At 67.5% G+C, this 226690-nt stretch carries 196 protein-coding genes, 7 tRNA genes and 8 pseudogenes (2 of these 211 cut by a window edge); 99 read left to right on the top strand and 112 right to left on the bottom strand.

Features of this window, described 5'->3' with window-relative positions:
* Positions 1–175, bottom strand: partial view of a hypothetical protein gene (locus tag ACXI0D_RS17555; protein ID WP_458220060.1) — the 5' portion only. It extends 302 nt beyond the left edge of the window; the window shows 175 of its 477 coding nt (coding positions 1–175); it begins with the start codon at positions 173–175; its stop codon lies beyond the left edge, outside the window.
* A gap of 103 nt (positions 176–278) precedes the next feature.
* Between ACXI0D_RS17555 and gspH the strand changes: the two genes are divergently transcribed.
* The 3 genes from gspH to ACXI0D_RS17540 are packed head-to-tail and all read left to right on the top strand — an operon-like array spanning position 279 to position 1695.
* On the top strand, positions 279–725 hold the full coding sequence (gene gspH, locus ACXI0D_RS17550) for a type II secretion system minor pseudopilin GspH (RefSeq protein WP_458220061.1): 447 nt from the start codon (positions 279–281) through the stop codon (positions 723–725).
* 8 nt (positions 726–733) lie between these two features.
* On the top strand, positions 734–1084 hold the full coding sequence (gspI, locus tag ACXI0D_RS17545; protein WP_479642866.1) for a type II secretion system minor pseudopilin GspI: 351 nt from the start codon (positions 734–736) through the stop codon (positions 1082–1084).
* Positions 1081–1695 (top strand): prepilin-type N-terminal cleavage/methylation domain-containing protein, encoded by a 615-nt coding sequence (locus ACXI0D_RS17540; protein ID WP_479642865.1) that lies wholly within the window; start codon positions 1081–1083, stop codon positions 1693–1695. The genes gspI and ACXI0D_RS17540 overlap by 4 nt, the downstream gene beginning before the upstream one ends.
* Positions 1696–2180: 485 nt before the next feature.
* On the opposite strand, the gene ACXI0D_RS17535 is transcribed toward ACXI0D_RS17540, so the two are convergent.
* From ACXI0D_RS17535 to ACXI0D_RS17450, 18 genes and pseudogenes are all read right to left on the bottom strand, one after another.
* Entirely contained in the window at positions 2181–14549 is a 12369-nt protein-coding gene (locus ACXI0D_RS17535; protein WP_479642864.1) for a filamentous haemagglutinin family protein, read from the bottom strand.
* A gap of 365 nt (positions 14550–14914) precedes the next feature.
* Entirely contained in the window at positions 14915–16099 is a 1185-nt protein-coding gene (locus ACXI0D_RS17530) for a PstS family phosphate ABC transporter substrate-binding protein (protein ID WP_101765577.1), read from the bottom strand.
* A 268-nt stretch (positions 16100–16367) separates the two neighbouring features.
* Positions 16368–16502 (bottom strand): annotated as a pseudogene (locus tag ACXI0D_RS17525) (type II secretion system inner membrane protein GspF); the annotation flags it as partial.
* 110 nt (positions 16503–16612) lie between these two features.
* A pseudogene (locus tag ACXI0D_RS17520) lies at positions 16613–16747 on the bottom strand (type II secretion system inner membrane protein GspF); the annotation flags it as partial.
* Positions 16748–16857: 110 nt separating this feature from the next.
* Positions 16858–16986: pseudogene (locus ACXI0D_RS17515) on the bottom strand (type II secretion system inner membrane protein GspF); the annotation flags it as partial.
* Positions 16987–17101: 115 nt separating this feature from the next.
* On the bottom strand, positions 17102–18301 hold the full coding sequence (gspF, locus tag ACXI0D_RS17510) for a type II secretion system inner membrane protein GspF (RefSeq protein WP_479642863.1): 1200 nt from the start codon (positions 18299–18301) through the stop codon (positions 17102–17104).
* Between the two features lie 7 nt (positions 18302–18308).
* Positions 18309–19742: a type II secretion system ATPase GspE gene (gene gspE / locus ACXI0D_RS17505; RefSeq protein WP_479642862.1), complete on the bottom strand. Its 1434-nt coding sequence runs from the start codon at positions 19740–19742 to the stop codon at positions 18309–18311.
* Positions 19739–22120: a type II secretion system secretin GspD gene (gene gspD, locus ACXI0D_RS17500; RefSeq protein WP_479642861.1), complete on the bottom strand. Its 2382-nt coding sequence runs from the start codon at positions 22118–22120 to the stop codon at positions 19739–19741. The genes gspE and gspD overlap by 4 nt, the downstream gene beginning before the upstream one ends.
* Positions 22117–22644, bottom strand: coding sequence for a type II secretion system protein GspM (gspM, locus tag ACXI0D_RS17495; RefSeq protein WP_049444703.1), 528 nt, complete (start codon positions 22642–22644; stop codon positions 22117–22119). Before gspM ends, gspD begins: the two co-directional genes overlap by 4 nt.
* On the bottom strand, positions 22641–23804 hold the full coding sequence (gene gspL / locus ACXI0D_RS17490; RefSeq protein ID WP_101765581.1) for a type II secretion system protein GspL: 1164 nt from the start codon (positions 23802–23804) through the stop codon (positions 22641–22643). The genes gspM and gspL overlap by 4 nt, the downstream gene beginning before the upstream one ends.
* Positions 23801–24706 (bottom strand): type II secretion system minor pseudopilin GspK, encoded by a 906-nt coding sequence (gspK, locus tag ACXI0D_RS17485; protein WP_458220817.1) that lies wholly within the window; start codon positions 24704–24706, stop codon positions 23801–23803. Before gspK ends, gspL begins: the two co-directional genes overlap by 4 nt.
* Positions 24707–24715: 9 nt before the next feature.
* Entirely contained in the window at positions 24716–25153 is a 438-nt protein-coding gene (gene gspG / locus ACXI0D_RS17480) for a type II secretion system major pseudopilin GspG (RefSeq protein WP_087922756.1), read from the bottom strand.
* A 57-nt stretch (positions 25154–25210) separates the two neighbouring features.
* Complete coding sequence (locus ACXI0D_RS17475) at positions 25211–25768, bottom strand: hypothetical protein (RefSeq protein ID WP_479642860.1); 558 nt, start codon at positions 25766–25768, stop codon at positions 25211–25213.
* A gap of 144 nt (positions 25769–25912) precedes the next feature.
* The gene (locus tag ACXI0D_RS17470; RefSeq protein ID WP_479642859.1) at positions 25913–26464 is read right to left on the bottom strand and encodes a hypothetical protein; all 552 of its coding nucleotides are present in this window, start codon (positions 26462–26464) and stop codon (positions 25913–25915) included.
* Positions 26465–26522: 58 nt separating this feature from the next.
* Positions 26523–27503 carry a FecR family protein gene (locus tag ACXI0D_RS17465; protein WP_049444695.1) on the bottom strand — a complete coding sequence of 327 codons (981 nt, stop codon included), beginning with the start codon at positions 27501–27503 and terminating at the stop codon, positions 26523–26525.
* A gap of 69 nt (positions 27504–27572) precedes the next feature.
* Positions 27573–28103 carry an RNA polymerase sigma factor gene (locus tag ACXI0D_RS17460; protein WP_032961748.1) on the bottom strand — a complete coding sequence of 177 codons (531 nt, stop codon included), beginning with the start codon at positions 28101–28103 and terminating at the stop codon, positions 27573–27575.
* Between the two features lie 16 nt (positions 28104–28119).
* The gene (locus ACXI0D_RS17455) at positions 28120–28800 is read right to left on the bottom strand and encodes a TonB C-terminal domain-containing protein (RefSeq protein ID WP_049444693.1); all 681 of its coding nucleotides are present in this window, start codon (positions 28798–28800) and stop codon (positions 28120–28122) included.
* A gap of 540 nt (positions 28801–29340) precedes the next feature.
* On the bottom strand, positions 29341–29805 hold the full coding sequence (locus ACXI0D_RS17450; protein WP_005413654.1) for an Lrp/AsnC family transcriptional regulator: 465 nt from the start codon (positions 29803–29805) through the stop codon (positions 29341–29343).
* Between the two features lie 127 nt (positions 29806–29932).
* On the opposite strand from ACXI0D_RS17450, the gene ACXI0D_RS17445 reads away from it, so the two are divergent.
* The 6 genes from ACXI0D_RS17445 (at position 29933) to ACXI0D_RS17420 (ending at position 34722) form a co-directional block, all read left to right on the top strand.
* Positions 29933–30664 carry an AzlC family ABC transporter permease gene (locus ACXI0D_RS17445; RefSeq protein ID WP_479642858.1) on the top strand — a complete coding sequence of 244 codons (732 nt, stop codon included), beginning with the start codon at positions 29933–29935 and terminating at the stop codon, positions 30662–30664.
* Positions 30661–30975, top strand: a complete 315-nt coding sequence (locus ACXI0D_RS17440) for an AzlD family protein (protein ID WP_101765585.1) — start codon at positions 30661–30663, stop codon at positions 30973–30975. Before ACXI0D_RS17445 ends, ACXI0D_RS17440 begins: the two co-directional genes overlap by 4 nt.
* Positions 30976–31195: 220 nt before the next feature.
* Complete coding sequence (locus ACXI0D_RS17435) at positions 31196–31777, top strand: hypothetical protein (protein WP_147416385.1); 582 nt, start codon at positions 31196–31198, stop codon at positions 31775–31777.
* A gap of 380 nt (positions 31778–32157) precedes the next feature.
* Positions 32158–32631 carry a hypothetical protein gene (locus tag ACXI0D_RS17430; protein ID WP_101765586.1) on the top strand — a complete coding sequence of 158 codons (474 nt, stop codon included), beginning with the start codon at positions 32158–32160 and terminating at the stop codon, positions 32629–32631.
* A gap of 136 nt (positions 32632–32767) precedes the next feature.
* Positions 32768–33196 (top strand): PAS domain-containing protein, encoded by a 429-nt coding sequence (locus ACXI0D_RS17425; protein WP_005409905.1) that lies wholly within the window; start codon positions 32768–32770, stop codon positions 33194–33196.
* Positions 33193–34722 (top strand): flavodoxin domain-containing protein, encoded by a 1530-nt coding sequence (locus tag ACXI0D_RS17420; protein WP_479642857.1) that lies wholly within the window; start codon positions 33193–33195, stop codon positions 34720–34722. The genes ACXI0D_RS17425 and ACXI0D_RS17420 overlap by 4 nt, the downstream gene beginning before the upstream one ends.
* 250 nt (positions 34723–34972) lie before the next feature.
* On the opposite strand, the gene ACXI0D_RS17415 is transcribed toward ACXI0D_RS17420, so the two are convergent.
* The 19 genes from ACXI0D_RS17415 to moaA all read right to left on the bottom strand — a co-directional run bounded on the left by ACXI0D_RS17415 (position 34973) and on the right by moaA (position 54927).
* Positions 34973–35641 (bottom strand): sulfate/molybdate ABC transporter ATP-binding protein, encoded by a 669-nt coding sequence (locus tag ACXI0D_RS17415; protein WP_101765588.1) that lies wholly within the window; start codon positions 35639–35641, stop codon positions 34973–34975.
* Positions 35631–36314 carry a molybdate ABC transporter permease subunit gene (gene modB / locus ACXI0D_RS17410; protein ID WP_479642856.1) on the bottom strand — a complete coding sequence of 228 codons (684 nt, stop codon included), beginning with the start codon at positions 36312–36314 and terminating at the stop codon, positions 35631–35633. Before modB ends, ACXI0D_RS17415 begins: the two co-directional genes overlap by 11 nt.
* 3 nt (positions 36315–36317) lie before the next feature.
* A complete protein-coding gene (modA, locus tag ACXI0D_RS17405; RefSeq protein WP_479642855.1) occupies positions 36318–37061 on the bottom strand; it encodes a molybdate ABC transporter substrate-binding protein in 744 nt (247 codons plus the stop codon).
* A gap of 19 nt (positions 37062–37080) precedes the next feature.
* Positions 37081–37857, bottom strand: coding sequence for a helix-turn-helix domain-containing protein (locus ACXI0D_RS17400; RefSeq protein WP_049444749.1), 777 nt, complete (start codon positions 37855–37857; stop codon positions 37081–37083).
* An 11-nt stretch (positions 37858–37868) separates the two neighbouring features.
* On the bottom strand, positions 37869–39083 hold the full coding sequence (locus ACXI0D_RS17395) for an oxygen-independent coproporphyrinogen III oxidase (protein ID WP_479642854.1): 1215 nt from the start codon (positions 39081–39083) through the stop codon (positions 37869–37871).
* Positions 39084–39223: 140 nt separating this feature from the next.
* Entirely contained in the window at positions 39224–40555 is a 1332-nt protein-coding gene (locus tag ACXI0D_RS17390) for an MFS transporter (protein WP_432592016.1), read from the bottom strand.
* Positions 40556–40578: 23 nt separating this feature from the next.
* Positions 40579–41478 carry a peptidylprolyl isomerase gene (locus ACXI0D_RS17385; protein WP_432592017.1) on the bottom strand — a complete coding sequence of 300 codons (900 nt, stop codon included), beginning with the start codon at positions 41476–41478 and terminating at the stop codon, positions 40579–40581.
* 3 nt (positions 41479–41481) lie between these two features.
* On the bottom strand, positions 41482–42189 hold the full coding sequence (gene narI / locus ACXI0D_RS17380; protein ID WP_479642853.1) for a respiratory nitrate reductase subunit gamma: 708 nt from the start codon (positions 42187–42189) through the stop codon (positions 41482–41484).
* Positions 42186–42866, bottom strand: coding sequence for a nitrate reductase molybdenum cofactor assembly chaperone (gene narJ / locus ACXI0D_RS17375; RefSeq protein WP_479642852.1), 681 nt, complete (start codon positions 42864–42866; stop codon positions 42186–42188). Before narJ ends, narI begins: the two co-directional genes overlap by 4 nt.
* A complete protein-coding gene (gene narH / locus ACXI0D_RS17370; RefSeq protein WP_479642851.1) occupies positions 42866–44407 on the bottom strand; it encodes a nitrate reductase subunit beta in 1542 nt (513 codons plus the stop codon). The genes narJ and narH overlap by 1 nt, the downstream gene beginning before the upstream one ends.
* Positions 44407–48162: a nitrate reductase subunit alpha gene (locus tag ACXI0D_RS17365; protein WP_479642850.1), complete on the bottom strand. Its 3756-nt coding sequence runs from the start codon at positions 48160–48162 to the stop codon at positions 44407–44409. The genes narH and ACXI0D_RS17365 overlap by 1 nt, the downstream gene beginning before the upstream one ends.
* A gap of 72 nt (positions 48163–48234) precedes the next feature.
* On the bottom strand, positions 48235–49653 hold the full coding sequence (locus tag ACXI0D_RS17360; protein WP_101765590.1) for a NarK family nitrate/nitrite MFS transporter: 1419 nt from the start codon (positions 49651–49653) through the stop codon (positions 48235–48237).
* Positions 49654–49798: 145 nt separating this feature from the next.
* Positions 49799–50164, bottom strand: a complete 366-nt coding sequence (locus tag ACXI0D_RS17355; RefSeq protein ID WP_101765591.1) for a hypothetical protein — start codon at positions 50162–50164, stop codon at positions 49799–49801.
* Positions 50161–50703 (bottom strand): molybdenum cofactor guanylyltransferase, encoded by a 543-nt coding sequence (gene mobA, locus ACXI0D_RS17350; protein ID WP_479642849.1) that lies wholly within the window; start codon positions 50701–50703, stop codon positions 50161–50163. The genes ACXI0D_RS17355 and mobA overlap by 4 nt, the downstream gene beginning before the upstream one ends.
* A 222-nt stretch (positions 50704–50925) precedes the next feature.
* Positions 50926–51426, bottom strand: coding sequence for a molybdenum cofactor biosynthesis protein MoaE (locus ACXI0D_RS17345; RefSeq protein WP_164117005.1), 501 nt, complete (start codon positions 51424–51426; stop codon positions 50926–50928).
* 3 nt (positions 51427–51429) lie between these two features.
* Positions 51430–51690 (bottom strand): MoaD/ThiS family protein, encoded by a 261-nt coding sequence (locus ACXI0D_RS17340; RefSeq protein ID WP_049444672.1) that lies wholly within the window; start codon positions 51688–51690, stop codon positions 51430–51432.
* Positions 51690–52943 (bottom strand): molybdopterin molybdotransferase MoeA, encoded by a 1254-nt coding sequence (locus ACXI0D_RS17335; RefSeq protein ID WP_479642848.1) that lies wholly within the window; start codon positions 52941–52943, stop codon positions 51690–51692. The genes ACXI0D_RS17340 and ACXI0D_RS17335 overlap by 1 nt, the downstream gene beginning before the upstream one ends.
* Complete coding sequence (gene moaCB, locus ACXI0D_RS17330; protein WP_479642847.1) at positions 52943–53938, bottom strand: bifunctional molybdenum cofactor biosynthesis protein MoaC/MoaB; 996 nt, start codon at positions 53936–53938, stop codon at positions 52943–52945. Before moaCB ends, ACXI0D_RS17335 begins: the two co-directional genes overlap by 1 nt.
* A gap of 8 nt (positions 53939–53946) precedes the next feature.
* Complete coding sequence (moaA, locus tag ACXI0D_RS17325) at positions 53947–54927, bottom strand: GTP 3',8-cyclase MoaA (protein WP_479642846.1); 981 nt, start codon at positions 54925–54927, stop codon at positions 53947–53949.
* A 194-nt stretch (positions 54928–55121) separates the two neighbouring features.
* Between moaA and ACXI0D_RS17320 the strand changes: the two genes are divergently transcribed.
* Positions 55122–55526, top strand: a complete 405-nt coding sequence (locus ACXI0D_RS17320) for a hypothetical protein (RefSeq protein ID WP_049444669.1) — start codon at positions 55122–55124, stop codon at positions 55524–55526.
* Here ACXI0D_RS17320 and ACXI0D_RS17315 read toward each other — a convergent pair.
* On the bottom strand, positions 55520–55849 hold the full coding sequence (locus ACXI0D_RS17315) for a hypothetical protein (RefSeq protein ID WP_119006377.1): 330 nt from the start codon (positions 55847–55849) through the stop codon (positions 55520–55522). The two genes, ACXI0D_RS17320 and ACXI0D_RS17315, sit on opposite strands and share 7 nt — an antisense overlap.
* Positions 55850–56416: 567 nt before the next feature.
* Between ACXI0D_RS17315 and ACXI0D_RS17310 the strand changes: the two genes are divergently transcribed.
* Positions 56417–56791, top strand: a complete 375-nt coding sequence (locus ACXI0D_RS17310; RefSeq protein WP_049444667.1) for a hypothetical protein — start codon at positions 56417–56419, stop codon at positions 56789–56791.
* A gap of 45 nt (positions 56792–56836) precedes the next feature.
* On the opposite strand, the gene ACXI0D_RS17305 is transcribed toward ACXI0D_RS17310, so the two are convergent.
* The 4 genes from ACXI0D_RS17305 to ACXI0D_RS17290 all read right to left on the bottom strand — a co-directional run bounded on the left by ACXI0D_RS17305 (position 56837) and on the right by ACXI0D_RS17290 (position 59197).
* The gene (locus tag ACXI0D_RS17305; RefSeq protein ID WP_049444665.1) at positions 56837–57172 is read right to left on the bottom strand and encodes a DUF6984 family protein; all 336 of its coding nucleotides are present in this window, start codon (positions 57170–57172) and stop codon (positions 56837–56839) included.
* 10 nt (positions 57173–57182) lie between these two features.
* On the bottom strand, positions 57183–57572 hold the full coding sequence (locus ACXI0D_RS17300) for a hypothetical protein (protein ID WP_049444663.1): 390 nt from the start codon (positions 57570–57572) through the stop codon (positions 57183–57185).
* 487 nt (positions 57573–58059) lie between these two features.
* A complete protein-coding gene (locus ACXI0D_RS17295; RefSeq protein WP_152682143.1) occupies positions 58060–58389 on the bottom strand; it encodes a hypothetical protein in 330 nt (109 codons plus the stop codon).
* 178 nt (positions 58390–58567) lie between these two features.
* Entirely contained in the window at positions 58568–59197 is a 630-nt protein-coding gene (locus tag ACXI0D_RS17290) for a cation efflux transmembrane domain-containing protein (RefSeq protein WP_479642845.1), read from the bottom strand.
* An 83-nt stretch (positions 59198–59280) separates the two neighbouring features.
* On the opposite strand from ACXI0D_RS17290, the gene ACXI0D_RS17285 reads away from it, so the two are divergent.
* On the top strand, positions 59281–59691 hold the full coding sequence (locus ACXI0D_RS17285; protein ID WP_197588454.1) for a MerR family transcriptional regulator: 411 nt from the start codon (positions 59281–59283) through the stop codon (positions 59689–59691).
* A gap of 30 nt (positions 59692–59721) precedes the next feature.
* On the opposite strand, the gene arsH is transcribed toward ACXI0D_RS17285, so the two are convergent.
* Complete coding sequence (arsH, locus tag ACXI0D_RS17280; protein WP_479642844.1) at positions 59722–60450, bottom strand: arsenical resistance protein ArsH; 729 nt, start codon at positions 60448–60450, stop codon at positions 59722–59724.
* 17 nt (positions 60451–60467) lie between these two features.
* Between arsH and ACXI0D_RS17275 the strand changes: the two genes are divergently transcribed.
* From ACXI0D_RS17275 to ACXI0D_RS17260, 4 genes are all read left to right on the top strand, one after another.
* Positions 60468–60797 (top strand): ArsR/SmtB family transcription factor, encoded by a 330-nt coding sequence (locus tag ACXI0D_RS17275; RefSeq protein WP_101765604.1) that lies wholly within the window; start codon positions 60468–60470, stop codon positions 60795–60797.
* Positions 60798–60812: 15 nt separating this feature from the next.
* Positions 60813–61316 (top strand): arsenate reductase ArsC, encoded by a 504-nt coding sequence (locus tag ACXI0D_RS17270; RefSeq protein WP_197588457.1) that lies wholly within the window; start codon positions 60813–60815, stop codon positions 61314–61316.
* A 14-nt stretch (positions 61317–61330) separates the two neighbouring features.
* Positions 61331–62362 (top strand): ACR3 family arsenite efflux transporter, encoded by a 1032-nt coding sequence (arsB, locus tag ACXI0D_RS17265; RefSeq protein WP_479643104.1) that lies wholly within the window; start codon positions 61331–61333, stop codon positions 62360–62362.
* Between the two features lie 161 nt (positions 62363–62523).
* Positions 62524–62871, top strand: coding sequence for an RcnB family protein (locus tag ACXI0D_RS17260; RefSeq protein ID WP_032129966.1), 348 nt, complete (start codon positions 62524–62526; stop codon positions 62869–62871).
* Positions 62872–62921: 50 nt separating this feature from the next.
* Here ACXI0D_RS17260 and ACXI0D_RS17255 read toward each other — a convergent pair whose 3' ends face one another.
* Positions 62922–63239: a hypothetical protein gene (locus tag ACXI0D_RS17255; protein ID WP_101765607.1), complete on the bottom strand. Its 318-nt coding sequence runs from the start codon at positions 63237–63239 to the stop codon at positions 62922–62924.
* A gap of 492 nt (positions 63240–63731) precedes the next feature.
* Here ACXI0D_RS17255 and ACXI0D_RS17250 point away from each other — a divergent pair, with 492 nt between their 5' ends.
* The 5 genes from ACXI0D_RS17250 to ACXI0D_RS17230 all read left to right on the top strand — a co-directional run bounded on the left by ACXI0D_RS17250 (position 63732) and on the right by ACXI0D_RS17230 (position 66083).
* The gene (locus tag ACXI0D_RS17250; protein WP_101765609.1) at positions 63732–63926 is read left to right on the top strand and encodes a hypothetical protein; all 195 of its coding nucleotides are present in this window, start codon (positions 63732–63734) and stop codon (positions 63924–63926) included.
* A 70-nt stretch (positions 63927–63996) separates the two neighbouring features.
* Complete coding sequence (locus tag ACXI0D_RS17245) at positions 63997–64365, top strand: YbbD-related protein (RefSeq protein WP_233490776.1); 369 nt, start codon at positions 63997–63999, stop codon at positions 64363–64365.
* A 35-nt stretch (positions 64366–64400) separates the two neighbouring features.
* Positions 64401–64931: a nuclear transport factor 2 family protein gene (locus ACXI0D_RS17240; protein ID WP_101765611.1), complete on the top strand. Its 531-nt coding sequence runs from the start codon at positions 64401–64403 to the stop codon at positions 64929–64931.
* On the top strand, positions 64928–65608 hold the full coding sequence (locus ACXI0D_RS17235; protein ID WP_236251603.1) for a hypothetical protein: 681 nt from the start codon (positions 64928–64930) through the stop codon (positions 65606–65608). Before ACXI0D_RS17240 ends, ACXI0D_RS17235 begins: the two co-directional genes overlap by 4 nt.
* A gap of 82 nt (positions 65609–65690) precedes the next feature.
* A complete protein-coding gene (locus tag ACXI0D_RS17230; protein WP_012511296.1) occupies positions 65691–66083 on the top strand; it encodes a diacylglycerol kinase in 393 nt (130 codons plus the stop codon).
* A 50-nt stretch (positions 66084–66133) separates the two neighbouring features.
* Here the strand turns inward: ACXI0D_RS17230 and ACXI0D_RS17225 are convergent, their stop codons facing one another.
* Positions 66134–67054, bottom strand: a complete 921-nt coding sequence (locus ACXI0D_RS17225) for a M14 family metallopeptidase (RefSeq protein ID WP_006371858.1) — start codon at positions 67052–67054, stop codon at positions 66134–66136.
* A 144-nt stretch (positions 67055–67198) separates the two neighbouring features.
* On the opposite strand from ACXI0D_RS17225, the gene ACXI0D_RS17220 reads away from it, so the two are divergent.
* The 6 genes from ACXI0D_RS17220 (at position 67199) to ACXI0D_RS17195 (ending at position 75243) form a co-directional block, all read left to right on the top strand.
* Entirely contained in the window at positions 67199–67852 is a 654-nt protein-coding gene (locus ACXI0D_RS17220) for a DUF3348 family protein (RefSeq protein WP_049444637.1), read from the top strand.
* 10 nt (positions 67853–67862) lie between these two features.
* Positions 67863–70127: a DUF802 domain-containing protein gene (locus ACXI0D_RS17215; protein ID WP_119006384.1), complete on the top strand. Its 2265-nt coding sequence runs from the start codon at positions 67863–67865 to the stop codon at positions 70125–70127.
* Positions 70124–70762 (top strand): OmpA family protein, encoded by a 639-nt coding sequence (locus ACXI0D_RS17210; protein WP_006449800.1) that lies wholly within the window; start codon positions 70124–70126, stop codon positions 70760–70762. Before ACXI0D_RS17215 ends, ACXI0D_RS17210 begins: the two co-directional genes overlap by 4 nt.
* Entirely contained in the window at positions 70680–71129 is a 450-nt protein-coding gene (locus tag ACXI0D_RS17205) for a DUF2894 domain-containing protein (RefSeq protein ID WP_220452924.1), read from the top strand. Before ACXI0D_RS17210 ends, ACXI0D_RS17205 begins: the two co-directional genes overlap by 83 nt.
* A gap of 313 nt (positions 71130–71442) precedes the next feature.
* Positions 71443–73761, top strand: coding sequence for a TonB-dependent receptor (locus ACXI0D_RS17200; protein ID WP_119006386.1), 2319 nt, complete (start codon positions 71443–71445; stop codon positions 73759–73761).
* Positions 73762–73782: 21 nt separating this feature from the next.
* Positions 73783–75243 carry an esterase-like activity of phytase family protein gene (locus tag ACXI0D_RS17195; protein ID WP_119006387.1) on the top strand — a complete coding sequence of 487 codons (1461 nt, stop codon included), beginning with the start codon at positions 73783–73785 and terminating at the stop codon, positions 75241–75243.
* Positions 75244–75899: 656 nt separating this feature from the next.
* Here ACXI0D_RS17195 and ACXI0D_RS17190 read toward each other — a convergent pair.
* From ACXI0D_RS17190 to ACXI0D_RS17145, 10 genes are all read right to left on the bottom strand, one after another.
* Complete coding sequence (locus ACXI0D_RS17190; RefSeq protein ID WP_119006388.1) at positions 75900–76346, bottom strand: REP-associated tyrosine transposase; 447 nt, start codon at positions 76344–76346, stop codon at positions 75900–75902.
* A gap of 216 nt (positions 76347–76562) precedes the next feature.
* Positions 76563–77321, bottom strand: a complete 759-nt coding sequence (locus tag ACXI0D_RS17185; RefSeq protein WP_479642843.1) for a 2,3-dihydro-2,3-dihydroxybenzoate dehydrogenase — start codon at positions 77319–77321, stop codon at positions 76563–76565.
* Entirely contained in the window at positions 77312–81202 is a 3891-nt protein-coding gene (locus ACXI0D_RS17180) for an amino acid adenylation domain-containing protein (RefSeq protein ID WP_479642842.1), read from the bottom strand. Before ACXI0D_RS17180 ends, ACXI0D_RS17185 begins: the two co-directional genes overlap by 10 nt.
* Complete coding sequence (locus tag ACXI0D_RS17175) at positions 81199–81456, bottom strand: phosphopantetheine-binding protein (protein ID WP_101765620.1); 258 nt, start codon at positions 81454–81456, stop codon at positions 81199–81201. Before ACXI0D_RS17175 ends, ACXI0D_RS17180 begins: the two co-directional genes overlap by 4 nt.
* Entirely contained in the window at positions 81456–82088 is a 633-nt protein-coding gene (locus tag ACXI0D_RS17170) for an isochorismatase family protein (RefSeq protein WP_479642841.1), read from the bottom strand. Before ACXI0D_RS17170 ends, ACXI0D_RS17175 begins: the two co-directional genes overlap by 1 nt.
* Positions 82088–83740 carry a (2,3-dihydroxybenzoyl)adenylate synthase gene (locus tag ACXI0D_RS17165; protein WP_479642840.1) on the bottom strand — a complete coding sequence of 551 codons (1653 nt, stop codon included), beginning with the start codon at positions 83738–83740 and terminating at the stop codon, positions 82088–82090. The genes ACXI0D_RS17170 and ACXI0D_RS17165 overlap by 1 nt, the downstream gene beginning before the upstream one ends.
* Complete coding sequence (locus ACXI0D_RS17160) at positions 83737–84930, bottom strand: isochorismate synthase (protein ID WP_119006394.1); 1194 nt, start codon at positions 84928–84930, stop codon at positions 83737–83739. Before ACXI0D_RS17160 ends, ACXI0D_RS17165 begins: the two co-directional genes overlap by 4 nt.
* Positions 84927–86123 carry an MFS transporter gene (locus tag ACXI0D_RS17155; RefSeq protein WP_479642839.1) on the bottom strand — a complete coding sequence of 399 codons (1197 nt, stop codon included), beginning with the start codon at positions 86121–86123 and terminating at the stop codon, positions 84927–84929. Before ACXI0D_RS17155 ends, ACXI0D_RS17160 begins: the two co-directional genes overlap by 4 nt.
* A 151-nt stretch (positions 86124–86274) precedes the next feature.
* Positions 86275–86586 (bottom strand): DUF3817 domain-containing protein, encoded by a 312-nt coding sequence (locus ACXI0D_RS17150; RefSeq protein ID WP_180848120.1) that lies wholly within the window; start codon positions 86584–86586, stop codon positions 86275–86277.
* 145 nt (positions 86587–86731) lie between these two features.
* Positions 86732–87676 (bottom strand): TIGR03571 family LLM class oxidoreductase, encoded by a 945-nt coding sequence (locus tag ACXI0D_RS17145; RefSeq protein WP_479642838.1) that lies wholly within the window; start codon positions 87674–87676, stop codon positions 86732–86734.
* A 66-nt stretch (positions 87677–87742) separates the two neighbouring features.
* On the opposite strand from ACXI0D_RS17145, the gene ACXI0D_RS17140 reads away from it, so the two are divergent.
* From ACXI0D_RS17140 to ACXI0D_RS17120, 5 genes are all read left to right on the top strand, one after another.
* A complete protein-coding gene (locus ACXI0D_RS17140) occupies positions 87743–88222 on the top strand; it encodes a GNAT family N-acetyltransferase (protein ID WP_101765623.1) in 480 nt (159 codons plus the stop codon).
* 99 nt (positions 88223–88321) lie between these two features.
* Entirely contained in the window at positions 88322–89842 is a 1521-nt protein-coding gene (locus tag ACXI0D_RS17135) for a thioredoxin family protein (protein WP_479642837.1), read from the top strand.
* Positions 89843–90240: 398 nt separating this feature from the next.
* A complete protein-coding gene (locus tag ACXI0D_RS17130; RefSeq protein WP_075677934.1) occupies positions 90241–90870 on the top strand; it encodes a superoxide dismutase in 630 nt (209 codons plus the stop codon).
* On the top strand, positions 90867–91445 hold the full coding sequence (locus ACXI0D_RS17125; protein ID WP_101765626.1) for a flavin reductase family protein: 579 nt from the start codon (positions 90867–90869) through the stop codon (positions 91443–91445). Before ACXI0D_RS17130 ends, ACXI0D_RS17125 begins: the two co-directional genes overlap by 4 nt.
* A complete protein-coding gene (locus tag ACXI0D_RS17120; RefSeq protein ID WP_005409958.1) occupies positions 91442–91777 on the top strand; it encodes a tetratricopeptide repeat protein in 336 nt (111 codons plus the stop codon). The genes ACXI0D_RS17125 and ACXI0D_RS17120 overlap by 4 nt, the downstream gene beginning before the upstream one ends.
* A gap of 5 nt (positions 91778–91782) precedes the next feature.
* Here ACXI0D_RS17120 and ACXI0D_RS17115 read toward each other — a convergent pair whose 3' ends face one another.
* Both ACXI0D_RS17115 and ACXI0D_RS17110 read right to left on the bottom strand, forming a co-directional pair.
* Positions 91783–92931 (bottom strand): fatty acid desaturase family protein, encoded by a 1149-nt coding sequence (locus ACXI0D_RS17115; protein WP_075677930.1) that lies wholly within the window; start codon positions 92929–92931, stop codon positions 91783–91785.
* A gap of 11 nt (positions 92932–92942) precedes the next feature.
* Positions 92943–94013, bottom strand: coding sequence for a ferredoxin reductase (locus tag ACXI0D_RS17110; protein ID WP_182474384.1), 1071 nt, complete (start codon positions 94011–94013; stop codon positions 92943–92945).
* A gap of 92 nt (positions 94014–94105) precedes the next feature.
* Between ACXI0D_RS17110 and fabR the strand changes: the two genes are divergently transcribed.
* From fabR to ACXI0D_RS17095, 3 genes are all read left to right on the top strand, one after another.
* The gene (gene fabR / locus ACXI0D_RS17105; RefSeq protein ID WP_005409961.1) at positions 94106–94762 is read left to right on the top strand and encodes an HTH-type transcriptional repressor FabR; all 657 of its coding nucleotides are present in this window, start codon (positions 94106–94108) and stop codon (positions 94760–94762) included.
* Between the two features lie 276 nt (positions 94763–95038).
* Positions 95039–97192, top strand: a complete 2154-nt coding sequence (locus tag ACXI0D_RS17100) for a TonB-dependent receptor plug domain-containing protein (RefSeq protein ID WP_119006399.1) — start codon at positions 95039–95041, stop codon at positions 97190–97192.
* A complete protein-coding gene (locus ACXI0D_RS17095; RefSeq protein WP_101765629.1) occupies positions 97182–97730 on the top strand; it encodes a thioredoxin-like domain-containing protein in 549 nt (182 codons plus the stop codon). Before ACXI0D_RS17100 ends, ACXI0D_RS17095 begins: the two co-directional genes overlap by 11 nt.
* 40 nt (positions 97731–97770) lie before the next feature.
* On the opposite strand, the gene mntR is transcribed toward ACXI0D_RS17095, so the two are convergent.
* Positions 97771–98241 (bottom strand): manganese-binding transcriptional regulator MntR, encoded by a 471-nt coding sequence (gene mntR / locus ACXI0D_RS17090; protein WP_014037494.1) that lies wholly within the window; start codon positions 98239–98241, stop codon positions 97771–97773.
* A gap of 117 nt (positions 98242–98358) precedes the next feature.
* Between mntR and ACXI0D_RS17085 the strand changes: the two genes are divergently transcribed.
* Positions 98359–99690 (top strand): Nramp family divalent metal transporter, encoded by a 1332-nt coding sequence (locus ACXI0D_RS17085; RefSeq protein WP_101765631.1) that lies wholly within the window; start codon positions 98359–98361, stop codon positions 99688–99690.
* A 119-nt stretch (positions 99691–99809) separates the two neighbouring features.
* Here ACXI0D_RS17085 and ACXI0D_RS17080 read toward each other — a convergent pair whose 3' ends face one another.
* The 4 genes from ACXI0D_RS17080 to ACXI0D_RS17065 form a co-directional block, all read right to left on the bottom strand.
* On the bottom strand, positions 99810–100136 hold the full coding sequence (locus ACXI0D_RS17080; RefSeq protein WP_005409967.1) for a thioredoxin family protein: 327 nt from the start codon (positions 100134–100136) through the stop codon (positions 99810–99812).
* Positions 100108–100575 carry a flavodoxin gene (locus ACXI0D_RS17075; protein ID WP_119006977.1) on the bottom strand — a complete coding sequence of 156 codons (468 nt, stop codon included), beginning with the start codon at positions 100573–100575 and terminating at the stop codon, positions 100108–100110. Before ACXI0D_RS17075 ends, ACXI0D_RS17080 begins: the two co-directional genes overlap by 29 nt.
* 25 nt (positions 100576–100600) lie before the next feature.
* Positions 100601–101641, bottom strand: a complete 1041-nt coding sequence (locus tag ACXI0D_RS17070) for a ribonucleotide-diphosphate reductase subunit beta (protein WP_119006400.1) — start codon at positions 101639–101641, stop codon at positions 100601–100603.
* 109 nt (positions 101642–101750) lie between these two features.
* Positions 101751–104114, bottom strand: coding sequence for a ribonucleoside-diphosphate reductase subunit alpha (locus ACXI0D_RS17065; RefSeq protein ID WP_479642836.1), 2364 nt, complete (start codon positions 104112–104114; stop codon positions 101751–101753).
* Positions 104115–104546: 432 nt separating this feature from the next.
* Here ACXI0D_RS17065 and ACXI0D_RS17060 point away from each other — a divergent pair, with 432 nt between their 5' ends.
* Positions 104547–105524: a zinc-binding dehydrogenase gene (locus ACXI0D_RS17060; RefSeq protein WP_119006402.1), complete on the top strand. Its 978-nt coding sequence runs from the start codon at positions 104547–104549 to the stop codon at positions 105522–105524.
* Between the two features lie 245 nt (positions 105525–105769).
* Positions 105770–108397 carry a TonB-dependent receptor gene (locus tag ACXI0D_RS17055; protein WP_119006403.1) on the top strand — a complete coding sequence of 876 codons (2628 nt, stop codon included), beginning with the start codon at positions 105770–105772 and terminating at the stop codon, positions 108395–108397.
* A gap of 98 nt (positions 108398–108495) precedes the next feature.
* Here the strand turns inward: ACXI0D_RS17055 and betT are convergent, their stop codons facing one another.
* The gene (gene betT / locus ACXI0D_RS17050; protein ID WP_014037501.1) at positions 108496–110475 is read right to left on the bottom strand and encodes a choline BCCT transporter BetT; all 1980 of its coding nucleotides are present in this window, start codon (positions 110473–110475) and stop codon (positions 108496–108498) included.
* 195 nt (positions 110476–110670) lie between these two features.
* Positions 110671–111051: a VOC family protein gene (locus ACXI0D_RS17045; RefSeq protein ID WP_106468284.1), complete on the bottom strand. Its 381-nt coding sequence runs from the start codon at positions 111049–111051 to the stop codon at positions 110671–110673.
* Positions 111052–111201: 150 nt separating this feature from the next.
* Here ACXI0D_RS17045 and ACXI0D_RS17040 point away from each other — a divergent pair, with 150 nt between their 5' ends.
* The 3 genes from ACXI0D_RS17040 (at position 111202) to ACXI0D_RS17030 (ending at position 115679) form a co-directional block, all read left to right on the top strand.
* Positions 111202–111720, top strand: a complete 519-nt coding sequence (locus tag ACXI0D_RS17040) for a sigma-70 family RNA polymerase sigma factor (protein WP_101765637.1) — start codon at positions 111202–111204, stop codon at positions 111718–111720.
* Positions 111717–112661: a FecR family protein gene (locus ACXI0D_RS17035; RefSeq protein WP_119006404.1), complete on the top strand. Its 945-nt coding sequence runs from the start codon at positions 111717–111719 to the stop codon at positions 112659–112661. The genes ACXI0D_RS17040 and ACXI0D_RS17035 overlap by 4 nt, the downstream gene beginning before the upstream one ends.
* A 69-nt stretch (positions 112662–112730) precedes the next feature.
* Positions 112731–115679 (top strand): TonB-dependent receptor, encoded by a 2949-nt coding sequence (locus tag ACXI0D_RS17030; protein ID WP_119006405.1) that lies wholly within the window; start codon positions 112731–112733, stop codon positions 115677–115679.
* Positions 115680–115821: 142 nt separating this feature from the next.
* On the opposite strand, the gene ACXI0D_RS17025 is transcribed toward ACXI0D_RS17030, so the two are convergent.
* Both ACXI0D_RS17025 and ACXI0D_RS17020 read right to left on the bottom strand, forming a co-directional pair.
* Entirely contained in the window at positions 115822–116145 is a 324-nt protein-coding gene (locus ACXI0D_RS17025) for a DMT family transporter (protein WP_119006406.1), read from the bottom strand.
* Positions 116145–116498 carry an SMR family transporter gene (locus ACXI0D_RS17020; protein ID WP_101765641.1) on the bottom strand — a complete coding sequence of 118 codons (354 nt, stop codon included), beginning with the start codon at positions 116496–116498 and terminating at the stop codon, positions 116145–116147. The genes ACXI0D_RS17025 and ACXI0D_RS17020 overlap by 1 nt, the downstream gene beginning before the upstream one ends.
* A 160-nt stretch (positions 116499–116658) precedes the next feature.
* Here ACXI0D_RS17020 and ACXI0D_RS17015 point away from each other — a divergent pair, with 160 nt between their 5' ends.
* Entirely contained in the window at positions 116659–117510 is an 852-nt protein-coding gene (locus ACXI0D_RS17015; RefSeq protein WP_119006407.1) for a LysR family transcriptional regulator, read from the top strand.
* Positions 117511–117583: 73 nt separating this feature from the next.
* Here ACXI0D_RS17015 and ACXI0D_RS17010 read toward each other — a convergent pair.
* Positions 117584–118505 (bottom strand): annotated as a pseudogene (locus ACXI0D_RS17010) (M14 family metallopeptidase).
* 83 nt (positions 118506–118588) lie between these two features.
* Between ACXI0D_RS17010 and ACXI0D_RS17005 the strand changes: the two are divergent.
* The 3 genes and pseudogenes from ACXI0D_RS17005 (at position 118589) to ACXI0D_RS16995 (ending at position 123371) form a co-directional block, all read left to right on the top strand.
* A pseudogene (locus tag ACXI0D_RS17005) lies at positions 118589–120718 on the top strand (TonB-dependent receptor family protein).
* 20 nt (positions 120719–120738) lie between these two features.
* Positions 120739–122554 (top strand): annotated as a pseudogene (locus ACXI0D_RS17000) (chloride channel protein).
* A 100-nt stretch (positions 122555–122654) separates the two neighbouring features.
* A complete protein-coding gene (locus ACXI0D_RS16995) occupies positions 122655–123371 on the top strand; it encodes an MgtC/SapB family protein (protein WP_024957423.1) in 717 nt (238 codons plus the stop codon).
* 56 nt (positions 123372–123427) lie between these two features.
* Here the strand turns inward: ACXI0D_RS16995 and ACXI0D_RS16990 are convergent, their stop codons facing one another.
* Positions 123428–123835 carry a MerR family transcriptional regulator gene (locus ACXI0D_RS16990; RefSeq protein WP_119006411.1) on the bottom strand — a complete coding sequence of 136 codons (408 nt, stop codon included), beginning with the start codon at positions 123833–123835 and terminating at the stop codon, positions 123428–123430.
* Between the two features lie 63 nt (positions 123836–123898).
* Between ACXI0D_RS16990 and ACXI0D_RS16985 the strand changes: the two genes are divergently transcribed.
* Positions 123899–124726 carry a class I SAM-dependent methyltransferase gene (locus tag ACXI0D_RS16985; RefSeq protein ID WP_101765647.1) on the top strand — a complete coding sequence of 276 codons (828 nt, stop codon included), beginning with the start codon at positions 123899–123901 and terminating at the stop codon, positions 124724–124726.
* A gap of 81 nt (positions 124727–124807) precedes the next feature.
* Here ACXI0D_RS16985 and ACXI0D_RS16980 read toward each other — a convergent pair whose 3' ends face one another.
* The 4 genes from ACXI0D_RS16980 to ACXI0D_RS16965 all read right to left on the bottom strand — a co-directional run bounded on the left by ACXI0D_RS16980 (position 124808) and on the right by ACXI0D_RS16965 (position 133078).
* Entirely contained in the window at positions 124808–125098 is a 291-nt protein-coding gene (locus ACXI0D_RS16980) for a DUF6959 family protein (protein ID WP_014037513.1), read from the bottom strand.
* A 121-nt stretch (positions 125099–125219) separates the two neighbouring features.
* Positions 125220–126062: an OmpA family protein gene (locus ACXI0D_RS16975; protein WP_119006412.1), complete on the bottom strand. Its 843-nt coding sequence runs from the start codon at positions 126060–126062 to the stop codon at positions 125220–125222.
* A 61-nt stretch (positions 126063–126123) separates the two neighbouring features.
* A complete protein-coding gene (locus ACXI0D_RS16970; RefSeq protein WP_479642835.1) occupies positions 126124–131862 on the bottom strand; it encodes an ESPR-type extended signal peptide-containing protein in 5739 nt (1912 codons plus the stop codon).
* Positions 131863–132097: 235 nt separating this feature from the next.
* The gene (locus ACXI0D_RS16965; protein WP_101765650.1) at positions 132098–133078 is read right to left on the bottom strand and encodes an AraC family transcriptional regulator; all 981 of its coding nucleotides are present in this window, start codon (positions 133076–133078) and stop codon (positions 132098–132100) included.
* A gap of 692 nt (positions 133079–133770) precedes the next feature.
* Here ACXI0D_RS16965 and ACXI0D_RS16960 point away from each other — a divergent pair.
* The 13 genes from ACXI0D_RS16960 to ACXI0D_RS16900 all read left to right on the top strand — a co-directional run bounded on the left by ACXI0D_RS16960 (position 133771) and on the right by ACXI0D_RS16900 (position 146362).
* Complete coding sequence (locus ACXI0D_RS16960) at positions 133771–133959, top strand: Flp family type IVb pilin (protein ID WP_014037517.1); 189 nt, start codon at positions 133771–133773, stop codon at positions 133957–133959.
* Between the two features lie 89 nt (positions 133960–134048).
* Positions 134049–134594: an A24 family peptidase gene (locus tag ACXI0D_RS16955; RefSeq protein WP_101765651.1), complete on the top strand. Its 546-nt coding sequence runs from the start codon at positions 134049–134051 to the stop codon at positions 134592–134594.
* Positions 134591–135067: a TadE/TadG family type IV pilus assembly protein gene (locus tag ACXI0D_RS16950; RefSeq protein ID WP_075677890.1), complete on the top strand. Its 477-nt coding sequence runs from the start codon at positions 134591–134593 to the stop codon at positions 135065–135067. The genes ACXI0D_RS16955 and ACXI0D_RS16950 overlap by 4 nt, the downstream gene beginning before the upstream one ends.
* Positions 135068–135092: 25 nt before the next feature.
* Positions 135093–136127: a Flp pilus assembly protein CpaB gene (gene cpaB / locus ACXI0D_RS16945; protein WP_101765652.1), complete on the top strand. Its 1035-nt coding sequence runs from the start codon at positions 135093–135095 to the stop codon at positions 136125–136127.
* Between the two features lie 18 nt (positions 136128–136145).
* Positions 136146–137504 carry a type II and III secretion system protein family protein gene (locus ACXI0D_RS16940; RefSeq protein WP_479642834.1) on the top strand — a complete coding sequence of 453 codons (1359 nt, stop codon included), beginning with the start codon at positions 136146–136148 and terminating at the stop codon, positions 137502–137504.
* Positions 137505–137531: 27 nt separating this feature from the next.
* Entirely contained in the window at positions 137532–138788 is a 1257-nt protein-coding gene (locus tag ACXI0D_RS16935) for a CpaE/TadZ family protein (RefSeq protein ID WP_049443370.1), read from the top strand.
* The gene (locus tag ACXI0D_RS16930; protein ID WP_101765655.1) at positions 138773–140122 is read left to right on the top strand and encodes a TadA family conjugal transfer-associated ATPase; all 1350 of its coding nucleotides are present in this window, start codon (positions 138773–138775) and stop codon (positions 140120–140122) included. The genes ACXI0D_RS16935 and ACXI0D_RS16930 overlap by 16 nt, the downstream gene beginning before the upstream one ends.
* A gap of 2 nt (positions 140123–140124) precedes the next feature.
* Positions 140125–141081 carry a type II secretion system F family protein gene (locus ACXI0D_RS16925; RefSeq protein WP_101765656.1) on the top strand — a complete coding sequence of 319 codons (957 nt, stop codon included), beginning with the start codon at positions 140125–140127 and terminating at the stop codon, positions 141079–141081.
* Between the two features lie 28 nt (positions 141082–141109).
* On the top strand, positions 141110–142045 hold the full coding sequence (locus ACXI0D_RS16920; RefSeq protein WP_101765657.1) for a type II secretion system F family protein: 936 nt from the start codon (positions 141110–141112) through the stop codon (positions 142043–142045).
* Entirely contained in the window at positions 142045–142935 is an 891-nt protein-coding gene (locus ACXI0D_RS16915) for a tetratricopeptide repeat protein (RefSeq protein ID WP_119006414.1), read from the top strand. The genes ACXI0D_RS16920 and ACXI0D_RS16915 overlap by 1 nt, the downstream gene beginning before the upstream one ends.
* Positions 142932–143393 (top strand): DUF3613 domain-containing protein, encoded by a 462-nt coding sequence (locus tag ACXI0D_RS16910; RefSeq protein WP_101765659.1) that lies wholly within the window; start codon positions 142932–142934, stop codon positions 143391–143393. The genes ACXI0D_RS16915 and ACXI0D_RS16910 overlap by 4 nt, the downstream gene beginning before the upstream one ends.
* A gap of 8 nt (positions 143394–143401) precedes the next feature.
* Entirely contained in the window at positions 143402–145552 is a 2151-nt protein-coding gene (locus ACXI0D_RS16905; protein WP_479642833.1) for a TadG family pilus assembly protein, read from the top strand.
* 105 nt (positions 145553–145657) lie between these two features.
* Entirely contained in the window at positions 145658–146362 is a 705-nt protein-coding gene (locus ACXI0D_RS16900; protein WP_049443363.1) for a DUF2968 domain-containing protein, read from the top strand.
* A 75-nt stretch (positions 146363–146437) separates the two neighbouring features.
* On the opposite strand, the gene ACXI0D_RS16895 is transcribed toward ACXI0D_RS16900, so the two are convergent.
* A complete protein-coding gene (locus ACXI0D_RS16895) occupies positions 146438–146824 on the bottom strand; it encodes a hypothetical protein (RefSeq protein ID WP_119006416.1) in 387 nt (128 codons plus the stop codon).
* Between the two features lie 186 nt (positions 146825–147010).
* Between ACXI0D_RS16895 and ACXI0D_RS16890 the strand changes: the two genes are divergently transcribed.
* Positions 147011–147835: an alpha/beta fold hydrolase gene (locus ACXI0D_RS16890; RefSeq protein WP_119006417.1), complete on the top strand. Its 825-nt coding sequence runs from the start codon at positions 147011–147013 to the stop codon at positions 147833–147835.
* A 104-nt stretch (positions 147836–147939) separates the two neighbouring features.
* Here the strand turns inward: ACXI0D_RS16890 and ACXI0D_RS16885 are convergent, their stop codons facing one another.
* The 7 genes from ACXI0D_RS16885 to ACXI0D_RS16855 all read right to left on the bottom strand — a co-directional run bounded on the left by ACXI0D_RS16885 (position 147940) and on the right by ACXI0D_RS16855 (position 154719).
* Positions 147940–149589, bottom strand: a complete 1650-nt coding sequence (locus tag ACXI0D_RS16885; protein ID WP_479642832.1) for an MFS transporter — start codon at positions 149587–149589, stop codon at positions 147940–147942.
* The gene (locus tag ACXI0D_RS16880) at positions 149583–150866 is read right to left on the bottom strand and encodes an alginate export family protein (RefSeq protein WP_479642831.1); all 1284 of its coding nucleotides are present in this window, start codon (positions 150864–150866) and stop codon (positions 149583–149585) included. Before ACXI0D_RS16880 ends, ACXI0D_RS16885 begins: the two co-directional genes overlap by 7 nt.
* Positions 150845–152692: an amidohydrolase gene (locus tag ACXI0D_RS16875; protein ID WP_192840508.1), complete on the bottom strand. Its 1848-nt coding sequence runs from the start codon at positions 152690–152692 to the stop codon at positions 150845–150847. The genes ACXI0D_RS16880 and ACXI0D_RS16875 overlap by 22 nt, the downstream gene beginning before the upstream one ends.
* A 119-nt stretch (positions 152693–152811) precedes the next feature.
* The gene (locus ACXI0D_RS16870) at positions 152812–153237 is read right to left on the bottom strand and encodes a DoxX family protein (RefSeq protein WP_014037535.1); all 426 of its coding nucleotides are present in this window, start codon (positions 153235–153237) and stop codon (positions 152812–152814) included.
* A gap of 2 nt (positions 153238–153239) precedes the next feature.
* Positions 153240–153896: a hydrolase gene (locus ACXI0D_RS16865; RefSeq protein WP_014037536.1), complete on the bottom strand. Its 657-nt coding sequence runs from the start codon at positions 153894–153896 to the stop codon at positions 153240–153242.
* The gene (locus tag ACXI0D_RS16860; RefSeq protein ID WP_049443356.1) at positions 153893–154309 is read right to left on the bottom strand and encodes a helix-turn-helix domain-containing protein; all 417 of its coding nucleotides are present in this window, start codon (positions 154307–154309) and stop codon (positions 153893–153895) included. Before ACXI0D_RS16860 ends, ACXI0D_RS16865 begins: the two co-directional genes overlap by 4 nt.
* Positions 154310–154386: 77 nt before the next feature.
* On the bottom strand, positions 154387–154719 hold the full coding sequence (locus tag ACXI0D_RS16855; protein WP_049443355.1) for a hypothetical protein: 333 nt from the start codon (positions 154717–154719) through the stop codon (positions 154387–154389).
* 96 nt (positions 154720–154815) lie between these two features.
* Here ACXI0D_RS16855 and ACXI0D_RS16850 point away from each other — a divergent pair, with 96 nt between their 5' ends.
* Both ACXI0D_RS16850 and ACXI0D_RS16845 read left to right on the top strand, forming a co-directional pair.
* The gene (locus tag ACXI0D_RS16850) at positions 154816–157845 is read left to right on the top strand and encodes a sensor histidine kinase (protein ID WP_479642830.1); all 3030 of its coding nucleotides are present in this window, start codon (positions 154816–154818) and stop codon (positions 157843–157845) included.
* Positions 157838–158491, top strand: a complete 654-nt coding sequence (locus ACXI0D_RS16845; protein WP_049443353.1) for a response regulator — start codon at positions 157838–157840, stop codon at positions 158489–158491. Before ACXI0D_RS16850 ends, ACXI0D_RS16845 begins: the two co-directional genes overlap by 8 nt.
* Before the next feature lie 612 nt (positions 158492–159103).
* Here ACXI0D_RS16845 and ACXI0D_RS16840 read toward each other — a convergent pair.
* The gene (locus ACXI0D_RS16840; RefSeq protein WP_049443352.1) at positions 159104–160297 is read right to left on the bottom strand and encodes an MFS transporter; all 1194 of its coding nucleotides are present in this window, start codon (positions 160295–160297) and stop codon (positions 159104–159106) included.
* A 94-nt stretch (positions 160298–160391) separates the two neighbouring features.
* Between ACXI0D_RS16840 and ACXI0D_RS16835 the strand changes: the two genes are divergently transcribed.
* Positions 160392–161321 (top strand): LysR family transcriptional regulator, encoded by a 930-nt coding sequence (locus ACXI0D_RS16835; protein WP_479642829.1) that lies wholly within the window; start codon positions 160392–160394, stop codon positions 161319–161321.
* A 93-nt stretch (positions 161322–161414) separates the two neighbouring features.
* Here ACXI0D_RS16835 and ACXI0D_RS16830 read toward each other — a convergent pair whose 3' ends face one another.
* Positions 161415–162872, bottom strand: a complete 1458-nt coding sequence (locus tag ACXI0D_RS16830) for an amidohydrolase family protein (protein ID WP_049443377.1) — start codon at positions 162870–162872, stop codon at positions 161415–161417.
* A gap of 51 nt (positions 162873–162923) precedes the next feature.
* Positions 162924–163625: an ankyrin repeat domain-containing protein gene (locus ACXI0D_RS16825; protein ID WP_049443350.1), complete on the bottom strand. Its 702-nt coding sequence runs from the start codon at positions 163623–163625 to the stop codon at positions 162924–162926.
* A 122-nt stretch (positions 163626–163747) separates the two neighbouring features.
* On the opposite strand from ACXI0D_RS16825, the gene ACXI0D_RS16820 reads away from it, so the two are divergent.
* Both ACXI0D_RS16820 and ACXI0D_RS16815 read left to right on the top strand, forming a co-directional pair.
* Complete coding sequence (locus ACXI0D_RS16820; protein ID WP_014037545.1) at positions 163748–164629, top strand: LysR substrate-binding domain-containing protein; 882 nt, start codon at positions 163748–163750, stop codon at positions 164627–164629.
* A gap of 137 nt (positions 164630–164766) precedes the next feature.
* Positions 164767–165204: a DUF3806 domain-containing protein gene (locus ACXI0D_RS16815; protein ID WP_014037546.1), complete on the top strand. Its 438-nt coding sequence runs from the start codon at positions 164767–164769 to the stop codon at positions 165202–165204.
* Between the two features lie 115 nt (positions 165205–165319).
* Here the strand turns inward: ACXI0D_RS16815 and ACXI0D_RS16810 are convergent, their stop codons facing one another.
* Positions 165320–166480 carry an amidohydrolase family protein gene (locus tag ACXI0D_RS16810; RefSeq protein WP_049443376.1) on the bottom strand — a complete coding sequence of 387 codons (1161 nt, stop codon included), beginning with the start codon at positions 166478–166480 and terminating at the stop codon, positions 165320–165322.
* Between the two features lie 185 nt (positions 166481–166665).
* Here ACXI0D_RS16810 and ACXI0D_RS16805 point away from each other — a divergent pair, with 185 nt between their 5' ends.
* Complete coding sequence (locus ACXI0D_RS16805; RefSeq protein ID WP_014037548.1) at positions 166666–167307, top strand: hypothetical protein; 642 nt, start codon at positions 166666–166668, stop codon at positions 167305–167307.
* An 80-nt stretch (positions 167308–167387) separates the two neighbouring features.
* Here the strand turns inward: ACXI0D_RS16805 and ACXI0D_RS16800 are convergent.
* Positions 167388–170115, bottom strand: a pseudogene (locus ACXI0D_RS16800) (TonB-dependent receptor plug domain-containing protein).
* Positions 170116–170331: 216 nt separating this feature from the next.
* Here ACXI0D_RS16800 and ACXI0D_RS16795 point away from each other — a divergent pair.
* The gene (locus tag ACXI0D_RS16795) at positions 170332–170931 is read left to right on the top strand and encodes a GNAT family N-acetyltransferase (protein WP_479642828.1); all 600 of its coding nucleotides are present in this window, start codon (positions 170332–170334) and stop codon (positions 170929–170931) included.
* Here ACXI0D_RS16795 and ACXI0D_RS16790 read toward each other — a convergent pair.
* A complete protein-coding gene (locus ACXI0D_RS16790) occupies positions 170928–171707 on the bottom strand; it encodes a CDP-diacylglycerol diphosphatase (RefSeq protein WP_479642827.1) in 780 nt (259 codons plus the stop codon). The genes ACXI0D_RS16795 and ACXI0D_RS16790 overlap by 4 nt on opposite strands.
* Positions 171708–171775: 68 nt before the next feature.
* A complete protein-coding gene (locus ACXI0D_RS16785; RefSeq protein WP_479642826.1) occupies positions 171776–172435 on the bottom strand; it encodes a decarboxylase in 660 nt (219 codons plus the stop codon).
* Between the two features lie 171 nt (positions 172436–172606).
* Here ACXI0D_RS16785 and ACXI0D_RS16780 point away from each other — a divergent pair, with 171 nt between their 5' ends.
* The gene (locus ACXI0D_RS16780; protein ID WP_014037553.1) at positions 172607–172903 is read left to right on the top strand and encodes a hypothetical protein; all 297 of its coding nucleotides are present in this window, start codon (positions 172607–172609) and stop codon (positions 172901–172903) included.
* A 97-nt stretch (positions 172904–173000) separates the two neighbouring features.
* On the opposite strand, the gene ACXI0D_RS16775 is transcribed toward ACXI0D_RS16780, so the two are convergent.
* The 8 genes and pseudogenes from ACXI0D_RS16775 to ACXI0D_RS16740 form a co-directional block, all read right to left on the bottom strand.
* A complete protein-coding gene (locus ACXI0D_RS16775; RefSeq protein WP_479642825.1) occupies positions 173001–173885 on the bottom strand; it encodes a hypothetical protein in 885 nt (294 codons plus the stop codon).
* A gap of 92 nt (positions 173886–173977) precedes the next feature.
* Complete coding sequence (locus tag ACXI0D_RS16770; RefSeq protein ID WP_479642824.1) at positions 173978–174613, bottom strand: SMI1/KNR4 family protein; 636 nt, start codon at positions 174611–174613, stop codon at positions 173978–173980.
* Between the two features lie 92 nt (positions 174614–174705).
* Positions 174706–176411 (bottom strand): annotated as a pseudogene (gene dld, locus ACXI0D_RS16765) (D-lactate dehydrogenase).
* On the bottom strand, positions 176408–177547 hold the full coding sequence (gene lldD, locus ACXI0D_RS16760) for an FMN-dependent L-lactate dehydrogenase LldD (RefSeq protein WP_010485059.1): 1140 nt from the start codon (positions 177545–177547) through the stop codon (positions 176408–176410). The pseudogene dld and the gene lldD overlap by 4 nt, the downstream one beginning before the upstream one ends.
* Positions 177548–177551: 4 nt before the next feature.
* Positions 177552–178316 (bottom strand): transcriptional regulator LldR, encoded by a 765-nt coding sequence (lldR, locus tag ACXI0D_RS16755; protein ID WP_012480578.1) that lies wholly within the window; start codon positions 178314–178316, stop codon positions 177552–177554.
* 53 nt (positions 178317–178369) lie between these two features.
* Complete coding sequence (gene lldP / locus ACXI0D_RS16750; RefSeq protein ID WP_049443344.1) at positions 178370–180028, bottom strand: L-lactate permease; 1659 nt, start codon at positions 180026–180028, stop codon at positions 178370–178372.
* A gap of 223 nt (positions 180029–180251) precedes the next feature.
* Positions 180252–180704: an MgtC/SapB family protein gene (locus ACXI0D_RS16745; protein WP_005410036.1), complete on the bottom strand. Its 453-nt coding sequence runs from the start codon at positions 180702–180704 to the stop codon at positions 180252–180254.
* A 129-nt stretch (positions 180705–180833) separates the two neighbouring features.
* Positions 180834–181592: an SDR family NAD(P)-dependent oxidoreductase gene (locus ACXI0D_RS16740; protein WP_479642823.1), complete on the bottom strand. Its 759-nt coding sequence runs from the start codon at positions 181590–181592 to the stop codon at positions 180834–180836.
* 393 nt (positions 181593–181985) lie between these two features.
* Here ACXI0D_RS16740 and ACXI0D_RS16735 point away from each other — a divergent pair, with 393 nt between their 5' ends.
* Entirely contained in the window at positions 181986–182939 is a 954-nt protein-coding gene (locus ACXI0D_RS16735; protein WP_049443343.1) for a helix-turn-helix transcriptional regulator, read from the top strand.
* Between the two features lie 122 nt (positions 182940–183061).
* On the opposite strand, the gene ACXI0D_RS16730 is transcribed toward ACXI0D_RS16735, so the two are convergent.
* The 3 genes from ACXI0D_RS16730 to ACXI0D_RS16720 all read right to left on the bottom strand — a co-directional run bounded on the left by ACXI0D_RS16730 (position 183062) and on the right by ACXI0D_RS16720 (position 186945).
* Positions 183062–184972 (bottom strand): CocE/NonD family hydrolase, encoded by a 1911-nt coding sequence (locus tag ACXI0D_RS16730; protein ID WP_479642822.1) that lies wholly within the window; start codon positions 184970–184972, stop codon positions 183062–183064.
* A 228-nt stretch (positions 184973–185200) separates the two neighbouring features.
* On the bottom strand, positions 185201–185587 hold the full coding sequence (locus ACXI0D_RS16725) for a DUF4440 domain-containing protein (RefSeq protein ID WP_479642821.1): 387 nt from the start codon (positions 185585–185587) through the stop codon (positions 185201–185203).
* A complete protein-coding gene (locus tag ACXI0D_RS16720; RefSeq protein WP_101765679.1) occupies positions 185587–186945 on the bottom strand; it encodes an MFS transporter in 1359 nt (452 codons plus the stop codon). Before ACXI0D_RS16720 ends, ACXI0D_RS16725 begins: the two co-directional genes overlap by 1 nt.
* Before the next feature lie 105 nt (positions 186946–187050).
* Between ACXI0D_RS16720 and ACXI0D_RS16715 the strand changes: the two genes are divergently transcribed.
* Positions 187051–187947 carry a LysR family transcriptional regulator gene (locus ACXI0D_RS16715; RefSeq protein WP_479642820.1) on the top strand — a complete coding sequence of 299 codons (897 nt, stop codon included), beginning with the start codon at positions 187051–187053 and terminating at the stop codon, positions 187945–187947.
* A 100-nt stretch (positions 187948–188047) separates the two neighbouring features.
* On the opposite strand, the gene ACXI0D_RS16710 is transcribed toward ACXI0D_RS16715, so the two are convergent.
* Entirely contained in the window at positions 188048–190843 is a 2796-nt protein-coding gene (locus tag ACXI0D_RS16710; protein WP_101765680.1) for a beta-glucosidase, read from the bottom strand.
* Between the two features lie 338 nt (positions 190844–191181).
* Between ACXI0D_RS16710 and ACXI0D_RS16705 the strand changes: the two genes are divergently transcribed.
* Both ACXI0D_RS16705 and ACXI0D_RS16700 read left to right on the top strand, forming a co-directional pair.
* On the top strand, positions 191182–191616 hold the full coding sequence (locus tag ACXI0D_RS16705; protein WP_014037567.1) for a VOC family protein: 435 nt from the start codon (positions 191182–191184) through the stop codon (positions 191614–191616).
* A 293-nt stretch (positions 191617–191909) separates the two neighbouring features.
* Entirely contained in the window at positions 191910–192614 is a 705-nt protein-coding gene (locus ACXI0D_RS16700) for a helix-turn-helix domain-containing protein (RefSeq protein WP_197621961.1), read from the top strand.
* A 9-nt stretch (positions 192615–192623) separates the two neighbouring features.
* Here the strand turns inward: ACXI0D_RS16700 and ACXI0D_RS16695 are convergent, their stop codons facing one another.
* Positions 192624–193514 carry a sterol desaturase family protein gene (locus tag ACXI0D_RS16695; RefSeq protein ID WP_049443337.1) on the bottom strand — a complete coding sequence of 297 codons (891 nt, stop codon included), beginning with the start codon at positions 193512–193514 and terminating at the stop codon, positions 192624–192626.
* Between the two features lie 131 nt (positions 193515–193645).
* Between ACXI0D_RS16695 and ACXI0D_RS16690 the strand changes: the two genes are divergently transcribed.
* The 7 genes from ACXI0D_RS16690 to ACXI0D_RS16660 all read left to right on the top strand — a co-directional run bounded on the left by ACXI0D_RS16690 (position 193646) and on the right by ACXI0D_RS16660 (position 202408).
* The gene (locus ACXI0D_RS16690; RefSeq protein ID WP_197621960.1) at positions 193646–194596 is read left to right on the top strand and encodes a LysR family transcriptional regulator; all 951 of its coding nucleotides are present in this window, start codon (positions 193646–193648) and stop codon (positions 194594–194596) included.
* 92 nt (positions 194597–194688) lie between these two features.
* Positions 194689–195339, top strand: coding sequence for a DsbA family oxidoreductase (locus ACXI0D_RS16685; protein ID WP_049443336.1), 651 nt, complete (start codon positions 194689–194691; stop codon positions 195337–195339).
* 35 nt (positions 195340–195374) lie between these two features.
* On the top strand, positions 195375–196382 hold the full coding sequence (locus ACXI0D_RS16680) for a cyclase family protein (RefSeq protein ID WP_008266828.1): 1008 nt from the start codon (positions 195375–195377) through the stop codon (positions 196380–196382).
* A gap of 287 nt (positions 196383–196669) precedes the next feature.
* Positions 196670–197284: a translesion DNA synthesis-associated protein ImuA gene (gene imuA, locus ACXI0D_RS16675; protein ID WP_087922892.1), complete on the top strand. Its 615-nt coding sequence runs from the start codon at positions 196670–196672 to the stop codon at positions 197282–197284.
* A 9-nt stretch (positions 197285–197293) separates the two neighbouring features.
* Positions 197294–198703 carry a Y-family DNA polymerase gene (locus ACXI0D_RS16670; RefSeq protein WP_101765682.1) on the top strand — a complete coding sequence of 470 codons (1410 nt, stop codon included), beginning with the start codon at positions 197294–197296 and terminating at the stop codon, positions 198701–198703.
* 6 nt (positions 198704–198709) lie between these two features.
* Entirely contained in the window at positions 198710–201820 is a 3111-nt protein-coding gene (locus ACXI0D_RS16665) for an error-prone DNA polymerase (RefSeq protein WP_479642819.1), read from the top strand.
* An 81-nt stretch (positions 201821–201901) separates the two neighbouring features.
* On the top strand, positions 201902–202408 hold the full coding sequence (locus tag ACXI0D_RS16660) for a hypothetical protein (protein ID WP_049443333.1): 507 nt from the start codon (positions 201902–201904) through the stop codon (positions 202406–202408).
* Between the two features lie 103 nt (positions 202409–202511).
* On the opposite strand, the gene ptsJ is transcribed toward ACXI0D_RS16660, so the two are convergent.
* Positions 202512–203798 carry a MocR-like B6 salvage transcription factor PtsJ gene (gene ptsJ, locus ACXI0D_RS16655; RefSeq protein WP_049443332.1) on the bottom strand — a complete coding sequence of 429 codons (1287 nt, stop codon included), beginning with the start codon at positions 203796–203798 and terminating at the stop codon, positions 202512–202514.
* Positions 203799–203874: 76 nt separating this feature from the next.
* Between ptsJ and ACXI0D_RS16650 the strand changes: the two genes are divergently transcribed.
* The 9 genes from ACXI0D_RS16650 (at position 203875) to ACXI0D_RS16610 (ending at position 211754) form a co-directional block, all read left to right on the top strand.
* The gene (locus ACXI0D_RS16650) at positions 203875–204648 is read left to right on the top strand and encodes a YggS family pyridoxal phosphate-dependent enzyme (RefSeq protein WP_049444484.1); all 774 of its coding nucleotides are present in this window, start codon (positions 203875–203877) and stop codon (positions 204646–204648) included.
* Complete coding sequence (locus ACXI0D_RS16645) at positions 204645–205346, top strand: glutamine amidotransferase (RefSeq protein WP_049444438.1); 702 nt, start codon at positions 204645–204647, stop codon at positions 205344–205346. Before ACXI0D_RS16650 ends, ACXI0D_RS16645 begins: the two co-directional genes overlap by 4 nt.
* A complete protein-coding gene (locus tag ACXI0D_RS16640) occupies positions 205343–205567 on the top strand; it encodes a hypothetical protein (RefSeq protein WP_049444441.1) in 225 nt (74 codons plus the stop codon). The genes ACXI0D_RS16645 and ACXI0D_RS16640 overlap by 4 nt, the downstream gene beginning before the upstream one ends.
* A 96-nt stretch (positions 205568–205663) precedes the next feature.
* Positions 205664–206038: a hypothetical protein gene (locus ACXI0D_RS16635; RefSeq protein ID WP_235434891.1), complete on the top strand. Its 375-nt coding sequence runs from the start codon at positions 205664–205666 to the stop codon at positions 206036–206038.
* Between the two features lie 254 nt (positions 206039–206292).
* Positions 206293–206802 (top strand): RNA polymerase sigma factor, encoded by a 510-nt coding sequence (locus ACXI0D_RS16630; RefSeq protein WP_049444443.1) that lies wholly within the window; start codon positions 206293–206295, stop codon positions 206800–206802.
* The gene (locus ACXI0D_RS16625) at positions 206799–207725 is read left to right on the top strand and encodes a FecR family protein (RefSeq protein WP_049444445.1); all 927 of its coding nucleotides are present in this window, start codon (positions 206799–206801) and stop codon (positions 207723–207725) included. The genes ACXI0D_RS16630 and ACXI0D_RS16625 overlap by 4 nt, the downstream gene beginning before the upstream one ends.
* 64 nt (positions 207726–207789) lie before the next feature.
* Positions 207790–210261 (top strand): TonB-dependent receptor, encoded by a 2472-nt coding sequence (locus ACXI0D_RS16620; protein WP_049444447.1) that lies wholly within the window; start codon positions 207790–207792, stop codon positions 210259–210261.
* On the top strand, positions 210248–211048 hold the full coding sequence (locus ACXI0D_RS16615) for a ChaN family lipoprotein (protein ID WP_049444449.1): 801 nt from the start codon (positions 210248–210250) through the stop codon (positions 211046–211048). Before ACXI0D_RS16620 ends, ACXI0D_RS16615 begins: the two co-directional genes overlap by 14 nt.
* Entirely contained in the window at positions 211041–211754 is a 714-nt protein-coding gene (locus tag ACXI0D_RS16610; protein WP_049444451.1) for an energy transducer TonB family protein, read from the top strand. The genes ACXI0D_RS16615 and ACXI0D_RS16610 overlap by 8 nt, the downstream gene beginning before the upstream one ends.
* On the opposite strand, the gene ACXI0D_RS16605 is transcribed toward ACXI0D_RS16610, so the two are convergent.
* The 8 genes from ACXI0D_RS16605 to ACXI0D_RS16570 all read right to left on the bottom strand — a co-directional run bounded on the left by ACXI0D_RS16605 (position 211751) and on the right by ACXI0D_RS16570 (position 221725).
* Positions 211751–212185, bottom strand: a complete 435-nt coding sequence (locus ACXI0D_RS16605; protein ID WP_014037586.1) for a RidA family protein — start codon at positions 212183–212185, stop codon at positions 211751–211753. The genes ACXI0D_RS16610 and ACXI0D_RS16605 overlap by 4 nt on opposite strands.
* Before the next feature lie 99 nt (positions 212186–212284).
* Positions 212285–213187, bottom strand: coding sequence for a cation diffusion facilitator family transporter (locus ACXI0D_RS16600; RefSeq protein WP_479642818.1), 903 nt, complete (start codon positions 213185–213187; stop codon positions 212285–212287).
* Positions 213188–213215: 28 nt separating this feature from the next.
* Complete coding sequence (locus ACXI0D_RS16595; RefSeq protein WP_101765690.1) at positions 213216–215504, bottom strand: Orn/Lys/Arg family decarboxylase; 2289 nt, start codon at positions 215502–215504, stop codon at positions 213216–213218.
* A 20-nt stretch (positions 215505–215524) separates the two neighbouring features.
* Positions 215525–216877, bottom strand: a complete 1353-nt coding sequence (gene adiC, locus ACXI0D_RS16590; protein ID WP_014037589.1) for an arginine/agmatine antiporter — start codon at positions 216875–216877, stop codon at positions 215525–215527.
* 77 nt (positions 216878–216954) lie between these two features.
* A complete protein-coding gene (locus ACXI0D_RS16585; RefSeq protein ID WP_119006439.1) occupies positions 216955–218385 on the bottom strand; it encodes a DcaP family trimeric outer membrane transporter in 1431 nt (476 codons plus the stop codon).
* A 514-nt stretch (positions 218386–218899) separates the two neighbouring features.
* Positions 218900–219742, bottom strand: coding sequence for a thiol:disulfide interchange protein DsbG (gene dsbG / locus ACXI0D_RS16580; RefSeq protein WP_049444457.1), 843 nt, complete (start codon positions 219740–219742; stop codon positions 218900–218902).
* Between the two features lie 30 nt (positions 219743–219772).
* Positions 219773–220576: a redoxin family protein gene (locus tag ACXI0D_RS16575; protein WP_049444458.1), complete on the bottom strand. Its 804-nt coding sequence runs from the start codon at positions 220574–220576 to the stop codon at positions 219773–219775.
* 81 nt (positions 220577–220657) lie between these two features.
* Positions 220658–221725 (bottom strand): GlxA family transcriptional regulator, encoded by a 1068-nt coding sequence (locus ACXI0D_RS16570; protein WP_014037593.1) that lies wholly within the window; start codon positions 221723–221725, stop codon positions 220658–220660.
* A gap of 186 nt (positions 221726–221911) precedes the next feature.
* On the opposite strand from ACXI0D_RS16570, the gene ACXI0D_RS16565 reads away from it, so the two are divergent.
* The 7 genes from ACXI0D_RS16565 (at position 221912) to ACXI0D_RS16535 (ending at position 223248) form a co-directional block, all read left to right on the top strand.
* Complete coding sequence (locus ACXI0D_RS16565; protein ID WP_049444459.1) at positions 221912–222310, top strand: heavy metal-responsive transcriptional regulator; 399 nt, start codon at positions 221912–221914, stop codon at positions 222308–222310.
* A gap of 103 nt (positions 222311–222413) precedes the next feature.
* Positions 222414–222489, top strand: a tRNA-Ala gene (locus tag ACXI0D_RS16560).
* A gap of 54 nt (positions 222490–222543) precedes the next feature.
* A tRNA-Glu gene (locus tag ACXI0D_RS16555) sits at positions 222544–222619 on the top strand.
* A 184-nt stretch (positions 222620–222803) separates the two neighbouring features.
* Positions 222804–222879 (top strand) — tRNA-Ala (locus tag ACXI0D_RS16550).
* A 49-nt stretch (positions 222880–222928) separates the two neighbouring features.
* Positions 222929–223004, top strand: a tRNA-Glu gene (locus ACXI0D_RS16545).
* Between the two features lie 45 nt (positions 223005–223049).
* A tRNA-Ala gene (locus tag ACXI0D_RS16540) sits at positions 223050–223125 on the top strand.
* Between the two features lie 47 nt (positions 223126–223172).
* Positions 223173–223248, top strand: a tRNA-Glu gene (locus ACXI0D_RS16535).
* A gap of 140 nt (positions 223249–223388) precedes the next feature.
* Here the strand turns inward: ACXI0D_RS16535 and ACXI0D_RS16530 are convergent.
* Positions 223389–223802: a GNAT family N-acetyltransferase gene (locus tag ACXI0D_RS16530; protein WP_014037595.1), complete on the bottom strand. Its 414-nt coding sequence runs from the start codon at positions 223800–223802 to the stop codon at positions 223389–223391.
* 76 nt (positions 223803–223878) lie between these two features.
* On the opposite strand from ACXI0D_RS16530, the gene ACXI0D_RS16525 reads away from it, so the two are divergent.
* A complete protein-coding gene (locus ACXI0D_RS16525) occupies positions 223879–224835 on the top strand; it encodes an SOS response-associated peptidase family protein (protein ID WP_479642817.1) in 957 nt (318 codons plus the stop codon).
* A gap of 124 nt (positions 224836–224959) precedes the next feature.
* On the opposite strand, the gene ACXI0D_RS16520 is transcribed toward ACXI0D_RS16525, so the two are convergent.
* Positions 224960–225340 carry a response regulator gene (locus ACXI0D_RS16520; RefSeq protein ID WP_014037597.1) on the bottom strand — a complete coding sequence of 127 codons (381 nt, stop codon included), beginning with the start codon at positions 225338–225340 and terminating at the stop codon, positions 224960–224962.
* A 132-nt stretch (positions 225341–225472) separates the two neighbouring features.
* Here ACXI0D_RS16520 and ACXI0D_RS16515 point away from each other — a divergent pair.
* The 3 genes from ACXI0D_RS16515 to ACXI0D_RS16505 form a co-directional block, all read left to right on the top strand.
* Positions 225473–225558 (top strand) — tRNA-Leu (locus tag ACXI0D_RS16515).
* Positions 225559–225628: 70 nt separating this feature from the next.
* Positions 225629–226171 (top strand): GNAT family N-acetyltransferase, encoded by a 543-nt coding sequence (locus tag ACXI0D_RS16510; protein WP_049443172.1) that lies wholly within the window; start codon positions 225629–225631, stop codon positions 226169–226171.
* Positions 226172–226286: 115 nt separating this feature from the next.
* Positions 226287–226690, top strand: the beginning of a protein-coding gene (locus ACXI0D_RS16505; RefSeq protein WP_049443171.1) for a GGDEF domain-containing protein. It continues 1036 nt past the right edge of the window; only the first 404 of its 1440 coding nucleotides appear in the window; its start codon is at positions 226287–226289; the stop codon falls past the right edge of the window.

Below are 226690 nucleotides of genomic sequence, written 5' to 3'. Positions count from 1 at the left end.
CATCGAACAGGGGGCGTGCAGGTGCCTCCGCGTGCGTTTCGCTGGCCGCCGCCGTGGGCGCCACCGCAGACAGGGTCACGCCCCAATAGGCCACCACGGCCAGCAGCAGGGTTGCCGCCAGTAGCGTCAGTATGCGATTGCGATCCCAGCGTCTGCCATCCATGTTCCGCACCATCGCCACGTTCGTGTCTGCCCACGCTAGCAGCTGCCGCTGACGTTTTTGTTTCATCATGCAGGCCTACGCTGGCAGGCATCGACCCGGACAGGAGGCAACGTCGATGCAGCACGTGCCGCGTGGTTTCACCCTGCTGGAACTGATGGTGGTGCTGGTGATCATCGGCATCTGCACGGCGGGCATCGGCCTGGGCCTGGGCAGCCTGCTCGACCCCGCGCGCCAGCTGCGGCAGGAAGGCGAGCGACTGGCGCAGCGCCTGCAGGTGGCGCGCGACGAGGCCCGCATCGATGGCCGCCCCCTGCGCTGGCAGGCCGACGCCGCCGGCTACCGGTTCAGCCGCCGCGAGGGTGCCCGTTGGGTCGATGTGCAGCGCGACGACCTGCTGCGCCCCCAGCCTTGGCAACCGGCGGGCATCGTGGTGCAGCCGGCCACGCCGATTGAACTGAGCCCGGAGTGGATCGGCGTGGCATGGGAACTGACGTTGTCGTTGCAGGGCCGCCAGCTGCGTCTTCGTGATGATGGCAGCGGACAGTTGCAGGTCGTGCAGTGAAGCGGAACATGCGCGGATTCACCCTGATCGAGGTGCTGATCGCACTGGCGATCGTTTCGATTGCGCTGGCTGCGGTGATGCGCTCGGTCGCGGTGGCCACCGACGATCAGTCGCGCCTGCGCGACCGTCGCCTGGCGCTGTTGTGCGCGCAGGACCGCTGGCAGGAGCTACGCCTGGCCGGGCAGCCGCCGCAGGATGCGCGACTACGCTGCGTGCAGGGGCGCAGCACGTTCCTGGTGCTGCAGCATCTCGGCACCGGCAGCGACAGCAAGCCGCAACTGGAACTGAGCGTGGTGGCCGAAGATGCACCGCGGCAGTCGCTGGCCCGGATGCAGCTGCCGTGGACCGCCACGCAATGAAGCGGATCGCGCGCGGCTTCACCCTTATCGAGGTGATGATCGCGATCACCATCATGGGCGTGCTGGCACTGATCTGCTGGCGTGCGCTGGACAGCGTGGCCAGCACCGACCAGCGCCTGCGCCGGGCCGATGCCGAGACCACGACGGCGCTGCGCGTGCTGCAACAGTTCCAGCGCGATATCGAAATGCGCGCGGACGATGCGCTGATGAATGGCGCAGTACGCCCGGCGGATCAGCCTCAGCGCCTGCTACCCCCTTCACTGGTGAGCGAGCGCCACCCGGATGGAAGCTTCGCGCTGGAGATCACCCGCAGCTTGGGCAGCGACGGGTTGCGCTGGCAACGTGTTCGCTGGTGGCGACAGGGAAGCACGCTGTGGCGGGCCAGTGGTGCGGCCACGGACCGCTATCCCCTGCCCGCACCGGAGCCGTCGAAGGGCATTGCGGTGGCCAGGGATGTGCAGCGATTCGAGGTGCGCGCCTGGCAGCCCGGAGCCGGTTGGGCGACGCTGCCAAGCGAGGGCGAGGTGCTGCCGGCCACCGGGCTGGAGCTGCGGTTTGGCCTGCGCGATGGGCATGGGCCGCTGAGCTACCGGCGGGTGCTGGAGTTGTAGGATTCGGTCGTGGTACCGCATCCACGCATGGCGTGGATCTACTGCAGAGCTGCTTCTACTGCCAAGGCTGCTCTGGTGGGTGCCGACCGTTGGTCGGCATTGAGGCTGGCCCAGCCATCCACGCATGGCGTGGATCTACTGCCGAGCTGCTTCTACTGCGGAGCCTGCTCTGGTGGGTGCCGACCGTTGGTCGGCACTGAGGCTGGCCCAGCCATCCACGCATGGCGTGGATCTACTGGAGAGCCTGCTCCAGGCATGGCGTGGATCCCCTGCCCTCCTGCCGCCGGGTGCTCTCCTGCACCCGGCGGCGCTGTATCGGTGGTCCTCACCGCTGATGGCCGCTCCCTGCCCTCCGTGCCGTCCTGGCTGGGGCCGCCACCGTTCCCTGGCGGCTGGCCCGATGCTGTCCGTTCTTCCTGGTCAGTCCCATCCACGCATGGCGTGGATCTACTGACGGCCGCGATCGTGCCGACCAGGGTCGGCACCTACCGGCGCTGCGTGCCCTCGTCGCGACTTGCCTGCGGGAACTGGAACGCGCTGTCGGCGTCGTAACCGCTGTTGGCGGTGGTGCCACGCGCCGGTGGGTTGATGCTGCTGGTGCCGCTGCCGAAGCCCAGGATCTGCACGCTGATCACCGACGGCTGGTTGCGCCGTGCCTCGTCCTGGCTCTTGCGCATCACATCCTGTGCCGCCTGGCTGGCGCTGTTGGCTGCCGCACTGGCCGAGGCCAGCGCATTGACATTCACCGATGCCAGCACCGGCAGGCCCTTGCTCTCGCCCTGTACCTGGATGTTGGCCGCGTTGAGCACCTGCAGCGCGGCCAGGTTGATGTTGCCGGAGACGCGGATACCGGCCTCGCCCGCGTCGATGGTGCCCAGCGGCGCGATCAGGTCGACGTCGCCCGGCGGTACTTCGGGAATTGGATTCAGCGTCGCAAAGCCGGCGCCGGTGGCCGGTGCCTGCGGCGACAGCAGCACATTGCCCCAGTTGTCGTAGATCCGTCGCGGCGGCGTATACAGCAGCGTGGTGCGAGAACCGCGACCGGCATTGATGTCGCCCTGCTCCGTCCAGGCCAGGATGTCACCACCGAAGGCCGTCATGACACGCGACAGGCCCAACAGCACGCTGTCCTGGCTGAACAGTCGGATGTCGCCCTGGCCCTGCGTGATGAGGCCAGAGCTGGCCGGCGGCACTTCACCGGCAACGCCCAGCACGATCTGCCCTCCCGGCGCCATCAGCTCGATGTTGCCACCCGCCTCGGTGCGCACGCCGGAGCCACCGTACATCACGATATCGCCGGTGCGCTGGATCGTCGCTCCCGTTGCATCCTTGTCCGGCATCAGCGTGGCAATGACCTCGCGTCCACGCAGATAGGAACCAACGCGCGGCCCAGTCCGATCGTTGTACTCGCGGCCACCCTCGCGCAGTTCTGCATTGTAGACCTGGCGCAGGAAGATGCGCTGCTGTTCCTGCGGCAAGCGGTCGAACGCAGCCAGGGCCTCGGCGCCATCGACGGCCAGGCCGAAGCGCTGCTGCAGCCACTGCTTCAGCTCCTTGTCGTAGATCTTCACCGCCTTGCCGGGCTGCGATGCCAGCGACTGCGCCGGATCGGCGAGGTTGGCCGGATCCAGGTAGCGGGCGCGCACGGCGTCGAACGCGATGGACTGGTTGCCGGCGGTCACTGCAATGCTGGCACCCGGCCGGGTGTCGCCCTGGATCAGGCCGCCACGGCTCACGATGCTGCCACTGTCTTCCTGGCGGAGCTGGCGGCCTGCGCTGACATCGACATTCCCTGGGCCGAACACGGTCACGTTGGTGTGCACGATGTCGCGACCCGCCTGTACAACCGTCATGTCCGTGCTGCCATTGTTCAGCGCCATCACTGCACTGCCGAGGATGTCCGTACCCGCGCGCAGCTGGACCGGCGCGGCCACGTCGTACCAGGTGGCAACCGTGCGCATCATCTCCGGGCTGGTGCCCAACGCCCATTCGCCGCCGGTACGCAGGCCGATGATGTCGCCACTGCCGGCGTAGAAGCGGTTCGGCTGCGTCCCACCGGATCGCGGCGTACTCAGCATCGGCCGGTTCGGACCAAAGGCGAACAGCGGGCTGGCGTCCGCGCTTCCTGCCTGGTACGGCACCACCGTGCCATCCTGCGACAGATTGGTCAGCCGCAGCGTACCGCCGGCGGTGAAGGCGCTGAACGCCGGATCAAACGGCGATGGCAGACGGGTGTCAGCACCAGAACTGCTGATCGCCGGCGCATCGCTGGTGGCCAGGATCGAGCGGCCGGCAAGCATCTGCAGGTTGCCGTTGGCACCCGGTGCCGTCAGCAGCACGCTCGACGCATCGGCGCGCGACAACTTGATGTCGCCGCTCGCAGCCACTACCTGCAGTCGCGAAGGATAGATCCAATAGGTGGCGCCGCTGACGGTCCGTTCCGCATTGCCATCGCCTATGGGTTCAATGGTCCGCTGCGCGATCGGCACCACATCGCCGCCGGCAGAGAACAGGTTGATGGCCGTCGACGGTGTCCAGAGCGAGAATCCGCCAACACCCAGCAGTCGCGTGCCGTCATCTGCGGTCACCACGTTCCCATTGAACAACCTCACCCGGCCGGCGTCGGCGGCGCCCGAGAGCACCACGTCGCCGCGTGCCCTCAGATCCGCGACCGAATCTCCCAGCACCAGCACCGGCCCACCCATGGCTGCACTGGTGGTCGAACGATAGGGGGCCATCGTGCGCAGGCCGTTGGCGATGGCCTGGTAGTCGTTCGGCCCCACGGCGCTGCCGCCGATCCGGGCTGCCTCGACGCTGAGATGGCCACGCAGATTCACCAGCGTGCCGTTGAGCTCGAGATTCTGCTGGTTCTGGGCCTGCGAGTAGGAAGTGGCAGCCAGCAGCGGATTCAGTGCACCGGCACTGCGCAGGCGCAGATCGCCGCCACCGGTCTGCACCAGGCGGCCATCGTCGACACGACCGGTCGAAGCTACTGCCGCATTGATCGCCGTCGAATAGCGTCCACCGCCGAGCACTCCCTGTGCATCACCCTTGGCCGCCGTGACGCCCGCGTTGCGTCCCGCTTCGATATCCACATTGCCACCACCCAGCGTGCCGATTCCGGTGAATCCAACCATGCGTGGCGTCGACGTCGCCGTCGTTCCCGTGATCGCATAGGTACCGAAGTTGACCCACCAGCTGCTCGCCACCGGTTCCACGCCGGCCACATTGCCGGTGCCCTGCCGCCACAACCACCCACCGACGGCACTGCTGGCGCTGTCCGCCTTGTCACGATCGGTACCTGCGGACGACTGGGTCGCCCAGGTTGCCCCGGTCACGTCGCGGCCGGCAATCACGCTCAGATTGCCACCGTGGTCGGGATACCACGCGCGGTAGGCGGCCAGCGCCGCATCATAGTCACCGGTGGCCTGCTGCAGGCCCAGCAGCGCGCTGCGCCCGTTCAGGGGACTGCGCTCGGACTGGAAGCGCTCGTCATGTCCGTTGCCCAACGATGCAGGCGTGCCTGCCGTGTACACACCGAAGACCGAACGCATCTGCACATCCCGCGCCGCCAGCAGCTGCAGATCGCCGGTGCCGGTACGCAACACACTCCACATCGGCGTGCCATGCCGTGGCGGGCCCATCGTAGTGACTTCGCGCGTCTCGCCCGGCATCAGACAGTAGCCATCGCTGAGCTGCCCGCAGATGGCTTCCTCGGTCATGCCGATCATCTCGCCGAACTCCCTGACGCTGGTTCCCGCGAGGGACGGATCGCCCGCCAGTTCCTCCGCGCCCAGTTCGGTGAAGATGTACGGCGAGGTGATGCAGCTTGCAGCCACGCTGCACAGTGCATCCTCGTCACGCCCCAGGTGCGCGGCCAGGTCCTTGATCGTCCGGCCCACCCAGGAGCCGTCAACCCCCAGGCGTTGCGCGCCGTCCGCGGTCAACAGCCGGTCGCGGATGAACTTCATCTGCTTGCTGGCATCGCGGATCGCACCATAGTGCGTGTCGGACAGGGTCAGGTCACCGCTTGCACCGAAGCGGCGCGCACGCGGGTCTGCGGCGTCCGTGTCGGCGCCGGCGACGAGCGACACGTCCCAGGAGCTGGTGCCTTCGGGCAGCATCTGCGCCAACGCCCAGTTGCGCCCCTGGCGTCCATCGCTGCCGGTCGGCCGCAGTTTGATCGGCGTGCCCCCTGGCAGTTTGACCGTGGCCATCGAGGGAATGAGTGCGCCGCGCGCCAACGGCGTGCGCGCGGCCAGGCGCAGCTCGATCGGCAACGGCACGCCGGCCGGCCAGGTGTGCGCGGCAACGTTGGCTTCCCCGCGAAGCTGGAAGCCCGCAGACAGCTTTGCTCCGGCCGGCACCGACAGCGCTTGCGCCAGCACGGTGCCTGCCGGATGCACCTGGCCATCAACGAGCGTGACCGCCGCCGGCAGCACAGTACCTGCGGGCAACACCAGGGGCCCGGTCAGCGTCATGTCGACCGGCAACGTCGTGCCCGCCGGCAACTTCACTGCCTGCACCTGGATGGCGTAGTTCAGCACCGCGCTGGCCGGGAACCGGGTGCCGATGTCCAGCACGACGCCATCGCCGGGAACCACCAGGTCAGCACCGAACGGGGTGACACCCAGGCCGAACACCGCGCCCTCGACCAGTTGCCAGCCCGCATCATCCGGGCTGGTCGGCGGCGGCGCAAAGCCGTCGTTGATGCTGCCGTAGACATTCAGGTCGCCCGCCGCACGCAGGCGCAGCGCACCAGCTTCACCGAATCCGCGGCGTGCTGGATCCAGGCGGTTGGATTGCGGCCCATAGCGGTAGCCGGACAGGTCAAGATCACCACTGACGGTCAGGTCGCCCTCGGGATTGGCGGCCGACGCCACGCCAATGACGTCCACGCCCGGACGCAGGCGCACGCTACCCAGGGCAGCCAGGCGCGCCGACAGATCAGTGTTGGCCAGCGCCGCGTTCATCCAGGCCGTACTGGCCGGATCCACCACGGTATCCAGCCAGGTCTGCGTGACCATCTGTGAGCGATGCCCGTTAACATCCGGCGTGGTCGCCAGCGGTGCATCCTCGTAACGACGTACCGCGGTGACGAACACGTCGCGTGCGCCCGCCACCTGCAACCCTGCATCGCTGCGGATCGCTGCATCCGATCCGCCACTGCGCGGCACGTTCAGCGCGAGCGTACCGCGCGCCCGTCCATCGTTCTGTCCCGGCACCGTGCCCACCGCGACGCCGGTGCCGCTGCGCAGGTCGATCCTGGCAGCAGGGCCGAGTGCCAGCGTCCCCGTGCGGCTTTCCAGCTCGACAATGGCACGGTTGGGGCTGTCGATGATGCCGCCGTAGCTGTCCACACGCAGCGCGGTGCCATGCGCATCCAGCGTGCCATCCACCTGCAGGCCGTCACGCGCCGCCAGGCGGATGCTGCCCACCTGCTCACCACTGGCGTCGATTCGCCCGCCAACCCGCAGTGCGCCACCATCGACACTGATATCGACCTTGCGTGCCTTCACCTCGTCGCCGATCAGAAGGTCGCCCTGCTTGAGCTGGAAGCTGCGTGCGCCGGTCACGCCGTCGCGGGTCAGGCGTTGGTTCAGACCGCTGAAATCCTGCAGTTGCTGCGCACGGACCACCAGTTCGCCGCTGTCGTAGGGCACCACGCTGCCGCCCATGTCCTGGCGGCCCGAGGCCTGGCCAAGTATCCGGCCAGCCAGGTCGACGCGCCCGTCGCCGGCACCGAGTGCGGTCACGGTCAGGCGGCCGGCACGATTGTTGCGGGCAGACAGATCGATGCGCGATGCCACGTCGGTCTGCACGCTGCCGTCGCCTGCGGTCAGCACCGCATCGCCGCCCCAACTGTAGTTGTCGACGTCAAACAGGCTGACCTTGCGCCCTGAAAGGTCCAGGTCGGCGCTGCTGCCCAGGCGCAATGAATGGTCGGCGCTGGCCGACAACCGGCCGGAAGCAAGCGCGAACCGCGTATCCAGCACGATGTTGCCGGCGCGCAGGTCGAGCTCGGCGCCCAGTGCGTCGGCGCTGCCACCGGCAGCGGTGCTGTGCGCGGCCAGTGTGCCTCCGGTCTTCATCGACAGCTTGGCACCGGCCTCACCGGTGACCAGCGGCGCCTGGATGTCCAGGTTGCCACCGCTGAAGGCCCAGCCCTTGCCCGCCTCGTAGTCGCCTTGGCGCTGGTAGACCGCCAGATCGCCGCTACCGGCAAACACCAGCTGGCGCGAGGCCTGCAGGCTCACTCCGGCAAAGCCCAGCACCTGGCGCCCGGCCAGGGCTTCCGACGAAGGACGCGAGCGCGGCGACGGCGCCAATCGCAGCGTATCGGTGATGATCTCCAGTTGCCCGCTGCCCAACCGGTTGGCGATCGCGGGCCCGACCGGCTGTGCCTTCGCATCACCCAGCACCGACGAAGCGCCCTGCTGCCCGGACCAGGTCAGTTCCGCAGCAAAGATGCGCGCGCGATCATTGCTGTCGCCATAACCGTGGATTGCCGGTGCGCCCAGCACCAGGCTGCGCAGGTTCGGCTTGCCCGTGGCCGCATCCCGTGTATCCAGATCCACACTGCCGAATACGTTGATCGCCTCGGCCGCATTCAGGCGCAGGGTCTCCAGCGCAGGCGCGCCGACGGCTGTATTGCCACGCAGCAGATCACGCAGGACCTGCTGGTTGAGCATCAGGCCCGGTGGCAGCGCCGATGCCCCTGCCGCGCGGGCGATGGCCTCGGCCGTACCCAGGTTGATGTTGCCCATGCCCAGCGCCAGCTCGCGTGTGCCGTACACGGCGCCCTCGCGCAGCTGCAGCTGCCCACTCGATGCAACATTGATGCTTCCCTCCGACACCAGCCGGGCCTGGCCGGCGCAGGTGACCCCCGGATCACAGGCGCCAATGTCGATGTCGACGCGGGTTCCGGTCGTTCCAGTCGCCGGTGCCAGTACTTCGGGGTGGTCATTGGAGACGGCCAACAGCCCGCCACCCACCTGGTAGACATAGCCCAGGCTTGAAGGCAGGCCGGCGGCGCCAAGGCCGATCGTATCGATTCCCGCCCCGGCCTCGATCACGATGCCGCGCCCACCGTCAACCGCACCAATCAGGACTTCCGGCGCGCGCAGTACGGCGCCGCTGCGCACCACCACGTCCTGGCCAACGCCCATGACATCAATGGTGGACGGCGCAACCGAACGTACCCGCGCGTTGATGACCAGTCGCGAAGGCTGCAGCGCATTGAGCGCGTCGGCTTCGATGGTCGCACCCTGCCGGTCTGCAGCAGCTTTGCCGCCCGCTGCCATGATCTCCAGCGCGCCGACCTGGCTGATGCGTGCAACCTCCACGCTGCCCCCCATGCCGCCACTGCCGGCGGCGGGCTGGAAGCGTGCCTCACCCTCGAAGCGCAGCGCAGAGGTTCCCTGACGGCCGGCACCTGCGCCGAGCTCAAGCCGCAGCATGCCCGCATCGACCGTCTGCCACCCGCGCGGCAGGCCCAGTCGCTGCGCGCTGGCGGCCACGAAGGCGTTGTAACTGGTTTCGTTGTATCCGGAGTGCCGTCGCACGGCCGCAGCCGGGGTCAGCAACAGGTCCGTCAGCAACGGTGACACCGCACCGCCCAGTGCATTGGTGCGATGGCCGGCGACCCGCCATGAGCCGGTCCCGGTGGCCAGCGCGGTTGTGGTGCCGGTCGCGCCACTGGCGCCCAGCTCGACCCGGAACGCGCCTGGCTGCAACGCAAAGCTGGCGGGCAGCAGCGTATAGGTACCCGCTGCCAGACCTGGTACACCCGTGGGCACCACGACCTGCTGGCCCACCGCCGGATCGGCCGAGCCATCGGACAGGCCCAGCGGGGCAGCGCTGCCTGCAAAGCCCGGCAGGATGGCGTAGACCTCATTGCCCGACTGGCTGAAGCCATAGCGCGGATTCGCATCGGCCAATGCATTCCGCAGGATGTCCACCGAACCGCCACGGCCACTGACAAAGGCCGCACCGGTCAGCTCCCCTCCTCCGGACATGTCCAGCACCGCACCCGGTGCCACCGCGGTCTCGCTGCTGACCAGGCGGATGCCGACCGGCAACGCGCCACCGCCTACATTCCTCGGCGCAACGGTTGCACCCTCCAGGCGCCATTGGATGCCATCCACCGTGCCACCGTAGGGCAGGCTCAGGCCGGCGCCGCTGGTCGAGGTCACGCTCCCCGGCAGCAACGAGACACGGGAGGCCAGGACGCTGTTGCTGTCGGTGCCACCCAGCACAATGCTGCCCATCGGTGCGCGCACCACGCCCGCCTGCTCGACGTTCGCTGCGGTGAGCATCAGGCTGCCCAGCGCCGACGGAGGCGTGATCGGTGCAGCGCCCCCCAGGCCATTGATGCGCAGCACGCCGGCCGCATCCTTCCAGCGCGGATCGGACGAGACGGCGACCGGATCCAAGCCGGCGCCGAGGCGACCGGACGCACCGGCCACCGGATAGATCTGTGCCGCGGTGACCTCCATGCGCCGCGCTGCAAGCAGCTCGGCATCGATCGCACCCGCACGGGGGTTGCCCTTCAGGAGCCGCACATCACCGCTGCTGTGCAGGGCCACGTCGTCAAACCCATCCAGCCGCACGGTGTCGCGCACATCGATCAGCTGCGCGTCGGCCTGCAGTCGGTGCTGCCGTGCCGATGCCAGTGGCACGTCGGCGCTGCCCACGGTGGTTTCGCCGGGTATCACGGCCCAACTCGGGCTGGACAGCTTCAGATAGGGCGCCTGCAGGGTGATGGTTCGGGCCGCTGCCGCACCCGGCATGATGCCGACGGAGCCTGCCAGGCGCAGGCTCTGGCCCATCCGCAGGTCGATGTCGCCTTCGCTGCGCACCGCAGTGAACAGCGACAGGTTGTCGAACCCACCGTCGCGGATCTGCTCCACCGACAACCTCGCATCGCCGTATGCGGGCGTCGCCGGGATGGGCTTCTCCTCCCGTTTCTGGCTGAGGGCGAGGAATCTGGGTGCCCGCACCAGAGCGCTTGCGTTGGGTGCGTAGACACCGCCGCCGAAGGCGATGCCCAGGGTGCCGCCGCGCGCACCTGCACCACCGGCCGCGGCTTGCAGGTTGCCCTGCAGGTAAAGCGCATTGGCCGAGCGCAGCACGATCTCGCCACCATCGCTGTCCACCTGCTGCGTGCCTTGGCCGTCGATATGCAACGCCGTTGAACTGCCGTCCGCACGCAACCGCGCGCCCCGCTCAACCACGATGAACGCATCCACCGGACGATCGCTGACGTCGCCGGCACCTTCCCAGTCCAGGGCACCCCCAATCTCGATGCTGCCGCCCTTGCGCACCAGCCCGCGCAGCCGCTGTGCTGAATCCTTCACGCTGAAGGCATCGCCACTGACATCCAGTTCCGCCCCCTCCGCGATGCGATAGGTGCGGCTGTTGGGCTGTCCGTCGAACAGATCGATGGCCGTGCGCACGTCATCCAGCCGGATCCGGCCGCCGGCCGCGTGCAGGCGCCCCTCCACGGCGATGTTGCCTGCACCCCGCAGTTCAATGGACTGTGCCGGATCAACCTGCACGCTTGCACCCTTGCCGATGCGCAGATCACCGCCACGGTTACCGAACTGCGAGCGCAGCAGGAGACCCGCACCGGAACGCTGGCTGATGCGGCCACTCACCGGATCGGCACTGTAAAGCGGGGCCAACCATGCCTGCACCGCGCCCTCGCGGGTAACGGCCTTCAGCGCGTCGCTGGCCAGGCGCAGGCCCGGCATGACCACCTCGATCTGCGCACCATCGGCCACTTCCAGACCCTGCTGTGCATTGATGTCGTACTGGCTGAAACCGCTGCCGAACAGCGCGCTGCGCAGCGTCAGCACGCCGGGCGCCTGGTCGTCACCACCAATGCGGATGTGCCCGCCATCCGTCAGCGACAGGCTGCCACTGCCTTGGCCCAGCGCGCTGATGCGTGCGTCCTCGGCCAACGTCAGCCGGCCAACTTCCCCTCCAGCGTTGTCCAGAGTGTTGGCCTGCAGGCTGACGCTGCCGCCCTTGCCGATGCGCGCCTTTCCAGCACTGTCGACACGGCCGCCGGCGTCAACACTCAGTTCGCTGCCACGCCCGACCACCACGTCATGGCTGTTCTCCAGCTGCAGGCGACCGCCATCGCTCCACGCCTGGCCCTGCGCCGCGCTGGGGTCCAGCAGCAGATTGCTCCAACGGCCGGCAAGGTCGATGCGTGCACCGTCGACGATCTCCACCCGTCCACGCCCAGCCTGAAGCAGCGGAGTGACAGGGTTGCCAGCCACGGCCAGCAGATTGCCGGCCCGCAGCTGACCACCGGCAATGCCGATATCACCGCCCAGGCGAACGTCGCTGGCGGTCAGCACCAGCTGCCCGCCATCCTGCAGGCGCAGCTTCCCATCGATGGCGATGCTGCCGGCGGTGGCCAGGTCCAGGCGCCACCATTGCTGTTCGCTCAGGCGGCCCGCGTCCAGCCACAGGGTGTTGCGCTGCTGAACCGGGATCGGTGCCTGCAGTGTCCAGTCAGCGACGGGCACCGCACCTTGAACGACGCGCACCTGGGTATCAAAGACCGCAGTGCGCCCCGCGTTGTCATAGCGCCCCAGCCACAGCTGTGCATTGCGTGCCACTGCCGTCTGTGCCTGCGCGTAGCCATCCTTGCCCTGGTCCGGTGCCTTGGCCTGTTGTGCGCCCTGGAACGCCTGGGTGTTGATGTCACCCTGCAGCACCACAGTCGGCGCGGAGACCACCAGCCGGCCGGCATCACGCCCGACGGTATAGCCGTTGTCGACCCGTTCGCCCGGCGCCACCAGCGGATTGCGGAAGGCCTCATTGACGCCCCAGCGCTGGTGATCGACCTCGAATCCCTTGTACAGGCCGGCGTACTGCATCTCCGCCGGCGCGTCGTCCAGGCGGTACAGCTGCCCATCGGTGCCGCGCAGCCAGCTCTGCTTGATCACGCCGGACTGCACATCCAGGCTGCCACCGGCCAGGTTGATCTTCGACCCACCATGGGTCACCACTTCGCTGCCGCCCAGCTGCACGGTGCCGCCCTGGGCCGCCCATTCGCCGATCGAGTGGCCCTGGTTGTCCAGGTAGCCGCCCACTTCCAGCAGGCCGCCACCGGCGTACCAGCGGTCAGCAGCATAGCCGCCGGTACCGGCCGCGACGTGCTGCAGTTCGCGACGATCGATCCAGACCTCGCTGCTGATCAGCGCGCCATTGTCGCGGTTGTCCGGCGAATCGCGCAGTTCGTTGCCCTGCACCTTCACCTGCACATTGTTGCTTTCCATCGCCACGCGCACACCCACCGCGCCGGAGACATCGACCTGCGCCGCGTTGCCCACGTAGCTGCGACGCGCCGCGTCGCTGACCACCTGGCCACCGGTCGCCAGGGTCAACGAGCCATCCTTGAAATTGATGTCGCCACCGGAGACGATCTCCACGCGCGACTGGTCACGACGGTCCTGCAGCCGCGACAGGTTGTCGAACGTGCCAGCACTGCTTGCCGCGCGCAGCACATCCTGCTCCGCCGAGGACTTGATCAACGCGTCACGCTGGCTGTCCAGCACCACGCTCTTGCCATCGTCCTCGATCAGCACTGCGGTGGTCGCGCCCGAGTTCAGCGTCACCTGGCCCTGGCGGTCACTGATCGCGTTGAGCAGATGGATGGTGCCGCGCTGGCCCAGCGTGGTGGTGGCGACGGCAACGCCGGCCTGCTCGACCCTGCGCCCGGCCAGGGTGATGTCGCCCTCGCGCGCCTGGATCAGGCCGCTGTTGCGCACGTCGCCAGCGCTGCTGCCCTGCACGAAGCGTGGTGCGATCTCATTGCCGGCCGTGGTCGACGCGGTGTTCTGCGCGGTGCCGACACCGCGACGGATCACGAAACTGTCGCCCGCCGCCAACTGTGCCTGGCCCTTGCGCGTCTCGATCTGCCCGGCATTCTCCACGCTGCTGCCGGCCAGCAGCACATAGCCGCCGCCGCGGGTGGCGCTTGATGGCTCGTGGGTGGCGATGCGTGCGCCCTGCTCCACCATCACCTTGCCGAAGGCTTCGGTCAGCGCGGCGGTGGTGCCGTCGGCACTGAACAGGCCGATGTCGCGGAACTGCCCATCGCTGATGCGTGCGGCAGCGGCGACAAGGTTACGGACGTTGACCTGGCTGTTGTTGCCGAACACCACACCATTACGGTTGGCCACGAACACCGTGCCATTGGCCTTCAGCTGGCCGAGGATCTGGCTGGGCCGGGCATTGGGGTCGTTGACCCTGTTCAACACCGCCCAATCCGGATTCTGCTGGAAGCTCAGCGTGGTGTTGCCACCGATGTTGAAGGTTTCCCAGTTCAGGATTGCCTTGTCCGCCGTCTGCTCCACGCTCACCTGGACCCGGCCATCGCTGCCCTGGGACTGGATCGCCTCGCGCGCATTCAACCAGCCGCGCGTCAGCGGGTTCTCATCGACTTTCAGGCCGTCCTTGCCCAGCCCGTCGGCCACGATGAAGCCGGCCTCCCGACGCGCCTGCCGGGCCTGTTCCTGCAGCCGCTGCTGCAGCGCGATGGCTTGCGCGGCGGTTCCGAGGTTGTCGATGGACTGTTGCAGCTTCTGGCGTGCGGCGTCCTGCTGCTGCGCTGGCAACTGGAACTGGATCGGCACCCCGTTGGGCATGCGCCCGCTCTGCGCCGCCGCGCCCTGGGCCGCACCGCGATCAGCGAACCAGCCCGGGCTGAACGCCTGCTGGGCCTGGCTGGCGGGGGCGATCACCGTACCCAGCGCGACCGCGACGGCCCACGCCATCGGGTGACTGCGGCGCAGCATGGACGGACGGGAAACGGTCGTGAGCGCGTGCGACATCTGAACCTCGTCAACCTGATTGGGCGGCCGCAGCCGCATCACTGTCTGATAGATGGGGCGATCGGTGCCCTGCCCCTGTTAGACGAGGCTGGAGGCGTGAAGCCGACATCAAGAAAGCGCTCGCCACAATGGAAGAAGGCGCCGGCAATCGCGCCGGCGCCTGTTCATCAGGTACTCGGCTGTTCAAGCCCGTCGGCACGCCCGCCACGGCGAACCGGGTGCGGATCGCGTCGACCCAGGTGATACCGGGTGGAACGAACCGATGCGCGCTGACCGCCGCATCATGTCTGCCGGTCCAGCCAGGGACTGACACGCAAGAAGGCGCCGGCCTTGCGGCCGGCGCCCTTTTCAACAGTACCCCTGGATCAACGGCCGACGCCGGTGGTGCAGGTGTTGGCGTTGCTCAGGCCGGTGGTGGCCGAGGAGGAAACCAGGTTGGCGGCAACCGCTTCACGCCAGTCCTGGGTCAGCGGGATGAAGCCGTGCGCACGCACCGCAGCATCGTTGTTGCCGGTAGCGCCCACGTTGTAGTGGTTCTGCAGGAAGTCGCGGATCGCATTGCGAGCCAGGGCGACGCGGTAGCACTGGCCGAACACCAGATTGGTGTAGCCAGCGATCGGATAGCCCGCCGACGGGTTGGTGAACACCGGCACCCACTTGGCTGGGTTGGCGATGTCGGCAGCCGTGGACGGCGGAGCGATGGTGTTCAGGGTGGCAGCAACGCTCACTTCATCCGGCGAGTAGCCCTTCAGCTTGGCAACCTTGGTCGCGTCCTGCAGGTTCGGGATCACGTCCGGGCCGACATAGCCGATGCGGCCGTCAGCAGCGTACACCGCGTTGTACAGCGCGGTGCCACCGGTGGCCGGCGCGGCGACGAAGTTCGACGGCACGGTGGTGAACAGGTTGGCGAAGGTCGACTGCACCGAGAAGGCCGGCGCACCGTTGGTCAGCTTCAGGTTGGTGCCGGCAACGTCGCCCGGCTGGCAGGCGCTGGTCAGGAAGCGGGTCAGCAGCTCGCTGGTGCCGCTGCTCTCGCCACGATAGATGACCTGGATCGGGCCGGTGCGGCCGGTGCCGGTGTCGGCCCAGTCAGTGATCTTGCCCGAGAAGATGCCGCAGGCCTGGGTCACGGTCAGGTCAACGGCCGAGCCGGCCTTGTTGAACGGAATGGTGACCGAGGTGGCGACGGACGGCATCTGCAGCAGCGGACCGAACTTGGTGGTCGAGGTCGCGGAGTTGTAGGTGGCGTTGTAGGTGTCGATTTCGGTCTGGCTCAGCACCGAGTCGCTGCCAGCAAAGTGGACGTTGCCGGTGCCGGTCGGGATGAACAGCGCGATCTTGTTTTCCAGGAACGCCTTCTTGCCGGTGCCCGAACCGGTCACGGCGTAGCTGAAGTTCGACGGCAGGATGCTGTCGGCCTGGCCCTTGTACAGATCAGCCGGCAGCGAGGCGCCGCCGCCATTGACGAGGGACTGCTGCGCCGAAGCAGCACCGGCGGTGGCGAGCAGCGCGGTGGCAACCAACGCGGCCAGGGTCTTGTACTTGTTCATGATCTTCTCCTGAAGGGTTTACTGCGAAGGGAAACACCAAGGGAGGAACGGTCACTACACGCCTGCTGCCGCCGAGGGCCTCCCAGCCCACTCTGCGGCGACGTGTCCATGCTGGTCCGCGCCGATGACAGGCCGCTTAAGAAACCTGTGGAAGATCGAAAAAAGGTGTGGAGGATTGTGTGGAGAATCGATGTCATCGGATCCACGCCCTGCGTGGATGCACCGCATGTGACGCGCGTCGCGCGATCCTTCCACGCATGGCGTGGATCTACTGCACCAGCTGGTTCATTTCCATGATCGGCATCAGCACGGCCAGCACGATCGTCAGCACCACGCCACCCATCACCAGGATCATGGTCGGTTCCAGCAGTGCGGTCAGTGCCATCGCGCGACGCTCGATCTCGAAGGCATGGAGGATTGTGTGGCGGAATCCAGATGTCAGTAGATCCACGCCCTGCGTGGATGCACCGCATATGACGCTTGTCGCGCGATCCATCCACGCATGGCGTGGATCTACTGCACCAGCTGGTTCATTTCCATGATCGGCATCAGCACGGCCAGCACGATCATCAGCACCATGCCACCCATCACCAGGATCATGGTCGGTCCCAGCAGCGCAGTGAGCGCCATCGCGCGACGCTCGATCTCGAAGGTCTGGAGGATTGTGTGGCGGAATCCAGGTGTCAGTAGATCCACGCCATGCGTGGATGCGCCGCATATGCCGCGCGTCGGGTGATCCATCCACGCATGGCGTGGATCTACTGCACCAGCTGGTTCATTTCCATGATCGGCATCAGCACGGCCAGCACGATCGTCAACACCACGCCGCCCATCACCAGGATCATGGTCGGTCCCAGCAGCACAGTGAGCGCCATCGCGCGACGCTCATCTCGAAGGCATGGAGGATTGTGTGGCGGAATCCAGATGTCAGTAGATCCACGCCATGCGTGGATGCACCGCATGTGGCGCGCGTCGCGCGATCCATCCACGCATGGCGTGGATCTACTGCACCAGCTGGTTCATTTCCATGATCGGCATCAGCACGGCCAGCACGATCGTCAACACCACGCCGCCCATCACCAGGATCATGGTCGGTTCCAGCAGTGCAGTCAGTGCCATCGCGCGGCGCTCGATCTCGCGCGAGATCGTCTGTGCGGCGCGGTCCAGCAGTGGCGCCAGCGAACCGGTCTTCTCGCCGCTGGCCACCAGGTGCATCAGGATCGGCGGATACACTTTCTGCACCTTCAACGCAGCACCCAGTGCCGCGCCTTCGCGTACGCGTGCAGCCACATCATCGGCACAGCGCGCCAGCAGCGTGTTTCCCAGGGTCTGTCGCGCTGCTTCCAATGCACGCAGCAGCGGCACACCCGCATCCAGCAGGATCGCCAGTGTCGAGGCGAAGCGCGCACTGTTCACGCCCAGCACGAAGCGTCCGACCATCGGCAGCCGCAGCAGCATCGCATCCCAGCGCAGGCGCAGTTCGGGCTGGCGCAACGCCAATCGCCATGCCACCACCATCGCAGCGATGGCCAACCCCACCCACACGCCCCAGCTGCGCAGGAACGCGCTGGCGGCCAGCATCACCTGGGTCAGCATCGGTAGCGTCTGCCGCGCCTGCACGAACGCGGTCACCACCTGCGGCACCACGTAGCTGAGCAGGAAGATCACGATCGCCACTGACACCAGGCTGATCGCCGCCGGGTAGATGAAGGCGGTCAGCACCTTGGCCTGCAGCGCATTGCGCTCTTCGATGTAGTCGGCAAGGCGCTCCATCACCCGCGCCAGGTCGCCGGAGTCCTCACCGGCGCCCACCAGCGCCCGGTAGATCGGCGGAAAATCACGTGGCCGTGCAGCCAATGCCACGGTCAGGCGCTGGCCGGCACGCACGTCGGCGCGTACGGCGGTGAGTGCCTGGGCCACATGCGGGCGCTCGGCCTGTTCGATCACCGCACTCAATGCACCTTCCAACGGCAGGCTCGCGGCCAGCAGGCTGGCCAGCTGGCGCGTGGCCCAGGCCAGCTCGCTGGCGGACAGCCGGCGCGTGCCCCAGCCACTGCCCGCACTGCGCGCCGCGCTGACCTGCACGGGCGTCAGCCCACGACCGCGCAGCACCTGGCGCGCGCCGCGCGGGCTGTCGGCGTCCAGCTGGCCCTTCTCGATGCGGCCCTGCGCGTTGGCGGCCTGGTAGTCGAACAGTGCCATGCAGGCCTCAATCGTCGCCGGTGACGCGCAGGATCTCTTCCAGCGTGGTCACCCCGCTGTCGACCCAGCGCTGGCCATCCTTCCGCAAGGTCCGCATGCCGGCACGCCGCGCCGCCTCGCGCAGCGCAGGTTCACCCTGCCCTTCATGGATCAGCGCGCGCACGCGATCGTCCACCACGAACAGCTCGTGGATGCCGGTACGCCCCCGGTAGCCGCTGTTGGCACAGGCCGCGCAGCCCACCGTGCGCCACACGGTACGGCCGTCGCCATCCACCTCGGCACGCCGGCATTGCGTGCACAGCCGCCGCACCAGCCGCTGCGCCAGCACGCCGCGAAGCGACGAGGCCAGCAGGAACGGCTCCACGCCCATATCGGCCAGGCGGGTCACTGCCGAGATCGCATCGTTGGTGTGCAGCGAGGCCAGCACGCCATGGCCGGTCAGCGACGACTGCACCGCAATCTGTGCGGTCTCCAGGTCGCGGATCTCACCGATCATGATGGTGTCCGGGTCCTGGCGCAGGATCGCGCGCAGCGCCGTGCCGAAGCTCATGCCGATACGCGCGTTGACCTGGATCTGGCCGATACCGGCGAAGTCATACTCCACCGGGTCCTCCACGGTGAGAATGTTGCTGGTGCTGCTGTCGAGCTGGCCCAGCGCCGCATACAGCGACGTTGTCTTGCCACTGCCGGTCGGCCCGGTGACCAGCACGATGCCATGCGGCTGCCGGATCAATCCGGTGAACGTGGCCAGGGTGTCGTCGGCCATGCCGAGGCGCTGCAGCTGCAGGCGACCGGCATCCTTTTCCAGCAGGCGCAGCACAGCACGCTCGCCATGCCCGGTCGGCACCGTGGAGACACGGATATCCAGCGGCCGCCCGCCCACCCGGATCGCGATGCGCCCGTCCTGCGGCAGGCGCTTCTCGGCGATGTCCAGGTGGGCCATGATCTTGATGCGCGACACCAGTGCCGCGTGCAGTGCGCGCCGCGGCTGCACCATGTCGCGCAGGGTGCCGTCCACCCGGTAACGCACCACCGAGTGGGTCTCGAAGGGTTCGATGTGCAGGTCGCTGGCGCCATCACGCGCGGCCTGTGCCAGCAGCGCGTTGATCATGCGGATCACCGGCGCATCGTCCTGCGCATCCAGCAGGTCGGTGACTTCCGGCATGTCCTGCATCAGCCGGTCCAGATCGACTTCGCTTTCGGCGGCACCGACCACGGCAGCGGCATCGCCGCCGTCACGATACTGCTCACCCAGCCGCTGCTGCCAGGTCGCCGCATCCAGGGCCTGGAACGGCAGCGGACCATGCCGGCGGCGCAGTTCGGCCACGGCCCACGCCGCGGTGTCGGCGGTGCCCAGCAGCACCGGCTCGCCGCCAACTTCGGACAGCATCACGCCATGGCTGCGCACCCAGGCGTACGGCAGTGGCGCGGCGGCGCTCACGGCCCGATCACCAGTTCCGGCGTGTAGCCGAGTCCGCGCAACTGCTGCAGCGCCGGGTCCAGCGTCGCCGGATCGCGTGGCAATCGCACGCGCAGGCGTTGCCCGCTCTCGCCGGGCGTCGCTTCGGCATAGGCCTGCAGACCCAGTGCCCGCACCTGTGCCACGCCCTGGCTGGCACGGGCCGGGTCCAGCCCCTGTGCGAACTGCACCAGCTGCGCATCGCCGTCACCGGACGGGTACAGCGCCGCCAGACTGCTGTTCTGCAGCGGCTGGCCCTGGCCATCGCGCGCATTGCCCTGGCCGAGTACAGACAGGTCCTGCGGCGGCAGCTGCGGTGCCGACAGCGCCGGCAATGCCCAGCTCTGCACCGGTTGCGCGCCGGCCTGCGCGTTGCGCATGTAGTCGTAGCGGTCGCGGGTCAGGCGCTGGCCGGCGGCCGGGTCACGCACCACGTGCGGGCGCAGGAACACCATCAGGTTGGTCTTGGCGCGCTTGCGCGTGTCGCTGCGGAACAAGGCACCCAGCACCGGGATCTTTCCCAGCCCCGGCACCGCATCACGGCCATGGCTGACGCTGTCTTCCAGCAGGCCACCCAGCACCATGATCTGGCCATCGTCCAGCAGTACGCTGGTATCCAGGGCCCGCTTGTTGGTGATGATGCCGGCCGTGCTGTTCGCGCTCTGCGCGTCGATGCTGCTGACTTCCTGGTAGATGTCCAGCTTCACCGTGCCGCCCTCGGAAATCTGCGGGCGTACCCGCAGCTTCAGGCCCACGTCCTCGCGCACGATGGTCTGGAACGGGTTGTTGCTGCCACCACCACCGTCGGTCACGTAGCGGCCGCTGACGAACGGCACGGTCTGACCGACCATGATGCTGGCCGCTTCGTTGTCCAGCGTCATCAGGTTCGGCGTGGACAGGATGTTGGCGCCGCCCTTGCTCTGCAGCGCGTTGGCCAGCGCCTTCATGTTGAGGATCTGGCCGACACCGGGCAGGTTGATGGTGCCGTCGATGACGCCGATCTTCAGGCCGTCCTTGGGCAGCACGTCCAGTGTGGTGCGTGCGGTGGTGTTCAGCCCGCTGCCGCCGGTGGTGCCGCCGAAGTGGGTGCCGCCGAAGGTGCGGCCATTGCCCAGCATCCACTGCACGCCCAGTTCGGCCGCGTCGGTCTGGTTGACCTCCACGATCAGGCTTTCCACCAGCACCTGTGCACGGCGCTGGTCCAGCTGGTCGATCACCCGCCGCAGGTTGCGGTACACCGGTTCCGGCGCCGAGATCAGCAGCGTGTTGGTGGCCACGTCCGCCTGCACCGAAATACCGTTCTGGCTGAAGCCGGTGCTGCCGGCGTCGATCGGGTCGCGGCGGTTCGGGTCCAGCCGCTGCGATTCCAGCGCATTGCCACCGGTCTTGGCCTGCTGTGGCTGCGACGGCTGCGCGGGTATGGAACGGTTTGCATCGCCGGGCAGTGGCGTGATGCCTTCGTTGCTGCCCATTGCCGGTGCATCGCTCTGCCCGGCCACCACGCCGCGCAGCACGCCGGCAAGCTGATTGGCCTGGGCATTGCGCAGGTAGACCACATGCAGGTTGCCGGACTCGTCCTGCGCGCGGTCCAGCTTCTCCACCAGCTGCCGCGCCAGACGGGTGCGGCCGGGACTGCTGGAACGCAGCAGCACGCTGTTGCTGCGCGGGTCGGCCATCACCACCACTTTCTGGCTCGGTTCGGCGCCCTGCGCATCCAGCAGCGGCGCGACCATCGCCGCCACGTCAACGGCAATGCCCTGCTGCAGCTTCACCACATCGGTGTCCATGCCGGCCGGCGTGTCGACGCTGGCGATCACCTGTGCGATGCGTTCCAGGTTGTCAGCATAGTCGGTGATCACCAGGGTGTTGTTGCCCGGGTTGGCAGTGATCGGATTGTCCGGGCTGATCATCGGCCGCAGCACTGCCACCAGCGCGGCCGCGTTCTCGTAGCGCAGCGCGAAGGTGCGCGTGGCGATCTCGCCCCCTGCACCGCCGCTGCCCACGCGCCCACCGAGCAGCTTGGCGTCAGCTTGCGGCACCACCCGGCTGACGCCGCCGTTCTCGACCACCGCGAAGCCGCGCATGCGCAGTGCGCCCAGCAGCAGCTGATAGGCCTGGGTACGGCTGACCGGGCCATCGGAGACCACCGTCATCTTGCCGGTCACCCGTGGGTCGACCAGGAACTGGCGGCCGGTGAACCGTGCTGCCATGCGCAGCACGCCACCGATATCGGTATCCACCAGGTTCAGCTGCACCGGCTCATCGCGGGTGTCCTGCGCTGCCACCGGCGCCGGCACGTGGGCCATGCCCACGATCAGGGCCAATGCAGTACTGCAGGCAAGGCTGCGCATCGCCCTCATGGATGGGCACCCGCAGTGGCCACCATCACGATGTTTCCGGAAATCCGTGCCGCCGGCATGTTCGCATCCCCTGTGCGTGTCAGTTGCAGCTGCTGCAGCTCGATGGCCGGGTCGGCCAGCAGCGGCAGCAGCCAGTTCCATAGCGCGTCGGCGGGCACCGCCTGCACCTGCAGGTGCCAGCGCCCGTCGCGCGCTTCGATATGCAGGCCGTCGGCAAGGCCGGCGGATCTGATTCCGTCCCGCAGGCTGGCCAGCGTCGGGTGCTGGCCCTGCGCCTGCTGCTGGCGCTCACGGGCGCGAAGCAGCGGCGCCAGTGCGCGGGACTGCGCCTGCAGCCGTGGCAGTTCGGCCTGCCAGTGCGTGCGCTGCTTCAGCAGGGGCTCCAGCCACAACGACCACAGGCCCGCTGCCAGCAGCGCCACCACCATCACCCACAGCATCAGCCGGTCGCGCGGTGGCAGGCGCTGCCAGCGCTGCTGCAGGCCCGCCACTCCCTCGCCCAGCCGCAGGGTACGGGCGGTCACTGTCCAGCTCCGCTCACCCGCAGGCGCCCACCGGCGTCGCGCGCCAGCTGCAGGCCCTGCACCTGCACCGCCTGCTGCCAGTGCTCCAGGCGTTGTGGATCATCGGCCAACGCCTGGGCATCGGCATCCAGCTCCATGTCCAGCTGGCCGGGCTGGTAGTGCAGGCTGCGCACCTGCCCCGCCAGCTCCGGAACGGCCTGCAGCGTGCTGGCGACCTGCCGTTGCAACGGTGGCAACGGCGGCGCCGGCGGTGGCACCGCCAGAGCACGCCGTGCCTGCAGCACCGGATCCACCACATCGGTGATCTCCGGGAAGCGTGCGTTGAACTGCCGCGCCATGTCCTGTTGCAGCGCCTCGCCCTCGATCCGCCAGCGCGAGACCTGCAGCTGCAGGCCGAGTGCGGCCAGCAGCACTGCCGCCAACGCGAGGCCGATCGCCAGGCGTGGCGCTTTCCGACCCGCACCGGGCAGCGGCAATGACCACCCCGGCAGAGGGCCACCCGCCTGCCGTTCATGCGTAACGGCGGTGGCCGGCAGGCTGTCCGGCCACGCCGGCGGCACGCTGTCGATCCATTGCACGGCCTGCACGCCGGCCTGCTGCAGGCGCACCGCCAGGGCCTGCATCACGGCACATGCGTCGCGTCCGCCATACCATTGGACGAACCCACGATCGCGCCCGCTGCGCACCAGCAGGTGCTCGCCGCTGACCTGCAGCGTGGCCTGTCCGTCCTGCCACGGCAGCAGCAGCGGCGTCGGATACAACGCCTGCAGCTGCAGTGCGCACGAGGCCAGCAGCTGCTGCGCCTGCAGGACCGCCTGCTGGCCGAGCCAGGCCACCGGAACCGTGCCGTCAGCCGCCTGCGCACCGTGGGCCAGCGCCACCTCCTGCAGGTCATCCAGCAGCATCGCCTCCACCTCGCCCTGCAGCGCCGACTGCAGGCGCCGCCCGGACAACGGCGGCAGCTGAAGTTCCAGCAGGATCAGGTCGTGCGGATCGAGGCAGGCGCGCACCGTCGCCTTCGGATGACGCAGACCCAGTGCCGTCAGCGTGTCGCGGCCGTGTGCCACTACCTCGCCCTTGTGCAGCTGCACCCAGTCCACCGTGCTGTCGGCACGCAGGCACTCCAGCGCCGGCAGGCGCACCCGAAGCTGCACGTTCATGCGCCGATCCTCGTCCACACGCGCTGCACGCGCGCTCCATCGTCGCGGTATTCGCGCCAGAGCAACGCACGGAACTCGACCGCACTGCCATCGGCCTGCACCCGGCCGACCGCAAGGAACCACTCGCTATGGATGCCCAAGGGAAGCACGGCCATCTGTTCGTTGCTCAATTGAAGTCGATTGGCGATGTCGCCGCGGTTGAGCAGCCAATGGCCGCCGTCGCGCTCACCGAGCAGCGCCTGCAGCCGTGCCGGCTCGACCGCAGGCGTCACCGCCTGCAGAACGCTCAGGTCGCTGGTGTTGGCGTTGACCAGGGTCTGCGCCGGCAGCACCACGGTGCGCCGCGCCAGCGCCTGCAGTGCCACCGGATCGGCACCGGCCAGTGCCTGCGCGATCAGTGATTCGCGCGGCAGTGGGGCCTGCGCCAGGATGTCACCGTCGCGCAGGCGCGCCTGGATGTGGTCCGCCGCGGATGCGCAGGCGCCCTGGCCCAGCCCTTGTGCAGCACACAACGCGATGAACGCGCGTCGCGCCTCGGGGTCCGGCCGGCCATGCGCCAGCAGGTTGCGCAGGTTGAACATCGACTGCGCATCCACCAGCTGCAGCTGCACCGGCAACGGCGCCTGCAGCGTCAGCGGACGCGTCCAGCGTCCGCTGCGCACCGTGGTCAGCTGCTCCTTTACATCGTCACGCAGCTGCTGCGCCGCGCGCTCCAGGGTGGCATCGACCGCCATGCGCACCTGCGCGCGCAGCTGGTCACTACGCAGCGCGCGCAGCTGCGCCGACTGCCGGGTCAGCAGTGCAGTGGCAATCACCGCCACCAGTGCCACCACCAGCAGGGCGACAATCACCGCCATGCCACGCTGGCGGGCGCACGGGACCGAACGCGTCCGGGCTGTCATCAGCACGCCTCACAGCTGCCAGGAGCCGATATCCGCGTTCCCGGCGTCGCCACCGGGCTTGCTGTCCGCACCCAGCGAGAACACATCGATGTCGCCATGGGTTCCGGGACTCTGGTACTGGTACGGATGGCCCCATGGGTCATTCGGCAGGCGATCCAGATACGGTGTCACCGGCATCGCACCGCTGCCCTGCGGCGGCTTCACCAGCGCCTGCAGGCCCTGCTCGGCGCTGGGATAGCGGCCATTGTCCAGCTTGAACAGTTTCAGCGCCTGCATCAGCGCGGCGATGTCCTGGCGCGCCGCCACCACGCGCGCCTGGTCGGGACGGTCCATCAACCGCGGCACGATCAATGCCGCGAGAATGCCGATGATCACCACCACCACCATGATCTCGATCAGGCTGAAACCCTGCTGCCGAGCCCTGCGACCACCCACCTGCCTTGCCATTGTTCCGCCCTCGTCATCCTGGAAGAGACCGCTGCGCCATGGTCAGCGGTGCATGTGTCAGTACGATAAACATCCGCCGGCAATTCGCTGCGCATGTGCCTGCGTGGGCGCAGGGGCAGCCGGTACGCGTGCCGCCTCGAACAGGTGGGGTGGCACACTGGCCAGCGTTTCGTCGATGCAGCCGCGCAGCAGCGGATGCGCGCACGCCTGCAGCAGGCGCACGCACTGCATCGGCGACCACGCGGTGCCATGGTCGAGGCCGATGAACGTCCGGTAGGCCTGGTGATAGCGCAGATCGTCGTACACGCGCTGCGCACTGTTGAGATCACGCACGACCACCAGCAGGGCCGCACGTTGCAGCAGCCGCACATCGCCTGCATCAAGCGGCAGCGCGTTCATGGCCGCTTCGGGCCAGGGCCGCAGCTGCAGATCGAGGGCGCGCCGCAGCGCCGCCAACGGATGCGCGCTGCTGTCCAGTGCCGCCCAGCGCGCCGCATCGGCCCAGGCATCACTGGAGAGCATCCAGACCCACGAGTGCCCGTAACGTTGCACGTTCAAGGGCGTGTGCCGCGCCTGCTCCAGTGACTGGCTCAGGTGGCGATCCAGCTCCAGCATGCTGATCCTGCGACTGTCTGCCATCTGCGTCGCCCGTGCTCCGCGACGCGTGGTGCGTCGTACTCTGGAGAAGACGTCAGCAAGGCAGGTGAAGCGACAGCGCGAATGCAAGTCTGTGCGCTGGGTGGTGCTTCATCGGCAACGTCATCGCAACGTCATGCGCCTGAAAGCTTCGCGCTGCAGGCGCGGTGCGTCACCGCCGCAGCGGCGGGCCAGTACCGCCACGTCGCTGCGCGCGGCGAACGCGACCAGCGCATCGGTCATGTCCACGTCATCGCACCATGACGCCATCGCAATGCGCACCGCTGGCAGCTGCCAGCCGTCCATCACCCCGCGGGTGCCCGCCACGAACCAGTGCCACAGCCGATGGTGCAGCACCTGCTCGTGCAGCTGCGCGAGATCCTCGATGCCATGCATGTCCATCAGCAGCAGTGCGCGTGCAAGCGCCGCAGGCGGCAACGCACCGGTTTCAGCCAGCGGCAACACCTGCTGCTGCAGGCACAACAGCATCGCCAGCGGGTGCGACTGCGGATCGAAGTCCAGCAGCACAGCCTGTTGCTGCCACTGCGCGTCGGACACCACACACACCCATGGCGAGCCGTAGCGGTGCACCATCAAGGGCCGTCGCTGCGTGGTTTCCAGCAACGCCGACAGATTGCGGCGCAGATCCAGCACACCGATGGTCTCGTTGCGCATCCTTGGCGTCTCCTTGCTTGCAACAGCCCTGCGCGGCGCGCACGGCCAGCGTCTTCACCTAACCAAGGACGGCAATGCCACCCGGAAAGCGACGCAGATCCAGCGACATCGTCAGTCGCAGCTGCTCCAGCGCCGCGTCCGGATCATCGATGCGGAAGCGGCCGCTGACCGGGGCGCGCGCCAACGCCGATTCGCCGAGCAGCACCTTGCCGCGGCGGTAGCGGTTGATTTCATCCACCACCTCGCGCAATGGAGCGCGGCGGAATACCAGCATGCCTTCGGTCCAGGCACTCACTTCCGAGGCCACGGCTTCGGCCACCACGCCACTGAGGCGCTCGTCGTACTGGGTCTGCTGGCCCGCCTGCAGCTGCAGGCGGCCCTGCGGATGCTCGATGCGGGCGCTGCCCTGCAGGCAGGTCACCCGTACCTGGCCGTGGGTGTTGCGCACGTCCAGGCGCACCGCACCTTCATCGGCAATCACGCAGCCCGGCCCCGCGAACAGAGCCAGGCGCAGGCCGGCCTGGGTTTCGATCGCGGCCTGGCCCTGCACCAGTTCGAAGCCTTCGCCCTGCGCATCCGCACGGCGGCGCAGGCTGCTCTGCGTATCCAGCTCGATCTTCAACTGTGGCGAAGGTGCGATCTGCAGGCGCTGACCGGTACCGGTGTGGAAATCGGCCGTCATCGCCGTCACCGAGGGCCACAATCCCAGCGGCGGGCGGATCGCCGCCACCACCACCAGGCTGGCCGGTGCGGCAATCGCGGCGCCCAGGAAGGCACGCCGGCTCCAGCGCTGGGCCGGTGTCGGCGCGACCGGTTGCCGTGCTGCGGCAGGCAGCTGCTCACCGGCCAGTCGCACCTGTTCCCATTGCTGGCGCGCCCGGCCGAATGCTTCGCGATGACGCGGATCGGCCTCGCACCACGCGCGGAACCTGCGCCCGTCGGCCGCAGTGGCCTCGCCCGAGGTCAGCCGCACCACCCACGCGTGGGCCTGACGCTCGACGGCATCCAGCGGGCGTTGCGGGCGATCGTCAGGATCCATTGGGGCTCATGCCGGACCCGCACGCTGCGGGGTTCTGCTCGGCGTCAAAGTGTAGACGGATGCCGCCGCTCAGAACCGCACCTGGCGCCCCTGCCCGCTGCGCTCGGCCAGATAGTCCTGGGCCGCCTTCAACTCACGCTGTACAAGCCGCAACGACACGCCGAGGTGATCGGCGACGTCGCGCTGCTGCAGGCCGTCGACGCGGATCGCCAGCAGGATGCGGCGACGACGCTCGGGCATGCGCTGCAGCAGACCGACCATGTCTTCCAGCGCGAAGTCGAGTTCGGCCGCCTGCGCCGGGCCCGGTGCCGGGTCGGCCATGTCCATCAGCGTCTCCACCTCTTCCAGGCTCAGCAGACGGTGGTCGGCACGCTGGCGGTCGATCACGGTATTCATCGCCATGCGCAGCAGGTAGGCCGCGGGGTTCTGCACCGCATCCAGGCGGTCACGGCGCGCACTCAGGCGCATCCAGGTGTCCTGCAACGCGTCGCCGGCCAGCTCTTCCGAGCCCAGCTTGCGCACCAGCCGGCGTTTCAGCTCGTCGTAGGCACCCAGAAGGTGGTCCATCAGGTCAACTGCCCCAGCCGTACCGTTGCTCATGTTCGAATCCTTGAAGTCATGGAAGGGGCGCGCGCCGGCCACAGTCGTGGTCGGTGCCGGAAGGACGGATCTGCAGGGTCACCGGCTGCGGCAGCGCAGCGGCATCCGGCGCCAGCACCAGGCCCTGCAGCGCCTGCAGCAGGCGTGCATCGCGGCGGGCACTGCCACTGCCGGACAGCAGTTCGGGCTGCTGCACCTGGCCTTCGCCGTCGACGCGGAAGCGCAGCGTTGCGGCATAGCGGCCGGGCACGATCTCGGGGTCGTCACAGAACGCCGCGCGCAGGCGCTGCTGCAGGCCGCCATAGCGGCGCCGACGCTCGGCCTCGGGAAGGCCGGTGCCAACATCCGCCTCGGCCGCCGACTGCCCGCCCCGGCGCAGCACCACGCGCTGCTCGCCGATCACCTCGGCCTCGATACCGGTGTCCTGCAGCAGCATCTGCAGCGCAGGCAGCGGCGCCAGGCTGGCGCGCAGCGCATGGCTGTTGCGGCCTGCGGCAAGGTCGCCCGGGTACATCACCGACCACCCGCTGATGACACTGAAACGCTCGACCGCCTGTTCCAGCGGCTGCGCGGGGATGTCGTAGGCATGAACACCGTCCTGCGCCACAGCGGCAAAGGACAGCAGCAGCCATGCGGCGATGGCCACCTTCCAAGTTCTGACCGCATGGTGTCCATTCAGCCCCCTGACGTAGAACACATGACCCTCGGCAGCGACAGCAGCTGCAGTGGACGCGCGGCACGACCGGAACCCCGGCCCGCGCGCGACCAGCAAGCGGGCTCAAACCGTACCGGGGACACATGTCATTGCGATGACCGCCGCCTACGGCCGGCGGCGTGACTGGCTCCATGAAGCCAGTCACGCATCGGGCATCAATGAATCGAACAGACCACGCTATCTACGCACGGGGGTCAGAGCCCGTTGCGCAGCAACGGGATCCGACCCCGTGCCGGCCAGAACGTGTCGACCAAGGTCGACACCCACCAAGAGCAGTTCATGCCGTTCCGACAGATCGCGGAAATCTGTCGAAGGCGGGGTGGGTCCGGTTGCAGGGGTGTCCGCGGCATGGATGCCGCGGCCAAGCCCCCATGGACGGGTTTACGGCGTCCCCTGCTACCGGACCCACCCCGCCATCCCACGGAATGCACGCTGTTGCTTCGGCTGTTGCTCCTGAGGTTGCCGGCCAGCGGCCGGCACTACCGCGGGTGCCGGGTGCAACCCGGCCGGAAACCCCCATCCTCAAAGCGGCAGCTGGGTGGTCTGCTTGATCCGCTGCATCGGGATCTCGGTCTTGGTGTTCTGCACCCCGGCAATCCGGTTCAGGTGCTGCATCTGGAACTGCCGGTAGGCATCAAGGTCCGCCACCGCCACCCGCAGCAGGAAATCGCAGTCGCCGGCCATCAGATGGCATTCAAGCACTTCCGGGAAAGACTTGATGCTGTTGATGAAGTGGTTGGTGGTGTCCTCGTCCTGCCCGCGCAGCCACACCCGCACGAACACCGTGAAGCCACGGCCCACCTTGGCCTCATTCAGCAGGGCGACGTAGCGGTCGATGTAGCCGCCTTCCTCCAGCAGCCGCACCCGTCGCAGGCAGGCCGAGGGCGAGAGGCCCACCAGCCGGGCCAGCTCCAGGTTCTGCAGCCGTCCGTCACGCTGCAGGGCGTCGAGGATGCGGCGATCAAGGTTGTCGAGCTGATACTGCATGGGATTTCACCGTTGGCGACATTGGCCGCATGGAATCTCAATATTCCCGAATCGAATGGCATCAACGCAACCCGATTTCGCGATCAGGCCGCTAGCATGGGCCACCCCCACCTTGTTGTGCCGTTCGATGGACGCCCGTACCACCCTCCCCCTGCCCGACACCTGCGATACCGCCCCGCGTGCCGAATTCCTGCGTGGCCTGCGCGCCGCCGTGCCGGTGATGATCGGCTTCATCCCCTTCGCCCTGGTGCTCGGCGCGCAGGCGGCCCAGAAGGACCTCAGCGCCCTGGAAGTGCCGCTGATGACCGGCCTCAACTTCGCCGGCGGCTCGGAGTTCGCCGCCGTCGAACTGTGGACCTCGCCGCCGCACATCGCGCTGATCGTGGCGATCACCGCGCTGGTCAACAGCCGCCACCTGCTGATGGGCGCCAGCCTGGCCCCGCTGCTGCAGCACCTGCCGCGCCGCCGCGTGCTGCCGGCGCTGTTCTTCATGTGCGACGAGAGCTGGGCGATGGGCGTGGCCGATGCGCGCCGCCGTGCGCTCGGCTTCAGCCTGGCCTATTACCTGGGCGTGTCGGCAGGCCTGTACACGGTCTGGGTGGCCTGCACCGCATTGGGCGCGATCGTCGGCCCGATGCTGGGCGACATCCACGCCTATGGCTTCGACATGGCCTTCCCAGCCGTGTTCCTGGTGCTGCTACGCGGCATGTGGCAAGGCATGAAGGCGGCGCGGCCGTGGCTGGTCAGCCTGGTGGTGGCCGCGGCCACTTACCTGCTGATCCCGGGTGCGTGGTACGTGGCCAGCGGCGCACTGGCGGGCCTGGCCGCGGCCTGGCTGCTGGCGGAGGACGCAGCATGATCTTCAACGGCCTGATCCACTGGACCTCGGTGCTGACCATCGTGCTGATGGCCGCCGCCACCTACCTGACCCGCATCGTCGGCTTCCTCGCCCTGCGCAACCGCAGGCTGAGCAAGCGCGCGGTAACGGTGATGGAAGCCGCGCCGGGCTGCGTGCTGATCTCGGTGATCGCGCCCGACTTCGTCGCCGACAAGCCCGCCGACCTCGCCGCGCTGGCGATCACCCTGCTGGCCGCCACGCGGCTGTCGATGCTGCCGACGGTGCTGATCGGCGTGGTCTCGGCGGGTGTGCTGCGCTATCTGATGGGCTGATGCGCCCGCGAGTTCCCCACGTGGTGTGACTGGAGGCGCAAGTGTCGCCATTGGCGCGACCTGCGCATGTGTCTGGCGCGTCGAATGAGGCCCGGAGCCAGCTACCGGAGGTCCTTGAAACAATTCCGATTGCCTGATCGAGCCTGAGCCGGTACGGATCGACCGCCGAATCAGCAGGTTGAGCTGATCGGTCAATCGACGTCCAACGTGGAGATTACCAATGAGCAATCTGCGAGTTGTCGTGGTAGCAATCGGTATCACCCTCGTCTCTGCTGGCTGCGGGCCGATGGAGTGGCAGTTGAGCGCATCGTGCGAAGAAACCAAGAAGTGCCGGATAGAAGGCAGGATTGGAGGCAAGATCGGCGGAGGCGAACGCGATGGCCTACCTTGGTTCGAGCGAGTTCTGCTGGCGTCGACATCAGAAGTACCAGATGCCGCGCAGTTCGAGATCGACGTCTCGGGTTCATCCATAGCCTTCCCAGCCAATGGATCTGTAACCCTGCTGTTGTTTGATGGCCGGCAAGGAGCCACCATCGCCGCCAAGCAGTTCCAATGGCATCGAACAGGAACCGTCCTCCGGCTTGTCGATCCGGATGGTGCGAACGCCTGGGCCGCATCTGCGTCCGGTCCAGCGACCGAGTTGAGATACGACCTCGCAGCATTCGATGTAGGTGCAGCCCCTGGACCAAACACCATCGCGGCGGCCTCTCGATACGGCGGAGCCACCCGGGCGGCTTCAGTCTCGGAATTTCAAGTCTGTACGAAGTATCCATCGCCGTATCAATGCGGGCTGACCCCCTGATGCAGCGCCGCCAGTCCAGGCGTACCCAACCGGGCTCCATCGTCGGGCACTACGCTGGGCTGGCGGCAATCCTTGTGGCCACAAGTGCGTGCCAATCCCTCCAGCTGCCTGCCCGGAACCTGGTCAGCACCGATGGAGGGTATGCCACCCTGCTGCGAGGCCCTTCCTCGCATCTGAAGATCAGCACAGTGTCAGTGCTACCCGGCCCGGAAAGCTCGGAGTATCCCAACCGATCCATCGAGTGCGGGCGATCATCCATTGCAACCCGGGTTTTCTGGGCGGATGGAGCGCTTTCGGCCATGCAGGCGTCACGGCTCTGCGAGGCGGCTGCACGATCCGCTGGACTGCCGCTCCAGGCCAATGGGCAGGAACGGACGCCTGTGCGCTATCAGCTCACGATCGTGAGTGACGGCGGCGGTATCTGGCGACAACTGCCAGGACCAGAGCGGCCGGGCCAGGTGGTCAGCTTCTGGTTTCCCTCCAGCCCGGACGCTGATTCGCTGCGCAGGCGGGTGATCGCCACCACCGCGCATGAATTCCAGCATATCGCCACCGCATTGTCAGGGCAGCCGCGGCGTAGCGGGCAGCGGGAACCAGACGCCTATCTGGCAGGTGCATGTGCGCAGTTACTGATCGAGGGCACCCTTGCGCGCGCGAACCTCCCGGACGGACACGATCCGCGAGCTGATCCGTTCCTGCCATCCGCCGCCAGGCGCTCTGCGCATGCCGGCAGTACGACCGGGGCAGCACTGCTACGGTTCTTCGGTGACGCAGACACCTTGCACATCAATGAAGGAGGTCGCCACCTCGTGCAGCATTGCCACGAGACGATCGGATTTCCCCTGCAGCAGTGAACGCTCCCTGCGACACCCGGTCGCAGGTCATCGCGCCACCTACTTGATCAATGTCAAACCGCCCGCCGCCGTGCGGGCGTATTTCTATGCAGGACCCGAACACGCCGGCGTTACCGGCATCCACAAGGACCCTGCGATGAGCTACACCCCCGACAACGCCCAGCTGCTGAACGCCATGCAGAACGTCATGGTGATCTCCACCACCGACCTGCAGGGCAACATCACCTACGCCAACGACCTGTTCTGCACGCTCACCGGCTTCGCCCGCGAGGAGCTGATCGGGCAGCCGCACAGCATCGTGCGCCACCCGGACGTGCCCAAGGCGGTCTACAAGGACATGTGGGACACCATCAAGGCCGGCAAGACCTGGACCGGCATCGTGCCCAACCTCGGCAAGGGCGGCGTGCTCTACGTGGTCGACACCACCGTGCAGCCGCTGTTCGACGCCGACGGCAACATCACCTCGTACATCAGCATCCGCCGCGTGGTGAACGATCTGATGCAGAACTACGACCTGGTCGAATTCAGCAAGGAAAAGTTCGACGATTTCTACGAGGCCGCGTGAACGCCCTCCCGACCAGTACGCCCTTCAGCCGCCTGCTGGTGGGTTTCGCGTCCGAGTCGGGCAATGCCCGCGCCCTGGCCCAGCGCCTGGGCGCGGACCTGCAGCCGCACGCGCCGCAGGTGCTCCCGTTCAACGACATCGACGTGGCCAGCCTCGGCCACGGCGACGTGCTGCTGGCGATCTCCAGCTCGTTCGGCGATGGCGAACCGCCGGCCAACGGCGAGCAGTTCTTCGAAACGCTGCGCCAGACCTCAACGCTGAGCGGCCTGCGCTATGCAGTATTCGGCCTCGGTGACACCGGCTACCCCAGCTTCTGTGGCTTCACCAAGGCGCTGGACGCGGCGCTGAGCGAGCGCCAGGCGCAGCCGTTGCTGCATCGGGTGGACGCCGACCTGGGCTACGAGCAGTTCTTCCAGCAATGGCAGCCGGTGCTGGGCCAGGTGCTGGATGGCGACCTCAACGCTGGCCAGGACCTGCACCTGCAGGTCACCGCCTATGGCGAAGACAATGCCTTTGCCGCCCCCATTCTCGAACGTCGCCGCCTGAACAGCAGCGACCCCGCCGCCTGGCACCTGCAACTGGATATTGCCGGCAGTGGCATGGCCTACCGCGCGGGTGACACCTTGCACGTGGTACCCGAGAACGATTCCGCCCTGCTGCAGGCATTGGCTACCTGGTACGGCGACACCGCCACCGTGGCCGCCCTGCACGACCGCGAGCTGCGCCTGCTGAGCAAGGGCGTGCTGCGCGAACTGGCCAGGCTCGGTGGCAGCGAGGTGCTGAAGGGCCTGCTGAAGGTCAGCCAGAAGCGCGAGCTCGAGGCCTACCTGCACGGGCTGGACCTGCTGGACGTGCTACAGGACCACGCCACGCCGGACAGCGTGCCGCTGGCCCGCCTGCGCGAACTGCTGTCACCGCGCCTGCCGCGCGCCTATTCGATTGCCTCGCACCGCTGCAACGACCAGCTGAGCCTGTGCGTGCGCGAAGTGCGCTACACCTTCCGCGGGCGCGAGCGCTTCGGCACTGCCACCGGCAGCCTGCTGCATGGCGCTGACCATGCCCGTGTGTACTGCCGCTCCAACCCTGGCTTCCATCTGCCCGATACCGGCGAGGCACCGCTGCTGCTGGTCGGCACCGGCACCGGCATCGCACCGTTGATGGGCCTGATGCAGGAGCTGCAGGCCAGTGCCTGCGAACGCGAAGTGCACCTGGTGTTCGGCGAGAAGCACAGCCAGCACGACTACCTGTATCGCGAGCAGCTGCAGGACTGGCACGCGCGTGGCGTGCTGGCCGGCCTGCATACCGCGTTCTCGCGCGATGGCTCCGAAAAGGTCTATGTGCAGCATGTGCTGCAGCAGCGCGGCGATGAAGTGCGCGACGTACTGGCCCGCGGCGGGCATCTGTACCTGTGCGGCAACAAGAGCCATCTGGAAGGCGCGGTGCGCGGGGCCATCGATGCCATCCTCGGCGAGGGCCATTGGGACGCGCTGCGTGGCGAAGGCCGCACGCACTGCGAGTTGTATTGATCCATCACCACTGGACCGTACGAACCCTGGATCGGTAGAGCCGGCCGCTGGCCGGCTGCTCTGGATTCCACGGTTGCCGGCCAGCGGCCGGCACTACCATCAGATGCAACCATTCATCGCCTGAGCGTCGTGGAACCTCTGAACCGGTAGGGCCGGCCCCTGGCCGGCTGCTCCGGATTCCACGGTTGCCGGCCGGCGGCCGGCACTACCATCAGATGTAACCAACCATCGCCCGTGCGTCCATCACGGATCAACCGCCGACGATGCGACCGTCCACCATGCGCGCCACCTGCTGGCCGAACATGGCCACATCCTGCGGATCGTGGCTGATCAACAGCAACGGGATACCAGTCTTGTCCAGCACGGTCTCCAGCTCCTGGCGCAGGTGCTGGCGGAGGTCATGGTCCAGCGCGGAGAACGGCTCATCCAGCAGCAGCGCCTGCGGCTGCGTCACCAGGGCGCGCGCCAATGCAGTGCGCTGACGCTGGCCACCGGACACCTGGGAAGGCAACAGATCACCCACCGCGTCGATGCGGAATGCATGCAACCACTGCTCCACCACATCGAAGCGCTGGCCGACCCGCGGATTCAACCACCCCTTCTGCAGACCGAACGCCACGTTCTGGCGCACGCTCAGGTGCGGGAACAAAGCGTAATCCTGGAACACGTAGCCCAGCCGGCGGCGTTGCGGCGGCAGATCCACACCGGTGGCCGCATCGAACAGGGTCTGACCCTGCAGGCGCACATGGCCCTGGCCCGGCCGCAGCAGCCCGGCCACTGCCTTCAGGGTCAGGCTCTTGCCCGCACCGGAGGGTCCGAACAGCACCACCTGCCGCTGCGTGCACTGCAGCGACACGTCCAGCACGAAATCCTGGCCGGCCGCCTGCAGCCGACGCTGCACCTGCAGATCAAGCCACATCGCGCAGCTCCCGGCGATGCCCGCCCACCAGCCGCGCGGCCAGCAGCAGGATCACGATGCACACCACCGAGGTCAGGATCACCAGCGCATTGGCCTTGCCGTCCTGGCCGGCCTGCACCGCCTCGTAGATGGCGATCGACAGCGTCTGCGTGCGGCCGGGAATGCTGCCTGCCACCATCAGCGTCGCGCCGAACTCGCCCATCGCACGTGCAAACGCCAGCAGCAGCCCGGCGAGGATGCCACGCCAGGCCAGCGGCAGCGTGATGCGGAAGAACACCGCTGCTTCGGTCACCCCGAGCGTGCGTGCGGCCTGCTCCAGCTGCCCGTCCACTTCCTCGAACGCCGCGCGCGCCGGCTTGAACACCAGCGGTAGCGACGCCACCGCCGCAGCGATCACCGCCGCCTGCCAGGTGAACACCAGGTTGATGCCGAACCACGACTGCAGCCACGCGCCGATCGGTCCGTTGCGGCCGATCAGCACCAGCAGGTAGTACCCCAGCACCGTCGGCGGCAACACCATCGGCAGGGTCAGCAGCGAATCCAGCAGCTCACGACCAGGAAATCGCCGCCGCGCCAGCAGTGCGCCCAGTGCCACGCCCAGCACCAGATTGATCGCGGTGGCCCAACCGGCCACCTTCAGCGACAACCCCAGCGCGCTCCAGTCGAGATCCATGCCTCAGGGCTTGCCGAACCCGTGCTTGGCCAGGATCGCCTGGCCCTGCGCCGAACGCACGAAGGCGGCAAACCGCTTGGCCTCCGCCGGCTGCGCACTGGCCTTGGTCACCGCCAGCGGATAGGCGATGCGCCCCGCCACCGGCACCGCGAAGGCGCGGCGCACCCGGTCGGGCATCGCCTGCGCATCGGTGGCGTAGACGAAGCCGGCATCCACCTCACCGCGCGCCACGTAATACAGTGACTGGCGCACGTTCTGCGTGGTGATGATCCTGCCCTGCACCGACGGCCACAGGCCCGCCGCCTCCAGCGCGCCCTTGGCATAGCGGCCGACCGGCACGCTGTCCGGGTTGCCCAGCGCGATGCGCTGCACGCCGGCACCGGCAAGGTCCTTCAAGCTACGCGGCGCGGCCTTGGCCTGCGGCGGCACTACCACCCACAGCGCGTTCACCGCGAACACCTCGCGGGTACCGGCCGCCAGCAGGTCCTGCTGCTGGGCCTGGTCCATCGTGGTTTCATCGGCCGACGCGAACACATCCACCGGCGCGCCGCGGCTGATCTGCTGCAGCAGCACGCCGGACGCGGCGAAGTTGAAATCGACCTTGGTCCCCGGGTGCGCCTTCTCATAGGCGGTGCCCAGCTCGCGGAAGCTCTCGGTCAGGCTCGATGCCGCCGACACCGTCAGCTCGGCCGCCCAGGCTGGCACCGTGGCCAGCAGTCCCAGCAACAACAGTCCAGCTCGCATCATCGTCGGCTCCCGGCCAGGTTCAGTTCGGATCGGATTCGTCGGCCACCGCCAGCGCCGCCAGGCGCTCGGGCTGCAGCAGCAGGATCTCGCGCTGCTTCACCGTGATGATCCCATCATCGCTCAGGCGGCGCAGCACGCGGCTGGCGGTTTCCGGCGCCATCCGCAGGTAATTGGCGATCTCGGTACGCGCCATCGTCAGGTTGAAGCGCGTGGCGGAAAAGCCGCGCCGCGCGTAACGCTCGGACATGTCCAGCAGGAACGCCGCCATGCGCTCTTCGGTACGGTGGTTGGCAGCCAGCGTGGCGACCTTGCCGATCTCCGCACTGAGCAGGCTGAACAGCTTGGCCTGCAGCCCCGGCATGCGCGTGGCCAGCAGGCTCAACTTGGGGAACGAGATGCGGCACAGGTGCACGGTGTCCAGCGCCACCGCATTGCAGGGGAAGCGCGAACCGTGGATCGCATTCAGGCCGATCACTTCGCCCGGCAGGCTGAAGCCCAGCACCTGCTCGTTGCCCTGGCTGTCATCAACGAAGGTCTTGACCATGCCGGCGCGTACCGCGGCTATCGAATCGAACGATTCGCCGGCGCGGAAGATGTAGTCACCCGCATGGAACGGACCGACGTGGTCGACCAGCACATGCAGGTCGCCCAGCGCGGTCTTGTCATAGCCCTGCGACATGCAGGCATCGGAAAACGCACAGGTACTGCAGAAGTGCAGCGCGTCGCCATCATCGGCGGCAGCGGGGTTCGGCGTGGCCCGGCCGAGACGGCCCTGGGAAGGCGGATTCGAAGACATCGAGGCAGGACTCAAGCGATGGCGGCCGCCGGCCGGAAGCATGCGGCCATCATACGCCACAGCAACCGTCCTTCTTCGGCCAGCCGCAGCACGCGTGCATCCCACTGCGCCCAGCCGCGCGCCAGCAACGGCGACAACGCCGGCAGCTGCTCGGCGAAGCAGTCCTCGAACGGTTCATCATTACGCCACTCGAATGCAGCCGCATCGAGCGCATGGTCGCAGGCGATGCTCTGTGCCACCTCGGCCGCCATCCGCTCGTCCTCGGACAGGATCAGGCCCGCGGCCACGCCCATGTGACCGGACTGCAACCGCGCCCGCCATTCGCCCAGCTCGTCCTCCAGCCGGTAGAACACTTCGCCGATCTGGCTGCAGGCGGACAGGCCAAGCCCGATAAAATCACTGCGGTCACGCCGTGGCACACCCGCCAGGTCGCAATGGCGCTGGCCGTCGCCCGGGCCATGCGGGTTGGGCAGGTCGCCGCGCTGGTAGTGATCACCACCGATCGGTTCGTAACCGGCCGCGCGCAGCAGGCGCCAGGCCTGCAGCCAGTTTGCGGCGGACGGATGCTGCGGCAGCGCACACGGCGCCGGCAACAGGATGCGCTCGGGCGCTTCGGCCAGCACCTCATGCAGACGCTCGATGAAGCCGATGTCCTCACTGGCGGGCACGCGCAGCTGGTAGTAGCGCGCGGTGAAGCCAACCTGCCGCGCCTGTGCCAGCAGGGTCGGCCCCGGCGCATCCGCACGGTCGATCACGTTCAGGCGGGTGCACCCCACCGCGCGCAGCTGCGCCGGTGACAGCGCGCTCCCGGCGTCCAGCCGCACTTCCACCTGCGGGCGCGCTACCGTGCGCAGGTGCTGCGGCACGGCGTCCAGCAGCTGGCCCAGCTGGGGCGGCGGCAAGGTCTCGGCCAAGCCCAGCTGCAACACCATCGCCACCACTTCGCGGTCCTCGGCCAGGGCATCGGCCTGCAGCTGCAGGGCCAGCAGCAAGCTGTCCAGATACGCCTGCGGCGGCACGTCGCGACCACCGCGACCGGCCTGGAAGCCGAGCGTCAAGCCACGCGGGATCAGGTGCTCGTTGCTGGCGCGCACGGCGGCGCGCCAGCCGCTTTCGCCAAACCCGGTACTGAACTGGTCAGCCCCCGGGAACAGCACATGCCGGGGCTGCCGCAGCAATGCCGCCTGCAGCGCAGTGTCCTCACTCTCATCGACGTGGAAGCTCATGGCAGACATCTTCGGGCGTTCCTCTTCGCGTGGCCCTGATTGAAATCAAGCGTGGCGCATCGGCAGGTTCATGCCGACCAGCGGCCGGCACTACCTTTCCCCCGCTACCCGGTAGTGCCGGCCGCTGGCCGGCAGCCCCTTCACCTGCCGCGTATCCGCTCGGCGGCGGCCGCATCGATGGCTTCGGGCAGGTCGGTCTCGCGGTCGATCTGCGGGAAGTGACGGCGTTCCATGCGGCGGATCGCAAAGTGCATCCACGCCAGTGCAGCCGCCACCAGCACGAACAGCAGCATGAAGCAGCTGCTCCAGATGCCCACCGCATCGTTCAATGCCCCGAACACGATCGGCAGGATGAAGCCACCCAGGCCGCCGATCATGCCGACCACACCGCCCACCGCACCCACGTGCTGCGGGTAGTACACCGGAATGTGCTTGTAGACCGCCGCCTTGCCCAGCGACATGAAGAAGCCCAGCACGAACACCAGCACGGTGAACATCACCACGCCGATGGCCAGATGGAAATGGATCGGGCCATGGATGCCCTTCACCACGTACTCGGTATCCGGGTAGGCCAGCAGGAAGGTGCAGATGGCCGACACGCCGAAGGTCCAGTACATCACCCGCCGCGCCCCCATCCGGTCCGACATCCAGCCACCGACCACGCGGAACAGGCTGGCCGGGATCGAGTAGCACGCCGCCAGCATGCCGGCGTGGCCCACGTCCATGCCATAGGCGCCCACCAGGTAGTGCGGCAGCCACAGCGCCAGTGCCACGAAGCCGCCGAACACGAAGAAGTAGTACAGCGAGAACCGCCACACCTGCAGGTTCTTCAGCGGTGCCATCTGCTCGGCGAACGGCACCGGCTTCACGCCCTCGCGGCGGCGCTGCTCCAGCGACGGGTCTTCCTTGCTGAAGAGGAAGAACAGCACCGCAGTGACGGCCAGCGCGACCGCCCAGACCTTGGCAACCATGGTCCAACCCGCGGCCACCATCACCAGCGGCGCCAACAGCTTGGTCACCGCCGAGCCGATGTTGCCGGCACCGAAGATGCCCAGCGCGGTGCCCTGCTTGCTGGCCGGGAACCACTTCGAGACGTAGGCCACGCCCACCGAGAAGTTGCCGCCTGCGATGCCCACGCACAGCGCGGCGATCAGGAACTGGGTGTAGGTCTGCGCATAGGTCAGCATCCAGGTGGCCACGGCGCCACACAGCATCACCAGCACCATCACCTTGCGGCCACCGAACTGGTCGGACCAGATGCCGAGGAAGACCCGGCTGACCGAACCGGTCAGCACCGGCGTGGCGATCAACAGGCCGAACTGGGTGTCATTCAAACCGAGCTGTTGGCTGATCTGGATGCCGATGATTGAAAAGATCATCCACACCGCGAAGCACACGGTGAAGGCGAACGTGCTCAGCCACAGCGCACGCTGCTGCTGCCCGGCACTGGCGGGGGCAAGGGCCTGGTTCATGGGGTCTCCTCGTTCAATGGGGGTCAGCCGATATCCGCTTCGGCGTCGATCTCGTCCAGCCCGCGCACCGGGTAGCGTTCCTGCAGCTGCAGCAGGTAGGCCTGCACCTCACGCTGCCGCACCTGCAGCTCCAGGTAATCACGCAGCTGTGGCAGCACCGCCTCGAACGGCTGTGGCTGGCCTTCCTCGCGGGCATCGACGCAGACCACGTGGTAGCCCCAGCGCGATTCCACCGGGAAACCGGCCAGGCCCTCGCGCAGGCGGAACACCTGGCGGTCGAACTCCGGCGTGGTCTGCCCGCGCTGCAACCAGCCCAGGTCGCCGCCCTCGCTGCTGGAGGGGCAGCGCGAATGGCGCAGGGCGAAATCGGCGAACAGGTGCGGCGACTCCTTCAGCAGTCCGACCAGCCGCTCGCCTTCGGTGCGCGCGGCGAAGCGCCCGGCCACGTCGTCGGCCGGCGCGGCCAGCAGGATATGGCGCAGGCGCACGCGATCGGGCGAGCGGAAGCGCTCCGGGTTCTGCTCGAAGTAGCGGCGGCAGTCCTCGTCGGTCGGCACGCGGTCTTCGATCGCGTCTTCCAGCAATTGCTGGATCAGCACTTCCTCGTCGCTGACCCGGTTGCCCTCCGGTGCCTGCAGGCCCAGCCGCTGCGCTTCCAGGCGCAGCAGCTCGCGTACCACCAGTGCACGCGCCGCTTCGGCGCGTGACTGTTCCGGGCGCATCGCCCGATGGTGCTGCATCTCGCGGGCGATGTCGGCCTCGCTGATCGCGGTCTCGTCCACGAACAGCCGGCACGGTGCCGGCTGCCCGAGAGAGCGCGGCCCCTGCTCTGCCGCGTCGTGGTGATGCGAATGCGCCTCGGCAGGCACCGGTGCGGCGGAGTCGATCACGGTGATCGGCAGGAATTTCGGCAGGCTGCCCATGGTTTAATCCCGCGGACCGTAGCGCAGCGTGGCCTGGCGGCGGCGCACCACCTGGTACGGCCGCCACAGATAACTGATCGGGATGCTCCACACGTGCACCAGGCGGGTGAACGGCGCGATCAGGAACAGGGTCAGGCCCAGGAAGATGTGCATCTTGTAGACCCAGCTGACGCCCTCGATGTAGTCGGCGGCACCGGCGCGGAAGGTCACGATGTGCTGCGCCCACTCGGCCAGCTGCACCATCACCCCACCGTCCAGGTGGCCGGACGAGATGCGGATGCTGTACAGGCCCAGGCACAGCTGGGCGAACAGCAGCACCAGCACCAGCGTGTCACCGAAGCTGCCGGTAGCCCGTACGCGTGCATTGAACAAGCGGCGAACCAGCAGGATGCTGATGCCGATGAAGCACAGCGCGCCGAACACACCACCGACCACCATCGCCAGCATCTGCTTCTGCGACGAGGTGATGAAGTGCTCGTACACCGCGTGCGGAGTCAGCAGGCCGACCAGGTGGCCGCCGAGGATGGCCAGGATGCCGATGTGGAAGCAGTTGCTGCCGATCCGCATGCCCTTGTCCGACAGCATCTGGCTGGAGCCGGTGCGCCAGGTGTACATGGCCTTGTCATAGCGGGCCCAGCTGCCGATCAGCAGCACCGCCACGGCGATGTACGGGTAGTACTGGAAGGCGAATTGATGCAGGGAGTAACTCATGGCTGGACCTCTCGATGCAAAGGACGGGCCGGCGAACGCACGGGTGGCTTGCAGTCTTCGGAGGGTGCTTCGGCGCCGAAGCGCACCGCCTCCTCCTCCCACAAGCGGTCCATGGCCTCGGCGGTATCGTCGCGGACTTCTTCGCTGGCACGCTGGCGCAGCGCCTGCAGATCGGCCTTGCCGTCACCGGCTTCGACCAGGATCTCGAACAGCACCCGGTGCGGCAGCTCACGCTCGGCGGCACGCGCTGCCAGCATCCCGGCGATATTGCCGATGTGGTGCAGCCACTCGCGGGCCTCGCTGCCGGGGCGATGGGCGAGGAACTCCAGCAGCAGCGGCAGGTAGTCCGGCAGCTCGCGTGCATCCAGTTCAAAGCCGTTGCGGCGGTAGGTCTCGACCAGATCGACCATGGCCTGGCCACGGTCGCGCGACTCGCCATGAATGTGTTCGAACAGCAGCAGGCTCATCGAGCGGCCGCGGTCGAAACTGGCCAGCCACGCCGCCTGCGCATCCAGCGCATCGGTAGCCAGCAGCTGCTGCACGAAGCTTCGCAGCTGCTGGCGGCGGGCGGCGCTCAGCGCCGGGTCGTCGCAGGCGGCGAGCAGCTCCTCGCCGTGCTGCCACAGTTCTTCACGGGGGTAGTCCAGCAGCACCCCGACCAGCTTGAGCACGCTCATCACACCACCTCCTTGCGGCGGTGGTTCGGCCCCTTGTCCACCACGAAGGTGGTGCTCTTGCGCTGGCCGAACAGGTCGGCCGGGCTGTCACCGTTGCAGCCGTTGCCGAAGGTGAAGCCGCAGCCGCCGCGCTCGCCGAAGGCATCGTTGGCGTACTCGCGGTGGCCGGTCGGAATCACGAAACGGTCCTCGTAGTTGGCGATGGCCAGGTAGCGGTACATCTCTTCCACCTGGGCGATGCTCAACCCGGTCTGTTCCAGCACCGCGGTGTCTTCCACGCCGTCCACGTTCTTGGCCCGGCGCCAGGCCCGCATCGCCATCAGCCGTTCCAGCGCGCGTACCACCGGCGCTTCGTCACCCGCCGTCAGCAGGTTGGCCAGGTAGCGCATCGGAATGCGCAGCGAGGCCACGTCCGGCAGCTCGCCGCTCATGCCCACCCGGCCACGTTCGGCAGCCGACTGGATCGGCGACAGCGGCGGTACGTACCAGACCATCGGCAACGTGCGGTATTCCGGGTGCAGCGGCAGCGCCAGCTTCCAGTCGATCGCCAGCTTGTACACCGGCGACTGTTTGGCCGCATCGAGCCAGCTGTCCGGGATGCCCTCCTTGCGCGCGGCGGCGATCACCGCCGGATCGTTCGGATCCAGGAAGATGTCCAGGTGGGCCTGGTACAGGTCCTTCTCGGCGGCCACCGAAGCCGCCTCGGCGATGCGGTCGGCGTCGTACAGCATCACGCCCAGGTAGCGGATGCGGCCCACGCAGGTTTCCGAACACACCGTCGGCTCGCCCATCTCGATGCGCGGGTAGCAGAAGATGCACTTCTCCGACTTGCCGCTCTTCCAGTTGTAGTAGATCTTCTTGTACGGGCACGCCGACACGCACATGCGCCAGCCACGGCACTTGTCCTGGTCGATCAGCACGATGCCGTCTTCCTCGCGCTTGTAGATCGCACCCGACGGGCACGCCGACACGCACGCCGGGTTGAGGCAGTGCTCGCACAGGCGCGGCAGGTACATCATGAAGGTCTTCTCGAAGGCGCCGTAGATCTCCTTCTGCACCTGGTCGAAGTTGTAGTCGCGCGAGCGCTTGCTGAACTCCGAACCGAGGATTTCCTCCCAATTCGGGCCCCACTCGATCTTCTGCATGCGCTCGCCACTGATCAGCGAACGCGGCCGCGCAGTGGGCTGGTGCTGGCTGTCCTTGGCGGTGTGCAGGTTCTGGTAGTCGAAATCGAACGGCTCGTAGTAGTCGTCGATCTGCGGCAGGTCCGGGTTGGCGAAGATCTTGGCCAGCATGCGCCAGCGGCCACCGGCACGTGGCACCAGCTTGCCGGCGCGGGTGCGCACCCAGCCGCCGTTCCACTTGTCCTGGTTGCATTCCTTCGGGTAGCCGATGCCCGGCTTGGTTTCCACGTTGTTGAACCAGGCGTACTCGACGCCCTCACGCGACGTCCAGACGTTCTTGCAGGTGATCGAGCAGGTATGGCAGCCGATGCACTTGTCCAGGTTCAGCACCATCGCGATCTGTGCACGGACCTTCATCACACCACCTCCTTGCTGGCCGATGCCGAAGCACCAGCGGGCTGCTCATCGTCCAACCAATCGATCTTGTCCATCTTGCGCACGATCACGAACTCGTCGCGGTTGGTACCGCAGGTGCCGTAATAGTTGAAGCCGTAGGCCAGCTGCGCGTAGCCGCCGATCATGTGGGTGGGCTTGAGCACGATGCGGGTCACCGAGTTGTGGATGCCGCCACGGGTCCCGGAAATCTCCGAGCCCGGCACGTTGATGATGCGTTCCTGGGCGTGGTACATCATCGCCATGCCCGGCATCACGCGCTGGCTGACCACCGCACGCGCGGCGATCGCACCGTTGACGTTGAACAGCTCGATCCAGTCGTTGTCGACGATGCCGGCACTGCGCGCGTCATCCTCGCTCAACCACACGATCGGACCACCGCGCGACAGTGTCTGCATGATCAGGTTGTCGCTGTAGGTGCTGTGGATGCCCCACTTCTGGTGCGGCGTGATCCAGTTCAGCACGATCTCCTTGTTGCCGTTCGGGCGCTGGTTCAGCAGCGGCTCCACCGTGCGCGTGTTGACCGGAGGCCGGTAGCCCATGAAGGCCTCGCCGAAGTCGATCATCCACTCGTGGTCCTGGTAGAACTGCTGGCGGCCGGTCACCGTGCGCCACGGAATCAGCTCGTGCACGTTGGTGTAGCCAGCGTTGTAGCTGACGTTGTCGTCCTCCAGGCCCGACCAGATCGGCGAGGAGATGATCTTGCGCGGCTGTGCCTGGATGTCACGGAAGCGGATCGCCTCGTGCTCCTTGCCCACCGCCAGGTGGGTATGCTCGCGGCCGGTGAAGGTCCCCAGCGATTCCCAGGCCTTCACTGCGACGTGGCCATTGGTTTCCGGCGCCAGGTGCAGGATCACCTCGGCCGCGTCGATCGCGGTCGAAATGGCCGGGCGACCCTGGCTCACGCCCGCGTCGTGCACGGTGTGGTTGAGCTTGCCGAGGAATTCGACCTCGTGCTTCGTGTCCCAGCTCATGCCCTTGCCGCCGTTGCCCAGCGTGTCCAGCAGCGGTCCCAGCGAGGTGAACTTGCGGTACAGGTTCGGGTAGTCGCGCTCCACCACCGTCATCGACGGCATGGTCTGGCCCGGGATGGCCTCGCACTCGCCCTTCTTCCAGTCGGCCACGCCGAACGGCATGCCCAGCTCGTTCGGGGTGTCGTGCAGGGTCGGCACCAGCACCAGGTCCTTCTCCACGCCCAGCACGCCCGGCGCCATCTCGCTCACCGTGCGGGCGACCTCCTTGAAGATCTCCCAGTCGCTGCGCGATTCCCAGGCCGGGTCCACCGCCTTCGACAGCGGGTGGATGAACGGGTGCATGTCCGAGGTGTTGAGGTCGTCCTTCTCGTACCAGGTGGCCGTGGGCAGCACGATGTCCGAGTACAGCGCGGTGGTGCACATGCGGAAGTCGAGCGTGACCAGCAGGTCCAGCTTGCCTTCCGGTGCCTCGTCACGCCACTTCACCTCCTCCGGCTTGATCGCCCCCATCTCGCCCAGGTCCTTGCCCTGCAGGCCATGGCGCGTGCCGAGCAGGTGCCGCAGCATGTATTCGTGGCCCTTGCCCGAGGAACCCAGCAGGTTCGAGCGCCAGATGAACATCATCCGCGGGTGGTTCTGCTGTGCATCCGGGTCGGCAAACGCGAAGTCCAGCGAGCCGTCCTTGAACTTGCCCAGCGCGTAGTCGGCCGGGGCAACGCCCGCCGCGTCCGCCTCGCGTGCCAGCTGCAGCGGGTTGCGGTCCAGCTGCGGCGCACACGGCAACCAGCCCATGCGCACCGCGCGCAGGTTCAGGTCGGCCAGGCTGCCGCTGTACTTGCTCGCGTCCGCCAGCGGCGACAGCAGCTCATCCACCTGCAGCTTCTCGTAGCGCCACTGCCCGGTGTTGAAGTAGAAGAACGAGGTGCCGTTCATGTGGCGGGGTGGGCGGCTCCAGTCCAGGCCGAACGCCAGCGGCTGCCAGCCGGTCTGCGGGCGCAGCTTCTCCTGGCCCACGTAATGCGCCCAACCACCACCGGTCTGGCCCACGCAACCGCACATGATCAGCATGTTGATCAGGCCACGGTAGTTCATGTCGTTGTGGAACCAGTGGTTCATGCCCGCGCCGACGATGATCATCGAACGGCCATGGGTCTTGTCGGCGGTACGTGCGAACTCGCGAGCGATCTCGATCACCTCGGCGCGCGACACGCCGGTGATGCGCTCCTGCCAAGCCGGCGTGCCCGGCACCATGTCGTCGAAGCTCGATGCCACGTTGCCGCCGCCAAAGCCACGGTCCACGCCGTACTGGGCCAGCAGCAGGTCGTAGACCGTGGCCACCAGGGTGTCGCCGCCATCGGCCAGGGCCAGGCGACGCACCGGGATGTTGCGCTCAAGCACGTCGTCGGCCGGCGCAGCGGTCCAGCCATCGGTCTCGATGCCACCGAAGTACGGGAAGCTCACCGCTTCGATGCCCTCATGGCCATCGGTCAGGCTCAGGCGCAGGCGCGTATCGGCGCCCTTGCTTTCTTTCTCCTCGATGTTCCACTTGCCCTTCTCGCCCCAGCGGAAGCCGATCGAGCCGTTCGGCACCACGATCTGGCCGCTGGTCTCGTCATAGGCCAGGGTCTTCCAGTCCGGGTTGTTGGCTTCACCCAGCCCGCCCAGTTCACTGGCACGCAGGAAACGGCCCGGCACCAGGCGGCCGTCGTCGCGGCGCTCCAGGCGCACCAGCATCGGCATGTCCGAGTACTGGCGGCAGTAGTCCTGGAAATACTGCGAGGGGGAATCGACGTGGAACTCGCGCAGGATCACATGGCCGAAGGCGAAGGCCAGCGCCGCATCGGTGCCCTGCTTCGGGTGCAGCCAATGATCGGTCAGCTTGGCCAGCTCGGAATAGTCCGGGCAGATCGCCACCGTCTTGGTGCCGTTGTAGCGCGCCTCGGTGAAGAAGTGCGCATCGGGCGTGCGCGTCTGCGGCACGTTCGAGCCCCAGGCGATGATGTAGCGGCTGTTGTACCAGTCGGCCGATTCGGGCACGTCGGTCTGCTCGCCCCAGATCTGTGGCGAGGCCGGCGGCAGATCGCAGTACCAGTCGTAGAACGACAGGCAGGCGCCGCCCAGCAGCGACAGGTAGCGCGCACCGGCGGCATAGGACACCATCGACATCGCCGGGATCGGCGAGAAGCCGACCACGCGGTCCGGGCCGTACTGCTTCACCGTGTACAGGTTGGAGGCGGCGATGATCTCGTTGGCCTCTTCCCACTGCAGGCGCACGAACCCGCCCATGCCGCGGCGGGTCTTGTACGAACGCGCCTTCTCCTTGTCCTCCACGATGCTGGCCCAGGCATCGACCGGCGCCTTGCTCTTGCGCGCTTCGCGCCACAGGCGCAGCAGCGTGCCGCGGATCAGCGGGTATTTCAGCCGGTTGGCGCTGTACAGGTACCAGGAATAGCTGGCGCCACGCGGGCAGCCACGCGGTTCATGGTTGGGCAGGTCCGGGCGCGTGCGCGGGTAGTCGGTCTGCTGGGTTTCCCAGGTGACCAGGCCGTTCTTGACGTAGATCTTCCAGCTGCAGGAGCCGGTGCAGTTCACGCCGTGGGTGGAACGCACGATCTTGTCGTACTGCCAGCGGGCGCGGTAGCTGTTTTCCCAGTCACGGCCTTCGCTCTTGGCGAATCCGTGGCCATCGGCAAAGGTCTGGGGGTCACGCTTGAAGAACTGCAAGCGATCGAGGAAATAACTCATCGGGGGTCTCCCTTTGCGGACATCGGCATCGTGGCTGTGTGTGTCATCTGGCTGCGGTGCGTTTTCATGTCGTCAGCAGGGTGTCTCAGCACCGCGCCGGTAGTACCACCACCAGGTCACGGCCAGGCAGGTGACGTAGAAAACAACGAATCCGTACAGCGCCATGTCGGGGCTGCCGGTCAAGGTGATGGACGAGCCGTAGCTCTTGGGAATGAAGAAGCCGCCATAGGCACCGATCGCACCGGAGAAACCGACCACCGCGGCCGACTCGATGCTGGCCTGGTGAGCAGCCGTGGCCTTGCCCTCGGCGTTGTCGTTGGCCGACCAGCGCTCATGCAGGGTGCGGAAGATCACCGGGATCATGCGGAACGTGGTGCCGTTGCCGATGCCACTGAGCACGAACAGCGCCATGAAGCTGAGCAGGAAGCCATGGAAGTTGCCGCCCTGGCCATGGCTGGGCAGGAAGTGCAGCACGCCGAACACGGCCGCGATCATCAGCGCGAACACCCAGAAGGTCAGGCGTGCACCGCCCCAGCGGTCGGCCATGCTGCCGCCCACCGAGCGCATCAGTGCGCCCAGCAGCGGGCCGATGAAGGCGTAGGCCAGCGGGTTCACCTCCGGGAACTGGCTCTTCACCAGCATCGGGAAGCCGGCCGAGAAGCCGATGTAGGAACCGAAGGTGCCGATATACAACCAGCACATCAGCCAGTTGTGCTTGCGGCGGAAGATCACCGCCTGCTCGGAGAACGACGAGCGGGCGCTGGTCAGGTCGTTCATGCCGAACCAGGCCGCGATGGCGCACAGCGCAATCGCTGGCACCCAGATGAAGCCGGCGTTCTGCAGGAACAGCGGTGCCCCACCCTCCACCGTGGGCTGCGGTGCACCACCCAGCGCACCGAACACGCCCACGGTGATGACCAGCGGGATCACCGCCTGCGCCACCGACACGCCCACATTGCCCAGGCCGGCATTCAGGCCCAGCGCCAGGCCCTGCTTCTGCTTGGGGTAGAAGAAGGAGATGTTGGACATCGACGACGAGAAGTTCGCGCCACCGAAGCCACACAGGATCGCGATGGCCACGAACACCCCGTACGGCGTGGCCGGATCCTGCACCGCGAAGCCGAGCCAGAGCGTCGGCGCCAGCAGCGAGGCCGTGGACAGCGCGGTCCAGCGGCGGCCGCCGAAAATCGGGATCACGAAGGAATAGAAGATGCGCAGCGTGGCGCCGGACAGGCTGGGCAGCGCCACCAGCCAGAACAGCTGGTCGGTGCTGAAATTGAAGCCGATCTTCGGCAGGCTGATCGACACCGCCGAGAACAGCACCCAGACCGAGAAGGCCAGCAGCAGCGAGGGGATCGAGATGACCAGGTTGCGGGTGGCAACCCGCTTGCCGGTGCGCTCCCAGTAGCCGGGATCTTCCGGCGTCCAGTCGCTGATGACGCGACCCGGACGGGCAGTGCTGCGGACAACAGGATCGCTACCGACGGTCATACATGGCTCCAAGGCTGTGGAATGACGTAGGTACTGCGTTTCAAGTTGTGACCCGTCGTCATGCAGCCATTAGGCCGCGCAGCAACAACGACGGGGTTGATCTGGATCAATCAGGGACCGGTTTCCGCCGTGCCCCTGACAAATGTCAAACCGGTGAAGCGGTGGTGCGGCGGGTCACCCCGCGCTGGCGCACGCTGTCGCGCACGTCCACATCGAACTGCAGCTGAAGCTGGCTGCCATCTTCCAGGGCAATGTCGAATGGCAGGCCCTCCCGGCACGGCAGCCGCGCCGCCAAGGCCTCGACGGCCAGGCGCGGCAGTACCAGGCGGCAGAAGGTGCCACCGTCCAGCAGCACGGGCTGCTCGCCGCCATGCAGCGACACCGCCATGCCCCAGCCCTCGATGCCGCCAAAGCGGGTCATGTTCTCGACCGATTCACCGGCCAGCAGGCGCGCCAGTTCGGCCTCATCCAGGCGAAGCCGTACTGATTGGTCCCGCAACTGCACTTTCATGACGCAACATCCTCCCATTGTTCGGGGGTATTGCAGTTGACCAGGCAGGCTTCGTCAACGCTTTCCAGCAGCAGCGCGTGCATCTGCAGGCGGCGCTGGAAGGCCTGTACCGAGCGGCGTCCGTCCGCATCATCCAGCATCGCGGCCAGCACGCTACGAGTGGCATTGTCCACATTCAACAGCATGGGAAAGGGATGCCCGTCAAAGATCGTGCACGCGCCCCGCCCCTCGGCGGCCAACCGTTGCAGCAGCCGCGGCGCCAGCAACGGCGTATCCACCGCTACCACCCAGGCCGGGCCATCGGGCATCTGCTGCATCACGCTGTGCAGTCCACCCAGGGGACCGCAGCGCGCCACTTGATCGGGGATGCCGCCGAAGGCCGGATAGTCGCCGCTCACCCACACCCGTTCGGCGCCGGCCTGCAGCAGCAGGCCACGCATGTGTTCCAGCAGCGTGCGCCCCTGCCACGGCAGCAGCGCCTTGTTGCGGCCCATCCGGCTGGACAGGCCGCCGGCCAGCACGATGCCGTGGATGCTCATCGCAGTAGAGCCACGCCATGCGTGGCTGCGTCGGCCGGATTCATCGGGAAGGCCACATCCACGCATGGCGTGGATCTACTGAACCCCGCAGCCATCCAGACATTCGGTGGTAGAGCCACGCCATGCGTGGCTGCACCGGCCAGATGCACCGCAGAAGCATCCACGCATGGCATCGCCCGGGCACCCCGCAGTAGCGCCACGCCATGCGTGGCTGCAGCGGGCTCAATGCTGGTGATCGTGCGCGTGGTCATGGCCATGTGCGGGTTCGTTGTCCGCATGGCACAGGCTGCAGCCCTCGCTCCACTCGCTGTCGCCGTCCTCATAATGTTCCTGCTTCCAGATCGGGCACTGGTGCTTCACCACCTCGATCAACTGCCGGCAGGCCCGGAACGCCTCGTCACGGTGCGGGCTGCCTGCGGCCACCACCACCGCCACATCGCCAATGCCCAACCGGCCCTTTGCGTGAGCCACATACAGCTTCAGCTTCGGTCCAAACGTAGCCTCAACCTCGGCGGCCAAGCGCTTGAACTCGTTCAACACCAACGGCTCGAACAGGTCGTAGGTGATCCCGGTCACCGGCCGGCCGATGTTGACGTCGCGCACCTTGCCGATGAACACGTCGATGCCACCGAACCCCGGATCGGACACCGCAGCGATGCCCTCGGCCGGATCGATCGCCGCCTGCGCGCGGTCCACCACCTTGGCGATGATCTTCTCGCTCATCGCTCAGCCCCCGCTCACCGGAGGCAGGATCGCCACCCGGCCATCGTCGGGCAGCGCTTCGTGGTCACGCAGCACGCGTTGCTGGTCGGCAAATGCCGAGTAGTCCAGCAGGCCGGCGCGGAAACCCGGCCAACGCGTCGGCAGCAGCTCGCGCAGTGCCTGGCGCAAGTCGGCCACGGTGCTACCGGCCACCTCCACCGCGATCTCGCGGCTGGCATCCAGATCGGAAAACGCACCAAACAACTGCAGATTCACCTGTTTCATCATGACTCCTGGCTCGCCAGCTGCACCGGGTCATGGTGACCCCAGCCCTGCACGCGCACGTAAGTGCCAGCGTTGGCCAGGTCTCCCTCGGCCTCCAGCACCACCCAGGCGTTGGCCTGCAGCATGGACATCAAACGGAACGACTCCTGCCCGGACAGCACGCGCGCACTCAGGCGCCCCTGACCGTCCACTTCCACCCGCGCCCGCGCATGGAAGCGCAGGCCCGGCGGCTTGCGCACGTCAGCCTGCAGCGGCAGCTGCAACACGGTTTCCGGTGCCAGCCCCAGCAGACGCCGCAGCACCGGCTCGACGAAGAAGCGCTGGCCCACGGCGGCCGAGACCGGGTTGCCGGGCAGGCCGAAATACAGCGCGCCATTGGGCAGCACCGCAAACAGCAGCGGCTTGCCGGGGCGGATCGCTACCTTGTGGAACACGATGCGCGCACCACGGCCACGCAGTGCATCGGGAACGAAATCGTAGCGACCGGCCGACACGGCGCCAGTGCTGATCAGCAGCTGCGCGCCGGCAGCCAGCGCTTCATCCAGCACCGCATTGAACGCGGCCACGTCATCGCCCACGGTGCCCTGCCAGACCACTTCGGCACCCGCAGCCTGCAGGCGGCCGACCAGATACGGCCGGTTGCTGTCACGGATCTGGCCGGATTCCAGCGTCTGCGCCGCCTCGGTCACCAGCTCCTTGCCGGTGGCGATCACTGCCGCCTTCGGCCGCGCCACCACCGCCACCTGGCCCACGCCGATGGCATGCAGCAGGGTGCGCGCATTGATGTCCAGCACCTGCCCGGCCTGCAGCACACGTTCGCCGTCGCTCACATCCTGGCCGCGCAGACGCACGTTCTGGCCCGGCTTCACCGTGCCCTTCAAGGCGATGCGGGTCGGGCGTCCATCCTCGCTGGCGAGGACGTCCACGTTCTCGACCGGCACCACCGTATCCAGCCCAACCGGCATGCGCGCACCGGTCATGATTTCCCAGGCACCCTCGCCGCCTTCGGCGCCGGCATCGCCGGCCGCCTGCCAACCCTGCACGGCAAATTCGGTACCGGCTTCGAACGTCGCGCCGTTGGCGCGCAGCGCGAAGCCGTCCATCGCCGAATTGTCGAACGGCGGCAGCGACTGCCCACTGATGATGTCACTGGCCAGAGTGCGGCCGCCGGCCTCATGCAGCGGCAGGCGCTCGGCCGGCAGCGGCGTGGCCGCATCCAGCAGGTGCTGCAAGGCTTCGCTGTAGGCAATCATCAGTGGCCACCACCCTCGACCATCGCCAGGGCGTGGCCCAGTACCGGCGCGAGGATATCCAGGCACTGCGCCGCCGCCTTCGGGCTGCCCGGCAGCGCGAACACCAGCATGTTGCCCAGCTGCACCGCCTCGGCGCGGCTCAGCCAGGCCATCGGCGTGTGCTGTGCGCTCAGTGCCCGCACCATCTGCGCCAGGCCATGCACCGGCCGCGCGTTCAAGGAACGCAGCGCCTCCGGGGTCAGGTCACGCGGGCCCAGCCCGGTACCGCCGGTACACAGGCACAGGCGCACGCCCTCGGCCGCCAGAGCCTGCAGGCGGCCCGCCAACGGCTCGATGCCATCGGGCAACACCTCGGCCGCCACAACCTCGCCGCCCAGCTTTTTCACGCCGGCGACCAGGGTCGGGCCGGACACATCCTCATAGGTGCCCTCGCTGGCGCGATCGCTCAGCGTGATCACTGCACAGGCCGCGCCCTCCAGCCCCTTCGGCGCACGCGGCTTGAAGCGCGCGCGCTCGGCATCGTCCATGCCATCCGGGTGCAGCCACACGCCGCGCTTGCCACCTTCCTTGAACAGCAGGCGGATGCCCTCGATGCGCAGCGCCGGTTCCACCGGCTTGCTCAGGTCGTACAGGGTCAGCAGCGCCGCGTTGACGCCAGCCAGTGCCTCCATCTCAACGCCGGTGCGCGCCTCGCTGGCGCACTCGCACCACACGCGGATCGCCTGCCGTTCCGGTACCGGCGCGCAGAACACCTGCACCAGCTCCAGCGGCAACGGGTGGCACAGCGGCATCAGCATCGAGGCCATCTTCGCGCCCTGCAGGCCGGCAATCTCGGCCATCACCAGCGCATCGCCCTTGGGCAGGCGGCGCTCGACGATCAGCGGATAGGCCACCGGACCGGCATGCAGCTCGCCCACCGCCACCGCACGGCGGCGGGTGATGCGCTTGTCGCGGACATCGGCCATATGGAAGGCCGCATTCAATTCCCCACTCATCGTGTTGCTCATCCTCCGATGGAGGCCAGGTGCGGGGTCAGCCCGGTCTGGCCCTGGTGCAGTCCATGCCCGGCCGCTTTCAGGCCAAGCTGTGTGGTGATGCGTGCCAGCAACGCGTCGTGGTCATCGTCGCGCTGCAGCAGCGGGCGCAGCGGCACGCCGAACTCGCCGAACAGGCACAGCCGCAGCTCGCCCTTGGCGGTCACCCGCAGGCGGTTGCAGCCCTTGCAGAAGTCACGCGAATACGGGGCGATGATGCCGATGCTGCCGCGATGGTCGGGGTGGCCGAACTCGCGCGCCGGGCCGGCATCGGCGGCGCGCGGCCGTTCGTGCCAGCCGGCCGCCAGCAGCTGCTCGATCACCAGGTCGGCGCGCAGGTGGTGGCGCTGGAAATAGGCTTCGTTGTCGCCGGTGCGCATCAGCTCGATGAAGCGCACGCTGAAGGGGCGGTCGCGCAGGTAGTCCATCCACTGCGGCAGCTCGTTGTCGTTCAGGCCACGCAGCAGTACCGCGTTGAGCTTGATCGCGGGCAGGCCCAACGCCTGTGCCAGCGCCAGGCCCTGTTCGATCTCCGGCAGGCGGTCATGCCCGGTGATGGTCCTGAAGCGTTCGCGCTGCAGGCTGTCCATGCTCACGTTCAGCGCGGTCAGGCCGGCGCGGTGCCAGCCCGGCAGGCGACGCGGCAGCAGCGTGCCATTGGTGGTGATGGCCACCTTGCGGATGCCCGGCACCGCCGCCACGGTGGCGATGATCTCGTCCAGGTCCTTGCGCAGGCTGGGCTCGCCGCCGGTCAGGCGGATCTTGCTCATGCCCAGCGCGGCGAACGCGCGCACCAGGCGTGCGATTTCATCCACCTGCAGGAAGCGCGGGCGGCCATCGGCCTGGTAACCGTCGGGCAGGCAGTAGCTGCAACGGAAGTTGCAGGCTTCGGTCAACGACAGGCGCAGGTACGGAAAGCTGCGTCCGAAACCGTCGGTGAGTTGGCTCATGGCTGGTCCACCTTGTTGCTCCACCGTCTTGCCTGTGCCCGGAACGGCCCGGAAACCCTCGTCTGCTGGAACGATTGCCAGAGTACGCGGCAGTCAGTTCCATGGGCATGACTTAAATCAATCGTCTTCGGCCCCGCGCGGCAGGCGTTATGGCAGCATGCGGCTTTCCGTGCAGCGGGCGTGTGACAACCCTCATGATGATGAACGATTTCCAGCAGCTGCTGCACGCCGCAGGCCAGCAGGCTGAACCGCAACGCCTGCTGTTCGTATTCGTGCGCGCCGAGCTGCCCGAATCGCCCACCGGTGACCAGCGCGACCGGCATGACCGCCGCGAGGGCGGCACCCTGTCGCCGGTGCTGTGCGTGGACAAGCTGCCGGCCGAGGTGCCCAGCTTCCAGGCGCTGGCGGCCGAGTCGACCACCACCGGCATCGACTGGGACCTGGTCTTCGTGGCCGCGCTGGACGGCCGCGCCGGTTTCGCCCCCAACAGCGACGAAGCTGCGCGCCCGCTGCAGCTGATGGTCAACGCCATCCACGACGGTCAGATCGGCCGCTTCGCCGCCTTCGACCGGGGCGGTGAGCCTGTTCAGTTCTATTGAGCCACCAGCTGCAGAGTCAGGAAGAAGATCACCAGCACGGTGTTCAGCCCCCAGGCCACGGTCAGCCCACGCGCGGCCACGCCCAGGTTGGGGGTGCGCGCGGTGGGCGCCGCCCGCCACACCGCCGGGATGATCCAACCGGTATAGAGCAGCAGCACGGCAAAGACCCCCAGCAGCAGCGTGGTGCGCTGGTTGACCAGGGCCCAGAGGGCTACCGCCCACAGAATGTTGCTGGGAATGACGCCCTGCAGCCAGAACACACTCCAGAGCCGTGAACGCCCCGGGGTATCGGGCGTCGGATGCAGGGAAGCGGTGGCGGTCATAAGTCTCCTTCTGGTTAGGAAACGTGCCGGACCAGCCTGCGCTTGGTGGCTGGGAACGTCAACCCGAGTCGCACGTCACGCTTTGGCGTCTGTAGCGTCGAGCGATGCTCGACTCAGGCCCCTGCGGAGCCTGTCGCCATCGCCCCTTCCCACCCGCGCCCTTCCCTCCCCCAACCTCGACACCTGTCGCAGATTGCACGGTTCGGGCGGATCACCACGCCAGCCAGCGCTGGCGGTGCTTAACAGCGTGGGAGAATGCCGAAAGCGTCTCCAATCGAGTGATGTTTGCAACTCTTCTGATTGGCATTGCACAGCGCCAGGGGCTCAGATGGCGTGCCACCGGAAAAGGGTGGCCGGGCTTCGAACACCCGAGTTGATGTTGATGTATGCGCTTGCCAGCCGGCGTCACCTCAGCGTGGCGCCGGCTGGCAATCCGTCTGCCGGCTATGGCGGGCGGTGCGTGGGGGCGTTCGCGCCCGCCGGCTTGAAGCCAACCCGGATTCGAACCACGTACCGCCCGCCACCTTTCGGGTGGCGGCTACCGATTGCCCTGCACGGAGCCTTGCCATGAACGAATCGGACTTCCCCCATCTGCACGCTTATCGCAGCACCGCCCCTGACGGCGGTTCGCCGCAGGCTGCGCCCGCAGTGGACAGGAACACCTTCATTGCCAACCTCCACCGCATCGGCTCCGGTGCGGCGGCCGATGGCCAACCCTGGCCGGAGCGGCATCAACTGCCCGGCCGCTGCCTGGCCCTGGCCGATGCCGATTGCGCGTTGAGTGGATTGCGGGTGGTGCTGGAAATGCTGCTGGCGGCGGAGCGCACCCGCCAGAACGGCGAACCCGAGCAATACGTGGGCGACCGAGTGATGGAGGGGTTGGTGATGGCCTGCCAGTCGTTGTGCGCGCAGGCGGTGGGGCGGCTGCAGCCCGAAGGGTGAACGCCATGCGCAACGGCCTTCAGTGAGGACCGCCTTCAACAGGCGTCAGTGCTCGCTGAAAGCGCTTCTCAGATCGACGCCGATGATCGGCGAGAAGTCCACCTTCCACAGCTCCAGCTCGAAGAGCTGATCGTGATTATCCAGGCACAGGGTGACTCTCACCGGCACGCCGTCAGCATCGGCAAGCATGGCCGTAGCAATGTCACTGCCGAAAAGCCGGGTCGTGCTGGACAGGAACACCACGCCCCCGAATCCGACGACACCCACATCCTCCACCTGAGCGAGCGCCAGATCCTTCAACAACCGTTCGGACAGCTCGGTCGTCTCCGGCAGCAGCCTGTGGATGAGGGAGACCTCGTCGGGGGTGAGGAATCTGGGCATGGGATGTCCTTCAGGGCACTGCATCCACCATCGGCAGATGCTCGATCCGCCATGTCCTGGCGTAGATGAGAATGACGCTTCCGGTCGAGCTGGTCTCGATACGGAAACACTTCAGGCCGGACAGCGGATAGCCGACCGCCTTCCAACGATCAAGAAGATCGGCGAGTCCCGGCTCGTCATCGTCGACCCTGGCGAACTCTATTCCCTCCTCACCCAGCACGCCGAAGTTCATGAGCGCCGAGCACCCGTAGGCTTCCGGGAAGCAAACGGTTGCCTGCCGGCCATCCGGCCAGCGCACCTGCACCTTTACCTCATCACATACGCCAGGATTGCTTCTGTCGATGTTGATGGCCAGCAGGGTGGCGTCACACCATTCGAGCGCGTTGAAATCTTCATTCATCTACTGGAATCCGTCAGATGCATACGACGGCGGTGCGACCTCGGTCGACCCTTCCTCTCTCTCATCACTCCTGAAGCTCCCCAAGGTTGAGATCCCTGGCATAGGACCACCGACTACTGATCTGAATTTCCTTGGATGCGAACCTTCGACCATCCCTGCATTCGACGGCGAACTGGTAGCTTCTGGGTTCCGGCCCTGCAACGACCATCATGGGGACCGAGAATGTGCTTCCAACCGGTTTCGACGAAACTACGCCTTCGCCTTCCCCAAGCATGCTCAGCTCACAATCGAGAGCGCGAACGTCACCCTGACCTGGCGGCACGCTTCCCGAGACGCACACGATCATATCGCCACCCGATGTTGCACAGTCCGCCAGAACCAGGCCGGTAATGACAGCGGCGGCACACCTCACCTTTGGCATCCCCGAGTCCTCAGTACGCACTGTGAAATCTCACGCCGATAGCCGCTCAAGGACGCATCAATCTCATCAATAGATACCCGCCATGATACGAATGTAGTCGTTGAGCGAGTCCACCCGCCGATCGACAGCAACACCACGTTCCTTAGCGAGCGATTGAAACTCGAATATTAAAACTCCATACCCCGAGTCCCAGTTATGAGCTTCACCAGGCGACAGTTCCTTCGAAAACCGATCTGCGGGACGGAGCTTCCCGGAAGGCAATCGAAGCTCATCTGCAACGTGCTCCAGCAGCTCCATTACGGTTTCCTGATCCAGGCCACTTTCCGCATAGTATTGGTCATAGAAGCCAGTTGGCGACAGCGCCTCTCTTTCTCTCAGTTTGCCTCTCGTTTCCATTCGCCTCTATCCATCGCCTGCGCTGCGGCCACAATAGACCATGGAGCCGATATCCCAGAGCCCCTCCCACACAGTCGTCACCACGGCCACGCGCCCCAAAAGTCTTCCTGCCGAACTCCACGACGCATTCGCTCACAACAGGTGGCGATCTGCCCAAGCAGGCACCACCGTAACTGAGTCACTGGTGGCGTGCTGCCCGCCATGCCGGCCACGCTTCAGCGATCACGCTCACTGCCGACCTCAGGAACAACAGGGCGATCACTGCGCCGACGACAATATCCGGCCAGCCGCGCCCGGTCATGACCACGCCACCTGCGGCCACCAGCACCCCCAGGTTCGCGGCCACGTCATTGCGCGAGCACTCGAACGTGCTCTTCAGGTTGATGTTCAACCTGCGGAAACGCCATAGCAGCGCCAGGCAGGTGAGGTTCGCCACCAGGGCAATGCCACCGAACACCAGCATCAGCGTGCTGGACGGTGGCACCCCATTGACCAGCTTGCCGGCCACTTCGAACACGATGAACACGAAGAAGGCCAGGATCAGCAGGCCCTTGGCCAGCGCCGCGCCCGCCTCCCAGCGCGCGCCCCGGTTTACCGCCCACAGGCTCAGGCCATAGACGATGGCATCCCCCAGCATGTCGACCGCGTCGGCCTGCAGGGCGCTGGATCGCGCGGCAAGGCCCGCGCCGAACTCGATGAAGAACATCGCCAGGTTGATTGCCAGCACCGCCACCAGTACCCGCCGTTGGGCGCTGTGCAGCGCTATCGATGCCAGCTCCTGGCGTTTGTGGCCGCAGCACTGGTCCATGGGGCGCTCCGCCGGGCGTGCCCGGGCTTGAAATGAAAGGGAGCTGCCTTTATCAACCTTGTAGCCCCTACAAGGTCAAGCCCATGACAGCCCCACTCACCATCGGCCAGTTGGCCCGCCAGACAGGCACCAAGGCAGAGACCATCCGCTATTACGAAAAGATCGGGCTGCTGCAGCCGCCGCTGCGCTCGCAGGGCAACTACCGCTGCTACGACGCACAGGACCAACGGCGGCTGGCATTCGTGCGTCGTGCGCGCGAGCTGGGGTTCGCCATCGAGCAGATCCGCGAGCTGATCGCCTTCGGCGAACAACGCGAGCACCAATGCGGTTCGGTGGATGACGTGGTGAAGGCACACATTGCCGACATCGCGCGCAGGATTGCCGACCTGCAGGCGCTGCAGGACGAACTGCAGCGGATGATCGGCAACTGCCCCGGCGGGCGCGTGGCCGACTGCCAGGTACTGGAAGCCCTGCAGCCTGCGCCGGCTAGCTGAGCAGGAACCGCACGCGATTCGGCATCCGCCTTAGACGCCGGTCGCTCCCGCCGCCCGCGCCAGCTCCACCGCCAACGCATCGCCCTTGCGCTCGCTGTAACGATCCACGAGGTAGTCGGCACGGCCGCGGGTGAGCAGCGTGAACTTCACCAGTTCTTCGACCACATCCACCACACGATCGTAATAGGGCGAGGGCTTCATCCGCCCGTCTTCGTCGAACTCCTGCCAGGCCTTGGCCACCGACGACTGGTTGGGAATGGTCAGCATGCGCATCCAACGGCCCAGTACCCGCAGCGCATTGACCGTGTTGAACGACTGCGAACCGCCGCAGACCTGCATCACCGCCAGCGTCCTGCCCTGGGTCGGCCGCACGCTGCCGTCTTCCAGTGGCAGCCAGTCGATCTGGTTCTTGAACACGCCGGTCACCGTGCCGTGCCGCTCCGGGCTGACCCACACCTGCCCTTCCGACCAGTGCGACCACTCGCGCAGCCGCTGCACTTCCGGGTGGCCCTTGTCCACGCTGTCCAGCAGCGGCAAGGCATGTGGATCGAACACGCGCGTTTCGCAGCCCAGATGCTGCAGCAGGCGTTCGGCTTCCAGTGCCAGCTTGCGACTGAACGATTGCGGCCGCAGTGAGCCGTACAGCAGCAGGATGCGTGGTGGCCCCTGGCGTTCGGCGGCCAGCCGCTGGTGGTCAGGCTGGGGAAGCGAAGCTTGCCTCAGATGGGGCAACGAAGGACTTGTGATCGGCTTATTCATTCGACTATTCTAGAAATATGGAAACACCAAATGCAATCGCTGCGCTCACCGCACTCGGGCACGCCACCCGCCTGGCAGCCTTCCGCCTATTGGTCGAAGCCGGCCCGGCCGGTCGCATGGCGGGCGACATCGCCGCAGCCCTCCAGGTCCCTCCCGCCACCCTCAGCTTCCACCTGAAGGAGCTGGTACAAGCCGGCCTGGTCGAGAGCGAGAGCCAGGGCCGCCACGTCTGCTACCGCGCGAATTTCAGCGCAATGACCAGCCTGATCGAGTACCTCACGCACAACTGCTGCGCCGGTTCGCCCAGCGAACAGTGCGCGCCGTCGGGCAATCCCTGCAGCTGCTGATACGGAAACGCCTTCATGTCCCGCTCCATCCTGTTTCTCTGCACCGGCAACAGCGCCCGCAGCGTGCTGGCCGAAGCCACCCTGCGCGCATGGGGCGGCGACCGCTTCACGGCCTACAGTGCCGGCAGCCACCCGACCGGCCAGGTCAATCCGTTCGCGCTTGCACAGCTGCGCGCAGAAGGCATCCCGGTCGCGGGACTGCGCAGCAAATCCTGGGATGAGTTCGCTGATTCCGCCCCCATGGATCTTGTGATCACCGTCTGCGATGCGGCGGCAGCGGAAGCCTGCCCCGTGGTGTTCGGTGATTTCATCCGCAGCCATTGGGGCCTGCCGGACCCGGCCGAGGCAGAGGGCAGCGATGCCGACAAGGCTGCCGCCTTCGCCCATGCGCATGCCATCGTGAAGGCGCGCGTGCAGGCCCTGCTGGCGCTGCCCGGGCACGTGTGGGAAGACCGCGGAATGCTCCAGCAGGCGCTGGACCAGATCGGCCACCTGCTGCCGGCAGCGCGCACGCCATGAGCACAGCGGCACCCATGGGCCTGTTCGAGCGCCACCTGACGCTCTGGGTCGCGCTGTGCATCATCACCGGCACGCTGCTCGGGCACTTCCTGCCCGGTGCCTTCGCCTCCCTGGCGGCGGCTGAAGTGGCCAGGGTCAACCTGCCGGTGGCGGTGCTGATCTGGCTGATGATCATCCCGATGCTGCTGCGGGTGGATTTCAGTGCGATGCGCCAGCTGGGGCAGCACTGGAAAGGCATCGGGGTGACGCTGTTCATCAACTGGGCGGTGAAGCCGTTCTCGATGGCGCTGCTGGGCTGGCTCTTCCTGCGCCACGTCTTTGCGGACTGGCTGCCCGCCGGCCAGATCGACAGCTATATCGCCGGCCTGATCCTGCTAGCCGCCGCGCCTTGCACAGCCATGGTGTTCGTGTGGAGCAACCTGTGCCGCGGCGATGCCAACTTCACACTGAGCCAGGTGGCACTGAACGACGCGATCATGGTGGTGGCCTATGCGCCGGTGGTGGCGCTGCTGCTGGGGCTGTCGGCCATCACCGTACCGTGGGATACGTTGCTGCTGTCGGTCGGCCTGTACATCATGGTTCCGGTGCTGGTGGCCGCGTTGCTGCGCCGCTGGATCCTGTCGCGCCATGGCCAGCCCGGGCTGCAGGCGGCGCTGCGCCGGCTGGGGCCACTGTCACTGTCGGCACTGCTGCTGACGCTGGTGCTGCTGTTCGGGTTCCAGGGCCAGCAGATCATGCAGCAGCCGCTGGTGATCGCGCTGATCGCGGTCCCGATCCTGATCCAGGTCTATTTCACCTCCGGCCTGGCCTACCTGCTCAACCGGCGCCTGGGTGTGGCGCACTGCGTGGCCGGGCCGTCGGCACTGATCGGCGCCAGCAACTTCTTCGAACTGGCGGTGGCGACGGCCGTGGGCCTGTTTGGTGTCCACTCCGGTGCGGCGCTGGCTACGGTGGTGGGGGTGCTGATTGAAGTGCCCGTGATGCTTTCGGTGGTGAAGATCGTGAACCGCTCACGCGACTGGTATGAGGCGCGCGAGCGTGTTTGAGGCGGCCATGCCGGAGGCGGCGGCGTCGCGCCCGAGCCGTCAGTTGCAGCGCAGTGGAAAGCGCCCTGCTACGAAGGTGACAGTTCAGAAGTCCGTTCACGTTCCTTGATCCATACTCCACGGCACCACGCCGCATGCAGCGGCAAAGCCCGGAGGTTGCGATGAACACTGCACGCTTGTTCGCCATTGCGTTGACCACGGCTGCCGCACTGGCCGCGGCACCCGCCTTCGCCGATCCGCCGCACCATGCGCGCGGCAACGGGCCACCGCCGCACGCCGGTGGCCCGCACAACCGTGATGCACCGCCGCCGGGCTGGCAGAAGAAGGCCTGGCGTCGCGGCGAGCGCCTGCCATGGGCGGAAGTGGACCGCCGCTACTGGGTGGACGACTACGCGCGCTATCACCTGCGCGAGCCGGGCCGCGACCGGCGTTGGGTGCGCCAGTCCGATAACGAGTACCTGTTGGTGGAGATCGCCACCGGTTTGATCATCGACGCGCTGCATCGCTGAAGCGACTTCCAGCGTCTCCACACGCGGCGAATTACCCCGGTGCAGACACCTTACGACCGGGGCCGACCCGATCGGCGGTGCTTGCGCTCACGGCGCCGCACCTGCTTGCGAGGCGGCCCGGCATTCATGCCGGGCCGCAGTGCGATACTCCCGCTCATAAGCGCCGCAGCAAAGAGCCCCGTCGCCACCAGTATTTCGAATCCCCGATCACCAAAGAGCAGGCGGATCGATATCTCCAGTGAGCACAGCCTGCCGCAGCGAAGGCCCTGTTCGTTGAAGCCATAGATGAGCACCAGTACGCCCATCAGCCCGCACAACGCCATCAGGGCCAGGCTTGCGATGAAGATGAAAGGTCGATGGATGCGCATGCGCTCGTCGCGGTCTTCTAGGGCGATGTCCAGCGCGACGTTGCGAGCACGCGATCGGAAGCATCCAGCTCCACCGACCAGGCTTCGGTATCCAGGCCCAGCCGGTTCTCATACCACCATCGCTGCGCACAGCGACCACTGCATCCCCTGCTGGCATAGCGGCTGAAGGGAGCACCGGCGTGCTCCACCACGTCAGCTGCCCCAGCGCCCGAACGACCTGTGCCCTGCCCGCCCCGACCGGAACCGAGGCAAGCGCATGGGAATGCCACGCCGAGATTGCCGAGCAACCGGCAATGTACGCCACGAACAGGCCGGCAAGCTCCCACATCAGTGTCTTCATTGACGGATCCCCTCCTGCGCCGCGCGCCCGCGCATCATCCGCGCAGACCTTCTTCAACGTCAAACCTCGGCAAGCGGGCCTGTTGCAGCGCCCTGCATCCGTGCTAGCGTGCGCCGACCGATGATTCAGGATGAACACAGGGACGCCCGTCGATGGCAGGCAAGAGCCGGAAGGACAGGATTGCGCAGGATATCGGCCTGTTCATGCAGCAGTACACGCGCAAGGCGCAGCGCCATACCGAACCCAACGACCGGCCGTACGATCGGAAACTGGAAGAGCGGCTCAAGCGCTTGCCACCGGAAGAACTGGGTAGGCTGCTTTCCGGAGAAGAGGACGACGATGACTAGCCCCGCCGGAATAGCCAGGCGCGCGATCGTCGTGACATTCTGTAGCGTGCTGTGCGCCTGCGGACTGGTGATGGACAGTTCGTTCGACACCCAGCAGCAGGCCATCGACGCCGACATGGTGAACAAGGGATGGATTCCCAGCTGGGTGCCCCACGAGGCAACCGACCTGCGCGAGGTGCACGACCTCGACTCAAACACCAGCGCGCTGGCCTTTACCAAGCCCCCTGCGATACCACTGCAGCTGCCTGCGGATTGCCAGGCAACCACATTCAACAACAGCGATCCTGTTGCGTTCGATCGATACTGGTGGCCTGGCAACGCGACGCTCAGCGCGTCGTACCGCGTCTTTCACTGCGCGCCCGAATCCGGAAAATCAGTCTTCGTCGCCATCAACAGGACCGAAGACCACGTGCTTTTCTGGCGAACTTACGCGCGGTGATGCGTTAGCGCCACCTCACTCCTCCCCAGGACCCCATGATGCCCAACGCACGTGCACGCTTCGCCGCCCTCGCCCTTTTGCTCCCGGCGTGCCTGCCGGCATACGCCGCGCAGAACGCACCCGCCGACGTCAAGGCGATCGAACAGGTGGTCGAGTCCTTCCGCACCTCGCTGATCAACAAGGACAAGCCGACCTACATGGGCCTGTTCTTCTCGGACAAACCGGAAGACATCGGCTGGCAGTACGTCTCCGAGGATGTGCGCCTGCAGGACATCCGCAAGGCCAAGCCCGATGCGATCAAGGCGCGGCGGATTCCCGCCAACAACTTCATCGCACTGATCGACGGGGCGGTGGCCTCGCCGAAACCGAAGGAGGAGACATTCTCCAACACGAAGATCGAGACGGATGGCGATGTAGCCTCGGTGTCGTTTGACTACAGCTTCCACGACGATGGAGTGAAGACCAACTGGGGCAAGGAGATGTGGCAGCTGATCCGCACCGAACAGGGCTGGAAGATCTTCTCGGTGATCTATTCGATCCGCGATTCACGCAGCCCGGCCGAATGAGTGATCTGTCAGACTGGTGCCCACCGTCCGTCCATGCCAGCCAGACCCCGATGACCCGGATTGCCGACCTCAACGCCGACCAGCTCGCCCACCACGCGCTCAACATCTTCATCGCCCAGGGCCGCCACGTGGAAGGCGCCCGCGTGATCTACCGGGCGTTGCAGCTGGATCCAGACCATCCCGGCGCCCTGCGCTGCCTGAGCGATTTCCTGGCCCACGAAGGCACCGAACCGTTCGCAGCGGCCACGCTGGAACACGCCCTGTCCGGTGCCGTACCACTGGATGACGGTGCGCGCCGGATGCTGGATGACCTCCGTTTCCTCGACATCTGGTCCTGGGGGTTTTCGCGGCACGTCTCCGGCGAAGCCAACCTCAGCGGCGACGCCTTCCAGCAGCGCGAGGACTTCGTCTTCGATGGGCCGGCCTATGCGGCCTTCCTCAATACGGTCACCGAGCCGGCCGGATCGCTGCAGGGCGCCTTCCAGGCGGCCGTCCGCATCTGCGGGCTGATGTCCGGCCTGCTGCGCCATGCGGAGAAGGACAATCCGGCGTTCGATGACGTGCTGCGATCCTCCGCCTTCGTCGAGACCGAGGCGTACCCGGCATGGCTGGCCTCGCCGACGGATGAGCTGGATGCCCTCGACCAGGCCATCCAGGCGCAGCGCCAGGCCGGCTGAAGGAAAATCCAACGGGCGTCCGACGCTTTCCCGACGCCCGCCTGCCCATCCTGTCGTGAGGTCAATTCATGGCAGGACCGGCATGCAGCCACCTCACCCCAGGGACAGCGGCAAGTACCCGCACGGCAAGACCGGGATTCGCCGCATCTTCCATACGCTGATCCATTCGCGCGATGGCTTCATCGCCACCTTCCGTGGCGAAGCGGCCTTCCGGCAGCTGTTGCTGCTGCATGCACTGTTGATCGCCACCGCGTTCCTGCTGGACATCAGTCGGGTCGAACGCGCCGTGGTGCTGGCAGTCTGCTTCATCAGCCTGCTGGTGGAACTGCTCAACTCGGCCATCGAAGCGGTGGTCGACCGCATCTCGCTTGACCACCACCCACTGTCCAAGAACGCCAAGGACATGGGCAGCGCCGCACAGACCACCGCACTGCTGATGGTCGGCACAGTGTGGGGGGTGATCCTGCTGGGCTAGCGCACGCCCGAGCCGCCGGGCATGACCCGGCGCGCCCCTGGACGGAGGTATTACTGCGTGGCCAGGGCGAAATCCAGACCCGCACACACCGCCGCCACCTGGGCGTCGTTGCATTCCTGCGGGTTGGTGCGCGGGCTGTCCGGGTAGACCTCGGTGGTGGTGGCAAAGCGCGCGTCGGTGAAGCCGGCGCAGGCGCCGATCGAGCGCGACTCGCCCCAGACCACGCCCGGCGACTGCAACGGCAGGCCGACCAGATTGCCCTCGGCGTCGGCCGGGGCGATATGGGTGACCGGGGCCACGGCGGTGATCAGTGCCTTCTGGAATTCGGCCTGCGGATCTTCGCTGTTGCCGATCACGTAGAAGCCATCCGGAATGGTGTCGCGCTCGAACGGCTTGCCGTCGCGGGCGCAGCGGGCCGGATCGAACTCGTGCAGGTCGCTGTCGGTGGTCTCGTGCAGGTCCAGGTGCACCAGCAGGTTCGGCTTGCGCTCGGCCACCCAGCGCATCAGCGCGGCGGCTTCCTCGATCTGGCCGCCGTCTCGGAAGCTGCGGTTCGGGTCGATGGCATCCGGGTTCCAGCGCTGGATGCGCTCGTAGCCCCACGGGCTGACGCACGGCGCCACGATCAGGTTCAACCGGCCCAGGTAACGCTCGGCTTGCTGTTCCAGGAACTGCAGGGCGCCATGCACGCCGCTGGTCTCGTAGCCATGCACGCCGCCGGTGATCAGCGCGGTCGGCAGCGCCGGGTTCCAGTCGTGGTTGACCACGGCGAACAGCGGGTAATGGTCCGGCGCGTAGTCGAGCTGGCCGTACTGGATCACGTCGAAGCTGTCGTCCAGGCGTTCAAGCGCGGCCACCACGTCGTCGTGGTAGCTGCGCTGGCGCTGCTGGCGGGCCCGCCACTGTGCGCGTTCCGCGTCGCCCCAGGGCTGTCCGGGGGTGCCGATCGGGTAGAACTGCGCAACAGTCATGGGGTACTCCAAGGGTCGAACGGATGGGTGCAGCCGGACATTCTAAGCCCTGTCGCGCCTGCGGGTACCCTCCCCCGGCCCCGCCTTCATCCAGGCCGGGTCATCTGGTTGTAAAATCAACGGTTTTTGGCCCCTCACCCCTTGATGGCGAACGCAGCGCAGCCGGTCCTGGGTGGACCGGAATTCCTCCGCCTGCTCGCCCGTCTCAGCGACGGCGCGATGCCGGCCAGCAGTCCCGCCCTGACCGATCGCCTCGGCCAGTGGGTGGACTGGAGCCGTGCCGTGGCCCTGTCCGGGGCGCTCGGCGGGCGCCTGCCCGAGCCGGGTGAGGCCGCCGAAGCGGCCGGGGATGTGCTGGACGACTGCGCCCAGGCCCATGCCAGCCTGCTGGTCTCGATCCGCGAGGACGCCGAGGCCGAGCGCCTGCTGGACCTGGCCGAAGCCGCCGCCGCACCCAATTTCGCCTCGTTGCGCCAGCGCTACCGGGTGCTGCAGCAGGCCATCCAGACCGCCACCGGGCGCCTGCGCGGCCGCCTGCGCGACCAGCTGGTGCAGGTTTCACCCGAGCTGGCACGGCTGGCCGAGGTCGATGCGGTGATGGAACAGACCCTCACCCCGCGCGAGCACAGCCTGCTGGCCACAGCGCCGGCGGTGCTCGGCGCCCGTTTTGAACGCGTGCACGGCCAGCCCGGCTGGCGCGCGGCCTTCCGCCATGACATGCGCACCCTGCTGCTTGCCGAGCTGCAGCTGCGCTTCCACCCGATCGAAGGGCTGCAAGACGCCCTGCGCTCCCACTGACCGGAACACCATGTCCAGAACTGCTTTCCATGTCGTTGTTTTCCTTGTCGGCCTGCTGGCCGTGTGCTGGATCGGCATTGGCTACGTTTCGGTGCATCCGCTGGGTGCAGCGGTGGCGGCGATCATCGCGGCCTGCTACATCGCTGGCGGCGTGGAGCTGTACCGTTACCGCCAGGCCAGCAACGGCCTGCGCAGCGCGCTGAGTGACCTGTCCAGCGCGAAGGAAAGCCTCGCCCCCTGGCTGGAGCGCGTGCCGGTGGGCCTGCGCAACGCCGTGCGCCTGCGCGTGGAAGGCGAACGCACCGCCCTGCCCGCGCCGGTGCTGACCCCGTACCTGGTTGGCCTGCTGGTACTGCTGGGCATGCTCGGTACCCTGCTGGGCATGATGGACACCCTGCGCGGCACCGGCCTGGCCCTGCAGAGCGCAACCGACATGGCCGCCATCCGCGGTTCGCTGGCGTCGCCAGTACAGGGCCTGGCGGTGGCGTTCGGCACCTCGATCGCCGGTGTTGCCAGTTCGGCCATGCTCGGCCTGCTGGCGGCGCTGCTGCGCCGTGACCGCCTGCAGGCCGTGCAGCAGCTGGACCGTGCCATTGCCGGCGACCTGCACCCCTACTCGCAGGCCTGGCAGCGCGCTGAATCGCTGCGACTGTTGCAGGCACAGTCCGCCGCGCTGCCGGCGCTGGTCGACCGCCTGCAGGCGATGACCAGCACCTTCGAACAGCACAGTGCGGCCGCCAATGAGCGTCTGCTGGCCGGCCAGGCCGAGTTCCTGACCCAGAGCCAGGCGCTGCAGGAACGCCTGGCGGTCTCGCTGCAGCAGTCGCTGCGCGAAGGCGCCGAGGCCAGCGCCGCCGCCATCGGTGGCGCGCTGCAGCCGATGGCCGAAACCACGCTGGCCGGCCTGGCCCACCATGGTGAGGCGCTGCATGCCCGTGTCGAGCAGGCGGTGCAGCAGCAGCTGACTGGCCTGAGCGACGGTTTCGAGCGCAGCCGCGTCGCCACCGAAGCCAGCTGGGCCAAGGTGGTGAACGAGCAGACCCAGGCACAACAGGCGCTGGTGAGTGATCTGCGTCAGCACCTGCAGGCCTTCAGCGATGGCCAGGGCACGCAGGCCGAAGCACTGGTCGTGCGCATCGGCGAGCGCCTGCAGGCCGATGCCAGCGGCAATGCCGAGGCCTGGCGCGCCGCCGCCGAACAGCAGCAGGCATTGAATACCGCGCTGGTCGAACGCCAGCAGCAGGCGTTGCTGGACGCCAGCGAGCATCTGGACGCGCGTGCGCAGGCGCTGCTGCAGGCACTGGAACAGCACCACAGCGCCAGCCAGGCGCTGCTGCAGGACCACGAACTGCAGCGTTCGCAGCAGTGGCAGGCCGCGCAGGCCGCCACCGCCACCGCGCACGCCGAACTGCAGGCCAGCCTGGACAGCCGCGAGCAGCAGCGCCAGGCGCGCTGGGATGCGGTCAGTGCCGAACTGCAGCAGGCCCACGCCGCGCTGCAGGCCCAGCTGCAGGCCGGCGACGAACAGCGCCTGCAGCGCTGGAGCGATGCCCTGCAGCATGTTTCCACCGATCTGGCCGAGCGCCTGCAGGCCAACGGCGAACGCCTGGCCACCCAGCAGCAGCAGGTCTGCGACACGCTGGCGGCAACCGCGCAGCAGATCGGCGAGAACGGTCGCGCCCAGGCCAGCGCCACGCTGGCGGAAGTGTCCACCCTGCTGCAGACCGCCGCCGCTGCGCCGAAGGCCGCCGCCGACGTCATCAACGAGCTGCGCAGCACGCTCTCCGAGAGCCTGGTGCGCGACAACGCGATGCTGGAAGAGCGCGGCCGCCTGCTGGCCACCGTGCAGACCCTGCTGGATGCGATCAACCATGCTTCGCACGAGCAGCGCACCGCGGTGGACGCGCTGGTCGGCGGTTCGGCCGAGCTGCTGGAACGCGTCGGCAACCGCTTCACCGACCATATCGCCGCCGAGACGGGCAAGCTGGATGGCATTGCCGCAGCGCTCAGCGGCAGCGCGGGCGACGTTGGCCAGCTGGCCGGCGCCTTCGGTGAGGCGGTCGCGCAGTTCGGCAGCGCCTCCACCGAGCTGTCCGGCCGCCTGGAACAGATCGGTGGCGCACTGGATGCCTCGCTGGCCCGCAGCGACGAGCAGCTGGCCTACTACGTGGCGCAGGCGCGCGAGGTGGTCGACCTCAGCCTGCTGTCGCAGAAGCAGGTGATGGAAGAACTGCAGCAGCTGGCCACGCGCCGCGGCAAGGCCGGCAGCGCATGAGCGACGAGCTGGAGGTCGATGGCGGTTCGCACGCCCCGATCTGGGCGGCCTTTGGCGACCTGATGTCGGTGCTGCTGGGTGCGTTCGTGCTGATACTGGTCGGTGTGGTCGCCGTGCAGCTGGAGCTGTCGCAGCGGCTGGACCAGGAAGTGAAGCAGCGCCAGGCCGAAGCCAAGCGCCTGCAGACCCTGGAACAGGCGCTGGCCGGCCCGTTGGCGGCCGGTCGCGTGACCCTGGTCGATGGCCGCATCGGCATCAGTGGCAGCGTGTTGTTCGCGCTGAACTCCGACCAGCTGCAGCCGGAAGGCCAGGAGCTGCTGCGCAGCCTGGCCGCACCGCTGGCCGCCTACCTGGGTAGCCGCGAAGAGATCCTGATGGTCAGCGGCTTCACCGATGACGCGCCGGTGCGCGAAGGCAACCGGCGTTTCGCCGACAACTGGGAGCTGTCCGCACAGCGATCGCTGACCGTGACCCGCACCCTGATCGCCGATGGCGTACCGGCCGACGCGGTGTTCGCCGCCGCGTTCGGCAGCGAGCAGCCGGTCAGCTCCAATGCCAGCGAAGACGGCCGCGCGCGCAACCGGCGCGTGGAAATCGCGCCGATTCCCAAGCCCAAGGCCCCGGATGCCAAGTAAGCCGCCCGCACTGGAGGGCCTGCGCGCACTGGTGCGCGACCTCGATGCGGGGTCGCGCTCGCTGCCGCATTACCCGCACGTACCGATGCTGCAGCAGGTGCAGCGCGAATGGTCGGAGCTGCGCAGCGAGCTGCAGGTACGCCGTTCGCTGCGCACCGAAGCCCCGGCCGACGGCGGCCCGTTGAACTCGGCGGTGCTGGTGCAGCGCATGTTGGACACCATGCAGGCCACCAGCCCCGGTTACCTGCGCCACTTCATCGACTACGTGGACACCCTGTCCTGGTTGCAGGCGCTGCAGGATGGCGCCGCCAGCGGCAGTGATACCGCGAAGCCGAAGCGCACGCGCAAGCCGCGCAACGCGGGTTGATCGCGCGTTGATGCCGACCTCGTTCGGCACCCCTGGATACGACAATCCTGTTCCGCGCTCCTGGTAGATGCCAACCTTGGTTGGCGCTCCACCAAACATGCCGCGCATGCCAACCAAGGTTGGCATCTACCAATGCACGCGTCGGTATGCACGCGTGTAGCGGTGTCACCAGACAGTCATCTGTCTAGCGCACCATTTTCACGTTGATCCAAGGCGCCTGCAGCGCCCGCCGGTCGCATCGGTTGTCTCCCCTTTTGAACTCCATGAGCTCCGCGCCCGTGCGGTGGCTCGTGCCTGCCTGAGTGTCCGTAACATGACGAAGACTTTGTTGGCCGCTGCGCTGTCGATCGCGCTCGCTCCCGCGGCCTGGGCGCAGGATGCTGCCCCGACCTCCAGCACCCCCTCCGCCACCAACCTCGATGCGGTCTCTGTGATCGGCAGCGGTGAAGCGCGCCAGGTGCAGCGCATCACCCGCGAGAACCTCGACATCCTGCCGCCGGGCACCAGCCTGCAGAAGACGCTCAACCTGCTGCCGGGCGTCAACGCGCAGTCGGCCGATGCGCTGGGCACCAACGAGCAGTCGATGACCCTCAGCCTGCGCGGCTTCAACTCCACCCGCCTCGGTTACACGCTCGACGGCGTGCCGCTGGGCGATGGCGCGTACAACAACTACAACGGCCTGACCATCAACCGTGCGCTGATCAGCGAGAACATGGCCGGCGCCGAACTAGCGGTGGGCATCGGCAGCCTCGGCACGCCGTCCACCAGCAACCTCGGCGGCACCATTTCCTATACCTCCGACCGCCCGGCGCAGGAACTCGGCGGCCGCGTGGTGCAGACCTTCGGCAGCGATGCCAACCGCCGCACCTTCGTGCGCGTGGACAGCGGCGAGTACAACGGCTTCTCCGGCTACGTTGCCGGCATGAATGCCGTCTCCGATCTGTGGAACGACCAGACCGCCTACAACAGATCCACCACCAAGCAGTTCAACGCCAAGGGCGTGTGGAACTTTGGCCGCGGCCAGATCACCGGTTTCGTCGATACCTCGCGCACCACCCAGGCGGACTACTTCTATCTGTCCAAGGACGAGATGTCGCGTGGCCTCGGTTGGGACTGGGGCGGCTACGCACCGGACTGGAACAAGGCGGTGGCCAAGGCCTACTGCAACACCGCCAGCTTCAATGCGAAGAAGTGCGACAACAGCGGCCCGGACAAGGATGCCGACGGTGCCTTCACCGCCGGCCAGATCCTGCGCGATGACAACCTGTACTACCTGGCCGGCGACTTCTTCCTGGCCGATGGCTTCAGCCTGCGGGCGCTGGCCTACCACCACGATGACCGTGGCGAAGGCCACAACTGGAACAGCGGCGCGTGGTCCAACAAGGGCACCGCGCAGGAGATTCCGATCATCTTCCGCAACACCATCTACACCATCGACCGCGATGGCGGCACGCTGTCGTTCGACTGGGAGCTGGGCGCGCACCGCATCGAAGGCGGCGTCTGGTACGAGCGCAATACCAGCAGCGCCGAGCGCTACCAGACCGCCGTGGACGGCCCGCGTGACCTGAGCGGCATGAACACCCTGCCCTCCGATGTCGGCGTGTTCGCCCAGCGCACGCGCTGGAAGACCCACCAGTTCTTCCTGAAGGACACCTGGCGCCTGCTTGATGATCGCCTGACCCTGGAGTTCGGCGCCAAGAGCCCGCACGCCACCTCCGATGCACAGGCACTGCCGGGCGACGCGAAAACGCCAATCTCGCCGACCTCCAACAACCAGTTCGCCACCGGTTCGTTGAAGGCCAGCAAGAATTTCCTGCCCAGCATCGGCGCCAACTTCCGCCTGGCCGAGCACCACGAACTCTTCGCCAGCTATGCCGAGAACATCGCCATGTTCCAGGGCGGCTTCAAGCTGGGCCCACAGGCGGTCAGCCAGGCCACCTGGAACGCACAGGGCGATCTGAAGCCGGAGGAATCGCGCTCGCTGGAGGCCGGCTACCGCTTCGTCGCCGATACCCTGCAGGCGTCGATTGCGGCCTACAGCGTGCGCTTCGACAACCGCCTGCTGCAGTACAACCCCTGCGATTCGCGGCAGCCGGTCGGCCCGACCTGCGGCAACCGCTTCTACAACGTCGGCGGCGTCGACAGCCGCGGTGCCGAGCTGACCGTACTGTGGACCCCGAACGAGCACTTCAGCTGGTACACCTCGGCCTCGCTGAACCGTTCGACCTACGCCTCCAACTACGTGCAGGCCGGTGTCGAGCAGCAGATCAAGGGCAAGATCCAGACCGATACGCCCAAGCAGCTGCTGGCCACCGAGATCACCTGGCGCGACAACGGCTGGTTCGCCAGCCTGCGTGGCAAGTACACCGGCGAGCGCTTCTACACCTACACCAACGACCAGGGCTTCGGCGGCTTCACCGTATTCGACCTGGCCGGTGGCTATGACTTCGGCCAGGTCGGCTTCGCCAAGGGCATGCGCCTGTCGTTCAACGTGACCAACCTGACCAACAAGCGCTACGCCAGCAACCTGGATTCGAGCGTGTTCGCACCCAGTGACCCGGCCGGCAAGCTGTATGTGTTCCATGCCTCGGCACCGCGCCAGGTGTTCGGTACGATCGACCTTCGCTTCTGATTGACCGACCGGAGTCCACTGATGCTCACGACCGCCCTGCTGCTGGCCACCCTCTCTGCCAGCGGATACTCCGCTCCGCATGAGGCGACGGGCGCACCGCCGCGCACCCTGCAGTTGGGCGGTCGCACCTATATGGACAAAGGCCTGGTCGCCGCCGGGCGGCTGCCGGCGGGCACGGTGGACTTCCTCGGCGACACGCTGGGCTCGTTCTCGTCGCTGGCGGTGCAGCCCGGCACCTGGAAGCGCACCACCAAGGGCTACGAAGGCGTGCTCTGGACCCTGCCCGACCGCGGCCGCAACGATCCCGAGGCCGGCCTGTTCTACGACTACGCTGGACGCGTGGAGCGCATGCAGCTGCGCATCGACGTTACCCGTGGAAAGCCCGGTGCGCTCGGTACGCTGACGATGGTGCCGGACAAGGGTGTGGTGCTGAAGGACTTCAACGGGCAGCCGTTCACCGGTGCCGACCCGGGTGAGCACACGATCACCCAGCGCGGGGTGGTGCTGCCCTCGCCGGCCAGCGGCGCAGGCGCGGGCAAGGTCTCGCTGGATGCAGAGTCGCTGCAGTTCACCGCTGATGGCCATTTCTATATCGGCGACGAGTACACCGCCAACGTCTACTACTTCGATGCGCAGGGTCAGCTGCAGGGTGTGATCGTGGCGCCGCCCGCGATCCGGCCGCAGCGCGAGGGCAAGCCAGCGTTCGGTTCACTGGCGCCACCGCAGACCGGCCGCCGCAACAACCAGGGCGTGGAAGGCATGAGCCTGTCGCCCGACGGCAGCCGCCTGTTTGTCGCCCTGCAAAGCGCGACGCTGCAGGACAGCGCGCAGGGCAATGCGGCCGGACGCATCAACACCCGCGTGCTGGTCTACGACGTGACGGCCTCGCCGACGCCACAGCAGCCGATCGGCCATTACGTGATGGCCCTGCCCGCCTACGCGCACGACGGCAAGGGAAAGCTGGACCGCACCGCCGCGCAGAGCGAACTGCGCGCAGTGGATGCCCACCGCTTCCTGCTGCTGGCCCGCGACGGCAACGGTCTGGGCAAGGATGGCGAAGACCCGATCGTCTACAAGTCGGTGCTGCTGGTGGATCTGGCCGATGCCAGCAACCTGGCGGGAAGCAACTATGAGTCCGGTACCGCCTCGGTGCTGGCCGACCCGGCGGACACCGTCTTGAAGGACGGTATCGTGCCCGCACGCAGCGACGAACTGCTGAACCTGCTGGACCGCCCGCAGTTGGCCCGTGCCGGGCTGGATCTGGACACCAAGCGCGGCTCGCATGCCGGACTGCTCTCGGAAAAGTGGGAAGCCATGGACGTGCTGCCAGCGCTGGACCCGCAGCATCCGAACGACGTGCTGTTGCTGATCGGCAACGACAACGACTTCATCGCCCGCCACTGCCGCATGCAGGGCCAGGCCTGTGACAGTCCGTACGACAACGACAACCGCGTGCTGGTCTACCGACTGACGCTACCTTGACTGCAACGGGTACTGCCGCAACCGTCTCGCTCGAAAGCCTGGTAGTGCCGGCCGCTGGCCGGCATCACGACCAGGCCGACCACACATGTGGATACTCGCCAATCTGCCCGGCAAGACCAGCGCGGACTGGATTCTCCAGGATGTACAGGGCCTGCCGCGCCAGCGACTCCTCAGCCCTCAACGCAACGGGTAGTGCCGGCCGCTGGCCAGCATCACGCCCAGACCGACCACGCATGTGGGTACTCACCAATCTGCCCAGCAAGACCAGCGCGCACCGGATTCCCGAGGATGTACAGGGCTTGCCGCGCCAGCGACTCCTCAACCCTCAACGCAACGGGTAGTGCCGGCCGCTGGCCGGCATCACGCCCAGACCGACCACGCATGCGGGTACTCGCCAATCTGCCCGGCAAGACCAGCGCGCACCGGATTCCCCAGGATGTACAGGGCTTGCCGCGCCAGCGACTCCTCAGCCCTCAACGCAACGGGTAGTGCCGGTCGCTGGCCGGCATCACGCCCAGACCGACCACGCATGCGGGTACTCGCCAATCTGCCCAGCAAGACCAGCGCGCACCGGATTCCCGAGGATGTACAGGGCTTGCCGCGCGAGCGACTCCTCCGCCCTCAACGCAACGGGTAGTGCCGGCCGCTGGCCGGCATTACGCCCAGACCGACCACGCATGCGGGTACTCGCCAATCTGCCCAGCAAGACCAGCGCGCACCGGATTCCCGAGGATGTACAGGGCTTGCCGCGCGAGCGACTCCTCCGCCCTCATGGCATGATCGAAGTAGCCAGACTGCCAGATCGTACTTCGACGACCCTGTAGGCGATTCAGGGCAAGCGCGCTCGACGACTTCATTCGGCGTGCAATGTCTGGAAGGTGAGCTGCACGTAGCTCGAACATCCAGTGGAGGTGATCCGGCATGACGACCCATGCGAGTGACTGCACCAGCCCCCGCCGCTCGATGTAATGAAACTGGTCGATTACACATGCCACTGCAGCTTCGCTTTCAAAGAGCCGGCGGCGCAGATGTGTAGTCGTTGTCAGAACGTAGACCTGACCGACAATGGAACGCCGGCCCAGGCGGAGGCGATGGCTGCTCATGCCCCATGGTGGAGCGATCGTTGCGCGTTGAACGTCAGGCCATGCCTCGAGGGGTGTTCGGAGTTGTCTGAAGTTGAATGAGGTTGCCGGCCAGCGGCCGGCACTACCAGGGAAATTGGATTGCCGGCCAGCGGCCGGCACTACCAGGGAAATTGGATTGCCGGCCAGCGGCCGGCACTACCGGGGCCATGGGTTGCCGGCCGGTATCGACAGGACTCAGCCGCGCAGGGTGGCGCCGCCGTCCACGTACAGGTCACTCATCGCCACGTGCCCAGCCTGCTCGGAGAGCAGGAACATCACCGAATGGGCGATGTCTTCCGGGGTGGCCAGCTTGCGCAGCGGGATGCCGGCCTTGTACGTCTCCAGGTTGCCGGCGATCACCCGCTCTGCGCCATGCTCGTCCTGCCACATGCCGGTCTGCATCGGGGTCAGCGTTGAACCCGGGGCGACGATGTTGCAGCGGATGCCCAGCGGCGCCAGCTCCAGCCCGAGGCAGCGGGTGAACATCGTGGCGGCGGCCTTGGACGCGGCATAGGCGGCCATGCCGTGCCGCGGTACCCCGGCCGCATTCGAACTGACGGTGACGATCGCACCCTGGCCTCGCGGTGACATCACTCGCGCCAGCGCACGCCCGACATGGAACACGCCATCGGCATTGACTGCGAATACCCGGCGCCAATCGGCATCGGTAGTCCCGATCACCTCGCCCACGTGCAGGACCCCGGCCACGCTTGCGGCGAGACCGATCGGCCCAATGCTGGCTTCTACACGATCCACCAGTGCGTCCACCGCTACGCTGTCGGTCACATCGAGCGCAAATGCCTGCACACGTGCATCCACTACCACGGGCGCCTCGCGGTCGGTCGCCACCACCGTGCAGCCGGCCTCGGCCAACAGCCGTACCAGTGCCTCGCCGATGCCGCCGGCGGCGCCGGTCACCAGTGCCACGCGACCTTCAAAGCCGGTCAACTGCATGTTGCGATCTCCTGTTGCTCATCCCAGTGGCGCAGGCGCGCCGACAGCCACGGCGCCAGCTGCGCCACCGCATCGCGCCCGGTCAGCTCAGCATGCAGGAACGGCAGTTCCAGCGCCTGCACCTTGCGTGCGTGCGCGCGCCACAGCGCCGACTGCAACTGTGGCCGTGCCTGATGATCCCGGCCAGCGCGGACGTGCACCAGCGTGCCGTCGAACGGACGGTGGATGTGTTCGCGGATCAGCCGGTTGGTGCCAGTCACTGCGCGCACCACGCCATCGAGTACCACGTCCGGCAGGCTGCCGAGCGCACTACCACCACGACGAAGGAAGGCGAGAATGCGTTCGCGGCTGTCCAGCTCCGGATGCGCGTCGGGGTCATGGCCGGCGATCGCCAGCAGTGCGCGCAATGCGGCGATGGCATCGGGTTCCGGTTCGGCCCGCCAGCATTCGCTGGGGTAGGCGTCCAGCAGCACCAGTTCGCCGACTTCGCGCCCGACTTCATGCAGGCGCACGGCCATCGCCTGGGCGAGGATGCCGCCCACCGACCAGCCCAGCAGATGCACCGGTCCTTTCGATTGCAGCGCAACCACCCGCTGCACATAGTCATTGGCCATGGCTTCGATGCTGGACGGCAACGGCTGCTTCGGATCCAGCGCGGGCGACTGCAGGCCGTACACCGGGCGTGCCGGCTGCAGGGCGCGCGCCAGGCTGCGGTAGTTCCAGGCGATGCCACCGGCCGGGTGCAGCACGAACAGCGGAGTGGACCCATCAGCATCAGTCGCAGCCAACGAGATCACCGGGCCCAATGCGTGATCGGCCAGCGCCGGCGGCTCGGCAATGCGCGTCGCCAATGCGGCCACGGTCGGCTGCGCGAACAAAACGCCCAGGCCAAGATCGCAGCGCCAGCGCTGCTCGATCGCGAGCAGCAGGTGCACCGCGGACAGCGAGTCGCCGCCGAGGCTGAAGAAGTCCGCATCCACCGCCACGGGCGCATCGTGGCCCAGCGCCTGGGCGAACAGCACGGCCAGCTCCTGTTCCAGCGGCGTGCGCGGCGCCAGTCCGGCAATCTCGTTCTGCGGCGGCTTCGGCAAGGCATTGCGGTCGAGCTTGCCGTTCGCGGTCACCGGCCAGCGATCCACACCGACGAACGCCGAGGGCACCATGTAGTCCGGCACGCGCGTGGCCAGGTGGCTGCGCAGCATCACGGCATCGGCAAGCGCCGCGGGCACATAGGCCACCAGCCGCGCATCGCCCAGCGTGTCCTGGCGCAGCAGCACTTCCACGCGTTCCATGCGCGGCAGCTCGCGCAGTGCCGCCTCGATCTCGCCGAGCTCGATGCGCAGGCCGCGCAGCTTCACCTGATGGTCGCTGCGACCGAGATACTCGACCGCACCATCGCGGCGCCAACGGGCCACGTCACCGGTGCGGTAGATCCGCTCGCCCGGCAGGAAGGGATCGGCCAGGAAGCGTTCGGCAGTCAGATCATCGCGGCCGAGGTAGCCGCGTGCCAGCTGCACGCCGCCCAGGTACAGGTCGCCGGCCACACCGACCGGCACCGGCTGCATCCGGGCGTCCAGCACATACAAGCGGGTATTCCACACCGGGAACCCGATCGGCACTGGCCGCGAATGGTCCTGGGCCGAAGCCGGCCAGTAGCTGACGTCCACCGCGGCTTCGGTCGGGCCGTACAGGTTGTGCAGTTCGGCGTGCACGCGCGCATGGAAGCGGTCGCGCAGTGAAGCGTCCAGCGCCTCGCCACTGGTGAACACACGGCGCAGCTGCAGGCCTTCGGAGGCCGGCGCGGCGAGAAAGGCATCCAGCATCGAGGGCACGAAGTGCGCCGTGGTGATGCCATGACCGCGGATCAGCCGCGCCAGCTCGGTCGGATCACGATGCGCATCCGGCGCGGCGATCACCAGCGTAGACCCGCACAGCAGCGGCAGGAAGAATTCCCAGACCGAGACATCGAAGGTCGCCGGGGTCTTCTGCAGCACGCGGTCATCTGCGCGCACACCGTAGTGCTCGCGCATCCACAACAGGCGATTGACGATGGCACGGTGCTCGATGACCACGCCCTTCGGCTCGCCGGTCGAACCGGAGGTATAGATCACATAGGCTGCATCGCTGGGCGCCGGATCGGCCCACGGAGCCGCGAAACTCAACGCCGTCCACTGCTCGGGTGCGAGCACCGGCACACCGGCCATGCGCTCCGACACGTCCTTCGCTGCCAGCACGCAGGCCGGTTGCGCCGAGGCCAGGATGCGGGCAAGGCGTTCGTCAGGATGGGCAAGGTCCAGCGGAAGGTAGGCGGCTCCGGCACGCAGCACCGCCAGCAGCGCGATCACCAGCTCCAGCGAGCGCGGCAATGCCACCGCCACCACGCTGCCCGGGCCGACATCCATTGCCCGCAGCTGTGCCGCCAGCGCGAAACTGCGCGCTTCCAGCGTTGCGTAATCCAGCGTAGTGTCGCCGAACACCAGCGCCGGCGCGTGCGGATCCCGATCCATGCCCTGCTGCAGCAGCTCGACCAGGGTCGTCTCCGGCAGCGCGTGCGCGGTGGCATTGAATTCCTGCAGCACCTGCTGCGCCTCCTCGGGCGTCGCCAGGGGCACGGCTGCGATATCGTCAGCCTGCAGCGCCGCCGACACGAAATGCAACAGCCGCGCCGCGTGCGCCTCGACATCCTCGCGACTGTACAGCGCGGGATTGGCCTCGATCTCCAGATCCAGCAGCGCCTGGCCATCGCCACGGAAACCCAGCGTCAGGTCATCCACCGGCCCGGTGCACAGCACCTGCAGCGCCGCTTGCACGCCGGGCAGGGCCAGCGGCTTGTAGAACGGCTGCACATTCACCAGCGGACCATGCAGCCGCTGCTGCGTGCCGACCAGACCGAGATCACGACGCAGCTGCTCTCCGCGGTAGCGGCCGTGCTTGCGACCCTGGCTGAGCTGCCGGCCCAGCCCACGGGTAAAGGCCTCGACGCTGCCCTCGCCAGCCGCCACGCGCAGCAGCAACACATTCATCACCATCGCCGGCACCCGCGCCGACGCATTGCCGAGCCGCCCCATGTAAGGCACGCCCAGCACCACTTCATCGGCAGCGCTCATCCGTCGCAGATACTCGGCGGCGAGCGCGGCCAGTACATCCGGCCACGGCTGCAACCAGCGCACCGAGGCCTGCAGCAGCTGCTCCCGGAACCCCGCATCCAGCGGCTGCACCCAGCGCAGCGCATCGTCGCTGGCCGCCACGGTACCCGCCAGGCCTACGCCTGCCGGTGCGCCCTGCATGTACTCGCGCCACCAGTGGCCGGCCTGCGTACGGCGCGGATCGGCACGGTAGGCGGCATCATCCGCGAGCACACCGGACAGTCCTGGCAATGGCTCACTCATGCGGCCGGCATGCAACGCGCACACCCGATCAGCGAAGAGCGCCATGCCATACCCGTCGGCCGCCAGATGATGCACGCGCAGGTACCAGACCCAGCGCTGTCCGCCCAGATCGAACAACACCTGCTGGCTGATCCGGTCGCGGGTCGGATCGACCGCGCTGAGGCGGTCGGCCTGCATCAGGCTGCGGGCCGCAGCGGCGGGATCCGCCTCGGCAGAAACATCACGCACCGAAAGCCGCGGCACATGCGCCGGGTCATGCCACTGCAGAGGCTGGCCGTCGGCCCCCTCGGCAAAGCGCAGTGCCAAGGCCTGGGCCTCATCCGCAGCCTGGTCCGCCGCGGCGACGAACGCGGCCACATCCAGCGGACCGTCGATCCACACCGCATGTGCGGTATTGAACGACGGATTGTCCGGTGCCAGCCGCTGTGCGAACCACAGTCCGGCCTGGGCCTCGGTCAGTGCCACCGGCGTGGCCAGCGCGGCGGCGTTCATGCGTTCTGCGCGGCCTGCAGCGTCTGCACCACACCCCACCACTGGCGCAGCGTGGTGTGCTCGGCCAGCTGCGAGAACTCCAGCGGCAACCCAGTGTTGCCCCAGGCCAGGACCAGGCCGAGCATGCGCATCGAGTCCAGATCCAGGTCGATCAGGTTGTCGTCGTCACCGATCTCGGCCGGGGTGCACTCCAGCACCCGCGCCACATCGGCACGCATCCGCTCCAGATCCAGCACATCAGCCGTGGCAACCATCACAGCACCTCCAGCAGCTGATCGGTGGTCATCGGCACCCCGCTGGTGCGCGCAATCCAATGCAGCGCCTGATCGTGGTCGGCACGCGAGAAGTCCGCCACCGCATCGGCGGCGATGAAGGCCTCGATATCACGCTGGAACGCCTCCACCACGGTCGCGGTGCAGCCGATATGGGCGTACACGCCGGTCACCAGCAGCTGGTCGCGCCCACGTACCCGCATCAGCGTCTCCAGGTTGCTGCGCTGGAACGCGCTGTAGCGGTGCTTCACCAGCACGTGCTCACCCGGCTGCGGTGCCAGCGCCTCGATGATCGGTTCATGGTCGGCGCTGCGGCGCATGCCTGGCCCCCACAGGTCGGCCTGCAGGCCACGGTCACGGCGATCCTGGTCGCCATGCTGGGCGGTGTAGAACACCGGAATGCCGTGTGCGCGGCAATGCGCCAGCAGGCGCACGATATTGTCCACGGCCGGCCGCAGCGGCGTGCTGCCGGCATCGAATGCGGCCAGGAAGTAGCGCTGCATGTCGTGCACCAGCAACGCAATTCGATCGCGCTGCGGGCGCCACGGGCCACGGGCCTGCGGCGTTTCGGCGGCGGTCGGCAAGGGGTAATCGGTAATACGGGGCAGCGCCATCAGCGCGTTCCTCCTGTCTGTTGCAGATGACGCGCGCGCAGCTGCGCGCGCAGTTCGCGGCGGCTGATCTTGCCGACCGCGGTGGTATCGAAACTGTCGACGAACACGACCTGGTCCGGCACTTTGAAGGCGGCCAGGCCGCGCGTACGTATCCAGGCTTTCAGTGCCGGCGCCTTGATCGGCTCACCGTGCTGGATCACGAACGCGCAGCTGCGCTCACCGAGATACTCGTCGGGAATGGAGACCACGGCGGCGTCGAACACGCCCGGGTGGGCCAACAGATGGTCTTCGATCTCCTCGGCGGAAATCTTCTCACCGGCCCGGTTGATGTGGTCGCCCGCGCGGCCCTGCACCACCAGGTAGCCACCGGGCAGCTGCTGTACGCGGTCGCCGGTGCGGTAAAAGCCGTCGTCGGTGAACGAACGTGCATTGGCCACCGCATCGTTGTGGTAGCCACGGATGGTGTACGGGCCACGGGTGAGCAGATGCCCCACTTCGCCTTCGGCCACCGGCTGATCATGGTCGTCGACCACCCGCACTTCGTCATCCGGACTGATCGGCCGGCCCTGGCAGGCCACGATCAGTTCCTCCGGATCATCCAGGCGCGTGTAGTTGACCAGGCCCTCGGCCATGCCGAACACCTGCTGCAAGGTGCAGCCCAGGCCGTCGATCACGCGCCGTGCGGCTTCCGGCACCAGTTTGGCGCCGCCTACCTGCAGTACCTGCAGGCTGGACAGGTCATGCTTGCTGGTGGCGGCCGCCTGCGCCCACAGCAGCGCCAGCGGCGGCACCAGGCCACAGCAGGTCACTTTTTCGCGGGCGATCAGCGGGAACGCCGCATCCGGACCCGGGCCAGGGCTGAGCACCACGCGCGCACCGGCATACAGCGCGCCGAAGAAGCCGGGCGAACTCATCGGAAAATTGTGCGCGGCCGGCAGCGCGACCAGGTAGACGCTGTCGCGGTCGATGCCGCAGAGGTCATTGCTGGCACGGAACGAATAGATGTAGTCGTCGTGGGTGCGCGGAATCAGCTTGGACAGCCCGGTGCTGCCTCCGGAAATCTGCAGGAACGCCACCGACTGCGGGTCCGGGTCGGCCGGCAGCTGGCTGCGGTCTCCCTGCAGCGCCTCCAGCGCGGTGAACTCCGCCGCATCGCCGTCGATCACCACATGGCGCACGACCGGCACTTCGGCCTGCAGCGCCCGCGCCAGCCCGCGATGATCAAAGCCATCGTGCAGGTCGGTCGTGATGTAGGCACTGGCCTCCGCCTTGTTGGCGAAGTGCACCAGCTCGGTGATGCGGTGCGCAGGCAGCGCGTAGACCGGCACCAGGCCGGCGCGGAACAGCCCGCATACGGTGGCGATGAACCCGGCGGTGTTGCCCAGCTGCACCAGCACGCGTTCGCCCGGTTGCAGGCCGAGTGCCAACAGTCCGGCACCGATGCGACCGGCTTCGTGCCACAGCTGCGCATAGCTCAGGCGGACGTCACCAGCGACCACCGCGATGTCATCCGCGTAGCGTTCCGCACGCTCACGCAGGAACGCCGGGAAGGTCTCACCGCGCCAGTGGCCCGCCTCGCGATAGCGCGCAATCAGTGCATCGGGCCATACCTGCTGCAGTGGCAGGCGGTAAGAAACAGTAGGCGTGTTCATGCGGCAGGCTCGATGGCAGGCGCGGATTCATGGACACCCAGCGCGTTCAACAGGGCAGCGAACTTCGCTGCGGTCTCGGCCACCTCGGCCTCGGGCTGCGACTCGGCGACGATGCCGGCGCCGGCGTACAGGCGCAGCTGCGTACCCTGCAGGCGTGCGCAGCGGATCGCCACGTACCAGTCGCCATCCCCTTGCGCATCCAGCCAGCCGACTGCGCCGGCATAGAAGCCACGCGGCACCGGCTCCAGCTCTCGGATGCGCTGCAGTGCCGCCAGCCGCGGCGTACCGCAGACCGCCGGCGTGGGATGCAACTGCGCCAGCAGCTCGGCCGCCGATGTCTGCGGATCCTTCAGGGTGGCATGGATGCGGGTGCCCAGATGCCACATGCTGGCGGTGGCATGCAGCGCTGGACGCGGCTGTGCATCGACGTGGCTGCAATACGGTGCCAGGCCCTCGACGATGGCCTCGACCACATGGCGGTGCTCGTCATGGTCCTTGGTTGAAGCCAGCAATGCCTGCGCGGCACGCTCGTCCTCGGCGGCATCGGCGCTGCGCCGCGCGGACCCGGCCAGCGGATGCGACAGCAGCTCCGCACCGCGCTTGCGCAGCAGCAGTTCCGGCGTTGCGCCGACCAGCCAGGCCGGTGCCTGCCCCAGCTCGACCGGCAGCGGCACCGCATAGGTCGCCACCGAGGGATCCGCGCCCAGGCGTGCCAGCAGCACGTCCGGAGACAACGCCTCGCGGGTGCGTGCCAACAGGCTGCGCGCCAGCACCACCTTGTGCAGGTCCTGGTCGGGCGCGCGCAGCGCCTTCACTGCCGCGGCAACCGCAGCGGCATAGTCCTGCGCTGCGGGCTCCGCCTGCAGCCCGCCCTGCAGCGCCGGTGCCGCCTGCGGCTGCAGCGGCAGGGCCGGCAACAGGCGCTCGGGCTGGTACAGCGCATCGTCGGCACGCGGCTCGAACGGCACTGCACCGACCAGCAGCCCCGGGCCGCCACGCTGCTGGGCAAAGAACGCCGCAACCCGCTCAGCCAGGGTTGCCAGCGCGCCATTCGGCAGCGCGGCCCGGCAACCACGTGCGTGCACGTGCTGGCCGGCATGCTGCAGCAGGAACAGCGACGCGTCGTCAGTGTTTTCCAGCGGCGCCGGCGCAGCCTCCGGCCACGCGCCCTGCATCAGGGAATCGTTCATGGGGTCTCCTTCATCCGATGCGCAGCCGCCAGCGCGCACAGCAACAGCAGCAGCGCGCCGACCAGCAGGTATGGCAGGCTGGGCCCGCCGCGATACAACAGCGTGCCCAGCATCGGCCCGGCCACCATGCCCAGGCCCTGCGCAGCCGCGACGGTGCCAGCGGCGGCACCCTGCTCGTGCGCTTCCACCGCGTCGGCGGCCAGCGCCTGGAACGAGGGGAACACGAAGCCCATGCCGAACGCGGCCAGCGCGTACGCCGCCGGCAACTGCCAGGCCTGCTGCACGCCCGCCACCGAGGCAAAGCCGATGCCGGAAATCAAGGCGCCGAGGATGATCCAGCGGTGAGGATGCACGTCCAGCTTCATTACCAGCGCCTGCGCCAGGATCAGGCCGACACCGACCGCGGTCAGCGCGATGCCGGCCATGCGTGCACCGGCGGCCGCATCCAGGCCAAGGCGATCAATCGCGAAAAAGCCCACCGTCACCTGCGCGATGGTCACCGAGACCATTGCGATGAACGCCGCGAGCTGCGGCAGGCGCAAGCGCGGGTCGAGACGGCTCATCGGCGCGCGGCGCTGCGCGGAAGCCCCCACCACCGGCGGCGTCGCTGGCAGCCGCCAAGCCAGCAATGCCAGTGCCAGCAACGGCAGCAACGCGGCCACATACAGCGCCAGCGAAAGATTGGTATAGGCCAGCCAGCCGGCAGCGGCCGGACCCAGCACCATGCCCAGCGCGTTGGCACTGCCCAGACGGGCGAGGAAGCGGGCGCGCTGCCCGGTCGGCGCCTTGTCGGCAATCAGCGCGGCAGCGGTAGGCGGCACCGCCGCATAGAACAGGCCGATCAGGCCACGCGCACCGACCAGCACCAGCACCGATACCAGTACCGGCGGCACCGCCTGCAGGGCGACGTCGATGAACACCGCCAGCGCGATGTAGACCACGGTGTACGCGCTCATCGCCAGCATCAGCACGCGCTTGCGGCCGATGCGGTCGCTGAGCTGACCCCATGGACGGGCCGCCAGCATCCACAGCACGCCCGCAGCGGTCACCGACAGTCCGGCGTGCCACTCGGACAGACCGAGCATGCGGACCACCGGGCCGATCACGGCGACGAAGGACATCATCGCCATGGTGCCGATCAGGGCGACCAACACCAGCGCCGGCAAGCCGGGAACGACGGGACGTGCATGCATGGAACACCAGCCGTAACGGGGAGGGATCGCCGGGCGCACCTGCGCCCTGCCTGGCACCAGCCCTGTTCAGGACCGGACGCCAGCCTCAAATGATAACGGCTCGTATTTGCATTTGATACCCATTCTCTTGAACGGGCACGCAACAGCGACTTCAGCGCACGGCGCGCAGGCCCAGCAGGCCACGACGCTTGAACCACCATTCCAGCGGCAGCGTCACCAGCGGCGGGATGGCCGCAAGCAGCGCCAGGGCACTGGCCCACCACGGCCAACGCAGGCGTACCGCCGCGAACAGGGTGACCGCCACGTAGACCAGGAAGGCCACGCCGTGCAGGGGCCCGAACAGCTTCACCAGCGCCACGTTCGCCATGGGGCCGTACTTCATCCACATGCCGATGAGCAGGCCGGCCCAGGTCACGGCCTCGATGAAAGCGACCGCCGCGAACAGGCGTCCGGTCGGGTGCATGGGGGAACGTTGGGTCACGCGGGGCTCCGGCATCGGGATATCAAATGCGAATGATACGCAGATGCGCGCACTCTGTAGAGTCGAGCCATGCTCGACTGCCGTTGATTCGGCATATCGCACAGAAGCAGTCGAGCATGGCTCGACTCTACAGTCGGTGCGCGGATACCACCGGCAGAACCTGCTCGCCGATCTCGCGCAGCACTTCATCCATCGGCCGCCCGTTGTCGACCAGATTGAACATCACATGTGCCACGCCCTGCGCATGTACGCGCAGCAGGTAGTCACGCAGGCCATCGCGGCCCACCTTCAGGCCCAGCGGCAGCGGCTCGGCCGGCGCCTGCGGATCGGCCTGCAGGTCCAGCAGCATCGACTGCACGAACGGCTTGCCTGGCCCACCGCGCTGCACCAGCGCCTGCTGCCACAGGCCGATCCGTCCCTCCTGCGCAGCTTCCTCGCGGTGATAGGTGGCCCAGCCCTCGGCTTCGCGCGCGATCCACTGCAGGCTCTGCCGTGCCGTGCCCACCACCAGCATCGGGATGCGCGTGGCCGGCACGGGCAGCACATCGAAGCCGCCGGTCGCCTCCAGCACGGTCGCCCGTTCGTTCGTATCGGGGGACAGCGCCGCGCGCAGCAACGACCAACGCTCACGGAAGGTCGCCGCCCTGCCCTCCAGGTCCTCGCCGAACGCGGCGAACTCCTCTGGGCGGTCACCCGAACCCAGGCCCAGCACGAAGCGCCCATCACTGATCCGGTCCAGGCTCAGTGCCGACTTCGCCACCTGCAACGGCTGGCGCAACGGCAGCACGATCGCTGCGCTGCCGACCACGATGCGCCCGGTCGCGGCCGCCAGCATGCCCAGCCACAGGAACGGATCGTCCAGTGCACTCGCTGTCGCGTCTGGTCCCTGTGGGACCATCAGCGGCACGTCGCGCGTCCACAACGCGGCGAAGCCAAGATCGTCGGCCAGCCGTGCGATGCGCCGCGCCTCGCGCGGATCGGCCAGCCCGTGCGCCGCAACGGGCGTCATCAGGCCCAGGCTCAGTCCCTGTTGCGGAAACAACGATGCGTAGGCGGGATTGAATTCACTCATGCCACCAGCTTAGCGTGCAGGTACCCGGCGACGATGACACGCCACACACCACAGGAAGAACGCTGCATGCCGAAGATCCGCCCCGCTCATGTCGATGACCTGCCTGCGATCAGTGCGGTGTGCCTGGCCGCGTTCAACGAGGCAGTGGCACCGTCGCTCGGCGCGGCCGGCATCGCCACCTTCGGCAGTGTCGCTGCAGCCGATGCGTTCGCTGCGCGCCTGCAGGGTGACAACCACATCCTGGTGGCCGAGCAGGATGCGCGCGTGGTCGGCGTGGTCGAGCTGAAGGAGGGCCGGCACCTGGCGATGCTGTTCGTCGATCCCGCCTGCCAGGGCCAGGGCATCGGCCATGCGTTGTTCGAGGCGGTGCTGCCGCAGGTGCGCGAACCGATGCTGACCGTGCGTGCCTCGCTCAATGCGGTGCCGACCTACCTGCGCTATGGCTTCGTGCTGGATGGCGAAGTCGGCGAGTTCAACGGGTTGGTGTACCAGCAGATGGTGCGGGCGGCGCCGCCTTCGGCAGGGGCAGCCCCTGGTCCGCATTGACCTCCGGCCCACATTCCCTGCAGCGTGTCCGATATAAGCAAACTGAATCAGCACCTGCGCCGGCCGTTCCTACAATGGCCTGTCACCCCGCCCTTCGAGATGCTGCCGATGCGCGTCGCGCTTTCCGTGTTGCTGCTGGCTTCGGCGCTGAGCGCCTGCACCCCGGCCCCGGTTTCCACCGCCAGTTCCGCCGAGGCGCCCGCGCCGGCCAGCTCCATCGCCTGGCGCCAGGGTGACGTCGACGATGCCTTCGCCGAGGCCGCCGACAGCGGCAAGCCGGTGCTCCTGTACTGGGGCGCGGTCTGGTGCCCGCCGTGCAACCAGCTCAAGGCCGGCCTGTTCAAGGATCCGGCCTTCATCGCGCTGACCAGCAAGTTCGTGCCGGTCTACCTGGATGGCGACGAGGAAGGTGCGCAGGCCTGGGGCGAACGCTTCGGCGTGCGCGGCTATCCGACCCTGATCGTGCTGGACCCGCAGCGCAACGAAATCACCCGCGTCGCCGGTGGCAACGACGCCGCCGAACTGACCCGGGCCCTGTCCGTGGCCGCAGGCCGCCGCAGTGCTGTTGCTGCCACCCTGGCCACCGCGTTGGCAACGCCAGACCGACTGGCCGCCGAGGACTGGCAGGTGCTTGGCGACTACGGCTGGGAGGTCGACGCCAACCGCCTGGCCGGCGAGCGCAACAGCCAGGACGTGCTGCGCCAGCTGTCCAAGGCCGCACCCGACGCCGCCCTGCAGCGCCGTTTCGCGCTGCTGGCCCTGGCTACAGCCGAAAAGCCCGATGCCTCGCCCACCGAAGTGCGCGAGCTGCTGCAGGCCGTGCTGGCGCAACCTGCAGAGGTGCGTCGCAACCGCGAGCTGCTGGGCTATGCCGGCGCCAAGCTCGTAAAGCGGGCCAGCGCGGGCCCGGCCACGTCCAACACGCTGGGGCAGCAGCTGCTGGTTGCACTGGAGCGGGCAGATGCCGAACGCGGCGACCGCGCCGACGATGCGTTGTCGCGCGCGCTGACCGAAGTCTCGCTGGCCCGCCAGCAGCAACCGAAGGGCGCGTTGCCGGCAGCACTCGTGGACCGGGTCAAGCAGCGCGTGGCCGCGGCCGATGCCGCCGCCACCGATGCGCATGCACGCCAGGCCACGATCAGCAGCGCGGTGTACGCATTGCGCGGGGTCGGTGACGACGCCGGTGCCGAGGCCCTGCTACTGGCCGAACTGAAGCGCAGCGAGCAGCCGTACTACTACATGCCCGAGCTGGCCGAACTGGCCGAGCAGCGTGGCGACACCGCCGGGGCGCTGGAGTGGTTGAAGCGTGCCTACGATGGCGCGCAGGGCCCCGCGACGCGCGTGCAGTGGGGCGTGCTGTACGTGGAGGGCCTGCTCAGGCTGGCGCCGGACGATGCGCCGCGCATCGAGCAGGCCACGTCCTCGCTGATCGCCGAACTGGAAGCACAGCCTTCGGGCTACCACCAGCGCACCCGCCAGCGCTTCGAGCGCCTGGCCGGGCAGTTGAAGGCGTGGAGCAGCAAGCACCAGGGTGCGGAGACGCTGGCACGGCTGCAGCAGCGGATGCAGCAGGCGTGCGGTGACCAGGTGGATGGCGCCTGTAAGGACTGGTTGAGCTGAGTTGATGAAAGCGCTGGCGGCTGGTTCGCCGGCCGGCGCTTTTGTTGATCCGTGTGGGAGGGGGCGGGGGCCGCTGGCCAGGACACGAAAAAGCCCCTCCATGGTGCTCGATGGCGCCATCCTTGGCGCCAACGGTCCTGTCCAGCGGCCCCCGCCCCCTCCTGACAGTTTCCTGCGAGCGCGGGCAGCGCATCAGCGCGCCGGTGAGGGTTCGGAAAGCGGGTTCTGGTAGTGCCGGCCGCTGGCCGGCAACCCGACCGTCGCTGAATGCCGGCCAGCGGCCGGCACTACCATGCCTCCGTCTTGACCTCTTGATCTATTGACCTAAACCAATGTTGAGGTGCGATAACGATCTCCGCACGGCCAACCCCCTGGCCTTCCCCACGGAGATTGCTTCGATGTCGTACTCGCTCCCCCCGCTCCCCTACGCCTATGACGCCCTCGAGCCGCATTTCGATGCGCGCACGATGGAAATCCATCACAGCAAGCACCACCAGACCTACGTCAACAACCTCAATGCCGCCATCGAGCAGGCCGGCATCGCCGAACAACCGGTCGAGGCGCTGATCGCCAACCTCGATGCCGTGCCCGAGGCGCAGCGCGGCGCGGTCCGCAACAACGGCGGCGGCCACGCCAACCACAGCCTGTTCTGGACCGTGCTCAGCACCGACGGCGGCGCGCCCGATGACGAGCTGGCCGCGGCCATTGACCGTGACCTCGGCAGTTTCGACGCCTTCAAGGACGCCTTCACCAAGGCTGCGCAGACCCGTTTCGGCAGTGGCTGGGCCTGGCTGACCAGCGATCGTGATGGCGGCCTGCAGGTGGAAAGCAGTGCCAACCAGGACAGCCCGCTGATGGGTGCAGCCGTCGGCCTGTCCGGCAATACCCCGATCCTCGCACTGGACGTCTGGGAGCACGCCTACTACCTGCACTACCAGAACCGTCGCCCGGACTACATCGGCGCCTTCTTCAACATCATCAACTGGGCCGAGGTCGGCCGGCGCTACCGCCAGGCCCGGGCCTCATGAGCGGCGAGACACTGCCGTACGCCGGGCCGTGGGCGGGGGTCTTCCCCGCTCCGGCCCCGGTGCCGTCGGTCGAGATGCCGCCGCGTGCATTGCGGCGGCTGCTCGGCCATTTCCCGACCGGCGTCGCCATCGTCTGCGCACGCGATGCGCAGGGAAAACCGGTCGGCCTGACCATCAACTCGTTCGTGCCGGTGTCGCTGCAGCCGCCGCTGGTGTTGTGGAACCTGGCGCTGCACGCGCAGAGCCTGTCCACCTTCCAGCGCGCCACCCGCTTTGCGATCAGCGTGCTGGCGGCCGACCAGGAAGCACTGGCACGGCGCTTCGCCGATCCGCAGGTACGCAACCGCTTCGACGACCTGCCACTGCTGGACGACGACGAAGACGCACCACCGCGCATCGCCGGTGCGGTGGCCCATCTCACCTGTACCCGCCACGCGCAGTGGCCGGTGGGTGATCACCTGCTGCTGGCCGGTCGCATCATCGAGGTACACGAGAACGGCGGTGCGCCGCTGCTGTTCCATCGCGGCCGTTTCCAGCCCGGACCGGCCGAACTGCTGGTGGAGGTGCGCGGATGAACATCGAGGCTCTGGAATGCATGCTCGCCGCCGGCAAGGACGGCGCGCTGCTGCGCTTCGGCCTGGGCAAAGGCTGGCTGGATGCCGGCAACCCGGTGCGTGCGGCGACCCATCTTGGCCGTTGCGTGGTGCTTGATCCGCAGTATTCAGCGGCGTGGAAGCTGCTCGGCAAGGCCTGGCTGGCCAGTGGCCAGCCGCAGGCCGCGCGCGAAGCATGGCAGCGCGGGCTGAGCGTGGCCGGCAGCAAGGGCGACCAGCAGGCACGCAAGGAAATGCAGGTGTTCCTGCGGCGCCTGGACCGCGAGCAGGCGGACCTGGCGAAAGCGGGCTGAGTCGATCAGCCCGCGTTGGCCGATGCCGGTGCGGACATGATGTCCGACATCGGCAGGCGGCGCGGCTTGCTCGGGAATGCGTGGCGCAGGATGCGCCAGACCACCTGGCCGAACTGGCGCGGCAGCGAGCCGTTGTTGTAGTGCTGGCCGTAACGGCGGCAGATGTCCTTCACTTCCTTGGCGATGGCCGCGTAGCGGTTGGCCGGCAGGTCCGGGTAGAAGTGGTGCTCGATCTGGTGGCTGAGGTTGCCCGAAAGCACGTTGATCAGGAAGCCGCCGCTGATGTTGGACGAACCGCGCAGCTGGCGCAGGTACCAGTGGCCGCGCGATTCATTGCGCAGGCATTCCTTCGGGAAGGTTTCCGATTCGGCGGTGAAGTGGCCGCAGAAGATGATCACGTAGGTCCAGATGTTGCGCAGGCCGTTGGCAACCAGGTTGCCCAGCATCACGGTGAGGAAGAACGGGCCGGCCAGCAGCGGGAAGAACACGTAGTCCTTCAGCACCTGGCGCAGCATCTTGCGCGCCACCGGGCGGGTCTGCAGCCACATCGCACGGGCACTCATGCGGCCCTTCAGCCAGCGGCCCAGGCGCAGGTCCTGCGCGGCCACGCCCCACTGGAACAGCAGCGCGAAGATCGGCGCGATGATCGGCTGCAGCAGGTAGAACGGCTTCCAGCGCTGCTCCGGGAAGATGCGCAGCAGGCCATAACCGATGTCATCGTCCATGCCACGCACGTTGGTGTAGGTGTGGTGGCGGAAATTGTGGGTCTTGCGCCAGTTGTCGGCGGTGGCAACGATGTCCCACTCGTAGGTGTTGCCGTTGAGCTTGGGGTCGCCGGTCCAGTCGAACTGGCCGTGCATGACGTTGTGGCCCAGCTCCATGTTCTCCAGGATCTTCGACAGCGCCAGCAGCAGCGTGCCGGTGATCGCGGCCGGCCACAGCAGCGGCATCCAGAACAGCGGCGAGAACGCCGCCAGGAACAGCAGGCCACGGCCCCCCACGCCGAACCAGCGCACGGCAGCGGCCACGCGACGGATGTAGCGGGTATCGGAGGCGCCGAGGCTGCCGATCACACGGTCGCGGATCGCGTCGAGTTCCTCACCGAAGGCATGCATCTCGGCAGTACTCAGGGCACGGTCGGTAGCGCGGGTCATGGCAGGCGTCCTCAGAGATCCAGGGTCAGGTCGGTGGTCGGTGCGCTCACGCAGATCCGCACCGGCTGTGCCGATTCGGACTGCAGGTCGCCGGTGCGCAGGTGGCGGGTGGCGCCACTGACGCGGTCACAGCTGCAGGTGTTGCAGATGCCCATGCGGCAGCCATGCTTGGGCTTGATGCCATGCGCTTCCAGGCTTTCCAGCAACGAGCTGCCACGCGGCACGCTCAGCTGGCGGCCACTGCGCGCCAGTGTCAGCACCACCTGCCCTTCACTGCTGGCGTCACGCAGCGGTGCCGGCGGAGTGAACGCTTCTGCCTGGAAACCGGCGACCTGGTGCGCCAGGCGTTCGCGCGCGACGGCAACGAATCCATCCGGGCCACAGGCCAGTACATGGCGCTGCGCCAGCGGGGTGTCATCGCCGGCCACCTGCAGGTCGTGGGCATCGATGCGTGCGGCGGGTACATCGCCTTCGCGGGTGGTCAGCAGGTGCACACGCAGGTTCGGCTGGCTGGCGGCCAATGCCTGCAGCTCATCACGGAACTGCAGGTGGGCAGCGCTGCGCTCCCAGTAGAACAGATCCACGGGGGCGGCCAGCGGGCGTTGGCAGGCTTCGCGCAACAGGCTGCGCATCGGCGTGATGCCACTGCCGGCCGCCAGCAGCAGCACCGGCGCCGCGGCCGGCATATGGAATTCACCGAAGGCGGAATCGAGGCGGAACAGCTCGCCCGCCTGCGCATGGTTGACCAGGTGCTGGCTGACCCGGCCGCCGTCGACCGCCTTGACGGTGATCGCCAGCTCGCGCGGGCCAAGTGCGGTGGGGCTGTAGCTGCGCTGCCACAGGCGCCCTTCAATCTCCACGCCCAGGGTGACGTGCTGGCCAGCGCGCATGCCGGCCCAGTGCCGGTTGGTGCGCAGGACCAGGGTTGCCGCGCCCTCGCCGGCCGGCTCGCGCCGGACCAGGCGGGCCACCGGCTCGCGCAGGGTCCACAGGGGATTGAGCTGGCCCGCCCAGAAATCGAACAGCGACGGCGAGACCCAGCGGTAAGGAGAGAACAGGGACGGACGGACGACAGCGCTCATGGGCGAACTATACGGGCGCACATACACCTGTGTATACATGTGTATATTGAACCGGATTGGGTATGATTCAGCCTCGCCCCACCGGAACCCCCATGGCCGCTGCCACCGCCTTGTCGACGCCCGAAGATGCCAACAGCCCGGCCCGCCGTACGGTGAGCCGCGAGGATCTGCTGGCCGCCGCCCTGAAACTGATCGGGCCGCACCGCAGCCTGTCCACGCTCAGCCTGCGCGAAGTGGCACGTGAGGCCGGCATCGCGCCGAACAGCTTCTACCGGCAGTTCCGCGACATGGACGAACTGGCCGTGGCGCTGATCGATGCGGCCGGCCGCTCGCTGCGCACCATCATCGGCGAGGCCCGCCAGCGTGCCACCTCCACCGCCACCAGCGTGGTGCGGGTCTCGGTGGAGACCTTCATGGAGCAGCTGCGCGCCGACGACAAGCTGCTGCACGTGCTGCTGCGCGAGGGCGCGGTCGGCTCGGACGACTTCAAGCACGCGGTCGAACGCGAGCTGCACTACTTCGAGGAAGAGCTGCAGCACGACCTGGTGCGCCTGGCTGCATTGGACGGCGCGGTACTGCATGCGCCGGAACTGGTGGCCAAGGCCATCACCCGGCTGGTGTTCGCGATGGGCGCCACCGCCATGGACCTGCCGCCGGAGAAGGATCCGGAGCTGGTCGAGCAGATCTCCACGATGATCCGCATGATCATCGTCGGCGCGCGTACCCCCGCCGCGTTCCGCCGCGGCTGACATCCCGCTTCCCGGGTCGGATCCCTTTCCAAAGGAAAGGGCTCTGACCCCGTCTCCCTGCGCCACACGGCAACGCCATTCTCCGTGCATGACCACCGGCAGGGTTGTGGTCGCTTAATGTAATGTTATAACACCAGCATGATCCACCTGGATGAGTGCTCCTCACCGAATTGCCGCGGCTTCGTTATATAGCTCTTGCTATATTGATAAGCCACTGCTTTCATATGCGCCAGCCAGGTCGCCCTCGCCGCCCTCCCTCCCCAAGGACGACGCCTCATGCCCGTTTCCCTCCTTCGCCGCCTGCCACTGGCTGCCGCCATTGCCCTCACCCTGCCACTGCCCGCAGTGGCAGCCACCCCGAAACCGACCGAACTGGATCGGGTGCAGGTGAAAGTCAGCACCGCCACCCGCAGCGAACGCCTGCTGTCGGACGTGCCGATCCGCACCGAAGTGCTGCGCAAGGAAGACATCGCACTACGTGCGGCCACCGACTTCTCGCGTGCCGCCGAGCTGATCAACGGCCTGCGCGTGGAGAGCAACTGCCAGAACTGCAACACCAGCGAAGTGCAGCTGCTGGGCCTGCCCGGTGCCTACAACCAGTTGCTGTTCGATGGCATCCCGCTGCTGTCCACGCTGGGCAGCGTGTACGGCCTGGAACAGATCCCGGCCGGGTTCGTCGACCGCATCGAAGTGGTCAAGGGCGGCGGCTCGGCGCTGTACGGCCCAGGCGCGGTTGCCGGTGTGATCAACCTGATCCCGCCGCTGCCGGCGCGCAGCGGTGGCCATGTGCAGGCCGGCGTGGATGTACTGAAGGGAACACCGCAGAAGAACGCCGACGCGCGGCTGGACCTGGTCGCCAAGGACGCAGACGCCGGCCTGTCGGTGATTGCCCAGCGCAACTGGAACAGCGGCATCGACTACAACGGTGACGGCTACACCGAGATCACCCGCAAGAACCTCAAGGTCGGCGGGCTGCAGGCCTGGTATGCGCCCACGCCGGGCACGCGGCTTCGCCTGGACCTGCAGGTGACCGATGAAACCCGCCGCGGCGGCAACCGCCTGGACCAGCCCGAATACCTGGCCAACATCGCCGAATCGCTGGATACGAAGTACCGGCGCGGCAGCGTGTCGTGGGACCAGGAGATCAATGCCGACGTCGACTTCCGCCTGGCCTACGCCTTCGCCGACATCGACCGTGACAGCTTCTATGGCGGTCTGGGTGACGTGGTCACCGATCCCTCTGCCCCTGGCTATGACCCGTCGCAGCTGGACCCCAACGTCGCCGGCAGCGCGGCTTCGCGTTCGTGGCGCCAGTACGGCCGCACCCACAACCCGCTGCACTACATCGACAGCCAGTTGAACTGGCGGCTGGGCGCGCACGCGCTCGCCTTCGGCGTGCAGTACAAGCACGAGGCGCTGCGCGACGACAACCGCACCGGTGACGGGCAGCGTCTCGCCGTGCTGGAGGATGCGACCTTCCACAACCTGGGCGCCTTCATCCAGGACGAATGGAGCCTGCGCGACAACGTCGACCTGGTGCTGGGCGCACGCGTGGACAAGAGCTCGGAGCTGGACAACGCGGTGTTCTCGCCGCGCATCGCGCTGGCCTGGCAGGCCACGCCGAACCTGAAGTGGCGGGCAGGCGTTGCCACTGGCTTCCGTGCACCGGAAATCTTCGTCGAGGACGTGCATGTCGATACCCTGGGTGGCGAACAGGTGCGTGTGCGCAACATCGACGGCCTGAAGGAAGAGCGCGCGTTGACCACCCTGTTCGGCTTCGACTGGCGTTCGGACCCGGCCAATCCGGTGTGGAGCTGGGATGCCACCGCCTCATACGCCCGTATCCGCGACACCTTCGCACTGGGCGAGATCCAGCGCGGTGATGACGGACAACTGAGCCAGCTGCGCTACAACGCCTCCGGCTCCAATGTGCTGGGCGCGGAAACCAACCTCGGCTGGCAGCCGTCGCCGCAGTGGCGCCTGACCGCCGGTGCCTCGTGGTACCGCTCGCGCTTCCGCGAACCGCAGCGCATCTTCGACGACACCGGCGACGGTGGCGACACCGTGATCGAAAGCCGCGACTACCTGAAGACCCCACGCTGGACCGGCCTGGCCCAGCTCAGCTGGATGCCGGCCGAGCCGTGGGAGACCTTCGTCGCGCTGCGCCACACGGGCCCGATGTCGGTGCTGAACAACCGGCTGGGCGAGTTGCACCGCACGCGCTCGTTCCTGGTCACCGACCTCGGGGCGCGCTGGCACCGGCATCTGGGCGCGCAGGCGCAACAGGAAGTGTCGGTGGCCGCAGGCGTCAAGAACGTCTTCGACCAGCGACAGAAGGATCTGGAAGTGGGCGCGCTGCGCGACAGCGACTATGTCTACGGGCCGCGTTTCGCGCGCTCGTGGTACGTCAACCTGCGCTATGCGTTCTGAGCTGCATCGAGCGTTGTTGCTGGCCTGTGCCGTGCTGCTGGCCGCACCGGCGATGGCTGCGGACCTGCATGCGCAGGTCTCGGCCTCGCTGATGCGGCCGGAACAGCGCTCGCTGCGGCCGATGCAGTGGTCGCCGCCACCGAAACTGGTTGCACTGTACTTCGGCGCCGACTGGTGCGCGCCCTGCCATGCCTTCGTGCCCACCCTCCGCAGCGTGCGTGATGCGTTGCGCGAGGCCGGCGCCGATACCGAGGTGGTGTACGTCAGCCTGGATGAAAGCGAGGCCGCACTGCGCCGTTACATGCACGCACAGGACATGCCGTGGCCGGTGCTGGACCCGCGCCGCGCCGCGCGCATGCCGGCACTGCAGGCCTTGGCCGGGATGGCACCACCGAACCTGGTGCTGATTGATGCCGACGGAAATGTACTTGCCAATGGCTGGCACGGGCGCCGCTACGATGGCCTGCAGCCGGTGTTGAAGGAATGGACGAAACGCGCGTGCGCGCAGCAGCACGCACGCTGCCCGCCTGGATTGTAGGATCGCGCGAAATGCCGCCGGGCATGGCCCGACGCAACCGTTACGGCGCCCCGCCCTCCGCCTTGCGCACGAACGCTTCGAACAGCGCCAGCGTCTGCTCGCTTACATGGTGTTCTATACCCTCGGCATCACGCCGTGCGGTATCCGGGTCCACGCCCAGCGCCAGCAGGAAACGCTCCACGGTCTGATGACGCTGGCGGCTGGCATGCGCCAGCGCCTCGCCTTCCGGGGTCAGGAACACGCCTCGGTACGGCCGCTGCACCACCCAGCCATCACGGGCCAGCCGCCGCAGCATCTTCGCCACGGTGGGCTGGGCCACGCCCAGGCGGGTGGCGATGTCGACCTGGCGGGCCTCGCCGCCGTCGGCCAGCAGGTCCGAGATCAGCTCGACATAGTCCTCCACCAGCTCCATCCGGTGCGCCTCGCGTACCTGCCGGAAGCTCTCGACCTGGCGCTCGGCCTCGATCAAGGGGGTGCTTTTCAGCGATGTCGAATCGTCGGTCTTGCCCACGCCTGCGCCTGTCCTTCCGGTGTACTCCGGTGTTGAACCTGAATTCTGGACCAGTAACGCGATAAAGACGATTGTTTCACATTGCTAATGACTATAGCAGGAGCTATATTCGGACCCATGAACACCCTGGCGCCCCGCGACCCTTCGGCCTCCACTCCGGCCAGCCTCGGTGCGCTCAACGGCTCGGTCGCGGTGCCCGACAAGGGACACTGGTGGTTCCGCCTGCTGGCCTTCCTCGGCCCGGGCTACATGATCTCGGTCGGCTACATGGACCCGGGCAACTGGGCCACCGACCTCGCCGGCGGTTCGCGCTTCGGCTACCTGCTGCTGTCGGTCATCCTGATTTCCAACCTGATGGCGGTGATCCTGCAGGCGCTGTCGGCGCGGCTCGGCATCGCCACCGGCATGGACCTGGCGCAGGCCTGCCGCGCGCGTTACCCGAAGCCGGTGAACCTGGCGCTGTGGGCGCTGTGCGAGGCCGCGATCATCGCCTGCGACCTGGCCGAGGTGATCGGCACTGCGATCGCCTTGAAGCTGCTGTTCGACCTGCCGCTGCTGTGGGGCGCGGTGATCACTGCGCTGGACACGCTGCTGGTGCTGCTGCTGATGAACCGAGGTTTCCGTGCACTGGAAGCCTTCGTGATCGCGCTGCTGATGGTGATCTTCGCGTGCTTCGTGGTGCAGATCGCGATGGCGGCGCCGCCGGTGATGGCGGTGCTGGGCGGCTTCATACCGCGCGCACAGGTGGTGACCGATCCGCATGCGCTGTACATCGCGATCGGCATCATCGGCGCCACGGTGATGCCGCACAACCTGTACCTGCATTCGTCCATCGTGCAGACCCGCGCCTATCCGCGTACCGATGAAGGCCGCCGCAGCGCGCTGCGCTGGGCGGTGACCGACAGCACCATTGCGCTGACCCTCGCATTGTTCATCAACGCCAGCATCCTGATCCTGGCGGCGGCGGTGTTCCATGCCAATGGCCGATTCGACGTGGAAGACATCGAGCAGGCGCACCAGCTGCTGGCACCGATGCTGGGCGTCGGCGCGGCAGCGACGCTGTTTGCGATCGCGCTGCTGGCCTCCGGCCTGAACTCGACGGTGACGGCCACGTTGGCCGGCCAGATCGTGATGGAAGGCTTCCTGCACCTGCGCCTGCCACCGTGGCTGCGGCGACTGATCACGCGTGCACTGGCGATCATTCCGGTGGTGGTGGTGATCATGCTGTTCGGCGACCAGGGCGCGGTGAAGCTGCTGGTGCTGAGCCAGGTGGTGCTGTCCATGCAGCTGCCGTTCGCGATCATCCCGCTGGTGCGGATCGTCACCGACAAGGTGACGATGGGGGCGCTGGTGGCACCGCGCTGGCTGGGCGCGATCGCCTGGGTGATCGCGCTGGTGATCGTGGTGTTGAACGTAAAGCTGCTGGTGGATACCTTCAGCGGCGGGTGATGCCAATTGCCGGGGTCGGTCCTGCCCCAGTAGATCCACGCCATGCATGGATGACTTTACGCGGCGTGGGGGTCAGAGCCCTTGCCGCTGGCAAGGGATCCGACCCCGGCATCTCCACGCTACAGATGCAACGCGATCGCGGCCTCGATCTGCTGCGGCGACTGGAACCCGGCCAGGCGGGTGCGTTCGTCGCCGTCACGGAACAGCGAGAGCGTCGGCGTCTGCCGCAGCCCCAGTTCCCTGAAGAACGCCTCACCCAGTACTTCCAGCTGCACGCGCAGCAAGGTGGTGCCCTGCCCCGCCACGCTGTTGGCCACGCGGTGCAGCGACATTTCCAGCATCCGGCATCCCGGGCACTGGTCCTTGTGGAAGTCCACCAGCACCCGCGGGTGTTCGGCCAGCAGCTGCTGGAACTGCTCAGGCGTGGTGGCGTCGATGATCTGCATCGGTGGTGCTCCAGTAATGGGCCAGGACCTCGTCGGTCCAGGCCTCGATGGCCCCGGCATGGCGCTCGCCATGCGGCATCTGTTCGATCTCCAGCGGCGGGTAGTCGCTGCGGAAATAGCGGATCAGCCGGTGCACGGCACCGCAGTAGTACTCCTGCCCCCACTGCGTTTCGCCGGTGCCGAACACCGCCAGCTGCCGTGGCCGCTCGCCGCGCTCGGCAATGCTGGCCACCCACGCCTTCATCTCCGCTGGCGTGCGGCCGGCGTTGTCGGTCCAGCAGCCCAGCAGCACCAGGTCGGCCTCGTCGGCCGCCAGGGGAGGCGCCTGGCGCAGATCGTCGGCCTCCTGCCAATGCACGGCATGACCCGCAGCGCGGCAACGCTCGGCAATCTGCCGACCAAGCTCGCGGGTATTGCCGCTCAGCGAGGCCACCACCAGCAGGATGCGCAGCGCAGCGCCGGGCTCAGAGGTCGTCGAAGCCGTTGTCGACGTTGGTCTTCTTGTAACTTGCATTGCGCATCTCGAAGAAGTCGGTCTTGGTCTCGGTGAAGTTGTCGGCGTAGGCCTTGATCCACGGCATCACGTTGTCGGTGGTGTCGCTGTACAGGCGCTCGATGCCGAGCATGCCGGCCATCTTGTTGGCGCGGTACTTCACGTAGCGCACCATCTCGTCCACGTCGATGCCATCGATACCGTCCAGCACCTCCGACGACCACTGGGTCTCCAGTTCGATGGCGTGCTCGAACGCCTGGTGCACATAGGCGGTCAGCTCGTTGGTCTGCAGCTCCGGGTTCTCGCCGATGATGGCGCGGATCAGCTCGCTGATGAACTTGGTATGGGCCAGCTCGTCGCGGTTGATGAAGCTGATGATCTTGCCGGTGCCGGTCATGCGGTTCTGCCGCACCATGTTGTAGAAGTACGCAAACCCGGAATAGAAGTTGATGCCCTCCAGGATCGAGGACTGGATCAGCGACTTCAGCAGGGTCTCAGCGGTCTTCTCGCGCATGAAGTCGTCATACGCGCCCATGATCGGTGCGTTGCGCTTGATGATGGTCGGATGGGTGCGCGCCAGTTCAAACACGCGGTTCTGGTTCGGCAGGTCGGTGATCGAGGCCAGCACGTAGCTGTAGCTCTCGTTGTGGATCACTTCCTGCTGGCCGATGATCGCGGCATTGGCATGCGCGGCCGGGTCGGTGATGTACTCGGCCACGTTGTAGATGAAGCGCGTCTGCGGTGAATCCAGCGTGGCCAGCAGGCCGATGATCGAGTCGTAGGCGTTCTTCTCGCGCGCGTTGAGCTCGCCGTACTGGCGGGCGTCCAGCTTCATGTCGACCTCGTCGGGAATCCAGAAGTTGGTCGACAGCTCCTTGTAGGCCCGATAGAACGACGGGTACGGAATGTCGTTCCAGTTGAGGATGCCGCTGGTGCGGCCGTTGATGATGCCGGTGCTGCGGTTGGGATGGCGCGGTTCGAGGATCTTGATGCGGTCGAGGGGGGTTGCCATGGGTTTCTGCCTTCGTTCTCTTTCTATCGTGTTGCCGGCCAGCGGCCGGCACTACCGTAGATCGCGGGGTTGCCGGCCAGCGGCCGGCACTACCGTGGGTCGCCGGCGGTCAGCTGGAGCACCACTCGCATTCGCTGATGTCGATATCGTTGGAGCGCACGTAGTAGGTGGTCTTCAGGCCTTCGCGCCAGGCGCTCAGGTGCAGCTCCAGCAAGGTGCTGGCGCGGATCGTGCTGGGCACGTACAGGTTGAAGCTGATCGACTGATCGACATGGCGCTGGCGGCGCGCGTTCTGGCACACGCTGGCGAACTGATCGACCTTGTAGGCGCCCTTCTCGTAGTACGGCCAGGTTTCCAGCGACAGCCCCGGTGCGGCCACCGGCCGCCGGAAGTCCTTCTTTTCCTCGTAGTAGAACGCGCTGTAGATCGGATCGATCGATGCAGTGGAACCGGCAATCTGCGCGGTGCTCATGTTCGGCGCCACCGCCAGCAGCCAGCCGTTGCGCAGGCCGTGCGTGGCAACCTCGCGGGCCAGGCTGTCCCAGGCCGCGCCGCTGTAGTCGCGGTCGCTGAAGTAGCGTCCGTTGTGCCAATCGCTGCCGGCGAACATCGGATAGCTGCCCTTCTCCTTTGCCAGCTGCATGCTAGCCTGGATGGTCAGGAAGTTGATGCGCTCATACAGGCGGTCGGCCAGCTGTTCGGCATCCGGCGATTCCCACTGGATCGCCTGCTGCGCCAGCAGGTGGTGCCAACCGAAGGTGCCCAGGCCGATGGCGCGGTACTTGCGGTTGGTGATGGTGGCCTGCGGTACCGGCAATGCGTTGAGATCGATCACGTTGTCGAGCATGCGCACCTGGATCGGGATCAGGCGCTCCAGCACATCGGTGGCCAGCAGGTCATCCGGCGCACTGATCGCCCGACCGAGGTTGATCGAGGACAGGTTGCAGACCACGAAGTCACCGGCACGCCGTGTGGTGACGATCTGGTCGCCGCTGACGATCTCCTGGATCATCCGCGTCGGGCTCATGTTCTGCAGGATCTCGGTGCACAGGTTGCTGGAATAGATCATGCCCGCGTGCTTGTTCGGGTTCCGGCGGTTGACCTCGTCGCGGTAGAACAGGAACGGGTTGCCGGTCTCCAGCTGGCTGAGCATGATCCGCTTGAACAGATCGATGGCCTTCACCGTGCGGCGACTGATGCGCTCATCGGCCACCAGTTCGGCATAGCGGTCGCGGAAGCTGCCCGCACCGCGCTTCTCATCGTAGAAGTCCTGCAGGTACCAGCCCTTGGCCTGCTTCACCTCGTGCGGGTCGAACAGGTACCAGTCGGCACGGCGCTCGACCGCTTCCATGAACAGGTCGGGCACGCAGACCGAGGTGAACACATCGTGCGCACGCAGGCGCTGGTCACCGTTGTTCAGGCGCAGGTCCATGAAGGCTTCGATGTCGCGATGCCAGATGTCCAGGTACACCGCCACCGCGCCCTTGCGCTGGCCGAGCTGGTCGACCGACACTGCGGTGTTGTTGAGCTGCTTGATCCACGGCACCACGCCGCCGGAGGAATTGGCCACGCCACGGATCGGCGCGCCGCTGCTGCGCACGTAACCGAGGTAAGCACCGACGCCGCCGCCGTGCTTGGACACGCGCGCGATGTCGGTATTGGAGTCATAGATGCCCTGCAGGCTGTCGTCCACCGTGTCGATGAAGCAGCTGGACAGCTGGCCGCCGACCTTGCCGGCATTGGCCAGCGTCGGCGTGGCCACGGTCATGTACAGGTTGGACAGCGCCCAGTACGCCTCGCCGACCAGCTGCATGCGCCGCTCGCGCGGTTTTTCCTCCTGCATCAGGTACAGCGCGATGGTCAGCCAGCGCTCCTGCGGCAGCTCATAGACCTCGCGGCTGCGGTCGCTGGCCAGGTAGCGCGTGGCCAGCAGGTACAGGCCGTTGTAGGCGAACAGGCGGTCGCGGTCCGGGTCGATCATCTCGCCGGCCTGCTGCAGCTCTTCCTTCGAATAGCAGCGCAGGATGTCGTTGCTGTAGATGCCACGGTCGGCGAGGCTTTCCTGCAGGCCCACGTAGGAGCCGTACTTCAGGCTGACGTCGTAGAAGCGGTTGCGGCTGGCACGCTTGTACAGACGGCGCAGGTAGATGCGCGCGGCGAACTGCTCCCACTCCGGCGCGACCAGGTCCACGCGCGATTCGGCCTCGCGGATCAGCAGATCGACCAGGTCGTCGGCGCTGATGCTCGGCTTGCGCTCGACCATCGCCTGCACCACGCGGCGGTAGTCGCTCACATCCAGCTGCGGGAACTCGGCATGCACCGCATCGATGCTGCGCTGCAGGCGCTCGGCATCGAACGGCAGGCGGCGGTTGCCGGCCTCCTTGGTGATCCAGGTCGGCACGCGCTCGCCACCAGCGCGCAAAGCGTCGCCGGCGCCGGCCAGATCGGCCGCGCGGTAGGTGTTGTCGGTCATGGTCCTGCGTCTCCAGGCTCGCACGCGCGGTGGCGTCGATGCCGTGGCAGCCCTGCACGCGATACCGGCGCACGGGGCGATCGGGGTGGGATGCCAAAGCGCGGGAACACCAGGTCGTCGGCATGCGCCTACGCCTGCGGCCGGTATCCGGGCCGTGGGGGCGACCTGTGTCCGCACGATGGCGGCCGCGTCGACACGGCAAGCCTTCAGGGGCGGGCCGCGGGACGTTTGCTGCATGTCCGGCGGCGGCGGCTGACCGGGAGTGACAGCCACAACATAGTGGGGATGTTCCGAGCCGTCAACACAAGATGCGGTAATCACGACATGACGCGACGATCCGTCGCAGGATGCCGTGTTGCAGTGGCGACGCCTTGTCGACACCCCCAGCGTCCCCATTTCGATACAACATCCACTTTCCCCGGAACATCGCCCATGCGCGCTGCCCAGTACCCTTCCTTCGGCGACCCGGCCGACGTCCTTTCGATTGCTGACGCCGCCCTGCCCCAGCCCGGCCCCGGCGAGGTGCGCATCCGCACCGTGCTGGCGTCCATCCACAATCACGACCTGCTGACCGTGCGCGGCCTCTACGGCTACAAGCCGACGCTGCCGGCCATCGGTGGCAGTGAAGCGCTGGGCGTGGTCGATGCGCTTGGCGAAGGCGTCGACGGCCTGCAGATCGGCCAGCGGGTTGCCGCCGCCTCGGTGCACGGCACCTGGGCCGAAGCGTTCATTGCACCGGCACGCATGGTGATTCCGATGCCGGACGCGATCCCCGACGAAATGGCCGCACAGCTGATCGCGATGCCGCTGAGCGCGCTGATGCTGCTGGAATTCCTGGACGTCGAAGCGGGCCAGTGGATCGTGCAGAACACCGCCAACGGCGCGGTGGGCAAGTCGCTGGCGATGCTGGCGCGGGCGCGCGGCGTGCACGTGGCCAACCTGGTGCGCAACGCCGACGCGGTCGCGCAGTTGCAGGCGCTGGGCATCGATCACGTGTTCGATACATCGGTGGACGGCTGGAAGGATCGCGTGCGCGCCGCCACCGGCGAAGCACAGGCGGCGGCCGCGGTGGATTCCATCGGTGGCGATGCCAGCGGTGACCTGATCGACCTGCTCGGCCACCACGGCACCCTGGTCTCGTTCGGGGTGATGAGCGGCGAGCCGATGCGCATTCCCGCCGGCGGCCTGATCTACAAGGAGGCCACGGTGAAGGGCTTCTGGGGCAGCAAGGTCAGCCAGGCGATGGCGGTGGAGGACAAGCGCCGGCTGGTTGGCGAACTGCTGAAGCGTGCGGCCAGTGGTGAGCTGACGCTGCCGGTGGAGCAGGTCTTCGCACTGGACGACATCGCCCAGGCAGTGAAGGCCGGTGCGGGTTCGGGCCGCAATGGCAAGGTGCTGCTGCGCCCTTGATGGGCTGGCATTGCCTTCTGTAGAGCCGAGCCATGCTCGGCTGCTTTCCGGTCAGTGGGCGGAGCCGAGCGTAGGCTCGGCTCTACAGGAACGTGCGGACCAACGGTCCGCACCCACCGCGAGCAGGAAGCATTCATTTCGTTAAGAACCTGTGATGTATAACTGAATGCGCTTTCGTCATTGGAAGGTGCACGCGGCTGCGTGCGGTACTGACGGCTCCTCCCCCGTTCGGCGTTGTCGCTTCCATGTACCGCACCACCCTGAACCTGCTTGCCGGCGCCATCGCGCTGGGCCTCACCGCCGGCGCTGCCGGCGCCGCTGAAACCGCCGACACCGGCAAGGACAGCACCACCCTGGGCACCGTGCTGGTGACCGGCTCCAACATCAAGCGCAGCGATACCGCCGGGCCGAACCCGGTGCAGATCGTCAGCCGCGAACAGATCGAACAGACCGGCCGCTCCACCCTCACCGACGTGCTGCGCAACCTGTCGGCCAATGCCGGCAACAGTTTCGACGAGCAGTACACCGGCAGCTTCGCCGCCGGCTCGGCGTCGATCGGCCTGCGTGGCCTGTCGCCGAAGAACACGCTGGTACTGGTCAACGGCTATCGAGTCTCCAACTTCGGCTTCGCACTCAATACCCAGGACACCTTCGTCGACCTCAACGCGCTGCCGATCAGCGCAGTCGAACGCATCGAAGTGCTGAAGGATGGTGCCTCAGCGGTGTACGGTTCCGATGCCATCGCCGGCGTCATCAACATCATCCTGCGCAAGAACTTCCAGGGCGTGGAAGTGGGCGGCGGCTTCGGTACCGCCACCCAGGGCGGCCTCGATGAGCGCAAGGCCAACCTGCTGGCCGGCTTCGGCGACCTCGAACAGCAGGGCTGGAACGTGCTGTTCGGGCTGGACCTGCTCAAGCGCGACCGCCTCGATGGCGATGACCGCGCCTATACCCGCAGCGGCGACTTCCGCGACAAGCCGGGCGGCCGCCTGGCCGGCTGGTCCACCGCCGGCGGCAACTGGCTGTCCAACCCGCGTGCACCGCAGCCGTTCGCCAGTTGCCCCGAGGGCAGCCAGCTGCGCCCCTACAGCGATTTCGGCAGCACCCTGCCCGGCCAGGCCTGCGCCTTCAACGCGCAACCGTTCAAGACCCTGCAGCCCGGCGCCGAGCGCCTGCAGGCGTCGTTGAGTGCGACCTACCGCTTCAATGACAGCGTCGAGGCCTTCGCCGACGTGCTGTACAGCCACAACAAGGCCGACCAGATCTTCAGCGCGCCACTGACCGTCGGCCCCGGCCTGCGCGCGTACAACCCGGCCACCGGCACCCTGATCGACGTACCGGCGGTGCTGCCGGTCGGCCATCCGAACAACCCGGGCAGCACGCCGCTGCCGTTCGAGTACACCTTCTTCGACCTCGGCCCGCGCCTGAAGGACAACACGCAGGTGTTCTACCGCGCCCTGGCCGGCGTGCGTGGCAGCGGCGAGCGCTGGGACTGGGAAGTGGCGGCACTGACCTCGCAGAGCGCGCAGCGGGAGTACGTGGACAACTTCGTCAACCGCTACGCGTTCGAGCAGATCCTGCGCGATGGCAGCTACAACTTCCTCAACCCGTCCAGCACGCCGGGGGCGCTGGATGCCCTGCGCCTGCAGACCAAGCGACCGGGCTGGTACAAGCTGCACTCATTGAACGTCAAAGCATCGACCTCGCTCTGGGAACTACCGGCCGGCACGGTCGGCTTCGCCTGGGGTGCCGAATTCCGCAAGGAATCGCTGGATGCGCGTACCAGTGCGCAGGTACTGTCGGGCACCGAACTGCGCCCGGCCATCAACGTGGTGAACGGCGAGCGACAGGTCAGTGCCGCCTACGCCGAACTGAGCGTGCCGCTGCTCCGCACGCTGGAACTGCAGCTGGCCGGTCGCGGCGACCACTACGATGATTTCGGCAAAGCGTTCTCGCCGAAAGTGGCGCTGCGCTGGCAGCCACTGGACAGCCTGCTGCTGCGCGGCTCGTTCTCGCGTGGGTTCCGCGCGCCTTCGCTGCCGGAGATCGCACCGGGCCAGACCGTCAGCTACGGCTCGGTGATCGATCCGCTGGATCCGCTGCAGCCCGGTGGCAGCCGTGGCGTGACCAACATCCGCACCGGCAACCCGGACCTGAAGGCCGAGCGCTCGCGCAACTTCAACGTCGGCGCGGTGTGGTCGCCGGATGGCGACACCAGCATCGGCCTGGACTGGTACCGCATCGAGCAGGACAACCTGGTCAAGCCGGACAGCGCGCAGTTCATCGTCGACAACCCGACGCTGTTCCCGGGGCGCGTGCAGCGCGATGCACAGGGGCGCATCCAGTTCATCACCAACCAGTACGCCAACCAGGGCGAACTGACCACCTCGGGCCTGGACCTGGACGCCAACCACACCTTCCGCACCGAGGGCTGGGGCAGCTTCACCGTGGCCGGCAGCTGGACCCACCTGCTCAGCTTCAAGCAGCCGCTGGTGGCCGGCCAGGCACCGTACGAAGGGGCCGGCAACAACCGCCACGGCGCGCTGCCGCGTACCCGCGGCACCACCTCGCTGAACTGGGCGGTGGGCGACTGGAGCAGCACGCTGAGCCTGCAGTACGTGAGCGGCTACGACCAGCGCGTGGCGACAGCGACCAGCAACCCGGGCCTGCGCGACCGCATCAAGCCGTATCACCAGCTGGACCTGTACGTGGCCTACGAAGGCATCGCGAACACCACGTTGTCGCTGTCGGTGCTGAACCTGACCGACAAGGATCCGCCGTTCGACCCGGCCGGTGGCTCCAATGGCTTCGACATCAGCCAGTACAACCTGCGCGGGCAGTTCGTCTCGCTGGGGGCGCGCTACCGGTTCTGACGCGGTGCCGGGGCGGCGGTGATGTGCCGCCCCATTTGTGCTGCCGGCCAGTGGCCGGCACTACCACCGACCGCCGGGGCAAGCCCGGCGGTCGTGCATCAGCGGCTCAGGTGCAGGAACTGCAGATGCCGTTCGTACTGGCTGATGATGTCGTTGATGATCTGCTTGCGGCTGTAGCCGACCAGGTCGTAGTCCTGGCTGCCTTCGAACAGGTGCACTTCAGCGCGGTAGTAGCGCTGGTTGCGCAGCTGCTGCGCGGCGAACGACGGCGTCAGGTAGCCACTCAGGATCACCCGGTACAGGAAGTCCTGCTGCTCGCCGTGGTTCACCGTCAGCTCCATGTCGCCGGCCTCGAAGCGCGTCGCCACGTCCCAACCCTGCCCGCGCAGCTGCTCGGCCACCGCTTCCATCGCCGGCTTCACCGTGTCGTCCATGAAGCGGTAGACCTGGTCGCGCACCGGGAAGTGCATGGCCTGGCTCAGGCGCTGGCGCCAGCCCTGGTGGTGGCGGTCGTCACCGATCAGCGGCGAGGGCCGGTACTGCAGCGCGCGCTTGCGGTGCGATTCGTCACTGAAGGCGCGGGTCAGGCCCCACATCATCAGCAACAACACCGCCGAGAACGGCAGCGACGCCAGCACCACCGCCGATTTCAGCGCATCGATGCTGCCGGCCAGCAGCAGCCCGGCGGTCAGCACGGCGATCACCGTGCCCCAGAACACGCGCAGCCAGCGCGGACCATCATCCTCCGGCGCACCGCCGTGCGAGGACAGCGTGGACAACACCACCGCCCCCGAATCCGCCGACGTCACGAAGAAGATGAAACTGACCAGCACCGTCACCGCAATCACCGTGCGGCTCCAGGGGTAGCCATCGAGCAGTGCATACAACACGGTCGGTGGGTCATCCACCGCCAGCTGTGCCAGCTGCTGCTGGCCGTGATGCAGCACCTGGTCCAGCGCGCTGTTGCCGAAGATCGACAGCCAGGCCAGGGTGAAGCCGAGCGGGATCAGCAGCACGCCGAACACGAACTCGCGGATGGTGCGGCCACGCGAGATGCGCGCGATGAACAGGCCGACGAACGGCGCCCAGCCGATCCACCAGGCCCAGTAGAACACCGTCCAGCCGCCCAGCCATTCCGGTCGGCCGCCATAGGCGTACACGTCGAAACTCTTGCCAACCACGCTGCCGAGGTAGTCGCCCAGGTTCTGCATCAGCGTGCTGAGCAGGTACTGGGTGGGGCCGGCGCACAGCATGAACAGCACCAGCGCGATCGCCAGCAGCATGTTGATGTTGGCCATCCAGCGCACGCCCTTCTCCACCCCGGAGACGGCCACGGCCACCGCCGCACCCATCATGCTGACCACCAGGATGATCTGCACCAGGTTGGAGTGCGGGATGTTGAACAGGTGCGACAGGCCGGCGTTGAGGTGCAGCACGCCGAAGCCCATGTCGGCGCCGATGCCGAACACGGTGGCGACGATGCCCAGCGCGTCCACGGTGTAGCCGATCGGGCCGTTGATGCGCTTGCCGATCAGGGGGTACAGCGCCGAACGCAGCGCCAGCGGCAGGTTGTGGCGGTAGGCGAAGTAGGCCATCGCCATCGCAGCGAGCGCGAACACGCCCCAGCCATGCAGGCCCCAGTGCAGGAACAGCAACTGCATGGCCTGGCGCGCCCCAGCCTCACCCGCAGCCGGGTCGCCCTGCGGCGGCTGCAGGTAATGGGTCAGCGGTTCGGAAACGCAGAAGAAGAACAGGGTGATGCTGATGCCGGCGGCGAACAGCATGCCGGCCCAGGAGAGATAGCTGAACTCCGGCTCGTCATGGTCTGCGCCTAGTTTGATGCCACCATACTTGGACAGCGCCACACCGACCACGAACACCAGGTACAGGGTCATCGCCAGCAGGTAGTACCAGCCGACGTTGAGCGCGGCCCAGTCCTGCGCCTTGACCAGAAGGCGGCCCGCACCGAGCGGGAACAGGCTGACGAACAGCGCGAACGCCACGACAACGATCGCCGCGAAGGCGAACACAGGTCGAAGGGTGCGCACCGGGGATTGTTGCGGCTCCAGTACTTCCATGGGGCGGCGTTCTCCGGTAGATCAAAGGGTTAGCCGACCGATTCTGGCTGAACCGCAGTGGACAGAGCATGAAGTTGCGGCCCGTGGTCACAGGCCCGGCCCATCAATCCGTGTTATCACGCGCGCGCCGAAGCCTGCCTGCGAGCGCAGCCGCGCGCGGACCGCGTGCATCGCGGCCACGCGCATACTGTCCAATCACGACATCACATGTACCGCGCACAGCTTGTTGCCATCCGGGTCGCGCAGGTAGGCCAGGAACAGCTGGCGGCCGGCCATGGTGCGGATGCCGGCCGGGTCTTCGATGGCGGTGCCGCCATGGGCCACGCCCGCATCCTGCCAGCCACGCACGGCCTCGGCGCTGTCGAGGGTGAACCCGATGGTGCCGCCGTTGGCATGGCATGCCGGCTGCCCATCGATCGGTGCAGTGACGATGAACATGCGGCCATCCTTGAAGTACACCAGCCGACCCTTGTCATCGAAGACACCCGGACGGGCGCCCAATGCGGTGAACAGGGCATCGTAGAAGCGATGCGCGACGTCCATGTCGTTCGTTCCAACGGTGATGTGGCTGAACATGCGGGCACTCCTTGTGGAAAACCGCAGTGTCGGCGAGCCCGGCGGGCATCGCAAATGCACGCCTCCGGCCTGCTGCTGCGTGCGCAGGGTTTGTCGTGCGCCGCTCGATCATTCTATAATGGGAATCATTCTCATTAATGACCGATGCCGATGGCCGTGCCCGCCGCCTCCAGCACTGCACTGGCGGGGTTCTACCGCGAACACCATGGCTGGCTGCTGGGCTGGCTGCGCCGCCGCACGCACAACGCCGACTGCGCTGCCGACCTTACCCAGGACACCTTCCTGCGCCTGCTCAGCCGTCGCGTCGATCCATCCGAACTGCGCCTGCCACGCGCCTATCTCAGCACCATCGCGCACGCCCTGCTGGTCAACCACTGGCAGCGTGCGGACCTGGAGCGTGCCTACCTGGCCGCACTGGCCGCGCAACCGGAGCCAGTGCATCCATCCGCGGAAGAACGCACGCAGGCACTGCAGCTGCTGCACGCCATCGCCGACATGCTGTCCGGCCTGGCCGAACGCCCACGCCGTGCGTTCCTGCTGGCACGACTGTCTGGCCTGGGCTATGCGGAGATCGGCCAACAACTGGGCGTGTCCGAGCGCATGGTCAAGAAGTACATGGCGCAGGCGATGCTGCATTGCCTGCGCCTGTCCGGCGATGCCACGGCATGAATGCCGCACTGGCCAGCCCGGCGCTGGAGCAGGCGGCAGAATGGTTCGCGCTGCGCCAACAGGGCTGGAGTGACAGCGACCAGCAGCGCTGGCACGCCTGGCTGCAGGCCGATGCCGGGCATGCCGATGCATGGCGCCGGGTCGAGTCGGTCTGGCAATCATTCGCCCCGCTGTCTGCACCGGCTGCTGCCACGGCGCTCGATGCTGCCGGACGTCGCCGCCGTCGCGCGCTTCGCAGTCTCGGCGGCGCCCTCGGCATCGGTGCGGTTTCCCTGCTCGGCCTGCACGGGCTGCGCGAACAACGCGGCCTGCAGACACAGCTCACCGCTGCCGGGTATATCGGGCACTGGACGCTGATGGATGGCAGCCAGCTGTGGCTCAACGCGGACAGCGAAGTCACCATCGACATCGGAAACGGCCGCCGCGCCCTGCATCTGCTGCGCGGCGAACTGCTGCTGCAGACCGGCCACCACCCCGCCCATGCCGGCCTGCCCTTGACCGTGCACGTGCCGGGCGCGCGCCTGCAGCCGATCGGCACCCGTTTCGCGGTAGGCCGCGAGGCGCAGGGCAGTCGCCTGGATGTGTTCGAGGGCGTGGTGCGCTGCCTGCCGCTGTTCGGCGCGACCCTTGACGTACCCACAGGCGGGGCGGCACGGATCGGCCCGATGGGTGGACTGTCGACGGTCGATGCGGATCCACTGCGTGGCGACTGGCAGGACGGCCGACTGCAGGTGCAGCACGCACCCTTGATCCGCGTCATCGACGAACTGGCCCGCCACCACCAGGGCTATCTGGGCTGTGATCCGGCGCTCGCCGCATTGAATGTCACCGCTGTACTGCCGCGCCTGGACAGCCTGCAGGCTCTGCAACTGCTGGCCCGCGCCCTGCCGATCCGCATCGAGCAGCGCTGGCCGTGGTGGACCGTCGTGCGTCCGCTTTGAAATCGCGGTTCCCTTTCTGCGCGCTCACCGGGCCCTACAAGGGAACCCATTGCGGATGTTGCCGCCCCCATGAAACTGCCCTGCCCCTCCCCTCGTCCCCTGGCCATCGCCTTGTGCATGGCCTTGGCGACCCCCTGCCTGCTGCCTGCCACGGTCCATGCACAAGAGACCGCCGCTGCGGTTCGCTGGCAGATTCCAGCCGGTGCGCTCGACCAGGCCCTGACCGCGTTCGGCCAGCAATCGGGCCTGTCCATCGCCGCCGACGCGCGCCTCACCCGCGGCCGCCACAGCAACGGCGTGGAGGCCACGCTCGGCGCGGACACCGCATTGGCGCAGCTGCTGGCCGGTACCGGCCTGACCTTCCAGCGTGACGCCAATGGCGTGGTGCTGCAGACGGCACCCGACGCTGAAGCCGGCGTGCGCCAGATCGGCACGCTGCGCGTGGCCGGCCAGGCCAGCGAAGGTGCTTCGCCGTGGGGGCTGGCCGATGCCGATGCGGTCTACCGTGACAGCGGCTCGCGCGTGCACCTGGACCGCCAGCAGCTGGAACGCTTCCGCGGCCAGTCGATCGGCGATGTGCTGGCCGGTGCGGTCGGCGTGCATACCGCAGACGTGCGCAATGGCGGCGCACTCGACGTCAACATCCGCGGCCTGCAGGGCCAGAACCGGGTGCCGGTGATCATCGACGGTGGCCAGCAGGCCATCGACGTGTACCGCGGCTATGCCGGCGTGCAGCAGCGCAGCTATCTCGACCCCGATCTGATCAGCGCGGTCAGCATCGAGAAGGGCCCGAGCCTCGCCGCCAACGCGGCCAGCGCGATCGGTGGCGTGGTCTACATGGAAACGCTGAATGTCGATGACATCCTCGACGACGACCAGGCCTGGGGCCTGCGCGTGCGCGGCGGCGTGGCCGACAACAGCATCGACCGTACGCGCGTGTTCAAGCAGGTGGCGCGTGGCAGCGAGAACCGCAACAGCCTGCGTGACCCGCGCGACTGGAACGGCAGCGTGGCCTTCGCCCAGCGCGGCGAAGACTGGCAGCTGGTCGCGGCCTATGCGCGGCGCCGCCAGGGCAACTACTTCGCCGGCAGCAACGGTGCACATCGCTACGACGACCAGCACCTGTCCAGCGGCGGCACGGGCATGTCCAGCCAGGCGGTCTCGGACATGTACCACCCCGGCGATGAGGTACTCAACACGCACACCGACAACGAATCGGCGTTGCTGAAATTCACCTGGACCCCAAACCCCGACCAGCGCCTGGAGCTGAGCCACCGCTACTTCAATTCGAGCTTCGGCGAGATCATGCCGTCGGCGATCGGTCGCGTGGGCGAGTCCAGCGAATGGGTGACCTACGTGGACAAGGCCAACACCATGTTCGAGTTCGAGCCGGGGAAAATGCGGGTCAACGCCACCTCGCTGCGCCACCGCTACCGGCCCGAGGCACATCCATGGCTGGATCTGAGCAGCACCCTGTGGTTCACCACCGCCACCAGCCGCATGTTCAACAGCAACATCGCCAACACGCCGCTGTTCAAGGAAATGGCCTCCGACCAGATGCCCGACACGCTGGGCGAGACCTACGGCCCCGGCCTGCAGTCGGACGTGAAGACCCAGCGTTGGGGCGTGGACAGCAGCAACACCACGCGCTTCAGCAACGGCCTGGGTGACTGGACGCTGCGCTATGGCGCCTCCTTCCAGCACGAGGACACCGCACCGAACTCGCCGGTGCTGCCGGTGGACTACAACAACAACCGCTACCTGCGCTCGGGCACGCGCCGCGAGGCCAGCGTGGTGGCGTCGCTGCAGTGGCAGCCGTGGGACTGGCTGTCGCTGACCGCCGGCGGCCGCTTCATCGACTACCGCACCCGCGACCGCAACCGCGTGGCCTTCGTCAGCGAATCGCGCGACCTGCGCTACACCTTCGCGCGCCTGAGCAAGGGCGGACAGCTGCTACCGGGCTGGTACAAGGAGTGGTACCCCGATGCACAGGGCAACTACACCTATGACTCGCTGCGCGCCACGCCCTACGGCGACAGCACGCTGGGCCAGGCCTATGACTTCGACGGCTTCATTCCTGATCCGCGCGGTGCCAACGGCTTCTATACCAAGCAGATTCCCACCGCCTGGGGCTACAAGCCGGCGATCCGGCGCTCCGGCCACGGCTTCGCGCCCTATGCCGAAGCACGCTTCAACCTCGACGCGGACATGTTCTTCTACGTGAAGTACGCGCAGGGCTGGAAGATGCCCAGCCTGTTCGAGTCGACGCTGGGCAACAGCACCTCGGCGCCGGTGGCTGACCTGAAGCCGGAGAAGAACCGTTCCTGGGACATCGGCTTCAGCCTGCTCAAGCAGGACCTGTGGCGCGACGGTGATCGCCTGGCGTTCAAGGTCGCCTGGTTCAAGAACGATATCCACAACGCGATCACCCGCCGCTTCGATTCCAGCAACTGGGGGTTCTACGTCGACAACGTCGACAACTACACGGTGTCCGGCTACGAGCTGCAGTCCGGTTATGACGCCGGCATCGCCTACCTGGACCTGTCGGCCAGCTACTACCAGCGCGCGCGCACCTGCGATGCGGCCACCGCCAAGCGCCTGCGCGAAGACCCGTATGCGAAATGGAGCAAGCTGGACACCACGCCGGATTGCGTGGATGGCGGCTTCGGCACCTCGTTCGTCAACGCACAGAACCCGCCGAAGTACTCGATCCACAGCACGCTGGGCTTCCGCCTGTTCGACAAGCGGCTGGATACCGGCATCCGCCGCACCTACAACAGCGGCCCCACCCACGAACTGGACAAGCCCTGGAACACCACCGGTTCGACCGGCCTGCAGAACATCTACCTGCCGACCGCGATCTATGACTTCTACGCACGCTGGCAGTTCACCCCGCGCAGCGAAGTGGAGCTGGTGGTCAGCAACCTGCGCAACACCTACTACATGGACACGCTGGCGATGAGCCTGATGCCGGGCCCGGGTCGCACCACGCGGCTGAACTTCACCGCACGCTTCTGAGTGCTTCAGAAACAGCTCCGCCCCGGGGAGATCATCCCCGGGGCGCTTGCCTGCGGCGGCTCACGCTCTGGCAGATACCAACCTGGGTTGGCACCGCGACTCCGCACAGGTGGGTGCCAACCTTGGTTGGCACAGCGACGCGTTACTTCGCGGTACTCAGCAGCAGCACCGCGAAAGTGACCAGCGCGATGCCGATCCAACCAATCGGACGCAGGCGGTTGCCGAACAACAGGCGGCCGCAGGTAGCGGTACCGATCACGCCGATCGCACCCCACATCGCATAGGCGGTGGCCAGGTCCATGTAGCGCACCGCCTGGCCCAACAGGGCGAAGGCGATCCAGACCATGACGATCGCGCCGACGCCCCAGCGCCAGCGGCGGAAGCCTTCCGACTTGGCCACCATCATGTTGGCGGCGACGTCGATCAGCGCAGAACAGATCACGAAAAACAGAGCGAGCGTATTCATCAGTGCGCCTCCCCGAGGGTGACGCAGACGATGCCGACCACCGCCAGCACCAGGCCGGCCAGCTGCTGCAGCGACAGGCTTTCACCAAAGACGGTGAGGCCGACCACGGTCAGCAGGGTCAGGCCGAGGCCTTCCCAGACTGCATAGGCCACGCCAACGGCGATACGGCGCACCGACTGCGCCAGGAAGAAGTAGGACAGCGCCAGCGCGCCGGCCATGATCAGGTAGCCGGTCCAGCCGCCATCGCGGGCGGCATGGGCCATGAACGAGGTGCCGACCACTTCGGCGACGATCGCCACGGTCAGGCAGGCCCAGGCGACCAGCGCGCCACGGGCGGAAACAGTACGGGACATGTGAAACTCCTTGCAGGGCGGGGACCGCGCCGCCTCATCAATGGATCCACGCCGTGCGTGGAGGGTCCGGAACGCCCCGCAGACGGGGGCGACGGAAGCCAGTATCATCGTCTTTTACGGTGGTATCAAAATGGATTCCATCGACAAGAGCGATGGATCAATGCCCTACTCCCCTGAATCCCTGCAGGCCTTCGTCGAAGCCGCCGCGCTGGGCTCGTTCTCGGCGGCGGCGCGACGCCTGCGCAAGACCCAGTCGACGGTCAGCACCGCCATTGCCCACCTGGAAGCTGACCTGGGCGTGAGCCTGTTCGACCGCAGCGGGCGCTACCCGCAGCTGACCGAGGCCGGCCGCCAGGTGCTGGGCCACGCGCAGGAGATCCTTGCCGCCGATGGCCGCCTGCAGCAGTTGAGCGTGCGCCTGGCCGCGCCGGTCGAACCGCGCCTGACCGTGGCGTTCTCCGATGTCTACCAGCTGGACCCGGAGCAGCGGATCCTGCAGCGCTTCGCCGAAGCGTTCCCGGAGATCGAACTGGAATGGCTGGATGCCGAGGGCGAGGACGTGCTGGAACTGGTGAGCAACGGTCGCGCCGCGCTGGGCCTGCTGCCACGGCAGGAGCACTATCCGGATGGGCTGGTGGCACGGCCGCTGGCCCACCATAGCGAACTGTCGGTGTATGTAGCGCGCGAGCATCCGCTGGCCAGCGCCGGCCGTCGCGCCGCCGCACAGCTGGCGCGGCACCGGCAGGTGCGCTTGAGCGCCGAGGTCGACCACGCGCGCGTGGTCACCGGCCTGGCGTGGACCGCCACCGACTACCTGATGGTGATGGAGATGGCCGAGGACGGCATCGGCTGGGCCGAACTGCCGCGGGCGCTGGTACAGCGCTACGACCGCGGGCGGTTGCTGGAACTGGTGCTGCCCGGCTGGCCACGGCGCATCCACAGCGACCTGCTGTGGCGCCGCGACACGCCGCCAGGGCCAGCCGCACTGTGGTGGGCAGACGCGCTGGGCTGAGGTAGTGCCGGCCGCTGGCCGGCAATCTCTTTGTCCCGTGGCTGCCGGCCAGCGGCCGGCACTACCGAACCGATCAGCGATGGGCGAGCGCGTAATCCAGCGCCGAGCACACCGCCGCCACCTGTGCCTCGTTGCACTGCTGCGGGGTCGCGCGCGGGCTGTCCGGGTAGACCTCGGTGGTGGTGGTGTACTTCGCGCCGGTAATGCCGGCGCACAGGCCCAGCTTCACCAGTGGGTACTCGATCACGCCATGGGCCACCACCGGCGAACCGATGATCTCGCCCTTATCGTCGGCCGGGGCGATGTGGGTGACCTTCTCCACCGCGGCGATCACTGCCTGCTGGAAGGCCGCCTGCGGGTTCTCGCTGTCGTCCACCAGATAGAAGCCATCGGGAATCAGGCCCGGCTCGAACGGCTTGCCATCACGCGCCGCCAGCGCCGGGCGGAACTCGCTTTCGTCGCTGTCGGTGGTTTCGTGCAGGTCGATGTGCAGCACGAACTGGTCCTTGATCGGTGCGATCAGCTCGATCAGGGCGGTCGACTCGCGGGCCGGGCCATCGGCGCGGAAATTGCGGTTCGGGTCGATCGCATCGAAGTTCCAGCGGTTGATGCGCTCGAAGCCCCACGGATTCACGCACGGCGCCACCAGCAGGTTGGCCTTGCCGGCATAGTCGGCGGCGTGCTTTTCGAGGAACTCCAGCGCGCCCATCACGCCGCTGGTCTCGTAGCCGTGCACGCCACCGGTGACCAGCGCAGCCGGCAGCGCCGGGTTCCAGTCGCGGCTGCGCAGGGCGAACAGGGTGTAGGTCTCGCCGGCGTAATCGAGCTGGCCATAGGCCATCTTGTCGAAGCGCGGGGCCAGCGCTTCGATACGCGGCAGCACCTCCTCGTCGTAGCGACGCAGGCGCTGCTGGCGGCCACGCCACGCCTCCCCGTTCCGCCGTTCCCCACGGCTGGCCAGGGGTTCCGACGGGGTAGAAAGCGGCTTGGGACATGGCGGATCTCAGCGAGTCAGGAAGCAATCACGCACTTTACCACCGGCCCGCCGGCAGAAACCGCAGACGCATTCCATTGGCGAATGGAATCAGCAATAATTCTCATTTATGACCTTCCACAACCTGCACCGATGCCCATCAACGCCCTCCGACCGGCCCGCCTGCCCCTGGCCGCCGCCCTCGCCCTGTGCCTGCTTCCGGCCGCCAGCGCCTTCGCCCAGAACGGCGCCACCACGCTGGACAGCATCCAGGTCTCCGGCAGCTGGCTGGGCACCGGCCTCCACGACAGCGTGAAGAACTTCGCTGGCGCGCGCACCGTGGTGGACCGTCAGCGCATCGAGGCCAGCGGGGCGGCCAGCATCGGCGATGCCATGCGCCGCATTCCCGGCGTGCAGGTCACCGACAACTCCGGTACCGCCGGCAGCTCGGTGTCGCTGAACATCGGCGTGCGCGGCCTGACCGGGCGCTACTCGCCGCGCTCGACCGTGCTGCTGGACGGCGTACCGCTGGCGGTGGCGCCGTATGGACAGCCGCAGCTGTCGTTCGCGCCGACCAGCCTGTCCAACATCGAATCGATCGACGTGGTGCGCGGCGGCGGCGCGGTGCGCTACGGGCCGCAGAACGTGGGCGGCATCATCAACTTCAGCACTCGCGCCATTCCGACCGGCACCGGCCTGCACGGTGGGGCCGGTGTGCGCTACACCGCCTACGATCACGGCGGCGGTGACAGCACCCAGTACAACGCCTTCCTCGGCGGCACCGGCGACAACGGGCTGGGCGCCGCCCTGCTGTACTCCGGCCAGGACGGCCGCGGCTGGCGCCAGGGCAGCGATGACCGCTTCAACGATCTCGCCTTGAAGTTCGCGTACGCCATCGACGAACAGCAGGAACTGCGTGCCAAGCTGTCCTATTACGATGTGCGCTCGCTGACCCCGGGCGGCCTGACCCGCGCGCAGTACGAGGCCGACCCGTTCCAGAACACCCGCCCGACCGATTTCTGGAAGGGCCACCGCACCGGCATCGACCTGGGCTACACCAACACGCTGTCGGACAACAGCGAGTTCGAGGTGCTGGCCTATTACAACGAGAGCAGCCGTGCCAGCTCGCTGATCAACACGGCCGGTACCCAGCTGACCGTGCAGCCGCGCGATTACCGCGTGCTCGGCATCGAGCCGCGCTACACCCAGCGCCTGCAGTGGGGCAGTACGGTGCATGACATCACCACCGGCTACCGCTTCCTGCGCGAGCGCGGCAACGACCGCAGCTACACCGTCACCCGCCGCACCGGCGCGGCCAGCGCCACCACCCGCTTCGACAACGCCACCGACGCGCACGCCTTCTACATCGACGACCGCATCGCGATCGGCCAGTGGCGGATCACCCCGGGCGTGCGCATGGAATGGATCGACATGGACCGCCGCCAGGCGGGTGGCGCGGCGACCTTCAGCAGCCGCAACGACAAGGCGCTGCCCTCGCTCAACATCGCCTACCTGCTGACCCCGCAGCTGACCGTGTTCGGCAACTACACCACCTCGTTCGGGCCGGTGCAGAACATCCAGCTGAATTCGCAGACCGCCGCAACCCGCTGAAACCGGAAATCGCCAGCGACCACTGAGCTCGGTGCGCGCTGGCAGGACGGCGCACTGCGCGCGGAAGTGACCGTGTTCAAGATGCGCTTCGACAACCAGATCCTGCAGGTACCGGGGATCACCCCACCGACCTTCCAGAACATCGGCGCCACCGACCACAAGGGCGTGGAAAGCGCGCTGGAGTACCACTTCAGCGAAGACAGCGCACTGGCCGGGTTGGAGCTGTACGCCAACTACACCTGGACCAAGGCGATCCAGCAGTCCGGCGACAACCGTGGCCTGGACGTGCCGTTCTACTCGCGCGACACCGACAGCGTCGGCGCCCGCTACGCGCTGGCCGGCTGGACCTTCAATGTCTCCAGCACCCACCAGAGCGGCCAGTTTTCCGATGCGGCCAACACCTGGGATGAGACCGCCGACGCACGCGTGGGCCGCGTGCCGGGCGTACGCCTGTGGAATGCGCAGGTGGCCTGGCAGGTGCCGGGGCTGGCCGACAGCGAGATCGCGCTGGGCGTCAACAACCTGGCGGACAAGCGCTGGTACACCCGCAACGTCGATGGCAATGCCGGCCGCGTGGTGGCCGCGCCGCGCACCTTCTACGTGCAGGGCCGCTACCGCTTCTGACGCAGTAACCGCCCGATGCAGTGACGGCGGCGATCACGGTGGCGGCGTATCATGCCGCCACCATGTCATTGCCTGTTTCGCCATCGCGCCTGCATCTGGCCTTCCAGGGCCTGCGCCTGCGCCTGCGCGGCAGCGACCTGTGGTTCATCGCGCTTGCCCTGCTGGTCGGCCTGATCGCCGGCTACCTGACCCTGCTGCAGTCCGGCATCGCACGCTGGCTGCAGGGCACCCTGTACGGGCTGGACGACGGCATGCGCCTGAGTTCCCTGCCCTCGCTGACCTGGACCGCGCTGCTGGTACTGCCGCTGGGTGGCCTGCTGGTCGGGCTGGTCAGCCTGGCCGCGACCCGGCTCAAGCGGCCCCTGCTCGATGCGGTGGAAGCCAATGCCCTTCATGGCGGCCGCATGTCGATGCGCGACAACCTGATCGTGCTGACCCAGACCCTGCTGTCCAACGGCTGCGGCGCCTCGGTCGGGCTGGAGGCGTCGTATACGCAGATGGGCGCGGGCAGCGGCTCGCAGCTGGGCCGGGTGATGCGCCTGCGCCGCAACGACGTGCGCATCCTGGTCGGCGCCGGTGCCGCCGGCGCCATCGCGGCCGCCTTCGGGGCGCCACTGGCGGGTGCGTTCTATGCGTTCGAGATCGTCATCGGCGCCTACACCCCGGCCGCGCTGGCCCCGGTGGCCGTTGCCGCCCTGGCCGGTGCATTCGTGGCCGACCAGGCCGGCATCGAGGCCTACCTGCTGCCGGCTGCCTCGACGATTGATGTCCGCGCCGCCGACTACGCCATCTACGGCCTGCTCGGCTGCTGCTGCGCGATGGTCGGCATCGCGGTGATGCGGCTGATTGCCTCGATCGAGGGCACGGTCAAGCGCAGTCCGTTGCCGCTGTGGGGCCGGCCGGTGGTGGGTGGCCTGCTGCTGATCCCGCTGGCGCTGGCCAGCCCGCAGGTGCTGTCGTCCGGCCATGGCGCGCTGCACCTGGACCTGACCACGCATCTGCCGCTGATCTGGATCGGCGGGCTGCTGACCCTGAAGTGCCTGGCCTCCGGCATCTCGCTGGGCTTCGGCTTCCGGGGCGGACTGTTCTTCGCCTCGTTGTTCATGGCACCCTGGTCGGCGCCCTGTTCGCCGGCCTGCTGGCGATGGCCACCGGCGTGCCGGTGATTGATGCAACTTCGGCCGCCCTGGCCGGGATGGCGGCGCTGGCCGCCGCCGTGGTCGGCGCACCGATGACCATGGCCATGCTGGTGCTGGAAGGCACCCATGACTTCCTGTTGACCAGCGTGGTGATGAGTGCGGTGCTGGTCTCCAGCACGCTGGTGCGGCAGTGGTTCGGCTATTCGTTCTCGACCTGGCGCATGCACCTGCGCGGCGAGACCATCAAGAGCGCACGCGACGTCGGCTGGGTGCAGAACCTCAATGCCGGCCGGCTGATGCGCAAGGGCGTGGCGACCGCACCGGCCGACCTCGACGCTGCCGCGTTCCGCCAGCGCTTCCCGCTGGGTTCGGGCAGCCGGGTGGTGCTGATCGATGGCGAAGGCCACTATGCCGGCATCGTGCAGATCCCACGCGTGTACGGCGATGGCGTAAGAAACCGGAGACCATCATCGGCGAGCTGGCCGAGAACCGTGACGTGTCACTGTCACCGGCCGCCGACGTGGTCAGCGTGATGCAACGCTTCGACCAGACCCAGGCCGACGAACTGGCGGTGGTCGCCGCCGACGGCCAGGTGCTGGGCGTGGTCTCCGAAGCCTTCGTGCGCAAGCGCTACGCCGAGGAACTGGACAAGCGCCAGCGCGAACTGATGGGCGAGCGCGTCGAGGACAGCGACTGACCCGCAAAAAGGGGACGGAGGGGATTAAGTCGTTTCTGGCACGCTGGAAATCCACGCATGGCGTGGATCTACTGTCACTTCGACCGGGTAGACTCCCGCCATGCGCTTCATTGAAACCTTCCAGGCCGGCCCCTTCGCCGACACCGTGGTCAGCCTGCTGGCCGCCTTCGTGCTCGGCACGCTGATCGGCGCCGAGCGCCAGTACCGGCAACGCACCGCCGGCCTGCGCACCAACGTGCTGGTGGCGGTGGGTGCAGCCGCCTTCGTCGACCTGGGCATGCGTATCGCCGGCAGCGCCGAGGCGGTGCGGGTGATCTCCTACGTGGTCTCCGGGGTCGGCTTCCTCGGCGCCGGCGTGATCATGAAGGAAGGCATGAACGTGCGCGGCCTGAATACTGCCGCCACCCTGTGGTGCTCGGCGGCGGTCGGCAGCTGCACCGGTGCGGACATGCTGGCCGAAGGCGTGCTGCTGACGGTCTTGATCATCGCCGGCAACACCCTGCTGCGGCCGCTGGTGAATGCGATCAACCGTATCCCGATCAACGAGACGGCGACCGAAGCCACCTACGAGGTGCGCCTGAGCGTGGATGCCGAAGCCGTGCCGCGGGTGCGCGAGCGCCTGGTCGATGCGCTGGAGGCTGCGCAGTACCCGGTGGGTGATGTGCAGGTGGTCGAGCATGCCGACGCGCCCACCGATGTGATCGCGGTGCTGGTCAGTACGGCGGTCAGTGCCGACGAGCTGGACGTGGTGCTGGCACGGATGGAACACGTGCCGGGCGTGCTGCATGCCACCTGGGAAGTCAGCACCCGCGATTGATTCACCCACGCATAGCGTGGTGCAGTAGATCCACGCCATGCGTGGATGCTCTTCTCTCACCCTCCCGCGATGCGCTGCTGGGCCCTCAACAACCTGCGGAACGAACCGCACTGGCGTGCATCCTGCGCTTCCGGGCAGGCCGCGGCGCGTTGCAGGTGACGGCGTATCCGCTGCAGCTGGCTGATCTGTTGCTGCAGCACATCAGCCTGCGCCAGCAGGGCCTCACGATCCAGCGTGAGGCATCCGCGCTGCGGCGGCAGCGATGCCCCGATCTGCTGCAGCGACAGCCCGGCCGCCTGGCCGAGGCCGATCAGCGCCAGCCGCTCCAGCACCTGCTCGTCGTACTGCCGGCGCAAGCCGCGACGACCCAGGGCCTGCAACAACCCCAGCTGCTCGTAGTAGCGCAGGGTCGAGGCCGGCACGCCACTGCGCTTCACCACCTCGCCGATATCCAGTTCACGCACGGGCTTGACCTCAAGTCGCCTTCAAGCACCAACCTATGGGCAACTTCCCGGCAGGACAAGGCCATGGCCAGTACATCCCCCGTTGATCAGAATACGCTCTGGAATGGCCCTGGCGGCCAGATCTGGGTCGCCCAGCAGGCCATCCTCGATGGACTGTTCCAGCCGATGGCCGACCTGCTGGTCGCCGAACTTCCGGAGACCGTCACGCAACTGCTCGACATCGGCTGCGGCACCGGCGCCAGCCTGCTGGCATCAGCCACGGCACGCCCGGCCGCCCACACTACCGGTCTCGACATCTCCGCGCCGATGCTGGCGCTGGCCCGCCAGCGCGCCGAGGCGGTGGGACTGGACGCGGACTTCATCGTGGCAGACGCGCAGCGGCATCCGCTGCCGTCCGCGCACTTCGACTGGATCCAGTCGCGGCTGGGCGTGATGTTCTTCGAGGACAGCCAGGCTGCCTTCGCCAACCTGCATCGTGCCTCGACACCGGGCGCGGGGCTGCGCTTCATCGCCTGGCGCAGTGCCGACGAGAACCCATTCATGACCACGGCCGAGCGCGCCATTGGCGATGCACTGGATCTGCCGCCCCGGGTGCCCGGCGCGCCGGGACAATTCGCCTTTGCCGATGGCGGGCAGGTACAGCGGCTGCTGCAGGCCGCCGGTTGGAAGGATGTGGAGCTGGTTGCGGTAGACCTGCCCTGCTCGATCGCCCGCGAAGACCTGCCGACCTATGTCGGCCAGCTGGGCCCGTTGGGGCTGGCCCTGCGCGCAATGCCGGAAGATCGCGCCGCGACGCTTCGCGAAAAGGCATTGGCTGCATTTGCACCGTTCATCGAAGGCGACCGTGTACGCGTGGATGCCGCCTGTTGGCTGGTCCGCGCCCGCGCCTAGGAAAAGGGGACGGAGGGGATTAAGTCGTTCTCGCCCCGGGTGTGCCGGAAACGACTTAATCCCCTCCGTCCCCTTTTTCTTCTACAGCGCCTCGCCGGCGTCGGCCAGGCGCGATTCGATCAGTGCGTACCACTGCTGCAGCACGTCGATCAGCATGTCCAGTTCGGCATCGGTGCGCTGTGCGCGGCCGCTGCGCAGGCAGGCCTGGGCTTCCTGCAGCTGGGCCAGGAACCCTGCCACGGTATCGGCCTGCAGGATCAGGCCCGGCAGGCGTCGCCCGGGGATGCGCACCACGGCATGGTTGCCGAGCTGGCCGTACACGCTGAGAGTGGCTTCCGTCTTCATGGAGAGGGGCAGGAATTGGGCATTCATCGCGTGCACCGTTTGAAAACCTGAGCCGCAGGCAGGCGTGGACGACGGGGGAGACGTTGCCACGCCTGCCGGCGGTCAGGGGGGACTCGGGATGCCGGGGCATCGCCCCGGCGCAGGAAGGTCAACGTGGCAGTGCCATCCCGGCGATCTGCACGCGCCGGTTCGGCGCCAGGCAGGCAATCAGCTCGCGCCGGTTGCGCTGCCCGCACTGCACGATCGGCTCGGCCGCGCCGCGTCCTTCGGCACTGATGCTGGCTGCAGGCACGCCACCCTGCACCAGCGCGCTGCGTACGGCCTCGGCGCGACGCTGCGACAGCGTCTGGTTGTAACTGGCGCTGCCGATACGGTCGGTGTAGCCGGTTACCCGGATCGACTGCACCTGCGCGGCTTCGCGTACCTGCGCCAGGATGCCCTGCACCGCATGCTGGCCTTCGGCGCTGAGCACCGCGCTGTCGAAACCGAACAACGCATCGGCCGACAGCCGCAGCGGCTGTTCCGGCAGCGGTGCCGGTACCGGTGCCGGCGGGGCCGGTGGACGCGGCGGCTCCAGCACGGCCGCGCACGATTCCGGCTTCCAGTAGCCCGCCTGGGCAATACCCTTGCTGTCAAAGCGGACCTGGAACTGGCAGGTGAAGTACTCCGCGCCCTGTGCGGTGCGGAAATTGAACAGGTAGTTCCACTCGCGCACGCCCCACATGCCTTCATTGAAATGCGGCGTGCCCAGCAGCGTGTACAGCTGCCGCTTGCTCATGCCCGGCGCGAAGCGGCGCAGGTCGGCGACGTCGGGATAGATGCCCTCCTTCAGCGAGGCCCTCGAGGCCTCCGGGAAGTGCACGGCGGTGGCTTCGGCAGGACCCTCGGCGGCCGGCGCATGGCTGCGGCAGGCGGCCAGCAGGCCCATCCCCAGGATCAGGCCCAGCGTGGTGGCGCATTGGCCGGCGCGGGCGATGCGATGCTGTTTCATGTCATTCCCCCTGTAGACGTTTCCGCGATGCCGGGCCGCGCGTGCGGCCCGGCGGCGGGGATCACCACTGGATGCCGGCACCGACGGCCACACCGGCCTCGCCACGGCTGTTGGTCGAACCGCTGAACTTGTAGATCCAGCGGCCGCCTTCGGAGACACCGGAGATACCGAGCGCCACGCCCGATTCGCCGTTGTAGCTGCCAGCGGCGATCGAGGCCATGCTGCGGCCCGCCTCGCTGGGCTGCGGCAGCGCCGCGGTGGCCATCGCCGAGGCGATACCGGCCGAGGCACGGTTGTCGGTCTTGCGCAGGTCGCGCTCGAAGCCGCCCATGCGCTCGTCGGTGTAGGCCTTCGACCAGTCCAGGGTCTGCGCCATGCCCGACTTCAGCTGGTCCACATTGACTGCGTCGGTACCGGCGGTGCCGGCGGCAACGTTGCGGACCGTGGTCGGGCCGCTGCTGGTGCTGCCTAGGGTGACACTGTTGTAGTTGGTGGCACCGTTGACCGTGGTGTCGTAGCGGATGGTGCCCTGCTGAGAGGCCTGCAACTGGCGCACGTTGACCGCATCGGTAGCCTGCGAGCCGTCGGCCACGTTGACCACCTGGCGTTCGGCACCGCTGGCGCCCACCGAAACCGTGTTGGCCCGGTTCGCCACCGAACCCGCACCCAGCGCCACCGAGTTGTCGGCCTGCGCCTGCGAACCATTGCCCAGCGCGGTCGAGTTGGCACCGGCGGCGGTGGAGCCTGCACCACCGGCGGCCGAGTTGGCGCCGCTGGCGGACGGGTCGGCCAGGTTGTTGGTGTTGTTGGCACGGAAGCTGCCGGCCACGTTGGTGATGTTCTGGATCTTCTGGTCCGTGTAGGACTTGGACTGGTCAATGGCGTAGTTCACGCCATTCTTCAGCTGGCCGACATTGGTCGCATCGTGGTCGTCCGAGCCATCGGCAACATGGGTGATCTTGCGCTCGCTGCCGCTGCTGCCGATCGACACCTCGCCAGCGGAGTTGCTGGCACCGGTCTGGCCGTAGGCGCCGGTGTAGCCGCTCTGTGCACCGACACTGGCCACCGAACCGGCACCCAGCGCCACGCTGTTGCCGGCACTGCTGCTGGCGCCGTTACCGACCGCCACGCTGTTGGCACCGGCTGCACTGGCCTGCGGACCGACCGCAACCGCTTCCGCACCGGCCGCGGTAGCTGCGGCTGCCGTCGAGTTCACCGCCAGGTAGGCACTGCCACCGCCACCGTTGGTGATGCGCTGGTTGAGGACCTTCAGCGAGCCATCGACGGCAGTGAAGGCGGCGGTGACGTTGTTGTAATCGCCGCTGGTGAAGGTGCCATCGGTGGCGATGCTGGAGATGCTGAACGTCGGCGCGGTCCACACATTGGTGGTGCCGTTGAAGGCAGTGGTGCCGCCGAAGTAGTTGGCGATGGTGCTGTGGGTGCTGAACAGCTGGTCGCCGGTGATGGCGTCGCTGCTGCCGGCCAGGATGCTGCCCGCGGCAACGTTGGTCACCTTCACTGCGCCCGTGCCGGTCCCCTTGAGGGTCACACTGTTGATCACATTGCCGCTGCCATCGACGTCGTACTTCACGGCCAGCTTGTCGATCTCGCCGGTCTGGTCGGCAACGTTGGCCAGCGAATTGCTGACCGCGTCGAAGGCGGTGCCGACGTCGTTGTAGCTGCCCTTGGTCACGGTGCCGTTGGCGGCAACGTTGTTGATCGAGTACGTCGGTGCGGTCAGCACGCCGCTGGCGTTGACCGCAGCGCCACCGCCGAGGTGGGTGGCCACGGCCTGGTTGGCCGCGAACAGCTGGGCACCGTTGATGGCCTCGCTGCTGGTGGCACTGACCTGGCCCGGGCCAAGGTTGCGCAGCGTGGTGGCGGTACCGGCCTGGCCCAGCGTGGCGCTGGCGTAGTTGACGCTGCCATCGGCATTGACGTCATAGCGCAACGCGCCCTGCTCCGAGGCCTGCAGCTGGCCCAGGTTGACCGCATCGGTCGCCGCGGTACCGGCCGCCATGTTGGTGACCTGGCGCTCGGCACCGGCGGCGCCGATCGACACGGAGTTGGCACGATCGGCCAGGCTGCCGGCACCCACCGCGATGCTGTTGGCCGCCGTCGCCCGCGCATTGGTGCCGACCGCGATCGAATCGGTGCCACTGGCCACCGCTTCAGTGCCGGTCGAGTTCACCCGCAGGTACTTGGTGCCGCCATTGCGGATATCGGTGATCTGCGAGTTGAGGTTGACCAGCGAGCCATCCACCGCCGCGAAGGCATCGGTGGCGTTGGTGTACAGGCCCTTGGCGATGGCGCCGCCGGTGGAGATCGTGCTGATCTCGAACAGCGGTGCGGTGAAGATGCCGCTGGCGGGATCGAAGGCCGCGCGGCCACCGAAGAAGCTGGCGATGGCGCTGTTGGTCGCCGCCAGCTGGCCGCCGTTGACCGCTTCCAGGCTGCCTGCGGTGACCGCACCGGCGGCAAGGTTGCCGATGGTGGTGGTGCCGGTGCCTGCGCCGAGCGTGACCCGGCGATAGTTCGGATTGCCGCCGGCATCCAGATCGTAGGTCACCGCGGCATCCGCCACGCCGTTGATCAGGCTGATCGCACCCTTCAGCTGCGCCACGTTGACCGCGTCGGTGTTGACGCTGCCCGCAGCCACATTGGTGATCTGGCGCTCGCCGCCGCCGGCGGTGCCCACCGACACTTCACCGGCCGAGACCTGCGGCGCAGTGAGGCCATAGGCACTGTAGCTGGCCTGCGCGCCGCGCAGCGCAGCCGAGCGGTAGCCCAGCGCGACCGAGTTGGCCTGGTTGGAGGTGGATTCGGCACCCAGCAGGGTCTGCCCGTTGGCGGTACCGACGGCGCTGTCGCCGACGACGACCGAATGACCCATGCGCGCGGCATAGTCGGCCGTCGGCACGCCGGTGGGATTGCTCGGATCGTTCACGCCATCGCCGGGGAAGGCGACGTTGGCATCGACCTTCGGCAGTTCATGGCGTGCGTTGGCACCGATCACCACTTCCTTGGAGCCGTTGGCGAAGGCACCATCGCCCATCAGCACCTGGTAGTCCTGGGCCGCGTTGACGGCCCAGCAGGAAATGTCGGCCAGCGCGATGTCCAGGCATTTGGCCGCCCAGGCCGGGGAATCCTTCGGCAGCAGCAGGCCCAGCAGGCCACCCGGATTGCCGTTGTTGATGTTGTAGATGTAGCTGTCGGAGGTGACGCCACCGATCAGGGTCAGGTGCGAGCTGCCACCCGTGGCAGCGCCGCCCAGTCCGTTGAGGGTGCTGCCGACCGGCGACAGGTTGACCACCGGCAGGCCCAGCACATTGACCGTTGAATAGGTCTGCATCACGTTGGCGTTGCTGAGCTTGAGGTTGCCGTTGCTCAGGTAGCCGTTGCCACCGAACAGGCTGGTGGTGGTCGGCCCGATCAGCTGGCCGACATTGCCGACCAGGCCACCGGTACCGATGATCAGGCCCGCATTCGGGTCGGCCGCCGCCGGCGCCTTCGGGCTGGTCGGCGGAATCGCAGAGGGTTTGGTCAGGCCGAGACCACTGAGCGTGCCACCGACCAGGCCACCCACGGCGCTGCCCAGATTGCCGATGGTGCCATTGAGATTGCCGTTGAGCAGGTTGCCCACCGCGCTGCCGACATTGCCCAGCGTGCTACCCAGCACACCGCCCAGGCCGCTGGTGGGGCTGCCGGTGGTGCCGTTGAGAATGCCGCCCACTGCACCACCGACCGTGCCGACGGTGTTGTTGAGCGTGCCACCCACTGCGCTGCCGACCTGGCCAACCGTGCCGTTCAGTGCACCGCCGACTGCGCCGACCGTGTTGTTGAGCGTGCCACCCACTGCGCCGCCAACGGTGCCAACGGTGCCGTTCAGTGCTCCGCCGACTGCGCCGACCGTGTTGTTGAGCGCGCCACCTACTGCACCCCCAACCGTTCCGACGGTGCCGTTCAGTGCTCCGCCGACTGCGCCGACCGTGTTGTTGAGCGTGCCACCCACCGCACCACCAACCGTTCCGACGGTGCCGTTCAGTGCTCCGCCGACTGCGCCGACCGTGTTGTTGAGCGCGCCACCTACTGCGCTGCCAGCGGTGCCAACGGTGCCGTTCAGTGCGCCACCGACTGCGCCGACCGTGTTGTTGAGTGCGCCACCTACTGCGCTGCCAACCTGGCCAACCGTACCGTTCAGCGTGCCGCCGACCGCACCGCCAACCGTTCCGACGGTGCCGTTCAGTGCGCCACCGACTGCGCCGACCGTGTTGTTGAGCGTGCCACCCACTGCGCCGCCAACGGTGCCAACGGTGCCGTTCAGTGCTCCGCCGACTGCGCCGACCGTGTTGTTGAGCGTGCCACCCACCGCACCACCAACCGTTCCGACGGTGCCGTTCAGTGCTCCGCCGACTGCGCCGACCGTGTTGTTGAGCGCGCCCCCTACTGCGCTGCCAGCGGTGCCAACGGTGCCGTTCAGTGCGCCACCGACTGCGCCGACCGTGTTGTTGAGTGCGCCACCTACTGCGCTGCCAACCTGGCCAACCGTACCGTTCAGCGTGCCGCCGACCGCACCGCCAACCGTTCCGACGGTGCCGTTCAGTGCGCCACCGACTGCGCCGACCGTGTTGTTGAGCGTGCCACCCACTGCGCCGCCAACTGTGCCAACGGTGCCGTTCAGTGCACCGCTCACTGCACCGCCAACCGTTCCGACAGTACCGTTCAGCGCGCCGCCGACAGCACCGCCCACCGTTCCGACGGTGCCCTTCAGCGCACCACCCACCGTGCTGCCGACCGCATCCGCAGCACCGTGAAGCGTCCCGCCGACAGCCCCCACCGCGCCACCCACCAGGTTGCCAACGCCCAGCGCGCTGTGCTGCGCGGCGACGGTCGCCTGTCCGGCCAGCTTCAGGTTGCGATCGGCGATCACTTCCTGGCCGTCCGGCGCCTGCACGCGCACCTTGCCGGCGGCGCCGGCATCGAACGCGGCACTGATGGCGCGATCATGCGTGTCACCCGGCAATTCCTCCTTGGCCGGCAACGTGACCGCAGCTGTCGCCCGGGCCTGGCCCTGACCTTCGATGTGATGGCCAGCCACCGCCAGATGCGCGTCGGTGTTGCCGTCGACAGAGGTCTTCAGGGACGAACCACTGAGGCCCGCCAACGCCTTGGCACCTGCATCGATCGAAGCGACCTGGCGGCCGGCGATGCCGACCTTGGCCTTGGCGCGTGCATCGGCGCCGACACCCAGCGGCGCCTGCGCGCCGGGCGCAACATTCGCTGCCAGCGACGCATCCACCTCTGCTGCCTTGCCCGCAGCGTTGCCCAGGCCGACAGTGGCGCGGACATCGGCCGCCAGCGCCGGCACGGCCACCTGCTTCGGCGTGGTGTCCGCTGCCAGCTTCACCTGCACGGTGGCCGGCAGTACGTCACGCACCACCGGCAGCGACGTGGTGTTCAACTGCAGGCCCAGGCGAGCGTCCGCACTGATCGCAGGGCTGCTCTGCGCCTGCCGTGCAGCGGCAGCCAGGGCCACTTCGGCGTCGACCTTGACCGGCATCGGCTGCGCATACTTCGCCGCAAGCGCTTGCAGGTCACGCAACGATTGATTGCTTTCCGATGCCCCTGCGTGGCCGCTGGCCAGCGCGCACAGCAGTGCCAGGGCCAGGGCGGTGGGCATCAGCAGGAAGGCGCGCGGATCGCGTGCGGCGCTGCCGCCGCTGTCGCCGGTGGCCAGTTCCGAGGCCACAACCAGAGCATTGAGCTGGCGGTTCCATACACGCCGGTAGATGCGGTTCATGAGCATTTCCCCCGTAGGCGAACAACTGGAATGTCAGTGGACTTGCCGTTAGGCAGGTGACTGACATTTCAGCGGTTGCAAAGGTGGCGGCGCACTTCAATCCGGCACGGCAATCGCGCATTCCGGCAAATCCACGGCCGGAATCGGCAGCCGTTTATGCAGAAGCGGCAACATGATCGGCAAGCGGATATGCAATTCCGGCATGAACGCCGCGGAAACCCTTGCGGGGCTTGGCTCAGGCCGGCTGGCCGATCTGCGCGGGCGCGCGCATCAGGGTATCGCGCGGCAGTTCGCCGAATACCTTGCGGTAATTGTCGGCGAAGCGCGAAAGGTCCCACAGGCCGCAGCTGAGGGCGATGGCTTTCACCGAACGACGGCTGGAATCTGCCATCGACAGGCTGCGGCAGGCCGCGCACAGGCGCAGCATGGAGAGATAGCGGTTCGGCGAGGTTCCAAACAGGTCTTCGAACGCATAGCGCAGGCCGCGCTCGCTGACGCCGGCGGCATCGCAGATCTCATTCATGTAGATATTGCGGCGCAGGTTGAGCCGCATGAAGTTCTCTGCTCGCTGCGCGATCAGATAATGCGTGCGCCGTGCACGGCTGCAGCCCGGGCGATCCGCCACACCGGCGCCCAGAAGGGCCTGCACATGCTCGTGCAACAGGGTTTCAGTTTCTTCCGGCTGCAGGCCTGCACCCTGCCCCAGCTGCAGATGCAGCTGCTGGTAGTGGCGTGCCAGCGGCGCGGCTTCGCTGGCCAGGTTGAACAGCGACAGTGCCTGGCCAGCGGGAGGCGTGCTGCGCAGGCTCAGTTCGGTCAGCTTGCGCTGCACCCGTGCCACCGGCACCAGCATCAGGGTCATGTGCGTGCCCGGGCTCAGGGTGAACTCACTGATGCCCTCCGGCATGATCGTCAACGCCATGCCCGGCGTGAGCGGTACGCCATGGCACCAGCTCAGCGTCTCATCGGTGGCGTGCAGGTATCCCAGCATCGCCCAGTCCGGTGGCAGCATGAAACGGCCACGGCAATGGAAACCGCAACTGATGCTGCAGAACAGGGCTTCCTCGTGCACGCGCGAAGCGAATGCCGCACGTGGCCCATTGCCATCGAGCAGCAGCAGTTCGACATCACAGACACGAAGCACGCCGCTCAGCGTGGCCAGGTCTATCGACCGCAGGCCGCTGTCGTCGCTGTCTCCTACCCCACCATCGACCATGACAGTGTTGTCCCCCGTTGATCCGCCATGCGATGCGGCCCCCACTGCCTGACAGGGCGCGCATCGATCCATTAACCACTTCCGATGCCGTGCCGGCCGCAACCGCTTCGATGCGACCGACCAGGGAAATGCAATAGCTTGAATGCGAGTATGCCCAATAATCCGCAAAGGTAAACCCGCAGACTTAAATGATAAAAATAGATACACAGGTGAAGAAAATGTCGGAACGAGTGGCACGGTTTTCGCATGCACCAGGAAAGCGAATCACATTATCTACACGACCATGAATCGTTTTGCCTGAGAACGGATTTTCGTCACAGAAGCAATCTTAAATTTTCAGGTTTTCGGAGTTTCTGCCGAATTTGCATATAGGTTCCAGTTGCAGCCAACCGCCATTCAGGCAAAGTCGATATCACGGTGATCCGGCCATCTGATCTGGCCGCACCCAGGGGGACAGCATGACCACGCACGCATCACTGGATGCCTCGACCACCGGCCCCGCGCCGTGCGGTCGCGACCGTGCGGCCAATGTCCCGCCTGGAGACGATCACCCTGCTTGAGCACAGCGGGTCCATCCCGCCGTGCCTCCTCCGCCAGGACGCGCGGAGGCCCACGGACGATCCCGGCGGAGCCGGGCCACCGCCCAACGCAGGTGTACTGCATCCGCAGACAGGTAGAGGGAGACATTGGTCATGAACGCATCGATCCGCAAATTCCTGAAGGAAGAAGACGGCGTCACCGCGCTCGAGTACGGGCTGCTGGCTGCCGTCATCGCCGGCATCCTGATCGCGGTCGGCAACGACCAGATCAAGGGCTTCTTCGAAACGCTGTTCAAGAACCTCTCCGCACTGGCCACCAAGGCGTCGGGCTCGACGACCTAAGCGGCGACCGCGCGCGGCCGGCAGGGCCGCGACGGCGGGGCGCATGGAACCAGGCGAAGACCGTCCAGTGACGGACGATGGAGTGTGCGATGACACTGCTGGGATTGTTGGCCATCGGCATGTGCCTGCGGATCGCGATCAGTGATCTGTATGCCCGTCGGGTGCCCAACGCCTGGCTGATCGCCGCATGCGTGATCGCCACCGTGGTGATCGTCGCCGGCCAGTTCAGCGCGCCGCGCCAGCCGTGGCTACCCCACGTTGCCGGCGCGGCGCTTGGCCTGTTGGCGCTGCTGCCGTTCTATGCCCTGCGCTGGATGGGCGCCGGTGACGTGAAGTTCTTTGCCGTGCTGGGGCTGATGCTGGGCTGGCAGGCGCTGCTGCCGGTCTGGCTGGTCGCCAGCCTCGCCGCCGGGCTGCACGCCGTGCTGGTGCTGGCTGGCCGCCGCCTGGGCGTGTTGCTGCCCGGCCACCTGCAGATGCAGGTGAATCGCACCAACGCGCAGTGGCAAGCGCATCCGGCCCTGCGCGACATGCAGGCCGCCCGCCAGGGACGACGTGGCATTCCCTATGCAGCCTATCTGGCACTCGCCGCCATCGGCTGGGTGCTGGCCAGCATCTACGGAGGTGCACCGTGAACATCCGCAGCCCACGCCTGCAACGCGGCGTCGCCAGCATCGAGTTCGCCCTGATGCTGATGCTCGGCCTGTTGCCGCTGCTGCTGTTCACCTTCTCCGGGGTGATGATCATGGCGGCGCAACAGACCCTGGCCACCGCTTCGGCCGAAGGCGCGCGCGCCTCGCTGCGCTACGGCACGGCCGGCGAGCGGCGCACTGCCGCCTGCGTCGCCGCACGCACGTCGATGCAATGGCTGCTGCAGTTTTCCAAGCAGAACGTGGACTGCAGCGCGGGGGGCAGCAACGCCATCGTGGTGTCGGCACAGGCGCCCTGCGCCGGCCTGGCCACGGCCCAGTGCATGACCGTGACGGTCAGCTATGACTACGCCAGCTATCCCTTCCTGCCCGGCACCGCCACGCTCTACAAATGGGTGATGCAGGCTCCCATCCGCAGCGTCGCGGTCGCTCAGCTCGATCTCGGCAGCGGCAATTGATGATTGGTACATTGGAGACGGTTCCATGCTCAAGTTGACCCGCATCGCTGCCGTCGCCCTGATCGGCCTGGCCGTGCTGCTGGCGCTGATCGCTTTCATGATCGGGCGCAAACCGGCCGCACCGGTCACGGTCGCGCCAATCGCGCACAACGAGGCGCAGGCCATCACGGTGGTGGAAGCCGTGGCACGCCTGCCTGCGGGCGAGCCGATCAGCGCCAACGGCCTGCGCCTGGCCCAGCGCACCTCACCCGTCGCCGGTGCCGCCACCAGCATTGCAGCCGTTGTCGGCAAGGTGCCGGTGCAGGACATCGCCGAAGGCAGCCCGATCAGCAGCAGCGCATTGGCACAGGGCTTCTCGCTGCAGCTGCGGCCGGGCGAGCGCGCACTGGCCGTGCCCGTGGACGAACTGGTCGGTGCCGGCAACCGCATCCTTCCCGGTGACTTCGTCGACGTCTTCCTCAACCTGCGCAATGCCCAGCCCAGCATCAACAGCCCCGCCGAAGCCGCGCAGACGCGCCTGCTGCTGTCGCGCCTGCGCGTGCTGAGCTATGGCCAGCAGGACATCGCGCCGGTCGCCTCAGAGGCCACCTCAAGTAGCGAGGCCGACACCCGCAACGACCCGCGCGCGGCCGACATCACCGGCAGTGGCGGCAGCCACAGCAGCAATGAAGCCCCGCAACCCGCGCGCAGCGCGGTGCTGGCAGTACCCGTGGCCGACGCCAACCGGCTGCTGCTGGGTGCACAGCAGGGCAAGCTGTTCCTGGCGCTGCGCAATCCCGCCGACACCGGCCTGCCGGACCTGGCGCTGTTCCCGCAATCGCGCGGTGTGATCGACCCGCTGCGCGGGCTCGACGCCGAGCAGCAGCTGGCACTGCAGCGCCCGGAGAACCACGCCTTCGCCGGTATCGACGGCGAAGCGCTGGCCGGCCGCGGCAGCGCCCCGCAACGCAGCAACGCGGATGCACCCACGCGCGCGCCGGCGCCCCGTCGCAGCGCCCCGCGCGCGTCGGGTATCGAGATCATCCGTGGCGACAGTTCCGCCCCCCGTGGCTCCCTTTGACCCGCATCGAGCGCATCCATGACCGAACGTCGCCGCCGTCCACGCCTCTCTCCCCGCCAGCGCTGGCTGGCCCTGCTGCTGGTGCTGCTGGCACCGGCAACGAGCGTGGCCGCCGATGACCTGGTGCTGCAGGCCCGTGAGCAGCGTCCCTGGAACCTGCCGGCCGACCTGGAGCGGGTGGCCATCGCCGACCCCGGCGTGGCCGACATCGTGATGCTGCGTGGCCAGCGCCAGGCGCTGCTGGTGGGCAAGATGCCCGGCACCACCACCCTGCTGCTGTGGCACCGCAAGCAGGCCGAGCCGCAACGGGTGACGGTACGGGTGCAGAGCGCCGTACAGGGTGCTGCCAGCACCGGCGGCAATGATCTGGTGTTCACCCAGCAGGACCAGCAGGGCCTGTTGCAGGGAAGCACCGACAGTGTGCTCTCGCACATGCAGGAACAACGCACGGCGGCGATGGCACTGGGCAAGGACGGTGTGCTTGCCGATACGTCCACCATCAGCAGCGGCGGGGTGGTCCAGGTCGAGGTCAAGGTGGTCGAGTTCAACAAGACCGCGATGAAGCAGATCGGCATCAACTTCCAGAACCGCAACGGCGGCTTCGCCTATGGCTTCGCGCGGCCCGGCACCGGGTTGCCGGGCAACACCGGCCTGCTGCCCGGCATGAAGGAAGGCTACAGCAGCAACGAGGCTGTGTCGCCGATCTCCTCTGCGTTCCGGCTGGTGTTCGGCTCGACCAAGGGCCTGTGGAACGCCGACGTCGAACTGCTGCAGAGCAATGGCATGGCCCGCGTGCTGGCCGAGCCGACACTGGTGGCGCTGTCCGGCCAAAGCGCCAGTTTCCTGGCCGGCGGCGAGCTGCCGATCCTGGAACCGCAGGGGCTTGGCACCACCACCATCACCTACAAGCCGTTCGGCATCGGCCTGACCGTGACCCCGACCGTGCTGGCGGCGAACCGCATCGCGCTGAAGGTGGCGCCCGAAGCGAGCGACCTGGACTACAGCAATTCCATCATGCTCAACAACGTGCAGATCCCCTCGATCACCACCCGCCGCGCCGACACCACGGTCGAGCTGGGCGATGGCGAGAGTTTCGTCATCGGCGGCCTGGTCAGCTCCAACATCGTCTCCAACGTCAGCAAGATTCCGCTGCTGGGCGACCTGCCGATCATCGGTTCGTTCTTCCGCAACTTCGATTACAAGCGCCAGGACAAGGAGCTGGTGATCATCGTCACCCCGCGCCTGGTGCAACCCCTGGCGCGCAACACCGAACTGCCGCTGCCCGGCGAGCGCGAAGCCAAGCCGCATCTCCCCGAGTGGGGTTCCTGGCTGCTGGGTCCGGTCAGCCAGGACCCGGTGCCCGGTTTCTCGCGCTGACTCCCTGATGCCTGCGATACCACGCCCATGCCCTACGCCACTGCCCAGCCGCTGCATCCGCAAGGACCCCCGATGAACCTGGTCCTGTATGGCATGGATCGCGAACTGCTGCCCCGGCTGGCCGCCAAGCTGCCGCCGAGCACCGCCCTGCATTGGCAGGACAGCAACGCGCCCACCTCCGCGCAGGACCTGCAACGCGGCCCGCAGAGCCTGGTGCTGCTCGACTTCCGGCCCGAGCATGCGGCTGCCTCAAGCGTGCTGGCACAGCAGCTGCAGCAGACCCAACCCGACCTGCCCCTGGTGGCAGTGGGGGCCACCAGCGCCGGCCAGGTCGAAGGCGTGGTGATCGCACTGCGCGCTGGCCTGCGCGATGTACTGGACCTGGACAGTGACGACGCAGGCATCGAGGCGGCCCTGCGGCGCGCCCTGTCTCCGCGCCCGGCAGCGGTTGCCCAGCACGCGCACAAGGCACGCCTGATCGTGCTGCTGGGCGTGCGCGCCGGCGTCGGCACCAGCACCCTGGCCGCACATCTTTCGGTGCTGGCGCAGCAGGCGCGCGCCCTAGCCCAGGGCGAAGCCCTGCAGCAGGACGGCCTGCTGATGGAGCTGGCGCAACCCTCCGGTGACCTCGCGCTGTACCTCAATCTCGACAGCCGATTCCATTACGAAGACGCGCTGCGCAACGCCAGCCGCATCGATGCCACCCTCGCCCGCACGGCCATGGCGCGCCATGACTCCGGACTGGTGCTGCTGGATCGTGCCAGTGGCGGCGATGCCGTTCCGCCCTCCGATCCTGGCGCGCTGCTGCAACGCCTGCGCGGCGTGTTTGCCAGCGTGCTGTGCGACGCCGGCGGCTGCCCGCTGCGGCAGCTTCCGCCCTTGTTGCTGGACCAGGCTGACGAGATCTGGCTGGTCACCGATGCCTCGATCGCCACGCTGGTCTCGCTGGACCAGGCGCTGAAGCACCTGGCGGGCCAGCGCGAGCGCGAGAAGCGCCTGCAGCTGGTGATCAACCGCCACGATGACAGCAGCGGCATGAGCCCGGAACAGATCGCGCGCCGCTTCGAAGTACCGCTGCTGGCGACGCTGCCCGAACGACCGCGCGTGCGCCTGGCCGCCAGCCAGGGCCACCTGCTGCTGCAGGATGCCCCGCGCGACCCCTATCTGCGTGCCCTCGCCCCGCTCGTGTCGCGCCTGGATCCGGCCGCCTGCCCGGTCCAGCCGCATGGCCTGCGGGAAAGACTCTCCCTTGCCCTGGGTGGATCGCAATGGAAGACAAGGTAACCCCGTTCCCGCATGCCGTTGCCCGCCCGGTGCTGCCCGAAACTACCCCGGGCCACCTGCCGTTCGCGCAGACCGAGCAGTACCAGAAGGTACTGTCGGCCGCGCATGAGCACCTGCTCAACAGCATCGAGGACGAGCGCATCGACATCGATTCCTGGGCCCCGGACACCATCGCCCGCTGGGTGCAGGTGCAGACCGTGGGCTTCATCCAGGAGTGGCGCATCCCGATCAACGAGGAAGAGATGCAGGTGGTCGCCGAGGGCCTGGTCAAGGAGCTCACCGGTTTCGGTCCGCTCGACGACCTGCTCCACGACCCCTCCATCGAAGACATCCTGATCAACGGCTTCAAGGACGTGCACGTTTCGCAGGGCGGCCAGCTCAGGCGCGCCACCCAGCGCTTCACCGATGACACCCACCTGCTGCGCATCCTGCGCCGCATCCTCGCGCCGCTCGGCCGCCGGCTGGATGATTCCAACCCGATGGTCGACGCGCGGCTGCCCAACGGCGGCCGCCTCAACGCGATCATCTCGCCGCTGGCGGTGGACGGACCGATGGTGTCCATCCGCAAGTTCCGCAAGGACCCGTTCACCCCCGACGAGCTGCTCGCCAAGGGCACCTTCGATGCGCCGATGCAGGCCCTGCTGAAGGCGATGGTGCTGGGCCGCTGCAACATCCTGGTCTCCGGCGGCACCAGCTCGGGCAAGACCTCGCTGCTCAATGCCCTGGCCAGCTACGTGCCGGCCAACGAGCGCGTCATCACCGTGGAAGACACTGCCGAGCTTTCGCTGAACCATCCGCACGTGGTGCGCCTGGAGAGCCGGATCGGCGGCGCCGAGGGCCAGGGCGCGGTCAGCATCCGCGACCTGGTGCGCAACAGCCTGCGCATGCGCCCGGACCGCATCGTGGTCGGCGAAGTGCGTGGCGCAGAAGTGCTGGAAATGCTGCAGGCGATGAACACCGGCCACGACGGATCGATGGCCACCATCCACGCCAACACGCCGCGCGACTGCCTGTACCGCATCGAGATGCTGGCCGGCTTTGCTGGCTTCCAGGGCAGCGAGGACAGCCTGCGCCGGCAGATCGCCAGCGCCATCGATTTCATCGTGCAGATCTCGCGGCTGGGCAGCGGGCGCCGGGTGCTGGTCTCGATCACCGAAATCACCGGGGTCAGCGACAACCTGATCACCACCCAGGAGATGTTCCGCCACGAGGTACAGATCGACGGCAGCGGCCGCGAGACCGACCGCTGGATCGGCCTGGGCTTCCATCCGCATTCGCACAAGCTGGAGCCGTTCCGCCAGCAGCTGCGCGAATCACTCTACGGGGACTTCTGAGCATGGGCACCGGCCTGCTGCTGGGCGTGTTGAGCATCATCTCGGTGCTGCTGGCGCTGGCCGTCTGGCTGTGGGGCACCGCCAGCAGCCGCGAGCAGCGCCAGGCTTCGTTGCAGCATGCCGAGCAGCAGCTGGCGCGCGGCAGCGCCGCCAGTGCGGTACCGGCCGGGCCCGCCGTTGCCGCAGCCAACGATTCCGCCCGCCCCGCCAGCAGTGGGAGCCGTGTACTGCCCTGGGACGGCGTGCTGCAGCGCGCCGGCCTGCAGCCGGGCTGGAAGCTGCCACTGATGCTGCTGGTGCCCGGCCTCGTGCTTGCAGTCGTGGCGGCGATGCGGCTGGGCACGGCCTGGATGTTTCCGCTGACCCTGCTGCTGTACCTGCTGGGCTGCTGGCTGTGGGTGATGCGCCGGATCACGAAACTGCGTGCGCAGCTGCTGCACCAGATGCCGGACTTCCTCGACAACCTGGTCCGCCTCACCGCGCTGGGCAACAGCCTGCAGGCCGCGTTCCAGGTGTCTTCGATGCAGACCAGCGCACCACTGCGTGGCCTGCTCGACACCACGGTGCGCTATGCGCGCAGCGGCATGGACCTGGATCGCGCGTTGAGCCTGGCCGCGCAGCCATATCGCATGGACGTGCTGAAGGTGCTGGCGGTGGTGATCGGGGTGAGCGTGCGCATCGGCGGCCGCGCCGACCAGATCCTGCAGCGCATGGGCGACTTCATGCGCGACCTGGAGCAGGCCCAGCAGGAGCTGGCGGCCACCACTTCGGAAACGCGCATGTCGGCCTGGGTGCTGGGGCTGCTGCCACCGGCCAGTGCGGTGCTGATGGCGATCTCCAGCCCGGCGTTCTTCCAGCCGGTGCTGCATGACCCGCTCGGTCACAGGATCCTGCTGATCGCACTGGGCCTGGAACTGCTCGGAGCGTTCCTGCTGTACCGCCTGGCCAAGTCGCTATGACCGCCCGCCGCCGCCACGGAGGTGCCCGATGAGCGCCACTGCCTGGTTCGCTCTCTCACTGCTGGTGTTGGCGGCCGGTGTCGCCCTGCTCGGCATTGCCGGCTGGGTGCGCAGCCATCGCGAGCACCGCACCTCGGCCACGCTGAAGACCGCCCTGCAACCGCGCGACGAAACCCGCGACAGCGAGGCCACCCGCCGCGACTCGCTGGGCTGGCTGGAGCGCTTCGGCCGCTCGCTCAGTGGAGGCCGCCTGGAGGCCGCGCTGCTGGCCAACGAGGACAAGCTGCTGCTGGACCTGGCCGGCTGGAATACGCGCCGGGGCACGGCCATCTACCTGGGCCTGCGCCTGCTGCTTGCGCTGCTGGTGCTGGCCTTGGCGCTGGCGTTCAGCAGCGCGCACGGGCTGGCCAAGGTGATGGTGGTGATCGGTGCGCTGGCAGCCGGGCTGCTGCTGCCCAAGTTCGTGCTGTCGTCGTGGGTCAAGCGCCGGCGCCGCGCGGTCGAGAACGAGCTGCCCCTGCTGATCGACCTGCTGCGCCTGCTGCAGGGCGTGGGCTTCAGCATGGACCAGAGCCTGCAGACGCTGGGCGACAAGCTGCGCGATGCGCTGCCGGTACTGGGCGGCGAACTGCAGGAAGCGAACGTGGCCTACACCCACGGCCGCACCCGCGCGCAGTCACTGCGGCGGTTGAGCGAGGTCTACGCGGATGACGACCTGACCAGCCTGATGCAGCTGATCCTGCAGGTGCATGCACACGGCGGCGCAGTGCAGGAACCGCTGCGCCAGTTCAGCATCCGCCTGCGCGAACAGCGCCGCAACACGTTGAAGGAAAAGGTCGGCAAGCTCTCGGTGAAGATGACCGTGGTGATGATGCTGACCCTGTTGCCGGCACTGATGCTGGTGCTTGCCGGTCCAGCGCTGGTCGCGCTGGCCACCACCATGTCCAAGATGGGATCGCCCTGATGCCTGCCCTGCGCACTTCCTGCCTGCTGCTTGCCACCGCCCTCGCCGCCCTGGCCAGTGGCTGCGCCTCGACCACGCCGAAGTACGTGCGGGCGCCCAGCCTTGCGCCGCCGGAACCCGATCCACAGGACAGCCGCAACGCCTACCTGGAACTGATCGAACGCATGCAGCAGCAGGGCGCCTGGTATGCCTCGCTGGCCCACGTGGAGGCCTTCCGCCAACGCTATGGTGATCGCCCTGCCCTGCGCCTGCTGCAGGCCGACGCACTGCGCGAGATCGGCCAGACCGACGCAGCGGCCACCCTGTATCGCGAGCTGTCCAGCGGGCCGCAGGCCGCCGCTGCCGCGCATGGCCTGGGCCTGATCGCTGCACGCCGCGACGACGATGCAGGCAGCGAACAGGCGCTGGCGCGCGCCACGCAGTTGCAGCCCTTGAACACCGACTACCTTGGCGACCTGGGCTATGCGCGGCTGCGCGCCGGCCAGTTCGACCAGGCGCGCGAGCCGCTGGCCAAGGCCCTGGAGCTTTCGCCAGGCAACGCCAAGGCCACGGCCAATCTCGCACTGTGGGCGGTACTGCGCGGCGATCAGGCCACGGCAGAGCGCCTGTCGGAACAAGCCAACCTCAACGAGGAAACGCGCCGCAGCATCCAGCAGCAGGCCCAGCAGATCCGCACGCGCCTGCAGCAGCGGCAGGCCGCTGCCACCGTCAACGCCCCGGCGCCTGAGCTCACGGCCAGCAGCGAACGCGGCGCCCGTGCATCGGGCAGCACCCGGCTGGCAGCCGAACCACGCCGCGAAGCACGTGACGAGCGCGATCCGCAGCGCCTGCCACCGTCGATGCTGGAACGCTTCAGCACCACCGATCACCCGACCGGAAGCACCCCATGACCGCGATGCGCCTGACCCGACGCCTGTTGCCCGTGCTGTCCTGCCTGCTTGCTGCCGGTGCCGTGCAGGCACAGCAACAGCCATTGACCGGACAGATGCTCGGTGGCCCCTTGCCGTCGGCACCGGCCGCAGCGCCGATGCAGGCCGAGCCGCTTCCCACCGTGGAGCTGTCCTCACCCGCCGCATCCGCAGCGGTGGCTGCGGCACCGCCGGCAATCCCCGCAACCGACGTTGCACCACCGGCAACACCGCGTGCGCGCCTGCAGAGCGGCGAGGCCACCCGCAACCTGTTCCGCATGCAGGCGTCGGGGCAGCAGGCCGGCCAGCGCCTGCCGATCCTGGGTGACCAGGCCACGCTGAGCTATGCGCGTTACCTGAAGAGCTTTGAACACGAGATCCCGGACTTCTTTGAGACCGATGTTGCCCGGTCCAAGGACGCCTCTTCCTCCGGACGCTGAGGTCGGCCATGAAACGCCCACGCCAGTTCAGTTTCAGTCGCCCACGCGGCGGCATGTCGGTCACGATGATGCTGGTCATGCTGGCGCTGCTGGCCATGCTGGGCCTGATCGAGATCGGCTATCTGTTCTGGGCCAAGCGTGATGCGCAGAAGGTAGCCGACCTGGCCGCACTGGCCGGCGCACAGCGGCTGGAGCTGTGCAGCGCGGACAACAGCGACAACAGCGCAGCCCGGCAAAACGCGCTGGCCCAGAACAGGTTCGCAGGCACCCTGCAGATCCGCTGCGGCAACTGGAGTGCCAGCCGCGGCACCAGCAACCGTTTCGTCACCAGCGTTGATGCCAGCAACCCGCGCAATGCCGTGCAGGTGATCGCCGAGCGCAGCGTGCTGCCCTTCTTCGGCCAGAACACCAGCCTGCCGACCGTCAGCGTGCAGGCGGTAGCCCGCCGCTCGGAGCCCACGGCGGTGTTCGCAGTGGGCTCGCAGCTGCTGCGTACCAATGGCAATTCCGTACTGCTGTCGACCCTGCGCCTGGTCGGCCTGGACGTCACCAATGCCACGGTGCTGTCCTATGACGGCCTGGCGCAGGCCAACGTCACGCCATCCGGCCTGCTGAAGGCACTCAACATCCCGGTGAGCGCCAACCTCAGCGTGGCCGACTTCAACCGCCTGCTGTCGGTCAACAAGATCTCGCTGGCGCAGCTGGTCGATGCCACCGCCACCGTCGTCGGCCGTGACTCGACGGTGGGCGTGCAGCTGCGCGCCCTGTCCGACCTGGTCGCCACCCAGCTGGACATCAACAAGCTCAACATCGTGCTCGGCAGCCAGGCCGGCGGCGGTGGCCTGTTCGCGGAAGTTGTCTCACCCGACGGCACCGTCGGCAGCGCGCTGGAATCGAAGATCAACGTGCTCAACCTGATCAACACCGCCATCTCCATCGCCAACGATGGCAACGGCGTGACGATCAAGGGACTGGACCTGCTGGGCATCAACATCCAGGGCGGCGTGGTCGAACCGCCATCGATCGCCATCGGCGGCGTCGGCACCCGTGCCTACAATGCGCAGGTTCGGCTGATGGTGGACGTGGACAGCAACAACCTGTTCGCGCTGGGGCCGCTGCTGAACCTGCTCGGCACGCGCCTGCACCTGCCGCTGCACGTCGACGTGGCCAACGGCATGGGCACGCTGACCGGCATCCAGTGCGGCGCCAGCCCACCCAAGGCCACCATCCAGGTCGATTCATCGGTGCTGCGTGCCTGCGTCGGCAATGTCGACCCCGCGCAGCGTTTCTCCAAGGCCAATGTCTGCGACGCCACGCTGCAGAACGAGCAGCTGTTGAAGCTGCTGGGCCAGCCGCTGGTCAATGACAAGATCACCCTCCCCGCGCTGACCAGCACGCAGAACCTGACCCTGGCTGCCGGCGAGACCGGCTCGACCCGGATCAATCCGCTCGCGATCGGTGACGCGGTGTCGAGCCTGGTCAACGAACTGCTGCGGGTGCTGTCGGGCATGCTCAGCTCGCCCAAGCAGGGCATGAGCGCCAACGACACGGCCAAGGCGCTGGCCGACCGCTACCTGCAGGCGGCCTTCCCCACTGGCGGGCGCTACAACGTCGACCAGGTCATCCCGCTGCTGCGCGATGGCGACCCGGCACGCAATCTCGCGCCGCTGGGCAACTGGACGGTGAAGAATGGCGTCCCCAAGCCTTGCCTGCTGGGCCTGACCACCTGCTGGGAAGACGGCTCGGTGTGGACCGGCTACAAGACCACCGTCACCGGCCAGGGCCTGGGCCTGCTCGATGGCCTGCTCGGCTCGCTGGTCGGCGGCCTGCTGATCAACCGCTGCGACAGCCTGCTCGGCAACCTGATCGACTACAACGGCTGCGTGCGCAACAACCTGGCGTCGTACATCCAGACCGCGCCGGCGGGTTTCCTCGATGGTGCCGGTGGCAGCGGCGTCACCAACCCCGACGGCAGCGTCAGCTGCAGCGGCCTGCTGTGCACCCTGCTGAAGCCGATCCTGGCCGCACTGCGGCCGGTGCTCAACAGTGTCGGCACCCTGCTGACCAACCTGCTGGCCAGCGTGCTGGGCCTGGAGCTGGGCCGGACCGACGTCAACGTGCAGTCGATCCAGTGCAGCGCCGCACAGCTGGTCTATTGAAATCGAGCCGTGACGGGCGCCCTTGGCGGCGCCCGCGCGCATGCTAGACTCCCGGCGGGGAACCACCTTCATCTCAACCCACACTCATCCGTGGATGGTCTAGACATGCGAGAAACTTCAGGGGGCGCGGTCTTCGCCCGGCACGCGCGCAGCGCGGCAGTGCTGGCCGTGGCCATGATGCTGGTGGCACCGGCGGCGATGGCCGCACGTGGCGACCGTGAGCCTGCAGCCGAACCGGCGCGCAGCGCGCCGGTGGTGCGCAATACCGTGGACGAACTCAAGCAGTTGATGGATTCGCGCCAGCTGACCGAGCTGCGCACCACCTACAACGGCAACTACGGCGCCAGCCTGCTGTTCAATGCCAACACCCTGACCTACTACGTCGCCCTGTTCCAGGAGAAGAACTTCTGGCGGGTGATCAAGACCGATGCGGTGGACAACGCCGAACGTGTCTACCGCACCTTCGCGCAGCAGTCCGAGCAGCTGGCCCAGGTCTACATCGACACCACCCGCCTGGAAGCCGGCAAGCGCTACACCGAGCGCCTGGTGGCCTACAACGAAGAACGCCTGCGCACCCTGCAGCAGGAAATGGAGCAGCAGCAGGCGCAGTCGGCGCAGGTCAGCGCCGCCCTGCAGCAGGCCCAGCAGCAGGCAGTCAGCCTCAGCACCGATGTGCAGAGCACCAACAGCCAGCTGGATGCCCTGCAGCGCCGCATCCAGATCCTGCAGGCCGAACAGGGCAACCCGGAGTTGAGCCTGCCCAAGCCGGACAGCGTGCCCGCCCCGGCCGCCGCCAGCGACGGTCGCTGAAACCTGCACTTACGCTACTTCACGCAACGGCGCCCCAGGGCGCCGTTGTCGTTTTCGGCACTTCAGCAACTCACTTCACTGGCAGGCGCCGTAGACCGCGTCATCCAGCTGCCGGCGCTGCACGAAATCCAGCCGTCGGCGCTTGAGCAACTCCCGCTCGCGCTGCCGGCGCGCACGCTCGCAGGCCGCCGCATCCGTGCTGATCGTGATCAACGCGCCCTGCGCCCGGGTGGCACGCCGCGAGCGACGTGACGGCTTCGGTTGCGCGACTGCGGGAACCACCGCACCGCGGGACAATGACTGCTCCGCCGGGACCTCCCAGCGCCACGCCGCACGGCCCTGGCAGGGTGTCTGCTGGTAGACCGGATGCGGTCCATCCACGCATTTGTAGACGTTGGTCTGCGCCGGCGCGGCTATCGGCAACAGCAGGCACACCATCAGGGACCATCGCGTGGCGGGCATCCGGGCTTTCCACAGGCAGGCTGCGGACATCCTCGGCGCGCGACTCCGGTCCCGCCAGAGCGGTATGCGTCACATCCTTTGCAATCCAGCACAGCGGTGCAAGTCCATCGCCGGCACCTGCGCTGTACTGCCGGAGGCACCGGCAGCCTGCCGATGCCTTCCCTCCCTTCCGCCAAGGAACCTGCAATGAGCAACTTCGTCACCGTCGCCGACGGCGCCCGCATCTTCTACAAGGATTGGGGCAACGGCCAGCCGATCGTGTTCGCCCACGGCTGGCCGCTGTCCTCCGATGCCTGGGACCCGCAGATGCTGTTCATGGGCCAGAACGGCTTCCGCGTGATCGCCCACGACCGCCGCAGCCACGGCCGGTCCAGCCAGACCTGGGACGGCAACAACATGGACACCTACGCCGACGACCTGGCTGCAGTGATCGAGGCGCTGGACCTGAAGGACGCGATCCTGGTCGGCCATTCCACCGGCGGCGGCGAAGTGGCCCACTACATCGGCCGCCACGGCAGCACGCGCGTGGCCAAGGTGGTGCTGGTCGGCGCCGTGCCGCCGCTGATGCTGAAGACCGCTGCCAACCCGGCCGGTACCCCGCTGGAGGTCTTCGACGGCATCCGCAAGGGCACCGGCGGCGACCGCTCGCAGTTCTTCAAGGACCTGACCACCCCGTTCTTCGGCGCCAACCGCGATGGCAACACCGTCACCCAGGGCATGCGTGATTCGTTCTGGCTGCAGGGCATGCTCGGTGGCGTCAAGGGCCAGTACGACTGCGTGCATGAATTCTCGGAAGTGGACTACACCGAAGACCTGAAGAAGATCGACGTGCCGGCACTGGTCGTGCACGGCGACGACGACCAGATCGTTCCGTTCGATGCCTCGGCCAAGCTGTCCTCGCAGATCATCAAGGATGCCGAACTGAAGGTATACCCCGGTGCCCCGCACGGCCTGACCGTCACCCACGCCGAGCAGTTCAACGCCGACCTGCTCGCATTCGCACGCAGGTGATGTGCTGCGGCGGCGCCACCCAGCGCCGCCGCACAAAAAGGGGACGGAGGGGATTAAGTCGTTTGTGCACAAACGACTTAATCCCCTCCGTCCCCTTTTTTGGGTCAGATATCGCTGTGGTGGTGTGGCACGCCGGTCTTCGGCAGCGGGTCGTGCCCGCCTACGAAGTGACGCACCACCGGTGCACGTTCGCCGCGATGCAGACCGCGCAGCACTTCCTGGATCGCCTTGTCGTCGGCGGTGATGCGTTCGTGCTGGCGCAGGTGCTCCAGCCACGACGGGGTCACGAAATACTCCAGGTGGATGCCCGGGGTGGCCACATCCTCGACCACGCCCCAGACCACGGCGCCATCGCGGCGACGGATCGTGCCCAGTGCGCGCATCTGTGCCTGGAACGCGGCACGATCAGCGTCATCGATGCGGTACTCGATGGTCACCAGCACCGGGCCGCGATCGTTGGATACCGGTACCGACAGTTCGGGGGCCGGCCAATGCCCCGCCGGGCGCAGGTTCAGGTCTTCGGTACCAGCGATGCGCACGCGCCACACCAGCAATCCGCCGATCACCGCACCCGCGGCAGCCACCAGCAAGGCCAGTTCCGGCGAGGTGCGCTGTGCCAGCGCGCCCCAGCTCAGCCCGCCGGCAGCCATGCCGGCAGAGAACACCATGATGTACAACGCCAATGCACGCGCACGCACCCACGCCGGCACCGCGGTCTGCGCGGCGATCTGCAGCGACGACAGCACGGTGATCCAGGCAAAGCCATTGATCAGCATCACCAGCGGCAGCACGTACCAGCTGCGGGTCAGCGCCAGGCCGACCAGGCTCAGGGCCAGCGACAGGGTGGCCAGCAGCACCAGCAGGTCACGATCCATCTGTGCGCGCAGCTTCGGCAGCAGCAACGCACCACCCACCGCACCGATGCCGATGCAGCCGAGCAGCATGCCGTACTGCCCCGCCCCGCCATGCATCTGCCCGCGTACCACCACCGGCAGCAGTGCATTCATCGCTGCGGCAAAGAAGAAGAAGCCGACCGACTTGATCAACACTGCCTGCAACCGCCCGGCGCGGCTCGCATAACGCAGGCCCGCCTTCAGGCCAGCACCGAACCCTTCCGGCGGCAGGCTGGACTGCTTCGGGTCGCGCTTCCAGCCCCACACCACGAACAGCATCGCGGCGAAAGTGATGGCGTTGAAGCCGAACGCCCAGACCGCGCCCAGCTGGGCGACGATCACGCCGCCGATGGCCGGGCCGATCGAGCGTGCGATGTTGATGCCGATCGAGTTCAGCGCCACCGCCGAAGCCAGCATCGGCTGCGGCACCAGTTCGGACACGATCGCGGCCTGCGCTGGCATCGCCATCGCCGCCCCGCAGCCCATGCAGAAGGTCAGCAGCACCAGCAGTTGGGGGGTCAGCATGTCCATCGCGGTCAGTGCCGCCATCACCGCCGCGACCAGCAGCATCCAGCCCTGGGTGGCCAGCAGGTACCTGCGGCGATCGACGATGTCGGCCAGGGTTCCGGCGGCCAGTGCCAGCAGCACGATCGGCACGGTGGTGGCCGACTGCACCAGGGCCACCATCAACGGTGAGCCGGTACGCTCGGCCATCACCCAGGCAGCGGCCACGTCATTGACCCAGGTGCCGATGTTGCTGGCCAGGATCGCCAGCCAGATCGAGCGGAACATCTGGACCTTCAGCGGGGACCAGGCGCCTGCGGCCTGTGCGGGGGGTTGCGACGCGGTTGCGTTCACCATTGCCATGCTCCAACGATCGAGGCGAACAACGTGTCCTGGCCACCGGCCTGCCTCAGTGCAGGCCCGGCATCGACCCAGGCCAGCTGCAGCTGCCATTGCCAGTGTTCGCTGGCCTGCCAGCGGGTTTCGGATTTGTACTGAGTACCGATGCGGCGCGCGCCGCCGGCGCTGCCCGGCAACGCCACCAGCGGTGCGGGCGTGGTGTAGACCGCATCCGCGCGACGATGCTTCCAGGCCATCTGTACGCCCAGTTCCGTCGTCACCGCGTCGTGCAGGCGCAGGGTCAGGGTCGGCTGGACGTCCATCAGGTTGGCCGGGGCCAGCAGGCTGGCCTCGCTGAAATAGGCCGACTTCGGGAACAGGGCGTTGAAGGTTCCCATGCGGCCATCCTGCAGATTTCCATCGCCACTGGCGATGTCCGCCTTCAGCCCCAGCCGCGGCTGCAGCGGCAGGTTCGTCCAGCGCCAGCCCGTATCGGTAGCCAGCGTCCAGGCGCGGATATCGAGCGTGCCGGCGGTCGTCCGCAGTTCACCGCCCTGCGCCACCAGCTCGCTGTTCCAGTCCAGTGCACCGGCCTGGCCGAACCAGCGCGTGCCCAGGGTCTGCCGACGTTCGGCACCGCTGCCTGCGGCGAAGCGCGCGCCGTCGCGGCGGTAGTCCAGCAGGTACAGATCCCACTGTCCCGCGCCCTGTCCACGCGCCGTGGTGGCATAGGCACCCCACAGATGGGCGCCGTGTTCGCCGCGATCATCGAAGGCGCCCGGCCGGTTCTCCACCGGACGCAGCGCCATCAGATCAAGCGTGCCCAGGCGACCTTTCCAGCCTGCACGTGCACCGTCGAACGCCAGGCGGATGTTCGGTCCATCGCGCACCGACAGCAGCCGTGAGCTGCCGTAGCCGGCTTCCTGCCGGCCCAGCTGCAGATGAAGGCCACCGTGCTGCCAGCGCCAGTACGCCTGCTGCACATCAAGCGCGCTGCGGTCGGTGCGGCCCGGGCCGCCGGCTTTGCCATTCTCAGCATGCACGCCCAGCTGCAGCTTTGCCTGCCAGGTCTCTTCCACATAGGTGGCCGAGGCCAGCGCGCGCAGCAGGCCATAGCCATCCTCGCCACCGCCAACGCCGAACCGGCTCGGGTCGTAGTACAGGCCACGCACGCGCAGCGACGCGTCCCATTGCAGTTCGCCGTCGCCCGCGTCACTGCAGTGACCGCCGTCGCAGGCCAGCGCCAGCGAGGGCACGGCCAGCAGCGCCAGGCTCAGAACGCGAAACACGAGCATCCCATCGCGCCCCAGAACGCGGTCAGGTCGTCGGTGGGTGCAGCATGCCGGGCCGCATGGCCGTGCGCGCCGTGGGTGCTGCAGGCCACACCGTGATGGTGGTGATGCGCGGCGGCCAACCCGGTGGCGGTACCGCCGACATGGTAGCCACCAAACCTGTTGACCGGCGACCAGTTGGGCATCGCCGGCGGCAGCTGTGGCGCAAGCCCTGCATAGTCGGCGTCGGCATGCACGATGCGGCCGCCAACCACGGTCAACACGCTGGTGATGTCGGCGATCTGCGCATCATCCACGCGGAAGAAGTCGGCCGAAAGCAGGATGAAGTCGGCGAGCTGGCCGGCCTTCAGCGTGCCCTTCACCGCTTCGTCGCCGGAGAACCAGGCGCTGCCCTGGGTCCACAGGCGCAGCGCCTGCTCACGTTCGAGCAGGTTCTCATCGCCATACAGGGCCAGCCCGCCCACGGTGCGTCCGGTCACCAGCCAGGACAACGCCACCCACGGGTTGTAGCTGGCCACGCGGGTGGCATCGGTGCCGGCACCGACCGGCACGCCTTCGGCCAGCATGCGCTTGACCGGCGGCGTGTGCCGCGCCGCCTGCACGCCATAGCGCTCGACGAAGGCCTCGCCCTGGTAGGCCATGCGGTGCTGCACGGCGATACCGCCACCCAGCGCACGGATGCGTTCGATGTTGCGCGGGGTGATGGTCTCGGCGTGGTCGATGAACCAGTGCAGGCCATCGAACGGCACCTCGCGGTTGACCTGTTCGTACACATCCAGGATGCGGGTGATGCTCTCGTCGTAGGTGGCGTGTATGCGGAACGGCCAGCGCTTCTCGACCAGCAGCTTCACCACGTCATGCAGTTCGGGCTCCAGCTCCGGCGGCAGTTCCGGGCGGGGCTCGTTGAACAGTTCGAAGTCGGCCGCCGAGAACACCAGCATCTCGCCGGCACCGTTGTGGCGCAGCAGGTCATCGCCCTGGCGCGGCTGCAGGATCTCACTCCAGCCACGGAAGTCATCCACTTCCTTGCCCTTGTTCTGGGTGAACAGGTTGTAGGCGATGCGCACCGTCAGCTGGTCATCGCGATGCAGCTGCTCGATGACCTGGTAGTCCTCGGGGTAGTTCTGGAAGCCACCGCCGGCGTCGATCACCGAGGTGATGCCAAGCCGGTTCAGCTCGCGCATGAAGTGGCGCGTCGAGTTGGCCTGGTATTCGATCGGCAAGCGCGGGCCCTTGGCCAGCGTGGCGTACAGGATCAGCGCATTGGGCTTGGCCAGCAGCAGCCCGGTCGGGTTGCCCAGCGAATCGCGCACGATCTGCCCGCCCGGCGGATCCGGCGTGTCCTTGGTGTAGCCACAGGCGCGCAACGCCGCACGATTGAGCAGCGCCCGGTCGTACAGGTGCAGCAGGAACACCGGCGTGTCCGGCGCGATGTCGTTGAGCTCCTGCAGCGTCGGCAGGCGCTTCTCGTTGAACTGCGCGGCGGTGAAGCCACCGACCACGCGCACCCACTGCGGCGCCGGGGTGCGGTCGACCTGCGCCTTGAGCATCGCCATCGCATCGGCCAGCGAACGCAGGCCGTCCCAGCGCAGCTCCAGGTTGTAATTCAGGCCGCCACGGATCAGATGGGTATGGCTGTCGTTGAGCCCGGGCAGCAGGCGCCGGCCCTGCGCGTCGATCAGGGTCGCTTCGTTGCCCCAGCCGCGCATGATCTCCTCGTCGCTGCCGACGGCAACGATGCGCCCGTCCTGCACGGCCAGCGCCTGTGCATGCGGCTGCTGTGGGTCGAGGGTGGTGATGCGGGCATTGCGGATGACCAGCGTGCTCATGCGACGCTCCTTGGAAGTGGAATCGAGTGCGGCACCGGCACGGCCGGCCAGGCCCAGCGCCACCGCGGCGCTGCCAGCCAGTACCACGTTGCGACGGCCTTGATCGAGTGGATCGTGACTCATGCGAGGTCTCCTGGAAGGCGTTGGCCGTCCAGTGCCCAGGCGCCGGGCCCGGTCAGCGCGAGGGCCAGCAGTACCGTGGTCCACATCAACGGGTACTCGCTGCCGCCGCGCATCCAGAACCAGCCCCTGGGCAGGGCCAACACTACGGTGAAACCGATGAAGGCGGCCGCCGCAAGTGCGGCGACGCGGGTCTGCCAGCCCAGCAGCACGGCCAGCCCGGACAGCACCTGCAGCAGGGCCAGCAGCAGCGGCAGCGGAGCCACCGCTGGCAGGCCGAAGCCGCGCAGCTCGGTGGCGAAGCCGGCCAGCCCGGGGCCACCGAACCAGCCGAACAGCTTGCCCAGCGCGTGCGGCAGCAGGAAGCCTCCTGCCGCCACGCGCAGCATCAGCAGGGCCAGGTCGAGGCCATGGCCAGCCAGCATGCTCAGTGCCCGCCTTCCTGCGCGCCGAACATGCGCTTGGCGTACTGGATGCCGATGCCATAGCCGCCGGCATGGTCGCGGGCAATGCCGGTGGTCAGCTCGTAGGTCTCACCCCGTGCCCAGTCGCGCTGCAGCTCAAGCAGGTACTGCACGCTGGTCATCGGCACCGCACCGGCCTGCACCATGCGGGTGATCGCACGCTCGTGGGCCTCTTCGCTGACATCGCCGCAGGCATCAGTGATCACGTAGACCTCGAAGCCCTGCGCCAGCGCCGACAGCGCGGGACCCACGATGCAGACGCTGGTCCACAGCCCGGCAACAACCAGGCGACGCTTGCCGATGCGGTTGATCTCATCGATCACCGCCTGGTCTTCCCAGGTGTTCATCGAGGTGCGGTCGAACACCGTCTGGCCCGGGAAGATCTCCGGCAGTTCCGGGAACATCGGGCCGGAGAACGACGCTTCGGCCACCGTGGTCAGCAGCACCGGTACGTTGAAGCCCTTGGCGCCCTTGCTGATCAGCGACACGTTGTTGCGCAGCGCGGAGATGTCGATCGTGTGGGTGGCGAACGCCATCTGCGACTGGAAGTCGATCAGCACCAGGGCATGGTCGGTGGGCGACAGCAGGGCCGGGGCGGGCGTGGCGGTGGCAAGGCTCATGGATGGACTCCGTTGGAAACATGATCAGGGGGAAGCAACAGGGCGGCATCACCGGCCAGGTACTGGCCGGGGCTGCAGCCGGTCTCGGCGCGGAAGCTGCGGACGAAATGGCTCTGGTCGAAGAAGCCCAGCTGTTGCGCCAGGCACGCCATCGGCAGCTGCGCGCCGGGCAGCAGTTGCCGCGCGCGCTCGATGCGGCGACGACGCACATAACGCAATGGGCTGGCGCCGGTACCGGTGCGGAACAGGCGCACCAGGTGGAAGCGGCTGACACAGGCGGCCTGCGCCAGTTCGGTCACCCGCAACGGTTGTGACAGATGCTCGTCGACGTAGCGCAGGGCGCGCTGCAATGCCGCCGCCTGGTGCGGGGCCAGCGATGCAGCGGGCGAAGCCGGCGGGGAAACAGTGGCCATGTGGGGCGCCGCGAAGGGGTGGCCCATGGTGCGTGTGCGCCGGGCGATGCCCTACCCCCGTCGGTCGAGGCCGGCACCTACCCGAATGGGGGAGGTCGATGGCCGAGCCGGCGACGACCGAACAGCCGCGCATCCAGTGAATAGGCACCCGGGCCCAGCGCCAGCAAGGCCAGCGGCAACACCACCAGTGGCCACGGCAGTGCCTGTGCATACAGGCCCAGTGTTGCCGGCACTACCGCCAGCGGCGTCAATACGCCCAGCGCGAGCATCGCCACCGCCAGCAGGCACAGCGCCGACAGCCAGCCTGCATGCGTACCCGGCGTGCACAATGCGGCGGCCAGGCACAGCCGCAGCCACAGCAGGCCGATGCCCGGACCGCGGTCGGGGAACATCACGAACAGGCGCTGCATGGCCGGGCTCCAGAGGACATGCCGGCGTGATAGCCGACGGCGGCGCCCGCCGCCTACCCCGTTCGGGTCACCCCGGGCTGCCCCACACCTGCCAGAATGCGCGCCATGCGTGGCCGCCCCTTCCCGTTGCAACGTCGCCTGCGGACGCTGCTGACCTGCCTGCTGCTGTTGACCGCCCTGCCCGCCCTTGCCGTGCAGCGCCCACCGGTGAGCGGCGGGTTGCCCGATTACGAGCACACGGCCTGGCGCGTCGGCCAGGGCGCGCCCGGCGATATCTGGGACATCACCCAGGACCGGGACGGCCTGTTGTGGCTGGCCACCGGCTCGGGGCTGTACCGCTTCGACGGTCGTCGTTTTGAACGCCAGGCACCTCCCGCGGGCAGCCATTTCCCGTCCACCAACATGGTCACCCTTGCGCTGGATCGCGACGATGCACTGTGGATCGGCTACTTCCAGGCCGGCATCAGCCAGTTCGCGCGCGGCCAGCTGCACAACTACGGCCGCGACCAGGGCGTGCCGGTGGGTGTGGTCCCGCACTTCAGCCAGGACCGTGACGGCCGGCTGTGGGCCGCGATCAATGGTGGACTACGCGAGTTCAATGGCCAGCGCTGGCAGCCGCTGCCCACTGGCATGGGGGTGCCGGAACACCGCGTGCAATGGCTGCTGCACGACAGCCGGGACACGTTCTGGGTCCTGGCCGACCTGAAGGTCTGGATGCGCGCGGCAGGCCAGACCGCGTTCGAAGACACCGGCATCGCCGTCTCGCAGATGGCGACGCTGGCCGAAAGTCCGCAGGGTGAAGTGTGGCTGGCCGACCGCGTGCGCGGTACTTCGCCGCTGGCCAACGCGCAGGGCCTGCTACCGGACAGCGAGCGCGAGGCGCGGCGGTTGCCGGAGCTGGTGGCTGCGCGCCTGCAGTTCACTGCCGATGGCGCGCTGTGGGCAACGATGAGCCCGCATGGCGGTGTCGCCCGCGTCACCTTCGATGGTGACCGCGCCGTGCGCATGGAGCGCTTCGATTCGCCACACGGGCTGACCGCCACCTCGGCCGTGCCGATCATCGTCGATCGCGAAGGCAATCTCTGGGTCGGCACCAATCTCGGCCTCAACCGCTTCCGCGCGCGCAGCGTGCACACGCTGGCGGCAGGTCCCAGTGATCCCTACCGCTCACTGGTGCGGGCCAGCGATGGGCATGTGTATGGCTATGGCGAAGACCTCAAGCCTTACGACCTCAGGCGAACCCTGCTCGATGGCAGTGCCACGCAGCTGCAGGCCGCCGCGCGCCAGGCACCCACCCCGATCTGGCAGTTCGACTGGATCAACCTTGCACGCACCGTGGCCGGCCGCACCACGCAGATTCCGCTGCCTGCGCCCTTCACCGGGCAACCACTGCATGCCCTGGCGTTCCCCGACGACGAGCAGGCCTGGGTCTGCACCGGCGAACGGGGGGTGCTGCACTACCAGCACGACCAGTGGCAACGCGAACGCCGCCTGCCCGAGCAGGCCTGCTCGTCACTGGCGCTGGACGCCCATGGCCAGCTGCTGCTCGGCTATGCAGACGGCCGGCTGCGCCGCATGGGGGCGACGCGCATCGAAACCTTCGACGCCAACCACGGCCTGTCGGTCGGGCCGATCACGGCGATACTCGATCATCAGGACCTGCTGCTGGTTGCTGGCGAGGCCGGGTTGGCCGTGCGCCTGGGCAATGGTCGGTTCGTCCAGGTGAGCACCGACATGGCCGGCGTCATGGAAGGCATCACCGGCATGGTCGCCGATGCAAAGGGCTACCTCTGGCTCAATGGCAGTCGTGGCCTGGTCCGGCTGGGGAGCGATCAGCTGCGGCGCGCCCTGCGCAGCGGGCAGCCGGTGACGCCGCGCCTGTTCGATGCAGTGGATGGCATGCCGGGCATCGCCCTGCAGAGCGGACCGATCGCCACCACCGCACTGGCCAACGATGGCCTGTTGTGGCTGGCCACCAACCAGGGCCTGGCCTGGCTGGACACCACCCGCTCGCACGTCAACACCATGGCGCCCAGCGTGCGCATCGGCGAAGTGCTGTATGGCAGTGAGCACGAGCCACTGCGCGATGGCCTGCGCCTTCCGGCCGGCACCAGCCAATTGCAGATCGATTACGTGGCGCTGTCGCTGGCGCGCCCGGAGCGCAACCGCTACCGCTATCGCCTGTCCAGCGTCGACGACGGCTGGCAGGATGCCGGCAGCAGCACCCGCGCGTATTACACCAACCTCGCACCGGGCAATTACCGGTTCGAGGTGGAAGCCGCCAATGAGGACGGCATCTGGAGCACCGCGCCGGCCAGCCGCAGCTTCCGCATCGCGCCCACCTTCATGCAGACCGTGTGGTTCAAGCTGCTGTGCGCGGCCGCGATCCTCGCGCTGCTGGCGATGGCGGTGCGCATCCGCAGCGGGCAGCTGGCGGCGTTGTTCCGCGCGCGCCTGCAGGAACGCCATGGCGAACGCGAACGCATTGCCCGCGACCTGCATGACACCCTGCTGCAGGGCAGCCAGGGCCTGATCCTGCGCCTGCACGCGATCAGCCAGTCGCCGCAGACCCCGGACATGGTGCGCAGCCAGCTGGAATCGGCGATGCAGCTGGCCGAACGCAACCTGGCCGAGGGTCGCGAGCGGGTCAACGCACTGCGCGACGGTCCTTTCGCGGGCCGCGACCTCGCTTCGGCGCTGGCCGATGTTCACGCCGAATACGCCGGGCACGGCACCAATCCGCTGCGCCTGACCGTGGAAGGCGCAACACCAGCGCTGCAGGCCGATGCCGCCGAGGAAGTGTTCCTGATCGGACGCGAAGCCATCCGCAACGCGTTGCGTCATGCCCATGCCAACGCCATCGAAGTGGAGCTGTCCTACGGCACGCGGTGTTTCCTGCTGCACGTGCGCGACGATGGCGTCGGCATCGACGACGAAAATGCCGGCCATGGCCATTGGGGCCTGCAGGGCATGCGTGAGCGTGCGCAGCGCCTCGGCGCCGAACTGCAGCTGTGGACCCGGCCCGGCCTGGGCACCGAAGTCGCGCTGGCGGTTCCTGCCCGGCGCCTGTATCACCGCCGTCCATCACGTTGGCGCTGGCCCTGGAGTAGAACCCACCATGACTGAGTCCCCTGCCCCGATCGGCGTGCTGGTGGTCGACGACCATCCGCTGCTGCGCGACGGCCTGGCGGCGCTGCTGGGCGCCCATTCCGACCTCCGCCTGCTCGGCGAGGCCGCCGATGGCGAGGAAGCCATCGCGCGCTACCAGCAGCTGCAACCGGACGTCGTGCTGATGGACCTGCAGATGCCACGCCTGGATGGCGTCGAGGCCATCGTGCGGATCCGCGCGATGGATCCGCGTGCACGCATCATCGTGCTGACCACCTACCGCGGTGACGTACGCGCGGTGCGGGCGCTGCAGGCCGGCGCCAGCGCCTACCTGCTGAAGGACATGCTGCGCCATGAGCTGGTCGATACCATCCGCATGGTGGCCGGTGGCCGGCGCGCACCGATACCCCCGGCAGTCGCTGCGAGCATCGCTGCACACGTGGTGGAGGACCGGTTGTCGCCCCGCGAGACCGAAGTGCTGCGGCATGTAGCCAGCGGGCTGTCGAACAAGCGCATCGGCGAGCGCATGCAGATTTCCGAGCAGACGGTGAAGGCGCACATGAAGAGCCTGATGGACAAGCTCGGGGTGGGTGACCGCACGCATGCAGTCACCCAGGCGCTACGGCGCGGGATCATCAGCCTGGACGACAGCGGTCACGATTAGGGGCTTGTTCGGCAGGGCTTGCAGCCCTGCACCCGCGGTAGTGCCGGCCGCTGGCCGGCAACCTCAACAGCAACAGCAGAAGCGTGCATTCCGTGGGATGGCGGGGCGGTGTCGGACTGCGGGGACGCCGTAAACCCATCCTTGGGGGCTTGGCCGCGGCATCCATGCCGCGGACACCCCGCACTCCGACACCGCCCCACCTCTGACAGATTCCGATGGCGGTTGGTAGGTGTCGACCTTGGTCGACACGGTAGATCCGCGCCATGCGTGGATGAAAGCTGTCAGATCTCGAAATACATCTGGGGTCAGAGCCGTTCCAACACACCGCAGGAAGCTGTCGAAGGCGGGTGGGTCGGGTTGCGGGGGCGTGAGCGCCATGGGCCCGAGGCATGCCTCGGGCGGGTTGGGCAGGACGCCCAACCCCGGTCTTGCCGTGTGCGCAGGACAGTGCACACGAGCAAGGCGCGACCGAGCCTCCATGGACGGATTCACGGCGTCCCCCGCAACCGCCCCCCCCCCCCGCCTACCTACAGGAAACCCGCTGTTTGTGCTGCCGCCGGCCAGCGGGCGGCACTACCGCAGGTGCAGGGCTACAAGCCCTGCCGCCCCCCCTTACTTCAAACGCAGCAGCAGGCTGCCGCCCGCGCATACCACCGCCAACCAGGCCACGCCGTGCCACCCCCACTGCGCCAGCGCCAGGCTGCCCAGCGCACCACCGGCCGCCATGCCGATGAACATGCCCGTGAACAGCAACGCATTGAGGCGGCTGCGTGCCGGCGGCACCAGGCCATAGACCAGCGTCTGGTGCGCCACCAGGGCCGACTGGAAACCGAAGTCGAACAGCAGCGCACTCACCACCAGCAGCGGCAGCAGCGCAGCAGCCGGCAACCAGGCTTCGGCCAGCAGCAGGCCGAAGCCCAAAAGCGCCACCGCGATCGCCAGCCGTGCCACCGCATGGCACCCCAGACGATCGGCGAAACGGCCGGCGAATGGTGCGGCCAGCGCGCCGGCCGCACCCGCAATACCGAACGCACCCGCTGCCGCGCTACCCAGTCCCAGGCGGGCATGCAGCATCAGCGCCAGGGTCGACCAGAACGCACTGAAACCCACCGCCAGCAGCGACTGGCTGGCCACCGCACGGCGCAGCTGCGGCTGCTCGCGCCACAGCGCCAGCAACGAACCCAACAACGCCGGATAGCGCAGCGTGCTGGTCGGTGCGAAACGCGGCAGCGCACGCGCCATCACCGCACCCATCGCCGCCACCGATACCGCGGCCAGTACGAACTGCGTGCGCCAACCCCATGCCTCAGCCACCACGCCACTGACCACGCGCGACAGCAGGATGCCGAGCAGCAGGCCGGTCATCACCCGGCCGACGATCTGTCCGCGTTGTGCATCCGGCGCCAGCACCGCAGCGGCCGGCACGATGTCCTGCGCCAGCGTAGCCATCAGCCCGACCAGCAGGCTGGCCATCAGCAGGCCCGGCAGGTGCCCGGCCATCGCTGCACCGCCCAATGCCAGCGCCAGCAATGCGGACTTCAACAGAATGAGGTTGCGGCGGTCGAAGCGGTCGCCCAAGGGCGCCAGCAGCAGGATACCCAGCGCATAGCCGAGCTGGGTCAGGGTCGGTACCAGGCCGGCGGCGCGCTCACCTGCGCCGAGGTCCTGGGCAATCAGGCCCAGCATCGGCTGGCTGTAGTACAGCGAGGCAACCGAGAAGCCGGCACCGGCCGCCATCGCCAGCACCAGCGGGGTGGAGGGTGCGGTCGCGGGTGCTGCAGCGACGGACAGCGAGGGGGTAGACATGGGGGGAGTCCGGTGGAGGAAGTGGGCGTATCCTGCCGGTATTCGCATGACGTCTGTAGTAGGCTTCATTGCATACTCTCCATACGTCGCACGCATGAATGACCTTGCTACCGGTGCGGATCGCCTGGATCTGCTGCGCACCTTCCTGCGCATCGTCGACGCCGGCAGCCTGTCTGCCGCGGCCGTGCAGCTGGGCACTACCCAGCCGACAGTCAGCCGTCGCCTTCAGGCCCTGGAGCGACAGCTCGGCCTGCGTCTGCTGCAGCGCTCCACCCATGGACTGCAGCTGACCGAGGATGGCCTCCGCTGCCAGCGCCATGCGCAACGCGTGGTCGACGAATGGGAGTCACTGCAGGCCGAACTGCACGGCGAACCGGAAACGCTGCGCGGACGCCTGCGGGTGATCGTGCCGCACGCCTTCGGCCAGGCGCAGCTGCTGCCGACCATGCTCGCGTTCCTCGCCCAGCACCCACAGCTGAGCCTGGAGTGGATCCTTGAAGATCGTCGCCCGGACTTCATCGCAGAAGGCATCGACTGCGCGGTGCGGGTGGGACCGGTCGACGAACCGCGCGTGGTCGCACTGCCGCTCGCCGAAGTGCCGCGCATCGTCGTGGCAGCGCCCTCACTGGTGCAGGCCACCGCGATCAGCACACCGGAACAGGCGCAGGCACTGCCATGGATCTCACTGGTCACCTACTACCGCGAACGCCTGCTGCTGCATGACGCACAGGGCCGCGCGCATACCCTTTCGATCAGCCCGCGCCTGCTCAGCGACAACCTGTTCGTGGTACAGCAGGCTGCGCGTGCTGGGTTGGGCGCCGCCGTGGTCTCGGCCTGGCTGGTGGCCGACGACCTCGCACACGGGCGGCTGGTGCAGTTGCTGCCGGACTGGCAGGCGCCGGCACTGCCGGTGCACGTTGTGTTTCCGGCCGCGCGCCAGCAGCCGCCGCGGCTGCGCGCCTTCATCGAAGCGATGAAGGCCGCATTGCCGCAGCTGCACGGAATGCGGCCGGCACCGCGCTAGGCCACCGGTCGCATCATCCACGCCATGCGTGGATTCCGTTCGAGGCCCCAGGGTCGGATCCCTTCCCACCGGGAAGGGCTCTGACCCTGTCCATCATTGCGCCTTCGCAGCCTCTGCATTCCACGCCGCGACCTTGGCCTTGGTATCTGCAAGCATCTTGTCCAGCGCGGCGCGGTCATACACGTTGCCACGCAGGATCACGCTGTCGATCTTTTCGGTGGCGGCAATGTCCTGCAGCGGGTTGGCGGTCAGCAGCACCAGATCGGCGGCCTTGCCCTGCGCGACACCACCATAACGGTTCATCTGGCCGAACCAGGCCGGGCCGGAACGGGTCGCGGCGGACAGCGCCTGCGGAGCGCTCAGGCCTTCCTTCACGAACAGCTGCAGCTCCTGGTGCAGGGCAATGCCCGGGAAATTGAACGAGTTGAGGAAGCCCGCATCGGTGCCGGCGATGATCGTCACGCCGGCTTCCTGCAGCATCGGCAGCACCGCCGCCACCTGGTGGTACTGCGCGTGGCGCGCTTCGATCTGCGCCGGCGTTGCCTTGGCGGCACGGTCGACGCGCCACTGGTAGGTCGCGCGCAGGCCCGGGCCGATGTAGGCCAGGTACGGATCGTTGGCGTGGTCATCCTGGTCGAGGTAGTCGAGGATGCGGCCGCCGTTGAGGGTCGGGGTCACGAATACGCCGCGCTTTGCGAAATCGCGGTACGCGTGCATCGCAGTGTCGCGGTCGAAGCTGGCGTCGAGGCGCCGGTTGGCTTCGGCGCGGTCGATGCGGCCGGCACCGAAGTCGGCGGCGATCTGCGCTTCGTCCTTGCTGCCGGCCTTGAATGCGTAGTCCAGATGCTCGATCGAGGCCAGGCCGGCATCGACCGCCTGCTCCACGGTCAGCGCCATCGGGATGTGGCCCGAGGCCTTGAATCCGGCCTTGCGTGCGGCACTGGCCGAGTACAGGAACAGTTCCGGCTTCAACGTGCTGTCGGTGATCTTCACGAAATCGACCTTGTCGTGCTGCAGGCGGGTGATCGCCTTGTCGACGTCGGCCTCGCTGCCCACTTCGATCGTGCCCTTCCAGACCGGCTTGATGCCTTCAATCTTCGCGCCCGAGCTGAGCAGGCGCGGGCCAAACAGCGTGCCCTTGGCGATCTCGCCACGCCACTGCAGCACCTGTTCGGGAAGATCACCGGAGCAATCGCGCACCGTGGTGATGCCGTGCGCGATGTACAGCGGCAACAGCGCCTTGTTCTCTTCGATCAGCGCCGGGCCGCCACCGAAGTGCACATGCATGTCCCACAGGCCCGGGATCAGGTATTTGCCCTTGGCATCGATCTGGCGGGCCGCGCTCCACTGGCTGCGCAGCTGTGCATCCGGACCGACGGCGACGATGTCCTCGCCACGGATCACCACGCTCTGCCCGGCCAGCGTGCTGGCGTGCTCGACATCGACCACGGTGGCATTGCGGATCAGCAGGTCGGCGCGCTCGGCGGCGGAGGCCGACAACGGCGCCACCGCAAGAAGGATGGCAAGGGACAGCGGACGGGAACGGAACATGGACGGCATCCTGGTAGGCACGACCCGCGTGCGGGTGGAAGGGGTTGGGGTTCAGCGCACCGCGCCGTGCTGGCGCAGCAGGGTTTCAATTCCGGTATAGCCGCGCTGGCGCGCATGGGCCAACGGCGTTACGCCATCGCCATCGGCCAGCTCCGGGTCGGCACCGGCATCCAGCAGCAGCTGCACGATCTGCACGTGGCGCGCGCCGCCATCGCCGAGCAGGATCGCTTCCAGCAGCGCGGTCCAGTGCAGGCGGTTGACATGATCCACCGCCACGCCCGCGCGCAGCAGCGTACGTACGGTGGCGACATGGCCGCGTTCGGCGGCCGGAATCAGCGCGGTGCCGCCATAGCGGTTGGTGCTGCGCAGATCGGCGCCGTGCGCCAGGGTCAGCGCCAGGATCTCGTCCAGGCCACGCGCGCCGGCGTACAGATAAGCGCTGTCCTGCAGCGCGTCCTTGGCATTGACGTCGGCACCGGCTTCGATCAGCTCGCGCGCGGCATCCACCTTGTTGCCATGCGTGGCCAGCAGCAACGCGGTGCGGCCCTGACCATCGCGCGCCTCCAGCGTGGCGCCATCTTCGATCGCCTGCCGCACCGCATCGGCGTCGCCCCGGCTGGCGGCGTCCCGCAGGCGCGCATCCGCGTCAGCCCTGGACGTGGCCGTGCAGGCAGGGGTCACCATGGCCAGCAGGCACAGCAACAGCACGCGCGTGAACTGCGCAGGCCAGGCGGGGGAACAATGGAAGCGCATGACGGTGTTTCCTCCTGTCCGTCGCCTCGGAACGCCGGGCGACGGTAGCAACAGCCGGGCATTGCCGGCCCCTGTCCTGCATGGTAGAAGTCGGCCTCGGTATCCAGAAGTGAAATGTTCAAATGCAAGACAGTGCCAAATCGAATAGAACCCTGTTCGAACTGGACCTGCTGCGGGCGCTGGTGATGGTGGCCGACTGCGGCAGCTTCACCACGGCGGCCACGCGCCTGCATTCGACCCAGTCCACGGTCAGCCAGAAGGTGCGCCGGCTGGAAGAACTGGCCGGGCATCGCCTGCTCGAGCGCGGGCACCGCGATGTGCACCCCACCGACGCCGGCCACACCCTGCTCGGCTACGCGCGGCGCATGCTCGACCTGAACGAGGAAATGGCACAGGCGCTGGCGGGCGCCACCGTGGAAACCGCGGTGCGCATCGGTGTCCCCGAGGACTTCGTCAACGCGCAGACCACACGCATGCTGGCCGCTTTCAGCCGCCGCCACCCACAGGTGAAACTGGAAATCAGCAGCGGCCTCAGCCGCGACCTGGCGCACGGCTTCGACCACGGCGAACTGGATCTCGTGCTGGTCAAGCAGCGGCGCAACAGCCGCCAGGCGGTGCACTGCCGCCGCGAGCCGATGCACTGGATCGACAGCCTGCGCAGCAGTTGCCTGCTGCAGGACCCGCTGCCACTGGTCACGTTCCCACCCCGCGGGCTGTACCGCGACGAGATGATCCACGCCGTGGAGGCGCTGGGCCTGCGTTGGCGCATTGCCTTCACCAGTTCCTCGCTCAGCGGCATCCAGGGGGCGGTCGCCGACGGCATCGGCATCAGCCTGCTGCCGCGCCGTGCGGTTGCCCGCGATCACCGCATCATCGATGGTGAGCGCGACCTGCCGGTGATCGACAACTACGAGATCGGCCTGCTGCATCGCGCCGATGCCGATGATGCGGTGCGTGCGCTGGCCAGCGAGCTGTGGCGGCAGGTACAGCGCGAACCGGATTGAGCACTGCACTGCAGATCCACGCCACATACGGATGAAATCCGCGCATTGATCATCGACATCTGATCACGCCTGTCGCACGGAAATCACGCGTCGCCCCCTATAGTGCGCGCTGTTTCCGTGCTCCACGGCGCTTTGTGATGTCCGACGAAACCCCCGCCCGCTTCGACCCCCTGCCCGCCGCCCTGCAGACGCACCTGCAGCACCAGCGCTCGCTGATCGCCGCGCGCGTGGCCGCCGGCTTCCCGACGCTGCCGGTGCAATGGCCACTGGCGGCCACCACGCTGCAGCGCGTGGTCGATGCTGAGCTGATTGATCGTGACGACTGCGACGGCTGGGAAGCACTGGGCGTGGCGTTCGGCGATACCCTGGCCCAACGCGTGCCCGGCCTGGCCTGGATGCAGGTCACCGATGCCTGGGGCATCGACGCGGTGCTGCGCTACGCCGACAGCAGCCTGCAGATCGGCGCCAGCACACTGCTGCTCAAGCGCGTCGAACAGGGTGAGGTCATCGACATCGCCCATCTGCTGGCGTGGCTGGAAGAGTTCGTCGCTACCCGCGCCGACGATTACGCCTGAGAAGCCGCCGAGCATGGCTCGGCGCAACCGGAACTGGCGTGGCGTGATGGGTGGATCCACGCCATGCATGGATGGAACCACCGCGCGGCCACAGTCATCCACGCACAGCGTGGATCTACAGCCAACGGCCATCAACTACCACGCGTCGTTCCACCGGCACTGCAGCCACGGCCGCCGGACCGTGGTCGCCACGCACCGCCACGAACGTCGCCGGCCGGCCTTCGGCAATGCCGTGCTGCGGCAGCCCGATCACCTGCGCGGCATGGGTGGTGACCATGTCCAGCGCCAGCATCAGATCGGCATCGGTGTAGAAGCCCGAGCGGTAGCCCAGCAGCATCGCCCGCTGCAGCAGGTCGCCGTTGCCGTACGGCCACCAGCAGTCGCGGATGTTGTCGTTGCCGGCGAACACGCGCACGCCGGCATCATGCAGTGCGCGCAGCGGCGGGAACGGATGGTCGCCCGGGGCATTGCTCATGATCGCCACGCCCGCCGTCGCCAGCGCCTCGGCCACCTGCAGCGCGCGTGCCAGCGGCACTTCACCCAGCGCATAGGCATGGCTGACCGCAACGCGCCCCTGCAGCCCGGCGGCCCGCGTCCGCGCGGCGATGCGCAGCAGCTGGGCCAGGCCGGTCTCACCGGGCTCGTGCAGATGGATGTCCAGCTGCACGCCATAACGTTCTGCCAGACCGAACAGCAGCGCCAGTTGGCCTTCGGCATCACCATCGAGCGTGGTCGGGTCGATGCCACCGAGCACTTCCACGCCCGCGGAAAGCGCCTGCTCCAGTACGGCGGCGGTGCCCGGGCAGGACATCACCCCGGCCTGCGGGAACGCCACCAGCTGGATGCGCATGATGTCGGCGCAGCGCAGCGCCGCCTCGCGTACGGCCTCGAGGTGGCGCAGGCCAGTGCTGCCGTCGATATCGACGTGACAGCGCATCGCCACGGTGCCGAAGCCACTGCATTGGCGGATCAAGGCCTCGGCGCGGTCCGCCATCGGCGCGGCGGCCGCCACGGCGGCCTTTTCCACCGCCAGCCGCTCGCGCAGGCTGTTCACCGGCTGGTGCGGATGCCAGCGGTCGCCGACAAAGCTCTTGTCCAGATGAATGTGGCCGTCAACCAGGCCCGGGAGGACGGCATAGCCCTGCAAGTCGACGCTTTCCGCCCCTTCGGCCGGCACCGCAGCGCCATTGAGGCCGTGGATGCGCCCCTCACGGATATGGAAATGCAGCGGCGCGCCGTCGCGATCAACCGCGCCATGGACGAACTGAAGCGTCATCGGAAACTCCCGGAAAGCCAAGTCATGGCCGCCATCCTGCGCGCCGGCACCGCCATCGGCCAACGAAATATCTGGATGCCACACATTCATCAAAACGATGATTCCCCCTGCGACAACCGGTCGCAGCCACGCCGTGCACACCCCTGAACGGGTAACATGGGCGCCTGTTTCCGTTGTGATGCCGCATGGGCCCGTCCGACCGCCACGATCGCCTCCGCCGCTGGCAGGCCGCGTCCCTGCTGGCTGCTGCCCCGATCGCCAGCCTGTCCGCCACTGATGCGGCCGCCACCGCGCCGCTGCAGGCGCCGCCTGGCCAACAGCGCATCGCCCCGGCGGCGTTGGTCGAGCGCCTGCACCAGCGCGTGCTGTCCGGGCAGAGCGCGACCGCCACCCTGGAACACTGGTGCGCCGAGCACGGCCTGGCCGAACAGGCACGGGTGCGCGCGGTGCGCGTGCACGGCCAGGACAAGACGGCACCGGCCGACGTGCTGCAGGCACTGGGCGCGAAACCCGGCACCGAGCTGCGCTATCGCCGCGTGCAGCTGGTCTGTGGCAGCCGCGTGCTCTCCGAGGCCGACAACTGGTACCTGCCCGGCCATCTCAGCCCGGCCATGAACCAGGTGCTGGACAGCAGCGACGAACCCTTCGGCCGCGTGGTCGGCCCGCTCGGCTTCCAGCGCCAGACATTGGCCGACCAGACGTTCTGGCCACCGCGCGGTGAAGGCGACCACGGCGTGATCCTGGAAGTGCGCGCCCTGCTGCGCGACCGCCAGCAGCAGCCCTTCAGCTACGTCATCGAGTCGTACCTGCAGCAGGCGCTGCCCTAGGCGACCAGCGCGCGCCATCGCAGCGGATATCGACACAGCAGAAGGCCCGGCATTGCCGGGCCTTCTGTTTGCCAACCGGATCAGCGGAACCGGTAGTCCAGCTGCAGCCAGTACTGGCGGCCATACGGATCGTAGTTGCCGACCGGATAGAACGGCCAGCCGCCTCCGTTCCTGTCCGCCGGCGGGCGGCTGTCACGCAGGTTGTTGACGATCACACCCACCGACAGGTTCTCGCCGAACTGGCGGAACACGCTGGCGTTGTAGGTCATGTACGGCGCGATGCGGCCACTGCCATCGGTCTTCGGCAGCGAACCGAAGCGGTTGCCATACAGCGTGGTGGTCCAGTCACCCTGGTTCCAGGTGATGCTGCCGTTGGCCTTGCTGCGCCACTGGTAGTCATCCAGCGAGTTGCGGATGTCACGCTCCGGGTCATCGGAGAACTGCCGGTACTTATGCTCCAGCACCACGGTGTAGGCCAGGCGCGTGGTGAAGCGGCCGTAGCGGCCGGCATCGAAGCGCCAGTTGCCCTTCAGGTCCAGGCCGCGCACCGACTCGGAGGCCGCGTTGATCGGGTTGATCAGCACGCGGGTTACCTGGTCCGGCTGCACCGTGGCGTTGGACGGATTGCGGATCACCCGCGACAGCGCGTCCTGGCACAACGGCGAGCCGATATCGCGCGTTTCGCCACCCAGCGTGCGGCCCAGGCGGCAATCGGCCTCGTCGCGCAGGATGCGGCTGGTATCGAGGCTGGTCACCTCGTTGTCGATGCGGATGTCGTAGTAGTCGGCAGTGAAATCCAGTCCGGACAGCGGCGACCAGACCACGCCGAAACCATAGGACTTGGCGGTTTCCGGCTGCAGCTGCGCGTTGGCACGGTTGCTGTAGTCGATCCGACAGGCCGTTGTAGTCGCAGTTGTCATACGACTGGCCTGCGGTGCGGCAGCGCCAGTAGTCGGTCATGCCCGGGTTGTAGCCGCGGGTCTCGGTGGCGAACACGTAGTTCATGTCCGGCGCCCGGAAGCTGGTCGCAGCCGAGCCACGGATCAACAGGCTCTCGATCGGGCGGAACTCGACGCCGAAGCTCCACGTCGCCTTGCCGATGTGCTCGCCGCCTGCGCGGTACTGGTCGTAGCGGCCGGCCAGCGTGGTGGTCAGCGATTTCAACAACGGCAACTGCAGCTCCACGCCGGCCGCATAGCGGTCACGATCACCGCCGGCACCGATACCGGCGCTTGTGTTCCAGAACTCGCCGGTGCCCAGGCGCGGGTCCGGGCGGTTGCGGTAGCCCTGGCTGCCGGCCTCGACCACCGCTGCCAGCGCAGCATCGCCGCCCGGCAGCGCGAACAGGCGACCGTTGACGCTGGCGCTGAAGGTCTGCAGCCACGCCGCGTTGCGGCTTTCCTGGTAGCCGGACAGGCGGCCGTATTCCTCCGGCGTCAGTGGCTGGAACAGGCGCGACGGATCCGGCGCATAGACCTCCACGCCGTTGCGCACGCCCCGTTGCGGGCCGAGCAGGTACTCGTTGATGCCGGCCAGCAGCACCGGGCGGCGGGTGCGGTTCTCGTAGCGCGAACGGCTGTAGACCGCCTCGTAGTCCCAACCGCTGTCGCCCAGTTGGCCGCGCGCGCCGACGTTGAACGACCACGAGTTCTCCAGGAACCGGTTGGCGTTGCGCGGCAGGCCCCCGATCTCTTCCGGCGCGAACCGGCGGTACCAGCTCTCCAGGTTGCCGGTGTTCTGGTTGTAGAAGTAGTTGCGCGACGACGTCCAGGTCGGGGCGCGGGTGTTGTTGCTGATGCGTGCGCTGCCCACCGCCAGGTCGGCGAACAGGTCGGTGTGCTCGTCCAGATGGAAGGTCAGCAGGCCGTAGCCATTGAGGTTGCGCTTCTCGGTCTGCACGGTCCAGTAGCTGGCGGCCGCCTCGTTGCTGCCGCAGTACGCGCCCAGGCGCGGGTTGTTGGCGCGGAACACGCTGCCGCCATAGATGCCCGACGCTGCGTCGCAGCCAGTGACGCCCGGATCGATGTTGCGACCGGTGGCCGCGTTGCGCCGATAAGCGATCGCCGTTGCCTGCGGTGCCTTGCCGGCCGGGTCATCGTCCAGCGAATCCATGAAGTCGCGCTGGCGCGCGTGGATCGCCTTGCGCACATCGAACTCGAAACCAAACAGGCCGTCCCAGCGTTCGCCGGACGTGCCGCCGACCACCTGCACGCGCTGGTTGTCACCGCCGCCCTGCTGGGTGCCACCGGCGCGCACGTTCACGTCCACGCCCTCGAAGCGGTCCTTGAGGATGATGTTGACCACACCGGCAATGGCGTCGGAGCCATAGACCGCTGACGCACCGGCGGCCAGCACTTCGATGCGCTCGATCAGGGCGCTGGGAATATTGGCCAGGTTGACCACGTTCACCGAGCCTTCGTAGGCCAGCGGGTAGTCGGCCTGGCGGCGGCCGTTGACCAGCACCAGCGTGCGGTTCGGGCCCAGGCCACGCAGGTTGATGGTGTTGGCGGCCGGCGTGAACGTATTGCCGAAGTCCTCGCCCTGCACGTTGCCGGTGTTCTCGGTCAGCGCACTCAGCGCGTCGAAGGCGTTGCGGTAGCCCTGCGCGTCGATCTGCTCACGGCTGATCACCGTCACCGGCGAGGGCCCCTCGACACTGGCACGTGGAATGCGCGAGCCGGTGACCTTCACTTCCTGCAGTGTGGTGGGTGCGCTTTCCTGCGCGAAGGCCGGCAGCGAGACCAGCATCAGGGACGACAGTGCGAGCACCAGCGGACGCGGGCGCAACGCCTTGTGGGAGGCGGACATGGGCTTCCTGGGGGAGTGGGCGGGTGGTACGGGGAGCCGTGGCCTGTGCGGCACATAACGATCCCGTAACGAAAGTGTCCTGAATGGGTGGTTTCAACGGAAATGACCAGCCCTGATGGGCTTATGCCTGAACCGAATCAGACGGGTCCAGAGCATGGCCGCACTTTTGCAATGAATTGCATGGCCTGGCGCGGCCGGCGCTTCCATCGTGCCGGGATGATCATCCGTACCCACGACACCCACCTCACCCCGTTGCGACCAGTCCTGCGCCGCCACCTGCTGCAACTGCAGGCCGCGCCGGTCACCCTCCGCTCGTTCCAGCGCACCGACCTGCCGCGCTGGCGCGCCTTCGACGATCGCCGCCAACGCGGCCAGCGGCATCCCCCCGGCGTCGATGAGGAGGCGCGTTTCCTCGCCAGCATTCATCGCTCGCGCCTGCAGGAGGACAACGACCAGCTGGTGCTCGGTGTATTCGACGATACCCAGGGCGCCCTGCTGGACCAGTTGCACATCCGCCTGCAGTCCCTGCATTCGCGCTGTGCCGAGCTGCGGTCACTGCAGCACCAGCATGTCCACCCGCAGGCTGCCCTGCAGGCGTTGTGTCCCTTCCTGTTCGACGATGTCGGCCTGCACCGCATCTACGTGCTGCTGCCGCCGAGCTGCACCACTCCGTTCGCCAAAGCACTGCAGATGCACGGCTTCACCCGCGAAGGCATCCTGCGCGACCACCATCTGGATGCGGAGGGATGGCATGACCGCCAGCTGCTGGCGCTGACCGCGCCGGCCTGGCGCAGCTGCCAGCAGCGGGTCGGCTAGCGCACCCGCTCCAGTGCCGCACCGGCACCGGTCAAGACCGTGCAGGCATGGTCCTGCAGTTCCTCGCCGCTGGCATCGTTGCCGCTGGCGGCATCCACGCGGGTGGCCAGCAGGATGAAGCCGGGGCCGCCCTGCACGTCATCGCGTCCGGCCACCACCAGGCTCCACTGGCCCACATCGCCCACGCCGCTCAGGCCATAGGCCAGCAGGTTGAGCGGATTGGCGGTCAGTTCCGCACCGGGCAGCAGATAGGCCTGGTACTGATGCCCGCGCAGCGGCACCGGCAACGGTGACCAGCGCGGACCGAGCGCACCGGCATGTGCATCCAGGGCCTGCAGCACATCCGCGCGCAGGCAGTCGACATGGATATGCAGCTGGTGCTGCGAGCGGCCGTGCGGGGAATTCAGCGCCAGGCTGGCCACGCTGCGCGGCAACGGCTGGCCCAGGGCCTGTTCGGTACGACCGCGCGCCTGCCAGGCGGCCGCAAAATAGTTGGGTGCCCCACGCTGGTACAGGCCGTGGCTCTCGATGCCACTGACCTTGTCCAGCGGCATCAGCAGGAACTGGTAGTCACCGTGCGCATCCTTGACCAGCACGTCGCGGCGGTCGGCCGCGGTCTCCACCCGCAGGCAGCTGCCACGCGGGCCTTCCGCCGACTGGCAGTCACGCTCGATCAGGCGCCACAGCGCATCGGAATGGGCCGGCGGCGGAGGCGGCGCGCTCGCACAGGCGGACAACAGCAGCAGGGGCGACAGCAGCAGGGGGCGCAGGGACACGGCGGCGACTCACGGAACAGGCACGGCAGACGGCGCCGCGCTGCATTCTAGCCAGTACAGTGCTGCAATCAGTAGGTGCCGAACGGCACTTCAACCACGATCGGCGCCACGCCCTCGCCCACCTGCAGGGTGTAGCGGTCCAGCGCGCCATCGTCATCGGCATGCGGCTGGCGCTGGAAATGCAGGGGGTAACGGTCATCGCCCAGGCGCACGGCGCTGCCATCAGCCTCCAGGGCGGCACCTTCGGGAATCAGCAGCCCTCCCAGGTCGCTGTAGGCCCCCGGAACATCGGCGAAGCCATAGTCGGCCAGTTCGTCTACCCGCTGCATCGCATAGACATGCGGCAGGTAAGGACGCGCCGGACTGCGGCCATTGCTCAGGTCGGTCACCCAGGCCTGCGGCAGGTGGTACTGCTCGCGCATCGCGGCCACGCCCAGCGACGGGCTGGCCACCTGCAGGCAGCACACCGCGCGCTTGCCCTCACGGTCCACAACGGCGAATCGATCGCCACGGGTCGCGGCCTGCGGCAGCATCGCGAAGGCCAGATTGCGCTGGGCCGGCGCGTAGCCGGCCTCGGTCTGCAGGTTGCGCCAGGCACCGAACACCGGCGCTTCCGCGGCTGCGGCCGGCACTGGCTCGGCCGCGGTGGCGGCAAATGCCACGCCCAGCACCGACACTGCAAGTACCATCATCGCCCTGCGCTTGTCGCGGAAACTGCCTGCCGTCATACCGTATCCAGCACCTGCACCGGAATGGCCCGGCCTGCCTGCTGGCGTGCTGCCAGTCATCCCTCCCACTATGCAATGACCATGCTGTGCCGGCAATGACCGGGACGCTGACGCCTTTCGCGCGCCGGGTGCTATCGTTCCCGCCATCTTCCCCTGCGCAGGAGCGCTCGCATGTCTGCATTCCGTCTGTCCCTGTTGCTGCCGGCCTCTGCCCTGCTGCTGTCGGCCTGTGTCAGCACCCCGGGCCCGCAGGTCAAGGGCACCGGCCACTGCGACGCCAGCCAGCTCGGCTGGGCGATCGGCCAGCCGGCCAATGAACCCAACATCCGCCGCCTGTCCAGCGAGAGCGGTGCCGGCCTGGTCAACCCGATCGGCCCCAACACCATCACCACCAAGGACATCCGCCACGACCGCCTGCGCGTGTACGTGGACAAGGACAACATCATCACCGCCACCCGCTGCGAATAAGCGCGGCCACGGTTTTTGTAGCGTCGAGCCATGCTCGACTGGCTTTTCGCGCGGCGCATCCGAAGACCAGCCGAGCGTAGGCTCGGCTCTACAAGGTTCACGGTTCGGTATAGCCCGCGCAGTCCGGCAGTGGCTGGTCGGGGTGGAACACCCCATCGCTGAAGCGGAACAGCCGCGTGTAGCTGCACGCCGGGTCCTGCTCGGTGCGCAGGTCCTTCTTCTTCAGCGGCCCCTTGGCCAGCGAATCCTCGAAGCGTGAGACACCGGCCGGGAAGCGGGTCGCCACTGTCTGGTAGCGCAGCACCGGCATGCCCCCGGCGGCCGTATCCAGCGCCAGCCTCGCCGAGAACCCATATTCGTCGTGGCAGGCGCCTGCGCGCTGCTTCATGTCCTGCTCGCTGAAACAGGCACGGATCATCGCGTTGCCCTGCCATGGCAGGGTCAGCACGTCATCGTCCACCTGGATGTCGTCCTGCAGGTGGCGCACGCGCGCCAGCTGCAGCGTGGATGCGTCGGCACCACCGCCGGAATACATGGCGCTGAACGTGACGATGCCACCCACCAGCACATTCTGGCGGGCGCGCTGCTGCGGGTCGGTCACCGGTTCATCGCTGCCCACGCCAGGTGCCAGCCGCACGATCCACGGCCACAGCGACAGCTCGCTTTCCTGCGGCACGTCGATGCTGACGTGGTAGGTGTGTGGCGTGCCCTGGCCCGGTTCCTTCTCAAGTACTTCCAGCACGGTCGGCCGGTCACCATCTTTGGCAACCGGCTGCACGCGCACGCACCAGTTGCCGTCCCGCGTGCACTCGTAGAGCCCCACCGGCCCCGTCTCATTGGCGATCAGCACCTGCCCCAACGGCTCCATCACATTGCGGGCGGCATCACGCTGCTGCGGCAGGATCGAGCCCTGGGCCAACGCCAGCACCGGGGTTGCCAGCAGTGCGGCGCACAGGATCGTGCGGGCAACGATGGTGGGCATGGAGGAGATTCCTGCTTGTGGAATCAAGATGGTAGCGCAGGAATAACGGAACGATCGCGACCAGCCCGGTGAACCGGAACCCAAGCGGCACACTACCTGTCAGAACGGCGCTCCCAACTACGCCCCGCCAGCAGTACGGAAAGAATGGCCGGGGGAGCGACGCCGTCATCAGTTGACGACTCGAGATTCTCACCATCCCAGCTTGCCTGAGTGATCCACTCCACAGCCTTTTCAGCGAAGTCAGCGAAAGTGAGAGCGAGAAGGTACTTGGTGTCTTCATCCGCACCAAAGGCAATCATCTGTCCTTCAATACCGCCAATGTCGGGGTCGAAATCCAATCCCATGTGATTGCCGCCACCATCGTGAGTCAGCGGTATCCAACGCGCATTGGTATACATCGGCTTCACCACCCCCGCGGGACTCGACTTCATGAACTCCGCGCAGTCCTCGTTCATCCCGTCGGCCTCGATCTCACGCCAACCCTGCCACTGCCGCCCGATCTCCTTGGACGAGAGCATCTGAGTGCCGAACAGAAGCCCGACCCCATCCTGCCCGTCGTGAATCATCAGCAGCTGCCTTAGCAGATCTGGCAAAGCGGCTCCAAGCTGAGCTTCCAGTTCAACCAGCTCGCTTTCGGAGGCTCCCTGACGCAACTGAACTTCATCCAGACAACCCTTCTCAAGAAGCGACGCTTTGATGGACGCCCATATCTGATCTGCACTCTGCATTGGTTCTGTACCCGTTTCAGCCAAGACCTCAGCCTAGTGCCAACCCGATCAGTGAGGAATGCAAGAAATCCGAATTTTCGGAGAGTTCGCCGCTAGTGCCCACTACAGTCGCAGCCACCCCAGCCCTTGGCTTTCGACGTCTGGCCGATACCCGGGTTGAAGGTGTTGCTCGGGTCCAGCTGCTTGTAGAACCCCGCCAGCGCCGGCTTGGCCGGGTACAGGTGGCCGACGTTGTGCTCGGCCGGATACTCGGCGCCACGCTGGTCCAGCAGCGCCCACATCGCATGCTCGATCGCCATCGGGTCTTCGCCCTTGCGCGCGATGTAGTCCTGGTGGAACACATGGCACAGGAAGTGGCCGTAATACAGCTTGTGCAGCAGGCGGCCGTCGATATCGGCCGGCAGCTGCTCGAACCAGTCGGCGTCATCACGGCGCAGGGCGATGTCCAACGCCACGATGTCCTGCACCTGGTCGCGATGCACCTCACGGTAGCGCACCGCCGCACCGGCCACGGCGAAGCGATGCAGGAAGGCCTTGCGCCCCTCATCGGCCGTGCAGTGGAAGTAACCGCCCTCGTGGTCGGCGAAGAAGCCGCGCAGCCAGGCCTCGGTTTCCGCTGCGTCCTGCGCGGAGACCTTCAGCAGCAGATGATGCTCGTAGCGCAGGCGGAACTCGCCCATGCGCTTGGGCAGGTGCGAGGGCAGCAGGCCGGTCAGCACCTGCATCACCCGGTCGGTCACCCCGCGCAGGCCCAGCCGCTCGAACCAGCCGTCAACCCGGCTCTTCAATGCGAACGCGGCCGGCACACGCGCGGTGCCGAGGCGATCGATCAGCAGGAAACTGTCCTTGCCGTAGCGCTCGCCGATGTCATAGGCATCGCGGTGGATGTATTCGCCGGCAATCGGCAGGCGTTCGAAGCCGGTCAGCAGCTGGCGCCGGATCGCGGTGAGGCTGTCGGTACGGTTGCTGCCGATATAGAAGACCTCGGCCGCCTCCTTCTCGAAGGTGTCCAGGCGCACCGCGAACACTGCCAGCTTGCCGGCAGATCCCGCTGCCTCGAAGTGGCGGCTGGGGTCGGCGTTGAAGCGTGCCGGCGTATCGGCATCGACCCGGCGCACTTCCTCGGCGTAGCGCGGATCGGAGGCGGCACGGCCGTCACCGTCACCCACGTCGGCAGCACGGTAATCACCCGCCTGCAGGCGCTGCAGGATCTGCTCGGGCGTATCGCCCAGCGCGATGCCCAGATGGTTGACCAGCTGCAGCTGGCCCTGCGCATCGACCTGCGCATACAGTGCCAGCTCGGTGTAGGCCGGGCCGCGACGCACCAGCGCGCCGCCGGAGTTGTTGCAGATGCCGCCCAGCACCGAGGCGCCGATGCAGGACGAGCCGATCACCGAATGCGGTTCACGGCCCAGTGGCGCCAGCGTCTGTTCCAGCCGGTCCAGTGTCGCGCCGGGCAGGCACAGCACCTGCCGACCTTCGTTCAACAGCTGGATGCCGGTCAGGCGCAGCGTGCTGACCAGCACGATCGGACGCCCATAGTCGTTCCCATCCGGGTCGAGCCACCGGTCAGGCCGGTGTTGGCTGCCTGCAGGATGATAGCCGCGCCGCCCTGCACCGCCGCCTGCAGCACACGCCACAGCTCCAGCAGCGTGCCCGGGCGCACCACCGCCAGCACCGGGCCCTCACCGAAGCGGTAGCCACGGCGGAAACGGCGGGTGGCCTTGTCGCCGGTCAGTACGTGGCGACTGCCGACTGCGTCGCGCAACTGCGCCAGCACGGCATCGTGGCCACTCATGGCAGGCTGACCAGCGAATCGCGACCGATGTCGGCGATGCGGCGCGCGCCGGTCAGTGTCATCGCCACGCGCATCTCCTTGGCGATCAGGTCCAGCAGGTTGGCCACGCCGGCCTCGCCCTGTGCGGCCAGCGCATAGACGAAGGCACGGCCCAGCAGCACGGTATCGGCCCCCAGCGCCAGCATGCGCACCACGTCCAGGCCGGTGCGGATGCCGGAATCGGCGAGGATCTTCAGGTCGCCCTGCACCGCATCGGCAATCGCCGGCAATGCACGCGCGGTGGACAGCACGCCATCCAGCTGGCGACCACCGTGGTTGGAGACCACGATGCCATCAGCGCCGAACTTGACCGCGTCGCGCGCGTCATCCGGGTCGAGGATGCCCTTGATCACCATCGGGCCCTTCCAGAACTCGCGGATCCATTCCAGGTCCTTCCACGAAATGGACGGATCGAAGTTGCTGCCCAACCAACCGATGTAATCCTCCAGCCCGGTCGGGTTGCCACGATAGGTGGAGATGTTGCCGAGGTCATGCGGGCGGCCGAACAGGCCCACGTCCCACGCCCAGTGCGGATGGGTGATGGCCTGGCCGATGCGGCGCAGCGAGGCGTTCGGACCGCTCATGCCCGAGTGCGCGTCACGGTAGCGCGCGCCCGGCACCGGCATGTCCACGGTGAACACCAGCGTGGTCACGCCCGCAGCCTGTGCGCGCTCCAATGCATTGCGCATGAAGCCCCGATCGCGCAGCACGTACAGCTGGAACCACATCGGCCGCTGGATCGCCGGGGCCACTTCCTCGATCGGGCACACCGATACCGTGGACAGGGTGAACGGGATACCACGGCTGTCGGCCGCGCGCGCCGCCTGCACTTCACCGCGCCGGGCATACATGCCGGTCAGGCCGACCGGCGCCAGCGCCACCGGCATCGCCAGTTTTTCGCCGAACAGCTCGGTTTCCAGGCTCAGGTCCGACATGTTGCGCAGGATGCGCTGGCGCAGCGCGATGTCGGACAGGTCGGAAACGTTGCGCTTCAGCGTGTGCTCGGCATACGCGCCGCCATCGATGTAGTGGAACAGGAACGGCGGCAGCCGGCGTTGCGCTGCGGCACGGTAATCGGTGGAGGCGGAGATGATCATGGGGTCAACCGTGTGGGGAAGGTAGACGCGAGGCCCGCGCACGCCGGGCTTCGTTGTCATCGAGGGTGCGCAGCGTGGTGTGCACGAACTCGAGGTGGGCATGCGCGGCGGCGCGCGCGCGTTCGGGGTCGCCGGCCAGCACCGCGTCCATCATCTCGCGGTGCTGGTCGGACAGCGGCGAGAAGGTCCTCGCCGAGGTATAGAGCTTCTCGCGGCTCTGCGAGATGTTGGTCTGCAGCAGTTCGAACAGGCCGCGCATCACCTGCAGCAGCACCAGGTTGTGCGAGGCCTCGGCGATGGACAGGTGGAAGGCGGCGTCGGCCTCGGCTTCGCCGGTGGGGTCGTCCTTGCCGTGCGCGTCCATCATGGTCTGGAAGGCCTGGGCGATGCGCGTGCGGTCCTCGTCGGTGGCACGCAGCGCCGCATGCCAGGCGGTGGCACCTTCCAGCGCGTGGCGGATCTCCAGCACGTCGAAGCGGTACTCCGGGTCGCCCTGGAACAGCGGCAGGTACGGCGCCAGCGGTTCATCCAGCGCCTGCCGCGCGCGCGCCGCGGGTTCGGCCACGTAGGTGCCGCCACCCACCCGTGCGGTCAGCAGGCCCTGGCTGGCCAGCTGCGCGATGGCCTCGCGCAGCGCGGTGCGCGAGACCCCCAGCTGCACCGCCAGGGTGCGCTCGGCCGGCAGCCGATCGCCCGGTTGCAGCCGCTGTTCCTGCACCAGGCCGCGCAGCTGCGCGGCCACCTTGTCCGAAATACGTTGCGTGCTCATGGTGCCATTGTGGCCCGAAGCGCGCAGCGGGTGGTCGGCTGACCGTGCATGGCTCAGGGAATCATCCAGGTCAGCCAGTAGGCCTGCGCCAGGGTGATCAGGCCGACCATCGTGGTGAAGATCAGGCTGTGCTTGACCGTGAAACGGAACAGGTCCGATTCCTTGCCGGCCAGGCCGACCGCGGCGCAGGCAATGGCAATCGACTGCGGCGAGATCATCTTGCCGGTAACGCCACCGGTGGTGTTGGCCGCCACCAGCAGCACGTCGGACACGCCGATCTGCTGCGCGGTGGTGGCCTGCAGCGCCGAGAACAGCGCGTTGGACGAGGTGTCCGAGCCGGTCAGGAACACGCCCAGCCAGCCCAGGAACGGCGAGAAGAACGGGAACGCATCACCGGTATGCGCCAGTGCCAGCGCCAGCGTCGCCGACAGGCCCGAGTAGTTGGCGATGAAGGCGAAGGCCAGCACCATGCCGATCGAATAGATCGGCATGCGCAGCTCACGCACCGTCTCACCGAAGGTCTGCAACGCCGACCGGGCCGGCATGCGCAGCGCAATGATCGCGATCACGGCGGCGAGGATGATCGAGGTACCGGTGGCCGAGAACCAGTCGAATTTATAGACCGCCTCATAGCTGAGCGGCGCGTCCACGATCGGTGGCATCTTCTGCACCATCTGGTCCAGGCCCGGCACCGGGAGCTTCAGCACCCAGCTTTCCAGCGGGCCGCCCGCCGCGAACAGCGACTTGAACGGCTTGATGCTCCACAGCGTGACCATCGCGGTGAGGATCAGGAACGGCGACCACGCCTTGGCGATCTGGCCGACGCTGTAGCGCGGCGCTTCCAGTGCCTGTGCAGCCGCCTCGGCGCTGGTTTCGGTGTCGAAGCGGAAGATCCGTACCGGCTTCCAGCGGCGCAGGAACAAAGTCAGGCAGACCAGCGATGCCAGCGACGCGGTGATGTCCGGCAGTTCCGGGCCGATGAAATTGGAGGTCAGGTACTGGGCGATGGCGAACGAACCACCTGCCACCAGCACCGCCGGCCAGGTTTCCTTGATGCCGCGCCAGCCATCCATGATCGCCATGATCCAGAACAGCACGATGAGGGTCAGGAACGGCAGCTGGCGGCCGGCCATCTGGCCGATCTCGAACGCGTCCAGGCCGGTGACCTGCCCGGCCACGATGATCGGAATGCCCATCGCCCCGAAGGCCACCGGCGCGGTGTTGACGATCAGGCACAGGCCCGCCGCATACAGTGGCTTGAAGCCCAGCCCGACCAGCAGCGCGGCGGTGATCGCCACCGGCGCACCGAAGCCGGCCGCGCCTTCCAGGAAGGCACCGAAGGCGAAACCGACCATCAGCATCTGCAGGCGCTGGTCTTCGGTCACCGACAGGATCGAGGCGCGGATGATGTCGAACTGCCCGGTCTTGACCGAGACTTTGTAGAGGAACACCGCGCCGATGATGATCCAGGCGATCGGCCACAGCCCGTAGACGAAGCCGAACCCGGCCGCGCCCAGCGCCTGGGTCAACGGCATGCGGTAGAACAGCAGGGCCACGCCGAGTGCGATGGCCACGGTGATCGTGCCGGCCAGCCAGCCCTTCATGCGCAGCACGGCCAGGGCGACGAAGAAGAACGCGATCGGCAGCAGCGCGATCAGGCTGGACAACCACAGGTTGCCGGCGGGGTCGTACAGATGTTGCCAGGGCTGCATGAAGGCTCTCGACTGGGGCGGGATGTGCTCCACCGCGGGCGGTGGGTCGCCGTGATCGATATTTATTGGTCCTACCAATAAGCGGAATCATCGAACCACGTGGAGCGGATTTAACCGCCACTCCGGCGAAGCGCCTATTAGACCATAGGGCTAGGCGCCATATTGGTCCGACCAAATAGATCCCTATGGTAGTGCCGGCTGCTTGCCGGCAACTCGAGATTCCCTACGAAATCCGCTTCTCCAACCGCCGCATCACTGCCAGCACAAGCACGCACAGCACGCTCACCCCGATCGCAATCACGTACTTGCCGATGCCCACGGCGATGCCGATGGCCGCCGCCATGATCAGCGAGCTTGCGGTGGTCAATCCGCTGACCTGGTCCTCGCGTGAGCCGCGCAGGATGGTGCCGGCGGCCACGAATCCCACGCAGGCCACCACCGCTTCGATAAGACGTACCGGGTCAACCTGCAGCAGGTCGCGGTAACGCTCCTGCTGGAAATGCTCGGCCACCGAGTCGCCGAGGCCGACGATCAGCGCTGCAGCGCCGGCAATCAGCATGTGCGTGCGCAGGCCCGCAGCGTGCTTGCCCATCTCGCGCTCGACGCCGAGCACGCCACCGAACAGCATCGCTGCGGCCACGCGCAGCAGGATCGAGACATCCTGGGTGAGTTCCATGGGCAGGCTCCGGGAGTTTCCCGGAGCGTCGCGTGGCACCCGTGGCACAGAGGTGAAGGCCACGCCACAGTCCGTTCACCTGGTAGCGCCGGGCCATGCCCGGCGTCACCGCACCCTGCGTTCAACGCATCACTGCGCGAGGTAGCCACCATCGATGGCGTAGTACGCGCCGGTCGCGAACGAGGCATCGTCACTGGCCAGCCAGGCCACCAGTGCCGCCACTTCCTCCGCCGTACCCAGCCGCTTCAGCGCGTGCCGCCCTTCCAGCGTGGCACGCACCTTCGGGTCCATCTTCTCCAGCAGCGGCGTGCTGATGAAACCCGGGCCGACTGCATTGACACGGATACCATCGCCCGCATGCTCCCAGGCGGCGGTCTGGGTCAGCCCGACCACGCCGTGCTTGGCCGCGACGTACGCAGTGGAACCGGCATAGCCGACCTGGCCCAGGATCGAGGCCATGTTGATGATGCTGCCGCCGGTTCCGGCCGCGCGCATCGCCTGGATCTGCGCACGCTGGCACAGGAACACGCTGGTGAGGTTGACATCGATTACCCGCTGCCAGCCATCGATCGGATAGTCACCGCTGCTGGCCGCCGGCCCGCCGATACCGGCGTTGTTGACCGCCACATGCAGGCCGTCGAGTTCCTTGATCGTGCGCTGCACGGCTGCCTCCACCGCAGCGTCGTCGGTGACGTCCAGCGCGATGCCGATGGCCTGTGCACCGGTGCTGCGCAACTGCGCCACGGTGGCATCCACCCCATCCTGCTTCAGGTCCCAGACCGAAATACGGGCACCGGATGCGGCCAGCGTCTGCGTCACGGCCAGGCCGATGCCCGACACGCCGCCGGTCACGATCGCGGTCTTGCCGGTCAACTGGTAATCAATCATCTGCATTCTCCATCGGTGGGGGTAGCGATGCGGCGCGCGGCCGCCAATCCATCACCCTACGCCGGCCGCTGTGACGAGCAGACCAACTGCCTGTCCGCGGATCGTTCCAGCAATGAAACCTCAACCGAAGTTCATGTAGGGAATCAAGTACGGATATAGCGCCAAAACGCTGGCGTATGTTCGACGCCCCGTTCAACTTGGCCGTAATGACCAATCGGTTTGACCGTATTCAAATCCCCTGCGAATGATTCGCAGCGACAATGGGAAACGTTTCCAGTTTCTTCGACACATTCCCTCCAACCTGGCGTTTTCCGGCCTTCCAGGCTGCCCGCTACGCGGCAGCACAGGGGCCCATGGCCGCCAGCGCCTCCCCCCTCCTGTACGTGCCGAGCGATGTCCCGATACTTCACCTTTGCCGATTACCGCCGCTTCGGCCAACGCCATGGCTTCGATTACCGCGCTGATCCGGAACACCTGCGCGAAGACCAGTGGGCCGGCCGCGGCGAAGTCAACGAACAGTTCATGCGCGGTGGCATGAGCCTGATCGCCTCCGACGTGCATAACCGGTTCCCCTATGTGGCTACCGCGCAGCAGCGCCCCGGGCTCGCCATCCGCGTGATGCTGCAGGGCCAGGTCGACGTGCGTATCCCGCGACGCGGAAGTTTCACCCTGCGTGCCGGCACCGCGATGACCGCCCACCATCGCGACCAGATCGAGATGACCGGCGCACACCCCGGCGAAACGCGCCTGCGTGGGGTCAGCGTGATCGTGCCGGGTGGCATCGACGCGGATGTCTTCCAGATGCCACAGCTGGAAAAGGCGCTTGGCACGCACCTGGAATGCCGCCACTGGGCCATTCCCCACACCATGCTGCCGGTGCTGGGCCAGTTGTTCGACAGCCCGTGGCAGGACGGCATCGACGCCTTGTGGCGCGAAGGCGTGGCACTGCAGCTGCTGGCCCTCGGCCTGCAGGCCGAGGATCTGCAGACCGACCAGGTGCGCACGCTGCGCGCCGGCCAGCGTGAGCGCCTGGAACGGGTGCGCAGCTACCTGCATGACGACCCCAGCCATGCACACAGCCTGGTCGAGCTGGCCCGGCTGGCCTGCATGAGCCCCAGCTCATTGCGCCGCCACTTTGCCCAGCAGTATGGAAGCTCGGTATTCGACTACCTGCACGAGCAGCGCATGCGCCATGCCGAACAGGGCCTGCGCGAAGACGGATGGACGGTTGAGCAGGCCGCGGCCGCCAGCGGCTACCGCCATCCCAGCAACTTCGCCGCCGCGTTCCGCAAACGCTTCGGTCTGGTGCCCAGCCGCTGGCGCACCGGCCCGTCGAAGGTGGGGTAGCAGCTCCCGCTCTGGTAGGTGTCGACCTTGGTCGACACGCTCTGGCATCATCGCGGATGCCGGCCAGCGGCCGGCACTACCGCAGCCGCCGGGTATCGCGCACCCGGCGTACCTCATCAAACTCAATACACCGGCAGATCGATGTAACTGGCCTGCGCGGCGCTGTGCCAGACCCGCTGCGTGGCCTTCTGGTAATCGCCCGGCTTGGCCAGGTAGATGTTCGGCACGTAGGTCTGCGGGTTGCGGTCGTACAGCGGGAACAGGCTGGACTGCACCTGCACCATCACCCGGTGCCCCTTCTGGAAGGTATGGTTGGCGTTGGGCAGGTCGAAGCGGTACGGCAGCACTTCGTTGGCGGCCAGCGGCTTCGGATCGCTGAAGCTCTCGCGATAGCGGCCGCGGAAGATCGCCAGCGACACCGGCAGCTCGTAACCGCCCATCTCCGGCGTCGACGCTTCCTGGTCCGGATACACGTCGATCAGCTTCACCACCCAGTCGCTGTCGGTGCCACTGGTCGACGCCTGCAGATGCACCACCGGTGCGCCGCCGATGCGCAGCGGCGCGGCCAGCGGTTCGGTGATGAAGGTCAGCACGTCCGGGCGGCCATCAACGAAACGCTGGTCCTTGACCAGCCAGGTGGTCCACATGTCGCGGTCACCGAAGCGGACCGGGCGCGGCACGAACGGCACCGGCTTGGCCGGGTCGGACACGTATTCCTCGAAGTCACCCTCGCCCGCCGCCGGCGCCTGGAACGCCAGCTTGCCGCCGGCACGCAGGTACAGCGGCTTGCTGCTGGCGGCACAGCCCTTGTCGCAGCTGCGCGGCCAGCCCTTGAGGCGATCCCAGTGGTTTTCACCGGTGTTGTAGATCAGCACCGGCGGCGTGTCCGCCTTCGGCGCACCGTCCACCAGGTACTGGTCGAAGAACGGCTTGAGCACATCGCGACGGAACTGCAGCGCGGTATCGCCATCGAACTTCAGCGCACCCAGCTCGCTGCCGCTGTAGTTCACCTGGCTGTGCCGCCACGGGCCCATCACCAGGTAGTTGCGGTTGTTGCCGCTGTCGCGCCCTTCCATTGCCTGGTAGGCGTGGTTGGCACCCCACATGTCTTCCTGATCCCACAGGCCCTGCAGCCACATGGTCGGCACCTTCAACGGTGTCTTCGCCATCACCGCGTCCAGCGCCTGGCCCTGCCAGAAGCCATCATAGGCCGGGTGCTCGACCAGCTTCTTCCACCAGGTCAGCTGGTCCACGCCGGTGAAACGCGCGTAGTCGCCGGCCGAACCGATGCGCAGGAAGGTGCTGTAGTCGTCGTAGCCGAGGCTGGGCAGCGGCGTGCCCTTGCCGCGCTTCTCGGTCTGCATCGCGAAATAGTTGAAATTGACCTGTCGGAACGCACCGTAGTTGAGCCAGTCGTCACCCATCCAGCCATCAACCATCGGGCTCTGCGGCGCAGCCACCTTCAGCGCCGGGTGCGGGTCGGTCAGCGCCATCACCACGGTGAAGCCCTCGTACGACGAGCCGAGCATGCCGACCTTGCCGTTGCTCTCCGGCACGTTCTTCACCAGCCAGTCGATGGTGTCCCAGGCGTCGGTGGAATGGTCGACTTTGGTGTTGTTCAACGGCCCGCGCAGCGGCCGGGTCATCACGTAATCGCCTTCCGAGCCGTACTTGCCACGGATATCCTGGAACACACGGATGTAACCGCCATCGACGAACACCTCGTCGCCCTGTGGCAGCAGGTCGCGCATGCGCGGCGAATCACTGCGGTTGGCGCGGCCAGCGGCATCGTAGGGCGTACGGGTCAGCAGGATCGGCGCGTTGTGGGCGCCCTTGGGCACCACGATCACCGTATACAGCCTGGTGCCATCACGCATCGGCACCATCACCACGCGCTTGTCGTAGTCGCGGCCGACATCGGGGGCAACAAAGGGCTTGCCGCTGATGTCGGGGGTCATCGGCGGGGTATCGGCAGCCAGCACGGTGCTGGACAGGCAAAGGGCGATGGCTAGAGCAACGGCACGCACACGCATGGACAACCCCTCCCGGCAGGAAAGCCTCAAGCCTACTCCTGCCTCGAGCCATGAAGTGTGTGCGGGCTTTGCATTCTGCGGTGGATGCAGGCAGGACTGATGGCCCATGTGCCTGCGTTGCCGCTGCGCTCGCCGGCGACCGGTAGTGCCGGCCGCTGGCCGCTGGCCGGCAACTTCATCCATCCCGGGCACGGTACGCGATTGCCGGCCAGCGGCCGGCACTACCGGTCAGGCTGCCGCTACTTCATGCAGCGCCAGCCAGCGCCAACGGCCCTCTTCCTGCCGCAGCATGGCCAACGATTCCCGCCAGGCAGCCGTCCCTTCGCCCTCCGAATGCCCTTCGCGATAGCGCAGCACCGCCAGCGGTGACGGCGCCGCCACCGCGTGCACGGCGTCGATGGAAATCTGCAGCCCTGGACGCGCGCCATGGCCGCCTGCGAACAGCGCCTGCACGGCATTCCGGTCCAGCCTGCGACCCGCGATGCCGACCATGCTGAAGTCCGCGCAGAAATGCGCCATCAGATCCTCCAGCGCGTCGGTGCTGACGTCGGCACGGAACCACGCCTGCAGTTTGTCGTGCAGGTGGTGGACTTCATGTTCTGCGGTGGTATCCATCAGGCATTCTCGGGTTGCGGAAAGGAAAGCTGTTGCGGCCGACGCAGCAGCGCCAGAGGCAGCAGGGTCAGTACGGCGGCCAGCCCCAGCGCCACGCGCGTGGCATGGGCTGGCAGCCATTGCATGGCCAACGCCAACAGCAGCGCGATGGCCGCGGTGCCCAGGCAGAAGCTGAGCTGGCGGTTGAGGTTCCAGAGTGCGCTGGCATCGCCCAATGCTTCGCCCTCGACCCCATGGAAGGCCAGCGTTTGCGCGGTGCTGCTGCACAGGCTGCCGCCGGCGCCCATCAGCGCGAACAGCAGTCCGGCCAACGCGACGTGCGGCTGCGGCAGCAGCGCCATCAGCAGCAGGCCGCTGGCCTGCAGAAGCATGCCCGTACGCAGTACCGTGGCCGGGCCGAAGCGGGCCAGCAGGCGCTTGCTGGCCGTGATCGCAATGGCCGAGGCCAGCGCCCACGGCAGCATCAACGCGCCGATGCGTGCAGCGCTGTAACCGGCCTGGTGCAGCTGCAGGGTACTGACCAACTGACTGCCGATGAATACGCCCGGCACGGCCAGATACACCAGCATTGCCAGCCTCAGCCCACGGTGGGACAGGAGCGACCAGCGCAGCAGTGGCTGCACCTGCCGACGTGCATGCCGCAGGTGGGCCGCCGCCAGCAGCAGCGCGACCAGCAGCAACACGGCACCGGCACCGCGATGTCCAGACTCGCCCAGCCAGGTCAGCGCCAACAGCAACGCGCCCAGCGCCAGCATCGCGGTAGACAGCGCATAGGCCTGCAGGCGCGGCGTACTGCGCGCGCCATCGGCCGGCATCCAGGCCAGCACCAGGCCGATTGCCATCACCGCCAACGGCAGGCTGGCCCAGAGCACGCCGCGCCAGGACAACCACTGCACCAACAGCCCGCCCAGCGCCGGCGCCAGTGCCGGCACCAGCAGGGCCACCAGCAGGATGCGGCGGGTCAGCGCGCCACGCTGGTCGGGCGTGCATTGCCGGTACGCCGCAGCCTGTGCCACGGGAATCAGCAGGCCGCCAGCCAACCCCTGTAGCAGGCGCCAGCCGAGCAGCCAGCCGATCCCCGGTGCGGCGCCTGCCAGCGCAGCGGCAACCGCGAACAACAGCAACGCCACCAGCAGCAAGCGACGCTCGCCGCAGCGCGCAGCCAGCCAGGGCGCCAACGGAATCACCACGCTCAGGCCCAGCATGTAGGCCGTGCCGACCCAGGCCAGGGTGCTGATATCGGCGTGCAGTTCCGCTGCCAATGCCGGATAGGCCACCGTGGCGATGAACATGTTGACCAGATCCAGGGCGAACACCAGCAGGAAGATCACCTCATGGCGCAGGCGGGGGGACGGCATCGGCGGTGCTCCAGCAGAGAGACCGCCAGCATGCCGCCCTGGCCTTGCTGGAAAAACACGACGACAGCTGCAACACTGTCAAACCTGTTTTGACAATGAATCGCCATGGTCAGCCTCGATCGCTTCGATATCTTCCGTGCCGTGGTCGAGGCCGGCAGCCTGACCGCAGCGGCCGATCGGCTCGGCCTGAGTCGTGCGGTGGTCAGCTTCAACCTGAAGCGGCTGGAGCAGGAGCTGGGCGTGACCCTGCTGCTGCGCAGCACCCGCCACCTGGCCCTGACCGAGGCCGGCGAGCAGTTCCTGCAGCACTGCGTGCAGGCGCTGGATGCCGCACAGGCAGCGATCGATGCCGCGCGCCGCGACCAGCACCAGCTGCAGGGCGTGCTGCGCCTGACGACCACACCGGAGTACGCACAGCTGCGCCTGATCACGGCGCTGGAGGCGTTCCGTGCCCGGCATCCGGCCTTGCAGCTGCACCTGTCGACCTCACCGGCACCGGCCGACCTGATTCCCGAACGCTTCGACCTGGCGATCCGCCTCGGCCGCCTGCCGGACTCGGGCCTGCACGCCAATGAACTGGAGCGCCACCCACTGTGCGCGGTGGCGGCTCCGTCCCTGCTGGCGCGCCTGCCCTCTGCCGAGGCAGCCGATGATCCTGTACTGCTGGGAAGCCTGCCCCGCCTGGGCTACCCGCGCCTGGCCGATGTTCCGGTGGTGGCACCGGATGGCAGCGACGCCCTGTTTGCCACCAACCCGGGCAACGCGGTGGTGCGCGTGGATGGTGCCAGCAGCCTGCGCGCGTTCGCCTTGGCCGGCGCCGGGGTCACCGTGCTGCCACGCTGGCTGATCGAGGACGACCTGGCCCAGGACCGGCTGCGCCCGGTGCTGCGCCAGCACCGCTTCCCGCAGCAGAGCGTGTACGCGGTCTACCCGCATAGCACGCAGCCCTCACCGAAGGTGCGGCAGCTGATTGATTTCCTGCGCGACCGGTTCGCCACATGAAAAAGGGGACGGAGGGGATTAAGTCGTTTATGCATAAACGACTTAATCCCCTCCGTCCCCTTTTTCAGACACGGCCCTGTGCGGGCCGTGTCTTCAGGCATCAGCGCAGCACCTGCTCCACCAGCGGCACATCCACCGTCTGCAGCGGTTCGGCGGCGTTGCGCGACAGTTGCACCTGGTAGGTGCCGCCGTCGATCTTCCACTGGCGGGCCTGCGCATCGTAGTGGGCCAGGGTCTTCGGCTCGGCTTCGATGCGGATGCGGCGCTGTTCGCCCGGCTGCAGGTTCACCTTGTCATAGCCGATCAGGCGGATCGGCGTGGTGCTGCCGGCCGGCAACTTCAGGTACAGCTGGGCGACGTCGGCACCGGCGCGCTTGCCGGTGTTGCGGATGTCGACGCTGGCGACCAGGCGCGAGCCTTCCACGCTCACCTTCAGGTTTTCATAGGCGAAGGAGGTATAGGACAGGCCATGGCCGAACGCGAAGGTCGGGGTCAGGCCCTTGGCCGCCATCCACTTGTAGCCGACGTTGGCGCCTTCGATATCGAAATCGAACACATCACCGAACGGCTTGGCCGGCTTGAAGCCGAGGCCGTCGATGTGCGGGCGCGGCAGCTGCGATTCGTCCACCACCCAGGTCACCGGCAGGCGGCCGGACGGATTGACCTGGCCGGTCAGCAGCGCGGCAATGCCTTCGCCACCGCGGATGCCCGGGTACCAGGCCTGCAGCATCGCCGGCACCTGCGCCAGCCACGGCGTACGCACCGGGCCGTTGGTTTCCAGTACCAGCACGGTCTTCGGGTTGGCCTTGGCCACCGCCGAGATCAGGGCGTCCTGGTTGTCCGGCAGCTGCATGTCCGGCAGGTCCACCGATTCGGCCGCCCACTGGGTGGCGAACACGATGGCCACGTCGGCCTGCGCGGCTGCCTTGGCCGCAGCGGCGGCATTGCTGCCGTCCACATACTCGAAGGTTGCATCCGGACGCGCCGTACGCAGCGATTCCAGCGGCGAGGACGGGTGGAAGATCACCGGGCCCGGCCAAGTGGTCGGCAGCACGCCCGGCACTGCGTTGGTGCCCTTGGCGGTCACGCCCACCATCGATGAACCACCACCGCCGATCACGCCCTTGTCGGCATGGCCACCGATGATGACGATGCGCTTCACGCTGTCGGCCAACGGCAGCAGGTTGCCTTCATTGCGCAGCAGCACGCTGCCTTCTTCCACCGTGCGCTGGGCGACGGCGAAACCGGCCTCGGCGTCGACCTTCTGGTGCTGCGGCGGGTTGTCGAAGTTGCCGTGCAGGAACATCGTGCGCAGGATGCGCGCCACCATGTCGTTCAGGCGCGCCTGCGGCACCACGCCGCCATGCACGGCCAGGCGCAGCGGTTCGTCGAAGAACACCGCCGCGTCGAACACTTCACCGGCCGACTGCTGGTCCAGGCCGGCCAGCGCCGCCTTCGAGCCACTGTGCACGCCGCCCCAATCGGACATCACGAAACCGGGGAACTTCCATTCCTGCTTCAGCACCTGGTTCATCAGGTAGCCGTTCTCGCAGCCGTAGGTACCGTTGATCTTGTTGTACGAGCACATCGCCACGCCCGGGCGGCCGGCGTCCAGCGCGATCTCGAAGGCCAGCAGGTCGGACTCGTGCATGGCCTGTTCGCCGATGCGCACGTCGTGGAAGTTGCGGCGGGTCTCCATGTCGTTCAGCGCGAAGTGCTTCATCGAGGAGATCACGTGCTGGCTCTGCACGCCCTGGATCAGCGCGCCGACCATCGAACCGGCCAGCAGCGGGTCTTCGCCGGCGTACTCGAAATTGCGGCCATTGCGCGGGTCGCGCTGCAGGTTGACGCTGCCCGACAGCAGGATGTTGAAGCGCTGTTGCCAGGCCTCGCGGCCCATCGTCGCACCACCGGCAAAGGCAACCTGCGGGTTCCAGCTCGATGCGGTGGACGGGCCCGACGGCATCGCCGTGGCGAAGTCGCCCGGACGGATGCCACCCGGATTGGTCACGCCGACGCCGGCATCGGCCGACTGCTGCGACGGAATGCCCAGGCGCGCCACGCCCGGCACGAAACCGGCCGAGCCGACCGCGCCTTCCGGCAGCGGGCCACCATCCTTGCCCAGCCCGAAGTAGCTGTGCAGCATCTGGAACTTCTCATCCTCGGTCATCGCCTTCAACAGCAGCGCAGCGCGCGCATCGGCGTTGAGGGTGGTGTCCATCCACGGCGTGTCGCCGTGCTTGTCGGCGGCGTAGGCCAGGGTCAGCAGCGTGGCACGCAGGGTGCTGCCTTCCACCTTGAACGGTGCACTGCTGGCGGCCTGGAAGCCGTCGCTGAAATAGCTGGCATCCGCTTCCAGCGCCACACGCGCCGGATCGAAGCCTGCAGCCTTGGCCGATTCACTGGCCACCGCGCCAAGCAGCACCGCCGGTGCGCCCAACCGCGAGCGGGTGACCAGCGCCGGCAGCTGCGCGGCACCTGCGCCGGCATCGGTGTAGACCGCCACGGTGTGGCGGCCGTCGTCCAGGCGCAGGTAATTCAGGCCGGGCTGGTCCGGACCGGATTCGGCGGCGATCGGCAGCCGGGTCAGCACGGCCTGGCCGCGCTGGGTCTGGCCATCATCCTTGCCGGCAGCAATGAAGCGGTACTCGTAGCCCAGGCCGTCGGCCAGCACCTGCAGCGGGTCGATCTGACCGATGCCGCGCTGCACCTGGCGCACGCTGACCGCGTCCACCTGCAGGGTCTTCAACTGGGCAGCGAGGGCCGGCATCGCTGCAGCATCCGGTGCCTGTTCCAGGGTCAGCACGGTGAACGCGGCGGGGTCGGCCCAGGCCGGGGCGGCCAGTGCAGCAGACAGGGCCAGGGACAGGGCGAGCGGCTTTGTAAACGTTTTCATCGGCAGGCGTAATTCCGTTGCCAAGGCAATCGGTCCAGGGAAAGTGCCGCCGAAGGGTGCAGCGTTCATGCCGCGCAGGGGTTGCCAGGCAACGTCCCGCAGGCCGAAGGACGGGCCGGTCTGCGCGCGGGACCCTCCTCCCGGCGTGACAACCTGCCTGCCCGGGCCGCGCAGGGCGACCCAATCATGTGAAGATTGTGCGAGGGCGTTCATACCTGTCAACAGGACCTAAGTCACAGAGGCAACCCGGCCAGCGGTTATCAGGCCATCACCGGCGGTCATCAGCGGGCCGCGCGGGGCTGCCGATAATGGGGCGTCACCGGCCCTGAACCCCGCCCATGAACATTCACCGCGACTTCGATCATCTCTGGCGCGACCGCTGTGATACCTCGAGCCAACGCAGCCCACGCGTGCTGATCCGGGTATTTGTTGCGCCTGGCGAACTGGAGCGCAGCGTGGCCTTCTACGAGCAGCTGCAGGGCGTGGTGGCCGATGCGGGTTTTCCGTTTCCCGATGCCGGCCTGCGCCTGGCGATGGTCGGTGCATTCCTGCTGATCGAAGGGTGCGATGAAGCACTGGCGCCGTTCACCTCGACCACGGGGACGCTGCTGGTCGATGACGTTCGGCCTTATCACGACAAGCTGGTCGCCGCGGGCGCCGAGATCATCTTCCCGCTGCAGGTGGTCCCGACCGGGGCGGCGTTCAATGCGGTGCATCCCGATGGCACCGTGGTCGAGTACGTACATCACCGGCCCGACCCGCACGGGCGGTGAGGGTACGCACGGCCGGGCTGCGCCCGGCACCCGCCGAGGCAACATCAACGTCAACAGCCAGAGCAACAGCAAAAGCTGGGTTCCTGCAGGTAGGCGGGGTGGGTCCGATTGCGGGGGACGGCGCAAGTACGTCCATGTAGCCTCGGTCGCCGCATCCATGCGGCTCACGCCCCCGCAACCGGACCCACCCCGCCTTCGACAATTCGCCGCAATCTGCAGTGGATCCACGCCATGCGCGGATGCTCTTCGATCAATCGTCGAATTAATCGATTTCGATCTAGATTCATCCACGCATGGCGTGGATCTACAATCCCTCCATGTCCTCCCCCGCCCTGCCCTGGAATGGCACGCTGCTGCTGGATGCCCACGTAGCCGTGCTGCAGGGCCACGCCGGTGACAGCGATACGCACGCGCACTACGCCCATCAACTGCTGCTGAGCGACGGCGCGCCCTGGCAGGTCGAGATCGATGGCGTGCAGCAGCAGGGCCAGCGGCTGTGGCTGCCGTCATTCCAGCCGCACGCAATCCTGTCGGCGCCGCACACAGGTTGCACGGTGTTCCTTGAACCGGCCCATGCCGATCCCACCCAGATCCAACAGCACCTGCACGCGCTGCCGGGCAACGCGCTGGCGCTGCACGACTGGTTGCCACGGCTGAGCCGGCCGCAACCGCTGGACCGCCGCGTACAGGCGGCGCTGTCCCGTATCGCCCAGCACCTGCCCGGCCCGGTGCCGGCCGCCGATATCGCCGAGGCGGCGCATCTATCGACCAGCCAACTGCATCGGCGCTTCCAGTCCGATCTGGCGGTGACCCTGCGCGGCTGGGTGCTGTGGCAACGGCTGCGCAGCGCACTGATGCATCATCTGCGCGGGCACAGCCTGACCGACAGCGCACACGCGGCCGGATTCGCCGACCTCGCCCATCTGTCACGCAGCCTGCGCCGCATGTTCGGCATCGGTGCCGCACAGCTGCACGGCCTGCAGCTGCATGCGGCCTGACACCGCCGATCATCCGCGCCTGCGCAACCCTTCCGGCAGCGCCGGCACCTCGCCATGCGGCAGTTCGCGGAACGGCGCCAGCAGCTGCCCGGGATAATCACGCGGATAGTCCGGTTGGCTGCCGATGCCGAGGTCGCGTTGCTGCAGCCGATAGCCGGGCGCATCGAAGGCGGTCCCCAGCAGGTGATCCCAGACAGTCAGGAACAGGCCGAAGTTGACGTCGCCGGCGGTGCCGTAACGCATGTGGTGGAAGCGGTGCAGCGGCGCCCAGGCCATCACCCGGCCCAGCACACCCGGGCGCATGTCCACGTTGGAATGCTGCAGCAGCAGCTGGATGGCAATGGCGAACGCCAGCACCGCGGCCACCGGCATCGGCAGGCCCAGCACCAGCAGCGGCAGCACGCCACCGACGGCTTCGGCCGCCTGGTGCAGCGGGTGTTTCATCAGACCGTTGAAACCGTACATGCGGGTGACGCTGTGATGCACCGCATGCAGCCGCCACAGCCAGCCGATGCGATGGCTGGCGTAGTGCACCAGAGTGATACCCAGGTCGGCGCAGACGATGGCCAGCAGCACCTGCAGCGCGAATGGCCACTGCAGCGGCCAGGCCTGCCATGGAATGATTGCCGCCAGCAGCGGCACCGCCGCGATCGACAGCAGGTTCAGGCTTTCGTTCACCAGTGCATGCAGGGCGTCACGCAGGCTGTCGCCGTGGTCGTGGTTGAACACAGGGTCGTAGGGCCACGCGCGCTCGGCGGCGAACGAGACCGCGATGGCGATCGCCAGCAAGGCCAGCAACCATAGCGGGTCACCGTGGCAGTGGCCGATCCAGACGACGGCAGCGACAACGAAACCCAGCAGGAACAACGGGGCATACAGGCGGAGGATCCAGTGCTTCATGGGCAACCCGAAACGTGAGGGGCCTGCATGCTGGCGTGGCGCGATGGTTGCGGGCTTGAACAAACGGCGCAACACGGCCCGCCTCTGGTGGATGTCCATCGTGGTCGGCACCGCGTTTCCCGCATCCGCGCATGGCGTGGATCTACAATGGCGCCCTCATCGCGCCCGAGGCCGGCATGGATTCCTTCAACCTGATGCGCGCCTTCCGCCGCATCGTCGAACGCGGCGGGCTGGCCCGCGCCGCCGAAGACCTGGGCATGTCGCCGGCCGGGCTCAGCAAGCAGCTGCGTACGCTGGAAGCGCATCTGGGCGTGGTGCTGCTGCAGCGGACCACGCGGCGCATGAGCCTGACCGAGACCGGCCACGCCTATTACCGCGAATGCTGCCGCCTGCTCGACGAGCTGGACGCATTGGAACGTGGCATCGCCGAACAGCGTGGCGAGGTGGCCGGGCGCCTGCGTGTCAATGCACCGCAATCGTTCGCGCTGAGCACGCTGTCGCCACTGCTGCCGCGCTTCCTGCAGCAGCATCCGCAGCTGTCGCTGGACCTGGTGATGGAAGACCGCCTGCTTGATGCGGTCGGTGAGGGTTTCGACGTGTCGTTGCGGCTGCGTGCCGAGCTGGATGACTCGCGGCTGGTGGCGCGCCGGCTGGCGTCGCTGCAGCAGGTGCTGTGCGCGGCCCCGTCCTACCTGCGGCAGCATCCGGCACCGCAGGCGGTGGACGATCTGCAGGCGCACAGCGTGCTGGCCTACAGCCTGTCCGACTCGCCCGGCAGCTGGCCGCTGCTCGGCCCCGATGGGCAGGTGACGATCACCCTGCCGGCGCGTGTCACCGTCAACAACAGCCTGCTGCTGCGCGACCTGCTGATGGCCGGCATGGGCATCGGCGCCCTGCCCTCGTTCCTGGCGGCGCCGGCACTGGCCCGTGGCGAACTGCAGCAGGTGCTGCCCGACCACCGCTATCCGCCGCGCTTCGTGCATGCGGTCTACCCCACCTCGCGCCACCTGCAACCCAAGGTGCGTGCCTTCATCGATTTCCTGCTCGCCGAGCTGCCCGGCTGCGCCGGCCTGGATTCGTAACCGCCAGCGAAAACTGAGCTGCCCGCAGCGTGCTGTTTCGGCCACGTCGCGCTGCCTAACCTGCCGCCTCCCCTCTCACCGATGGCAGGCAGATGTCTTCCGTTCCTTCCCCCGCCACCGCTGCGCCGGTGGTCGATTTCTTCCACGACGTGGTCTGTGGCTGGTGCTTCGTACTGGCCCCGCGCCTGCAGCAGGTCTCCGCCGAACTCGGCATCCAGGTGCGCCACCGCAGCTTCGTGCTGCAGGACTCGCGCGCGCAGATGGTCGAGGTGTTCGGCTCGATGGAGCGCGCCAAGGCGATCATCCTGCGCCACTGGACCGACTGCGCCACGCATGAAGACACCGCGCGCATCGATATCGAAGGCATGCGCGCACAGGACTTCGAGTATCCGTCCGGCTGGCTCGGCGCACTGGCCTGCCAGACCGCAGGGCTGATCGGCGGCAATGACGCCCATGGCGCGATGTTCGACGCGGTGCAATGGGCGCACCTGCACCAGCACCGCAACATCGGCGATGCCGAAGTCCTGCTGGATATCGCCGAATCGCTGGGCCATCCACGTGGCGCCTTCGCTGACCACATGCGCAGCGACTCAGTCCGCCAGCGCGTGCAGGCCGATCGTGCCGAAGCCGCTGCCCTCGGCATCCGCTCCATTCCCACCGTGATCGGCGGCAACGGCCTGCGCCTGCAGACCCTGCCGCTGCCGCAACTGCGCCAGGCCCTGGCGCCCCTGGTCGCGGCCTGAGCCGCACCGTCCCCCACCCTGCAAGGAGATTCCCCATGACCCCACGTACCCTGGCCACCGCGCTGGCCCTGCTGCTGGCCGGCACCGCCGCTTCCACCACCGTGTCGGCGCATGAACGCGTTCCTTCCGGCCAGCAGGTCGGCACCAGCCCCTGGGGGCCGAAGGACGAGATCGGCCGCCTCAACCTGATCACCGAGGCCTCGCGCGCGGCGATCCTGTCGCGGGTCAGCGGCGGCAAGGCCTATGACCTGGCCACCGAGTACTACGTCGGCATGCCCAGCTGGCAGGATGCCGGCGACCCGCACTACCAGTTCTGGATGACCCACACCCCGCGCGGCACGGTGATGGACGACCCGATGGGCGTGGGTGAAACCATGAACCTCACCCGCAGCTACACCGGCACCGCGTTCTCGATGTACAGCCACACCGGCACCCACATCGATGCGCTGAACCACTTCGGCATCCACGGAAAGATCTGGAACGGCTTCGAGGCCGACAAGCACCTCGGCGACCGTGGCTGGAACGTCACCGGCATCGAGAAATTCCCACCGCTGATCGCGCGTGGCGTACTGATCGACGTGGCCGGCGCCAAGGGCGTGGACATGCTGCCGGACAGCTACCGCGTCACCCGCCAGGACCTGAAGGATGCGCTGGCACGCCAGCAGGTGAAGCTGCAGCAGGGTGACATCGTGCTGATCCGCACCGGCCGCATGCGCCTGTTCGAGCAGCCCAGGGCCTACATGGCCAATCCGCCAGGCATGGGCCTGGACGCGGCGCGCTTCCTGGTTGAGGACAGCGGCGCGATGATCGTCGGCGCCGACAACCTGAGCTTCGAGACCTTCCCCTCGGAAGTGTCCGACGACTACGTGCCGCTGCACACCTACCTGCTGGCGCAGCAGGGTGCGCCGATCATCGAGCTGGTGGCGCTGGACGAACTGGCCCGCGACAAGGTCTACGAGTTCGCTTTCATTGGCGGCCCGCTGAAGATCCGCGGTGGCGATGCCGCGCCGCTGCGCCCGGTCGCGCTGCCGGTCCGCCCGTAACCGGGGCCTGTGGGTGCCGGCCCTGGTCGGCACCGTTCTCCCATCCATGCCTGGCGTGGATCTACCGGGGCTCTGTCCAGTAGATCCACGCCATGCGTGGATGCTTTACCCCTTCAGCAACCTGAAACCCGGCCCGCCAATTTCATTAGTAATTCTACTCACAAGGCGAGTAGCATGTCCGGTCTCAGCCCCTGATACCGGCCCGTCGATACTCGCGCCATGCCTGTCGTTTCCGCCCATTCCTGCCGCTTCCAGCCCGCCTGGCGCCTCCCTTGGAGGACCGGCTGATGGGCGCCGTCGTCGCCCTCGACCGGCTGCTGGACGGCCGCCAGCTGTGGCGTGGCCCGGCCCGCCAGGGACCGGCCAGCGACCACCTGGCCAGCGGCCACCCGGCACTGGATGCACGCCTGCCCGGCGGTGGCTGGCCGGCCAGCGGGCTGTGCGAGGTACTGCAGGCAGCGCCCGGCGTGGGCGAGCTGGCCCTGGTCTGGCCGGCGCTGGCGAAGCTGAGCCAGCGCGACCGCCCGATCGTGCTGGTCGCCCCGCCCTATCGCCCGCATGCCCCGGCCTGGGCCGCCGCCGGGCTGGACCTGGCCCAGCTGCAGATCATCCACGCCGCGCCGAAACAGGCGCTGTGGGCCGCCGAACAATGCCTGCGCTCTGCGGCCTGCGCGGCGGTGCTGTGCTGGCCACACCAGGCCGACGACCGCGCCCTGCGCCGGCTGCAGGTAGCGGCCGACAGCGGCCAGTGCCTGGGCTTCGTGTTCCGCGAGGCGCAGGCAGCACGCAATCCTTCCCCGGCCAGCCTGCGCCTGCAGCTCGACCACGGCCAGGTACGGGTGCTGAAGTGCCGTGGCGGCCTGCCACCCGCGCAGCCGTTGCCACTGGCCATCGCCCACTGAGGCCGCGCCATGCACTGGGCCTGCCTGTTGTTGCCGCAGCTGGCGCTGGACAGCGTGCTGCGCCTGCAACCGGATCCGCAGCGGCCACTGGTGTTGCTGCAGGGGCCGGCGCAGCGCCGCGTGCTGCGTGCGGTCAGCCCGTCCGCACGCGCAGCGGGGCTGCGCCCGGGCATGCTGCTGTCGGCCGCGCAGGTGCTGGTGCAGGACATGCACCTGCACGACTACGACCCGAACGCCGAACAGCACACCCGGCAGCTGCTGGCCAGCTGGGCCTACGCCTACAGCTCGCAGGTCAGCCTCGATTTCCCGCATGCACTGGTGCTGGAAATCGGCGCCAGCCGTGCCCTGTTCGGTGACTGGCTGACGATCGAAAAGCGCCTGCGCAACGAACTGCATGAACTCGGGTTCCGCCACCGTCTGGTGGCCGCGCCCACGGCGCATGCCGCGCGCGTTCTGGCCAACGTCCACGATGGCCTTGGCATCGATGCGCAGCAGCTGCCGGCGGCGCTGGCGCAGCTGCCGTTGCCGCGCTGCGGCCTGCCCAGCGACGCAGTGACCGTGCTCGGCCGCTCCGGGCTGCGCACGCTGGGTGCGGTACTCGAGCTGCCGCGCGACAGCCTGGCCCGGCGCTTCGCGCCCGACGTGCTGCAACAGCTGGACGCATTGCGCGGCCTGCCCACCGCGCCACTGCGCTACTACCAGCCACCGGACCGTTTCGATGCACGCATCGAATTCGAATACGAGATCGAATCCAGCCAGGCCCTGCTGTTCCCGCTGCGCCGCCTGCTGCTGGACCTGGCGGCCTTCCTGTGTTCGCGCGATGGCGGCGTACAGCGCTTCGACCTGCATTTCGAGCATGACCTGCTGCCGGCCAGCGTGCTGACCATCGGCCTGCTGGCACCCGAACGCGATCCTGCGCTGCTGTTCGAGATCGCACGCAACCGCATGGAAGCGTTCGCCCTGCCCGCTGGCAGCCGCGCACTGCGCCTGCAGGCCGAACAGCTGCCACCGTTCGTGCCCGCCGCGCGCGACCTGTTCGACACCCGGCCGGCGCAGGCGATGCCCTGGAACCAGCTGCGCGAGCGCCTGCGGGCGCGGCTGGGCGATGACGCCGTGCAACCGCTGGCCGTGCAGGCCGACCACCGCCCCGAGCGTGCCAGCGGCACCCAGCCTGCGGCCAAGCCACCGGCATACTGGCCACTGCGCCCCGGTTGGCTGCTGGACACCCCGCAACCGCTGCGTGACCCGCGCCTGCGCATCGTCGCCGGGCCGGAGCGGATCGAATCAGGCTGGTGGGACCAGGCCGACGCGCGCCGCGACTACTACGTGGTGGAAACCGCACACGGCCAGCGCGGCTGGGCCTTCCGTGAGCGCAATGACCCGCATGCGCCGTGGATGCTGCACGGCTGGTTCGGCTGAGCCGTCATGCACAACGAACTGCCCGGCTACGCCGAACTGCACTGCCTGTCGGCCTTCAGTTTCCAGCGTGGCGCCTCGATCGCCGAAGAACTGTTCGCGCGCGCCGCCGGCCAGGGCTACCGCGCGTTGGCGATCACCGATGAATGCTCGCTGGCCGGCATCGTGCGCGCCTGGCAGGCGGCGAAGACGCATGGCGTGGCACTGATCGTCGGCGCCGAATTCCAGGTCGAGGACGGGCCGAAGCTGGCCCTGCTGTGCACCGACCAGGCCGCCTACGCCGGCTTGTGCCAGTTGATCACCACCTGCCGGCGACGGGCCGCCAAGGGCGAATACCGCTGCCTGCGCGAGGACCTGCTCGGCCTGCCCGACGGCCTGCTGTGCCTGTGGCTGGACCGGCAACCGGCCGCCACCGACCTGGAGCTGCTGCGCACCGGCTTCGCTGATCGGCTGTGGCTGGCGGTGGAGCTGCACCACGAGCACGACGATGCACGCCGCCTGCAGCAGCTGCAGGCCTTCGGCGAACGCCACCGCCTGCCGCTGGTCGCCAGCGGCGATGTGCACATGCACGTGCGCCGCCGCCGCGCCCTGCAGGACACCCTGACCGCGATCCGTCACCGCTGCAGCGTGGCCGAGGCTGGCTGGCGCCTGTTCCCCAACGGCGAGCGCCACCTGCGCCCGCGCACCGCGCTGGCCCAGCTGTATCCGCCCGCATTGCTGGCCGAGACCCTGCGCATCGCCGAGCGCTGCCACTTCACCCTGGAGCAGCTGCAGTACACCTACCCGCGCGAGCTGGTGCCCGAAGGCCACGACCCGGACAGCTGGCTGCGCGTGCTGGTCGAGCGTGGCATCCCCTGGCGCTGGAAAGGCGGCATCGAACCGGCGCAACGCAAACAGATCGAGCACGAACTGGCGTTGATCAGACAGAAGAACTACGCCTCCTACTTCCTCACTGTGCAGGACATCGTGCGCTTCGCGCGCAGCCAGGACATCCTCTGCCAGGGCCGCGGCTCGGCGGCCAACTCTGCGGTGTGCTTCGTACTGGGCGTGACCGAGATCGACCCGGCGCGCAGCAACCTGCTGTTCGAGCGCTTCATCTCCGCCGAGCGCGACGAACCACCGGATATCGACATCGACTTCGAACACGAGCGCCGCGAGGAAGTGCTGCAGTACGTGTTCAAGCGCTATGGCCGCGAGCGCGCGGCGTTGACTGCGGTAGCGATCAGCTATCGTGGCCGCAGCGCGATCCGCGACGTGGCCCGTGCACTCGGCCTGCCGATGGACCAGGTCAACGAACTGGGCGCGGCGATGGACCACTGGGGCGGCCATGTGCCGCTGCCGGAGACCCTGCGCGAGCGCGGCTTCGATCCGGAAACCCCGCTGATGCGGCGGCTGCTGGCGCTGACCACCGAGCTGATCGACTTCCCGCGCCACCTGTCGCAGCACCCGGGCGGCTTCGTGATTTCCGAGCATCCGCTGTCAACCCTGGTGCCAGTGGAAAACGCGGCGATGGCCGACCGCACCGTCATCCAATGGGACAAGGACGATCTGGATGCCACCGGCCTGATGAAGGTCGACTGCCTGGCGCTGGGCATGCTCACCGCCATCCGCAAGTGCCTGGCGATGCTGAAACAGCATGGCCTGCATGAAGGGCGCATGGATGCGATTCCCGATGAAGACGGCCCGACCTACGACATGATCTGCGCCGCCGACACCATCGGCGTGTTCCAGATCGAGTCGCGCGCACAGATGGCGATGCTGCCGCGCATGCAGCCGCGCAATTTCTACGACCTGGTGATCGAAGTGGCGATCGTGCGCCCCGGCCCGATCCAGGGCGACATGGTGCACCCCTACCTGGAGCGGCGCCGGCTGCTGCGCGAGCAAGGCCCGCAGGCGTTGGACACCCTCGATGAGCCGCTGTACCCGCCGCAGCTGGAGCGCGTGTTCGCGCGCACCCTGGGCGTGCCGCTGTTCCAGGAGCAGGTGATGCAGCTGGCGGTGGATGCGGCCGGCTACACCCCGGGCGAGGCCGATGCCCTGCGCCGTTCGATGGCGGCCTGGAAGCGCCGCGGCGGCCTGGAGCCGCATCGCGAGAAGCTGCTGGCCGGCATGCTGAGAAACAACTTCAGCCGCGAATACGGCGAGCACCTGTTCGAGCAGATCAAGGGATTCGGCGATTACGGTTTCCCGGAAAGCCATGCCGCCAGCTTCGCCCTGCTGACCTATGCCAGCTGCTGGCTGAAGTGCCATCATCCCGCCGCGTTCACTGCCAGCCTGATCAACAGCCAGCCGCTGGGCTTCTACAGCCCCGACCAGCTGCTGCAGGACGCGCGCCGGCATGGCATCGGCGTGCTGCCGGTGGACGTGCGCCACAGCGACTGGGACTGCACGCTGGATTTCGGCAAGGGGCCGGCGGCGATCCGGCTCGGCCTGCGCCTGGTCGAAGGCTGCAACGAAGCGGCGGTACAGGCCATCATGCGCGAACGTGCGCGCCGCCCGTTCGACGATGTCGGCGACCTGTGCCAGCGCACCGCACTGGACCGCCGCCAGCAGGGCCTGCTGGCCGATGCCGGTGCACTGCGTGGACTCAGCGGCCATCGCCATCGTGCACGCTGGGACATCTCCGGCGTGGAGAACCGGCTGCCGCTGTTCGACCAGGCCCGCGCCACCGCCGAAGCCCGCGTTCCACTGCCCCTGCCCAGCGCCTGGGAAGACATGCAGGCCGACTACCGCAGCACCGGCACCACCCTCGGCCGACACCCGGTCTCGTTCCTGCGCACGCAGCTGCGCAGCCGTGGCTGCCTGGATGCCGCGCAGCTGGCGGGCCACGGCCATGGCCGTCGCGTGCGCATCGCCGGCCTGGTACGCATGCGCCAGCGCCCGCAGACCGCCAGCGGCGTCACCTTCCTCACCCTCGAAGATGAGACCGGCATGGTCAACGCCGTGGTCTGGCGGCACCTGGCCGATCGCCAGCACCGGGTACTGGTCGACACCCAGCTGATGCAGATCGACGGCCGCCTGGAACGCGTCGATGGCGTGCAGCATGTCATCGTGCAACGCATGCACTGCCTGGATGAACTGCTGCAGGGGCTGCGCAGCCACAGCCGCGATTTCCATTGACGATACACGCCGTCACACAACGAACTGGTCATCAGTCCCCCGCATCCGCTATCGTCGCTGCATCCAGGGAAGGACGATACGATGCCCCGCGCACTGCTGCTGACCACGCTGGTGGTCTCCATACTCGCCCTGCTGGTTTCCGGCTGGACCGCCTGGAGCCTGCATCGCAGCCAATCGCCACAGCGCATCATCGAAGCGCGCGGGCTGATCATCCACGACGGCACTGGCCAACCCCGGGTGATCCTCGGCGCGCCGGTGCCCGATCCACTCAGCCGGGGCCGTACCCAGGGGCCGCGCGCCACCGCCCTGTCCGGCCTGATCCTGCTCGGCCCGGATGGCTCCGAACGCGGGGGCTATGGCACCAGCGATCGCGGCGGTGAAGCCGTGCTGACCCTGGATGATGCCAATGGCACCACGGAAGTGTTCAAGGTGGTGGCCAACCCGGACCGCGGCGCCAGCCTGATGGTCAAGCACCAGAACAACACCGGCGCCATGCTCACCTCCTGGCAGGGCAAGCCGGAACTGATGTTCGTCGATGACAGCGGCCAGTCCTACTACGTGCGCCCGGGCGCCAACGCCGCGCCCTGATCTGCTTCCTGTAGCGTCGAGCCATGCTCGACTGCTTCTACCAACAGCAGCCGAGCATGGCTCGGCTCTACAAAGGCAAAGCAAAGTCGAGCATGGCTCGACTTTACAGGCTGCACACCGCCGCCAGGTCATCGGCCAGCGGCCGCAGCTGTGCGGCCCCAAGCGCCGCGCAGGTGATGCGCAGGCCATGCCCCGGCGCCGCCACCGCGAACACCTCGCCAGCGCGCACATGCCATCCGCGCGCGGCCAGCGCCAGCACCTGCGGATGGCTGTCGCCCGGCAACGGCAGCCACAGGTTCAGCCCCTCCATCGGCAACGGCGTCGGCAGGCCACGCGTGCGCAGCAGTTCCTGCAACGACTGCAGCCGCTGCTGGTAACGCTCGCCCGCCGAGGCGATCTTCGCCCGCTGCGTTGCCGACCCCAGCACCGAGGTGGCGGCATCCTGCAGCAGGTGACTGACCCAGCCCGTGCCGGACGCCAACCGCAGCCGCAACCGCGACGCGGTCTCGTCATCACAGGCCAGCCAGGCCAGCCGCAGATCCGGGCCGAGCGGCTTGGACAGCGAACGCAGCAGCGCCCAGCGCCGGCCATCCAGCGGCAGTACCGAGTGGTAGGCCTGCTGCGAAAGCAGCGCGTAGTGATCGTCGATCAGCACCGCCACCTGCGGATACGCCGCCAACAATTGCCGCAACGCCCGTGCCCGCTTCGCATCCAGGCTGGCCCCGGTTGGGTTGTGCGCACGCGGCGTCAGCAACACCGCACGTGCACCGGCCTCCAGCGCCTGCCGCAGCGATTCGACCTGCATGCCATGCGCGTCCACCGCCACCGGCAAGGGCGCATGGCCCACAGCATTGAGCACATTGAGGCTGCCGAGGAAGCACGGATCCTCCACTGCGATGCGATCCCCCGGCAGCAGCCACGCCGCCAGCAGGCGTTCGATGCCATCGACCGCGCCATGGGTCAGCTCCAGCGCGTACCCCTCGGGGCAGTCCGCATCCAGCGAGGCGCGTGCCAGCGCCTGCAACCTCGGGTCGACCGTGCCCACGCCATACAGCCGTGGCGCCGCCTGGGCCAGGCGCAGGTTCGGCAGCAGGCGCGGGTCCGGGTTGCCACCGGCGAGGTCCTGCAGCGCCAGCCCTGGCGTGCTGCCCTCGCGCGCCAGCGTCGGCGGCAATCCGCGCACCACCGTGCCACGACGGCCCGCCGTGCTGGCCAGGCCCGCCGCATCCAATCGCTTGTAGGCAGCGGCCACCGTATTGCGGTTCACGCCCAGCTGCTCGGCCAGCTCACGCACCGGCGGCAACACGCTGCCAGCCAGCAGACGGCCCTTGCCGATGCCCTCGCGGATGCTGTCGAAGATCGACTCGGCGCTATGCCCGGTGATTTTCATTTTGTCCTATGCCAAAATATCTCTTGTCCTGTGCCAGTGTATCCCACCCTGGCCACCCTGCATTGGAGGTGCCCGCATGCCCCTTGCCGCTGCCGACTGGCCCGTCGCCCAGTCCGTTGAACAGATCGCCGCCAACCTGGTCACGGTGCGCCAACGCATCGCCGCGGCCTGCGCCCGCGTTGGCCGTGACCCGGCCAGCGTGCGCCTGCTACCGGTCAGCAAGACCGTCGATGACGCCCGCATCCGCATGGCGGTGGCCGCCGGTTGCCACGAACTGGGCGAGAACAAGGTGCAGGAGGCGCAGCGCAAGGCCGAGACGATGGCCGACCTGGGCGTGCACTGGTCGGTGATCGGTCACCTGCAGACCAACAAGGCGCGCTACGTGGCGCGCTTCGCCAGCGAGTTCCAGGCGCTGGACAGCCTGCGCGTGGCCGAGGCCCTGCAGCAGCGCCTGCAACTGGAAGATCGCACGCTGGATGTGTTCGTGCAGGTCAACACTTCGGCTGAGCCCAGCAAGTACGGGCTGGAACCGGAAGCCGTCGAAGCCTTCGTGCAGCAGCTTCCCGCATTCGACCGGCTGCGCGTGCGCGGCCTGATGACACTGGCCATCTTCACCCCGGAGGTCGAGCGCGTGCGCGCCTGCTTCGTGCGCCTGCGCGAGCTGCGCGACCAGTTGCAACGCACCGCCCCATCGGGCATCGACCTGTCGCAGCTGTCGATGGGCATGTCCGGCGACTTCGAAGTGGCCATCGAGGAAGGCGCCACCGTGGTCCGCGTCGGCCAGGCCATCTTCGGTGCCCGTGCCACCCCGGACAGCTTCTACTGGCCGAACAGCGGAGCCCCGGCATGAAGCGCGCAGTCGTTCTGCAACACGTCGCCTTTGAAGACCTCGGCACCCTGCAACCGCTGCTGCTGACGCAGGGCTGGCAGCTGCAGGTGCTGCAGGCCGGTATCGACGCGCTCGACTCCGCCGAAACCGCCGACCTGCTGGTAGTGCTGGGCGGTCCGATCAGCGTCAATGACACAGGGACCTATCCCTTCGTCACCGACAGCATCGCCCTGCTGCAGCGCCGGCTGCAGCAGCAACAGCCGACCCTGGGCATCTGCCTCGGCGCGCAGCTGATGGCCCGTGCGCTCGGCGCCGACGTCGCCGCCAGTGGGGGCAAGGAGATCGGCTTTGCACCGTTGCTGCTGACCGATGAAGGCCAGCGTTCACCGCTGCAGGCCCTGCAAGGCATTCCCGTACTGCATTGGCATGGCGAAGCGTTCGAACTTCCAACCGGTGCCAAACGCCTGGCCAGCACGCCGGCCTGCCGCCACCAGGCCTTCGCCATCGGCCACCATGCGCTGGCCCTGCAATGCCATCCGGAGCTGGACGCCCGCCAGTTCGAACGCTGGCTGATCGGCCACACCCTGGAGCTGGCGCAGGCCGGCATCGATCCGAACGATCTTCGCGCCCAGGCGCGTCGTTACGGTGCACCGCTGGCGGCGGCTGCCACCGCGATGTTCGACCACTGGCTGCAGGGCCTGCCGGAGATACCGCGATGAACTACCGATTGCAGATCCACCGCGATGGCGCCTGCTGGGGCCACTTCGACTGCAGCGGCCCCGATGCGCTGCAGCGCATGGATGCCATCGCCGCGCAGCTACCTGCCGACCAGGGCTTCCAGTTGACGCGACAGAAGGGGGTTGGCGAAGAACGCATCCTGTCCAGCAATGCCGACGGCCTGCGCGTACTGGCGTCGCAGATCCAGTACCGCGACCTCTGACCCGACGATGGTAGTGCCGGCCGCTGGCCGGTACCCGAAGCTGCCGGCCAGCGGCCGGCACTACCCGACGGCATTCCGGCATGCCAATCTTCCGCCATGCTGACCCTGCACCGCGGCAGCCACCACGGGCTGCATGTCGCCCCGCGCTGGCCCTCCCGCCATATCCAGATCGACGCAGAGGTGCTGCAACGCCTGCTCGAGGCACAGGCACTGCTGCCTGCCGAACTGCGCCTGCTGCTCACCCGGGGCTTCGAGCCCCACCACAGCCGCCTCGGCGGCTTCCGGCGCCTGGTGCGGCAGCTCGGCATCACCCTCTTCCGCACCTGCTATCCGCAGCGGCACGATGAAGTCGATGCCATCTTCGGCGCCAACGGCCACGATATCGATGGCCGTCATATCGACGTCTCACTGGTACTGCGCGGCAAGCGGCTGCGGCTACTGCCGCTGGGCGTATTCACTCCGCCGCGCTGACAGGATCGTCGCGTCGCCCGCCATGCAGAAGCGGTCGCGCGGGTGAAGCACAGCCTGCAGCACTGCGGCTTCGAGCTGCACCACAACCCCACCGAAGCCCTGCAGATCCACTGCGACTATCGCCCGCGCTGATCCCGCGTCCGGGCAGGTGTGCCATGCCCATCTATAGATGCAAATGATTCTCTTTTGCTGTAAGGTGCAGCCGCTGCCCTTGCCGCCGCGGGCTGTTCCCTTTCCCAGTTGTCGCCCGCCCCGTGTCCACGCCTGTCGAACCGACGGATGTCGCGCAGCTGTGCGCGGCCCATTACCGGCCGCTGCACGCCCATGTCCGCCGCAAACTCCCGCAACGCTGCGACGCCGATGACGTCGTCCAGGAAACCTGGCTGCGCGTCGTCAAGGTCGCCGCCAGCGGCCTGCTGAGCAACGGCCGTGCCTACCTGTACCGCGTCGCCCACAATCTGATCGCTGATCACTACCGGCAACGCCAGCGCCGTCGTGAGGAAGCGCTGGATGACGCGCAACTGCACGCCCTCGCCGATCCTGCACCGCTGCCGGAGCAGCACCTGCTGGACGCCGAACAGCTGCGCCATCTCGATGCGATCATCGCCGCGCTGCCACCGCGCTCGCGCCAGGTATTCCTGCTGGCCCGGGTGGAGCAGATGGCACTGGCCGAGATCGGCCGCCAGCTCGGCATCAGCCGGCAGACCGCGCACGGCCATCTGCTGCGTGCGCTGGTGGCGCTGCAGCAGGTACCCGGCGCATGAGCCAGGATGCGATCGCGCGCGAGGCCGCGCGTTGGTGGCTGGACGGCCACGAAGGCGGCCGCGACGAGCGCGCCTTCAACCAGTGGTACCACGCCGATTGCCGCCACGCCGCGCAGTACCAGCACCTGCAGGCGCTCTGGCAGGCCGGTGACGCGACGCCCAGCCTGCAGCGGCACCAGCGCAAGCGGCAGCGCCGGCGCCTGCGCGACGCCGGCACTGCCGTGCTGCTGCTCTGTGCCTTGGGCCTGTATACCCGCCAGGCCGCGCCACCCGCCGCCCAGGTGATGCGCACCGCGGCAGGCGAGATCCGCGAAGAAGTCCTGCCGGATGGTTCCCACGTGCTGCTCTCGCCCGGCAGCGAAGTCCATGTCCGCATCGATGCACAGCGCCGGCAGCTGCAGCTGCAGCACGGCCAGGCCTGGTTCAAGGTAGCCGCCGATGTGCAGCACCCGTTCCAGGTGCATACGACGCACGGCACGGTCACTGCGCTCGGCACGGCCTTCGACCTTGCAGTGCAGGACAACGACAGCGTGGTCACCGTCACCGAGCATCGCGTCCGCGTGGACAGCGGCAGCCGCAGTGAGCAGGCCATCGAAGGGCAGCAGCTGCGCTTCGATGGACAGGCAGCGACCGTCAGCCAGGCTGCCAGCCACAGTGCGCTGGCCTGGCGCGAACGTCGCCTGCATTGGATCTCCACGCCCCTGGCCGAAGTCACCCAGGACCTGGATCGCTGGCATGGCGGCCATACCTGGATCATCGGCGCACACCTGCGCCAGCAGCCGGTCACCCTGCTCGGCAGCGCCGACGGTGCGGCGCGCAGCCGTGACCAGCTGGCCACGCAGCTGCATGTGCGCGTGCTCCGCCTGGGCGCGGGTGTGCAGGTGTGGCTGCCACCACGCAAGGGACATCGCGATGCACCCTGACATCGGCCCTGCCGCTGCGTCTACCCAGGATGACGACGCACTGCGTCAGCCCCTGGAGCCCCCGATGCTGTTTCACCGCCCCCTTGTCCTCGCCCTGTCACTGGCCTGCGCCAGTCCGCTTCCGTTGTTGTCCGCCAGCGCACACGCGCAGGCCGCCACCCGCCACTTCGATCTTCCTGCACAACCGCTGGCCAGCGCACTGGACGCCTACAGCCGGTTGACCGGTGTCGACCTGGTGATCGGTGCGGCACTGCCGGGCGGCCAGACGGCGCCAGCGCTGCGCGGACAGTTCGACGACGCTCAGGCCCTGTCGCGCCTGCTGGCCGGCAGCGGCCTGCGCCCCCGCTTCATCGACGCACGCCGCGCCACCCTGGAACCGGCGCCGGCCGAACCCGCCGATGGCAGCCGTCGAACCGGCCCGCTGCGCGTGCAGGGCGATACCGCGCAGGGTCATTCTCCCGGTGCAGGCGCCAGCCAGTATGTGCCGGCCACGCGCGATGGCTTCGCGCCGGCGGTCGGCAGCGAGCGCGTGGCGATGGCCGAACGCCAGGACGGCAACAGCCTGCTGCGTTCGATGCCCGGCACCCACAGTTTCCATTCGCGCAGCCAGCCTGGCCTGCAGGTCAACATCCGCGGCATGACCGGCGCCGGCCGGGTCAACACCATGATCGATGGTGTCACCCAGACCTTCCGCAACAACGCGGGCCATGGCTCAGGCGGGCCGTTCGCCTATGTCGATCCGTTCCTGCTGGCCGGCGTGGACGTGCAGCGCGGCGCGGTCGCCGGTGGTGATGGCGCCGGCACGCTGACCGGCAGTGCCAATTTCCGCACGCTCGACATCGACGATCTGCTTGGCGAAGGTCGTGACTGGGGCCTGCGCGCGGGCTACCGTCATGGCAACAACGGCTACGGCAATGGCCGCACCTTCGCCGGCGCGTGGCGCCACAGCGAAGACGGTGGTGACCGCCAGTTCGGCCTGCTGGCCGCCGCCAGCAGCAGTCGCAGCGGCGAGTACGCCACGGCACGCGGGCAGAAGAACAATGCCGACCCCGGCAGCCAGCAACCCAGCAGCTGGCTGTTGAAAGCACGCCTGCAGCCCAGTGACCAGCATCGGCTGGACCTGAGCCACATGCGTTACGAAAACGACTTCTACCACAACTACCCGTGGCAGATTTCCGCGCGCAACCAGCGTGCCAGCTACCACTACACGCCCTACACGCCGTGGATCGACCTGCGTGCGACCTTCGCCAGCAACAAGACCCGGCTGTTCTATCCGCCGGTGGAGGACTCCAGCTACATCGGCCGCCGCACCCACAGCAGCCTGAGCAGCTGGACACTCGACAACACCAGCCGCTTCGACATCGGCGCGCTGCAGGCACGCTGGAACACCGGCATCAAGCACCAGTCGGACATCTACGTGGCCGACACTCCGACCCTGCGCGGCGCCAACCCCCAGGGTCGCAGCCAGCTGGACAGTGTGTTCAGCACGCTGGAACTGCAGTACGACGTCTACGCGCTGACCGCAGGCCTGCGCCAGGATCGCTATGGCATCCGTGGCCACGTCCCGGTGTGCTCGGATGTCCCCGGCCAGTGCGCGGAGATCAACGGCGGCGGCATCGACGTGCGCCGCACCCAGCACGCGCTCAGCCCCAGCCTGGCGGTTTCGTGGCAGGCCACCGACTGGCTGCAGCTGTTCACCGAAGCCTCGCGCACATCGCGCCCGCCGCGCGTGCAGGAGATGTTCTTCGAAAAAATCCCGCTGGAAGGCATGAGCGATGCCGACGGCGTGGGCGCCAACCCGTTCCTGCGCCGTGAGCGCTCGCGCAACCTGCAGTTCGGCGCCAACCTCAGCACCGACTCGCTGCTGGTTGACGGCGACCTGGCCCAGCTGCGCGTCACCCGCTTCGACAACCGCATCCGCGACTACATCAAGCCGCAATACCTGCTGATCGTGCATCCGCCGGAAGTGGAGCCCTTCGTGGTACCGATCGACAGCGATCCGCAGCTCACTGCCTGGACCGATGCGCTGGACGTGGACGATTTCAGCACCACCACGCGCTGGATGAACCACCCGGGCGTGGTGCGCATGCGCGGTATCGAACTGGAAGCGCACTACGCCAGCGAGCACTACCACGCCACGCTGAGCTGGACACGTTCACACACCAGCGCGCCCGCCATCGAATTCGTCAACCTGGAAGACATCACCGCCCTGCCCGACCGCTACTGGACGCTGGACGTGGGCGGCCGCTGGTGGCAGCAGCGCGTGCAGGCCGGCCTGCGCGCCGAATACTCCGGGCCCACCGAAGAAGGCTACGACTTCTTCCAGACTCGCAAGACCGGCGGTACCGGTGTACTGCTCGACTTCTACGCCAGCTTCAAGCCCCAGCCCAACACCACGCTGTGGCTGAACATCGAAAACCTGCAGAACAAGGCCTATGACAACAATGCCTCGATCGACAGCATCTTCAGCCCGATCCTGGACCGCGGCAACGGCCGTGGCCGCACCGTCTCGATGGGCGTCAATGTGGCGTTCTAGCCGTCGCTGGCTGCCGCTATGCCTGCTTGCACTGGCCGCAATGGCCAGCGCGCAGCCGATGCCCGGCACGGTGCTCGACCTCGCCAGCGGCCAGACCCTGGACGAAGCTGCGTTCGTGAAGCGCGCAGCGAACGCCCCGCGACTGCTGCTGGGCGAACGCCACGACCTGGCCGGAGACCACGCCGCCCAGCGCTGGCTGCTGCACGTGCTGCAGCAGCAACGACCACAAGGCGCACTGGTGCTGGAGATGATTGCCAGCGAACGCCAGCCGCGCCTGCAGCGGGTGCAGCGCTGGCTGGCCAATGGCAACCATGCCGGCGGTGCGCGCCTGCAGGAGCTGCTGGGCTGGGATACACGATGGCCGTGGACCGCCTACGGCGGGCTGGTGCAGGACGCCACCGCTGCCGGCATCCCCTTGTTCGGCGGCAATCTCGCGCGCGCCGAGGTCAACGCGCGCCTGGCGTCCGCGGATGCAGTGCGGTTCCCGGTGCCCGCTGCCCAGCAACGCCTGTCGGCCGTGGTGCTGGCCCAGCATGCGGACGCAGCACCGATGCTGGAAGGGATGCTGGCCGTGCAACAGGCCCGCGACACGCGCATGGCACAAGTGCTGACCGCAGCACCCGCGCCCTCGCTGCTGGTGGCTGGTCGCTGGCATGTACTGCGCGGTACCGGCGTGCCGGGCTACCTGCCAGCGGATACACCAGCGCTGGTGATCGCACTGGCCTCGCCGGGTGAAACCGTCGAGGCGGCCGACGCCGACCTGCTATGGGTGCTGGACGATGAGTGAGCGCGGCCAACACTGGCAGGCGATCGCCATCAGCATCGGCCTGCACCTGTTGCCCCTGCTGCTGTTGATGCATTGGGTGGCCACGCCGCCGTTGCTGCCGCCGCCTGAGCAGGACGTGCGCATCAGCCTGCGCCTGCTGGCGCCGGCGACGCCGCCCCAGCCAGTGGAAGAGCGCCAGGCCGACACCCCCAGCCAGGCGCAGCAGGCGCGCGCATCGCAACCAACGAAGTCGCCCCCTCCACCGAAGCCCACCGCCGCACGCGAGGGCGAGGTGGCCGCCAGCGAACGCGGTGGCCCTGGCCGGCAAGCCCTGCCGGTCGCCCCGCCTGCGGCCGTGACCAATGCAAGTCCCGCACCGGCATCGATCACGGCCGCGCCGCCCGCTCCCGACGCACCACCGGCGGACTTCCAGGCCGGCGCCGCCAGCGACCAGTGGGAAGCCCGCCTGATGGCGCGGCTGGAGCGTTACCGCTACTACCCCGCCGCCGCGCGCTCGCGCCGGCAGCAGGGGACCGCCTGGGTCAGGGCCAGCATCGATCGCGAGGGACGCCTGCTGGCGCTGCGGTTGGAGCAGTCCAGTGGCCAACCGATGCTCGACGACGCCGCGCTGCAGACGTTCCGCCGCGCGCAGCCGCTGCCGCCCATTCCCGTGGAAATGAAGGCACCGCAGGAACTGGTGGTGCCGGTGGAGTACTACCTGCGCTAGGCGGCGTAGGCCTCCGCCTCGATCTCGAACAGCATGCCGTCCAGCGCCAGCCGCGGCACGGGAATCAGGGTGCAGGTCGGCGCCGCGCGGTTAGGCCAACGCCGCCGCACCTGACGGGCGATGATGCCCAGCCGGTCCTCGTCGTGGTCGACCACCAGGATGCGCAACCGTGCGACATCGGCCAGGCTGGCCTGCGCCGAACCCAATGCAATCTGCAGGTTGTCCAGCGCCTGCTCGACCTGTTCCTCGAAACCGGGGGAGAGATGGCCATCGGCATCCTCACCGCCCTGCCCGGCGATATGGATGACCCGGGCGGGAAGGCGCACCACGGCCACGTGCGAGTAGCCATTGGCCGAAGGGTCGTAAAGCCCCGCAGGATTGAACAGTTCCAGCAGGCCGTGGCCGAGGTCGGGGGTGGTCAGCAGGTTCATGCCGCATGCCTCGTTGGGGATGCGAGTGAGTCTGCAACCTGAACATGAGTTGAGGTCAAACAACGCCCGTGCAACAGATCGATTCGCCACGCGCAACGATCACGTCCACGCCGGATCCGCCGTGAAATCGATGGTCAACCAGAAGGTACTGCCCCGCGCATCCAGCCGCACCGCGATCTCGTCGCGCATCGCGTCGACTTCGCCCACCGACCCCAGCGGCATGGCCGGGTCAGCCAGCACATGGATCTCGATGAAGCGCATCCGCCCCATCTTCGCCACGTGGCTGGTGAAACCGGCATAGCCACGCTCGGCCACGAACGCCTGCATCACCTGCTGCACGCGCCGGTCCAGATCATCGGGTGCCACCTGCAGCACTTCGCGCATGGCCTTCCACGCGCTGCGCGCCGGCACCGGCAGCACTGCCAGGCTGATCAACGCCAGCACGATCGAATCCAGGTACGGCACCCAGTGGTGCCACTCACCGCCGTGCAGGACCAGCGCCAGCACGAAGGCCAGCACCACCGCCAGGCTCATCAATCCGCCCAGCAGCCAGTCGCGCACGTCCAGCCACAACAGGGCGGAGCGCAGGTGCCGCGCACGCTGTGCGACGAATGCCGCCATCGCCAGATTGCTGGCACTCAGCAGTGCCGCCCACCACAGCGCGGGCCCGAACTTCACCTCGTGCCCGCCCGTGGTCAATCCGATCACGGCGTTGGCCAGCGCATACACGCAGGCCAGCGACAGGATCACACCGCCCAGCGCCTCGACCATCGGCTCCAGGTGCCAGTAGCCGTACTGGAAGCGCGGGCTCTGCTCCCGCGCCACCAGCCGCAGCACCGACAACGACACCAGGGTCAGGGCGACGTCGACCAGGCTGTACACGCCGTCGAACAGGATGGCCTGCGATCCCACCAGCAGGCCACCACTGAAACCGACCGCGCTCACCGCCAGGGTGACCCCGATCGAGAACTTCAGGATGCGTTGCTCGCGCGCGGTATCCATCGTTCGCCGAAGGGCCGACCGTTGCGGGTCAGGCCTTCAGCACCTCCACCTTGTACGAAACCACATCCCCCTCCTGCTCGATGATGAGCCCGTGCACGTCCGACTCGAAGCCAGGGAAACGGGCGTTCTGCTCGCGGGCGATGCGCAGCGACTGGATGATCGGCTCGTCGCTGTCGCCGAAGCGCTCGCCGGGCATGATGGTCGGGATGCCCGGCGGGTACGGCACCAGCATGGTCGCCGCAATGCGGCCACTGATCTGCTCGATGTCGACCCGCTCGATCTCGCCCTTGACCAGGTGGTTGTAGGCATCGGCCGGGGTCATCACCGGCGTCGGCAGATCCACGTACATCTCGCGCATCACCTTGGCCACGGCGAATTCCTGGTTGAACGCATGCAGCGCGTCGCACAGGTCACGCAGGCCCCAACCGGCGTAGGCATTCGGATAATCGGCAGCCAGGGTCGGCAGTGCCTGGCTCAGCGGCGCATTGCGGTCGTACAGCTCCTTGAACGCCATCAGCTCGGTCACCAAGGTGCTCCACTTGCCCTTGGTGATGCCCATCGAGAACAGGAACAGCACCGAGTACAGGTTGGTCTTCTCCACGGTGATGCCGCGGCCCCATAGGAACTTGCTCAGCACCGCCGCCGGGATGCCCAGCTTGCCCATGCTGCCGTCCATCGCCAGGCCCGGCGTCAGCAGGGTCACCTTGATCGGGTCGATCAGCACATAGTCGTCGACCAGGTTCTCGAAGCCATGCCAGTGCGCATCCGGCTGCAGGTACCACTCCTCGCGCTTGGCCACCAGCGGCGCCGGCGTATCGCCCTTGTCCAGGCTGCGCTCGACCTGGGTCGGCTGCCACACGCTGAACCACCAGTCATCGCGACCGAGATCATCGCGGACATGCAGCATCGCGCGGCGGAAGGCGATGGCCTCGTCATGCATTTCCTGCACCAGCGAACGGCCGGCATCGCCTTCCATCATCTTCGAGGCCACGTCGCAGGCCGCGATCACCCCGTAGTGCGGGCTGGTCGAGGTATGCATCATGAACGACTCGTTGAAGCGCTCGGCATCCAGGTTGCGCTGCGCAGAATTGCGTACGTGGATCATCGACGCCTGCGAGAACGCCGCCAGCAGCTTGTGGGTGGAATGCGTAGTGAAGATGATCGCATCCTGCTCACGCGGCTTGCCCTTGGCCATGCCGTAGTGGTTCTCGTAGAACGGATGGAACGCCGCGTAGGCGTACCACGCTTCGTCGAAGTGCAGGAAATCGACCGCGCTGCCGATCTCGTCAGCGATCTTCTCGGCGTTGTAGCACAGGCCGTCGTAGGTCGAGTTGGTGACCACCGCAATGCGTGGCTTGGAACCGGCCTTGTAGGCCTGGCTGGCCAGCGGGTTGGCGGCGATGCGCTGCTGCAGCGACTCCGGCGTGAACTGGTCCAGGCTGATCGGGCCGATGATGCCGTGCGCGTTGCGGCTGGGCGTGAAGTACACCGGCACTGCACCGGTCATGATCAGCGCGTGCAGCAGCGACTTGTGGCAGTTGCGATCGACGAACACCACGTCGCCGCGCGCCACCGTGCCATGCCACACGATCTTGTTGGCGGTGGAAGTGCCATTTGTGACGAAGAAGGTATGGTCGGCACCGAAGTTGCGCGCCGCCTCGTTCTCGGCATCCTTGATCGGGCCGGTGTGGTCGAGCAGCGAGCCCAGCTCCGGCACCGAGATCGACAGATCGCTGCGCAGCGTGTTCTCGCCGTAGAACTGGTGGAATGCACGGCCGACCGGCGACTTGGTGAACGCCACGCCGCCGGCGTGGCCCGGCGTGTGCCAGGAATAGTTCGACTCGGCCGCATGATGGATCAGTGCCTTGAAGAACGGCGGCAGCAGATTCTTCATGTAGTCTTCGGCCGCGCGCATCACCTGCCGCGAGATGAAGCTCTTGGTGTCTTCAAACAGGAAGATGAAGCCGTGGATGTACTTGAGCAGCTTGCTCGGCACCTTCTCGATGGTGCGGCGCTCGCCGTACAGGAACACCGGCAGGTTGGCGCGGCGCGCGCTCTGCTCGCGCAGGAAGGCAGTCAGGCGCTGGAACTCGCCATCCACCTCTTCGCTGCCGTCGATCGAGATCAGCACCGCCGAGGCCGCCACATAGGTGCGGGCACCGGCGCGGGCATCATCCAGGTTCAGGCCGCACAGCACGCGCTGGTCGTTGCTGCGCAGTTCTTCCACCAGGGCGCGGATCAGGATGCCGCCGATGCGCGGCGACTCGTAGTCGTTGTCGATGACAATGACCGGATAGTCCAGGGACTTGAAGTACACGTTGATTCTCCTTGTCGAACTCAGGAACGCTGGGCGCCGGCGCTGATGGCCGATGCCTCGCGGGCGCGCTGCCGCTGCTGGCGGCGCTCCTCGCTGAAGAAGGGATAGAACACGGTGATGAACAGCACGAACAGGAAGGCGTACTGCACGATGGTTCCCGACGAGCCGTAGATCGCCCACAGGCAGTACACGACGGTCAGGCTGGTCAGGGTCCAGAACGCACCGGTGTGGACCAGGGTGTGCGAGCGCTCGACCACGAAGTAGCAGGCCACGCACGAGTAGATGTAGGGCAACAGGGTCAGCACCACCGCCGCCGACGTGATCACGTCGAACTGCGCCGACGCGGTTTCCGAGGTGGAGGTGACCAGCACCGCCAGGGTCATCAGCACCGCCACGATCAGCACGCCCTTGACCGGCACGTCATCCTTGTTGGTCTTGCTGAAGATGCTCGGGAACAGGCCATCATCGGAAGCCGCCTTGGCGCTCTGTGCGGTCAGCAGGATCCAGCCGCCCAGCGAACCGGCAGCACCGATGAAGGCGCACAGGCTGACCAGCGCACCGCCCCAGCCCCCCACCGCCTTGGCCGCGGCCAGTGCGAACGGCGCATCGGACACCTGCAGTTCCGAGTTCGGCACCATGCCCATGATCACCGAGGAGCTGGCGATGTAGGCGATGGCGGCCAGGAACACACCGGCCAGCGTGGCACGGGCCACGTTCTTTTCCGGGTTTTCCACCACGCCGGCGGTCACCGAAGCCGACTCCACGCCGATGAAGGCCCACAGGGTGAGCGCCGCAGCGCTGGAAATCGCGCCGAAGTTGGATTCACCCGACACGTTGTAGGCGCCCTTGAAGATGTCGGCATCGAAGAAGAACCAGCCGAAGATCGCGATGCCCAGGATCGGCACCAGCGCGAAGCTGGTGGTGACCGTCTGCACGCGGCTGACGAAGGCCGGACCGATCATGTTGGCGAAGCTCAGCGCCCACACCAGCACCAGCACCGCGATGCAGCGCACCAGCGGCTCGGACAGGATCGGGAAGAAGTAGCTGAAGTAGCCCACCGCCGCGATCGGGATGGCGACGTTGCCGATCCAGTTGGCGAACCAGTAGATGGTGTTGGTCTGGAAGCCCATATACGGCCCGAACCAGTCACGCGCGTAGGCATAGGGACCGCCCGCCTTGGGTGCCAGCTTGCCCAGCTTGGCGAACACGAAGGCCAGCAGCAGCGCACCGGCGGTGGTGATCAGCCAGCCCCAGATCGAGGCGGTACCGATCTTGGCCAGGCTGGACGGCAACAGGAACACGCCTGAGCCCATCATGTTGCCGGCGACGAGGAAGGTGGCTCCGACCACCCCGATTTTCTTTGCTTCTGCCATGACAATCTCCTGTACTGGCATGAGCCCGGTGCAGCCGGGCGTGGGGACGGGTTACGCTGGCATACGACCGCTGGCGCCTATTTGATGAAGTTGTATTGCAGGCTGCCCTGCACCCGGACCGTGTCGCCGCGCGCGCCGCCCTGCTGTTCCAGGCGGCCGTACAGCAGCTCCATGCCCATCGTCCACGAAGGCGCCGGGCTCCAGATCAGGTTGAACACGCCGTAGCGGCTCTGCCGGAATGCGTCGGCCGCCAGTGCGGCATTCCGCTCCAGGGTCAGCTGGCCGAAGATCAGGTTCGAACGCCACAGCTCGGACCAGTAATGGGTGTAGCCAACAAAACCGCCGTGCAGGTCCAGCGCGTCGAGGCGGCCATCGGCACCGACCACCGCATCCAGCCCGGAGCCGGTCAGGTCGGCGGTGTAGCGACTGAGGCCGCGCCCGCCGAGTACGCCGAACAGCAGCAGGTCGCGCTCGCCCACTGAGGCCGAGCCGCTCAGCTGCAGGCCACCGGCCATGCGCCGGTCGCGCTCGCCATCGCCGTCGTAGGCCAGGCTGCGTGCCACCGCGCCCAGCTGCAGGTGGCCCCAGTCGCGCTCCATGCGCGCGGTCACCGTCACATCGGGCAGGCGATTGACTGCCGCGCGGGCGTCGCTGGCGCCGGCAAGCTCTGTCTTCGGGTCTTCAGCGGCGACGGTCAGGGTGTTGCCCTTGCCCATCGCAAAGCTGTGATGGATGCCGGCCACCAGCAGGTAACCGGCGCCACCAGGGCCGGCGAAGTCCAACGTGTCGGGCAGGCTGTCCGGATCCATGAAGCTGGAATAGCCGTAGCCGGCATACGTATTGCCGAGCTGGCCATAGGCATGGCGCAGGCGGAACTCGTAGCCATCGCTGCTGCCGAAGAAATCATTCTCCAGGTAGAAGCGCAGGTTGCCGTGCGTGGTCGGGCGCCGCGCCTCGAAACTGAAGCGGGTCTGCTTGGCGTGGATGTTGAAGTTGGAGACATCGCGATGACTGCCACCCACCGGCATCGACGAGGGAATGAACTGATCCTCGTCACCGGCCGCACGCGAATCGGCAATCGCATCGAGCTTGGCGTAGCCGCCGATGCGGATCACCGTATCGGTGCCGGGAATGGCAAAGAAGCCCTTCAGATCCGGGTCGGTCGGCCCAGCGGCGCTGTCGGGACGCGAGGCCGCCGTTGAGGGGTCGGCCACGGATTCGCGCTGCGGCAGCACCGGCTGCGCCACGCCCGGCACCTGGGTGGCATGCAGCAGGTTGGCGCCGCTGGCGGCCGCGACCATCGGCGCCGGCACCTGCGGCGTGGCCGCTTCGGCTCCCTCTCGCTGCTCAAGCCGATCCAGGCGCTGCTGCATGCCTTCCAGCGCCTGGCGCATGGCAGCGATTTCCTGGCGCAACGCCTGCGCATCTTCCTGGCCATCCTGCTGCGCATACGCTGGCGTGATCGCCAGCGCGGTCAGACAGGCCAGACTCAGTACCGCCAAGCGCATTGCATCCTCCCTGGACAAACACTCGCAACGCGCTGGCCGGACACAGGCGCACAGCGCCCTGGCCTCGCGTTGCCGTTGCTGGAAATGCGGATACTGCGTTGACGACACCGGCCAGCCTGCATCCGGCAGGCAACAGGACGATGACACTGCCCTGCCCGCACCGGTGTCGAGCCCATCAAGGCCGCGCTGCCAGAGAGGTGGCGACCGCAGCGGTCTGGGTAACAATCGGGGGGTGAGAGTGTCGTGAATGGCTGTGCCGACCGCCCCGGTTCAGGGCATGTCTGGCGCGGCATCCATGGCGCGTTGACGCTGTATTCCATGCGTCACAGGCTAATCCGCCTGTCGTTTTTGACCTTGATTGGAATCAAGGCGCGATGCTTGATGTCAGTCACGATTCAGACGTGACGACGAACAGCTGCTGCGCAGCCCCACAGCGTCTGCAGGAGCGACGAAAAGCAACAGGCCCGCATGCTGCCATGCGGGCCTGTGGGTTACATCACGACGTTGGCGGCGATCAGCGTGGGCCCAACACCGTCTGCAGGTCGGCGCCCTGCGGCAGGCCCGCGCGACGCTGCACCTGGCCCTGTGCGTCCTGGAACAGGATGCCCGGCGTGCCCTGGAACCCCATCTCGATCATCAGCACCTGGTTGGCGTCGAGCTTGCCGGCGATCTCGCGGCTGATGCTCGGCAGGGCCTTGATGCCACCACGGTCGAACTGGTGTTCGTTTTCCAGCAATGCCGCACTCGGGTCACGCGCGGACAGGATGGCGGCGGCCTTGGCCGGGCTGTCCTCGCGGATCACGCCAACCATGATGTGGCGCAGCTGGACCTTGCCCGCGTCGACCCACGGGCGGGCCGCTTCCCAGAACTTGTGGCAGTACGGGCAGTTGGCATCACTGAAGGTGTAGACCACGCGCGGCGCATCGGCCTTGCCGTCACGCACCCAGGCACTGGCTTCCAGCTTGGTCCACATCTTGGCCGACATCGGTGCAGCGACCAGCTTCTCCACCGCCTCGGCGGCCACATCGTTGCCTTCGGCGTCGAACAGGCTGCCTACCAGCACGTGCTTGCCGTCGGCGGTGACGTAGGCCGCAGCCGGCTGCTGCCCGCCCACCACGCCAGCGAAGCCGCGCAGACCACCCGGTGCATCGAACTCGGCAACGACTTCGAAGCCGTGCTTCTCGATGCCTTTCAGCACTGCGGGGCGGTCACCCTTGGCCGCAGTTGCCGGAGCGCTGGCCGCCGGTGCTGCGGCCGTCTTGCCCGGCGGGGTCTGGGCCTGGCTGCAGGCGGCCAATGCCAGCATGACCGGCAGCAACAGCACCGCCGGAGCGATGCGCAGGGAAGTCGACAACATGGGAACTCCGTAGTGAGATGCCCGCGCAGGCTACCGCAGCCGACGCAGTTTGTGTTCAAGGCCCGCCACAGTCAGTTCGCCAAGGTGCAGTTCACGCAGGCGCCCTTCGGCGTCGAAAAACAGCGTCGACGGATAGGCCTGCACACCCAGTGCGGTTGACGCGGAGGCGGTATCGTCCAGCAGCACATTGCCCAGCCGAAGCCGCTCGGACGCGATGAAACCTTCTACTTCGCCCAGCGTTTCCCCCTGGTTGAGGAACACGAACTGCACGTCAGTATGGGTCTGCTGTGCGGATGCCAGCACCGGCATCTCGCGCCGGCAGGGCCCACACCAGCTGGCCCAGAGATTCAGCACCAGCGGTTTGCCCCGGAACTGCTGCAGGTCGATCACGCGCCCCTGCAGATCGGTCACCTGCACCGCCGGCAGCGGCATGCGCAGCTCCTGCCATGCTGCCAACAGGTGGCTGCCCGCCGCCCACAGCACCACGCCCACCAGCGCCCCCGCCAGCACCGGGGCACGCAAGGCGCGCCATAGCCTCAGCCGCCAAACACCCCAGGCGAGGCCTGCAGCCAGCACGACCGAGAGGTGATACCCACCATCGGCGATCTGCAGGATGCTCCAGGGGGCCTCACGATAGAGCGCGAAGTTCAAGGCCACGAAGCTGATGCGCCCGCACAGCAGGCCGATCAGCAACATGTCCAGGACCATGCTTGCCGCGGAAGGCACTGCCATCCCGTCCTTCCGACGCGGCCACAGGTGTGCCACGGCCATGGCCAGCAGCACGCACATCAGGATCAACACCACCGGCATCGGCACCGGCCCAACACTCGACATCAGCCCACCTGTCCCATCATCCGTTGCCTGCATGGTCAAAGCGTCGCGTCCAGGTTGCAAGCGCGACGCCCACCGCAGGCATCAGGCGGCGCTGCGCGGCATCTGCATGCCAGGCACCGGTTGCAACCCGCGCAGGCTGCCCGCCACCGATGACAACAGCGGCCGCTCGCGTCGCTTGTTGTTGACCAGCCGGCGATAGTTGGCCGGCGTCATTCCGACAATGCGCAGGAACAGGCGACGGAAAGCACTCTGATCGGCGTAACCCACGCCCCAGGCCACTTCATCGATACCCGCGCCCTGCTGCAGCAGCGTCTGCGCCTTGGCGATACGCAACCGCTGGCAATACTCGATCGGGCGCAGGCCGGTGGCCTTCAGGAAGCGCCGCTGCAGGGTCCGCGGCTCCAGCCCGGAAATCTCACAGATCGCGCCGAGCGTGGCGCCGCGCGCAGCGGTGGTATGCAGCCAGCGTTGCGCCTTCAGTACGTCGCGATCGCCATGGGCGAAGTTGGCACTGAAGCGCTCGAGATCCTGCTGGATGGCCGCCGGCACCGTGATCCCCAGCTGCTGCGCAACGGAACTCGCCACGCCCTGACCGTGCAGCCGGTACAGCAGGCGCAGGGCGAGGAAGCGCCAGGCCTGGGAACCGGCCACCGTCAGCAGGTCGCCGTCATCGACCAGCGCGCGCTCACTGGGCACCCAGCTGGCCGACTGCCCCTGCAGACCCGGGTGGCGCCCGAGGTCCGGGCCACTGACCGTGCGCCCGGCCAGCAGACCGGCGCGCGCGAGCATGCTGACACCATCGCTGGCCGCCGCCAGCAGACTGCCACCGTCGTAGTGCGCGCGCAGCCAATCCAGCAGCACCTCATCGGCGCGCAGGCAGACGCCCTGGCTGATCTGGCCAGGCACGGCGATCACGGCCGGAATGTCCGCCTCGAGCATCTCCGCGCCGGCAATGCGATGCACGCCGGTCTGGCTGGCCGGCACGATCCAGCGGGTCACCAGGACACGCTTGAACGGACGGCGCTGCTGCTGGGCAAGCCGGTTGGCGACATGTGCCATCTCGGTCAGCACGGAGGCGGCCGACGGGTCACCTCCCGGGTACTCGACCACCGCGACCTCGACGAATCCTTCGTTCCTGAATCCTTCCACAGACCATCTCCTCGGTTCGTTGCAGGCCATCCAGCGGCCGGTTCAGGCGCAGGGTAGGAACTGCCACGACGGTGGGGCTATGAAGAAAGTTGCAAAGTGCGCTGAATGCGCCGCCAGCGACGGGACCTTGACCCTGGACCAGACTCAAGGCTTCACAATGAGCGGCAGCATCCGCAGGAATCCGCCATGAACATTGGTCAACTGGCACGCCAGGCCGGCGTGCCGATCGATACGGTGCGCTACTACGAGCGCCAGCAGCTGCTGCCCACGGCGGCACGCTCGGCCGGGGGTTACCGCATCTTCGGCGAGCAGGACCTGCGCAGGCTGCGCTTCATCCGCCGCGCCAAGACGCTGGGCTTCAGCCTGGAAGAAATCGCCGAACTGCTGGCACTCAGTGACCGCCACTCGCAGGACATGGGCAGCGTGCGCGACACGGCGCAGGCCCGACTGCACGACATCGCGCAGCGCATGGCCGAACTGCAGCGCATGCACACCGCGCTTTCGCAGCTGGTCGACGCCTGCCCCGGCCACGGCACACTGGATCAATGCCCGATCCTGGCGGCGCTGACTGATGACACACCGTGAGTCCGGGCGACTGACATTCACCTCGCAACGCGCGTGAAGAAAAGTGCAACAAATGCTTGCCAACCCCCTGGGGCAAGGCTATTATTTCGCTCCTCAGCGACGTGGGGCCATAGCTCAGCTGGGAGAGCGCCTGCATGGCATGCAGGAGGTCAGCGGTTCGATCCCGCTTGGCTCCACCAATCTTTCGGCATTAGGCCGTCGAAAGGTCGCTAAAGAACATTGATGAGAATTGCGTCCCCATCGTCTAGAGGCCTAGGACATCACCCTTTCACGGTGGCGACCGGGGTTCGAATCCCCGTGGGGACGCCACTCATCACGAACAACGAGGACCCGGCCGATAACCGGGTCTTTTTTGTTCACCGCCTACCGGCATTCAGGTTGTGGCGTTGCGGTTCCCCTGCCCTCGTGGCTGCGGTTGAACCGGAACGAAAAAAGTTCAAAAAAGACTTCCACAAACGTGAACACGCAGGTATGATAGGCGGCTCGGTAACACGGGGCCATAGCTCAGCTGGGAGAGCGCCTGCATGGCATGCAGGAGGTCAGCGGTTCGATCCCGCTTGGCTCCACCACTTTCGACATTAGGCCGTCGAAGGTTCTACAACTTGAAGTTTTTCGTGCGTCCCCATCGTCTAGAGGCCTAGGACATCACCCTTTCACGGTGGCGACCGGGGTTCGAATCCCCGTGGGGACGCCAGTTTCAAAATGGACTCTGCTCCCGGCAGATCATCCGGAGTTTCATGGGGCCATAGCTCAGCTGGGAGAGCGCCTGCATGGCATGCAGGAGGTCAGCGGTTCGATCCCGCTTGGCTCCACCACTTCGACATTAGGCCGTCGAAGGATCTACAACTTGAAGTTTTCGTGCGTCCCCATCGTCTAGAGGCCTAGGACATCACCCTTTCACGGTGGCGACCGGGGTTCGAATCCCCGTGGGGACGCCAATTCTTGAAAACCCCGGCTTCGGCCGGGGTTTTTCTTTGCCTGCGATTCCTGGGAAAGCCCTATCCACGCGTGGCGTGGATCTACTGCAGGGCCCGGGTAGATCCACGCCATGCGTGGATGGCTTCACCCCACTCACGGCTCAGAACCGCCGATACATCCCGATCGATGCCGGTGCCGTGGGCGCGAAACCAAACTGTGCGTACAACCGATGCGCCTCGCCATCGGCCAGCAGGCTGACATACGCCGATGGCGGCAGGTTGGCCTGCATCCAGCCATCCAGGCGCCGCATCACCTCCTTGCCCAGCCCCTGCCCCTGCAGCCGCGGCAGCACCGCGATGTCACAGACCTGCAGGTGGCAGCCGCCATCGCCGACGATACGCCCCATCGCCACCAGTTCAGCGCCTTGGTAGGCGCACACGCCGAACAGGGTGTTGGGCAGCGCACGCATGGCCGCTTCCGGGCTCTTGGCACTGAGGCCTGCGAGCACACGCAACCGGCAGTAGTCCTCGACCGTGGGCACGGCTTCGCGGAACTGGCAGGTGGAATCATTCATGCGGCATCTCCAGATGGGTCGGGCTATCCTGCCGCATCCACGTCGCAGCCGTTGCGACCCAGGTCCCCAGAGTCCCATGTGCTATTCCGCCCTGATCCGCGCTGACTACGCCAAGCTGGTACGCGAGTTCGGTGCCATCCTGTCGCTGGAGGAGTTCGCCGACCTGTACGCACACGATCCGGGCAAGAAGCGGCCGAAGACCCCGAAGGCGATGGATGACGGATTTGCCGGTGCGCGTACCGAACAGGGACGGGACATCGTGGCGAAGATCCAGCAATGGCATGCGCTGGAGCGGCAGGCACTGGAGGCCGAACTGGCCGGGCAGCGCGAACGACGCGATATCGCCCATGCAACGCTGGCCACCCGGCCCACGCAGAAGGCACGCAATGACCTGCGCGTGGCCGGCAACCGCATCGAGCGCGCACACGCCCGGCTGGAAGACCTGCATCGGGTACAACTGCTGCCGCGCGACAATCGCATTTTCCCCGGCACCTACGCACCGGTAATGGTCAGCGAGAACGGCCAGCGCGTGATCAAGCCGATGCGCTACCAGTGCCGGCTGCCGGACACGCCGGCGCGCAACGACGTGCTGTACCCCGGCACCTACAATGCGCGGCGCGACAGTCTGGAAGGTTACTGGCGGGGTGCGTTCGGACTGCGCCATGGCGTGGTGGTGGTGCAGGCGTTCTACGAGCACGTGCCACGCCACGCCATCGCCGGCCGCACCCTCGATGCCGACGAAAAGGAACAGGACGTGGTGCTCGAATTCCGTCCCGATCCGCCCCGCGACCTGCTGCTGGCGTGCCTCTGGGCGGAATGGGAAGGACCGGAAGGCCGCCTGCTGTCGTTTGCCACGATCACCGACGTCCCTCCCAGCGACGTCGCCGCTGCCGGGCATGACCGCGGCGTGGTACCGATCCGCATGGAACACCTCGATGCCTGGCTCAATCCCGATCCGGATGACCTGGCGCGCCAGTACCGCATCCTCGATGACCGCGAGGAGATCCGTTACGTGTACCAGGAAGCAGGCTGAGCGCTACGTGCAATGGAAAAACCCCGCCTGGGCGGGGTTCCTGGATCCGGGGTTGCCGCCGCACATCGTAGACGTGAGCATTCAGGCCCCGGCAGCATACCCCTGCCGGTCCGCAGTGGACGGCTCAGGCCTTGGCGCTGGAGCGGCCGACCGCACGCGCCAGCGCCCGCGACAGATCCGCCGACAGGTACGGCTTGACCAGCAGCAGACCGGCCAACATCGGTGCCGGCAGCTGCTCGGCCAGCATCCCGGTGGCCAGCACGAACGGAATGCCACGTGCCGAAAGCGCTGCGGCCACCGGCTCACTGGTCTCGTTGCGGGCCAGCCGGTAATCCAGCAGGGCCACGTCCGGGGCGCTCTTTTCCAGCAGCTGCAGGGCCTCGGACACGCTCGCTGCGAGCCCGACCACGGTCGCACCGGCATGCACCAGCTGCATCTGCAGCAGGGCCGCACTCATTTCGTCGTTCTCGACCACCAGTACCCTCAGGTCCTGCAACACTGTCATCAGCTACCGCTCCTGGAGGCAATTGCACGCTGGGAGTATAGCTACCAAGGAGCCAATGCCGACAGGAACCGCCCTGATAGGCCCTCCTACTATGCATCTCCCGCCGACCTCGGTTACACTCGCACGCTGCCTGCCGGTGTGGCGGAATGGTATACGCAGCTGACTCAAAATCAGCCGGGGGTGACCCCATGAAGGTTCGAGTCCTTTCACCGGCACCACTGCATCAAAGGCCAGGTCCATGACCTGGCCTTTTGCATTTCCCGGGCCTGTGCACCGACACTGGCGACGATGCCCGAGCATGCTCCTCCCACGCTTGCCGACACCCTGCCCGCGCGGTTGCGCCCTCTGCGGGCGTCCGATGCCGCCGCCTGGTCCCACTACCTCTCGCTGCCAGGCGTAATCGAGCACACCAGCTGGGGCGACGTTTCCGAACGGGCGCTGGCGCAGCAGATCACCCGCTATCTGGCTGATGCATCCGATCAGCGCTGGGCGATGGTGGACGCCGACGACCAGCTGATCGGCACTGTTGGCCTGAACGGCGTCGACCCGTGGCATGGCCGCGGCGAACTCGCCTATGACCTCGATCCGCGCTGGCAGGGACAGGGCCTGGCCACGCATGCAGCGCGAGCCGTGCTTGACTGGGCACATGGCACCTGTGGGCTGGTCCGCATCCAGGCCACCGTTCTGGACAGCAATGCCCGTTCGATCGCCCTGCTGGAACGCCTCGGCATGCAGCGCGAGGGGCGGCTGCGCGCCTATCGCCACGTGCGGGGACAGCCCCGCGACTTCTGGATGTACGCCCACATCAACGGCGTCGTGTCACCCCGCTGAAACGCAAATGTGACAACCAACAAGGTTGCGAATAGAACTGGCTCACACTTTTCTTGCCAGCCTCACGTACTTCTGCCTATCGTGATCCCAGCCGGATCTGGGGGCGGGGGAATGCATGACGTTGCGCGCGGCACTGTTTTTCATGGTCACGCACACGCTCGTCATTGCCTTGATCGGACCGCAGGACCCGGTTGGCTCCTACCTGATGCTGATCACCGCCCCCCTTCTGGCGGCACTGGCCTGCGTGCGACGCGCGCGCGACAGCCACGCGGCCTGCAAATGGCGAACGCTGGGCGCTGCCGTTGGCCTGTTCTCTCTGGCCCTGCTGGCCCTGCTGTATCGCAATGTGGCCGGCCTCAGCCCTGCGCAGATGACCGCCTCGTCGCTGATCCTGTACGTGTTCTACCGGATTCCGCTGACCTACGTGGCCGCCAGCCCGGGCGGCGGCAACCGCTGCATCCGTGCGGTGGACCTGGCGGTCATCGCGCTGCTGTGGTTGCTGTACTTCGTGCATACGCG

It is taken from the genome of Stenotrophomonas sp. C9D9, from assembly GCF_056491205.1.
Note: the sequence above shows the minus strand (reverse complement) of the source record. Positions and strands in the feature narration are given on the sequence as shown.

Coding starts and splice junctions, on each gene's coding strand:
- gspH (WP_458220061.1), top strand. CDS start 279: ATGCAGCACGTGCCGCGTGGTTTCACCCTGCTGGAACTGATGGTGGTG.
- gspI (WP_479642866.1), top strand. CDS start 734: ATGCGCGGATTCACCCTGATCGAGGTGCTGATCGCACTGGCGATCGTT.
- ACXI0D_RS17540 (WP_479642865.1), top strand. CDS start 1,081: ATGAAGCGGATCGCGCGCGGCTTCACCCTTATCGAGGTGATGATCGCG.
- ACXI0D_RS17535 (WP_479642864.1), bottom strand. CDS start 14,549: ATGTCGCACGCGCTCACGACCGTTTCCCGTCCGTCCATGCTGCGCCGC.
- ACXI0D_RS17530 (WP_101765577.1), bottom strand. CDS start 16,099: ATGAACAAGTACAAGACCCTGGCCGCGTTGGTTGCCACCGCGCTGCTC.
- gspF (WP_479642863.1), bottom strand. CDS start 18,301: ATGGCACTGTTCGACTACCAGGCCGCCAACGCGCAGGGCCGCATCGAG.
- gspD (WP_479642861.1), bottom strand. CDS start 22,120: ATGAGGGCGATGCGCAGCCTTGCCTGCAGTACTGCATTGGCCCTGATC.
- gspL (WP_101765581.1), bottom strand. CDS start 23,804: ATGAACGTGCAGCTTCGGGTGCGCCTGCCGGCGCTGGAGTGCCTGCGT.
- gspK (WP_458220817.1), bottom strand. CDS start 24,706: ATGACAGCCCGGACGCGTTCGGTCCCGTGCGCCCGCCAGCGTGGCATG.
- gspG (WP_087922756.1), bottom strand. CDS start 25,153: ATGGCAAGGCAGGTGGGTGGTCGCAGGGCTCGGCAGCAGGGTTTCAGC.
- ACXI0D_RS17475 (WP_479642860.1), bottom strand. CDS start 25,768: ATGCTGGAGCTGGATCGCCACCTGAGCCAGTCACTGGAGCAGGCGCGG.
- ACXI0D_RS17470 (WP_479642859.1), bottom strand. CDS start 26,464: ATGCGCAACGAGACCATCGGTGTGCTGGATCTGCGCCGCAATCTGTCG.
- ACXI0D_RS17465 (WP_049444695.1), bottom strand. CDS start 27,503: ATGGATCCTGACGATCGCCCGCAACGCCCGCTGGATGCCGTCGAGCGT.
- ACXI0D_RS17460 (WP_032961748.1), bottom strand. CDS start 28,103: ATGAGCAACGGTACGGCTGGGGCAGTTGACCTGATGGACCACCTTCTG.
- ACXI0D_RS17450 (WP_005413654.1), bottom strand. CDS start 29,805: ATGCAGTATCAGCTCGACAACCTTGATCGCCGCATCCTCGACGCCCTG.
- ACXI0D_RS17445 (WP_479642858.1), top strand. CDS start 29,933: ATGGACGCCCGTACCACCCTCCCCCTGCCCGACACCTGCGATACCGCC.
- ACXI0D_RS17440 (WP_101765585.1), top strand. CDS start 30,661: ATGATCTTCAACGGCCTGATCCACTGGACCTCGGTGCTGACCATCGTG.
- ACXI0D_RS17435 (WP_147416385.1), top strand. CDS start 31,196: ATGAGCAATCTGCGAGTTGTCGTGGTAGCAATCGGTATCACCCTCGTC.
- ACXI0D_RS17425 (WP_005409905.1), top strand. CDS start 32,768: ATGAGCTACACCCCCGACAACGCCCAGCTGCTGAACGCCATGCAGAAC.
- ACXI0D_RS17415 (WP_101765588.1), bottom strand. CDS start 35,641: ATGTGGCTTGATCTGCAGGTGCAGCGTCGGCTGCAGGCGGCCGGCCAG.
- modB (WP_479642856.1), bottom strand. CDS start 36,314: ATGGATCTCGACTGGAGCGCGCTGGGGTTGTCGCTGAAGGTGGCCGGT.
- modA (WP_479642855.1), bottom strand. CDS start 37,061: ATGATGCGAGCTGGACTGTTGTTGCTGGGACTGCTGGCCACGGTGCCA.
- ACXI0D_RS17400 (WP_049444749.1), bottom strand. CDS start 37,857: ATGTCTTCGAATCCGCCTTCCCAGGGCCGTCTCGGCCGGGCCACGCCG.
- ACXI0D_RS17395 (WP_479642854.1), bottom strand. CDS start 39,083: ATGAGCTTCCACGTCGATGAGAGTGAGGACACTGCGCTGCAGGCGGCA.
- ACXI0D_RS17390 (WP_432592016.1), bottom strand. CDS start 40,555: ATGAACCAGGCCCTTGCCCCCGCCAGTGCCGGGCAGCAGCAGCGTGCG.
- ACXI0D_RS17385 (WP_432592017.1), bottom strand. CDS start 41,478: ATGGGCAGCCTGCCGAAATTCCTGCCGATCACCGTGATCGACTCCGCC.
- narI (WP_479642853.1), bottom strand. CDS start 42,189: ATGAGTTACTCCCTGCATCAATTCGCCTTCCAGTACTACCCGTACATC.
- narJ (WP_479642852.1), bottom strand. CDS start 42,866: ATGAGCGTGCTCAAGCTGGTCGGGGTGCTGCTGGACTACCCCCGTGAA.
- narH (WP_479642851.1), bottom strand. CDS start 44,407: ATGAAGGTCCGTGCACAGATCGCGATGGTGCTGAACCTGGACAAGTGC.
- ACXI0D_RS17365 (WP_479642850.1), bottom strand. CDS start 48,162: ATGAGTTATTTCCTCGATCGCTTGCAGTTCTTCAAGCGTGACCCCCAG.
- ACXI0D_RS17360 (WP_101765590.1), bottom strand. CDS start 49,653: ATGACCGTCGGTAGCGATCCTGTTGTCCGCAGCACTGCCCGTCCGGGT.
- ACXI0D_RS17355 (WP_101765591.1), bottom strand. CDS start 50,164: ATGAAAGTGCAGTTGCGGGACCAATCAGTACGGCTTCGCCTGGATGAG.
- mobA (WP_479642849.1), bottom strand. CDS start 50,703: ATGAGCATCCACGGCATCGTGCTGGCCGGCGGCCTGTCCAGCCGGATG.
- ACXI0D_RS17345 (WP_164117005.1), bottom strand. CDS start 51,426: ATGAGCGAGAAGATCATCGCCAAGGTGGTGGACCGCGCGCAGGCGGCG.
- ACXI0D_RS17340 (WP_049444672.1), bottom strand. CDS start 51,690: ATGAAACAGGTGAATCTGCAGTTGTTTGGTGCGTTTTCCGATCTGGAT.
- ACXI0D_RS17335 (WP_479642848.1), bottom strand. CDS start 52,943: ATGATTGCCTACAGCGAAGCCTTGCAGCACCTGCTGGATGCGGCCACG.
- moaCB (WP_479642847.1), bottom strand. CDS start 53,938: ATGAGTGGGGAATTGAATGCGGCCTTCCATATGGCCGATGTCCGCGAC.
- moaA (WP_479642846.1), bottom strand. CDS start 54,927: ATGAGCCAACTCACCGACGGTTTCGGACGCAGCTTTCCGTACCTGCGC.
- ACXI0D_RS17320 (WP_049444669.1), top strand. CDS start 55,122: ATGATGATGAACGATTTCCAGCAGCTGCTGCACGCCGCAGGCCAGCAG.
- ACXI0D_RS17315 (WP_119006377.1), bottom strand. CDS start 55,849: ATGACCGCCACCGCTTCCCTGCATCCGACGCCCGATACCCCGGGGCGT.
- ACXI0D_RS17310 (WP_049444667.1), top strand. CDS start 56,417: ATGAACGAATCGGACTTCCCCCATCTGCACGCTTATCGCAGCACCGCC.
- ACXI0D_RS17305 (WP_049444665.1), bottom strand. CDS start 57,172: ATGCCCAGATTCCTCACCCCCGACGAGGTCTCCCTCATCCACAGGCTG.
- ACXI0D_RS17300 (WP_049444663.1), bottom strand. CDS start 57,572: ATGAATGAAGATTTCAACGCGCTCGAATGGTGTGACGCCACCCTGCTG.
- ACXI0D_RS17295 (WP_152682143.1), bottom strand. CDS start 58,389: ATGGAAACGAGAGGCAAACTGAGAGAAAGAGAGGCGCTGTCGCCAACT.
- ACXI0D_RS17290 (WP_479642845.1), bottom strand. CDS start 59,197: ATGGACCAGTGCTGCGGCCACAAACGCCAGGAGCTGGCATCGATAGCG.
- ACXI0D_RS17285 (WP_197588454.1), top strand. CDS start 59,281: ATGACAGCCCCACTCACCATCGGCCAGTTGGCCCGCCAGACAGGCACC.
- arsH (WP_479642844.1), bottom strand. CDS start 60,450: ATGAATAAGCCGATCACAAGTCCTTCGTTGCCCCATCTGAGGCAAGCT.
- ACXI0D_RS17275 (WP_101765604.1), top strand. CDS start 60,468: ATGGAAACACCAAATGCAATCGCTGCGCTCACCGCACTCGGGCACGCC.
- ACXI0D_RS17270 (WP_197588457.1), top strand. CDS start 60,813: ATGTCCCGCTCCATCCTGTTTCTCTGCACCGGCAACAGCGCCCGCAGC.
- arsB (WP_479643104.1), top strand. CDS start 61,331: ATGGGCCTGTTCGAGCGCCACCTGACGCTCTGGGTCGCGCTGTGCATC.
- ACXI0D_RS17260 (WP_032129966.1), top strand. CDS start 62,524: ATGAACACTGCACGCTTGTTCGCCATTGCGTTGACCACGGCTGCCGCA.
- ACXI0D_RS17255 (WP_101765607.1), bottom strand. CDS start 63,239: ATGCGCATCCATCGACCTTTCATCTTCATCGCAAGCCTGGCCCTGATG.
- ACXI0D_RS17250 (WP_101765609.1), top strand. CDS start 63,732: ATGGCAGGCAAGAGCCGGAAGGACAGGATTGCGCAGGATATCGGCCTG.
- ACXI0D_RS17245 (WP_233490776.1), top strand. CDS start 63,997: ATGGACAGTTCGTTCGACACCCAGCAGCAGGCCATCGACGCCGACATG.
- ACXI0D_RS17240 (WP_101765611.1), top strand. CDS start 64,401: ATGATGCCCAACGCACGTGCACGCTTCGCCGCCCTCGCCCTTTTGCTC.
- ACXI0D_RS17235 (WP_236251603.1), top strand. CDS start 64,928: ATGAGTGATCTGTCAGACTGGTGCCCACCGTCCGTCCATGCCAGCCAG.
- ACXI0D_RS17230 (WP_012511296.1), top strand. CDS start 65,691: ATGCAGCCACCTCACCCCAGGGACAGCGGCAAGTACCCGCACGGCAAG.
- ACXI0D_RS17225 (WP_006371858.1), bottom strand. CDS start 67,054: ATGACTGTTGCGCAGTTCTACCCGATCGGCACCCCCGGACAGCCCTGG.
- ACXI0D_RS17220 (WP_049444637.1), top strand. CDS start 67,199: ATGGCGAACGCAGCGCAGCCGGTCCTGGGTGGACCGGAATTCCTCCGC.
- ACXI0D_RS17215 (WP_119006384.1), top strand. CDS start 67,863: ATGTCCAGAACTGCTTTCCATGTCGTTGTTTTCCTTGTCGGCCTGCTG.
- ACXI0D_RS17210 (WP_006449800.1), top strand. CDS start 70,124: ATGAGCGACGAGCTGGAGGTCGATGGCGGTTCGCACGCCCCGATCTGG.
- ACXI0D_RS17205 (WP_220452924.1), top strand. CDS start 70,680: ATGCCAGCGAAGACGGCCGCGCGCGCAACCGGCGCGTGGAAATCGCGC.
- ACXI0D_RS17200 (WP_119006386.1), top strand. CDS start 71,443: ATGACGAAGACTTTGTTGGCCGCTGCGCTGTCGATCGCGCTCGCTCCC.
- ACXI0D_RS17195 (WP_119006387.1), top strand. CDS start 73,783: ATGCTCACGACCGCCCTGCTGCTGGCCACCCTCTCTGCCAGCGGATAC.
- ACXI0D_RS17190 (WP_119006388.1), bottom strand. CDS start 76,346: ATGAGCAGCCATCGCCTCCGCCTGGGCCGGCGTTCCATTGTCGGTCAG.
- ACXI0D_RS17185 (WP_479642843.1), bottom strand. CDS start 77,321: ATGCAGTTGACCGGCTTTGAAGGTCGCGTGGCACTGGTGACCGGCGCC.
- ACXI0D_RS17180 (WP_479642842.1), bottom strand. CDS start 81,202: ATGAACGCCGCCGCGCTGGCCACGCCGGTGGCACTGACCGAGGCCCAG.
- ACXI0D_RS17175 (WP_101765620.1), bottom strand. CDS start 81,456: ATGGTTGCCACGGCTGATGTGCTGGATCTGGAGCGGATGCGTGCCGAT.
- ACXI0D_RS17170 (WP_479642841.1), bottom strand. CDS start 82,088: ATGGCGCTGCCCCGTATTACCGATTACCCCTTGCCGACCGCCGCCGAA.
- ACXI0D_RS17165 (WP_479642840.1), bottom strand. CDS start 83,740: ATGAACACGCCTACTGTTTCTTACCGCCTGCCACTGCAGCAGGTATGG.
- ACXI0D_RS17160 (WP_119006394.1), bottom strand. CDS start 84,930: ATGAACGATTCCCTGATGCAGGGCGCGTGGCCGGAGGCTGCGCCGGCG.
- ACXI0D_RS17155 (WP_479642839.1), bottom strand. CDS start 86,123: ATGCATGCACGTCCCGTCGTTCCCGGCTTGCCGGCGCTGGTGTTGGTC.
- ACXI0D_RS17150 (WP_180848120.1), bottom strand. CDS start 86,586: ATGCACCCGACCGGACGCCTGTTCGCGGCGGTCGCTTTCATCGAGGCC.
- ACXI0D_RS17145 (WP_479642838.1), bottom strand. CDS start 87,676: ATGAGTGAATTCAATCCCGCCTACGCATCGTTGTTTCCGCAACAGGGA.
- ACXI0D_RS17140 (WP_101765623.1), top strand. CDS start 87,743: ATGCCGAAGATCCGCCCCGCTCATGTCGATGACCTGCCTGCGATCAGT.
- ACXI0D_RS17135 (WP_479642837.1), top strand. CDS start 88,322: ATGCTGCCGATGCGCGTCGCGCTTTCCGTGTTGCTGCTGGCTTCGGCG.
- ACXI0D_RS17130 (WP_075677934.1), top strand. CDS start 90,241: ATGTCGTACTCGCTCCCCCCGCTCCCCTACGCCTATGACGCCCTCGAG.
- ACXI0D_RS17125 (WP_101765626.1), top strand. CDS start 90,867: ATGAGCGGCGAGACACTGCCGTACGCCGGGCCGTGGGCGGGGGTCTTC.
- ACXI0D_RS17120 (WP_005409958.1), top strand. CDS start 91,442: ATGAACATCGAGGCTCTGGAATGCATGCTCGCCGCCGGCAAGGACGGC.
- ACXI0D_RS17115 (WP_075677930.1), bottom strand. CDS start 92,931: ATGACCCGCGCTACCGACCGTGCCCTGAGTACTGCCGAGATGCATGCC.
- ACXI0D_RS17110 (WP_182474384.1), bottom strand. CDS start 94,013: ATGAGCGCTGTCGTCCGTCCGTCCCTGTTCTCTCCTTACCGCTGGGTC.
- fabR (WP_005409961.1), top strand. CDS start 94,106: ATGGCCGCTGCCACCGCCTTGTCGACGCCCGAAGATGCCAACAGCCCG.
- ACXI0D_RS17100 (WP_119006399.1), top strand. CDS start 95,039: ATGCCCGTTTCCCTCCTTCGCCGCCTGCCACTGGCTGCCGCCATTGCC.
- ACXI0D_RS17095 (WP_101765629.1), top strand. CDS start 97,182: ATGCGTTCTGAGCTGCATCGAGCGTTGTTGCTGGCCTGTGCCGTGCTG.
- ACXI0D_RS17085 (WP_101765631.1), top strand. CDS start 98,359: ATGAACACCCTGGCGCCCCGCGACCCTTCGGCCTCCACTCCGGCCAGC.
- ACXI0D_RS17080 (WP_005409967.1), bottom strand. CDS start 100,136: ATGCAGATCATCGACGCCACCACGCCTGAGCAGTTCCAGCAGCTGCTG.
- ACXI0D_RS17070 (WP_119006400.1), bottom strand. CDS start 101,641: ATGGCAACCCCCCTCGACCGCATCAAGATCCTCGAACCGCGCCATCCC.
- ACXI0D_RS17065 (WP_479642836.1), bottom strand. CDS start 104,114: ATGACCGACAACACCTACCGCGCGGCCGATCTGGCCGGCGCCGGCGAC.
- ACXI0D_RS17060 (WP_119006402.1), top strand. CDS start 104,547: ATGCGCGCTGCCCAGTACCCTTCCTTCGGCGACCCGGCCGACGTCCTT.
- ACXI0D_RS17055 (WP_119006403.1), top strand. CDS start 105,770: ATGTACCGCACCACCCTGAACCTGCTTGCCGGCGCCATCGCGCTGGGC.
- betT (WP_014037501.1), bottom strand. CDS start 110,475: ATGGAAGTACTGGAGCCGCAACAATCCCCGGTGCGCACCCTTCGACCT.
- ACXI0D_RS17045 (WP_106468284.1), bottom strand. CDS start 111,051: ATGTTCAGCCACATCACCGTTGGAACGAACGACATGGACGTCGCGCAT.
- ACXI0D_RS17040 (WP_101765637.1), top strand. CDS start 111,202: ATGGCCGTGCCCGCCGCCTCCAGCACTGCACTGGCGGGGTTCTACCGC.
- ACXI0D_RS17035 (WP_119006404.1), top strand. CDS start 111,717: ATGAATGCCGCACTGGCCAGCCCGGCGCTGGAGCAGGCGGCAGAATGG.
- ACXI0D_RS17030 (WP_119006405.1), top strand. CDS start 112,731: ATGAAACTGCCCTGCCCCTCCCCTCGTCCCCTGGCCATCGCCTTGTGC.
- ACXI0D_RS17025 (WP_119006406.1), bottom strand. CDS start 116,145: ATGAATACGCTCGCTCTGTTTTTCGTGATCTGTTCTGCGCTGATCGAC.
- ACXI0D_RS17020 (WP_101765641.1), bottom strand. CDS start 116,498: ATGTCCCGTACTGTTTCCGCCCGTGGCGCGCTGGTCGCCTGGGCCTGC.
- ACXI0D_RS17015 (WP_119006407.1), top strand. CDS start 116,659: ATGCCCTACTCCCCTGAATCCCTGCAGGCCTTCGTCGAAGCCGCCGCG.
- ACXI0D_RS16995 (WP_024957423.1), top strand. CDS start 122,655: ATGCGCTTCATTGAAACCTTCCAGGCCGGCCCCTTCGCCGACACCGTG.
- ACXI0D_RS16985 (WP_101765647.1), top strand. CDS start 123,899: ATGGCCAGTACATCCCCCGTTGATCAGAATACGCTCTGGAATGGCCCT.
- ACXI0D_RS16980 (WP_014037513.1), bottom strand. CDS start 125,098: ATGAATGCCCAATTCCTGCCCCTCTCCATGAAGACGGAAGCCACTCTC.
- ACXI0D_RS16975 (WP_119006412.1), bottom strand. CDS start 126,062: ATGAAACAGCATCGCATCGCCCGCGCCGGCCAATGCGCCACCACGCTG.
- ACXI0D_RS16970 (WP_479642835.1), bottom strand. CDS start 131,862: ATGAACCGCATCTACCGGCGTGTATGGAACCGCCAGCTCAATGCTCTG.
- ACXI0D_RS16965 (WP_101765650.1), bottom strand. CDS start 133,078: ATGGTCGATGGTGGGGTAGGAGACAGCGACGACAGCGGCCTGCGGTCG.
- ACXI0D_RS16960 (WP_014037517.1), top strand. CDS start 133,771: ATGAACGCATCGATCCGCAAATTCCTGAAGGAAGAAGACGGCGTCACC.
- ACXI0D_RS16955 (WP_101765651.1), top strand. CDS start 134,049: ATGACACTGCTGGGATTGTTGGCCATCGGCATGTGCCTGCGGATCGCG.
- cpaB (WP_101765652.1), top strand. CDS start 135,093: ATGCTCAAGTTGACCCGCATCGCTGCCGTCGCCCTGATCGGCCTGGCC.
- ACXI0D_RS16940 (WP_479642834.1), top strand. CDS start 136,146: ATGACCGAACGTCGCCGCCGTCCACGCCTCTCTCCCCGCCAGCGCTGG.
- ACXI0D_RS16935 (WP_049443370.1), top strand. CDS start 137,532: ATGCCCTACGCCACTGCCCAGCCGCTGCATCCGCAAGGACCCCCGATG.
- ACXI0D_RS16930 (WP_101765655.1), top strand. CDS start 138,773: ATGGAAGACAAGGTAACCCCGTTCCCGCATGCCGTTGCCCGCCCGGTG.
- ACXI0D_RS16925 (WP_101765656.1), top strand. CDS start 140,125: ATGGGCACCGGCCTGCTGCTGGGCGTGTTGAGCATCATCTCGGTGCTG.
- ACXI0D_RS16920 (WP_101765657.1), top strand. CDS start 141,110: ATGAGCGCCACTGCCTGGTTCGCTCTCTCACTGCTGGTGTTGGCGGCC.
- ACXI0D_RS16915 (WP_119006414.1), top strand. CDS start 142,045: ATGCCTGCCCTGCGCACTTCCTGCCTGCTGCTTGCCACCGCCCTCGCC.
- ACXI0D_RS16910 (WP_101765659.1), top strand. CDS start 142,932: ATGACCGCGATGCGCCTGACCCGACGCCTGTTGCCCGTGCTGTCCTGC.
- ACXI0D_RS16905 (WP_479642833.1), top strand. CDS start 143,402: ATGAAACGCCCACGCCAGTTCAGTTTCAGTCGCCCACGCGGCGGCATG.
- ACXI0D_RS16900 (WP_049443363.1), top strand. CDS start 145,658: ATGCGAGAAACTTCAGGGGGCGCGGTCTTCGCCCGGCACGCGCGCAGC.
- ACXI0D_RS16895 (WP_119006416.1), bottom strand. CDS start 146,824: ATGCCCGCCACGCGATGGTCCCTGATGGTGTGCCTGCTGTTGCCGATA.
- ACXI0D_RS16890 (WP_119006417.1), top strand. CDS start 147,011: ATGAGCAACTTCGTCACCGTCGCCGACGGCGCCCGCATCTTCTACAAG.
- ACXI0D_RS16885 (WP_479642832.1), bottom strand. CDS start 149,589: ATGGTGAACGCAACCGCGTCGCAACCCCCCGCACAGGCCGCAGGCGCC.
- ACXI0D_RS16880 (WP_479642831.1), bottom strand. CDS start 150,866: ATGCTCGTGTTTCGCGTTCTGAGCCTGGCGCTGCTGGCCGTGCCCTCG.
- ACXI0D_RS16875 (WP_192840508.1), bottom strand. CDS start 152,692: ATGAGCACGCTGGTCATCCGCAATGCCCGCATCACCACCCTCGACCCA.
- ACXI0D_RS16870 (WP_014037535.1), bottom strand. CDS start 153,237: ATGCTGGCTGGCCATGGCCTCGACCTGGCCCTGCTGATGCTGCGCGTG.
- ACXI0D_RS16865 (WP_014037536.1), bottom strand. CDS start 153,896: ATGAGCCTTGCCACCGCCACGCCCGCCCCGGCCCTGCTGTCGCCCACC.
- ACXI0D_RS16860 (WP_049443356.1), bottom strand. CDS start 154,309: ATGGCCACTGTTTCCCCGCCGGCTTCGCCCGCTGCATCGCTGGCCCCG.
- ACXI0D_RS16855 (WP_049443355.1), bottom strand. CDS start 154,719: ATGCAGCGCCTGTTCGTGATGTTCCCCGACCGCGGTCCGGGCATCGGC.
- ACXI0D_RS16850 (WP_479642830.1), top strand. CDS start 154,816: ATGCGCGCCATGCGTGGCCGCCCCTTCCCGTTGCAACGTCGCCTGCGG.
- ACXI0D_RS16845 (WP_049443353.1), top strand. CDS start 157,838: ATGACTGAGTCCCCTGCCCCGATCGGCGTGCTGGTGGTCGACGACCAT.
- ACXI0D_RS16840 (WP_049443352.1), bottom strand. CDS start 160,297: ATGTCTACCCCCTCGCTGTCCGTCGCTGCAGCACCCGCGACCGCACCC.
- ACXI0D_RS16835 (WP_479642829.1), top strand. CDS start 160,392: ATGAATGACCTTGCTACCGGTGCGGATCGCCTGGATCTGCTGCGCACC.
- ACXI0D_RS16830 (WP_049443377.1), bottom strand. CDS start 162,872: ATGTTCCGTTCCCGTCCGCTGTCCCTTGCCATCCTTCTTGCGGTGGCG.
- ACXI0D_RS16825 (WP_049443350.1), bottom strand. CDS start 163,625: ATGCGCTTCCATTGTTCCCCCGCCTGGCCTGCGCAGTTCACGCGCGTG.
- ACXI0D_RS16820 (WP_014037545.1), top strand. CDS start 163,748: ATGCAAGACAGTGCCAAATCGAATAGAACCCTGTTCGAACTGGACCTG.
- ACXI0D_RS16815 (WP_014037546.1), top strand. CDS start 164,767: ATGTCCGACGAAACCCCCGCCCGCTTCGACCCCCTGCCCGCCGCCCTG.
- ACXI0D_RS16810 (WP_049443376.1), bottom strand. CDS start 166,480: ATGACGCTTCAGTTCGTCCATGGCGCGGTTGATCGCGACGGCGCGCCG.
- ACXI0D_RS16805 (WP_014037548.1), top strand. CDS start 166,666: ATGGGCCCGTCCGACCGCCACGATCGCCTCCGCCGCTGGCAGGCCGCG.
- ACXI0D_RS16795 (WP_479642828.1), top strand. CDS start 170,332: ATGATCATCCGTACCCACGACACCCACCTCACCCCGTTGCGACCAGTC.
- ACXI0D_RS16785 (WP_479642826.1), bottom strand. CDS start 172,435: ATGACGGCAGGCAGTTTCCGCGACAAGCGCAGGGCGATGATGGTACTT.
- ACXI0D_RS16780 (WP_014037553.1), top strand. CDS start 172,607: ATGTCTGCATTCCGTCTGTCCCTGTTGCTGCCGGCCTCTGCCCTGCTG.
- ACXI0D_RS16775 (WP_479642825.1), bottom strand. CDS start 173,885: ATGCCCACCATCGTTGCCCGCACGATCCTGTGCGCCGCACTGCTGGCA.
- ACXI0D_RS16770 (WP_479642824.1), bottom strand. CDS start 174,613: ATGCAGAGTGCAGATCAGATATGGGCGTCCATCAAAGCGTCGCTTCTT.
- lldD (WP_010485059.1), bottom strand. CDS start 177,547: ATGATCATCTCCGCCTCCACCGATTACCGTGCCGCAGCGCAACGCCGG.
- lldR (WP_012480578.1), bottom strand. CDS start 178,316: ATGAGCACGCAACGTATTTCGGACAAGGTGGCCGCGCAGCTGCGCGGC.
- lldP (WP_049443344.1), bottom strand. CDS start 180,028: ATGCAGCCCTGGCAACATCTGTACGACCCCGCCGGCAACCTGTGGTTG.
- ACXI0D_RS16745 (WP_005410036.1), bottom strand. CDS start 180,704: ATGGAACTCACCCAGGATGTCTCGATCCTGCTGCGCGTGGCCGCAGCG.
- ACXI0D_RS16740 (WP_479642823.1), bottom strand. CDS start 181,592: ATGATTGATTACCAGTTGACCGGCAAGACCGCGATCGTGACCGGCGGC.
- ACXI0D_RS16735 (WP_049443343.1), top strand. CDS start 181,986: ATGTCCCGATACTTCACCTTTGCCGATTACCGCCGCTTCGGCCAACGC.
- ACXI0D_RS16730 (WP_479642822.1), bottom strand. CDS start 184,972: ATGCGTGTGCGTGCCGTTGCTCTAGCCATCGCCCTTTGCCTGTCCAGC.
- ACXI0D_RS16725 (WP_479642821.1), bottom strand. CDS start 185,587: ATGGATACCACCGCAGAACATGAAGTCCACCACCTGCACGACAAACTG.
- ACXI0D_RS16720 (WP_101765679.1), bottom strand. CDS start 186,945: ATGCCGTCCCCCCGCCTGCGCCATGAGGTGATCTTCCTGCTGGTGTTC.
- ACXI0D_RS16715 (WP_479642820.1), top strand. CDS start 187,051: ATGGTCAGCCTCGATCGCTTCGATATCTTCCGTGCCGTGGTCGAGGCC.
- ACXI0D_RS16710 (WP_101765680.1), bottom strand. CDS start 190,843: ATGAAAACGTTTACAAAGCCGCTCGCCCTGTCCCTGGCCCTGTCTGCT.
- ACXI0D_RS16705 (WP_014037567.1), top strand. CDS start 191,182: ATGAACATTCACCGCGACTTCGATCATCTCTGGCGCGACCGCTGTGAT.
- ACXI0D_RS16700 (WP_197621961.1), top strand. CDS start 191,910: ATGGCGTGGATCTACAATCCCTCCATGTCCTCCCCCGCCCTGCCCTGG.
- ACXI0D_RS16695 (WP_049443337.1), bottom strand. CDS start 193,514: ATGAAGCACTGGATCCTCCGCCTGTATGCCCCGTTGTTCCTGCTGGGT.
- ACXI0D_RS16690 (WP_197621960.1), top strand. CDS start 193,646: ATGGCGTGGATCTACAATGGCGCCCTCATCGCGCCCGAGGCCGGCATG.
- ACXI0D_RS16685 (WP_049443336.1), top strand. CDS start 194,689: ATGTCTTCCGTTCCTTCCCCCGCCACCGCTGCGCCGGTGGTCGATTTC.
- ACXI0D_RS16680 (WP_008266828.1), top strand. CDS start 195,375: ATGACCCCACGTACCCTGGCCACCGCGCTGGCCCTGCTGCTGGCCGGC.
- imuA (WP_087922892.1), top strand. CDS start 196,670: ATGGGCGCCGTCGTCGCCCTCGACCGGCTGCTGGACGGCCGCCAGCTG.
- ACXI0D_RS16670 (WP_101765682.1), top strand. CDS start 197,294: ATGCACTGGGCCTGCCTGTTGTTGCCGCAGCTGGCGCTGGACAGCGTG.
- ACXI0D_RS16665 (WP_479642819.1), top strand. CDS start 198,710: ATGCACAACGAACTGCCCGGCTACGCCGAACTGCACTGCCTGTCGGCC.
- ACXI0D_RS16660 (WP_049443333.1), top strand. CDS start 201,902: ATGCCCCGCGCACTGCTGCTGACCACGCTGGTGGTCTCCATACTCGCC.
- ptsJ (WP_049443332.1), bottom strand. CDS start 203,798: ATGAAAATCACCGGGCATAGCGCCGAGTCGATCTTCGACAGCATCCGC.
- ACXI0D_RS16650 (WP_049444484.1), top strand. CDS start 203,875: ATGCCCCTTGCCGCTGCCGACTGGCCCGTCGCCCAGTCCGTTGAACAG.
- ACXI0D_RS16645 (WP_049444438.1), top strand. CDS start 204,645: ATGAAGCGCGCAGTCGTTCTGCAACACGTCGCCTTTGAAGACCTCGGC.
- ACXI0D_RS16640 (WP_049444441.1), top strand. CDS start 205,343: ATGAACTACCGATTGCAGATCCACCGCGATGGCGCCTGCTGGGGCCAC.
- ACXI0D_RS16635 (WP_235434891.1), top strand. CDS start 205,664: ATGCTGACCCTGCACCGCGGCAGCCACCACGGGCTGCATGTCGCCCCG.
- ACXI0D_RS16625 (WP_049444445.1), top strand. CDS start 206,799: ATGAGCCAGGATGCGATCGCGCGCGAGGCCGCGCGTTGGTGGCTGGAC.
- ACXI0D_RS16620 (WP_049444447.1), top strand. CDS start 207,790: ATGCTGTTTCACCGCCCCCTTGTCCTCGCCCTGTCACTGGCCTGCGCC.
- ACXI0D_RS16615 (WP_049444449.1), top strand. CDS start 210,248: ATGTGGCGTTCTAGCCGTCGCTGGCTGCCGCTATGCCTGCTTGCACTG.
- ACXI0D_RS16610 (WP_049444451.1), top strand. CDS start 211,041: ATGAGTGAGCGCGGCCAACACTGGCAGGCGATCGCCATCAGCATCGGC.
- ACXI0D_RS16605 (WP_014037586.1), bottom strand. CDS start 212,185: ATGAACCTGCTGACCACCCCCGACCTCGGCCACGGCCTGCTGGAACTG.
- ACXI0D_RS16600 (WP_479642818.1), bottom strand. CDS start 213,187: ATGGATACCGCGCGCGAGCAACGCATCCTGAAGTTCTCGATCGGGGTC.
- adiC (WP_014037589.1), bottom strand. CDS start 216,877: ATGGCAGAAGCAAAGAAAATCGGGGTGGTCGGAGCCACCTTCCTCGTC.
- ACXI0D_RS16585 (WP_119006439.1), bottom strand. CDS start 218,385: ATGCGCTTGGCGGTACTGAGTCTGGCCTGTCTGACCGCGCTGGCGATC.
- dsbG (WP_049444457.1), bottom strand. CDS start 219,742: ATGTTGTCGACTTCCCTGCGCATCGCTCCGGCGGTGCTGTTGCTGCCG.
- ACXI0D_RS16575 (WP_049444458.1), bottom strand. CDS start 220,576: ATGTCGAGTGTTGGGCCGGTGCCGATGCCGGTGGTGTTGATCCTGATG.
- ACXI0D_RS16565 (WP_049444459.1), top strand. CDS start 221,912: ATGAACATTGGTCAACTGGCACGCCAGGCCGGCGTGCCGATCGATACG.
- ACXI0D_RS16530 (WP_014037595.1), bottom strand. CDS start 223,802: ATGAATGATTCCACCTGCCAGTTCCGCGAAGCCGTGCCCACGGTCGAG.
- ACXI0D_RS16525 (WP_479642817.1), top strand. CDS start 223,879: ATGTGCTATTCCGCCCTGATCCGCGCTGACTACGCCAAGCTGGTACGC.
- ACXI0D_RS16520 (WP_014037597.1), bottom strand. CDS start 225,340: ATGACAGTGTTGCAGGACCTGAGGGTACTGGTGGTCGAGAACGACGAA.
- ACXI0D_RS16510 (WP_049443172.1), top strand. CDS start 225,629: ATGCCCGAGCATGCTCCTCCCACGCTTGCCGACACCCTGCCCGCGCGG.